Consider the following 230,686-nt stretch of genomic DNA (forward strand, 5'->3'; position numbering starts at 1 on the left):
TCACCAGAAGCTATGTTTGACTTCTGGGCAGGCCAGCCAGAAAGCGTACACCAAGTCACTATTCTTATGTCCGATAGAGGTATTCCTGTCTCGCCAATGCATATGAATGGTTATGGAAGTCACACTTTCAGCATGTGGAACAAAGACGGCAAACGCCATTGGGTGAAGTTTCACTTCAAGACCCAGCAAGGCATTAAGAATTACACCAATGAAACGTCTGAAAAAATTATTGGTAGTACCCGTGAGAAGTATCAAGAAGAGTTGTACAACGCTATTGATGAAGGCAATTTCCCTAAATGGACCATGTACATTCAAGCCATGCCAGAGGAAGATGCTGGCAAGCAAGCCTTCAACCCTTTCGACTTAACAAAAGTATGGCCACACGACGATTATCCGCTTATTCAAGTAGGCGAACTGGAAATGAACAAGAATCCAGAGAACTATTTTCAAATGGTTGAAAATGCGGCGTTCAGCCCATCTAACATCGTTCCAGGTATTGGTTTCAGCCCTGACAAAATGTTGCAGGCACGTATCTTTTCCTATGCTGATGCCCACAGATACCGTTTAGGTACGCATTACGAAGCACTACCTGCCAATGCGCCTAAAAACAGTAAGGTAAACCACTATCATAAAGACGGTGCTATGCGCTTCTTTACCAACGATTTTGGCAACCCTGATGCGTATTACGAGCCAAACCAACACGAAGGCCCTGTGGCAGATTTCTCAGTTAAAGAACCACCACTTCGCATTGACGGTGATGCAGACAGATATCATCAAGAAGATGCGGATGTTGATTACGTTCAACCCCGTAAACTTTATGAGATGTTTGATGACGCACAAAAAGAGCGTATGTATAAAAACTACGCGGCGGCCATGGGTCCATGCTCAGATAGCGTGAAAGAGCGCTGGTATGCGGTGTTAGAAAAAGTACACCCAGATTATGCAGCAGGTGTGAAACACGCTGTTGAAACCTTGGATACCGACGTTAACACAGTACCTATTACTGAAAACACGCCGATTGAAGATAACTAATTTCAATCGGAAACGTTTCAATTAACGTTACGCTTCTATAGAAGCGTAAAGCCCCTAACACGAAGTGTTGGGGGCTTTTTTGAGATTCAAAGTAAATAAGAAAAAATCTTAATGATGCGCAAAGGTTGAACTACATCATGCCCAACACTATATGCCCACGACTCCCGCATTTGTCGCTAGGTTTTAATCGGGCTATTTCTTATCAGAACGCTCGGCTCTTTTCTTTTTCTTCCGCTCGTTTTTATCGGTTACGATCTTAATCGCTTCTTCTTGCGTTAAGTTAGGGTGTTTAGCCACTATTTCTTTAACTCTGTCATCAAATTTTGTCATTTATAAATCTCATATTTTGTATGTTCAATATTACAGCGGTTCTAGCTTTCAACGGGAATAGATGTGTAGCGGTTCAACTTCTTGCCGAGTTTGCAACTTAAGGCAAGATAAGGAAAAAGCGCATGCTTTATACTCAGATGTCTTCGCACGAATAAACTAGAACAACACCTTATGCGTGATAACACTATTTTACATCAAACACGAAGATAATGATGTCGAAATCGAGTTAAAATTTGAGAGGGGTTTAGTGGAGGCTTTGTGGGATTAATTTTGTGAAGACTAATTTTTTGGACAGCCACCGCCAGTATTTAATGGAGAAAAAAGCCTTAAGGAGGAAAACGGTAGGTGATAAGAGGATCAGAGTACTTTGAAACCGTAAGTTAACTCTGACCCTTTTTTACTGCCCCTTTTTAGCGATTGCTATGCCGGTTTAACGTGTAGAACACCGACTTCAACTTTCACCACTTCAGCCGTTGCACCTTTTTTTAGAATAGACGAAGACTTAACAGACCATACCACGCCAGAAAAGCGGGCTTTACCTGGCTCACCAGGCGCTACATCACTTTCTAATTCGAATTGGGTACCAATCCAGTCGGATTTTACTTCTTTCGGCGCTCGATCTCGTTGTAGTAGCTTCATTGGCCGCCACAGCACAAAGGTAAGTACCGAATCGATAATCGCTATAGCTATAAATGCGTCTAACAATTCCTCATCTAAAATCCCGATATACATAAGGCCCGACGCGAGCATCATAGAGATACCTAACGTCAAAAGTAATATGGTGGTGAACCCCATCATTACTTCAAGAATAAGCAATGCTAAGCCTATGCCGATTAAAAAATGAGGTAAATTGGTAAACATATTATCCATTGCTATGCCTTTTTGCCTATTGCGTTCGCAATTGTCATTGCTTGCGCTACAACACTGCCTATTTCTGTCCCGCTGTCTGGCAACAAAACAATTGAAGACTCTTTAGCAATTTTCTCTTTTGCTTGAATAGCGCCTTTTGCCAGCTCAAGCTGCACCGCTTTTTGGCCCTCTTGTGTGGCTGCCGCTTTACCAACGGTTTCGATGGCCTCGGCATCCGCTTGTGCAACACGAATAATAGCCTGAGCCTCACCATCGGCTTTCAGTATTTGTTCTTCTCTGTCAGCTTCAGCGGCAAGCACTATTGCTTGTTTATCACCTTCGGCACGGTTAATAGCCGCTTGACGATCACCTTCAGACTCTAAAATTTGCGCGCGCTTCAATCGTTCCGCTTTCATTTGCTGTTCCATAGCATCTAGTACTGAATTCGGCGGATTAATATCTTTTAGCTCGTAACGTAACACCTGAACGCCCCACGGAGCAGCGGCTTCATTAAGCGCAGACACAATATTAGTGTTTAACAAGTCTCGCTCTTCAAAGGTTTTGTCTAACTCCATTTTCCCGAGCTCAGAGCGCATGGTGGTTTGGGCCAACTGCGTTACGGCAAATGTATAGTCTTCTACACCGTAAGTGGCTTTGTAAGGGTCGACGACTTTAAAATACAATACGCCATCAACGCTTAATGTGATGTTGTCTTTCGTAATTGCAGACTGTTCAGGTACGTCACCCGCCTGCTCTTTCAACGAGCGATTTGCCGCAACAGTATCAATAAAGGGCACGATAAAATTTAGACCGGCTTCCAAAGTGGTGTTGTACTTACCAAAACGTTCGATAATGTACGCGCGGTTTTGAGGTACAAATTTTATTGAGGATTTAAGGCCAATAACAATAAGCACAAGTAAGATGACTTGATACGAAAACACGTAGTCTAAAACGGTTTCTAATTCCATTTATGTACTCCTAAACGATTACTACAACTGCTTGTAATTAGCTTTTATATCACAAAATGAAATCACAAAAAGCAGTTTAATTGTCAGGAAATGTAACGATTGGGTCGAGCGACTTTATAGCAACCTTAATGACACCCACCGTAAAGAACTAATCAAATATTTATCAACTAAACACATTATTTTCTATTACTTTTTAACAGCTTAGCCTCTGCTTAAAAAACAACCATTGCTATACATAGAAGTATTATGTAACTTATACATAACACTCCTATGCAAAGAGACGCTATGGCTTCAACAATTGCAAAAGACTTAGTCGCTGCCTCAGCTACGCCGTTGATCCTCTCTATTCTGAAGAATGGTGATAGTTACGGTTACGAAATTATTCAGCAGGTAAAAGCGCATTCAAACGGTTTGCTTGAATGGGCAGATGGAATGCTATACCCCATTTTGCATCGGATGGAGAAAAACGACTTCATTGAATCCTATTGGGGTAAGGCCGATACGGGTAGAAAGCGGAAGTACTACACCCTGCAGGATGAAGGCCGCAAAGAACTACTTAAGATGCAAGATCAGTGGCATCAGCTATACACTTTACTTATGTCTTTCAAAGGAGAATAAGGCATGTTTGATCTCGATAACGCTGTTGAAAATTGGTGCAATAAGGTTGTCTCTCACAATATCTGGGATGCAGATAAAATTGATGAATTGAAAGATCACCTATATTGCATAATCGAACAAGATGTAAATTCGGGCACCGATGAAAAACTCGCTTTTGAAAAAGCAACCAGTGATTTGGGCTACCCCGAAGCAGAAATTAAGGCGTCTTCTGGCCGAGCCAAAATTATCCAAAGAATATGTCGAGTATTAAATAAAATTGAAGGCAATTCCTCATCAGATTCACCATTGGTGATAGGTCACGCGATAATATGGGCTAGCGTAATGCTTGCAATGGCGCTAGTTGTTAAAGATAAAGACGCTAATGGGGCTGTATTATTGATTTTACTATTAGGGTGGTTTGCCAGCTTTACCATTCTTGACGGTACGAAAACTTCAGCAAAAAAAGAGTGGGCTTGTTTAAAACGCTTCGTTGAACGGAAATTGTCTTAATTCTCCGACTTGGTGGGTGTTAGCGTGATGTTAGTATTGTTGGAAAAGTAGAGCAAAGGCTTAACCCCACTATAAGCGATATCATTAATAAAAATAAAACCGTCACGTTTTTGCAGAAATTAGTAAAGGGCCTCTTTAAGTGAAGAAAGAAAGTTTTGAAGCGTTAAAAGTTGTTATGGAAAGCTACGCTCCCCTATCAAATGAAACCTGGGATAACTTCTCCAATCTTTGCAAAGTAAGAACATTAAAAAAGGGAGCTCTTCTCTATGAAGCGGGAAAACATCCAAAAAGTTTTGCTTTTGTGGTGAAAGGGCTGGTCAGAGGGTATGTTATTAATGAGCAAGGGCAAGAATACAATAAAAACTTCTTTGTCGAAGGGCAGTTTCCCGGTTCAATGACAGCCCTACTTACCTCGCAACCTTCTCGTTTGGCATTTGAGACTGTTGAAGACAGTCTGTTGGTGGAAATCGATTTTGCAGGCTTTCGCCAATTACTTTTTTCCAATAACGAGTTGATGAAATATCAAATCATTTATCTGGAAAAAAATTGGTTACTGCACAAAGATGCTCGAGAAATAGAATTAGTTCAGGATAATGCCACGCTACGATACCAGCAATTTACCTCTGAGTTTCCCAACTTGGCGGACAGGCTGCCACTATACCAAATTGCTTCACACCTCGGCGTAACGCCAACACAACTAAGCCGGATACGCAAAAGTCTCAATAATGAAAAATAACTTTCAAAATCAACCTATGTAAAGGAAGTACATTTCATACCCCGATAATCTTAGTTGAAGTACAACAAAGACGACATACGGGATATGACATGAATGTAATAAACGCATTAAACTGGCGCTATTCAGTTAAAAGTTTTTCCGAACAAAAGCTACAGCAATGGCAGTTGCGCGAACTCCTTGAAGCAACTCGATTGAGCCCTTCTTCTTACGGACTTCAACCCTATAAGGTCATCGTTATAGAATCAAAAAGCGTGAGGCAGCGTTTATTGCCTTTTGCTTATGGTCAAGAGCAAGTAATTAAAAGCTCTCATTTACTGGTATTCGCTGCCAGAACTGACATTGGTTCCCACTTAGTCAGTGACTATATTCAGGAGGCATCGAAAAATAATGATACGTCTTCTGAATCTCTAACAAGTTTTGCTGCAATGGCTGAAAAAGCGCTAGAAACTATGAACACAAAAGAAGGTTTGCACTGGGCACAGCAGCAGGCTTTTATTGCACTAGGAAACATGTTGACCAGCGCAGCTATGATGAAAATTGATACTTGCCCAATTGGGGGATTCGACGCTCAAGAATTTGACGCCATACTTAATCTTACAGCCAACAACCTCGCTTCCACGGTTATTTGCCCTATTGGTATTCGTGACCCAAATGATAAATACAGCCAACGCCGCAAAGTTCGTTTTGATCATCAACATCTAGTAATGGAGATATAATATGTGGGCCTTCCCTGCATTGGCTGTACTAGCCGGTGCCGCTATTACTTTTCAGGCCAGTATGAACGCTCGTTTGGGAGTTCTTCTTAAAAACCCAGTGCTAGCGACAGCAATTGCGTTTTTATTTGCCTGCTTTTTTACATTATTGTTTATGCTGATAAATCAAAGGCAACTTCCGGTATATGCGGATATCAGGTCTATTCCAACTTATTTATGGTTTGGCGGCATTCTCAGTGCATTTGGTGTTGGCAGCTATTATTATCTGATCCCGAAAATGGGTGTGGGCAGCATGATGTCTTTTGCACTGAGCGGACAGTTAATTCTTGCAATTATCGCTGGGCATTTTGGATGGTTTGAGCAACCAATTAAACCTATTACTCCCAAAGTTATCATTGGTATTTTCGCCATGGTACTTGGCATTAACCTTATAAACGGGGGGACGAGAAATGTCTATTGATCAACAGAACATTCATAACCTGACCGCGTTATGGAATAAATACGGCACAAAGTCCATTACTCATGAGGGAAACAGTACATTACTGACAACCCTAGGGTGGCCTTATCGCAGTTGGTTGGAAGGTGAAAACAACCTATCGCTACAAATATCTGCTACTCCTAAAAGCCACCGAATTACCTCTTGGCCTTACCCCTTGCCTAAAGCAAATAATGTGGCGTCTATTTCTCGCTTGGACGAAAACTGGCATTTAGAGTTTGAACAAACAGCCATGTATCTGAAATTGAATGAAATTACATTGCCAACTGAACAACAAAACAACCTAGATTTACGCATAGTCAAAGATGCCGAATCCCTAACTCAATGGTTGCAGATAAGTAGTGAAGCGTTTGGCTACGAGATGGATCAAGAAGTGTTTAAGCCTTTATTGACTGACTGTGACATCGAAATTTATCTAGGCTACCTTAACCAGAAACCTGCCGTAAGTGCCTTACTCTATAAGACAGGCAACGTCACTGGACTACATCAGATGGGTGTCAAAAAAGCTTTTCAAGGCCAAAACGCAGCAAAAAGCGCCATGTATTTGTTACTTGCTCGTGCGCAGCAACAACGGTCTGAATTTATGGTGTTACAGGCATCTAAAATGGGCCTTCCTCTTTACCTTAAGCTTGGCTTTCAAGCGCAGTTCAAACTATTAAACTTTCATTTTGTTGAAGAGAATAGTGATGCGTGATGCGTGATGCGTGATGCGTGATGAATTATAGCGCTGTGACCGAGGCTTACATAACAAAATTGAAATGATATCAAGAAGCTCGGATGGTTTTAGATACGTTGAAAATTACAGAATGAGAGTGATGACCCATTGAGCACATCGGTTAACGAATAAGATGCTGTTATCAATCGAGTGAGGTGGATGCTGATCCCTCATTGATGGGGTAGAGCTGTAAAGGCTATAAGCGTCATGAAGATAGGAGAAGTTGGTCGGTGTGAGAGGATTTGAACCTCCGACCCCTGACACCCCATGACAGTGCGCTACCAAGCTGCGCCACACACCGACCGAAAGAGCCGATAAGTCTACTTATTTTTAGTCACAATGCAACGACAATTGTGCAAATCCTTGGTTAAGCGCTTAATTGCTAATCAGTTTGTAAAATAAAACTGCACATCCGGTGTGAAACATCATTTTTATAACGTTAAATAACACACTGCGGTTACTACCAAAGCAACAATCACGTTTAGTACTATGCCCTCTCGCGCCATGGTTTTTATATCAAACTTTTCGGTGGCATAGGCTATTGCATTTGGTGCGGTTGCCACTGGCAGCATAAAGGCGCAACTGGCGCTAATAGCAGCGGGGATCATCAGCAGTTTTGGATCTACGCCTACCGCAAAGCCTGCTGCTGCCAATATTGGCATAAGTAGTGTGGCTGTAGCGGTATTCGATGTTATCTCGGTTAGGAAGGTTACAAATAAACAGATACCCAGAATAAGGAAAATTACTGGTAAGGTTGAAAGCCCAGTAAGCCACTCCCCCATTAAAACGCTTAAGCCCGATGATTTAAACGCTTTGGCAATGCAAATACCACCAGCGAACAATAACAACATGCCCCAAGGAATATTATTGGCGGTTTTCCAGTCGAGTAATTTATCGTGTTGGCTTTTGCGCGTTTCGGTGGCAGGCGTTGTTTCACCGTTGTTGGTCATGAACATGGCGACCACACCAGCTACTGCAATGGTGCTATCGCTAATGGTGGTAATGCCTAACCACGCACTCCAAAAAGGCCTGAATACCCACGCCATAGCGACAGTGCCGAATATTGCCAAAACGCGCTTTTCAGCTACTGTCCATTTGCCCGGTTGAGGTAACGCAATGTTACCCACTTGCGTTAATCCCCGCGCTAGCCACAACGCCATTAACGGAATAGAGACTAGTACAATGGGTACCCCAGTTTTCATCCACTCAATAAAGCTGTACTCATGTCCTTGGGTTTCTTCGTAAACACTCATAAAGATTATATTGGGCGGCGTGCCAATGGGCGTGCCCACGCCGCCTAGGCTTGCGGCATAAGCAATACCTAAAATAAGTGCCACACCAAAGCGGGGATTTTCCATAGCATTAATAATTGCCATGGCCATGGGTAGCATCATCAAAATGGTAGCAGTGTTGCTTATCCACATGCTTAAAATAGCGGTTGTCAGCATAAAGCTTAAAATTAGCTTTAGTGGGCTACCTGCCCCAGTTACCCGCAACATGTAAATAGCGAAACGTTGATGCAGGTTAGCTTTTTCTAACCCTTTCGACAGCATGAACGCGGCCATTAGTAAGATAATAACGTGGCTACCTAGCGACGAAGCCGCTTCGGTATGCGTTAACACACCAGCTAGAGGAAAAAGTGCAAATGGAATGAGTGAGGTTGCGGGTATGGGCAACGCTTCCGTTACCCATAATATTGCCACAAACAAGGTAATGCCTGCGGTAAGTGCAATATCAACGCTTATATTTGAAAAATAAATACCTGAGCCAAGCGCTAGCGAAGTAACAAGGGCAATAAGAATAATAAACGAGCTTTTGTCGAACGGCTTATTAGATCTCATTGCATACCCTTTTTTTATACTTTACTTCATGTTTTGCTACATGCTTTCTTTATATAGTTTACGCGCTAAAGATTTTATGCGCTGTTTTTATCGTCTGACGATATACGACTAGCTACTGCACCGTCTTGCCCTTTATATTTGGCATCTACTCGCGCGTTGTAGGGCTTCTCGGCGGGGTTCGATAACACTTCAAAGCTTAACGCACCAATTTTCATTTTCGGGCGAAGGGCTAATGGCAATTTTCCACTGTTATAAAACTCCAGCACGATATTGCCCGACCAACCTGGATCGATTCTGTGTGCAGTTACATGCACCATTAAGCCTAAGCGTGCTAGCGATGAGCGCCCATCTAGCCATCCAACAATATAATCAGGCAAGGTAACCGATTCATGCGTAATGGCCAATGCAAGCTCCCCTGGGTGCAAGAAAAATGCTTTGCCTTCTGGCAGTTCAATTTCGTCACTCATTACGTGATCTAGCGCTTCTTGCACTTGCGCTTTAGGCCCACTTAAATCGATGTAAGGTGCTTGATGGTCTTCAAATACGCGAAATTTATTACCTAGGCGAATATCTACTGTCACCCCACTAATTTCTTCGTAGTCGGGTGTTGGGTCTATTTTTATTTTCCCAGCTTTTAAATGTTCGTATATATCGCGGTCGCAAAGGCGCATGAGCGGTAAGTCCTTACTATAAAGTGTGCGGTATTATGCGTATGTAGCTCACACCAATCAACTGGCTATAAGCTCTATTTACTTTAAATACCAAAATTAATAACTGAAACGATTAAAAGTGACTAATTTCTGTTTAGGTTTGTAATTTATAGCTTGCCGTCTAAAGCTTTCTGGCTACGCCAATGGGGTCGCCTTTAATATGCTTGTTTTGCTGCGTTCTAGGGGCAACGGTTAACGCTAATTGCATCGATAATGCTCTAGCTGCTTCGCGGTAGCTTTCACTTAATGGGCTATCTGGCGCACTTACCAACAATGGTGTACCCGCATCGGCGTGTTCGCGTACGGTAATATCTAGTGGCAATTGGCCTAGCAGCGGCAAACCGTGTCGCTCGGCCAATATTTCGCCGCCATCTTTTGAAAATACATAGTCTTTGGCGCCACAGGCGCGGCATTGGTAGTAACTCATGTTTTCAACTAACCCTAATACCGGCACACCGACTTTTTCGAACATGCTAATGCCTTTTTGAGCATCGGCCAGGGCTAAATCTTGTGGTGTGGTAACTACTACCGCAGCTGTCAGCGGCACTTGCTGTGCCATAGTAAGCTGAATATCACCTGTACCCGGTGGCATATCTACAATTAAATAGTCGAGTACGGGCCACAATGTTTCATCGATAAGCTGCTTTAATGCCCTGCTTGCCATTGGGCCTCGCCATACCGCAGCGTCTTCTTGAGGCACTAAATAACCAATGGAATTTGCTACCAAGCCATGAGCACTTAACGGCTGCATATGTTTATTATCACTGCTATGCGGGTGCGCATCGGTATTGCCCAGCATAATAGGCACCGATGGGCCATAAATGTCAGCATCCAAAATGCCTACATTGGCTCCTTCCTGCATAAGCGCGAAGGCCAGATTAATACTGGTGGTCGACTTCCCTACCCCACCTTTACCCGAGGCCACGGCAATAATATTTTTAATATTGTTTACAGCGGGATTTTTAGTTTCACCCGACGCTATATGTTGGCTAACGATGAGTTGCTGTTCGGTAAGCTCGCCTTTTAACGCTTCTAGCACGTGGGCTTTTACGTTCGCTTGCTGGGTTTTATAACAAAACGGTAAGCTGATGGTAAATGCGTTGGCAGGGTTTGTGTCGTCAACTTTTACTGCATCAGTGGCTTTATCTACATCTAACTTATCTGAGCACCATTTCGCGGTAATGGTGGCTTCAACACTGAAGTAGCTGGCTAAAATAGCGGCAACTCTGTCGATGAGTAGCTTAGCTTTACGGGAAAAGAACATAAATTATCCTGTCTACGGGGTATTTTGTGAATTTCGTAATGCAAAAAACGCGGATTTCCGCTAGTATTTGCAGCCATTTTGAAACGCGAAGAATCTATACGTAATTATGTCTGAAAATCGCCGCATTCTGGTAACCAGTGCGTTGCCCTACGCCAATGGCTCTATTCACTTAGGCCACTTGCTTGAACACATTCAAACCGATATCTGGACACGGTTTCAGCGTCTGCGTGGAAACGAATGTTACAGTGTTTGTGCCGATGATGCACACGGTACGCCTGTTATGCTTAAAGCGCAGGAACTGGGTATTACGCCAGAAGAAATGGTTGCAAGAACCCGTGCAGAGCATCATCAAGACTTGCTCGATTTTCACGTAGAGTACGACAACTACTATGTAACCCATTCGCCTGAAAACAAGGCCTTGTGTGAAGAAATTTACACCCGTTTAGATAACGCCGGTTACATTAGCAAGCGCACTATCAATCAATTATACGATCCGCAAAAAGAAATGTTTTTGCCAGACCGCTTCGTTAAGGGTACATGCCCAAGCTGTGGTGCTGAAGATCAAAACGGCGATAGCTGTGATGTGTGCGGTGCTACTTACAGCCCTACTGAAGTTAAAAACCCTCGCAGTGTGGTATCTGGTGCTACGCCAGTATTGAAAGAATCTGAACATTTCTTCTTCGACCTACCTAAGTTTGAAGATATGTTGAAAGGCTGGATCCGTTCTGGCGCTTTGCAAGAAGAGATGGCCAATAAACTACAAGAGTGGTTTACCGAAGGCTTGCAGCAGTGGGATATCAGCCGCGATGCGCCTTACTTTGGGTTTGAAATTCCTGGTGCACCGAATAAGTTTTTCTATGTGTGGGTAGATGCCCCTGTTGGTTACATGGCCAGCTTTAAAAACTTCTGCGACCAAAACAATCTGGAATTCGACGATTTTTGGGGCGCAGATTCAGAAGCCGAGCTTTACCACTTTATCGGTAAAGATATTACCTACTTCCACTGCCTATTTTGGCCTGCCATGCTAGAAGGTGCGGGTTACCGTAAGCCTACTGGTGTGAATATTCACGGTTTTGTTACTGTGAATGGCGCGAAAATGTCTAAATCTCGCGGCACCTTTATTAAAGGTCGCACCTATTTAGACCACTTGAACCCAGAATACTTACGTTATTACTTTGCGTCTAAGCTTGGCGATAGCGTAACGGATATCGACTTAAACTTTACCGATTTCGCACAAAAAGTGAATTCAGATTTAGTAGGTAAAGTCGTCAACATTGCTAGCCGTTGTGCCAGCTTTATTACTAAGCGCTTTGACGGCAAATTGTCTGACAACATTTTAGAACCCGAGCTTATTGCCGAGTTCCAAAATGCAGCCGACACTATTGCTGACTTATTCGAGCGCCGTCGTTACCACCAAGCGATACGTGAAATCATGACATTGGCCGATAAAGCCAACCAATTCATCGATACCAATGCCCCTTGGGTAACGATAAAAGACGAAACCAAACAGCAGTTCACTCACGATGTATGTTCGTTGGGTATTAATATGTTCCGCCTGTTGGTCATTTACTTAAAACCTGTGCTTCCAGTACTGGCAGAAAAAGCAGAAGGCTTCTTGAACGATGAGTTTACTTGGTCGTCTCTTGAAACCGTGCTAACTGGCCACGCTATCAACAAGTTTAAGCCGATGATGCAACGCGTAGAAATGGAGAAAGTAGACGCCATGGTTGATGATTCAAAAGAAAACCTAGAGCCAACAAAACCAGCGGTTAGCCCAGACAGCCCGTTAGGTAAAGATCCTATTAGCGAGACAATCTCGTTCGACGACTTCGCTAAGGTAGACTTACGTATTGCACGTATTGCTAACGCTGAACATGTTGAAAAAGCCGATAAGCTTTTGCGACTTGAATTAGACTTAGGCGGCGAAACCAAGCAAGTATTTGCTGGTATTAAGTCGGCCTACTCGCCCGAAGCGTTAATTGGAAAGCATACCGTGATGGTAGCTAACCTAGCACCACGTAAAATGCGCTTTGGTATGTCTGAAGGCATGGTATTAGCTGCTGGCCCTGGTGGCGATGAGCTTTATATCTTAGAGCCGCACGAAGGTGCATTACCTGGTATGCGCGTTAAGTAATATGTAGTTACTGCCTTAGGCAAGCCAACCCCTATAAAATTTGAAAGCCGTGTTGATAATCTCAACACGGCTTTTTTGTTTTTGGGAAAAAGATGGGCGTGTTCTTGTTTCTCTGCTTAATTTAAACATGAGTCTAAAATTGGACATCCATGTTTTAACGTCACTCAAACGATGCAGATCAATTGTGGACACCCACTTTTGGAACAGCCAGCTGAATTGTGGGTGTCCAAGTTTCAACTTAAACCAAAACTATGGGTGTCTCAGTTTTTGGTTTTGTTATACGAAGAGGTTCTGGCACTGGCTGCGCCTACGGGTGAGAATTGTCGCTTCAATTGTAGTTTGGGGCGAATGGCTGTCATGGGCATCACCCGCTTTCTGGCTAAAATTACATACATTGCGCTGCACCACGGAAAGTAAGCAGATAAATAGTGCTGAATATTTTTTGAATACTCCCAGCGAGGCTGGAAAAATAAGGTAGAAAACATAATTTGGCGCTGTTCTACAATTTCAAACCCTAATAACTGCAACCAATCTTTTATGCGATACGAGGTAAAAAAGCGCGCATCATGCAACTTGTTATCTCGCTTAACCGGCAAGAACTTAGCGATGCCGGCTAAACTCAATGGGTTAAACCCGCTAATTATCACATAGCCACTTTGGGTAATAACTCTATCTACTTCCCGTAAAATTTCGTGGGGGTCTTGCGCAAAGTCCAATTCGTTCGCTAACAAAAAGCCGTCTATGCTGTTTTCTGAAAAAGGTAGCTGATGTGACTGTCCAACTATTTTAGGGCTTGCAGAACTGTCTTTGCCCATAAATGTGTGGCTGTCCGTTAACGTGTTCGATAACGTGGCATCTGATAACTTACCATGCTGATGCTTAGCGTCTTCTAAACTTTGTGATGAACTATTTACGCCTTCCATCCCCTCAGCACTGCTGATAGCACTGTCGCTTAATTTATCACGCGATACGTGCATTGCGCTATATGGGACTTGGCTAATAATGTTGCGTATAGGGCTTTGCTTTAACGGTATTTGCGCACTTAAACTGCCAAGTTTCACGAAGTGATAGCCAAAAATACGTTGAGTGTAGTCGTCGCACACTTGCGTGATGGCTTGCTTAATTTGCTCTCCTGCTGGAAAGTCGGTCCAGTCTTCAGGATAGCGGGGGGCTTGGGAGCGAAATGCTGATCTCATAGTTGCTAAGCGTGCCTTAAGGTTGCTCTGTGTACAACAAGTTCTTATAGTATCGCATAATTATACCTACACAAGCAGGTGCACCATGGCGACTGACGTTCTTCCTCACGGCATTTCAATTTTTCCAATCGAAGCATTTAGCGACAATTACATCTGGTGTATTCACAGTAGCGAGCAAGCAATCGTGGTCGACCCCGGCGACGCAGAGCCTGTACTTGCGTTTTTGAAAAGTGAAAACCTTCATTTAGCGGCAGTGTTAATCACACATCATCATCATGACCACACCGGTGGCATTGCTAAATTAGTTTCTGCAAACCCAGGCCTTCCCGTTATCGGCCCAAGAGGGGGTCATATTCGGGGTATCACTAAATCTGTTTCACAAGGCGATACCTTACAGCTCCCTGTATTAGATTTAGAATTCCAAGTAATGGAAGTCCCCGGTCATACCCTCGACCATATTGCATTCTTTGGCCACAATGTTTTGTTTTGTGGTGATACATTATTTTCAGCAGGCTGTGGCAGGTTGTTCGAAGGTTCACCTGAACAAATGCTTCACTCGTTAAACAAGCTGAAACGCTTGCCCGATAACACACTGGTTTACTGTACCCACGAATACACGCAATCGAATGTACGCTTTGCATTAGAAGTAGAGCCAGAAAACCAGGCCCTTCAAGCCTATTCATCCTGGGTAGATAAAAAACGAGAAATTGGTATGCCTACCCTTCCCTCAAATTTGGCTGAACAAAAACAAATTAACCCTTTTTTACGTTCTCATGAACTTTCTGTACAAACTGCTGCCGAAGCTTATTGCGAAAAAAACATGGGCGACGATGTAGCAGTATTTGCTGCAGTTCGACGCTGGAAAGATGAGTTTTAATGCAAAACTAACGCACTGAAGGTAGAATGTGCGGTTTGCAGATATTCGAGAGGTTCCTTCTACATGCAGTTGAAGTTGTTTGTTTTGTCACCCGTATTACTAGCGTTAGGGCTAAGTGGGTGCCAAATCACAGGAGAACAAATACAAGAAGACGTAGTGAATGTGCAAAATGTTGAAGGCTCAACTGAACCTTGCAACACATTACACGAAACGCCCGAAGCAATTGAAGACTGTGAAATAGCGCGCGATGGCGTTATTGATGTAGTGCACCCTAAAGATAATTTGCTGTCGGAAGCAGAAGCGCTTATTGATGATCCGGCAGTAGAAACCGAAGCCATTATCACCAATGTATGGCAGCGAGTAAGCGATGGGCTTAATTTATATATTCCTGATGATCGCCGCGTTGATGTGCAAAAAAACTGGTACCTAAAGCATCCAGAGTACATGAAGCGTGTGGTTACTCGTGCAAAGCCCTTTCTTTACTACATTGTTGATGAAATAGAAAAGCGCGACATGCCAATGGAATTGGTGTTATTGCCTATTGTTGAAAGTGCCTTCGATCCGTTCGCTTATTCTCATGGCCGAGCGGCTGGCATGTGGCAATTTATCCCGGGTACAGGCAAGCGCTTCGGGATGGATCAGACATGGTGGTACGACGGCCGCCGTGACGTTATAGCCTCTACCAAAGGTGCTTTAGACTACCTGACCTATCTATCAAACATGTTCGATGGAGACTGGTTGCACGCGCTGGCGGCGTATAACAGTGGCGAAGGTCGTGTTTCTAAAGCTATTCGCGCGAATAAAAAGGCTGGTAAACCTACCGATTTTTGGTCGTTAAACTTACCTCGTGAAACTCGCGCATATGTGCCGAAATTATTAGCGTTGGCTGATATTTTAAAACACCGCGATGAATATGCTTTTGCATGGCCTGAAGTTGAAAATGTTGCCGTTATCGAAGTAGTAGATATTGGATCACAAGTAGATTTGGCTTTTGCTGCAGACCTTGCGGGTATGACGCTTAAAGAATTACATGCGTTAAACCCAGGTTTTAACCGCTGGGCTACAGCACCTGAAGGCCCCCACCGATTAGTGCTGCCGTTAACAAAAGCGGCCGATTTTAGTGATGCGCTTGCTAAAATTGATCGCACTGATCGATTGAACTGGGTTCGCCACACGGTGAAGCCAGGCGATAGTTTAGGGAAACTTGCGAATAAGTATCACACCACAGTAAAAGTGATTAAGCAGGTTAATGAGCTAGATTCGAATGTGATTCGTATTGGCCAACCTATTATGGTGCCAGTGGCATTGAAAGCCCTCGATAATTACGATTTATCGCAAGGCCAACGTCTAGCCAGCGTGCAAAATAAAAAGCATGGTGCGTACAAAGTTACTCATACCATACGTTCGGGTGATACGTTATGGGATATCGCCCGTAAATATGGAGTCACTACAAAAAAATTGGCAAGCTGGAACAATATGGCGCCTGGCGATATGCTTCACCTTGGCAAAAAGCTTGTGGTGTGGCAAAACTCCAATAGCAACGCAAAAAATGCAGACGCCATTACCAAGCGCGTGACCTATACGGTAAGAAATGGCGACTCACTGTCGCGTATTGCGAATAAATTCAATGTTAGCATCAGCAATATTGGCAAATGGAATAACATCAATACCTCGCGTTACTTACAGCCTGGCCAGAAGCTTAAGCTGTTTGTAGACGTCACTAGACTAAACAGCACAGGCTAAACAGTACAGGATAAGACTAATGCTAAGGGTTAACCGGGATAATTTACGTAACAGTCATGAAACGCCCTGGTTAGTCCTAGATTTAGTCATGCTAGGTATTTTATTTTTAAACCTAGCATGGCTAATTTTCGATGCCTTGTACGCTACCGACTTTATCTATTCTCAAATAGATGCCTTCTTTCCCGCATTAATTAACGCTTACGACCCCATTCACCACAACTTCTTGTTGGTTGATTTAGTCTTCATTGGCATTTTTCTTACTGAATTTTGTTTTAGGTGGATAGTAGCCATTATGCGTAAAGAGCACCTGCGCTGGTACTTCTTTCCCTTCCTACACTGGTACGATTTAGTAGGTCTAATCCCGCTTGGTGCTACACGCCTGTTCCGCTTTTTACGCATATTTTCAATTTTACACCGATTGCACAAGTATCAAATTATCGATTTAAACCGCACTGCTATTTTTCGCTTCTTTGCCTTTTACTACGATGTGTTTGTAGAAGAACTCAGCGACAGAATTGTGGTAAAGGTGCTCAGCGATGCCCAAAAAGACATTGCTGCAGGCTCGCCCTTAGTTGATGAAATTACCGAGCAAGTTCTTGCGCCCCGTCGCCCGGTTATCACTCAATGGATGGCAGGCGTTATCAATCACCTTGGGCAATCAATAAGTAGCGATGAACATGGTGAAGTAATACGCGAGCATGTCCGCAAAAGCGTAGGTAAAGCGGTGCGCGGGAATGCGCAAGTATCTACCCTGAATTACTTGCCAGTTATCGGCAAAACCATTGAGAATACGTTGGAAGAATCGGTAACCGATATCGTCACTATGTCGTTGGTAAATTTATTGTCTGATATAGACGCTGAGCGCATCGACCACTTCATTTCTGTTGGTATGCACGATTACACCCCTACAGCCGATGCATTAGATAAGGAAGTATTACAGGTGGTGAATGAATGCTTAGAATTGATGAAAGGACACATTGCGCAGCAACGCTGGAAGTCGGAGCTCGCTAAAAAAGAGGCTAGCATGCCAATGACAGATCCTTCAGAGGAAAATGGTTTAAACAAAAATTTATAAATAAACCTTATTGCCACCATTAAAACTTAATGATAACTATTATTATTTAAATACTCATATGATAGACTTTGCCTCATATAATTGGTTTTAGTCTTACATTTTGAGGAAATAAAGAATGTCGAACGGTCGTAAAGGTTGGTTTTACCCTTCCTTAACCGCATTAGCGATAGCGGTAGCTACATCACCTGTTGCACAAGAGCAAGAAGATGAAAGCCTTGAGCACATTGAAGTAAACCCTATGCAGTCGTATAGAAGTACAGCCACTAAGTCTTCTTTACGCCCTATCGATTCACCAGTAAGCATTAGTGTTATTGACCAAGAGCTCTTACAATTGCGTCAGGCGCAAACCGTATCAGAAGCCCTTCGTTATAGCTCTGGGGTAACCACTGAAAGCCGCCCTACTATCACTATTTTCGACCAGTTTACTATCCGAGGGTTCGATACCTACCAAACCTTTTACGATGGGTTACCGCTTTTAAGCAACAATAGCTGGAACCTTTATCCTCAAGTGGATTCTTTTGCCACTGAGTCACTAGAGATTCTAAAAGGCCCTGCGTCATCCCTTTATGGCCTAGTTCCTCCAGGCGGTATGGTGAATCAAGTCGCCAAATACCCGAAAGACGAAGACGAAACCTTGGTTCGTGCAGCTGTAGGGTCGGATAACTTGCTTGAGCTTGGTGTAGATACCACAGGTCAGCTTACCGATAACGCCCGCTATCGTCTTGTGGCATTAGGCAGAAAGCAAGATGGCTTCCAGGACACTACTGAAAATGAGCGCTACACCATAGCGCCTTCTGTCACCATAGATCTTACTAAGGCTACTGAACTTACGCTGTCTGCGTATTATCAAGACGACCCTGAAATGGTGCCATCTACCCCACTACCTGGTGTTGGTACGCTTTATGAAGCCCCTTACGGGAAGCTTGACGCCAGCGTTTATGCTGGTGATGAGAACTGGAACAGTTATTCACGTGAAGTGCTTATGCTTGGTTACAAAGTTAACCACGAATTTAATAACGATTGGTCGGTATTACAAAAATTCCGCTATACCGATGCCGATGCACTGCAGCAAAACTCTTATCATTCGGGAGAACCAACGGATGGTATTTACTTAACCCGCTCTGCTTATTTAACCGATGAAGAAATCGATGGCGTAACTGTCGATACCCAACTGGCTGGGTTTGTACAAACCGGTGATGTGGCACATAACCTATTGTTTGGTTTGGATTATCAAAATTCAGACTCTACCGTAGCGTATCGCGATACTTTGACCACAGATACGCCGGTGCTTGATTTGAGTAATATTGATAACGATCTTTTCGATGTAAGTTCGCTTCCATTGGATTTTTATCAAGAAGACCACGTTATCGATATTGAGCAAATCGGCTTTTATCTTCAAGACGAAATTCGCATCGATAACTTCACCTTCTTGTTAAATGGCCGCTACGACCAATTTGAAAGCACCGATGTGGCAGCCAATGAATATGCTGGCTTTCCTTATGGAAGCACCACAGAAATTGACCAAAATGAGTTTTCAGGCCGTGTGGCCGCTATGTACACTTTTGATTCAGGCTGGCGCATGTATGTAAATTACTCTGAATCTTTCGAACCTGTTTCAGGCACCGACTCAGTTACTGGCGAGGCCTTTAAGCCTACTACCGCAGACCAAATTGAAGTTGGTACTAAGTATATCAGCGGTGATGGCGCAACCACATTTACGGGTGCTTACTTCGTACTGACTAAACAAAACGTAGTGGTAAATACGTCAGACTTTGCGCAATATACGCAAAATGGCGAAGTTGAATCTAAAGGCGTTGAGCTAGAACTTAATACTCGTGTAACCAACGCATTGTCGCTTCAAGCAAATGCAACTTTCCTTGATATGGAAGTGACCGAAGATACATTAGACCCCGACGTGGTTGGTAAAACACCAGTATGGGTTGCTGAAGAAAGTGCCTCTGTTTGGGCTAACTACTTCTTCGACGACGCATTAGACGGCCTAATGCTAGGTGCAGGTGTACGCTACGTGGGTGAAACGCAAGTAGATAAGTACAACACCGACACTGTGCCTTCGTACACCTTGATTGATGCGGTGTTGTCTTACGACATGCCACAGTATGATTTAAAACTAACTGGAAGCGTAAGTAACCTTACTGACAAGGAATATGTAGGTGCTTGCTACGATACCAACAACTGTTGGTATGGCGCACAGCGTAGATTTGAAATTGGTATTGAAAAGCGTTTTTAAGCGAATAGTTATTTGATAATAAGGGCTTAGCTGATGACGTCAGCTAAGCCCTTTTTTGTTTTTAGCGCCTAACCTCTGCGCCAAGTCGTGCCTGCAGGTCCGTCCTCTAATACTATATTTTTAGCATTAAGTGCGTCACGAGCTGCATCTGCGGCAGCCCAGTCTTTGGCAGCACGGGCATCGTTACGCTGTTTTATTAGCGCTTCAATTTCAGCGGCTTCATCATCGTTTTCACTGCCGCCTTTGAGGAATGTATCTGGGTCGCTTTGCAGCATACCCAAAATAGCCCCTAAACCTTTAAGTACCGCGGCTAGCTTGCTCGCTTCTTCCGCATTATCTTTGTTACGGTTTATTTCACGTGCTACATCAAACAATACCGAGAACGCTTCAGGCACGTTTAAGTCGTCATCCATAGCAGTTTCAAAGCGCGCTAAATAACCGCCGTAGTTGAGGTCGGTAGACTCATCTACTGCTACACCGCGAAGCGCAGTGTATAAACGCTCTAATGCCGCTTTCGCCTGGGTGATATTATCTTGCGAGTAGCTCAACTGACTGCGGTAATGTGCCGACATTAAGAAGAAACGTAAGGTTTCAGCATCATGCTCTTGTAACACGTCACGAAGGGTAAAAAAGTTACCCAGTGACTTAGACATTTTCTCGTCGTCTACTTGCACCATACCAGCGTGCATCCACACGTTTACGTAAGGTGTGTCAAATGCGCAGCATGACTGCGCCACTTCGTTTTCGTGGTGCGGAAAAGTAAGGTCAGAACCACCACCGTGAATATCAAAATGTGCACCTAGATGCTTTTTATTCATGGCAGAACATTCAATGTGCCAACCAGGGCGCCCTTCGCCCCAAGGGGATTGCCAAGCTGGCTCGCCTGCTTTCGCGGGCTTCCACAGGACAAAATCTAATGGATCGTCTTTATCAAATGCCACTTCAACACGCGAACCCGATTGAAGCTGATCTAGGTCTTGCTTGCTCAACTTACCATAATCGGGGAATTTGCTTACGTCGAATAATACATCGCCATTTGAAGCTTGATAGGCAAAACCTTTTTCCATCAATATTTTAATAATATCGATGATTTCATCCATATGACCGCTAACTGTCGGCTCTACATCTGGCTCAAGTAAATTGATAGCCGCAAAATCTTCGTGCATTTTGCCAATAGTGCGCTTAGTTAACGCTTCGAAGGTTTCACCGTTTTCATTTGCACGGGCAATAATTTTGTCGTCAATATCAGTAATATTACGAACGTACTTCACATCAAAACCTAAATGACGTAAATATCGAACAAGTATGTCGAAACTAAGGTAAGTGCGAGCATGCCCCATATGGCTTAGGTCGTACACGGTAATACCACACACATACAAGCCCACCTTCCCTTCTTGAAGCGGCACGAATTTCGCCTTGTCACGGGTACGGGTATTGTAAAGGTGTAGCATAAAGTGAATTCCTAAGTATCAAAATGGCCGCAAAGTTTAGCACTGTATGTTGCCAAATGGTAAGATTTTGCGATGCTTTTTATCATCGCTACTTCCCCGCATGGCTGGTTATGCGGTAATATTACCGAGTATTTACTTTTATAAAGGCAGGACACGCACAAATGGTTACTCTCAAAACAAACTTTGGTGATATCACCCTAGAATTATTTGAAGACAAAGCCCCTAAAACCGTAGAAAATTTCTTAGCTTATGTTAAAGAAGGTTTTTACGATGACACTATTTTTCACCGTGTCATTGACGGTTTCATGATTCAAGGCGGTGGTTTCACTGCAGATATGGATCAAAAAGACACCAAAGATACCATTGAAAATGAAGCAAACAACGGCGTTGCTAACGAGATTGGTACTATTGCGATGGCTCGTACTAACGATCCGCATTCAGCAACTGCGCAATTTTTCATTAACGTTGGCAACAACAGCTTCCTTAACCACACTAGCGAATCAGTAAACGGCTGGGGCTACTGTGCGTTTGGTAAAGTTACCGACGGAATGGACGTAGTTGAAAAAATCAAAAGCGTGAAAACCGGTTCAAGCGGTTATCACCAAGATGTGCCAGCAGAGCCTGTTATTATTGAAAAAGCAGTTGTAGCCTAGGTCTATTTAGTGGGCGTTTGAAACTTCAAATGCTCGCTATCGCTACATCTTGAGTAAAGGCCGTATTAGTTTAAAGCGGCCTCTTCTTTTCGAAACGCCTTTCAAAGTTGTTCATTTCTATGTCATTTACTTACTTCATCGCCGATTTACACCTAAGTGCAGACCGCCCAGATATCACCGGGTGTTTAATACAGTTCTTAGAAAATGAAGCCAAAGAGGCCGATGCCCTTTATGTATTGGGCGACTTATTTGAAGTATGGATTGGCGATGATGACGTTACCCCATTTAATACCGCTGTTGCAGAGGCATTCAAGACTTTAAGCCAACATGTGCCTATCTATTTCATGCATGGCAATCGAGATTTTGCTATACGCGAAGGCTGGGCAAATAAAGCGGGCATGACACTCATCAACGAACCCACTGTCATTGACTTATACGGGACACCCACACTTATCACCCATGGCGATGAGCTGTGCACCAACGATGTGGCTTATCAAAAATTCAGAAAGAAATCTCGCGGTTGGTGGTGGCCAAGGCTAATGCTGGCCCTACCTTTATGGTACAGACGCCGGGTTGCAAGAAATGGCCGAGCGGAAAGTAAAGAAAACCAAAAGCACCTTAAACCAGACATCATGGATGTGACACCCACAGAAGTGGTTAAGGTCATGGAGCGACATAAAGTACAGCGCTTAATTCATGGACACACACACCGACCCAACATCCACTCACTGACAACAAATGGCAAACCCGCAACCCGAATCGTATTGGGTGACTGGTACGATCAAGGCAGCACTTTGTGTGTGTCACGCTCTAATGTTATGTTACAACATCACAGTTTTAAGTAGTAATATCTGATACTTAGCATCCTGTCACACTAAAAATTTCATAAATTTAATTTTATTATTTGTCTTTTAAGTATGCTTTTCTAACGCCCTAATTTGTAAAGATAATTTACAAATAGTCTTGCATCCCTTCTTTTAAATTTTGTACTTAGTAGTTGCTTTGTTAAAGCCCGTTCAAAAATCTGTCAAATAAACGTCATTTACACCATATATCGTTGAAAATAGCGCAGACAAATGATAACGAGAATTAATTTCATTTGGGAACGTACGCACTAGTTAACAATAAAACTGACAATCACAATCAAATTTCAATGTAGGGAACGACGATGAATCGTACTTGGAAAACGAAGTTAAGTGCTCTTGCACTTGTTGCTTCATCTGGTTTGCAAGCAGCTGTTTTACCCGAACACCAAACAGATAACGCATGGTATTCAGACGCGCAAAGCAAACTTACTGAAAAACTAGTGACAAACAACCAGTTCAAAGCCAAAAACGTGATTTTGTTTGTAGGCGACGGAATGGGTGTTTCTACGCTTACTTCTGCGCGCATCTACAAAGGGCAGCTTGAAGGCGGTTTGGGCGAAGAAGGTTATTTGGCATTTGAAAGCTTTCCTCACACAGCCTTAGTTAAAACCTACAATGTTGATGCACAAACTCCAGACTCAGCGGGCACTATGACCGCGATGATGTCAGGCCTAAAAACGGATGTAGGTGTTATTGGCGTTGATGAAGATATTGAACGCGGTGAATGCGCTACTGTTGCCGGCAATGAAGTTATTACTGCACTTGAACTTGCTGAAATTAAAGGTTTAGCGACCGGTATTATCTCTACTGCACGTATTACACACGCTACGCCTGCGGCCACTTACGCTAAATCGGCTGACCGCAACTGGGAAGATATTTCAGATATGCCAGAAGAGGCTGCTGCGGCCGGTTGTATTGATATTGCCGACCAACTAGTCAATTTTGAGAGCTTCCTAGAAGAAAGATACACAGGTATTGATGTAGACGGTATTGAAGTTGTTATGGGCGGTGGCCGTCGTCACTTCTTACCTAAAGACGCGTCATTTAACAGCGCCGATGCGGTTAGCGAAGTAGAAGGCGATCGTACAGACGATCGTGACCTTACCGCAGAATGGCAGCAGATGTATGAAAATGGTGTTTATGTTGTTGATCAAGCAGGTTTCGACACTTTAGACACTGAATCAACAGAACGGGTTTTTGCTTTGTTCAACGAGTCACACATGCAGTACGAAGCAGACCGCGCCAATGACGTAGCGGGCGAGCCATCTATTGCTGAAATGACCGAAGCTGCGGTAAACATTTTAGATAACAACGATGCTGGTTTCTTCTTAATGGTTGAGTCAGGCCGAATTGACCACGCCCACCACGCTGGTAATGCAGCCGGTGCACTTACAGATACTTTGGCGTTTGAAGCCGCTGTTATGGCTGCTTATGAAAACACAGATCCATCGGAGACACTTATCTTAGTGACTGCTGATCACGGCCATGTATTTACTATTGCAGGCTATCCAAAACGCGGTAATCCCATTTTAGGTAAAGTGGTCAATGTTGGAGCAGAAGAACCTGCAACAGCGTCTGACGGCACGCCATATACCACATTAGGTTACACCAACGGCTTAGGTTTTCGTGACCTTGGAACAGAAACCGATTCTGATGAAGGCTACAACTACGATAATGCGGCAGGTCGTGTGGACTTGACCGATGTAGATACCACTACCGCCGGGTATCACCAAGAAGCACTTATTCCACTTGGATCTGAAACTCACTCTGGTGAAGATATAGCATTACACGCAACCGGACCAGGAAGTCAATTAGCACAAGGTGTGATAGAACAAAATGTTGTTTTCCACCTAATCAACCAAGCCCTTGGCCTGATAAACGAATAAGTGGAGAAGAACAATGAAACTTTTTAAATTGAGTATTGTTGCATTAGCAGTTGCCGGCCTAACCGCTTGCTCTCTTGAAGGTGACGACGGTAATGATGGCGCAGCAGGAGTTGATGGCTCAAATGGCCTTAACAGCTTAACCGTGCAAACTGCGTTAGCGGTAGGTGATGCAAACTGCCCGAATAGCGGTGTACAGTTTGATTCTGGCCTAGATACCAATGCAGATGGCACGTTAGGTAGCGACGAGATTACCGATACAAGCTACGTTTGTTCTCCAGGCAGTTCTGAAGTTGCAACCGGTGAGCTACTTACTACTTTGAACAATGACTGGTTTATAGCCGCCAGTGCAGAAGTGGAAAACAACAAGCAAGTGTGGATGGATGCGACCGGCACCTCAGCAAGCATATCTAGCGCTAATATCGAAGTAGCTCAAGTAGCTAATGATGAAGAATTACAGGCTATGGTAGCCGACCTTCGCGGTAAAGCGAAAAACGTTATTCTGTTCGTTGGTGACGGCATGGGCATTTCAACCATTACAGCCGCACGAATTCTAGATGGCCAATTAAAAGGGCTTGATGGCGAAGAAAACCAGCTTAGCTTTGGTAAATTCCCATTCTCTGGACTGTCTAAAACGTATAACGTTGATGCACAAACTCCAGACTCTGCTGGCACCATGACAGCCATGGTAAGCGGTGTAAAAACAGATGTAGGTGTTATTGGTGTTGATGAAGACATTGAGCGAGGCGAATGCAGTACGGTTGCTGGCAACGAACTCGTAACCGCATTAGAACTTGCAGAAATAGCGGGGAAATCTACCGGTATTATATCTACTGCTCGTATTACTCATGCTACGCCAGCCGCTACTTACGCCAAGTCAGCCGATCGCAACTGGGAGGATATATCTGATATGCCTGAAGATGCGGTTACTGCTGGCTGCCTTGATATTGCTGATCAGCTAGTAAACTTCGAAACTAACTTAGAAGCTAACTATGAAGGCTTAGACGTTGATGGCTTAGAAGTAGTAATGGGTGGCGGCCGCCGCCACTTTCTTCCCAAAGATGCTGCATTTAATAGTATAGATGCTGCAAGCGAAGTTGAAGGTGATAGAACGGATGGCCGAGACCTTACCGCAGAATGGCAAGAAATGTATGAAAATGGTGTTTATATTGTCGACCAATCTGGTTTTGATGGCTTAGACACTGAAACGACAGAACGCGTATTTGGTTTATTTAATGAATCGCACATGCAATATGAAGCTGATCGCGGCAACGATATTGCTGGTGAGCCTTCGGTGGCAGAAATGACTGAAGCGGCTATCAATATTCTTGATAATAACGATGAAGGCTTCTTCCTTATGGTTGAATCGGGTCGTATTGACCATGCTCACCATGCTGGAAATGCTTATGGTGCTTTATACGACACTTTAGCCTTTGCAGATGCTGTTGCCATGGCTGACGAGCTGACTAACGATGAAGATACACTTATTATTGTTACTGCTGACCACGGCCATGTATTTACCATTGCAGGCTACCCTAAACGTGGTAATCCTATATTAGGTAAAGTGGTAAATGTTGGCGCTGATGAAGCCGCTACCGCGTCTGATGGTACACCCTATACCACATTGGGTTACACCAATGGTCTTGGCTTCAGAAACCTTGGCGATGAAACCAATTCAGATGCGGGTTACGCTACAGCGTACGATACAGGTCGCAAAGACCTTACTGATATCGACACCACAACCCCGGGTTATCACCAAGAAGCGTTAGTTCCAATGGGCTCAGAAACTCACTCAGGAGAAGACGTGAGTATTCATGCTAAGGGCCCTGGCGCTTTCCTAGTAAATGGTACAAACGAACAAAGCGTAATCTTCCATATTATGGACTTCGCGGGTGACTTCGTTACCCAAGCAGACGCCGTAGTGGAATAAAAAATTACGTTTATCGTCAGTTCATAAGGGAGCGTTTACGCTCCCTTATTTCGGAGTTTTATATACATGAAGTACCTAGTTTTACCCTCGTTAGCTTTAGCCACGTATGTTATTTCAGCCCTACTAACGGCAGCGCCTAGCCTCGCAACATCTGTTATCACAAATTTGGACACCCACTCCAGCACCGCAGAGTTGGACAGCCACACAACTAGTAATCTGGACACCCACACAAAATGCGAACTTGAAGCGGGTAACCTGAAAGCAGACTATACCGTCACTACCCGCCGCGGATTCACTCTGGGCAATAGCACCGAAATTTCGCTTTTGCGCTATAACAATACTGTTGCTCACCAATACCCCAAGGTTGGCATTACTGAAACTTGGACAATGGTACGAAACAAGCTAATCAAGCCTGTTCGTTATTTTGATAAGCACGAACGCGCTATCGAATATCAGCCAGGCGAAAGTATTCACGGCCGAATAGAAAAAGACTTTTCATTTCGTTATCAGTTAATTAGCAATACTTTGCTAAACAAAATGACTTTAGAGCGTTCTGAAGGCAAAGGTTGTATGAGAATTGAGTATTTAACTTATCAAAATAACAAAGTGGATATGGTGCTCGCTTTGCTACCTGAGTTAAAACTAATCCAACAGTTTCGTGTGATTGAAAAGAATACTACCCGAGAGTGGTCATTAGTTTCAGTTGACCACAATTTAAACTTAGAAGCATTTTTTGAAAGCCGTGATAAATACAAAGCTACCGATTATGCTGACATTGGCGATGATCATACCGACCCCTTTTTAACCAATATGGTAAATCAAGGGTTTATAGAAGCTGGCGCTAGCGGATTTTACGACCAAAATGGGAATGTGATAGGTGAAGGCCACCGACATTAAACTTTAGGTTTATCATATAAAACTGTCCCTAATTTGGTCGTTTTTCACTGGATATATAAACAGAATGTGATATAAAAAGGTTAGTAAAAACTTCATCAGGGACGGTGTAAATGTTAGATATTTTGCTGAGTGACGCTAATTTTTGGTTTAGCATCGCGTTAGCCACAGTAGCTATTTTATTTATTATAGAGATTGTGGGGCTTGTTTTTGGCATAAGCATGGTTGGCTTGCTTGACGATATGCCTATCTCAAATATTGATGTAGAAAGTAGTTCTATTCTTAGTTTTGGAAACTGGCTCAATTTAGATAGAGTCCCACTGTTGATATGGCTTGTGGTGCTTCTAACCATTTTCGGTTTACTCGGGTTTGTGACTAATTTCGCCACCCAATCTATCGCTAATATCACCCTCCCCGTTTGGGTTTCACTCCCTTTTGCTGCCGTTGTCGGTATCATATTCACATCGAAAGTGAGTGTGATAATTGCCGCTGTCATTCCCAAGTTTCAAACTTCAGCCATTCAAAGCGACGACTTCATTGGTGCTGTAGCGCATATTACTATTGGCATCGCATCAAAGGGGAATCCGGCAGAAGCTAAATTCACCGATGATTATTCACAGCCCCACTATGTTTTAGTCGAACCTTTTGAAGACAATGAACTCTTCAAGCAAGGTGAACGCGTTATCCTTGTTAAGAAAACTACCCACAGCTGGTTAGCCACCCGTTATCAATAATAAATAAGAGACTGAGTATGGAAACCCTTCAAACATCAAACTTACCTTCATTGCTATTTATTGCAGGTATTATTGTTATATCCCTTATCACCATTGGGCTTATTTTTGCCAAACTGTACACTCGAGCGACCAAAGAAACTGCCTTTGTTCGAACAGGCCTTGGTGGCGAAAAAGTCATCAAAGATGGTGGCGCGATAGTGCTCCCTGTTGTACATGAAATTATTCCAGTCAATATGAACACACTTCGTATAGAAGTGGAAAAAACGCAAAAAGATGCGCTTATAACGAAAGATAGAATGCGCGTTGATGTTAAAGCTGATTTCTATCTTCGCGTGGCGCCTAATTCAGCCGGAATTTCTATGGCAGCGCAAACTTTAGGTACGCGTACAACCCGAGCAGAAGAAGTTAAAAAACTAATGGAGTCGAAATTTGTCGACGTGCTACGCGCGGTAGCAGCTGAGATGACCATGACTGAAATGCATGAGCAACGTGCCGATTTTGTACAGAAAGTACAACAAAGTGTAGCCAACGATCTTGAAAAGAATGGATTGGAGTTGGAATCTGTAAGCTTAACGGGATTCGATCAAACCGACCTAGAATTTTTCAATGAAAACAATGCATTTGATGCCGAAGGTAGAGCCCGTCTGGCTAAAATAATTGAAGAAAAACGCAAAGAAACTAACGATATTCAGCAAGAAAACCGTATTCTTATTGAACAACGTAACCTAGCTGCCGAGAAACAGTCTTTAGAGGTTAAGCGCGATGAAGAAGAAGCTCGATTGATGCAAGAGCAAACCCTTGCATTTAAACGCCAAGAACAAAAAGCAGAAATCTCAAAGCAGCGTGAAATGAAAGAGCGTGAAGAGCGGGAAGCTGAAATTGCTAAAAACCGTGCTATTGAAGCGGCTGAAATTGAAAAGTCTCGCGAAATAGAAACCCAAGAGATTGCGAAAAGCCAAGCTCTTGAGCAAGCCCGCATTCGTCAACAGCAGGAAGTTGAAGTTGCCGAGCAGGTGAAACAAATTGCAGTAGCTAACAAATCGGAAGAAGAATCGGCGGCTCGAGCAAAAGCTGCGGAAGCAGAGAAAACCAAAGTTGAAAAAGAAGAAGCCGTTATTACCGCTAAATTGGTGGCCGACGCTGAACGTAAGAAGCAAATTGAAGTCATCGATGCGCAAAAAGAAGCGGAACGCGATGCGGTGAACATTACTGTTGAAGCAGCTGCCAAGAAAGAAGCAGCTAAAAATACTGCAGAAGCCATTCTCACTGAAGCAAAAGCCAGTGCTGATGCGAAGATGCTTCAAGCCGAAGCCGATGAAAAAGTACTTGCTGTAGAAGCTGCAGGTAAACAAGCCCTTTATGAAGCTGAAAATACGCTGAAAGACGAGCAAATTGAACTGCAAAAATCGCTCGCTATGATGGAAGTATTACCTGAACTGATTGAACAAGCGGTTAAGCCACTTGAAAACATTGAAGGCATAAAAATTCTTCAAGGTTATGGGCAAGGCAATAGCCAATCTGGCAATGGACAAACCGTTTCCACAGGGGGAGGTTTAGCCGACCAGGTTACTCAAGCCGCCCTTAGTTACCGTGCCAATGCGCCAGTGGTAGATGCTATGCTTCGTGAAGTGGGCTTGGTGAATAGCGAAAACGGCACCCTTGATGACCTACTTACTGGCAATAGTCAGATACTGACAGGCACCGCCGCCAGTGCGTCAGTGGCTAAAACTCCAGCCCCACCAAAACCGGATAAACAAGCTAAGTAGTTTTGAACAGCCACTGATATATTTAATTTAATAAAGCCCCTTCCTAGGGGCTTTTTTTTCGCCTAAATGAACCTAGTTCATTTTTACGATTTACCTCTTTAAACCCGAGTTCAAACTTGGACACCCACAGTGTAGGATTTCACCTTAGACAACCACACAAAAATTTCACTTAGGCTCCCAATCAGCTTTGGACATCCACACAAACCATTCTCAAGTTCAGTAGTTATCTATCTTAACTGAAGTCATGATAGTAAAACTTATTGATATCGTAGTTTCACAATATGCCACGCCCAAGAAAATCGCTTATTAGCCTACAAGATACTCCCTACTATCATTGTGTTTCGCGTTGCGTCCGCCGAGCATTTCTGTGCGGCGAAGATCACTACAGTGGTAAAAGTTACGAACACCGTCGCCAATGGGTTGAAGACCGATTGCTCACACTAGCCAATGCATTCGCGATAAACATTTGTGCTTATGCCGTGATGAGCAACCACACTCACGTGGTATTGCATGTAGATAGAGACGAAGCTCTAGCCTGGAGCACTGAAGAAGTTTTGTCGCGCTGGCATTCGCTTCACAAAGGCACTGAATTAACACGCCAATATAAGATAACTGAACAGAGGATGTTAATGTCTGAAGCACAGATCCAGGCAGTAATATCGACCGCAAACATTTATCGTCAACGTCTGTACGATATCAGTTGGTTCATGCGGCTGCTAAATGAATATATCGCACGTCTTGCGAACAAAGAGGATGACTGCACAGGCCGCTTTTGGGAGGGTCGGTTCAAGTCCCAATCGTTATTAGACGAAGCAGCATTAGCTGCTTGTATGGCATACGTCGATTTGAACCCACTTCGAGTGGGTTTAGCGAAAACGCCTGAGACCTCTGACTTTACGAGTATTCAGAAAAGAATCACGGCGGCAAAAAAGAGTGCGCAACCTAACTTTTTACTCCCATTCACCAATAGCGTTAGTAGCACGGTTAAAGGCTTGCCCTTCAAACTCAAGGATTACTTGGAATTAGTGGATAACACTGGCAGACATATAGTGGCGAATAAAACTGGGAGTATCGACCATAGCTATTCCCCTATCCTAGTCCGCACTGGGCTACAACATATAGACTGGCAATCTATGGTGATGGGCATTGAAAATCAATTCTCTACGTCGATAAGCCTAACTATAGCTATAGGTATAGGTATAGGTAAAACACAGAAACTTAAGCTAGCTTAACAAGCAATTCAGCTGCTATTTGCATCACAAGTTATCGCCTTTGTAAGAGAAGCCTAACATCTGTGATGGTCTTTCAGTTAAGTAAGTCCTCTCCACGCCCCTTGAAATAAGCTTTTGATATCAGCTAATAAACCTCCATCAGGTATTTGTATCACTATCACGGAAACTTTCCTTAGTAAAATATGTAATGCTAACCTTCAGCTTAAGACACCCACAAACTTGCAATATACATAGTGTGGGTGTCCAGATTTCACTCCCTTCCCGAACTAGAATTGTCTGTGGGTGTCTCAAGTTCGGAGCCATAAGAAATTGTGCGTGTCACTTCTGCGGGTGTGTCACTTCTGCGGGTGTCCAGATTTCACTTATAATTAATTAGTACTTTCTACAGACTTAGAGCCTTCCTTTCCACTATCTCTTGATTTGGAGTTTGAAGCGCTGAGGCTGTCTTCATATTTATTGTTATAAACCGTTTGGTTCAATCCTGTGACTTTCGATTTAACTCTCAGTACATCCGTTTTATTTGCGCATGTTTTAAATAGACTGATCACATCAGCTAAATCGGAAGAGCTTTCACTGTCAGCACTTCCCGAACTAGAATTGTCTGTGGGTGTCTCAAGTTCGGAGCCATAAGAAATTGTGCGTGTCACTTCTGCGCCGCGCAGGTAATAAAGCTGCTCTGAGAGTTTGGCTACCTCACCCTCTAAGCGTTTTTTGCCGCTTCGTGTGTATTCCATGCTGGTTTCTTCAAGCTGAGCTTCCAAATACTTTTTAAGTAAGACCCTATTCGGTAAGCTACCTAGCACTAAGCTTATTAATAGAAAACCTGTGTTGTAAACACGCGTGCGCCCTTGTACGTCTACTTTGTCGTGTAGCAAAAACATGCCTAGTAAAAGCCAAGCTGCATCGGAATACTCAAGGTCATTGCTATGTACTAAGCCAAGAAGCTTTTTCAAATCAGCAGTGTATTCCATCAGAATATTCTTACTTCTTAAATGGCTAATACCCAAACCTAAATTCTTAGATGAAAGGTTCAACTGCTCTATGAAGTCGTACATTTGTTCATCTTCAGCCACAATATTTAGCATATTATCGCGAGTATCTTTTCGCGTGAAAAAATTATCTAACTGTGTTTCTTCCGATAGCAATATGCCACTGTCTGAGGGATGGGAGCGAGCAAACTCAAACAATGAACGAAAGGTAAAATCACGTGATGCCTCTTCAATGGTTGAAATGAGTCCATCTAAATTACCAATTAAGTTGCTCAATACTTCAGGGGAAAGTTCAAGCGATTTTGGCGGCGGCTTATGACCATGGTAATTCGATAAGTGCTCCGGCAATTCAAACAGAATGTCTTCAGACTCAAGCAATACCGCAGTACACGCACGTTTCGCTTCGTAAATAGAGCGGGTAACCTTTGAATTAATATCTGAAATTTTCTCAACTGAACTGTTCAAGTGAATAATTTCTTCTCGAATCGAGTCGTTCTGTTGAATGTTCGTGGCCAAGCCGGCTATTCGAATAGCTACCAAGGCTCCCGCAAAACCCAATGCCCAACCGCCTAGCGCATCAAACAACCCCGTATTCTCTTGGGTAAGTCGCGAAGGCATAAGGTCTTCAGGTAACAAATTCCATTTAAGGGTTAACCAAAAGAACACTAAACTAATCAAACCAAACAGAATAGTAGAGAGCGTTAACTGGCTAACATGCGCTTCATCAAGCCATTCCAAAAAATGCTTAAACGGGCCTTTCCCTCTTGAAGGTGATGTATTTGACATCAAATTCCCTCCAGCGGAGAACTCTCACTGCTATTCCCTTTACCTTCACTAGCGCTAGAGCCCTGTTCGTCACCACTACCTTCAGAGTCTTTAAGCGCCTCTAACGCCCGCTGTAGTTGACTACGTTTCTCTTCGCTTAGCCCAACTAGGTCGGTTTCAAACTGTCGAACCCACTTCTTGGCTTCAATATTTTGTTGGTAATCAGAAATTTTTCCATCAATACACTTTTGTGCATCTTCAGGAGCATGTAGCAGGTCATCGAACAGTTCATCAAAGGTTTCTTCGGTAAATTGAATCATAAAGCCCACAATGCGCTCCACTTGAGTGTGGTGCAACACGCCTTTCGCTAAGGGTATATCGATGGATATTTTCAGTTCGCCATCCGATGGGTCTAGCGACATCGAAAGAAACTTGTATTCAAACTGATACCACGCAATTACAGATGCAATAAGTGAATACGGCGTTTTAGCAAAATCGAACTTATACATCATGGGGGTTTGAAATCTAACTAAGTCATCATTCCCGTAATTGATGTGAATTAGCAGTAGGCTCTTTCCATCGTGGTCAGAGTACTTGTCTAAATTCATACCAAGTTCAATCGACTGCCTTTCGCTGTTATCTCTGAATTTCCATTCCTTTCTTTCAAGGAACTGAACAATCGCTTCTTTCGGCGACACTACTTCAAATTGGCTGATATCAGAATCGGTAGGTGCACTTTCAGTTACATTATCGCGCGGCGCTGGACTATCTTCAGAGGCTGACTCAATTTCGCCATTATCAGCATCGCTTTCATCTGCCGATACTAGTTCAATTGCCTGCTTTACCGCGCCTTTAAGCATTTGCTCTAAACGTCCAACAATACCTTCGAAATTTTCGGAAAATTGGTCGAAGCTAACTTCCGATACATCACAAAACACACTGAAGCCTTTACCATCAATGAGCGTGTGAAAGGGACCGTCACTATTTTGATAATCATCGCCGCCATTTTTGATAAGTACCGCTTGTGCCACATTTCGAAGATTTTCTTCACTGTGTAAATGCAAGCGTATGCTGGTGTCATCGTCTCGCTCAGATATATCTAACGTGTAAGGTAAGGAAGAATTGTTATCAGTTTTTATAATAGAAATAGGGGTAGATGATGATAAATTCCAATCATCTTTTTGTTCGACAAAATCAGCGATGAGCGCTGAAATCCCTTTAATTAAATCCATGGCGACACCTTAAAACGTTTTGAGCTACAAAGAATTTGAGTCTTTTCAAAATCACAATATGAAGTATAAATTATTGACTTTCAAGCTGTTTAGTTATTTCATTGTATATTAGCAGGCTGATAAACATACCGATAAATCAGGATTCAAATACAATAGTTAATTATTCGATTCGTGAGTTAACAAACGGCACATCGCGCCAGTTTAATGTGTGGGCAAAACAAGAAAACCAGCAACGAACACATAATCTGTATAGCAGTAATTAAGTACAAAGGAAGTTTACTGGTGAAGACCCTATTACTCACGGCAAAACATATTGCCGTTGAAATGCGAGCTAAGCACATAGAACTCGCCTACATTCAAGTCGCCGCAGAATGTCTCAACGACTTGAACATTGAAAAAGCGAATGCTGTCAAACTGATATTAAGTAAAAACTTATCCCGCAGGCTGCATTTTGACCTAGCCCAGCAGTTTAAAGACACCGTGACGTTAGAAAAGCTAAATGCTGTAGAAGCCCTGCCTATGGTGCCCTTTACCGATGAAGTAACTAAAACCATCGAAACCATTCTTGATTCGCCTGCTTTTAGGGACGGCAACCTACAAGATAAAGTCTTTAAGCTACCTGAAACTCACGAGCCCACAATCGTTAAGCGTCTCAGTAAATTTGAAGCGTTAAAAAATAAGCTTACACAAGAAGTATTTGGGCAAGATATTGCCATTGAAGCGTTAATCGATAGCCTGGTAAAAAACGATTGGCAAGACACGGCGCAGCGTCCAAAAGGTATCTTTCTTTTCTTAGGCCCACCCGCCACCGGCAAAACCTATCTAGCCGAGCGTTTTGCTCACCATCTCGACGATGACTGCGGCTATAAGCTGTTTGATATGGCTCAGTACACTAACTCAAATGAAGCGTTTGGTTTGGTTGGCGGTAAAAAGACATACGATGATTCAGAGCCTGGCCGTTTAACCCAGTTTGTTAAGAAGCATCCGAAGTCAGTTATCGTGCTAGATGAATTCGAAAAAGCCCACAGCCAAGTATTGCTTAGCATACTTCAGCTTTTTTCAACCGGCTTTCTAACCGATGAACATACCGAAGAAGTGATTGATTTTAGAAGCGCTATTGTTATTTTAACGTCTAATTTAGGTACCCAGCTTTATAATAATGAAGCATTTCTCACCCAGCTTGAACAGCACCCTAGTCAAGGGCAGAAAGCGCTAATCAGCCACCTTGCAAAGGAAACAAAACTCGAGCGTGAAAGAGAAGTAAAAGCTATACCAAGCGAGTTACTTTCTAGGCTTTCACAAGGCAGTATTCTTTTATTTAATCGCCTTTCACTGGACAAACTTGCCGATATTACACGAGTGCAAATTAAACAAGATATTGAATCTTTCTCTCAGCAATACGGGCTTACTTATACCCCGCCAAGTGAACATGTGTGTGAATTACTGTTGCTGCATTTTGCTCCCTTGTTTGATGTTCGCGATATAAAATCGAGTATATCCCACTTAATCATCGACCCGCTGACTGATTTTTTCCGTCAAGCCTCTATAAATAGCGCGAATGATCTATTAGCCACTGACAAGCCGGCGACCGATATATCGGTAACCGTAAAGCTGAGTGAAAGCGCACTGCAGTTTTTATCTGAAAACGATGAAATTAAACACCCAAAAAAGCTAGTGCTTAAACACCAAACTATTAATTTTGATGTGAGCGTCTCAGCTAACCTTGATGTGGGGGTCTTAGCTAATTTGCCTAATGAAGGCGACTCAATTAGCTCCACTGGTGTGGGTGTCCAGGGTAGTTCGGGTGAATCAAATGCTTCTGGTCAAATACAGCAGTTGATAGTGACTATCGATGCGCCTCAAGTAAACCAGATTGTGTTTACCGAAGATATGGGGGTAAGCGGTGGTATTAATATGGACTTCCCCAATATCGCGTTTTCAGATATTGCGGGGCACAAGTACATAAAATCCAGATTAGGCGAAGTAGCTAGTTTGCTTAAACAGCGAAACACGCTTACCGAACTCGGGGTTTCTATGCCCGCAGGCATGTTACTTTACGGCCCACCAGGCACGGGGAAAACTATGCTTGCTAAAGCCTTTGCTCATGAAGCGTCGTTGCCATTTATTGCTTGCTCTGGCACAGATATATTGTCGGAGTCTTTCATATCCAGCATTTTCGAGCGCGCCCGTAAATACGCGCCATGTATAATATTTATCGACGAAATTGATGCACTGCCAAGCCGGGGCACGATGGGCCCTAGAGCCGATGCATTGGTGAATAGATTGCTGGTTGAAATTGATGGTTTCGCGTCTTCAAAAGACGAAATTTTTATTATCGGCGCTACGAACCTTAAAGATAAGCTCGACCCAGCGCTAACGCGCTCAGGCAGATTAGATTTGAATTTTGAGGTGCCCTCGCCTGATAAAGCCGCCCGAAAATGGTTGCTTTCTGAGCTGCTGTCTCACTCATTATATGATGACGGTATTGATGTTAATGCATTGCTATTACCCACCACCGGCCTGACGGGGGCCGACTTAAATAAAATTCATCGTGAAGCGGTACTCACGGCTATTCGCAACAAAGTAGAAACCATAACCCTCACCATGTTGCTAGAAGAAATCTATACCCTTAAATACGGCGCAAAAAGTGTAGTTAACAACAAAAATAACGGCAACGAACGCTTGCGAGAAACCGCCATTCACGAAGCTGGTCATGCAGTAATTTCTAAGCTACTAATGCCAGAGCGCAACATTGAACAAGTTAGCATTATTGCTAGAGAGCGGGCGCTTGGCATGGTGTCTTATGAGGCGGGGCAAGAACTCAAACAAACTAGGGCACACTGGGAAGCGCTTACCTGTGTAGCCTTAGCAGGCCGTGCTGCTCAAGTTGAATATAGCGGCGAATTCGGTATTGATACCGGTGCAAGCAGCGACTTAACCCAAGCCACTCACTATGCTTGGGTTGCTATTGCTAGATTTGGTATGCACCCGAATTTGTATAATTTAGATATCGATTATTTAAACAAGCAATCGAAGTCATCACTGTTTGAATGTGACATAGAACAAGCAGTACAAGAATGGATTGCAGACGCTACCGACAAAACCAGTGAATTAGTTACTAAGCACTGGCAAGAGATTGTGAAATTAGCGGATGCACTTATCGAAGAAGAAACAATTGATGAAGCACAGATGATGGCGCTACTTGAAGCGCCATCATCTTAGGCTTTTTTTTAATCTTACTCGCAAAGGCTTACTTTCTACTAATAACCTCAGGCTATATTACAAGAAATGAGTACTAATTCTATTAGGCACTAGCACATAGGCATTTCTAGCGCTGGTTTTCAGGGCAACTCATGCAAGCCTTAAACTAACTTTCGCGCTGACTCATCAACCCTTCCATTACCTTATCCATGGTGATCGGAAATTCTCGAATTCGCACGCCTGTTGCATCAGCAATAGCATTGGCAATAGCTGCTCCGGCGCCAGTGATCCCAAGTTCACCAATACCTTTAGCGCCAATGGGCGATGCTTCGTAATCAGGCGTTTCTAAAAAGTCTAACGTCACATCGGCAATATCTCGGTTTACCGCAATATGATATTCACCAAAATCTGGGTTAATAAAACTAGCTGAATCTGTGTGATGATGAATGGCTTCGGTAAGTGCATACCCTGCCCCCCATACCATCCCGCCTTTAATTTGCGAAGACGCTGTTTTTTCATTGAGGATTTTACCTGCTGAAAAAATGCCATATTGTCTTTTCAGTCGCACTTCACCTGTGTGGGTGTCCACTTCCACTTCGGCGAAATGGGCACCGCATGAGTACTGTTCATCTTCAGCGGTATCATCCTCGCTCACCTCACCTATTTCAGTTAATGGGAAGTCGCTTTCGTCGATGAGCTCGCTTAAGAGAAAACGTTGTGGTTCAGTATGGGTGTCTAGTTTGGAACTCTCTATTTCTGAAGAAGTGTGGGTGTCCTGAACATATACCACCAGCGTGTCACCTTCCAAGGCTAATTCGCCTATAGAATTAGGTAGCTTCTTCTCCAGAGCTTTCTTCAATGATTGTTTCAACAACTCACAAGCTTTCATTAGTGCAGAGCCAGTACTAGCTGCACCGAAAGAGCCGCCAGAACCACAGGAGGTCGGTAAACTACTGTCGCCCAGTTGCACATCTACATTGTCCACTTGTGTATGAAACGCGCCTGCGGCTATTTGTGCAAGAATGGTGTAAGACCCCGTCCCTATGTCAGTCATATCTGAGCGCACAACCAGCTTACCCGCGCTATCAATACTGATACTGGCAGCACTAGGTACCAATACATTCATTCGCATAGCACTTGCTACACCGTGTCCAATAACCTTTCCTTTTTTAGGCGCAGCTTTGTGCTGCCAACCAAACTTTTGAGCGCCTTCTTGCAAGCAATCTCCCAACCTATGAGTAGTAAAGCGCTTGCCGCTCACTGGATGAACTTGAGGCAAGTTTTTAATTCGAAACGTTAGGGGATCTATTCCTGCTTTGAGGGCTAATTCATCAATAGCCGACTCAAATGCAAGAGAGCCAATAGCATCTCCAGGCGAACGCGTAGAATCGATAAGTGGGATATCGGCATCTTTAATTCGATGGGTACTTTTTATATGCTCTGCGCGATAGGTTACCCGCGCACCAGCGCCCGTGGCTTCGGCAAATTCGTACCCTTTCGCTCGAGGCATTGCACTATGGTGTGTTATGTCACCTAATAACCCTTCTCTGTTACAGCTTAACTGCATAGATTGGAAGCTATTTCCCCTATGAGGAGAGTTGTAAAATACCTGACGCCTGCTTAGCACAACCTTCACTGGCCGCTTAAGATATCGAGCCCCTAAACAAGCTAATACGGCATCGTAATGCAAGCCTAACTTTGAACCAAAACCGCCCCCAACAAAGGGGCTTTTCACCTCAATGTTCTCTGCATCCAACTCGAAGGTTACCGCTAATGCCTCTACGGCTGATGCGATAATTTGCACACTGGTGTACACCGTAAGTTTGTCGCCGTCAAAATTAGCGATTGTAGCGTGGGGTTCCATGGCTGCAGATATCTGAGATGGTGTGGTGTAATCTGCGTCTACCGACACAGCATTTTTATCGTGATCACTGTTCCCACTTTCGACATCAGCTTCAAATCCACCATCTAAAGAGTCAGGCACATTAGTAGCCTGGTCTGGAGATAAGAGTAAATCGGGTGTTCCAGCATCAATCGTATATTCAACCAAGCTAGCAGCATAACGTGCTTGCTCTAACGTATCGGCAATCACTAAGGCTACTGGCGCACCAAAATGCCGAATATGAGGCTCATTTAATACCGCTCGACTCTGTGTAAAGCGGCTTTCGCTCGCAGGTTTACTGAAAGGCTTAAGGGGGCCGGCATTTTTATACGTGAGCACTGCATGTACACCCTCAGCACTTTCGGCTTTGTCTGTAGATAGCTTAGTAATCTCACCAATTGCTGTATCGGATGACACCAACCACCCTATTAGCGGCTTCTCGTCAAACTGCTGCTCGGCAGCATATCGTGCTTGTCCAGTAACTTTCAAAATGCCATCTACACGACTAATGGGCTTACCCAATACATTCTTTGCAATATCAATTTTCATAAAGCGCTCCTTCATGGTCGCCACTTTCACGCTGATGTTCATAAAGTGAATTCAGCACGCTTTTAAATGTATTGCGAAGCAAATCAGGTTTAAAATTATTACTTCCGTACACTTTCGAGTCGGCCAATTCGGCGTCAATAGCAAGGTCTAGCACGTCGTCAGAAAATGTTGCACCGGTCAGGACTTTTATGGCGGACGCGGGATACCAGGGTTTAGTACCTACTCCACCAAACGCCAATGTCAGCTTTTCAATGGTGTCGTTTTTAAGAACAAGCCCTGCCCCAACCGATACAAGAGCGAAGGCATATGAAGAACGATCCCGTACCTTACGATAATACTGTGTGCCATGGCGCTGCTTAGGAATAATCACGGCAGTAATGACTTCATCGTATTTGAGTACATTTTCAATATGCGGCGTACTACCGGGCACACAGTAAAAGTCCCGGAGCGGAATGTTTCGCACCTCGCCAGTTTTAGACGTTAATTCAACCTGCGAGTCAAGGGCCATCATTGCTACTGCCATATCTGACGGATGAGTCGCTATGCAGTCGTTACTTGTGCCCAAAATGGCATGAATACGGTTCATGCTCGTTAATGCAGTACACCCTGAACCGGGCTGGCGCTTATTGCAGGCTTTAGTGGTATCGTAAAAGTAGTAACACCGCGTGCGCTGCAGTAAATTGCCACCAGTTGTTGCTCTATTTCGAAGCTGAACTGTGGCGCCGCTTAATAACGCCTGAGATAACAGAGAAAGTGATGGCTTGTGATAAGCGTAGTTGGCAAGTGCCGTATTGGTAACCATGGCACCAATACGAAAATGATCATCGTTTTCGGCAATACTTTGCTCATCTTCCCACTGACTTAAATTAATAAGCTGGGGAGGTGTTTCCACCTGTAATTTCATCAGGTCGATAAGGTTAGTACCGCCCGCGATATACTTAGCGCCGTCTTCGGTAGATAAACCGGTAATATCTTGAGTACGTTTAATATGTTGTACGCTAAATGGATTCATTATTGTGGCTCCAAAGCGATAACATCTTCTATCGCATCTACAATATTGGGATAAGCGCCACAGCGGCATAAATTACCGCTCATTCTTTCGCTGATATCTTCTTTTTGTGAGTAATCAGCGCTACAAGTTACCGCACTGGGGTTCTTTGCCGCTAGCTCACCAAGTAGCGCCACGCCCGAACATATCTGCCCAGATGTACAATAGCCGCACTGAAACGCATCTCGCTCTACAAAGGCTTTTTGTAGTGGGTGTAATTTAGCGTCGCTATCGTTAGTTTTATTAGCAATACCTTCAATTGTGGTAACCGATTTACCTTCTAGCTGAAACGCAAAAACCAAGCATGCATTTATTCGTTCACCATTAAGCAACACGGTACACGCGCCGCATTGACCATGATCGCAGCCTTTTTTGGCGCCAAACATGGATAAGTGTTGATGTAAAAAATCGAGTAGTGTGGTTCTTGGATCTTCAGGGAGGGAATAAGCTTCTTCATTAACAATAATTGTAGACATGGCGTTTTCCTATACCGTACAGCCACCAATCCATTACTGCTCAGAGGGAGTTGGCTGAATAATTGTCGTTCACCTTGTCTTTACGCTATCGGATTGTTTATGGTTCAGAAGCAAAAAAAGGCCGCCTCCTTTTGTTCTGGAGTCAGCCTACTACTGCTGACTCCTGCACGAAAGGATATGCGGCCTTCAGTCTTGGTACCTTTATAATTATCTGTGAAGCTTAATTTTCCAGACTACACATTTTGGCTAAATAAATTCAAAAGTACGTAATCAATTACGCCTTACTGATAAAAGTAAGGCCCTGTCCAGCTTACCTTTTTACCGTCTATTTTCACGCTATGCTTCGCGTTTTTCGACACGTCCACATTCGAAATAATAAACAGCTGCTTTTCACCTTTGATATCGGTAATTGAAACGCCAGTATATTCGTCGCTATCAAGAACAACCTTCAAATCTGTAATACTGCTTTTTGAATTTTGTGATGATTCACTTACAGGGCTGTAAGAACCATGAGGTTCAACCACAGAGACGAATAAGGTGTCTTGGGTGTCTGTCCTACGAAGGATAATGCCTGGGTCACGACGAAGATTAAATTCTGGGTCATTTGCTCCAATACGAGTAAGCAACACTTCGTCATCATTATTGGTAACGGAAGTGATCGTGTAATACTTACCATTATTTAACCATGAGAACTTCGTGTTATGCCCTGCGGCCATTCCTTTACCTTCAAGATATAGGTGTTGATACCCATTATCTTCGCCAAGTGGGTGCAAACTGGTAGGCGAATCGTATTTGAAGTTCATATCTAATACTTGCCCAAAGTAGTAAAAGGGAAAGTCGTATTGATTCTTGGTATCCGATTCAACACGCATAATGTCCAACACAAACGGTTTTTCAAAATTATCATTAACAATCATCGCCATAGTGCGATGCATTAACGTACCTGGATAGGCATTTTCTTCTGTTGCACTCACCACTTTGATATTGTCTTGCTCAGCATCAAAAGTGAATAACTCTGAGTGGTGCTGACTTGCAACATCGTAGTCGCCTTTAAAGTGCATTTCCTGGTTAACAGATAACGTATTGTGCGCAATAGTCGTTTTCGCCCAGGTCTTATTCTCTTTTAAGTAGTTACCGCCCCCTTTTTGTTCAATATTAACAAAACGAGCTAAACCATAATCTTGTAGAACTTCTTCACCCTTTTCATACATTGAAAAAGAAAGTTTATCGTAGTGACCATGGCTTAGGCCTTGGGCTGCATACTTAAATACCAAGGTCATATCTTCATCACCTTGGCGCAGTACACCTATACCACCTTGTTTACCATTCACACCATCGCTCAGATTTACTGATCGCTTAATAAATGGCTCAGCTTTGTTATCGCGCACATCAATAGCCGCTTGCAGTCCCGATTCCTGTAACAAGACCTCACCTTGCTTTTCAACAACACTCAATAGTTGCGGATTTTTGTCACCGTAAAAATAGGCTAAATCTACCGCGCTAACCAGAGAGTCTTTGTAATATGACATCCCTTTCTGAGCATCATTGATTGGGAAGAATTCACCGTCAGCATCAGATAAGTTAAGTAAGGCATTCACACCTTTTAGTAACACATTATCTTTATGCTGAAGTACTTTTAGGTCTGGACGGCTATTGTCCATTGCCAAGGCGAAAATAAGGAAGGGATACATAGCATAACGCTGGTAATATGGCCCTTCGGTATAATAACCATCTGGCGAGAAAGGTTCTTCTAAGTTAGCGAAGAAACCTTTACGTTGGCCTTCTACTTTAATAGTGCCACCGTCGTTGTCTTTACCGCCAACTACTAAGCCATCGTCCTCAATGCCATATAACGCACGCTGAATAAGCTCTTCGTCGTTCATAACGAGGCCTATCATACCCACCGCGGCAATGCCCCAAGTGCTATGGTTGTGAACGCGGTTGAAAAACTGTGGGTTCTCAAGCGAGATAAAATCAGCAAACGGACGGAACAGGTTAGTTTCTAGGGTTTCACGCTCTTGCTCTGAAAGATAATCGTAAATAGCATCGTAAGCTTGGCTCATGTAAACCAACCAATTACTGTCGTTTAAACACTGCCAAAACAATTTACCCCGTGAATACGAGCGCTCTTGAGGGTGAAGCGGTAGATCTTTATACATGGCTTCATACTGAAACAACATATCGCGAATGTACTTCGCGTATTTTTCATCGTTTAAAACTTGGAACAACACTCCCGCCTTTTGGGCGACAAAGAAGTTTTGCTTATGGCGTTGATGAGTATAACCGCCAGAAAAATCTTTAGGAATTGGTGTATCAATACCCATGGCAATTTCAGCATCTACTTCTTTTTTAACACTTGATAACGTTGAATCAAATAATGGTACTTGACCCAAATTGTCTCTCATTCTTTCTACTCCAGGCTTAGTAAGAATAAGATTAGGATGTTCTTTGGCTTGTATGGTAAACGGCGACATGCTGATACCAACGGTTAACAGGGTTAGGGTAAATTTTTTTATATTCATATTATAAGTTCCATTTTTCACAATTCGTCTTTTTAGAATGAATTAACAACGGGTGTAGGGTAAAAAATTGTTAACTGTAAGATAGCGAATTGGTGGTTAGTACAATACCAGAACCACTCTGGTATAAAAGCTGACCACTGCGAGAAAATGCAAAAACAATCAACTATTTGTTTATAATTTAGTCTTACTTGGTTTTTTCACTGAAAATTCTGCACAAGCAGACATGAAATAAGAATGTTAATAGGATGAAAAACGTGGCGTACCGCTTTTTACGCCACGTTGAATAGATTATTCTGAACCCGATTAGGTTTTACCCAGCTATCGCATCTAGCTCGATAATCGATTATCGATTATCGATTATCGATTATCCGTGAAAGAAAAATTAGAACCCTTCTAAAACAATTTTACCAATCGCCGTACCTGCTTCTAAGGTTCTATGCGCTTCTATCAAGTTTGCCGCGTTGATCTTACCTAGGTGCTTACCTACCGTGGTTTTTACATGTCCAGAATCAATCAATGTGGCTACATCACAGAGCAATTCACCTTGAGCTTTCATATCTTCTGTTTGAAACATAGAGCGAGTAAACATGAACTCCCAGTGTAAAGAGATACTCTTTGGCTTAAGCTTTGAAATATCGAGCGCTTCTGGGTCGTCAATAAGTGCAATTTTGCCCATTGGCTTCATGATTTCAACGTACGCATCTAAGTAGGCATCAGTGGCATTCAAACTTGCCACATGGGTAACTGGCCCAATGTTTAACGCGGTTATTTGTTCAGCCAATGGTTGGCGATGGTCAACAACATAATCTGCACCCAACCCCTTCACCCATTGTTTAGAGCTTTCACGAGAGGCAGTTGCAATAACCGTAGCGCCGGTTAGGGTTTTTAGCAGTTGAAGCATAATAGAGCCGACGCCACCTGCCGCACCTACCACTAATACGGTTTCGTTAGTTTTCTGAGTCTTGCCCGCCTGTTGCTTTTCAAGCGCCAAATGTTGGAACAATAGTTCCCATGCAGTAATTGCGGTAAGTGGTAGTGCCGCCGCTTCACTATCAGACAAACTTTTAGGAGCACGTCCAACAATACGCTCATCAACTAACTGAAACTCTGCATTGGCGCCCTGGCGAGTTAAATCACCGGCATAATAAACCCGGTCACCCACAGTCAAGATTTGAACATCATCACCCACTTCAACCACTTCACCTACGGCATCCCAACCTAAAATTTTTGGTTCACCATTTTCAGGTGATACACGTTGGCGAATTTTAAAGTCTACCGGGTTAACAGCAATGGAATTGATTTTAACCAGTACATCACGTCCCGATGCAGCAGGCTTGGCAAGCTCTACATCCATTAGTGCGTTTTCATCTGTTATAGGTAAAGATGTAGTGTATCCAATTGCTTTCATCAAGAAATCCTCTTCTGTTTAAATAACTTACTGAACGAATGTGCATATTGATATGCGATGAAAATATAATACGCCTTGACTGTTTCAAATTAAACAGCACAATATTTGAAACATTTTCAATAAAAAATAGATAATCTATGTTACTTGAAGATCTCGTCGTTATTTTAAAAGTAGCCGAGTTTCGTAGTATTACTGCCGCAGCATCGAGTTTAGACATGCGCACTGCAACGGCCAGTGCTGCAGTTAAACGAGTTGAAAGTACGCTGGGTTCCGACCTTTTTATTCGAACCACTCGCTCCCTTCGTTTATCTGCCGCGGGTGAACGCTACTTACCCATTTGCGAGCAAGCCATCACTATGCTTGAACACGCAAAGCAAAACTTGCAAGAAGATACGGGTAATATTGAGGGCGAATTACGCATAGGCTTATCGTCAGATTTAGGCCGTAATGTTATCGCCCCTTGGCTCAACAGCTTTATGGATGAACATACTGGTATCACCCTGAAACTGCATTTAAGCGACAGCAATATCGATTTTTATCGCGACCCCGTTGATATCGCCCTGCGATATGGCTCGCCAAACGATGCCAGCTTATACGGTTTTAAAATATGTGAAGTGCCTAGGCTATTGGTAGCCTCCCCCACTTATTTAGAGAAACATGGCACGCCCAAAAATTTAGAAGACCTACCTAAACACAACGGCCTTTTTTATCAGTTGCACGATATTATTTATAACGAGTGGGAGCTTACTTATAACAATCAACCTGTAAAAATTAAAATGCAGGGTAACCGTGCTGCTAACGACGGCGACATGGTGCGCAGATGGTGTGTGAATGGCCATGGCCTAGCGGTAAAATCGAGTTTGGATATGTGCGATGACCTACTTAATGGCCGCGCAGTGGCGTTAATGCCTGAATACATTGTTAAACCTACCCAACTATGGCTAATTTGCCCGAGCAGACAAACCATAACGCCAGCCGTAAGGTTACTAAGAGATACCCTTAGGACGCACTGCCAATACCAACTACAACAACTTGTGGCGGCAGGTGTTATTACCGAAGATCGTATCTAAAGCGTGATGAGTCCGCTAGGGGTGCCGCACTCTGGACCATGTTGTTGAACATGGTCAATTAAAGCAGGGAAAAAGCCTAAAAACAGGCTATCTAAGGTTGTGAAGTTTGCTGCTATATCTTGCATGCACTCAGCAAAATCATTTTTAAATCGTATGCGTTTCGCTACTGCTTGTATGGCGTAACCTATCCCTTCAAATTTCGCATAGTCTGCAAACCAATTGTGCGTAATCATATGTGAAACACTGCGCTGCATAGGCGTGGGCATAACAGGTAGATTTTTCTCTAATAACAAAAAGCTATGCTCACAAAATGCTTCAAAGGAAATGTTAGAAAACCGCGACCAATGCGTAATTAATAGATGGTCGAACAGTATATCTATCGCCACGGGCGCAAAGCGCCTGTGCTCTGGTTTAAAGAGCGCTTTAGCTTGTTTCACACAAGTATGACTGTCAGTAAACCTATCTACTGTATAGTGGTTTTCCAAGCCTTTGCTAACATCATTACTCAGGGTGTCGAGTGCGATGCCTTTGCGAAAATCACCAAGTAAATTTCCATAGTGAGAATCGGCATTGGGCTGGGCTAAAAAAAGATGAGCAAGGTAATTCATGGCTTCATTATACGGTAATTAACGAGCAAATCGTTCACCGTTGTAAAACATGTTTATATATTTAACAAGCCATCCATCGGTTCAAATGGCTGAATGTGATATAATCGCACTTTGTGTTAGCCCTAATTTAGTTTTAAAGACAGTGAATACGACAGAATTACTCGCCCCTATAAATACGTTTTTACACGCTACAACACCAGATGAATGGGTTGAAGAAGCTACCAAGCCTGAAAACTTTTCCATGCTGCTTTTAGATCATTTGATTTGCGAGCTTAAAGCATCTCAGTCGGCCATGTTCCTTATTCGAAAATATGCTGTTGATAAAGAAAGTAGCGATGCCCTTTTGGCGTGGCTGCAACCTTTCGAACAATATGTGTATAAGCGCGAAGGCGACTGGCGAGATTTACCGTCTAAGAACAAATTGTCTAAGTCAGTTATTCCTCGTTCCGACTCAAAGTACGGCCAAGATCTTATTGATAAAATGGTGTTGCTGATTAAAGAAGAGTTACACCACTTCTTTCAAGTACTGGAAATGATGGACCATTTCGATATTGAGTATCGAAGCATAACCCCTTCGCGCTACGCTAAAGGGTTACTTAGACATGTTAAAACCCACGAGCCTGACGCTTTAGTCGATAAACTCATATGTGGTGCGTATATTGAAGCACGTTCATGTGAGCGATTCGCGAAATTGGCGCCCCACGTAGATGCAAAGCTTGGTGAGTTTTATATTTCATTGCTTCGCTCTGAAGCTAGGCATTATCAAGATTACTTATCGCTAGCCACCGAAATTGCGGGCAAAGATATTTCACAAAGGATTGCTTACTTTGGTGAGGTAGAGGCGGAATTAATTAACTCCAGAGACAGCGATTTTAAATTCCATAGCGGGCTTCCAGCTTAAGGTATCTAAGAAGCACTTATAGGTTTAAAACCAGAAGCATTAACATGTGATAATGCGTGGTGTCATGCCACGCTTTCAACTAACCATTTCTTGCCTCCTTCACGCTTCTCTCTTTAAGTCTTGTATACTTATTTTTATTCATACCCTTTTTCTTGTCTGGATGCTCTTCTCTAGTTATTTAAATTCTCTCATTTGGTTACTCTCAACTAATTGGTCTCGCCTGATACTCTTACCTGATTACTTTTACTTGGTTGCACTTACCTAATTGCTCTTATTTACTTGGCTAACCGGGTCGATAGCACCGCCTTACCTAAGATAATCCTTATATTTATTAAGCTATTTAGCCATCAATTCGTTTAAATTTCTGCCTAATTTCGACCCATCTTGGTGCACCTTAGTAAATTAGATTAATAAGTGCGTTTTAGGGGCTGTTTTTTACACTATTTATTTGACTGATTCATCATCCTGTAGCAAAATTGACGTGTAAATTAAATGTTGCATTTTATACTTTAGTATTAACATTGATTCTTATAAAAAATAATACTCTTCAGACTTTCTCAGAGGCGAAGGACAATGCTTTTAAACCATGTTATTGGGATGTACACGCATCCTAAAGAAGAATGCCGTAATATCGATCGACGCCAAGAAACATTTTTCTACGCATTTAGCCACATTGCTATTATTGCGTTAATACCCACTATTGTGGCGTATTACTCAACGGTCTACACTGGCTGGAGTATGGGCGGAGAGCTCATCAAGTTAAGTGAAAGCAGTGCGCTATTAATGGCGACAGGTATGTATTTCGGATTAGTAGCTGGCGTAGTAGCTTTGGCTGTGGTTATTCACGAACTCGCTAAAGCATTTGAATCATTAACTACTTTTACGCAATCATTAGAGTTAGCCGCTTACACCGCTACCCCATTATTTATGGTAGGTTTTGCAGGTTTATATCCTGAGCTCTGGGTGGTTATGGCTGCACTACTGATAGGTGTAAGTTATTCAGTCTATCTACTTTTTTCTGGTGTGCCTTTGTTAATGCAATTGCCACAAGAAAAAGGGTTCATCTATTCAAGCTCAGTAGTTACCTGCGGGCTAGTGTTAATGGTTATTTTAATGACTGGCGCAGTATTATTGTGGGGTATTACAACAGGCCCTATTTTTGCCAGCTAGTGATAGTTAAACAAAATATGTGAATTGCTTTACCCATTCTGCTACAAAGTAACAAACACAAAAAAGCCGCTTAATAGCGGCTTTTTTTATGAGTAAAGCACATAGTCAAAACTATATGCTAGGCAAATTGCCTAGTCGTTAGAATCGATATTATGCATATCTAAATTGCTCAATTCTGCTTGCAGAATGGGCGCTTCGCGAGACTTCTCTCCACGCGAGATATCAATACGTTCAAGGTAGTCTTGGTCTACATCACCGGTAATATAATTGCCGTCGAAAACAGAGGTTTCAAAACGTTGGATTGAATCATTTTCTTCACGTACTGCTTCAACTAAATCAGTGATATCTTGAAATATAAGACCGTCCGCTTGAATAAGGTCTGCTATTTGATCGATTTCTCGGCCATAGGCAATCAGTTCGTTGGCAGAAGGCATGTCGATACCATATACGTTAGGGAAACGTATTTCAGGTGCAGCCGAGGCAAAATATACCTTCTTAGCGCCAGACTCTCTGGCCATCTCAATAATTTGCCCAGAGGTAGTACCGCGAACAATAGAGTCATCAACCAATAGCACGTTCTTGCCTTTAAACTCAGAAGAAATAGCATTTAGCTTACGGCGTACAGACTTCTTACGCATAGTTTGGCCAGGCATAATAAACGTACGGCCAATATAGCGATTCTTCACAAACCCTTGGCGGTATGGTAACTCTAAGGTGTTGGCAATTTGCAGTGCCACATCCATAGAGGTTTCAGGAATAGGAATAACAACATCAATGTCTAAATCGCTCCATTCACGGGCAATTTTTTCACCTAATCTGCGGCCCATGTTCACGCGCGAAGCGTAAACTGAAATACCGTCAATAAAGCTATCTGGACGTGCAAAGTAAACAAACTCAAAAATACAAGGTGAGGTAATGGGGTTCTCAGCACACTGTCTGGTATGAAGCTCACCATTTTCAGTAATGTATACTGCTTCACCTGGCGACACGTCGCGGATAAATTGGAAGCCAACGGCATCCAGTGCCACACTTTCTGATGCTACCATCCACTCTTCGCCAAGCTCTGTCATACGCTTACCTAGCGCTAACGGGCGAATACCGTGTGGGTCACGAAATGCAACAATACCCTGGCCGATAATAGCGGCAACAACCGCGTAAGCACCACGAATTTTCTTGTGTACTTTGGTGACTACTTCAAAGATATGTTCAGCAGTAACACTTAACCCTGCCACTTGCTGTAGCTCGTGAGCAAGAATGTTCAACAATAACTCTGAATCAGATGTGGTGTTGATGTGACGACGGGCAATTCGAAATACTTCTTCTTGCAGATCGTGAGCATTGGTTAAGTTACCATTGTGCGCAAACGCAATACCAAACGGTGAGTTCACATAGAAGGGCTGTGCTTCGGCTGAACTCGAGGTACCAGCAGTAGGATAGCGAACATGCCCAATACCCATATTGCCCGATAGGCGTTTCATATGACGCGTATGAAATACATCACGAACCAAACCATTTGCCTTACGCAAATTAAACATATTTTGGTCGATGGTCATTATTCCAGCAGCATCCTGTCCACGATGTTGGATTACCGTTAAACCATCGTACAAAGACTGAGCTACTGGTGTTTTACCAACTATTCCGACAATACCACACATGTGCGTTACCTATATCAAGCGGGATTTAAGAAACTGGAGGAGCCTTTCACATACGTGAAAAACCACTCAATAATGACACCAAATTCGGGAATAAGTACCGACGTTTGCCACCACTGCGATGAGGCAGCAGCAGAGAAAGTGTCCATGAAAAAGAGAAGCGCGCTAACGATAAGAACTCCGCGGAGCGCTCCAAATACAATGCCTAAAACGCGGTCGGTACCTGACAGGCCTGTTGCCTGAACCAGTTGCCCGATTGCAAAATTCAACATGCCGCCTAACATCAGAGTTGATACAAATAAAGCGGCAATGGCAGCGCCATTTCGAAGATACAAATCATCGATGGCAGTAAAGTATACGGCTAAGTCGGCATAAAAATGGCTGGCAATAAAGAGTGCGCCAAACCATACCACAAGAGAGATGGCCTCTTTAACAAACCCTCTAATAAGGCTTATTAAGGTAGATACCGCAACGATACCCAATATGGAAAAGTCTACCCAGTTCATTGTCTCTTAATTGCGTTATAGTCGCGGAAGTTGTTAGTAGCGACATGCCGTTGGCGAGATGGCGCGCATTCTAACAGAAGCCAGAAAAATTACCAATGTGTAATATTTTTAGTCTCTGATTTTTACAGCATAAAAAGTACTGTGTACCTATGGGTTTACACTACTCTACTTTAAACGTGGTAACCTTCCCTTTAAGGTCGGTGAGTTCACGTAAATGGGGCAATGCTGCCTCTAATTTTTGCTTTTCTAAGTCTGGGCCGACAAACACTTTGTTGAGCGGGCCAGAGTTAGTCATTATCCGGCGGCTGAACGCACGATACCCCGCTTTTTCAAGCTTATTCAATAGTGACTTTACGTTCTTCTCATGGCGAAAACTGCCTAGTTGTATCACCCAGCCTGCGTCATCCACTGTGGAAGAGTCGGGTGCTTCAATAACAGTTTGACTAGCTAGAGAGTCTTCCGACGTTATAGAAGCCTCTTCGGGTTCAGGTAACGCTTGAGTCTCACTGGGCGCACTTGACGTTACGCTTTCATCATCCAGCGCCTTTTCGTCCGTTACCGTAACGGGCAACTGTGCTGCTTTAGCTACCCGCTCGCTTGGAAAAGCTTCGGGCTCTACAATGGGTTTCTTAGGAGGACTTGCAGGAACAGATACAAACGGTTCTTTGTTGGTTTGTTTCTTGCCATCGAGAAAGTCTGGTAAAAAAATAACTGCCAGCGCCACAATGATGATGGTGCCCACGAGTCTATTCTTTAATGCCGACGTCACTATTATCTCCTGTTGAACTTATTGTTCGTTTTTATTGTTGTTCATTTGCGTTGGTACAATCTAACACCTCAGCCACGGTAACAAAGGAACCAAAGACCAATATGAGTTCGCCTTCATGGTAATCGTTACGTGCTGCTTTATAAGCACTTGTCACATCAAAGAAGGTTTGGGTACAAGTTTTATCAAGCTGAGCATCCAAAAGTGCACCGGCCAGCACGCTTGCATCGCAGCCTCGAGGGCCAGATGTGCTTGCTAGGTACCATTGTGCATTCAGCGACGACAAAGGCGCAAGGGTTTCTACAATAGATTTGTCTTTTAACATACCCACCACCACGCGTATTTTACTTGCAGGATAACGTGTAAGCCATTCCTGCATTGCTTTGGTTGCTTGGGGGTTATGTGCGACATCCACCACCACTAGCGGGTTGTGGCTAATTTCTTGTTGGCGGCCGGGTAAACGGGTGTTGGCAATAATCTGCTTTATCGCCGTTTCATCTGGCAGTAAGTCTAGTAACTCTAGTGCTGCAAGTGCCGTAGCTACGTTTTGCAGCGGAATGTGCGGGTATGGTAGTTGGGTAAATTCAGAATGCTTGCCCTTCCATTCCCATGTTCGACTAGGGCTATGCTCAGGGCTACTATCTGCCACAGCATTTTTAACGACGAAAAAGTCTTGTTGGGCCCACCGCCCTTCGACATTTAATTCAGCTACGATTTCTTGTAGCGAGTCTGGTGGTAAAAGCTCACCAATAACGGCTTTACCATTTTTTCGCATAATACCGGCTTTCTCGCGAGCGATTGCTTCGCGGGTATCGCCTAGCCAGTCTTGGTGATCGAGGTCAATGGTAGTAATGATGGCTAAATCTGGGTCGAGAATATTAGTAGCATCTAGCCTTCCCCCCAACCCCACTTCCAATACGGCCACATCAACACCCCAATCCTGCATCATTTTCATTGCCGCTAAGGTGCCGAACTCAAAATAGGTTAACGTGATATCGCCACGGGCTTTTTCGATAAGCTCGAAAGCGCGGCAAAATTCGTTTTCTTCCGCCAATTCACCATTTAACCGCACACGTTCGCAGTAACTCAAAAGATGAGGAGAGCTAAATACCGCTACGGTTTTACCTTGCGCAAGCATGGCTTGTTCTAGCAAGCGGCAAGTTGTGCCTTTGCCGTTCGTACCGGCCACGGTAATAAGCAGAGAGTCTTTTAAATGGATATCCATGGTATTGGCCACAGATTTAACGCGTCCAAGCCCCATATCAATGGCACTTGGGTGGATAGATTCAAGATGAGAAAGCCACTGACTCAACGAGGTTGTTGAGTCAGTATTTTGATTTTTTTGTGTATTCACTAATTCTGATGATGCAGCTTAAGTAACAAGCCGTGTAATTTATCACGCATTTCTCTGCGGTCAACAATCATATCAATCGCGCCCTTCTCAACAAGGAACTCACTACGCTGGAAACCTTGTGGTAACTTTTCGCGTACTGTTTGCTCGATAACACGAGGACCAGCAAAACCAATCAAGGCTTTTGGCTCAGCAACGTTAACGTCACCTAGCATGGCTAAACTAGCAGAAACGCCACCCATCGTTGGGTCGGTTAGTACAGAAATGTAAGGCAAACCTTTTTTACTCATTTTTGCCAATGCTGCAGATGTTTTTGCCATTTGCATGAGCGACATAAGCGCTTCTTGCATACGTGCACCGCCACTGGCAGAGAAACAAATAAGGGGTGTGTTGTTCTCAAGACAAGCATTTACCGCAGCAACAAAGCGAGCACCTACCACAGAGGCCATTGAACCACCCATAAAGGCAAATTCGAAACTGGCTACTACAACTGGCATACCTTTTAGTTTGCCCTGCATAACAACCAAGGCATCTTTTTCATTGGTTAGCTTTTGCGCGGCCACAATGCGGTCTTTATAACGCTTTGAATCTTTAAATTTCAAGATATCTTGTGGTTCGAATTCACCACCAAGTTCTACGCGGTCACCTTCATCAAGAAAACCGTCTATACGGCGACGGGCCGTAATACGCATGTGATGATCGCACTTAGGGCAAACTTCTTGAAGTTTTTCCAACTCGCTTTTGTACAACACAGCTTGGCAAGAGCCGCATTTTGTCCAAATCCCCTCAGGTACATTACCTTTTGTGGATGTTTGCGTACGCGGAAGAATTTTTTGAATCCAGCTCATGGAAAAGGAATCCTTTATATTTATTAGCGCACCGACACTGTTTTTTCATTCGTGCTTTGTGTCAGTACTACATGAATATTTCGGTTACTTTATTGTAGCGCAAGAGAAAAATACGCACTACGTTAGTACAACCACCTAATATAGCGCGCTATTAGACCACAATACAGTAAAATGGAAAAAACAAAACTGGTCTAAGAAGTTGAACGGTAACCCATTGCTACCGTTCAGAGGCGTTCACGCTTTTAAGATTCTGGAAGAAAAAGAGGCCCAAGGGGCGATTTTGGTATACCGAAGTGCTCAGGGTAAGTTACATCAACCAAATACAACCCGTTAGGTTTAGCGGTAGTAGCGGCTTTAGCACGGTCTTTTAAAGTAAGCAGATGCGCCATCCAATCGACAGGTTGCTCCCCTGCCCCAATGCAAAGCAGTGAACCAGTAATATTACGTACCATATGATGCAAAAATGCATTTGCACGGATATCTAACACCACATAACGACCTTGCCTATGTACACTCACGCTACTCACTGTTCGGTGAGGCGTTTTGCTTTGACACAGTGAAGCTCGAAATGTAGTGAAATCGTGTTCACCTACCAACGCCTGTGCGGCTTCATGCATCTTCTCGGCGTCTAACTCGCGGTATTCGTGAGTAACACCATTGTGCAAAATAGCAGGTCGCATACGTGAGTTATAAATAACGTAACGATAACGACGATGAGTAGCCGAAAAGCGGGCGTGAAAATCATCAGAGACAGGTCTAGCCCAGGTTACGGCTATCGAGTCAGGCATGTTAGCATTAATGCCAAGTGTCCAAGCTCGCTCTGGACGCTCTACATCGCAGTCAAAATGGACTATTTGGCCAGTTGCATGCACACCGGCATCGGTGCGACCAGCACAAAATACTATAATAGGCTTATTTGCGATAACGGTGAGTGCTTTCTCTAGGTATTCTTGCACGCTAGCCACGTCTTTTTGACGTTGCCAACCATGTACCGATGCACCATCATACTCGATGCCTAAGGCGATTCGCCCCATGTTTCAAACACCTCTAAATAGAAAAGCCGCTAAGTGTAGTCATACCGCACTCAACATGCAATTAACTGATGGATTTTAAAATACTCTCAGCTTCTTGCTTTTGTTCTTCACTACCTAGATTCATCACATCTTCGAGTAATTCCTTCGCTGCAACGATATCATCCATTTCTAGATAAACACGTGCAAGGTCGAGGTTTGCGTTTTGACCAGCATCTTTATCAATATCAATCACGTCATCGGCATCATTAACACCGGTGAAATCAGAAAGGCTTACGTCTAAATCAAGTTCTGCACTGTCTGGGTCTATCTCGTTGTCTTCGCCATCATCCATAAGCGCTTCTACATCCAAGAAGTCTTCTGGCGGTGTACGTGACTCGGCTTCAGCATCGAGATCCACATCGTTTAACAACGCACTTAAATCTAAATCTGGGTTATCTAGCTTAAGTTCAGGCTCTGGCCCATCTTCAAGGTTTAAGCTTTCTGTCGATTCAGTGGTAACAGCTTCAAGGCTTGGTTCATCTGCCTGCTCTGATTCAATGCTTTGCAGTAATTCATCAAACTCTGCACCATCTAAATCGTCAAATATCTCTTCTTGTTCTGATTCTTGTGTTCCTGATAACCAGTCATCTAACCCTGGCACATCTTCTAATTCGTCGAAGTCGCTAGGGTCTTTGGCTGAAAGCTCTTTATTAGCTGAAGGCTCTTGATTAGCTGAAGGCTCTTGATTAGCTGAAGGCTCTGGCACCACGCCATCGACTTCATGTTCTAATTCAAATTCGTCAATTTCATCAAAAGCGCTATCAAGAATACTGTCGTCGTAATCGTCGCTTTCTGGCTCTGGCTCTGGCTCTGGCTCTGGCTCTGGCTCTGGCTCTTCAGCATCATCGCTCGACTCACCAAATGTAGGAATATCATCCATCATTTGTTTATCAAACGCCGCTAACGCATCATCAAGTGGATCGGCTTCGGCTTCGGCTTCGGCTTCGGCTTCGGCTTCGGCTTCGGCTTCTTCGGCTTCGGCTTCGGCTTCGGCTTCGGCTTCGGCTTCGGCTTCGGCTTCGGCTTCGGCTTCGGCAAGAGGCTCATTAGCGTCAGGCTCTATGTCAAAAGTATCTTCTAAGTCATCTTCATTAGTTTCATCATCAGCGTCTGGCTCGTCTGGCTCGTCTGGCTCGTCTGGCGCAACCTCTTGACCCGTTTCAATGTCAGAATCAAGCTCAGAAAGTAAATCATCAGTTAGTAGCTCGTCTTCTTCGTCGATCTCTTCATTACTGGGACTTTCTTCATCGCTGAGGGCACTATCTACACTTTCGGGATCAGCAGATTCTAAAGCATCCTCTGAGTCATTCTCTTGGATATCCTCACGGGTATCTTCAAGGGCATTTTCACTGTCATCGTTATCAAAGTCGAGTTGAGCTTCCGCTGGCAGTGCTTCATCTACTATTTCGTCTTCGTTAAACCCATCCACGTCGTCTTGCGACTCGGCTTCTTCTAGCGAAGCTATATCTTGTATTTCTGCTTCAGGATCATCAATGACTTGATCAGCAGAACCTAAAGACTCAAGCTCTTCAAAAGGCTTATCGTCGTCTAAATCAGTTTCTAATTCATCTAAAGCTGACTCTTCTTCATTTTCGTCTGCTGGAAGCGGCTCATCAACAACAAGCTCGGCCTCTGGCTCACTATCGGCGTTAACAGCCGCTAGCAACTCATCGGCTAATGCATCGTGAGTTTCATCTTCAACGTCACTTTCAGGCTGCGCACTGTCATCACTGGTGATGGGTTCTTGTTCTTGCTCTTGTTCTAGGTCTGCTGCCTCTGCTGGCTCATCTATTGTTGACTCAGCATCTTCTATCGCTTCTTCTTCGATAGGCGTATCGATATCATCTTGCCCATCGGCTTTATCTTCACCTTCAAGCGCAATTTCTTCTGCAGAATCTTCCAGCGCATCGTCTAGTTCGTCTAACTCTGATTCTTCTGACTCTGTTGACTGATCAGTGTCTTCATGTTCGTCCTCAGAAAGCACGTCATCAACAGACTCTTGTTCAACGGGCTCTTCTTCAACATGCAGTTCTTCTACGGGCTCGTCATCGGCAACCGCGTCATCTACATTGTCTGGTGCTAACGCTTCAGGCTCAGTTGCTAATACAGCATCCTCAGCAAGCTCTTCATCAACAAAAGCATCCTCAGCAGACGCTTTGTCAACAAGGTCTTGGTCAGACTCGTCAAAATCATCAGCTTCTTGCGGCTCGATTTCATTGTCTAACAGCGCATCGGGCTGAGTTTGTTCAAAATCACTGTCGATATCAGCTTCAAGTTCAGCAAGAAGCTCATCTGCAAGGGCATCGCCGGAATCTGTGTCTTCATCTGACTCAATATCTGCTTCTAGCTCAGCGAGTAAATCATCAGTAAGTGGATCATCAAAGTCACCATCAGCTTCTGGAGCTTCAGTAGCAGTGGTTTCTTCTGGCTCATCTTGAGGCGCTTCGTCTGGCTGGTTTTCAGCTTCTAATTCAGCTAATAAGTCGTCAGTAAAGGGGTCATCAAAGTCGCCATTTTCATCGAAGGCAGGCGTAGCTTCATCTGCCGCTTCGGGCGCTAAAGCATCATCTTCGGAATCAATACCCGCTTCTAGTTCTGCAAGCAAATCATCCGTTAACGGATCATCAAAATCAGTTTCCGCTAATTCAGGTTCAGCTTCCGGCTCAACACCTTCATCATCCGATTCAATGTCAGCTTCAAGCTCGGCGAGTAAGTCATCTGTAAATGGGTCAGAAAAATCATCATCTGCAGATTCATCGCCCTCAGGAGCATTCTCTTCCTCGGAGGCGCTTTCTTCCTCAAGGGTGTTTGCATCAAAGCCCAACTCTTCTTCACTTTCAGCCTGTAATTCGGAAATTAAGTCATCAGACAGGGGATCAGAGAAATCATTTGCATTCTCCATGTCTTCAACGTCAATTTCATCTAGGTCGTCAGTAATATTGTCTAGGCTCTGAATTGCTTGTGGAGAAGGTGCTGAAGCAACAGACTCTATTGTATCTTCTTCGCTTTCACTGTCTTCGTCACCTTCGTCAAGGCCACCCATCATCTCGATTTGCTCAATCTCGTTGAGCAAATCATCGGTAATACGATCGAGTTCTTGGTTCTGCTGATTAATTTCATCATCAAGCTTATCAATCATATCTTCATTAATAAGCTCATCTTTACTGTCTAGCTCATCAAGCAGCGTTGGCTCTGGTGCATTTTGTTCAAGTAAATCATCAATACTGATTTCAGGCGTTTCGTCTTCGTCATCAACACTGGGTAAAGTGGCAGTATCCTCTTCGCTTTCATTCGATGCAGACTGTGCGGCTTCAAAAATATCGTCTACTGAATCACTCGTTTCAGCTTCTGCCATCGCGCCATCTAAGATATCATCGATATCAAAGTCGTCATCTAAGGCGTCGGGTTCAGACGCATCTGGCGCTTCCTCAAAATCGGTATCGTCTTGCGCCTCGTCTAACTCTTCATCAAGGTCTGCGTCCAAAGAATCGTCAAAGTTAGCTAAGTCATCATCGTCATCACTAGATAAATCAAACCCTTCTAAACTGGTGTTTTCGTCTTCACTCAGCTTATCGGACAAATCATCGTCATCAAACAAGCTGTCTAACTCGTTCTGATCAAGCTCATCGCTGCCCGACTCAAATAAATCATCTGTATCGTCGTCAGGCACCAACATGTCATCATCAAGGTCGCCGAAAGTTTCTAAATCATCATCAAGACTTTCTTCTAGTTCAGACGTAAGCACATCATCAAGCAAGTCATCGTCGTTGAAAAGATCGTCGTCCGTCAGCTCCATGCTATCGCCAAGATCTGGCTCCAGAGCACTTGCCAAGTCAGCCATGTCAGTGTCTGGAACAGGTACATCATCGGAAATTTCTGGTACTTCAGGTGCTTCCGCAGCTTCAGCTGGCTTACGTTTCAACAACCAAGCAATCAGCCCGCCTACCAGTAATAAGGTAATAATGCCGGAGCCTATAATGAGAAGCATTGGGCTAGAAAGCGAACTCCACATCGATTTTTGTTTTTCTGCTTCTCGCTGCATTTGCTCGGCTTTCATCATGTCGAGCAGCTCTTGTTGCAGCGCCACTTGCGTATCTATTTGAGTCTTAACATCGCCTTCAACTTGATTACGAAGCTCTTGAAGTTCACCGTTAACCTCGTCTACTCGTTCATACAGTTTGCGATTTTCATTTAACAAGGCTTCTACGTTTTCTAAAGACGCAGCAAATTGCATCCGAAGCTCGTCAAACTGACGGGTTTGCTCTTGATCTAAACGCGTTATTTTTTGTTCTATATTGGATTGGGTTTGGCTTAAATCGTTTTGATTTACCAAAGGCGCAGGCGGCTTGATATTTCGTACGCTGCTACCTGGTTTGTTTAGTAACTCAGCGAAGGTTCGCTCGTCACTTTCTGCTCGAATTTGTGCTTGCCTAGCATCGATGCGAGAAATATACCGTTCTGATGGCAACTTCAAGATTGAACCATCAACTAATAAATTTAAGTTCTGCTGTTCAAATGCATTGGGGTTTAGTTCATAAATAGCTGACATAACCTGATAAACCGACAGGTTATTATTTTGACGATAACGCTCAGCTATACGCCAAAGGGTATCTTGAGAATCAATGGGGCCGTATTCTAATCCAGAATACTGGCTGGTCGCGTTCTTGGGCCCTTTCAGCAGGGTAGCGCGTTCCTGTGCATCGACATTATTGTGGGGGGCTAGTAAACATAAAGTAAGTAAAACTAAGCCCGTCAAATGCAATTTCATAGCAATCCTATATGCCCTCAAGCGTCAACACCACCAAGTGTCATGGTGGAGATTCGTAGCTAAACCTCTTTTCATTGGCGCTTAAATGCGGCAAACGGGTTCAGCTTTTTATTCTTATCATTGATAGCGCCTGCGCACGAATGAAAATGCCCTATCAATACAGATTTTCTATATTACTTACCGCTATTTTTTACCTTTATTGATGTATCGACAACATCACTTAGGCCAACGGTATTTTTAATCTGGTTTAGGAAACTATAAACCAGTTATTAATGGCAATCTAGTTAGCCCTTCTGTTTTCGGTATCTATTTGTTGAATATCGATATAACTGCTTATCGGCCGAGTAAGCAAAATGTTTACTTACTCGGCAAAATCAATGTTATATCCCCTACTTTGAGCTTTGCCTACTTATCCTATGATTACAGGTAATCGCGAATTAGAGTTTCAGCAATTTGGATACTGTTAGTTGCTGCACCTTTACGGATATTGTCTGACACAACCCAAAGGTTAAGACCACAGGGGTGAGTGATATCGTTTCGAATACGTCCAACGTGAACCATATCATTGCCGCTAGCACTGCTTACCTGAGTAGGAAACTGATCGGCAGCATCATAAACTTTAACCCCTGGAGCATCTGCAAGTAATTGCTTAACCTGTTCGGCATCTATTGGCGCGCGAGTTTCTAAGTGAATGGCTTCACCATGCCCGTAAAATACAGGAACTCTCACTGCGGTCGCATTAACCAATATGCTGTCATCGCCCATAATTTTTTGTGTTTCCCACACCATTTTCATTTCTTCTTTGGTGTAGTCATTGTCTTGAAACGCATCAATTTGAGGAATAACGTTAAAGGCGATTTGGCGGCTAAACGCTTTAGTTTCGAGCTCTCGCGCATTTAACAGGCTAGCAGTTTGCTTCACCAGCTCTTCCATCGCTTCTTTTCCTGCACCAGATACAGACTGATACGTACTCACGTTAATACGGTCAATACCCACAGCATCGTGTATTGGCTTCAACGCCACCATCATTTGAATGGTTGAACAATTCGGGTTGGCAATAATGTTTCTGTTACGAAAATCAGCCAGTACGTGTGCATTAACTTCTGGCACTACAAGCGGAATGTCTGGCTCGTATCTAAATTCAGACGTGTTATCAATAACAATACAGCCTGCATCAGCTGCACGTGGCGCGAATTCAGCAGAAATGCTGCCGCCCGCTGAGAAGAAGCCAAACTGTACCAACGACCAATCGAAAGTATCTGCATCCAACACTTCTACATCTTCGCCCTTGAAGCTAATACTGGTTCCCGCTGAACGTTTGCTGGCTAGTGGATATAAACGATTTACTGGAAAGCCACGCTCTGCCAATAGTTCTATCATGGTTTGCCCAACTAGACCGGTCGCGCCTAATACGGCAACGTCAAAGGCTTGTGACATAAGTGTTGTTTCTCCTATTAATGGTATTGCTTAAAATTAGAAGGCGTTAGGCTGGCAAACTAGGCTTGCACCAAAAAACCTAACCCTTTCAATTGCTGTTTAATTTCATCTGAAGTGTTACTGGGCAATATTAGCGTATACGCACTGCATTCCCGTCGCACCCGATAGCTTTTGCGCATAGTAGCAAAGGTGTGGCTGATGCTGGCAGTAATTTCTTTGCTATCTGCACTTTCATTTTGCTGTCTTTCCAGTGCTTCCCCTAACCTTTCCCGAAAGGCGGTATCGTCATCAAGCAAGTTATAAACCTGTAGCATTAATCCTATCAAATCTTGTTTCGATAATGTGGAAGCTGACGCAGACGCCAATTCTACTTTGATGGGGTCAACAGCGGATAAATACTCGCCAAGGGTTTTAGTGCAAGGTTCTTCCAACAAATTGCATATTTGTTCGTAAACATACTGGGTACCGCGCACTTTGCCCTCAACTGAATGCCCAGCTATATGAGGTGTCATTAACCAACAATACTGCACTAGTTCGGGGTTGATGGCGGGCTCATTTTCAAATACATCTAACACTACTGTGGGCGCGTTTGGTTGTTTAAGCCTATTTAACAAAGCCTGTTCATCAATCACTTCACCGCGACACGCATTAATAAGCAACTGATTGCTACCTAGCTGCTCTAGCACATCAGCATTAATCAATTTACCTGTGGTGTGGCTGCCTGTCTTCACATAGGGCACATGAAGCGTGATCACATCACAATCGATAATGTCTTGAAAATCAACGAAGGTTCGTGGGTCATCCGCTGCACTTAGTGGGGGATCGCACAACTTATAGTCAATGTTCAATGCGGCTAATCGTTTTGCCAAGGCTGTACCTACATGCCCTGCTCCTACAATACCAACGGTAATAGCATTAATGTCTATTTTACCTGCACGGTCGGCCAAAAATAATGCGCTTAGCACATATTCGGCCACGGCCACGGCATTACAGCCGCCCGCTGAATTCCAGCTAATCCCCTGACTATCAAGCCAGATTTTATCCATGTGATTAGTGCCAGAGGTGGCAGTAGTAACGAACTGAAGTTGCGAAGCTTGGCTTAGCAACGTTTCATTGACTTTGGTGGTAGAACGCACAGCCAAGATATCTACGTTTTTGATATCTTCCGGAGTAAGGGTTTGCCATGCATAACGACTTACGTCACCTAAGCCACTAAAGTACTCGTGGCCTAAAGGAATAGTGTCTTCAAAGAGTATTTTCATGATGCTAAGTTTACCTCAATCCTACGGATTAGTAACCTTGAGCACCATGAATCAACACAGTTTTTTAGTCTAATTTAGCGCTTATTCGTCGAAACCAGGGAATCGACGTGCAACCCGCCGTTTAATACCCGGCCAAGCTAGGCTGCCACCCGCTTGCTTGGTTACCTCTGACGCTTGAGCGCGGATCCCTTGTAAAATAGCAGAATGGATTGGAATTAACTTCTGACCTGTGGCTTGCGCTTTTAACTGAATTTCGCAGGCTCGCTGAAAAATGAACATAAATAAAAACGCATCGGCAATGTTGTCGGCACAGGTAAGCAGGCCGTGATTTCGTAAAATCATAAATTGCGTATCACCTAAATCACGCACTAGGCGCGCTTTCTCATCAGGGTTCAAGGCTACGCCTTCATAGGCGTGATACGACAACGAGGCTAACGGGAACAAAGACTGCTGTGAGTAGGCTTGTAGTCCTTCCTCTAGTACTGAAAGTGCTACCCCTTCGGTGGTATGCAAATGCATAACGCACTTCGCATCGTCTCTGGCTTCGTGCACCGCACTGTGAATAGTAAAGCCCGCAGGGTTGATGTCGTACTCACTTTCCATCACCTTATTGCCGTGTAAGTCTACCTTTACCAGACTTGACGCTGTGACTTCATCAAACATCATACCGTAAGGGTTTATCAAAAAGTGATGCTCAGGCCCTGGTACCCTTGCAGATATATGAGTAAAAATTAAATCGTCCCAACCGTACATGGCCACAGCACGATAACACGCCGCCAGATCTACACGGGTCTGCCATTCTTGTTCACTCACCTGAGCTTTTGCTTTTGAACTCATCATTCGTCTCCTACATTTTTTTCTACCTTACGCCTAATTTACAAGCTAAACTGTCGGATAAACGACACTGTAATAAAAATGTTAACTCAAGAATACTCAACCGTTTTAACCAGCTCGATGTGGTTTTCTTCACTTCCTGAAAACTTGCAATGCGCCTTGCTCAATAAGGTACGTTTTCGTCATTTAAAAGCAGGTCAACAACTGCATGCTAAAGGCGAGGAAGGCATTGGTTTTTATGGTGTATGTGAAGGCCGCTTGCGTGTAATGAATATTGGCGCCAATGGCAAGGAAATGCTGTTTGCCTTGCTCGGGCCCGGCACTTGGTTTGGTGAAATCTCTCTGTTTGATGATTTACCTCGCACCCACAATAGCGTGTGCGAGATAGATACCGTTATTGCGGTTATCCCCAAAAATGCATTTAACGCAGTGTTAAAGGCACACCCTGAGCTTTATCCTCACTTTGCCCGCCTGCTTTGTTCACGAGTAAGAAGTGCATTTCAATTTATTGATTCCAGCGCAGGGCTAAATTTACAACATCAGTTAATTAAGCGCCTACTAATGCTAACCACCAGTTATGGCCAGCATTTACCCCAAGACTGCGCCATTACCCTAACCTTATCGCAAGAGTCTTTGGCGCAGATGATAAACAGTAGCCGACAAACGGTGAATCAGCTCTTAGGTGATTTACAAAACCAAGGATTACTGCATTTACATTATGGAAAAATAACGATTAGTCGCCCAAACGCTTTGTTCGCATTGCTTGTTGATGAAGAGTGACAAATAGTAGTAATAGCTGAACAGAAATAACTAAAAAATAATTGGACCGGATAAATAGGCAGTTATTCGTATGAGCGGAAGATAAGTGTGAAGACGGACAACTCGATGGGGGAAATAAAGTTCCCCATCAAGCCTTTAACCAAGTCTGTCAGCAATTCTGATACAGACTCGCTTACCGCTATTGCTTAGCCTTGGTAACGCTGCATCACTAACGTTGCGTTAGTGCCGCCAAAACCAAAACTATTAGACATAACGGTGTTCAACGTTGCTTCACGTGTTTGTGTGACAATGTCGAGACCAGCTGCTGCATCGTCTAGGGTGTCGATGTTAATTGATGGTGCAATAAAATTATTTTCCATCATCAACAAGCTATAGATAGCTTCGTTAACCCCGGCTGCACCTAATGCATGACCCGTTAGTGATTTTGTTGCACTAATTGGCACACCAGATTGACCGAACACTTCCTGAATAGCCGCCAGTTCTTTAACATCACCTACCGGTGTTGAAGTACCATGGGTGTTCAAGTAGTCAATTGGAGCAGATACATTCTGCATGGCCATTTTCATACAACGAATTGCGCCTTCGCCTGATGGAGCCACCATGTCGAAGCCATCAGAAGTAGCACCATAACCAACCACTTCACCGTAAATTTTTGCACCACGGGCTAATGCGTGTTCAAGCTCTTCCACAACAACCATACCGCCACCGCCAGAGCTAACAAAGCCATCGCGCGCTGCATCGTAAGTACGTGATGCTACTGAAGGGTTGTCATTATATTTAGAACTCAGTGCGCCCATGGCGTCGAACTGACTCGACAGTGCCCAGTGCAATTCTTCACCGCCACCTGCAAATACAACATCTTGCTTACCCAGTTGAATAAGCTCCATGGCGTTACCAATACAATGAGCACTGGTGGCACAAGCTGATGCGATTGAGTAGTTAACACCACGAATTTTAAATGGCGTAGCAAGACACGCTGAAACCGTAGACGCCATACAACGAGGTACCATGTATGGTCCAACACGTTTTACGCCTTTTTCACGCAAAATATCTGCAGAAAGCACTTGGTTTTCAGAAGACGCGCCGCCAGAGCCAGCAATAATACCCGTGCGATCGTTAGAAATATCGCTATCTTCAAGGCCTGCATCTTCAATGGCTTGTTGCATTGCAACATAAGCATAGGCCGCCGCATCACCCATAAACCGCATAGCTTTACGGTCGATGTGCTCTTTAAGGTCGATATCGATATTACCCCACACTTGGCTTCTTAAACCCATCTCAGCGAACTGCTCAGAGTGTGTAATACCTGACTTACCTGCTTTTAATGAAGCAAGTACATCTTGTTTATTGACGCCGATGCTTGAAACAATTCCAAGACCGGTGATAACTGCTCTTCTCATAGTTTACCCTTTGCGTTGATGCGGCTATGGTAACGATTTTGATTGGTAAAGTGGTCTGCTTTGCAGCTAAAGACCCAGCACTTCACTTTTTCTAACCGCATCCTGATGCATTTGCTTTAATTATTTTTGCGCCACGTGAATTGCTTCATCCAATGTATCATGAAAGGTATATTCAAATACTAGAAGAAAATCGCAAGTTCACAAAAGCTTCACTAAATTATCAAAACAATTCCTTGGGGTTATCGGCAAGGCAAATGCGTTGATGATGATTGATATCATTATTTAATTTTATCAAACTGGTCACATTTCTTATCCATTCGTCTATCTTTAACAATTAAGATAAACACCTTGAATCAATTCAGATAACATTGTGCAGTATCACTATTCACCGGTGCGTTTTAAAACGTGCGGTTCTTATAAGATAAAAATCTTCAGTCAAATTTGTACGGGAATACACATCACCATGGCCACGTCTAACTTTTGGGGCAACGAACTCGAATTTCGTCGTACGGTATTAAGAGTTGTTCTACTTGTTATCATTGTTGCAGGTGTCATTTTTACTATCAATAATTGGATAGTAGGCCACAGGGTATTAGCCTTTGTTGAGTTGTTGGTTGTCTTTCTTTCGCTGGCTATTTTATCGGTTCACAAAAAGACACCGAACTTGAAGTTATGGTCCTCCCTCTTTCTATTCGCCCTGTACACCGTCATTCTTATTGGCATTTTAACTGCTTCATTTACCTCGGCGCTGTACAGCTGGTTATTCATTGTTCCAGTTCTATCCTATTTGCTGTTGGGTACTAAATTAGGCACGATTTACTCTGTAATATACGTACTTTCAGGCTGCGCTATTTTGACATACCGACACATTGTGCAGAACCCTGGCACACCCGTTATCGCCATTGTAAATATTGCGCTAACACTAACGGCTATTTGGGCGTTATCCTATACCTATGAGCAAAAGCGAGCACAAACCGTGAAGCGGTTGCAAGAAATGGCATCGTTAGATCCGCTCACCGGGCTGAACAACCGCTTGCTACTAAGCTCAATTTTCGACATGCTCTGCGAAACCTTGCCTGAAAAACAAAAATCTGTCTCTATGGTGTTAGTCGATCTTGACCATTTTAAGAAGGTAAACGACAAATATGGCCATGGCGTGGGTGATGCAGTACTAGTTGACGTATCACGAATTATCAATAGTATGCGCAGACGAAACGATTGGGCTTTTCGATTTGGCGGCGAAGAATTTTGTTTACTCATACCCGACGTTACGCCTCATCAAGCACATAGCATTGCAGAGCGTTTGCGGCATTCAGTTGAACACACGTTAAGCGCAGAAGGCTTTGACGCCACCATAACCGTAAGTATCGGCGTGGCTCACTGGCCTGAAAATGGTGACGCGTTGTCTCAAATATACAAGGTTGCCGACGAGCGGCTGTATAAAGCCAAAGAACAAGGTCGCAATCAGATAGTCTCTGAATAGTCAGTTATCAACCGCATAAAGAGTTAAATTACACCGGTGAAATCTCAACAAGCAAGCGTGCATTTCAATGAAAACGGCACACCCGTCGCCGACCATTTTGGCGACGTATACTTTTCCAATGACAGTGGTATTAACGAAACCCAGTATGTATTTATGGGTGGAAATAGCATTGTTGAACGCTGGCAGGCACACAGCGCCCCTAGCTTTGTTATTGCGGAAACCGGCTTCGGCACTGGGCTCAACTTTTTAGTTGCCATGCAAGCATTTAAAAGCTTTAGAAACGCCAACCCTAGCCACCCGCTTAAGCAATTATTCTTTTTAAGTACGGAAAAGTTTCCCCTTCCTAAGCCCGATATGGAGAAGGCGTTACTGGCGTTCCCGGCGTTAAAAAAAGAAGCTACCGCATTAAGCACGCGATACCCCATGGAACTAGATGGCTGCCATAGGCGTCATTTCGATGAATTTGCGACCACATTGGATTTGTGGATTGGGGATGTACACGATTTATTACCCCAATGGCATAGCCCAACAGCTGGGCTAGTTGACGCGTGGTTCTTAGACGGCTTTGCACCTAGCAAAAACCCTGATATGTGGGCCGACACTTTATTTGAACAAATGGCGCGGTTGTCGAAAGTCAGCGCTACCTTTGCCACCTTTACCGCTGCTGGCTTTGTGAAACGTGGGTTGGCTGCCGCCGGATTTACCGTATCTAAACGTAAAGGCTTTGGTAGAAAACGAGATATGTTGGTGGGTATTTATGAAACAGAAGCCGCCTCTACCGTAGCCGAAAAGCGCGCCTTTGAAGGCCCCTATTATCGTTACAACCAAGCTGCTATTACCCCCAAAAGCCACGTCATTGTGGTGGGTAGCGGTCTTGGGGCAGCAACCGTGACACTAGCTTTAGCTAAGCGTGGTATCAAGGTTACGCTATGTCATGACCGCGACACTTTAGCTACAGGCGCGTCTGGCAACCCACAAGGGGGCTTTTTTCCCCAGCTTCATTCCGAAGCCAGTATTGCCAGTCGTATTCAAGCCCACAGCTTTTTATATGCTTCGCATATTTACCACACCTTGCTTGATGAAAAAGATACTTCAACAAATACTGCTATAGACAAACCATCTGTGGCACACGACTTTTGTGGTGTTGCACAGCTGAACTTTAATGAGAAAGTTGCAGTTCGACAGAAAAAGTTGGTGAGCAATGGTGTTTGGCCAGAGGCGTTAATCAAGCCAATAAGCCCTGAAGCGCTATCGGAAAAAGCGAGCATCGACTTACCCTACGATGGGCTATTTATAGAGCAAGGGGGCTGGTTGTCGCCACCTGACTTAGTGCATGCCCTAATAGAGCAAGCAAAACAGCACACTGATGTAACTGTGCTTTCTAAACATGAGTATCGTTCTCACATTGTCTTAACTGAAAACGACAAAGCATCGTTACCAGATGAATGTCCCCAAACACACTGTCTTGCGGTTGAGTTTAATATAAAGGCCAGTTCAGAAGCATCAACGAGCAATACAGAGGCATCGTCAAATAATAAGACCTTGTATGCTGATCACCTTATTTTGGCTACGGGGGCTGGTGCCGTGGGCAGTAATGCGTTTGCTGCATTGCCTCTGCGCCCTGTGCGCGGGCAAGTAGAGGCCATTGCCACTCAAACGCCTATAAACGCGTTAACCACCGTGATATGCCATAAAGGCTACATGACCCCTGCTCTCAACAACAGGCACGCCCTTGGCTCAACCTACGTTAAAAACGACCTATCTACAGAGGTTCGCAATCAAGAGAGCGAACAAAACCTGCAAACCCACCAGCAAGCCATGGCGAATACCGATGTTGTACAACAACTTGAGCATGACGGCGAAGCAAGGGCAGCCACACGATTAGGTTCACCAGATCATCAACCTGTATCTGGCATGCTTACCGATTTTTCGGCACTTAAAACTCAATATGTTGGCTTGTCGTTAGGCAAACCGCTTTATACCGCAGAACCCTTGCCAGCAACCCCAGTAAGCACATTATGTTGTTTAGGGTCCCGCGGGCTTACTACCGCGCCGCTGATGGCGGAATTACTAGCAAGTACGTTAACCCATGAGCCTTTGCCGTTAAATAACGACTTGTGTCAGGCAGTGCATCCTGCACGGTTTATGGTGAGAGACTGTATTCGAAGTATCTTTGATGAATAGCGATGGTCTTTATCGCTATTTTTAAGCTGCAATAAAAAAGCGCAGTGCTGATGCCCATTTTCAAGGTCACTTCACACTGCGCTTTCTTGTTTAATTAAATTGTTACCGGCCGTTAAACACCCACCAAGGCGCAATGCGTTATTCTACTGGCACCTGGACCGTTAAGCCTTTATTTAAATCGGTAACGATAAATGCAGGAATGTAAATATTCGCACTGGCAACAACCTGCTTGTTTTGCATTGAAACAATACGGGCATTTATACGAACGCCCCTGTCATCTTCTATAATAGTGCCTGTCACTACATGATCCATCGACACTTGTTTGGCCAAAGCATTCGCTTTACGGCTTAATACAAAGTCGCCATAAGGGGTTATTGTCACGCCGCCAGCCATTTTAAAATCAACAATAGCTAGCCCAAAATCTTGAAGCTCGGCAATAAGGTATTCAGAAAGCTGATTTCCCAACACTGTGCTATCGCCTAACGATTCATTTAAGCGCACAAAACTGGTTACCCCCACCATATCTTGCTGAGTAAGGCGGGTTGCGTTATCCATTAACTCCATCGCTAATTGCGACGCGTAATCATTTAAGCGTTTGTGGGTTTGAGAAGGAGAAAAACCTTGGTGTAATGGGTCTCTGTAGCCTGGGTCTACGGCAACATGCTGCTGATATTCACGGTCGCGAGAGTCAGGGCTGTAAACAAGCCCTGATCCTCTTGGCACAGGAACGGGCTCAGCGGAGTGAGAGATTTCACCGTCATCGCTTAGCCAAAAAGAGCCGATTGATTCAGTACTGGTACACGCCGTGAGGTTAACGGTTAACCCCATTGCCAGCAAAGCAATAAGCCTTTTCATGATTAACCTCTACTTAATTTAACGCCATCGCGCATGCCATTCTTTTGACTGCCGTCGCTAGGGATCAATGCTTCTACCACATAAAATGGCACCAACATTTGTGCACTGGCCACTACCGCGCGAGATTCTATACCCAATATTCTGGCGTTAACCAACACGCCACCTTGGTGTTTAGCCATGGTGCCGGTAAGTACGTAATCTATTGGTAAACTGCTGCTTAACTCTAAATAATCTCGGCTGAGAACGAAGTCGCCACCGTCGGTAATACGAATATAGTCTGTAGCTTTGAAATCGATAACGGGTACACGAAATTTATGCAGCTCGTGAACAAATGATTCTGCCATTTGCTTACCCAGTAAATCAGTTTCTTGAAGATTGGTATCAATTAGCGCGAAATGCGTTACACCAATAGGCGTTTTTTCATTCACATATTCCATGTTCGCGATAAGGTCTTGGGTCATATTTTTGACGTAATCACCAATATGCTTAGTGAGCGGCCGACCTTTGTAAGCCCCTTGAACACTTGAATAAAGCGTAGGTTGGCCTATGGCGCCAAACGCATCCATACCTTCGTGCTCGTTTGACTGTTCGTCATCATCTTCTTTTTGCGGCGAAGGGCGGTCTATCGCCATAATGTCTACTACATTCATGGCCGGTCGAGACGTTTCTTCAACTGCCACTTCTTCTTCGCCTAACATCATAGAGCAACCGCTCAGGGCTAGCATTGATGTTGCTAGGATACATGCCGTACATTTAGCCGTGCGTTTAAATAGTGCGTTCATCCCGTTACCTTCCACCTTCAGTTCTGTAGAGTCGACCATTACGGCTCGTTACTCGCTCTTCTTCCCAGAAAATCTCCGCCGGGAAAAAGCGGGTAGCTGCCGCCACCACGTCTTTATTTCTTACGTTGATAATTCTTGCGTTAACCACAGCCCCAGACTGTTGGTAAACCAAGGTACCCGTTATGTAGAAATCGACCCGTTCAATATCGGACAATTGGTCGATATTGCGCGTAAGTACTCTATCGCTTTCGTCATTAACAATTATATCGTTCGAAAGCTTAAATTCTTGAGTAGTAAAACCACGTTTTGTGGCTTCGGTCATCATACCCTGCTCTAATTGATGCCCTAACATCATCAATGGATGTTGATCATTCTTGTTGTATTTCATGGTATCAACCGGCACGAAGCCTGCTACCGCATAGCGCGCTTGCCTAGAAGGTCTCAAATCGGCAAACAGCTCATTGGCTAAAATGTAGGTGTGATATTCAACATTCCCAAGGGCAGGAACCGCTAAGGGATCAGACTGTGACATTTGGGCTTTGGCATCGTCCGACGATTGGCAACCACCAACAATGGCAAGTATGAGTCCGACAGACAGCACTCGCAAGCTCAAGCGCAGACTAAAGCGCGGATAACTTCGCGCAGCACAGTGCTCTGTTCTTTTGGATGTGTTACCAGCACTACGCTTGTAACCCGCAAGTTGAATTAAACCGAACATATATTCACCTAGAAATAAGCCATTTGTGAAAAGCGAGTTGTGTCACACTTGTTTTCTTTTCTTATCGACAGTGAGAATTAGCAATATTCGCACCATATCCTTTGTGGGCTTGTCGCGCAGGGCATAAAGAGCGCTAAAAAGTTAACGCTAATAGGCAATCAGTTAAGGGATTATGTGTTAGGAAGAGGTGCAGGTATAGGTGCTATAAGCCTTTAAAACACGGCCATGCGCCGCATTAGGCCGCCAGTTAGAGCTTAACGCGAATATACGGCAATCAAAGTAGTTACAGGTTTAAAATAACACGAAAAACGCGAACATTTGAAAGGAATTGAGAGCGCCAAAGCGGCAAAGCCATGCCGCTTTCAGGCGTAATTTGCCGGATTTTATTCACTGTAAGTATTCCCTTTGCGAACCCCCATGTATATTCCATGCATGGGGCTTTGTCGGGCACTTTGCATTGCACTTTTAATTACACTTTCAATTACAATTAGTCGGGCGGTTTGTAGTACGCTTATCCGTTTCTAAGCTTTGCGCTTCGCTATTCGTTTAATTGCATGCTTGGTCGAATAATCGTGACCAAAGGCCCTTAACCTGGGCAGCATCATCGCCCTCTAATTCTTTATTATCAAAAGCGGCTTGCAAGCTAGCGGCCATATCTGAATCCAGCTGCTGCATAGTTGCGCTACTTTGCATTTCTAGCTGACGCGATACCACTGCGAAATGGCCTTGTAAGTAACTGGCTGTAAACAGCTCATCGTCACTACCATGATTAACCACATCATCTAACGCAGCCTCTATCGCTGCAATTTGGTTTACTACTTGTTGGGGGGCTGAAGCCGGAGGTAACACGTATTTCTCCTATTCTTTAACTTAATTTAAATCTTAAAAAGCTATTCGACGATATCTATTCGGCGTTATAAAGAACCTTGTCTTTGTAGCCGGTGATAATAGTGAACGCACCTTGTAGCGATGCATCTAACTCGGCATCGCCAGAATCTAATCGTAATGGTTTATTACCAAGCGACTGTAACTTTTGTTTAGTCGCAACAACTCGCATATTCTGTTTGCCAATAGCGCGAATAAAGTCTGGGCTAAGCTGTTGATTCCCGCGCCCCAAAATATGACCTTGCCCACCAATAACGGTTAACACCACTTGGGTTGGCTTTCCTTGCGTAAGCGAAAGCAATTCAGAAGCGGTTACATCGCTAGCTACAAGCGTTTTATCCATTACCACATCAACACCTAGCAAGGTATTTTCTAAACCCAGAAACTCCATAACCGCGCCAACGGTAGAGCCCGAGCCCATAACAAAATAGGTGTCTGGGTTGTCGTCCATTAATTCGCTAATGGTCGCGGCAATATCATCAAGAACGAGCGCTTCGTCCTCTTTGCCGCCCATTTTTACCGCCTGCACGTAAGTGAGTTCGGCGGGTACTCGCATCTCGCCGTAGTGTTTTGCTATTACCTTTCCGGTTCGAAATGCGTTTTCATCGATATCTCGTACTTCGCCGTCCATCACACTGACAATTTCGCCCTTGATCATTTGGCTAATGACCTGCCCTGCGGCAGACGGGGTAACACAGTACACGCCCGAGTGGATTTTACATCCCGCCGGCACACCTAACACCGGCACTTTGTCACCCACAATTTTACACACATTGCGGGCAGTACCATCGCCACCTGCAAACAAAATAACATCAAGATTACAGCCAAGAAAAGCCTGTACAGCGCGCTCTGTATCTTCCCCTTCTGTTTGTTGCGATGCACTTCTGTACACCACCTCAAAGGGTAACCCTAACGAAGCACACACGTCTTCGCCCATTTCGCCACCGGCAGTAACGATAGTAAATTGTTCAGAAAGGGCCTCTAGAATAGACAGCGCTTTGGCCATTTTTTCATTAGCCTTTTTTTCAGCGCCCATTGCTAACGCTTTTTCACGAACATCGGCACCGTCACTGCCTTTTAATGCAAGCGCGCCGCCTATACCTGCAAAAGGGTTAACTACCACACCTAATCGAAATACCGGCTTATTCATAGGGTTACTGTGCTCCAGATAATTTCTGTGTGTTTTTTAAAGCATCGATGAAGCGCGCCGCCCGAGGGGGGAAACCATTGTTTTTATACCACGCTAACTGGGCTTCAACATTTTTAGTGAAACCTTTTCTATCGGGCTCTGCACCATTTAAATTATCGGTACTAACTTGAAATTGGCGCCCTGCGGCTTCGGTAAACGCCCACTCAATAGCTTGCGGCTTAATCTCTACACTTTCAAATTCCGCTTGCTGCTTGGCATCTCGCCCATCAGGACAATACCAATAACCATAATCTTCAAGTAAACGACGCTTCTCACCTGCCACACACCAGTGCGCAATTTCATGCAGCGCGCTGGAAAAAAAGCCGTGGGCAAACACAATACGATGATAGGGAATATCTTCATTGGCAGGAAGATAAACAGGCTCGTCGTCACCTAATACCAGCTTAGTTTGAAAGTCGGTAAAGGTGCTGTTAAACAAAGTAATTAGCGCAGGTACGTCAGGGTCTATCTCATTCGCCACGCTGAACAACTCCAGTAGCGAGTAGGTAAGTTAGCCGTGTTAGATTGCACAAAGTACTAAAATTCAAAGACGTTTCCTGTTAGCCATACATTTAAGGGCGGGCATTATAACAGTGAAAATATGGCGGGAATAGGCTTAGCAGCTTGCATGCGCCACTCGCTTGCGTCAAGCTAGTAATAAAGCACTACGGAAGGATGTTATTTGCGTGTCACAGAATATCGTTAAGCATATACATAGAGTGAATGCGCTTCGAGACCTAGCGCTAAAAGTGGGGATCATGGATGGTATTCACGAACTTCAGCATTGGCAATGTGAACGCTTGTTAGTGTCTCACGATGATTTAGCCAAACAACCTCGTTATCAAAAAGCCATGCAGTTTTTTGTAGATGAACTGTATGGGCCTAAAGATTTCAGCCAGCGTGACGCCGATTTAGTTCGGGTCATTCCAAAGCTTGCTAAAGTGCTTCCCGACAAAGCTATGAATGCAATGAACGATGCATTAGCGCTTAATGCCCTTTCATTCGATTTAGACATGCAAATGGTGCATCAACTCAAAGGGGCGCCATTAAATCGGGACAGTTATGCCCTAGCCTACCGCAATACTGGCCGGCAAACAGACAGGCAACGCCAGCTCGATATTATTGCGCACCTTGGCGAACAACTTGGTGATGTAATTAAAATTAGGGGGATTGGCATGCTGATTAGATTATCAAGACGCCCCGCCAAATTAGCTGGGCTGTTGTCGCTGCACGAACTACTAGAAAATGGCTTTCACTCATTTAAAGCCATTGGCGATGTGCAAAGCTTTATTCACCCGGTACTGGAACGAGAAGAAGCGCTGATGCATGCATTGTTTGATGAATCAGTCTCGTTACCCGAAGAGAATCCTTTACCTCATGTCTCAACAGCTTAAACCTCTGATGCCCGAGCATAGGAAATATAAGCATTTGAAATATAAGCACCTGATAACTGAACACGTGATGTGGCAACTTATTAACTGTGAGTTGCCTCAAATTAGCAATAGAGATTAACGACTATGGCAGCCGCTTCACTACCGTGGCGATACCCGTCGCCTTTTACTAAATTATGGCAAATAGACGCCAGTCATTTAGATCACTACAACCACGTTAATAATGTGGCTTACTTAAGCCAAGCAGAGGCATTGGCGTGGTCTCATTCCAATTCACTTGGATTGCAGTTTTCTGACTATCAGTCGCTCAACCGAGCCATGGTGATTAAACGCCATGAACTTGATTATCATCTTCCTTCTCACGAAGGTGACAGCCTGCAATGTGCAACATGGATTATTAGCTGTGATAATAGACTAACCCTAAAAAGGCAGTTTCAATTTATCTGCGAGCGTAGAAAGAAAACCGTGTTTGAAGCACTAACCACCTTTGTTTGCGTAAGTTTAGATACTGGCGCTCCCAAGCGCTTGCCCGAACCATTTAAGGAAGTTTATGGTAATGCATGCATTGAACCCAGCCTCTAACTGCAAAGCGCAGGGGAAATTTTAGCGATGAACAAAGGGTTATTAGCGTGTTTATTTGTGGTGCTTGCTGCATCTTTGCTATTAAACGGCTACCTGTTTCTTTCATTGAACCAAGCCGTAGAGATAGCGGCGGCGAATAAAGCGTCGCTCATTCAATCTTCAGCCAACCTAAATAGCTATAACAACGTGCCCGCTTCCAATGAACACAGTAATCAACGCAATAATAAACACAATGCGGTAACTACCAGTAAAGTAGGCACAGAACTAGAAAACGCTCCCCAAGTCGCAGAAGAGTATGTACATGAACTCACCCTACTGTTAAACAGCGGAAATTACGCTTTGCTAAAGCAACAATTAAATAGCGCATTACAACAGTTTCCCACCGATGAAAGCTTGTTATTGCTTGAGGCTGAGTTAATAGTAAGAACACAGCCGCTATCAGATGCGCTTATTCACTTTCATGATTTAGCAGAGTTGTCCCTATCGCCAGCTAGCAACACAAAGGTTGATAAGCGAATTGCCAACCTTTACAACACCGCACAAGACGAGTTGTCGGCTAACGGACAATGGGACTTATTGGCTAACTTAAATGAGCCCCTATTCCAACGGGTGCCTGATAGCAGGCAGTATACTCTTCAACTTGCCGAAGCCTATGCCAGGCAGCAAAAAATTACGCTGATGGAAGATGTTCTGGCCAGCCTTTCTTATAACGACAACCAAGCTAATGCGATACGAAATATCGCGTACAGTGAAAGCAATCGTGATAACCAAAGTGGCGCTGACGAACGTATTGCTAACAACGAACTTCTAGGGAATGATGTTACCCGAGTGGCACTTTTGCGAGACGGCGATCAGTACCGTGTTGCGGTAAAAGCCCTTAATCAACAAGCTGACATGGTGCTAGATACCGGCGCCACCACAACCGCCATCACCACAGATTTATTCAGCCGCTTAGGTGGGCTACGCCGCCTTACCTTTATTGGTAATTTTGATGTGAACACTGCCTCTGGTACCATCAGTGCGCCCTTGGTACACATCCCTACTTTTTATTTTGCAGGCTTCCGTTTTGATGATGTTTCAGCGCTAGTGCTGCCTGTCGATGCATTACCTAGCGCCGATGGATTATTGGGCATGAATATTTTAGGTAAATTCGACTTTTCAATTAGCCCACAAGACAGTGAATTAGCGTTAAAAGTACGAGAAGAAAGTAAAGCCCCTAATTAGATCGAGTACATTCCATCTAGCGCTCATTCATACCTAGCTTAATACAGCGCCTTAACCAACTCGACGTCGGCTTGGTTTTTTAAACGCTAGCTTTCTTCGCGAAATTATCTGCCAACACCCATCATCTACACGTAAAAAGCCTCACCAAAACCTACCTGCGTGAGTACATATTTTACAACTATTCTCTTGACGCGAACAAATTTAAGCTTACACTTGTGCGCCGAGTGAGCGTACACTTGTACGCTTAAGGTGTTTTTACTCTCTAGCAAAGTCTGTTTTGAAAAATTAATAGGTGTGATCTCTACGTTGAAACTATTACTCGATAATCTAGCCCATCGCTTTCTCCATCACGATTCATGGAGAGGATATTGGGAAGTGCTTATGCAGCAGTTTAAGCCTGCGTGGCGAGATGGCTATTACAGAGCGCAAGTTGAAGCTGTCAGAAACCTTAAATCTGACATGGTGGAAGTTATTTTGACACCTGAGAAAGCTTGGCCTAGTCATATTGCAGGGCAACATATTGCACTAACCATTGAAGTGAATGGTAGGCTAACTACCCGTGTGTTTACCGTCGCTTGCGGTTCAAGCTTTCACCGCGAAACGAAAAACATTCGGCTTATCACTAAGGTCAATAACGAAGGTGCAATTACCCCGTTCCTTTCCTCGGTAACACCCAGCACATGGGTGAATATTTCGGTGCCTAAGGGTAGTTTCACACTACCTAATACCGATAAACCCGTACTTATGGTAGCGGGCGGTTCCGGCATAACGCCGTTTATCGCCATGCTTGAAGACGCCATTGAAAACAAGTTAATACACCGCGCACCTATCCACCTGCTCTATTTCGCAAAACCCAACGAGCACGTGTTGCAAAGCGAACTACTCGCCCTTCAAAAACGCACCAACAATTTTACTTTTGCCTTGTTAACTCGACAAAAAGACGGTGATGTCGAGGCTCATCTATCCCACTTCGCGGATGCTCACTGGTTGGTGTGTGGCCCTAACACTATTTACGAACAGGTTCAGAAAGTAGCGAAACTGGTGGAGGCACCGTTAGACAGTGAACATTTTGCCGCATTGCCCACTGTGAACATTGGCAGTCTGAGCGAAAAGGAAACCTTTTCTTTGGCACATAACGGTCAGCATTTAGCGGTGAACAATCAGAAATCGCTGCTTTCGCAGCTTCAAGAAGCGAAGCAGCCTGTGACGTATGGCTGCGGTATGGGTATTTGCCATCAATGCCAATGTGTGAAAAAGCGGGGCGTAGTGCGAGATACCCGCACTGGCGAGTTATCCGATAGCGCCGAGCAACTTATTCAACTGTGTGTATCACAGGCCGTAACTGATTTGGAGATTCAACTATGAACACTGGCGGCTTAATTAACACCAAGGAACTACAAGAAGCGCCTAGTCAAACTGACGCGGAATTACAAAAAGCAACTACGCCATCGCAGAGCATAAGTAAGCCTGATTACGCTATATTGGAAGCTCAGCTTGATGCAATAAAGTCGGAAGTAAAAGGTAAAATAGGCGCTGAAGATGCTGCCTATATTCGACGTATTATCCTCATTCAGCGTATTTGTGAATGGAGTGGCCGAATATTATTAATGCTAGGTTTCTTACAGCCCGTACTTTGGGTAGCTGGCGTACTAAGTTTAGCCGCAGCAAAAATACTAGATAACATGGAAATTGGCCATAACGTAATGCACGGTCAGTATGACTGGATGAACGACTCGTTTATTAATTCAAAGCGGTATGAGTGGGATATTGCCTGCGATGGTGCAAGTTGGAATCGAGTGCACAACTACGAACATCACACCTACACCAATATTATTGGTAAGGATAGAGACTTTGGCTATGGCCTACTCCGCTTATCGAATGACTTTAGATGGCGGATAAAAAACCTCTGGCAGTTCGCTACCTATATTTTGCTTAGCGTAATGTTTCAGTGGGGTGTGTCATATCACGAGATGGCCGCAGAACGCGTATTCTTCGGCAAGAAGAAAAACAACCGCAAAAACCAAGTAACCCATAGCGAGCTTAAAAAACGCTTTTTCAGTAAAGGCGCACGTCAGTTGGTAAAAGATTATGTGCTCTTCCCTCTTCTGGCTGGCCCGTTATTCTTATGGGTATTGTCAGGTAACCTTATAGCCAATTTGCTACGTAATTTATGGACATCTACCATCATCTTTTGCGGACACTTTACCGGTGATGTAGAAACCTTTAACGCAGAGGATTGCAAAAACGAGACACGCGGCCAGTGGTACTATCGTCAGGCCTTAGGCTCATCAAATATTGAGGGCGGAAATTTATTTCACGTACTTACTGGGCATTTAAGCTTTCAGGTAGAACACCATTTATTTCCTGACATTCCCGCCAGACGATACCGAGAAATGGCCCCTAAAGTACAAGCCGTATTTAAACAGCACGGTATGCACTACAACACTGGCAGTTTTTGGAAGCAGTACACTAGCGTACTAAAACGTATTGTTCGCTACTCTTTTCCTTAAGCTTTCCTTAAACTTTCTTTAAGCGTAAAAACCTACCAGCCGGCCAAAGCGCTTGCGCTGGTATTTTTGCGCGCATAGGTACTTATAGAAAAACACTTTCAGAAGCAGGTACTGGCAGTACGAGCTTTAATTCAATCTAAGTACGATAACGCCGACAAAAGCGGCGGCTAACCCTAGCACTTCTTGACGGCTAAATGTTTCTTTTAAAGCAACATGAGAATAAAGGAGAATAAGTAAAATATTCATTCCTGAAATCGCGGAAACCAACCCGGTATTGCCAATAGAAAAAGCGGATATTATTGCAACCATTCCACTTACATTTGCGACCCCGACTATCAGTCCGCAAGAGAAGGTTTTTATTTCAGACCAATGAGTTTTATCTGAATATTGAGACGCTATAAAGTTCTTACGTTTTACTAGCCATCTCATGGCAAAAAGGAAACTACCAAAGCCAAACATCGAAGTTAACGTTGCAAAAACATCTGCCTCTAAGAGCGTGGATTGTTTACCCATTAAATCAGTAAACGTAAAGCACAATGCAGCAAGTAGCCCCCATTGCGCCCCTTGTAAATTGTTAATAGAGATATCCGAAGAATATCTAATAATACAAAGGCCACAAAAAATGATAACAAATCCAATTAATTGAATAGAGGTTAACGTCTCTTTCCAAATTAAGAATGCAAAGATGAGGACGAACAAAGGCGTTAACCCTGATAACACGCTAATAAGTGATGCTTTTCCTACTGAAAACCCTTTGTGTAAAACAGCATTAGCGGCAAAAGATCCAAAGCCTAACCCCATACCAACAGCTACATCAGCCCAGCCATACCAACGTTGGTTTAACAACACTACGCCTACTACGCTGATGATAAAGCCTATGCAGAAAACACCAAATAGCAGCAGGTCTCGATTTAAGTTTTTTTGTGATGTCCATTGATACAAGATCCCTCGCAAACCAAAGAAAAATGTTGCGAGCAATGCATAAACAATCCACATAATAAATGAGTCTCTTGTTCGTTATGATTTGATAGCTTAAATTGAAAAAACAGCGTTTATAAATTAATAACCTGTTTTATTTATAGATGTGTGGGATTTTACTGTTTCATTATATGCTTTATTGAAGATTAGTTTATTTCAAATAGATGAAAGTGTTAGCGCAGATAAGATGTTTTTATACTTGCTATTATACGTGCTAAAAAGTCGGTGCCATAAGGTGCCATAAAATGAAGAGCGGCCACTGCCTGTATCAACTAAAGAAGTCCGTTAAAGACAAAGTGCGGACATTCACTTGCAGGGATTCAAGTAAATATGTCCGACTTCAATTTGCGAAAAATAGATAGTGAAGCTGATGCCTATGAATCACGCAGATTATTCACTTCATTACCTTTAATTTCCCGTTTGCGCCAATTTATATCGCAACTCGTTGACATCTTTCGCCGGGGAGCGCCCGTACATTCGTCCGTATTCACGACTAAACTGAGATGGGCTTTCGTAACCAACCTGAAACGCAGCAGTAGCCGCATCAAGATGTTCAGTTAACATCAAACGTCTGGCTTCTTGAAGACGGATTTGCTTTATATATTGCAGCGGGCTCATCGCAGTCATATTTCTAAAGTGGTGATGAAAAGTAGATACACCCATGTTTGCTACCTGAGCCAAATCCTCCACTTTGATGTGTTGAGAAAACTGAGACTTGAGCCATGCGATTGCCTTTGCTACCTGATGCGTTTGTGTCCCCATTGCGGCGAGTTGCCTAAGCTTTTCACCCTGCTCCCCGACAAGCAAACGATAAAATATTTCTCGTCTTATCATGGGCGCGAGCATCGGAATATTTGTACTCTCATAAGCCAAATCAAGTAGTCGTTGAAACCCGCTGATTAACGCTGGTGTTAGTTTACCCGTTGCCATACCACGATCTGAACGTTGCCCCTTGGGAGGCGGTAGTTGGCTGTCCGCCATCAGTTGCGTGATTTCCTGATAGTCGAAAGTCAGTTTAAGACCAAGATAAGGATGTTCGGCACTTGCTTCCGTGACTTGAGCTACTACCGGTAAATGAACACCTGAAAACAAATAGTGCTCTGTGTCATAAAAGAAGGTTTCCTCACCTAATTGAACACGCTTTGCTCCCTGTGCAATCAGACACACACTGGGTTCATATGCGCCAGCCATCGGAATGTTCGCGTCAATTTTCTTGAATACCGTCAATCCAGGAACATTTGTTGGGCAGTAATCATCGTGTACGGTCAGCTTCGAAATACTTGATGCTAAGTGCTTCATATTGTTTACATGGACAGGATCGGTCTTCATCTTTTTTGCCATATTACAGGTGTTTTATATATAGCCAGTATAGCCACTGTGAAGGCGCTAATACATAGATCTAATTTGTACTCAGAGAAATAGGCAATTATCGAACAGAATTTGAATACTGACTTTTCCTCGCCGTTACTATCCTAAATAACGTGAGATTCACTATTGATGTGTGAGCGCTATTTGGCACCTTTTTAAGTAACGGGAAAAATATGAAATCACTGGTTAAAACGGCTGCATTCCTACTGGCGGCAAATCTATTGTCTGCTGAAGTATTGTCGGCGGACTATCGACAGAATCCATTTACGTTGACGTACGAAGGGGCCATTACGAAAAACGTTGAGGGTAAGGTCAATATTCATGCGGTGAGTTATAAATTAAATAACATCGACATCGCCGCGAATGTGTACACTCCACCTGGTTTTGACCCGTCGAAACAATATCCTGCGATTGTCATCGCTCACCCTAACGGTGGTGTGAAAGAGCAGGTTGCGGGGCTGTATGCTCAACGACTATCGGAACAAGGCTACATCACCATCACTGCTGATGCCGCTTACCAAGGTGCCAGCGGAGGTGAGCCTCGAAATATTGATAAACCGGCTAACCGTATTGAAGACATCAACGGCATGGCGGACGTCATTTCTACCTACCCTGGGGTTTCAACATCCAAGATAGGACTTCTTGGCATTTGTGGTGGCGGTGGCTACTCCCTTAAAGCAGCGCAATCGGACAAACGTTTCAAATCCATCGCGACACTTAGCATGTTTAATTCTGGACGTGTTCGCCGAAACGGTTACATGGACTCTGCGCTAGATACCATTCAGCAACGTTTAACGTCCGCTTCTGAAGCGCGAGAAATCGAAGCCAAGACGGGAGAAATCCGTTATGTCGGTGATGCAAAGCTAACCGACGAACAAATTGCAGCCTTGCCCTTCGATCTTTACCGACAAGGATTCGAATATTATGGCAAAACCCATGCCCATCCAAATTCAACTTTTCGCTATACAGAGAGCAGTTTGTTGTCGCTGATGAATTTTGATGCGGCGACGAATATGGATCTTATTAATCAGCCCTTATTGATGATTGCCGGTAGTAAAGCGGATTCATTGTACATGACCAAGAACGCGTTTGAATTAGCGACCAAGTCTGAGGATAAGCATTTATTTCTTATCGAGGGTGCTACACACATTGAGACCTATTGGAAGCCTGAATACGTTTCACAAGCCATGACGCTACTCAGCCACTTCTTTGATGACGTATTGAAGTAAGGAGTTAATGACATGATTTCGATCATAAGAAGCTATCGTTCGTTGACTCTAGTGGCGTCAACAGTTTTGGTACTGAGTGCATGTAGCACTATCTATAAGACAAATGACTCAGCATCCCCTTTAATGCTCGCAGAACAAGGTAGTTTCGCAGTGGGTGGGACTGTCATTCAAAAAGAAGGGGAATTTGATCCGATAAAATTGACGTCTGCCGGGCAAACGTTACATGGCGATCACGCTTTTGTCTTTTATCAAATTCCAGTCAATGAACGAAAATACCCGTTAGTAATGTGGCATGGTTTCGGGCAGTTCTCGAAAACGTGGGAATCTACACCAGATGGCCGTGAAGGTTACCAGAATATATTCCTACGCAAAGGGTACGGCGTTTATTTGATTGACCAACCCCGGCGTGGTAACGCCGCAAAAGGCACACAACCTGGTAGCTACGAGCCGATTCCGAATGAGCAAATGTGGTTCAATACTTTTCGCGTTGGTACATGGCCTGACTACTTCCCCAATGTACAGTTTCCGACAGATGAAGCGTCGTTAGAACAATATTTTCGACAAATGGTGCCTGATGTCGGCCCTATCAATATCAATGTAAATGCTGATGCGGTTGAAGCCTTATTTACCAAGATTGGCGATGGCATCCTGGTTACCCATTCACACAGTGGTGGCATGGGGTGGCAGGCAGCCACGCAGAGTCAGCACATTAAGGCCATTGTTTCTTATGAACCCGGTAGTAACTTTGTTTTCCCTGAAGGCGAAGCGCCTGCCCCCAAGCAGAGTAGCAGTGGTCTATTAACTGCGGTAGAGGTTCCTTTGGATGATTTTAATAAGCTGACTCAGATCCCAATTGTTATTTATTACGGTGACAATATTCCTGAAAAACCCAGTGAATTGCCTGGCGAAGATGGCTGGCGAATCAGGCTTGAGATGGCTTATGAGTGGGCTGATACCATAAACCGACATGGTGGAGATGCTACCGTTATTCACCTTCCCAAAATAGGTATTTATGGCAACACACACTTTCCATTTTCAGACCTGAATAACAACGAAATAGCAACGCTTATGTCGGATTGGTTGCATGAGAAAGGTTTAGATTAAGAGTACACGAATCATTCTATTACGGGAGGAAATCATGTCGCAAAGTATTAGTTTATCGTTAAAACAGGTCATCGTAACGCCGCTTCTTGGGTTATTTGCGTTGTTCGTCAGTGCCGTCGATGCCACAGAAGAAAGTCAGTCTCTAGACAAACGCCAAGCCGCTATGATTCCGATTGCTGCACTCACGGCATCAGGCGATGTACAAACGCTGAATGAAGCGCTCAAGGCTGGGTTGGAAAATGGGTTAACCGTCAACGAAATTAAAGAAATTTTCATCCACTCTTATGCGTATGCAGGGTTTCCCCGTGCACTAAACGGCATTATGACTTTTATGGATGTGGCTTCAAAACGAAAAGCGCAGGGAATGACCGATGAAGTAGGCAGAGAAGCGACACCGCTTCCGGATGATTACAACGCGGATAGTTATGGTCATCAGGTTCGCAATGCACTGGTAGGGCGAGATATGTCCAATCGCAAAACGGGCTACGCGGGCTTTGTACCAACTATAGAGACATTTCTCGTAGAGCATTTATTCGCAGATATATTTTATCGGGACGTACTAACCGTTAAAGACAGAGAGCTACTCACTATTAGTATGCTTTCTGCGATGCCGGGGGTTGAAGCCCAATTGACGTCGCACATGAAGTTATCACTAAGGGTCGGTTACAGCCCCGCACAGTTGCTCGAATTCACACGCATTCTAAAGGACTCCGTGAGTCAGGACAGCGCAATAAGAGCCAGTCACGTTCTTAGTAGTGTTGCGAATATCGATGTGAACAACGAAACCACCAAGCACGTCACTGTGAGCACTGATTCAACAGTTACACAAGGCTCACCAACTAACTTTAGCGGTGTAGCGAAAGTCAGTTCTCGGTTCACGTCGCCAATAAAAGGCCATTATCGCGGAGCATTGGTGGCGTTTGAAGCGGGAGCTCGTACTGCCTGGCATACCCACCCGAAAGGCCAAACACTCATCATTATCTCAGGAAAAGGACTGGTTCAGAATGAAGGTGGGGATATTCAGCAGATGTTACCGGGTAATGTTATCACTATCCCACCCAATACCCGGCATTGGCACGGTGCTGCGCCAGATTCATTCATGTCACACATCGCAATTTCAACGCCAGACAATGGCGAGACCGTAACCTGGATGGAGTTGGTCTCGCAGGAACAGTCTCATTAATAATTTTAACCTGATTTGACCGGAACAGTTTTATGCAAAACAGAAGACAATTTCTTTTATCGGGGGCGAGCCTGGCGGCTGCATCACTGCTGAGTACCAATATACAGGCGTCAACCTCTGAACAAAAGAAGCGCACAATTTCAACAAGTCCAAACACACGAAAGCTTGGCAAACTGCAAGTTTCGTCTATTGGATTGGGCGTTCAGAACATGAGCCGGAAGTACGACACATCGGTTCCCAATCGACAGGAAATGCATCAAGTGATCCGAAGCGCCTACGAAGAGGGAGTCACATTTTTTGATGCGGCTGAAGCGTATGGTCCCTTCGAAGTCGAACGTATTCTTGGTGAAGGCGTTAAACCGTTTCGGGACAACATCGTCATTGCCACCAAATTTGGCTGGAATATTGACCAACAGACCGGGGCGAGATTACCGGGATTGAACAGTCGCCCTGCCCATATCAAGATGGTTGTCGATGGCATGTTATCGAGGTTACAAACGGACCGTATTGATTTGCTTTACCAGCATAGAGTGGACCCCGATGTACCCATTGAAGATGTGGCCGGTGCAGTAGCAGATCTGATGAACGAAGGAAAAGTCCTGCACTGGGGGCTATCAGAAATGGGCATCAATACACTCAAACGCGCACATGCGACCTTACCTGTTAGTGCCGTACAAAGTGAATATTCGATGTTATGGCGCGGTCCTGAAAAATCTGTTTTGCCGTTGTGCGAGAAATTGGGCATCGGCTTTGTTCCCTGGAGTCCGCTGGGAGTACAGTTTTTAACAGGATGGATTGACGAAAATACTCGTTTTGCACAAGGCGATTTTAGAGCTACGGAGTCTAGATTTAATCCTGAAAACCTCGCTCATAATATGTCACTCGTTAAGCTATTAATGCAATGGTCTGAACGAAAAAATGCATCACCAGCGCAAATCGCGCTTGTCTGGTTACTGCATCAGAAACCCTGGATTGTACCAATACCAGGAACAACAAGTTTGGCACATATGCAGCAAAACACAGCTTCAAGAGATCTTTCTTTCTCTACGGCAGAGATGCGCGAGCTAAACGATTCGCTGGCTTCAATCACGATACAAGGCCAGCGACTACCCGACTTTGTTCAGGTGTTTTCCGACGTTGAAGCACCTGAAAAACTCTGATCAAACCCCATACCCCGGAGACACTATGAAATCAATAATCCCAGCACCATTTTGGCTAATGTTACTGCTATCGGTTTTTCCATTCGGCTCTGTGATGGCACAGCAAAGCCCTCAAGTGAACTTACAAGCCGAAATGCCTGCCGAAGGCGGCATGCAGAAAACAGAGGAAATACTTTCGGCCTTATCAAAACAAAAATGGCAATGGATGGCTGACAAAAATGTCGATGCCCTGGCTCCTTTGTTTCACAAAGAATCAAAATTTGTACATATGAGCGGTTCCTGGAAAAAAGATCGTGAGTTAGAAATCATTAAAAGCGGCAGTATTTGGTACAAAAATACCGTTGTGCATGACTGTGATGTGGAAATTGTTGGTCAAACCGGTGTTGTTTGGAGCCGAATTACCCTGGATGCCCATGTGCGTGGCCAAGACGTTTCAACCGAATTTACTACCACTGAAGTCTATGTAAACACTGACGGAAATTGGCAGTTACTTGCTCTGACTTTCAGTAGTGTGCGTGACACTCACAAAATTGAGCACTAAGGGCTGCCGGTAACGTGGCCTGCGATACTCAATGACTAACAACGAAAATTAAGCCGTTTTAGACTGTGAGTTCAATCGATGTCTGCAACACATTGGCTAAATCTCTGAGCTGGTGTTTCATAGTCTAGCGTCTTTCTCGGTCTTTCGTTGAGTTGTCTTGCGACGCTACTGAGCTTTTGTTGACTGTGTACTGATAAGTCAGTGCTTTTGGGGAAATACTGTCTCAACAGCCTATTGGTATTTTCATTTGAACCGCGTTGCCAAGGAGAATGGGGATCACACAGATATACTTTGATGTCAGTTGCCAGTGTGAACTTCCTGTGGTCTTTGATTTCCCTACCTCTATCCCACGTGAGTGATTTATATAATTCGCTTGGAAGCTTTTGAGCTTGTTTAATTAGCGCAGCTATAACAGTAGATGACTTGCTATCTTCCACTTTGGCTAGCATTACATAACGATAATGGCGTTCAACAAGCGTTGCGATATAGCTGTTCTTTGAGCCGCATATTAGGTCGCCCTCCCAATGCCCAGGCACAGCTCTATCTTCAACGGATGCAGGGCGTTCACTGATTGATAAAGCATCTGGGATCTGGCCTAAGCCGCGTCCTTTGAGCGTTGATGTGCGTGACCTACGAACGGCTCTTTTTGTTCTCAAACACTGCTGTAACTCTTTCTTCAACGCACCTCGCGTCTGAATGAACAGGGTTTTATAAATGGTTTCGTGGGACACGTACATTTCCTGATTATTGGGATATTGTCGCTTTAACCAACCCGCAATTTTCTGTGGTGACCAAGCTCTTTTGAGCTTAACAGATATCAGTTTACATAAATCTGGGGAGCCGATTAACTTACAGGGTTTTGGTCTTAAAGCTTCATCCCAAGCACGCTGTTCGGCTTTAACTGCACGGTAGCACTTCAATCCGCCATTTCTTTTTATCTCTCGGCTGATTGTTGAGGGCGCTCTAGACAAACGCCTAGCAATTTCTCGAATGGATTGATTGCTGACTAAGCAGCGTGATATCTCTTCTCTTTCATCAAGCGAGAGAGACTGTGGGTGCCTTTTTCGGTCTGGCGGCCAATACCCTCCAGTTTGATAGATGGTGGGCATAATCGAAGAATGATAGCGGTCAAACATTCGGGCGATATCATGCAACGAGTCGCCCTTTTTATATCTTTCCCATATAAGTGCTTTTTGTTCAGGTGAATAATAGATACGTTTTCTTTGTTTCATGGCAACGTTCCTCCTTAAATAAGGATAGCGTTGCATTCACCAATTGAATTCAAGACAAGAAGCGGACGTTCAGGGCTCTCTGCTCTTGATTTCGATATTTACCATAAGCGGAAGTTAATATGCTTTATTCTGACTGATTCCTCAGTGGCATAAAGAAGTTGTTCAGACCACAATAGTCCACAGAATACGCCTCCAAAAGCCGAATGTTAAATATTACAATTGATAACCAATCTTAAAACTCCAAATTTTTATTACAAAGCGATTTACGAGCTACCTCCGCATTTTGTCAAAAGAAGTCGAATGATCGTTAAAGGGGTAAGTAAATCCGGGGCATTGATTTATAAACCCAAATGCCCCAGTGCTGTTAATTCACCTTATTGTGAACTAGTCTATAGAGTACAGGTAGTACAACCAGAGTTAACAAGGTCGAGGATATGATCCCACCAATGACCACGGTTGCCAGAGGTCGCTGCACCTCTGCGCCAGTACCTACGTTAAGCGCCATGGGCACAAAACCAAGGCTCGCCACTAGCGCGGTCATCAGTACTGGCCGTAAGCGAGTCATTGCTCCATCAATAATCGAGTTTACTAACTCGCCAGTTTCTTCCATCCTCTGCCTGATAAAAGACAGCATCACCAGTCCATTCAATACAGCAATACCAGAGAGCGCGATAAAACCAATCCCTGCGGATATTGAAAGAGGCATATCTCTGATCCAAAGTGCAAAGATGCCGCCAGTTAATGCCAAAGGGACGCCTGTAAAAATTATCATGGCGTCTTTGACTGAGCCGAATGCAATCACAAGTAATGCAAGGATCAGAAAAAGCGTTGCGGGCACAACCAAACTCAGTCGCTGACTTGCGCTTTCCAATTGCTCAAACGTACCGCCATAACTTATCCAGTAGCCATTTGGCAGTACCACATTGACTGCGATCTGCTCTTTAGCATCATTCACAAAAGAGCCTAAATCACGATCTCTCACATTTGCTGTGACGACGATACGGCGCTTTGCGTTTTCTCGACTTATCTGACTGGGTATATTGGTATATTCAAGCTCAGCCACCTCGGCGATTGGCACATACTCACCAGCATTGGTCATGATTGGGATATTTCTCAGCGCTTCTAAATCACTGCGAACCTCTTCAGGATAACGAACAACAATCTCAAAGCGTCTGTCGCCTTCAAATACCAAACCAGCTTCTTTGCCGCCAACGGATGCACTTAACCACGTTTGCAAGTCAGTTACGTCTAAGTTGTAACGCGCCAGCGCATAAGGTTTCGGGTTCACCGTGAAGATGGGGATCTCATCTACTTGTTCTACTCGTGCATCAGCAGCGCCCGGAATATCTTGTAATACGGCTAAAACATCACTAGCTGAATCCCGCAGCTTATCCAGATCATCACCATATATCTTGATCCCTAAATCTGCCCTAACGCCACTAATCAATTCGTTAAAGCGCATCTGTATGGGTTGCGTAAACTCATAGTTATTGCCGGGTACATTTTGAAGATCCCTCTCCAATTGCTCGACAAATTCCGCTTTCGATAATGCAGGGTTTGGCCATCCATCAATTGGGTTTAGCATTACAAAAGTGTCGGTGACGTTGGGTGGCATAGCATCAGTAGCCACCTCAGCAGTACCAGTTTTAGCAAATACGGTGTTTACCTGTGGGTATTGCATAATAACCTGTTCAAGCCGTTTTTGCATATCGACAGCTTGTTCAATTCCTGTGCCGGGCACTCTCATCGCATGAAGGGCTATGTCACCCTCATCTAGTTGCGGCACAAATTCAGAACCTAGGCGCATCCCAAACCAAACACTTATAACTACGAGTAATGTTGCTGCACCTACTACCAACCATCGTAATTTTAATGCCCACTCCAATACAGGGCGGTAAACTGATTTAGCCCCAGTGATTATTGGACTCTCTTTTTCACTGACTTTGCCTGACATAAACATAGCAACGGCTGCGGGCACAATGGTGATTGAAAATACCATTGCCGCTAGCAATGCCAATATTACGGTAGCCGCCATCGGGTGAAACATCTTCCCTTCGACACCTGTTAAGCTAAAGATAGGAATGTACACAATCGTGATTATCACCACGCCAAATAGACTTGGGCGTATCACCTCATTCGTTGCCTCAAATACGACTTCAAGACGTTCTCTGAGAGGCAGTATTGCACCCGTTCGCCGCTGCGATTCACTTAATCGCCTAATACAGTTCTCGACGATAATAACCGCTCCATCGACAATCAGTCCAAAGTCTAACGCGCCTAAGCTCATTAGGTTCGCGCTAACACCCGTTTGTACCATGCCTATTATTGTGGCAAGCATGGCAAGTGGGATGACAGCGGCGGTGATAATTGCTGCCCGTATATTGCCCAGCAATAAAAATAAGACAACAATAACGAGTAGTGCGCCTTCAACAAGGTTTTTTTGTACTGTATTGATGGCTTTATCCACGAGCGTAGTGCGATCGTATACACTTTGGATAATTACGCCCTCTGGCAAGCTTGCTTGGATTTCATCCACTTTATCAGCCACGTCTAGTGCAACAGCTCGGCTATTTTCGCCTATTAGCATCATAGCTGTGCCCAACACCGTCTCTTGCCCGTCTCGTGTTGCAGCGCCCGTTCTAAGCTCCCTACCGATGGCGATTTCTGCAATGTCATTTACCGTAACGGGAGATTGATTTGTAAGTGTTACCACCACGTTACCGATGTCCTCAACACTCGAAAGTCTCGCTTGTGAACGTACTAGTATTTGCTGGCCGTTGCGTTCAATGTACCCAGCGCCCTGATTAGCGTTATTTCGATTTAATGCCCGCAATAAATCGTCAGTACTAACGCCGTAATTAAGCATAAGTTGAGGATTAGGCTTCACATGATATTGTTTGGTAAACCCCCCAATAGCATTAACCTCTGTTACCCCTTTAACCAAGGCCAGTTGAGGTTTCACCACCCAATCGTGTAACTCTCGAAGCGCCATTACATCAAATTTTCTGCCATCGGCAGTTACTGTGCCGGGCTTCGCGCTAAGCGTGTACATGTAAATTTCACCCAAACCTGTGGCAATCGGCCCCATCTTAGGCTCAATACCATCGGGTAATTGGCTTTTGATAATGCCTAGCCGTTCGTTTATGAGGTTTCTGGCAAAATAGAGATCCGTGCCTTCTTCAAAAACGGCCGTCACTTGTGATAAGCCATAGCGCGATAGTGAACGTGTGTAGTCCAAGTTTGGTAATCCTGCCAAAGCGTTTTCTACCAAAAAGGTGATACGTTGTTCAGTTTCAAGCGGTGAATAACCTTCTGCTTGTGTGTTGATTTGTACCTGAACGTTGGTGATATCGGGTACGGCATCAATAGGCAGCTTTTGATAACTGAATAGGCCTAATCCAATCACCAAAAAGGAAAGCATCAGAAAAATACCGCGCTTTTCGATTGCGGTACGAATAATGGAAACTAGCATCTTAAACCTCCCTTAGAACTACACGCTATTTGACAGGGAAATATCAGTTGTGGTGAGGCATTAATGATCATGGCCTGCCTCCGATTTTTCCAAATCTGCTTTAATTATGTAGCTATTGGAAGCCACGACGCGTTCGCCTGCTTCAAGGCCACTGATGACCTCGATATAGCGACCATCTGAGACACCAAGCTCTACCGCTCTGGGCGCATACTCATCACCCTCAACCACAAAAACAACTTGTTTGGCTTCATACTCTTGCACAGAAGATAGAGGAACCGAATGACTTACTGACTTAGTTGACGTCTTAACTTGTGCTTTGACCAGCGTGCCGAGTGGCCAATATCCAGTACTATTGTCGACAGCTATATTGGCAAGAGAGTGTGGATTGCCATCAGTTGAAGGCGTAATGTAAGCAATCTTGGAGGTTTGGTTGAAACCTGCGTGGCTTAGTTCAACTGACTGTCCAACCTTGATGCTGCTAAGCATTTGTGAAAAAACGGTCAGCTGTGCCCATACGTTTTTATAGTTAGCTAACGAAAAAAGTACTTGCCCGTTTGATAACTCCCCATTATTCGCATGTCGCGCAATCACATTGCCATCAAAAGGTGACGTGATGGAATAACTTTTTAAACTCTCATTGGACTCAACAACCGCTAAAATATCACCTTTCTTAACGGAGTCGCCAATGTTGACTTTTACATCTTTAATAACACCGTCAAACCGTGCTCTTATATGACTAAGTGAGGCGGGGTCTGCACTAATTCGCCCATAAAGCGTACTCGTTAACGCAATATCGCGTGCGAGCACGGGAGTTGCAGAAATACCATTCTGAATTGCTGTTTCATTGCTCATTCTTACGACTTCACCTGCGTGATTGTCTTGATCGCTGGAACTTACATCACTGTGTTTACCTTCTGCGATTGCGGTTAGGCTATAAAGGCTAAGGGTGAAGATAGAAATAAGTACTTTTTGTATTGTGAATTTATTCATAATCATGACTTCTTATCGAAATGTTAGATGACTGCTGCCAATTGTTTTTGTGACTTGGGTGAATTGAGTCATCATTGTGCTCATTCGTCAGCGCGAGACCTGTGAGCGTTTCAATTTCTGTTTTGCTTAGATGCACTTGAGACGCCGCCTCTATTAATGTCAGGCGGGTTGCCAGAAATTCTTGTCGAGTAGTTACCCATTCCAAGTAGCTGAAACGGCCCTCCAAATAGGCGTTCTCGACTAAATCTAACGCGCCCTTTAACTGAGGAATTACCTTGCGCTGAAGTGTGTCAATCTCTAGCAATGCTCGTGTATGTTCGCCTAACGCTTGATTAACTGAATGTAATAGGCTGCGAACGTTGCTTTGTCTTTGCTGCTCTATTGCGTCAAGACGTGCCCTGTTTGCTTCATATTCACCAAGGTTTCGTTCTTTTTGAAACAATGGAACGCTTACGCCGGCAACCAGTGCGGTTTCATCAATACCTTGCATTTTGCGAAGCCCCGCTGACCACTCAATATCAGCGCGGTTATTCGCTTGCACTAAACGAAGCTGCGCCGCTTGCACACGGCTTTGTTTAGCGTATAGGTCAATGTGAGGGCTATTTTGGATTGCGACTGCCAGCGCATCAAACGACGCAACTTTGTTAAAAGCAAAAAGATCGCCTTCCACACGCTTAAAGCTCGGTGCCTGCTCCCCCCACATGATGGATAAACTGCGCAGGCCAAATCGAAGGTCTTGTTGAGCTAGATTAACATCGAGCTTTGCTTGGGCCAGCGCAGCTTGGGCACGTTTTTGTTCTAACAAGGGGGACGCGCCTGCTTCAACGCGTTTCGTTACGGCATTCAATGTATAAAGTGCAAGTGCCTTTGCATCTTTTATGACGTCTAAGTTCGCCTGCAATACGAGTACTTTGATGTAACGACGATTAAGCTCACCGAGGATATTTAAGGTGAGTATTCGCTTTTCAACATCTTCCTGTATTCTTCGTTCAGAGAGTACATACAACCTTGCTGCTGGCTTATCATTGAGCTGTAACACTGAGGATAATGTCAAGGTAACTTCAAGCTCTTTGAGACCTGATACCTCGCCGGTTCCCAAAAAGTTCTCTAATTCAACCCCTGCATTCAATGCGGGTTTAAGCGCTGCCGTTTTTGACTCTCCGTCTATAACACGTTGTTTAAATTCAAATTCATACAAACTTGGATTGTTGGCAAGTGTTAGTCTAAAAGCGTCCTCAAGAGTCAGCGTTTCTCGTATGGGCGCTTGGACACTTTTGTCTACAAATCTGTTGGTTTTCGCCGCATGAGCGGTCGGTGGACTGAGTAATAAGCCCAGTATGCAACTGCACACAATGGCAGATGCATGCCCGAAAATAGGAAACATTTTCATTGGAATATCCTAATAATTTATCAATGTTTAGCATCGCGAGTGTTATCAGCGCGGTGCTATCGAAAAAACGTACTAGGAAGTAATTTTGGGGGGGCGAAGTAATCGGTTAATAGGTGCGTCAATTACCGCATCTAAATAGTTGAAATTGTGGACTGAAACCACTGTTTTCAGACTGTTGATATGACTCTGACTGACCCATTGTGCATGTGTGCCATGGCAGTGGCCGCAATGGTGACAATCAGCAGGATTGTGGTGCTCTGCACTTACTTTATCACTGGTTTCATTGGTAGACAGCTCAGACTGTTCTTGCTTGTGTTCTGAATGCTTATGCTCGTGTTGCAAGTGCTGAATGTCTATTGCATGAAAATCTAACGAATTCGCCACAGCAGAAAACGACTGAAAGAGTATCAGCGAGATCACGATGTAACTTATGCGTTTTAGATTTTTCATGTATGAAAGTTTACCAAGCCTAATTCACTTCGTCACGACATTGCTCATTAGCAAACTCCAGCTCAACTGTCGTATGTTCAAATTTATACTTTTCTAACGAACTGTGTATGTTTTCTTTGAGTGATTGGAGGAGCGCAAGACTGACATCTTCATCAAGAACAAGATGGACCGTCATTACATTACGCTCACCGTCTAGAGACCAAATATGAAAATGATGAAGATCACTTACCTTATCGTTTGCCAGTAAATCGCTTCGAATCTTTGAAAGCTGTTCTTCATCGGGCGTTGCTTGCAAAAACAGCATTAGGGTTTCTTTGAGATTGCGGAACACATTGAAAAGGATGAAAAAAGTAAAGCCAATGGATAAGATTGGATCTAAAATAGGCCAAGGCTTAAACATTAAGACGATGGACACGATAAATACTGCTACCCAACCAAGCACATCTTCCAGCAAATGCCAGTTGAGGACTCGCTCATTTAATGAGTCTCCCTCACTCAGTTTGTAAGCCGCAAAGCCGTTTACTGCCATCCCAAAGACAGACAATAAAACCATCCCTTCAACTTGGGGCATTTCAGGCTCAGCCAAACGAGGTATCGCTTCAAGCAATATCCAAATGGAGCCTACCGTCAGCACAATACCGTTAATCAATGCACCGAGTAAGGAAAACCGTTTGTAGCCGTATGAGAATGTTTGATTAGAATCTTTATCGCTAAGCTTGTTTAACCCCCAAGCAGTGCCAATCGACAAACTATCGCCCAAGTCGTGGACAGCATCTGCCATAATAGCGGTGCTGTTGGTAACCCATCCACCAATAAATTCAATAATAGTGAACACCACATTTAAGCAAAAGGCCCAACCAATACGTTTAGACGCGTTGGCTGAATTTACGTGCGAGTGTGAATGGTTATGATTGTGCATTTCTAATTTTTTCCAATATGGCTTTGTTTTCGGGTGAAATAGGCATTGGCTTGAATGGACTCACGTTTGCCCCACCAGTATTGCCCTCAGGCAATAAGCCAATTGGAGTTTTAGTCAGCGAACCTATCATTCTAAAAATTTGTCCAAATATCTCTTTAAGGTCGCGGCGTTTTATTCCAAATTTAAGCATTTCATAATGCACTCGTGTGTGGTGGTATGTTGAGTACTGACCGATAACATGAGCATCCTCTAAGGCCTTAAATCCTGCTTTATTGTCATTGTTCGAAAGGGATTTATGCGCGGCGCTCAGTTTTTGAAGTATGTAAGGTTTTGCTGCTTGAGTGAAATTCATACGATCTCTCCATTCGTCGAGCTGTTTTCACGGAATTCCTGTCTGGCGTCTTTTAGAATTAAGACTGCGCCTCGTAACACAACGATAGAAACAATAAAACCTATGACCAAATCAGGCCAACGAGTATCGAATAGATAAACCATCGCACCCGCCAATATCACTCCTATGTTTGCAATGACGTCGTTTGCCGAGAATATCCAACTTGCTCGCATATGCACCTCGCCATTTTTTTGTTTTCTGATTATCGCCAAACATATAACGTTGGCGATAAGTGCAACACCGCCCATGCCCATCATAAGCATAGATTCAGGCTCACTTCCAAAGGTTGCGCGACGCGCTATGTCAACCAAAATAAATAGGCCTAATGCCAATTGAAAACACCCACTGATTTTTGCAGCATTGGCTTTGTGAACAATTGTTTTCCCTACTGCATATATACCAACACCGTAAACGACTGCGTCAGCCAACATATCAAGGGAGTCTGCAATAAGTGCCGTTGAGTCAGCGAGTAACCCTACACTCATTTCAATGATAAACATCACAGCATTGATGCCCAATAGCCAGTAGAGAACTGCCTTTTGTTCTTGGTCTTTTATCTCAATTTCGCACCCACAACTACTCATAAAGACACTCGCTTTACTCACCTATGATTCGAGTGTAAACTCTATACTTGGTATAGAGTCAAGCTTTAGGCAAGTTAAAATGAAAATTGGGCTTCTGGCAGCTAAGGCAGGGTTAAGTATTCAGACAATTCGTTTTTATGAGCGTAAATCACTATTGGCTGCACCTGAGCGAACGGCATCGAATTATCGAAGCTACTCTGAAGATGCACTGAAGCAGTTATTGTTTATAAAGCAATGTCGTGCATTAGATATGACAATCGAGGAAATTAAATTAGTACTGGAAACCCGAGCAAATCCAGAGAATAGCTGCGAAAACGTTAATACCACAATAGATAAGCATGTTGACGATATCGAACATCGGATATCTGAATTAAAAGTACTACAAGAAACACTGATTTCAATTCGTTCTGCTTGCGATCATGATAAGACGGTTAAAGAGTGCGGAGTATTGCATCAATTAGATAGCATTGCAGAAGTGTGTTCTTCTAGTACGGAGAATTAGTCTCGAATTATCAGTTTTATGTTGGAGTTGTTCCATAGGTATTCGGCTAAAGCAGCCATTCAATTTTTATTAGTCGTATGACCGTTGATCCCTCATTGGTGCCATTAAAATCTTAATGAGCCAAGGTCTGCTTCACGTACACAGCCGTCCTATAGCTGGCGATGACTGGCATCAATAGACAAGAAACGGACATTCAGTTTCGAGTTTCAATCAGCCGAAGCGTTATCGGTCGATTGGTTTGAATTGGTAGCCGTTTTCTCTATCAATATCGGTGAAGTATCTATGTTTTTGTATTCATAGATGGCTTTTGCTCTTTTAACTAATCTTCTATCCTCTGACAAGATTGCAGTGCAGTATGCTCCCATACCTATATGACCAGCATCACTTCTTACATTTTGAATTTTATTTATGTTCCTGCATTTTTTTTCTGCTTGAAAACCCAATATATCCATAACTGCATTACACCCAATTATGCCAAGGTACAGCGGCCATAACTCATAGCCCTGCTTATCAACGGGATCAAACCCAAAAAACTGATCGCAGCTAATACCAGAACTTTCCATTGATGGTGATATTATGTCCCAAATTTGGGCAACCTGATTTTCCCCAGAAACACCGCCAATAGTTCCTTTTTCATCACCAAACGCAGCTCTGGTCTTTTTAATGTCGTTTCCATTCGAAATCAATTCGTCAACCACCGAATCAACTACAGGTTTGATAGTGGCAACTTTGTTAGTCATTTCTGTTCTGTCAAATGGCAAATCAGATGTTAGTCGTAAAACTTGATCCGCTAAATTATCTGAAAGTTCTTTTAACGGTCCCTCATCTCCACCGCCGTTAACCCACACTTGAAATGGGTCAAATATGGTTTCGTCGAATTCGACGTTGCCTATTGCTTCAATATAGTTCTGATAGTTCTCAATTGGAGTAAGGTCTTCGATCAGTCTTGCTTTACCAGTAATATTCCAATTTTCATCAAGTATGAGATCTAGCATTGTTGCGCCAATGTTGTTTAATACGTCTAAATATTTATCCGGGTCGGAAGCTCGCTTGATTTCTGTAAAGTGTTCCTTCGAATAGATCCATATCACGTCATCTCTATTACTGAGGTTAATATGTCCTTGCAACTGTAGACCTATAATATTTTGATCGATGTAAACTAATGGGATACTCATAAAACTCCGAGAAGACTAACGCCGAAAACTGAGGTCGGCAAAAGTGCACAGCGTTATGCCGGTCCACGCGATCGACCGCTGTGCCTTATTAAAAGTTACTGCCAAGTAGCGCCCAGTTTTTGGAAAAGTATGTTTCTATTCCTTTTCCCGGATTATACTTAGGATATAGCTTTTCGAACTCAATTCTAGCTGCCTCATACGATGTGTCTGGAATTACAGAAACTCCCTTTGCCAAGAATAGCAAGGCTAGTGAAGGGGCCCTTGACTCACCTTGATTGCAGTGAATTAATAGTTTCTTTCCTTGCCCCCAATGCTTATCTGAGAATTCTAAAAATGCTGTAAACAAAGGAGGCATAAACAACGGGACAGGAGGGTCGATAATATTGAGAAATAGGTCATTTTCTTTCTCAAGCACCAAATAGTTCGGGTGTGTATTTGCCAACTTTCCCCGATATCCCACAGCATGCTGATGACATGGGCTTTTGCAAGCATGTACTACAGCAAGATTACTATTGCCATTGGTGCATGACTGGTCGTTTGTGACGATTACTCTTTCATGTATTTCTAGCACACAGAACCTCCTTGTAACTTTTAACAGTTTATTACTGAAACTTCATAGTAGCACCCGTTTCCACTGAAAAACTATATTCTGTGGTTTTATAGGAAGGAGCCAACGTCTGCAATACGTACAGAGCAGCCTAATAGCTTCAGAGGCTCCTTAAGACAAACAGCAGACGTTCAATGATGTGATCTCTTACGTCGGACTTTGGTCATAAGCAGACATCTCAACACTAAGTCTCTAAGAGCAGTATGCGGTCAGTCAGAATTTGGAATTCGTTTTTCAGTTAGTGCTTTAAAATGAACTTATCATTAGGAACAAAAATACTGAAAGTTTTGTTTGTCAGTAAATCTCACAAATATCTCGAAATTTCTTTACGCCTATATCTTTCAAACACTGTGGGCAATAACCTTTTTCATATGGACTGAAAAGGTTGTTTGGTGTGCTTTCGAATGGAGAGTGATTAACCTTGTGACACTGAACAATAATTTTGTCACTACTATTTATTTCACCCTCTGTTCGATTATCAACTTTACTTTTGATACTAACGGATTCTAGTGATTTCAATCCAAGCCTATAGGCAATATACGCTGCACGCAGTTTTAGGCGTGCTAACAAATGCTCAATATGCTTTTTATTACCTGGTGTTGTTTTCCCTTCGGTAACGGCGCAACATAGACAATATGAAAAATTTGATGGGTCATTTTTCTCTGACTTCTGAGACAGCTTGTTGAGAGACTCATAATAAATAGGGTGTTCAATGGTGTGTATTCCAATGACAGTAACCTCGTTGCACCGGAAAGCAACTAAACCTCTAGGCTCAACCCCATCTACAAACGATGCGTTGGGGTGGAAGGTTCGCATGCGTTTGATGTGAACATCCTCATCATAGGTTTTACCCGGAGGTAAGGAGTAACAATTGTCGCAGTATTGTTTCTTCGCCTTGCGTTTGACCGAACCAAATGTCTTCTTCCATTGATTGAGAGTTTTAGATTGCTCGTGCCCTTTCAGACAAGTTAGCGTCACCACAATGCGCCCCTCTGATGATTCACTTGGAGCCGCATCTTCTAAGATACTGGTGTAGGTGTACCACTTTTCAGGGTTGCCCCATCCGGTTGTAGAGATGACTTCCATTATCTTCTCTTTCCACTGATAAATAGTGCCTGCGAGATGAGGGTCATTCGTGAGCGGTGTACCGGAATTATGACAATGAATACAATAGAAACCGTCGTTCCTAGTTAGATGCTCTATCAGCTCATTGGTAGAGATGCCGATGGTGAGTTTTGTTTGGCAGAATGGACACGTAATCTTGCTCTTGAGAGTGCTGACAATAAGCTGTCTCTGGATATCCTCAGAGAGCTTGTTCCAAACCTCTCCCAGACCTTTTTTGATTTTATCTTCTCGCTCAACTTGCTGTCTCAATGCATTATCTTTGGAGATACACTGTCTGCATCCATGTAAGCCGTTACCTTGCTTGAAATACCGCATAGTATTGGTATTTGTGTGCCCACAAGCCATCTGTATAGTGACCTCATCATCTGGAGACAACAGAGCATCTTTGTCAGGTAACACTAGTGAGCATTTAGCTTCGCTCAAGACATTTAGAAATTCTTCTCGGTACTGACGATAGCCGTATTGCTTAGTGAAATTCACTTCTTCCTCTACTCGTTCAAGCTGCTCTGAAGTGGCTTGAATTCCGAGCTTTTCCTCAATCTCAGCGAGTAAGACTTTACTATCAACCCCAGGGCTCTCAATTTCTATGAAGGTATATCCCGCTTTTTCGGCATTGTTCCTTTTTATTGGATCATAAAATGAGTAACGCTCAACTTGCGTGGGACAGCGCCTTGGATCTACGACATCTGTGTGCCATTTTGATTGGCGTTCTATGGCTATCTTGAGTAAATCATTTATAACGTCAATCTCAAGTCGTATTTGCCTATCCTCTTGCCCAAACATCGGTGCTGTGTTCCACCAGGGCCTAACATTGCTCAGCCACTTCCCACTAGGGTATAGCCCTTTCATAATGGCCAAGATCAAACGCTCACCTGTGCGTGCCGTTTGTTGAAAATTGCATTCTCTTGCTTTGGTTAGCGTGTTGTGTTTGATATCTCCTGTTTGGGTTTTATATTCAAAATATAGCGCGGATCCCCTTTTATGTGTTGGGTCTATATTACCTTGTCTTCCAAGACATCTTAGGTAGGTTCCATTGTGAGCTGCGCACTCTTCTTTGAACGATAGCACCGTGTCTTCGTCTGTTTTCTGATACTTCAATATTTTTCGCAATTCAGAAGCGGGAACCTCATTGAGATTTTGACCTTCTGGGTATCTATATAAATACTTTGCAGGGATATAGACATTGAAAAAATGCAACCTCGCTCTGGTCCGAGTAGGGCGGTAATAGCCCAGATAGCAAACGTCTGCGCTTGGGAACTTTGCCTTGAACTCTTTTACAAGTGGTGCAACATCACCACGCACCATCTCGAGTTGTTTGCTATAACAAAGTTCACGATTGCCATAGGCGATATTTCGTATTTCCGTATGCTTGATAGGTTTACCAAATTTTAGTCTGCTTTCCTCATCAAAAAGCTGCACACTAAGGCTTGAAACGTCAAAAGATTCGACGATAAACGACATGCCTAAATTATTCTTTTTAAGAAACGTATCACAGACTTCCCGGGTCACAGCTATGGTTTTACAAATTACACAACCGGTGCCAAGATGCCCTTCTTTAACTGCCCTTAAGTTATCTAGACTTTGGTATTGGCCTGGTCCGCAACTTTTTGCACCACATATTTTACAGCAGAGCGGGAGTTTGGTTTTCACGTTCAACACGTTTGGTAATGCAGCATCGCAATCAATTTGAAGGTCCCCATATTTTAATTTATCGACATGAAGTGAGCTGATTTCCCGATTTATATACCTAATGTTCATTTTCCCGACTCAAGGTGGTGGTCTGTTAAGTGTATTGGCCTATCAATATAAGTGAATCTCCGGCTACTCATCAGGCATTTAATACTCATCTTTTGTAATTGCTCACATTTAATTCTGAACGACCGCAATTTGTCTTTTGGAGTCCGTCAATGTTGGCTGTAGGTAATCTGTGTATCTCAAGTTCAACTAGTATATGCAAGGGTCGAATTGATTATCACAACTCATAGAAGTGAGATGGGTCGACATTAATCTTTAATGGCTCCATTGGATCGTCGTTAAGTGGTTTATCAGTATGTAATATTATTCGCCACTCATCTTGGCCTATAAACGGCTCTATCGGGATTTTGGTCATGACATTAGGGTTATACTGTACAAGGGCTTCAGGTATCCCATCTACGTAATAGCCGATAATTTTTCCTGTAGTATTGGCCCTTGTTCGTTTAAGTCCAAGGTATTGGTACGAGACTTGTCCGTAGCCACATTGAGAGACATTTATTTGCTTTGATGCTTGCTGTAGCACATCATTTGCTAGGTCTGCCAGGCTTTTAATACCCAATGTATTACCGCCAAATCCCAGTCTTATTTCTTCTTTGATGTTTAATCCATGCAAGGACATGACATAATGTGTTGGATGTTCGGTGCCCAGTAATCCGCCATGTTCACATTTGATTCGCATACCACCTTCAAAGTTAAACTCAGTGAACAATCCAGAGACATTGATACCTTCAAAACGGTCTTCTCGACTCAAGTCATCGGCTTCGAGTTCTTGGTAAAATACGTTTGTTCTAAGCCATATGCTACCGCCTGATAAAGTATGCGGATAAACGTCATTTTTTACCGTACGGAACAAGATAGGCTCATCAAGTTTTGTATTTACTATAGCCACTGAGTCACTCCTTGATTTAACGATTGGAAAAACACTCCGAAGACTATAACCTTTGCGAATCAGCAGTGTGAAGCATTTATTTGAGAGTTTCTCATTGTGGTAATGTCAGCTTACGAGCAAAATCAAATGTAAGAAATCACATCGTCAAACGTCTGCTTATCGCTCATAGGTGCCATTAAATTCTGAATGGCCCAACTTCCGCTTGACGTACAAAGCTGCCGCATACCAAAATAGCCCCGAAAGGCTCTTACTGGCGCTTAGCTATCTATAAAAAAATAACGCAGCAAATAAAAAAAGCCTATCCCCGCCGGGATAGGCCTTTTAGAAGATTATCAATGTTGGCGTCTAACAGAGTCAGTAAATATTAACGTACCTTCCTAACCCCACTGTAATGCACACAACATTAATTTAAACCGCTGCGCACACTCGTGTACCTTGGTCGATAGCTCGCTTTGCATCAAGCTCAAGGGCTTCATCGGCACCACCAATTAGGTGATAAGGCATATTAAGCCCTTCAACAATGTCGCGCATTGGCTCTTGGCCAGCACAAATAATTACGTTATCAACGGCAAGCAGTTGGCTTTCACCGCCTACGGTAATGTGTAAGCCTTCATCGTCAATTTTGTCGTAAGTTACGCCTGGGATCATTTTAACCCCTTTTGCTAATAACCCTACGCGGTGTGCCCAGCCCGTGGTTTTACCTAAACCAGCACCCACTTTATTAGTTTTACGTTGCAGCAAGAATATCTCGCGACTAGAAGGCTCTGGCTGAGGCTTAACCCCTTCAATGCCTGAGCGAGCGGTAAAGGTCATATCAATGCCCCACTCTTTCATAAACGCGGGTATATCTTGGCTTGGGGTCGATTTGCCGTGTGATAAAAACTCGGCTGTATCGAAGCCAATACCACCAGCACCAATGATGGCTACGCGCTGCCCTACTGGCTTTTTCGCTTTCAGTACATCTAGGTAGCTCATCACTTTTTCATGCTCAACGCCTTCAATGGCAGGCGTGCGCGGTTTAATACCTGTGGCCACCATCACTTCGTCAAAGCCTTCGTCGTTAAGCATGGCTGCATCAACTCTGGTATTAAGCTTTAACGTAATATTCTTATGCAGCTCAATTTGACGAGCGAAGTAACGTAAGGTTTCGTAAAACTCTTCTTTACCCGGAATTTGTTTCGCCACATTGAACTGACCACCAATTTCATCAGCACTATCGTAAATTACTACGTCGTGACCACGCTGGGCAGACGTTACGGCTGACGCTAAACCTGCTGGCCCTGCACCTACTACCGCAATGCGTTTTTTGTTGTCGGCCGGCACTACGTTTAGCTCTAACTCATGACATGCACGTGGGTTAACCAAACAGCTGGTTAACTTGCCATTAAATACGTGGTCAAGGCAGGCTTGGTTACAGCCAATGCAGGTGTTTATTTCGTCTGCACGATTTTGCTGTGCTTTACGTACGAAGTCGGAATCGGCTAAGAAAGGGCGTGCCATCGACACCATATCTGCATCACCGCGTGCCAACACTTCTTCCGCCACTTCGGGTGTATTAATTCGGTTTGAGGTAATAACAGGAATACTTAAAGCTTCGCGGAACTTCGCTGTTACCCAAGTAAATGCGGCTCTAGGTACCTTGGTGGCAATAGTAGGAATACGGGCTTCGTGCCATCCAATACCGGTATTGATAATAGTCGCACCGGCTTTTTCAATTTCTTTTCCGAGCTGAACCACTTCTTCGTAGTTTGAGCCACCTTCAACAAGGTCTAGCATTGATAAACGGTAAATAATGATAAAGTGCTTACCCACCGCTTCACGTACACGACGAACCACTTCAATAGGTAAGCGAATACGGTTTTCATACTCGCCGCCCCAATCATCGTCTCTATGGTTGGTGCGCTTGGCAATAAACTGGTTTAAGAAGTAACCTTCAGAGCCCATAATCTCAACGCCATCGTAACCTGCTCGTTGTGCTTGGGTGGCTGAAAATACGAAATCTTTAATTTGCTGTTCTATTTCGTCGTCTTCTAATGCCTTTGGCTTGAACGGGTTAATAGGCGCTTGTACTGCAGAAGGGGCTACCAGTTTATCGCTGTAGGCATAGCGACCTGTATGCAAAATTTGCATACAAATTTTACCACCCGCAATATGAACGGCATCGGTGACTTCTTTGTGATGATTAATGGCTTCGTCTGTGTCTAAACGGCGAGTTGATGGATGGGTTGAGCCTTCTTCGTTGGGACCAATACCGCCGGTAACGATAAGGGCGACACCGCCTCTAGCACGTTCTGCATAAAACGCAGCCATATGTTTATGGCCCTTTGGCATTTCTTCTAAGCCGGTATGCATTGAACCCATTAATACGCGGTTTTTAAGCTGGGTAAAACCTAAATCTAACGGGCGAAATAAACTTGGGTATACAGGATGATCGGTAACGGTCGTATTCATCATAAATCCTTAACTAGTGCCTGTTTCTTAATGCTTTTATATTCTGTTTTTACTGCGTATTTCACGTGGGCTATTCGGTCGCCTGCACGCTAGTCTTTCATTTTATTTACTGCGCCATGAAGTGGCTCAAAATCAGGAAGCGATTGGGTTTTCTGTGCTTCCATGGCTTTCATCACATCTTCCATTTGGAACATGCCTGCTTGCCAGGTGGCCATGTAAGTTAAGCTCTCAGCAACGGTATGCTCAGTTGCGTAGTTAATCATGGTTTTCGTGCCTGCTACCGCAACGGGAGAATTCATCGCGATAGACTGCGCTAACTTAGTCACTTCGCTAAGCATGATATCTTGATCATCAAATACTTTATTCACAAAGCCTAACTGCTGGGCTTCTTGTGCGCCAAAATTACGGCCGGTATACGCCAACTCTTTCACCACACCAATAGGAATAAGCTTAGGTAAACGCTGCAGTGTGCCCACATCGGCGGTCATGCCTAACTGCGTTTCTTTTATGGTAAAGAAGGCATCGCTGGTGCAATAACGCATGTCACAGGCGCTAAGTAAATCTACTGCGCCGCCAATGGCACCGCCTTGTACTGCTCCAATTACCGGCATGCGGGCTTGCTCTATGGCCGTGAAGCTGTCTTGCAATAGCATCACCATACGGCGCATGCGTTCAGCGCGACGTGATGGGTCGCCTTTAAAGTCTTTTGCCATGTTCAAAAATACTGACAAGTCCATGCCAGCTGAAAAATGCTTTCCGGTAGAAGAAATAATAATCACACGAGCGGTGCCCTCGTCGTCTATCGCGCGAATAGCAGCGGGGAATTCTGTCCAAAAGGCAGGATTCATACTGTTCATGGCTTCTGGCCTGCTTAACACGACCTTTGCAATGTATCCCTCTTGTATAACCTCAAGGGTAGAATACGTGTTTTCTTGCGACATTGACTCGGCTTCCATTTCACTCTCCTGTTAACATTTTTGCAAACTAGACGGCGTCAAGATAAAATGCAATGTTGACACTGTCAAGATAAAACGTTATCTATTCGTCTCAACCATAAAATAGGGTTTGGTTTACACCAGTATGACAAACGCAGCACAAACTTATCATCATGGCGATTTGCGCACCGCTTTATTAGAAGCGGCAACCAGACGAGTGGCAGAATTCGGTATAGACAGCTTGTCACTTAGAAAGCTTGCGGAAGATGCTGGTGTGTCTCGAACCGCGCCCTATCATCATTTTAAAGACAAAAGCGCCTTGTTAAGCGCCATTGCGGCCAAAGGTTTTAGCCAGTGGCATACCAACGCCAAGCGAATTTTCGATCAACATGATGTTGCACCACAGTCGCGGTTTCGTCAGTTTATTCATGAGTATATAGGCTACGCGGCGGATAACCCCCAAATGTATGAGCTGATGTTTGGTCGTACTATTTGGCACGACAATGGCGCTACACAGGGGCTAAAAGAAGTGGCTTACCCCTGCTTTCAGTTTCAAGTAGATATGACGAAATACTGGCAGCAAACAGGCCTTCTACCAGCTGGGCAAGATGCACTTCGCATGGCTCAGGTGACGTGGGGCACCTTGCATGGTATTGCACGGTTATTAATCGATGGGATATATGCTGATCGCAGCCACATCGATGAAATGTGTGACTGCGCCGCCGATTTGTTTATGCAAGTATCTAAAAACTAAGGCATTAGCTAAATGGGCGCAGCAAGCCCTTCATGCTCGGCTTTAATAAAATCTACCGCTCGTTCTGCAATCATGATGGTAGGTGCATTGGTATTTCCGCCAATAAGGCTTGGCATAACAGAAGCATCTACCACACGTAGGCCTCTAACGCCCCTGACTTTAAGCTGGTTATCGACCACTGCCATAGGATCATCATCGCTGCCCATTTTACAGGTACCTATTGGGTGATAAATGGTTTCAGCTCGCTCCCTTAGAAACTCAAGAAGCGCTTCATCAGACTCAGCGTCAGTGCCTGGATGCAGTTCACTGCCTTCAAATTTATCAAACGTAGGTGCAGCTAACAGCTTTCTTGCCATTCGTATGCCTTCAATCATTACTTGCCTATCTTCAGGTTCCGTGAGGTAGCCAGGGTCGATAAGCGGGTGATCGGCAGGATGGCTGCTTTGCAGCGTAATGCTGCCCTTGCTCTTGGGGTACAAACAACATACATGCACGCCGTATCCGTAACCAAAGGCAAACTTTCGCCCGTGATCATCTAATATAGCGGGCAAGAAATGAAATTGAATGTCTGGTCCTCGGGTAGCAAGGCTTGAACTTACAAAACCGCCCGCTTCAGCCACATTTGAAGAATAAATTCCCTTACGGTGAAAAAGGTAATCGTATGAGGCCTTTAGGTACGAGGGTAACGCACCAGCAGCAATCGCATAACCTTCTCGTGCTTTACAGGTAAATTGAACAATGGCGTCTAGGTGGTCTTGTAAATTTTGACCCACTCCTGGCAGATCATTCATTACATAAATGCCTTTATCTTCCAACTCGCTTCTTGGCCCTATACCTGAAAGCATAAGTAGTTGCGGAGAGTTGATAGCGCCTCCGCAGAGTATTACTTCGCTATTAGCCGCTTCACGGTCAATAAAATATCGCGCAATTTTGCCTTTTTCACGCACTTGCACGCCAATGGCTCTATTGTCGTCAAACAAGACTTTCTCCGCAGCAACACCGGTAAGTACAGTAAGATTATTGCGGTGAAGTGCTTGGCTTAAATAGCCTTTGGCGGTAGAGCACCGCTGTCCGTTGACTTGTGTTACATGATAATAGCCAATGCCTTCACGTATATCGCGGTTAAAATCATCTACAACGTTAAAATCTGCGTGGCTTGCGGCTTCAACGAAAGCATCGGAAAGCACGCTGGTGTGCTTAAGTTGAGAAACATGCAGCGGCCCACCTTCTCCATGGAATTCGTCTTCACCTTTGAAGAAGTTTTCAGAGCGTTTGAAGTAGGGCAGCACGTCCTCAAAACCCCAGCCAACTGCGCCCTGCTCTACCCAATAATCGTAGTCTTCTTTTTGGCCACGAATGTAACACATAGCATTAACTGAACTGCTGCCGCCTAGTGTTTTTCCTCTAGGCCAAAATAGCTCACGATCGTACAGTTCTTTTTGTGGTGCGGTATGATACCCCCATCCTATGCCTTCAAAACGGCTTAATAGCGATAAACCAAAAGGAATATGAATAAGCGGATTAGTGTCTTTAGTACCGGCTTCAAGCATCAGTATTTTCAGGGCTGGGTTTTCAGATAATCGCGCCGCTAATACCGCACCTGCAGACCCCCCGCCTACGATGATATAGTCATACTTACCCTGAATCTCATTCATGCATTGCTCCAAAACACTTTTACGCGGTGAAATACTCAGTTAATGCCTGTATTACTATGCAATTACGAATTGTAGACGCATGACTGAGCTGTGCCGACTCTTATTATTAGATGCTTAGTATTAGTCACTTATTATCAAAAATAAAATGATATGCAGCACTGTGGTAAGACCAGACTATCAAAATAATCAGCCCATCTAAAAGTGATATGTTATATATTTTAAAAACTGTTTTATGTATAACGAGTTAAGTCCATTGCAGCTTGTTCCAGCTACTAAACGTATAGCATGAAAAAATGAAACTAGGTTTACGCGACAGAGGTATGCTTCTTATTTCCCAGCTTTTGATCAAGCTTGGAAGGCTTCGCTACGATCAATTTTCCACTGATGAACTCAATGCATTGTTGTCTGAAAATCTACCTCAATCGTTCCCCTTAGCCATACCAGCCGGCCAAGCTAATGTAGTGGTAAACAGTGGCAAATTAACCTTGAATGCCCTCGACAATCGATTATGCCTTCAATTATTAGCGTCGATAACCATTAACGTTGCCGAAACAACCATTTATCGGGCTCACTTAATTATTACACTAAGTGCCTCACCGGATTACAACGTAAATGAATCTACCCTTTATTTTATCGATAAGCAGGTAGACAACATTACTATGGTGAACGATGACTACGCCTTATTAAAAGACACCCAATTTTTACTTTCTCGCTTTGTACCCGGCAATTTGGATGCCTTGTTGGGGCGCTCGCTAAAAAATATATTATCACTGGTAACCGTCGGCACTTCCGACCAAGCGGTAGAATATTTGAAGCTCTATTTGAGCGGCTCGAAACAAGCCGTACTCGATTTCCATAAACCTCAAATTGAAAAAGCCATATTAGATAAAATGGCTACACTTCCTGTTCACCATATCATGCGCGAAGACCAATGGCGGGAGGTGCTTTTTGCTCGCTATGGGAAAAGCGTTAGGGTTGAAGAAGCCTCGCTTCGGTTCTATTTTTAGTGTTCGCTTACAATCGACACAGGCACCGACTCTTCATGTTCCCCAATATCAGTAATGCGCAGCCGAGGATTATCAATGCAAGCCTCTAACATCTCGAAGGCTTCTTGCACATAACCTGCTAACGGCTTCAATGTACTTATATTTTTATTGCAGCAAACAATGCCTACATTGGCCACACCTGCGTAGGTCATCAAAGTGATGTTTACTCCGCCCCCTGGTGTCATGGTGGAAATGGGATAGCAGGCAAGTAGTTTACTGTCTTTTAAATATCGTGTATCTCGTGGACCAGGTATGTTCGATACCAAAATATTCGCGATTGGTTTAACCAGATTGGAAATTTTAAGCCATTCAAATACCAACGCTAAGGATTGGATCACGATGGTGTAGCCGCTAAAAGAAGCTGGTCGCGCTCGCATAGCAGCATGTTTTACAATTCTGTGGTTAATAATAATCTGGCGTAAACGAAGATAAGGGTCTTGATCGCCATGGGCCAGCTGTACCGGCACAATAGCAATTTTATTCCCTGTGGTTTTCTCTCCAGGCTTTCTAAGGTTTATAGGCATATTGGTAAACAATGCTTTTTTGAAAACCTGACCATGATCTTGTAGTAACCGATGAACCCCGATATCAAAGGCGCACAGGAGTATTTCATTGGCTGATGCACGGGTGCGTCGGGCCAAGGCTTTTACTCGTTTAAAATCGATATCTGTGGTAGTGACTACCCTTCCCGCTTCAACTTGCCCCGTTAGCACGGTTTTTGTGCCCGAAAAAGGCACGGGCATATAATGGGGGTTCACTCTCAACAGTTTTAAAAAAATGCGAATCAAGATAACCAGTAAATCGAAGCCCGTTTTTATGGCGCTTCCCACACTGACTAAGCGTTTATAGAAACTCGGTGAGTCATTGCGTTTATGCCTGAGTCGCTTCACCGCCCAAATTGGCGTGAATTCTGAATTATTGGAAGCCGACACATAACATGACTGAAACCACCTTACCAAGGTCGCACCATCGCCATACATATGATGTACTTTGGCGTAAATAGCATAAGTATTGCTATTGGTATCGAAGATGAAATGGTATTGCCACAGCGGTTTATCAGGGTCTAATCGTGCGGCGTGCAGCTGGGCTACAAAATCATCTAGATTCTGTCGGTTACTCACATCGTCAATATGATGCAATTGAACATGATAATCCATGTTCAAATGTTTCACTGGCGAAAGCCCAACCGGATAGCCTAGTACGGTTTTAACAACGCAATTAAACGGTGACGTTCCTTTGGCAAACCCTTTAATTTCATTATAAATAGCAGGTACATATTCAGGGCTTTTCGCCCCTTCTGGCATCTCTAGTAATTGAAGGCATCCAACATGTTTTGGGTTGTCATCGGATTCCGTTATCCAAAAGGACTTATCAAGAAAACTTAGTGTTTTACTCATCGACTATTCCTTTGTATTAAACATATCCTGTGGCACATGCTCAGTGACATTGGCTAATGCATGTGAACGCAACGCATCCACAATACTGTTTTGCTGAGCTTCACTGAGTACTAATCGTGGAAGTAAGCTAACCATCATGAGTGACAGCGCATGATAACGCTGAGATGTTTCATCCATATGGCTGTTAGTTTCATCAAATTGACAAGACTGGGTAATGATGAGGCTAAGCAAATCAACCAGCAACGTCAGATCTGAACGTGATGCGACCAACACATTCCTATTATTTAACGTAGCCAATAATTGAGAAAGCTGCTTATGTAAACTTGAAAGAATATTCTTCCGGGGCTTTTCAATTAACGGATATTTTTCAACAATATCCGCGGGGCTTCGATAAAAAAACCGAAATACGTGCAAGCTGTCTACCAACAGATATAAGTAATACATTACTTCTTCTGCGGTAAGTGAATTTAAAGCGTTGGGTACCAATACGCGCTGCATTTGCTTTTCATGCATACGCATAAGCGCACTCACCATGCTTTCTTTGCCCTTGAAATGGTAATACAAATTGCCGGGGCTAATATCTAACTCCATAGCAATGTCCACACTGGTAACGCCGTTCTCGCCATGGCGATTAAACAGAGTGAGCGCCGTAAGTAAAATCCGCTGCGATGTTTTCATTTATAGAAACACCAAATACAATTGAGCGAAGCCAGCTAGTAGGCCTAATAAGGCACCTGTGACAATGAGCTTCCACTCGTCTTGCTGATAAGCAGGGCGCAACACCCCTTCAAATTCTTCAGCGCTTAAGGCTTGCATTCGTTCACTTAAATCTTGGCCTACGTGCAAAGCATCGTTAGCGTAATCATAGGCATACAACAGATATTTATCTGAGTTATCGAATATCTGTTTCACCGCTAACGCTTTCATTTTATGATAGTTCTCAGAGCCCACACCTAGGGCGAAATAAGGCTGAGTGATAGCAACGTAACGTTCAATAGCATCGTTAACGTGTAGCTCAATAAGCTCTAGAAGTTGGGCTGAACCAGAGCCATGCAAAATAACGTGGGTAATGTTTTTGGGCGTGATCAGCTTTTGCTCAATAATTTCAGCGTACACCTCAGACACTTCTTTTTGCCGTTTTAGAAACATACCTTGTATGGTGATTGGGCCAAACTTAAAGGGACGTTTAGGCTCAAAAATAATTTTTATCGCAATCCAATTTGTTGCGTAGCCCACTAAAAGTCCGCCGAGGGGTAAAATCCACCAGTTTTGAAAGAAGTACCATAAAATCATGGTGGGTAACCCGAACAGAAAACCAAAATAGAAGCCTGAACGCACGATAAAAGGAAATTCTTTACTGCCTGCAGTAAGAAAAATCTCGTTGATTAACGAAGGTGAATTTACTAGCTGTTCAACGACGAGCTCTTTTATGTCGAGAATTTCAGCCACATTATGCTGAAAGTCATCCACCATCTTGTGGACGACATTGGGAATATCGTTTTCGATGCGCTGATAAACAAGGTTTTTTCCTTGCACGGGAAGCGCAGCCCACAATTGAGGGGCAGACTCAGACATAACATCGTTAACCACTTTGCGGGTAACTTGCCCCAGTCGACGTTCAATTGCTTTGGTGAGATCACTAGGATTGATGCGCTCTGCGAGCTCTTCAACACTCAGCAACTTACCCAAAACAAGTTCAACTTCAATTTCCGCCATTTGCCTGCGTTTAGCCGGAATTAGCCCCTGCCAACCAAAGATGGGTTTTACCCCAACAAACTCGATAGGGTAGAACATCATCTTTACCGCGAGGTAATTTGTTAACCAGCCAACCAGCGCGCTTATTAGCGGAATTGACAGCAGACTCAGTGTTTCTAAATTCCATTCCATATGGCGAACAACTTGCTCGAATTATTTTTCTTCTCTTTCAGGCTACTGAGTGCTTACGAATTGGTCAATGTTTTATCGGTAAATGCACCAAGGTTTCCAAGTTTTATTAAAATACATCAAATAAACCCCGCTTAATTTTTGACTACTTTTTGTTAGGTAGCGCATTCTAAACTTCCTTTGTACACTTTTTGTATACTCATCCGTGACACTGATAATATGGCTTTATTTGACTTACGTTTAAAAAAATTAGACCAAGACATTGCCCATGCTTCAAGCTATCAAGCATACCAAGAAGCTTGCTTAGCGCATGATGAAATTTCCGGTGCAGAAGCATGGAAAGCCGATGATGCATCAGATGATTACGACTACATACTTATTCAAAAACGGGTACAGCGCTTAAAAATTGCCAGAGGCAATGGTGATATGCATGCGCTTATGTCAATTATTCATGAAGGCTTGCATGGGAATTTAGGCAATATTGCAAACCCTGCTATCCGCCGTAAATGCAAGATGGGCACTAAGTATCTCATCGTGCAATTCATTGAAGAGGTCAAGCTAGCACTTGATCAGATTTACCAAGCTAATGAAGACGACGTAGATTTTTACGAGAAGCTGTCATTTTTTGAAGAAACCGCCCATGCATTCGGACGCAGCTGCCTGATGTTGTCTGGCGGCGCTGGATTGGGCTTCTTTCATTGCGGTGTTGTAAAGTCGCTAAATGAGAAAGAGCTGTTGCCTTCTGTAGTATCAGGCGCAAGTGCCGGTTCCATTATTGCTGCCTTGGTAGGCACACGTACGCATGACGAATTGCTCGATGCATTAAGCGCTGAAAATATCTACGAAACCTTCAAAAAATGGCGAAGCTGGGCGGGCTTTGGTAAGAATAGTTTGTTTGATAGCACGGTGTTAGAGAATGCATTAATCAGCTTATTCGATTTAACCACCTTTGAAGAAGCCTATAAAAAAACCCGTCGGCATGTAACCGTAACCGTATCGCCTGCAGATTTACACCAACATTCTAGGTTACTAAACGCTAAAACATCGCCCAACGCTATTATCACCCAAGCGGTAAGAGCGTCATGTGCCGTACCGGTAGTATTTAGCCCCGTACAACTACGCGCTAAAACACCAGCGGGTGATATCGTCCCCTATATTCCTAACCGACGCTTCGCTGACGGCTCACTGATGGCTGATTTACCCTTTGATAGACTTGCTAGGTTATATGGCGTTAACCACAGTATTGTAAGCCAAACCAATCCACTCGCCGTGCCCTTCATTCAATCTACGCGTATTAACCCTCAATCACTGTGGGGGCTATCGAGCAGACACGTGGGGCAGCTATTAAAAAGTAACAGTATTTTTGCCATCGATATTATTGAAAATATGATTGACAATAAGGGCGCTAAACTTGCTATTCATAAAGTGAAGTCTATTATCGATCAGCAATATGTAGGCAATATAAATATTCTCCCCAAACAACAAATTCGTAATTTGACACAAGTTATTGCTAATCCAAGTCTTGAGAGTATCAATGCTCTCATTGTGAGTGGAGAAAAATCAACTTGGCCACAGCTCGATGTTATTGAAAAAAATACCAAAATTAGCGAAAGTTTGCGGTATTATCTTGGCAAATTGAAACAAAGAGAAGCGGTTGAATTAGGACACAGTGCCTAATAACCCACCCCAGGCAGGAATTTGACTGGCATTGGGGTAGAAAACATACACGAAGGATATCGGTGAGCGCACAAATTCAAAGCCCAGATAGCATCTACACGCAGCAAGTTAAACAATTAATAAACATGGTGTACCCACAAGAGGTTGGCTATGGCTCAGTATTTGAAGATGCTAAACATTTTTTTGCTTTAACGCCTACGCTAGAAGCGCATGTTGAGGAATTGAAGGTACAGCTAAAAAAAGCGGAAGCTTCAACTAAGAAAGAAGTTCTTGTAGATCAGCTTAAAAAGCAAATTAAAAACTCTAGCCAAAAGCTTGAAGAGGAACGCTTGGCGCGCCTTGCGCGTATTGATGAGGTGAGCATTAAGATTATCAAGCTGTGCGAAGGAGACAGCTGGCAAGAAACTCAGCAGCTAAGTGCAAAGTTTCTCGGCACCTTAATGTTACTTACTCAAGGCCCCGAGGGTAAATTTGCACGCATTCACCAGCGCTTTAAGCCGCTTTACAAAGCCGTGTTGGTGTTAAGACTTACTGATAAATTACTCGATCACGACACCATTGCGCACAAGTACCTTTCAAAATATCGTGACGCGATCTCTCGTATGCGTGGTAACCGCTATTGGCGTGAAAAATGGCGCATAGAATTAGGCCGCCCATTAATTACTGCCTCTTTGCTACAAGATGTAGGCTTACAAAGCCCCGCCGCATTAACGATATTACGTGGCGCAGACAATAAGTTGGATGAATTCCGATTACTAGAAGAATCTCAGCGAAAAGACTTGTTGAAGCTTAACTATCACTTCACCATGAAATACCTTACTGAAGGGTTAGGCATTCCAGCCTATGTGGGAAACGTGAAAGAAGAACGTGACCGATTTGTGCAAACACATAAAGAGGCCAATGACTTTGTTAGCCAGTTGGTAAAAGATGCCTTTGTGTCTAAAACTGGTTTAGGTGAGCTAATTAAAATACCGCAAATTTATGCGTCTGTTATTTTTTCTACTAAAAACGATTACAGCCGTAAAAACCTACCTAAAGGCTACTTACTTATAGAGCAGCTATCTAAAAAAGGCGCGTTAAATAAAAAGCTCGCGGAGGACTTTATTGACTTGGTCGGTTACTTCCCGCAAGGCTTCGGCATTACTTTCATTCCTGTTAATGAAAACGGCCAAGAAAAAGACCAATATGAATGTGCGGTGGTGATAGGATTAAATCCAACTAAACCTGGCGAGCCAATTTGCAAAGTAACCACGCGCAATCAAAAGCATATCAGCAGCGGTCATATCGAAGTTATTGAGAAAGGCAGAAACCTTTATTTCCCAGTTAGCAGAAAGAAGCTAATGAATGTTGATAAAGCGCGCTTGAAAGAAATCATGAGCCAGCTTTCCAGTAATTTCACCCCAGACGCAGTAGATGACTTAATCCCCAGCTTTTGGGAGCCCCACGACTATTTTAGTTTTAAGAAACACCAAAATCTGTGGAGCAAAACGAACTAGGCCCGTGGCGATGTATTAACCCCCGTGGCGATGCAACGCCTGTGGCTAAACACTAACATCGATATTAAACGCGACTATAAAAGAAGAGAGTGCCCTACTCTCTTTTTTTGCGCCTAACGGTGTAGCCAGTAAGGTGCTAAAGGTTTACGAGTCGCTATCTGCCTTACCATCACCGTTGGTTTTCGTCGCAGTTGACGTACCGCTACTTGATGTTAAAGACTTCGTCGCCTGGGGCTTAGTTCCTGAAGCCTTAGCGGCAGTCGTTTTAGTCGCTGCTGGCTTCGATGCAGCGGAAGTCGTAGTGGTTGATTTCGCGGCGGCAGGTATTTTTGCCGAAGTCGATTTACTAGCCGTAGTGGTTTTACTAGCCGTAGTGGTTTTACTAGCCGTAGAGGTTTTACTAGCCGCTTTGGTTGCCGCAGCGGTCGTTTTGGTGGCAGGTTTTGAGGCTGCTTTAGGTGTCGCTTTAGCCGTGGGTTTTGGTGTCGTTTTTGAAGCAGCCTTAGCTGTCGACTTTGGCGCCGCTTTTACCGGGGCTTTTGCAGTTGTTTTTGTTGGCGTTTGGGCTTTCTCTGCCGCTCGTTTCGCGGCAAGCAATGCGACTTGCTCTACCAGTAAATCAACTTTAGCGGAAAGTAACGCTATTTGATGCTCTCTTTCAAGGCGTGCTTTTCCACCAGAAAGTAAGCTAAACAAAGGCGTAGACATCACCAACTGTTGTGCGCTATCAACAAGTGAAACTGGGTTAAATCGACGTTTCAACTCACCTTCGACTTCAGCGCCCTTGCGCTGCATAGCCTCAATTGAGGAGTGAGTATCATCAATTTTTTTACTTACTGTAGTAGCCGTACTCTCAAGTTGCGCTGATATTAAATCAGAACCTGCTGTAAGCCATCCAAATAAGGGTGATGATTTGTGATTATTAGGCATGTAACCTCCCGCTTCGAAAACGAATAGGGCAAGGTAGTTTTACTGTCGCATCGACACTAGCATTTGCGCTAACGCCTTTGTCAGTAACCGTACTACAAAAAACGACAACAACTACCTTGCTGAAAAATAGCAACAATAAAACGTGTGTGCTATTTATTCGCCGCTAACTTAGCTACGGCTTCCGTTAACGCGTCAATTTTTGCTGAAAGCTCTTCAATACGATGATCAGCAGGGTCGGTATCTAAGCCCAGTTTTTTACGTACATCTGCCACACGGTTTTCAACATCATTGGTGGTCGACTTAAACTTACTACGCGCATCGTCTTCTAGCGTTTCACCTTTGGTTACTAAGTCATCAAACATTTTGTTCGCATCTTCACTTAGCTTTTCGTAACGACCTTGTGCTTCTTCTACGCTTTTTCCGTACGCGCCAAGCCCTGCTAGCCAAATTTTGCGAGCCATGTCTTCTGCTTCGTTAATTTTACCTTTAATGGTATCAGTGGTTGTCATCGTCAGCTCCTGTGAATGTTCGATTACAGAATCACTATACAAAGCACAATTAGAAACCGCATACTAATAACAATACAAAACCACAAAAAGTTTACGCTTGGGAATGAAATCCAATCATATTCCCTTCTGTATCAATAGCTAACGCAATAAACCCATATTCACCAATCGCCATTTTTTCTTTCTCAAGAACGCCCCCTGCGTCAACTACCCTACCCGCTTCAACGACACAGTCCTCACACGCAAAATAGACTAAGGTGCTATTTTTACCTACTGGAGCGCCCTCCATGTGAACTAGTGCGCCACTGGCGCCATAGTGCTCCATGTCAGAAGGGAACGTCATCATACTGAACGCGCCTTGTGATTTATCGGCAGAAGGGTCTTCCAGTGATTCTAAGGAAACCTTCAGTACGCTTTCGTAGAAAGCCTGCGCGCGAGGCATATCTTCAACATAAATTTCAAACCAACCAACGGGATTACTGTTCATAGCATGTTTCCTTTTAGTGTTAACAAATGCTAAATGTAAAAAACAGGCAAACGCTAAAGCTTCTGCCTGTTCGATATGTCAGTAAAACATAGTGATGCTAGCTTAAATCTCGACAGCTAGATTTCTATACCTGCCAGGTAAAAAACGAATGCATATTCTAGCGCTGTTGACTCAAAACGTTTGAACCGACCAGATGCACCACCGTGACCAGCTTCCATATCTGTTTGAAACAACAACAAATTATCATTGGTTTTGTAGTCACGTAGCTTAGCTACCCATTTCATCGGCTCAAAGTATTGCACTTGTGAGTCGTGAAGCCCTGTGGTCACTAACATGTGAGGATAATCTTGGGCACTCACTTGATCGTAAGGTGAATAAGATAAAATATAGTCGAATTCATCTTTATTCGCAGGGTTACCCCATTCTGTATATTCACCTGTGGTTAAAGGGATAGTGTCGTCACTCATTGTAGTAACAACATCCACAAAGGGCACATGCGCAGAAATCCCCAAATACAGCTCAGGCGCCATATTCGCAATCGCGCCCATCAACAAACCACCCGCACTGCCGCCCATGGCGAACACTCGTTTAGGATCGGCATATCGCTTTTCAATCAGGCCTTTTGATACGTCGATAAAGTCGGTAAATGTATTAATCTTACTGTGCATCTTTCCGTCTTCATACCACTGTCGACCTAACATTTGGCCGCCACGAATATGTGCAATCGCCACCACGAAGCCTCTATCTACTAACGATAACCAACTACTTCTAAACGTTGGCTCAATCGTGGCACCGTAAGAACCATAGGCATATTGATAGAGTGGATTGGTGCCATCTTTGTTAAACATGTCGTTACGATAGACCAACGATACGGGAATGTCCGCTCCATCTTCCGCTTTAATCATGATACGTTCAGAGGTATACGCCGCTGATGAAAACGTGTCAGAGACCTTAGTTTGTTTAAGGACCGTTTTATCAAAGGTGTTTAAGTCGATATCTACAATGCTCGCGGGCGTAGTTAAGGAACTATAGTAAATACGTAAAGTATCGGTATCTTGCTGAGTGTTACCTGTGAAGTAAGCACCGTAGATAGGATCATCTGTAGGTATTACTGTGACTTTATCAGCTTTTAAATTGTGCGCAACAAGACGTAAAACACCCTCTTGCTTTTCTTTGACCACCAAAAAGTCGCCCAGCACTTCTATATCTTGAATGAATACGTCAGGATTATGGGCAATCACCTCTTCCCATTTGGACATATCATCGGTTGCAGAAGCTGGCGCTTTCATCACTCGAAAGTTAGTTGCCTCATTGTTCGTCAGAACAAAGTAACTATCACCCGATTTTTCAATGCTGTATTCCTCATTTTCCCTAATAGGCAAGAATGGGACTGGCGCCTTAGTAGGTTGGTTCGCATCTATTAAGGTCACTGCACTTTTGTCTGTGTGACTATGATGAATGTAAATCATGTCATCATCTTTGCTTTTACTAATGTAGGTATAAAACGTAGGGTCAGTTTCCTCGAACACTAACGTATCGTCCGCTTGAGGTGTGCCAAGTGCATGACGATAAACCTGAAACCCAAGTAAGGTTTGCAGATCTTTTTTCACATAGAAAAGGTGTTTATTATCGTTAGCCCACTCTACTGCACCAGAGGTACCTGTCAGTTCGTCTGACAATAACTCACCCGTAGCTAAATTTTTCACAAAAATGGTATAAACGCGGCGGCTCAACGTATCTTCAGAATACGCGAGTAAATTATTATCACTGCTTACCGAGTAGTCACCAATATTATAATAGTCATGACCTTCGGCCATCACATTCATATTCAGTAATACCTCTCCCTCTGCATCCATGGATGGTTTTCGCAGATAAATAGGGTATTCATTTTCCCCTGAGTACTCGGTGAAATACCAATAATCATTCTTTAAATAAGGAACCGTCGTATCATCTTTTTCTATTCGGGCAATCAGCTCTTCGTACAAGGTTTCTCTGTTATCTTTTAATGGCGCCATAACAGTTTCTAAATAAGCATTTTCTTTTTCTAAGTGCGCCAACACTTTCTCGTCTTCACGACTATCATCTCGCATCCAGTAATAGTCATCATTGCGGACGGTACCGTGAGCCGCTAGCTCATAAGGAATTTTCTGTGCAACAGGTGCTGGAGTATCAGTAATCAATTTAACGCCTTGTTGTTTTTCTACTTGTGAGGATTGTTCCATGCTAGTGCTATTATCGCTGCACGCTCCTAGCGAAAGACTCGCCGTTAACGTCATGCACGATGCTATCCATAGAGATTTCATGATAGGTCCTTTTCCGGAAGATGATAAGTGACAAAACTTAACCCCAAAGTATAGGTAATTTTTAACGTTAATATAGGGTTAAAAAGCACTAATGTGACCAAACTAAGTACTAAATAGTTACAAGCTGTGTCTTAAAACAAAAAAACGCCCTGAAGAGGACGTTTTTGATAGTACTGAAGTAACTTACGTATTTAGCTTAAGAGGAATTCGCTTCTCTCCACTGCCATTGTATTAATCGACAATATCTTTAGGCATGCTGTCTCGCACTTGCTGCCAAACTTTACCACTTTCAATACCATAGTCTCTTACTACTACAGGTACTTTATCGTGTCTTTCGTTTTCTGCAGCATCGAGCAGTTTAGCGTAATAGGCTTTGGCCACATCTCGCGCTTGCTGATGATCGAAGTAGAACCCACCAATACGTGAGTACATGCCCCTAAAGCCATTCATCATTAACACAAACACATTATTGTTTGATGCCAATGCTAAATCATGGGTCATTTGGTAATCGAATTGCGCAAAAGCAGCGCCGTCTTCTTCCACGTCTTTATAACGTGTAATAATCTCAGCAGATTCCTTCGGGTTGTTGCGAATTGCCCCTCGAATAAACACAGCACTTAAATTAGTACGCGCCGCTAAGAGGTTGTCCACTAGTTCAGGAATGCCCTCTTGATCAAGACGAGCTAAGGTTTCTAGAATGTTCAAGCCACAGCTTTCCCAAAAGTTATTCACTTTTGTGGGTTTACCATGTTGAATGGTTAACCAACCGTCACGAGCCAAACGTTGCAAAACTTCACGCAAGGTTGTGCGTGTTACACCAATAAGTTCTGAAAGCTCTCTTTCTGCAGGCAAAATTGTACCCGGCGGGAAGCGTCCACTCCAAATCGATTCAACAATATATTCTTCGGCAAATCCAGCGGGACTCTGCGCCTTATAAATCATAACTAATCGCCTGCACGTTATTGTTATTCTGCGACTGATTGTACCAGATGCGCTTTTATTATCACAATGAAAAATCCCCTGCTAACAATTTTTGTTAACATTTCATTAAAATAATCCTTAAACCTTTGCGTTAATGGTTTTTTATCACGCAAAAGCAGACTTACTTAACGCAATAAACTACATTGTTAGGTTGATTATCGACCTAACTTGAGTAATTCCGCTAACTTTCCTTTTATGGGGTCTGTGAATTGCTTTCTCAAGGTTGTAATATCATGTACGCTTAATTTCGGACTATTATAATGAAAGCAGCAAAACTGCCCGATTATCGACAACTTGCAATCACTTGCTCTCGATGAAAGTCAGTTTATGTTTGCAATAACCAGAAATTCAAAACGTAAAGACGCAACGTTAGCGCCTTTGTTGTAAAAGGAATAGGAACTCATGCAAACCTCAATGATCTCGGCGGTCTTTAGTAACTTTCTGGGACACGCACCCAATTGGTATAAGCAAACCATTATCGCCTTTCTCATTATAAACCCAGTATTGTTTATGGTTGACCCCTACTTGGCGGGTTGGACATTGGTGATCCAATTTATTTTTACTCTCGCCATGGCGTTAAAGTGCTACCCATTGCAGCCAGGCGGCTTACTACTCATTGAGGCCATGTTCATTGGGATGACAACGCCCGGACACATGATGCACGAAATTGAGGTTAACCTTGAAGTACTATTACTTCTGGTCTTCATGGTTGCCGGTATCTACTTTATGAAAGATCTACTTATGTTTTTATTCACCAAGTTAGTGATTGGGGTTAAAAACAAAATGGTCTTGTCACTGTCGTTTATCTTTGCATCAGCTTTTTTATCGGCATTCCTTGATGCTCTGACCGTGGTTGCAGTAATCATCAGTGTAGGTTTAGGTTTCTATTCTATTTACCACAAAGTAGCTTCGGGTAAAGAATTTCACTCAGATCATGACCACACGAGTGATGACGGCGTAGATTCACTAGGCAGTAATGATCTAGAAAACTTCCGTGCCTTCCTTCGTAACCTAATGATGCACTCTGCGGTAGGTACTGCACTGGGCGGCGTAATGACGATGGTAGGTGAGCCACAAAACCTTATTATTGCTGATAAAGCTGGCTGGGATTTCGTTGAATTCTTCATCCGCATGGCGCCTGTTAGCTTACCTGTTTTCGTATTTGGCTTATTAACCACTATGGTTTTAGAGAAAACAGGTTGGTTTACATATGGTGCAAAACTACCAAATTCAGTGAGAAAAATTCTTACCGACTATAGCGAGCATATGGATAAAAGCCGCAGCAAACGTGAAAAGGCTAAGCTTGTGGTTCAAGCTCTCATTGGCGTATGGTTAGTGGTTGGCTTGGCAACACACATGGCATCTGTAGGGTTAATCGGTCTTTCTGTTATTGTATTGGCAACATCGATGAGCGGCATTATTGAAGAGCACGCGTTAGGTAAAGCTTTCGAAGAAGCTCTGCCTTTTACTGCTTTGCTTTGCGTATTCTTTGGTGTTGTGGCAGTGATTATCGACCAAGGCTTATTCCAACCCGTTATTCATTGGGTACTAAGCTTTGAAGGTGAAACTCAGATGGTGATGTTTTACCTCGCCAATGGTGTGTTATCGATGGTGAGTGATAACGTGTTTGTAGGCTCTGTGTATATCACAGAAGTTACCGCAGCCCTGCAAGCTGGCCAAATTACCCGTGACCAGTACGATATGCTAGCAGTTGCAATTAACACAGGAACTAACTTGCCTAGTGTTGCTACACCCAACGGTCAAGCTGCATTCTTGTTCATGTTGACCTCTGCGATTGCACCTTTACTACGCTTGTCGTACGGGCGCATGGTAATGATGGCACTGCCATACACCATCGTACTTACTATTGTGGGCTTGGTGGCTACCTATGTAGGCTTAGCCGATGCAACCCAGTGGTTGTACGACATGCACTTAATCGAACATCATACCGCGACAGAAGCTGTTGGCGGTGCTGTTTCACACTAGGAATTAGACATGCGTTCAGTAGTACATCGCATTAGTCGCTGGGCAGAGCACAAGTCTTCATGGCTTGTGCTTTTCGCCACGTCATTAGGGCTAGAATTAGCCGCTCTTTACTTTCAATATGGCATGGGCTTAAAACCCTGCATTATGTGCATTTACCAACGTACTGCCATGTACGGCATTGTGTTGTCAGCGCTGTTTGTTTTGATTAAAAACAACGGCCTTACACGCATGGTAGGTTTTGCCGGTTGGGCAGTATCTGCCGGCTGGGGCTTTTTAATCGCTAAAGAACATATTGCTATTTTGAATGCGCCGAACCCTTTTTTCGCCAGCTGCGAAATAGTACCTAACTTTCCATCATGGCTTCAGTTACACGAATGGATACCTGCTATTTTCGCCGCACAAGGTGATTGCTTAGAGGACAGTTGGCAGTTTCTTTCAATGGGAATGGCACAATGGATGCAAATCCTCTTTGCTGCGTACTTTATAGTATTTGCTATTGTATTTGCATGTCGTTTGCTGGATAAAAAACCCTTTTGATAGACCTTTCTATTTTGCCGTCAAGGCTCCCTCCTATCCACACAGAACAGGGGCCGGTGACAATACAGCGCATAGCCCCTAAGCATGCTGAAGCCTTATGTGAGGCTTCACAGCAATCTATTCACCATGTGAAACCTTGGTTAGGTGCAGCGCTGTGCCCAGTTACCCCTGCATTGGCGAAACAATGTATTCAATCGATGGAGGCTGCGAGAGAGTCAGGTTATGGGTTAACCTACTTGCTAATGCACGATGAACGCTGTTTGGGCATGGGGATCATCAACTATATCCACCACACCCATTTAACCGCGAATTTGGGTTATTGGCTTCGTTCAGACTCATGTGGAAAAGGCCTCGCCACTGCCATTTGTGAAGCGCTAAAGAAGCTAGCCTTTACGCAAATGAATTTACACCGACTAGAATGCCTAATTGAGCCTAACAACAAAGCCAGTTTGCGCGTGGCCGAACGTATTGGTGCTGAAAAGGAAGGGCTTTGCCGCAAGCGCATTTTCGGACGAGATGCGCTGCTTTACAGTATTACCGGTTAATCTAAATCTTCCAACGGCCAAATAGCAATATAATCTTCGAAAGCATCTAAATCCACATCGGTTTCAAACACCGTTTTATTGCGTACAGACATGCCATTTTTGTGCATCACATGTTTCTTGCCCTTATTCAGCAACGGATGCCAAGACGGCAAACCTCTCCCTTCATGAAGACGGCGATAAGCGCAGCTTGTGGGCATAAAAAAAATGTCTTTTAAGTTGGCTTTCGTCAGCTGAACACAATCGGGCACAAGCTCAGTTCGCTTTGCATACTGGGTACATTCACATTTTTTCGTATTGAGCAGAGAACAGACAATATTGGTGTAATGAATTTGTTCATTGGCATTGATGTAATCCGTAGGCGCTTGCGCTTCTTCGTTTTCATCATCAATAAACTTATGTAAGCAACACTTTGCACAGCCATCGCATAATGACTCCCATTCCTTTTGGGTCATTTCTTCAAGGGTTTTGGTTTCCCAAAAAGGAGCAGTCATTAGCTAACAACCTTTGTATTAACAGTGATTTTATCATGTAAGGTGGCTTCAATGGTGTCACCCGCAAGTAACGGCCCTACTCCTTTAGGGGTACCCGTTAGCACCACGTCACCCGCATCTAGGGTAAAGGTTTGGGACATATGCGCAATTAACGGCACTATTTTGTGCAGCATCATTGCGGTATGCCCAGACTGACGAACTTCACCGTTTATACTTAATGTAAAATGTAAATCTTGTAAGTCTGTGATGCTATCTATTGGAACAAAGCCTGACACTGGAGAGCTTAAATCGAAAGACTTTGCCCGTTCCCAAGGTTGGCCTTGCGCCTTAAGCTCGCGCTGCACATCACGCAAGGTTAAATCCAAACCAAGCCCTATACCCCAAATGGCCGCTAACACTTCATCTTCTGTAGCTTTGCATAACGCGTGTTTAAGCAATACAGCCACTTCAAGCTCGTTATGGCATTCACCTTGATTGGCAGGAATAACCAGCGGTTTGGCCAAGTCACACAACGCCGCTTTGGGTTTTAAAAATAACAAAGGTGACTCTGATACAACCGATTTCATTTCTTCGATATGATCAAGATAGTTACGACCAATACATGCCACTTTCCCTATCGGCAATGCGATGGGATTGCCCTGAAATTCTACATGTTGATACATATTAATACCCTCGTTTTATACGTTCTGAAAGGTAACCTACCGACACGCCGAAGTAACTTGAGCGGTTCCATTTCATCAAGGTATGAAAGTTATTATAGACAAGGTAAACCCGCCCTTCACTGCCATCAGGCATAATAAGAGAAGCCGAAATATCAGCGTTTGGCAAATCGCTACCGTCGAAGCGTCTAACGCCTGCTTGCTGCCAATCGGCTAAGGGCTTATAAAGGCTTTTTGAAAGACCGAACGCTTTTATAGGCTGGGTTAAAGACACCTGCCTACCCCACGTGCCGTTCTTATCCCACCCTTCTGATGATAGGTAGTTTGCAATAGAGGCAAATACATCGGCTTCGGTTTGCCATATATCTTTTCTACCATCACCATCATAATCTACCGCGTAGTTTAAAAAGGAGATTGGCATAAATTGGCTTTGCCCCATGGCACCAGCCCAAGAACCTTTTAACGCATCAACGCTAGTATGGCCTTCATGAAGAATAGTCAGCGCGGCAAAAAGGTTATCTTTAAACAGTTTTTCTCGGCGGCCTTCATACGCAAGTGAGGCCAAGGCAGACAGCACGCTGTAGTTACCTTGAATACGTCCAAAATTTGATTCGTTACCCCATAGTGCAACAATAAATCGAGGTTGAACCTGATACTTCTGCCCTATCTCTTCAAGCAGCGGCTTGTGCTTGTTATACATTTCAACCGCTTGCTGAACTTTCCAGTCAGGCACACGACTAGCTAAGTAACTATCGAGTGTAATTTTCTTTTCGGGTTGGTTTTTATCAGACTTGATAACCGTTGGACGGAAACTAATATCGTTAAAGGCGTCGGTGAGAAATGATTCATTGAAGCCTTTCTGTTTGGCTTCGGCTTTTAACGCTGTTACGTACTCAGCAAACCCTTGTGCTGTTTTTTCTTCGGCCTGAGCAAAAGCAATGCTTGCCACAAACCCCGCTACTGCAAGTAGCGATGCTGTTAACCGTTTAGCCATGCTTAAAACTTTTTATCTGGTGTGGCTTGTAAACCCAAAGACTTACGATGGGTCATCAGTAAATCATCTTCTTTAGGTGGCAACTGAAGATAAAAGCCTTTATCTTCAAGTTCAGCAACCAACTTTTGCTTATCCACCCCAGCCAGTTTCTCGTGCTTATCTAGCGACAATACTGTGACTAACTCTGGCTTGCCAAACTTGTCTTTAAGAATTTCTGGCACATCATCAAATTGGTCTTTATTAGGCACATACAAATACATGCCTAGGTGTTTTCGAGATTTATAAATTGCGCACAACATCATTTCGTAAACTCTTCAACGTTAGAGACTAGGTTTATTGCCTAGTAACTTTTCTAAATGGGGTTCGAATAGCGGCGCTCTCCAACCAGATAATACATCTGGCTTAAGGCCTAGCACTCGGGTTTCGTCACTGTCGAACCAGTACCATTTTAGCACTTGGTTCAATTGTTTTTTAGATGCAATAACTTCTGGCGATACATCGTTTTCGCTGGCAATTTTATCGCTCACAGCTTTTAGCGCTGCTAACGTTTGTTTGTAGCTTGCAACGTCAATTAAACGACTGACTTTAGGTAACCTAAGTGACTCAGAAGTGGCCGCATATTTATCTCGAGCTTCGCTTATTAATGTGATTATGGTCTCACCGTAGCGCCTGATCGATTGTGGGTTCACCCCATGTAGTTGAGATAAGCCTGACTTGCTTGAAGGCATAAGACGTGCAGCTTCATAAAGATGTATTTCTTTAAATACAAAATTCAATGCCATGTCTTTCTTGCGCGCAGTAGCGAGTCGCCATGCGGCAAGCGCTTGTAGCACGGTAAGTTGCTCTTTTGATAAACGCCAGTTGTTTTTAATCTGCATATAAGCAAATTCTTCCGGCATTTGACTGCGCTTTTTATCGGCTAGTTGGGCTATCTCTTGGTATACCCAATCTAACTTGCCTGCTTCATTTATTTTTTCAACTAAATGTTCATAGCAAGGTAATAAATACAGTACATCGTTGGCCGCATAGCTAAGCTGCGCTTCTCTTAAAGGGCGAGCTATCCAGTCGGTTCGAGACTCGCCTTTATCTAGGCTTACATCGCACAATAACTCAACCAGCTTTGCGTAGCCTAGCGATGCGCCTAAGCCTAAAATACTGGCAGCAAATTGACTATCGAATACGGGTGTTGGCACGGTGTTGAATGCGGTCAGAAAGGTCTCGAGATCTTCTGAGCATGAGTGCAGCACTTTTACCACACTGGTATTTTCCATTAAAGCAATAAATGGCGAGAGATCATCAATCGCAAGCGGATCGATTAGCACTAACTGATGCCCGTCATACAACTGGATTAAACCAAGCTGCGGAGACAGGGTTCTAGTGCGAACAAATTCTGTGTCCAGCGCCACTGCTTTTTGTTGCTGGGCTAGGTTACAAACGCTATTAAGGTGTTCGAAAGTTGTTACTAATTCATATTGCATAATAATAAAAAGCCGGCTTACGCCGGCTCTACATGTTTCCTAATTCACTTACCGAATTAATCTCGTAGTTCCCGACGCAGAATTTTACCTACATTGGTTTTAGGTAGATCTTCTTTGAAGACTACCTGCTTAGGCACTTTATAGCCCGTTAAGTGTTCTCTACAGTGCGCAATGACCGCTTCAGCAGTTAGCGAGTCGTTGTTGCGAACAACAAATAACTTCACCACTTCACCACTGGCTTCATTTGGCACACCAACAGCTGCTGATTCAACAATGTTGTCATGCATCGCAGCCACTTCTTCAATTTCGTTTGGAAACACATTGAATCCAGAGACGAGGATCATATCCTTTTTACGGTCAACAATATAGAAATAACCTTCATCGTCTACCGTGGCGATGTCTCCGGTGGCAAGCCAATCATCTTTAAGAATTTCGTCAGTGGCTTCTGGGCGATTTAAATACCCTTTCATCACTTGCGGGCCTTTCACCCAAAGCTCACCTGGCTCACCTTTTTCTACCTCGTTACCATCATCATCAAGAAGTTTGATGTCGGTAGAAGGTACTGGCATACCAATGGCGCCTTTGTACGCGTCAATTTGTGGTGGGTTTACTGTTACAACAGGCGAGCATTCCGTAAGGCCATAACCTTCAAGAAGTACAGTACCGGTAACCTTTTCCCACTTTTCAGCAACAGGGCGTTGAACAGCCATGCCGCCGCCTAAGCCAAACTTAAAGTTTTTAAAATCAAGCTCGCTAAACCCTGGTGTGTTTAACAAGCCGTTAAACAAAGTATTTACACCCGGAAGAATAGTAAAAGGGTATTTGCTCAATTCGTTTACAAACCCTGGCATATCACGAGGGTTAGTAATCAGTAAGTTTTGGCAACCGTATTTAAGGAACATCAAGCAGTTCGCAAGCAATGCGAATATATGGTAAAGCGGCAACGCGGTTACCACGAAGTCTTCGCCTTCATCTATTACGGTTTCTAAAATGCCAGAAACTTGCTCAAGATTCGCAATCATATTGCGATGTGTCAGCATGGCGCCTTTAGATACACCCGTGGTGCCACCGGTGTACTGCAAGAAAGCCAGTTCATCGTTGGTTAAATCTGGACGGGTATAGGTTAACGATTGCCCTTGCTTTATAGCGCTTGTGAAAGATGTAGTCGCTGCCAAATTAAAAGCCGGCACCATTTTTTTCACATACTTAACTACCGCATTCACTACCCAACGTTTTGGTACAGGCAGCATATCGCCTAGCGAAGTAAGAAACACTTCTTGAATGTTTGTTTCACTGATCACTTCTTCAAGTGTGCACGCAAAGTTTTCAACAATAACAATTGCCTTAGCATTCGCATCATTTAACTGATGCTTTAACTCTCTTGCGGTGTACAGCGGGTTTACGTTAACCACAACCATACCAGCACGAAGTACACCAAACATGGCTACAGGGTACTGAAGCAAGTTCGGCATCATGATTGCCACGGCATCACCGCGCTTTAACCCGCTATTTTGTAGGTAGGCAGCATATTGTGCAGATAACTTGTCGAGTTCGCCAAAGGTCATCGACTGACCCATGTTGATAAACGCAACTTTGTCTTTAAACTTTTTTACTGATTGTTCGAATATATCGACAACAGATGCGTAACGATCTGCATCAATTTCTGCAGATACACGAGGGTCGTAAAACTTGAGCCAGGTTTTTTCCACCAAAACCTCCTTCACTTATTTTTAACACAAAGGCGCGTGAAGTATCACGCGCGTTTGAGCAACTGGTCTAATAACTTGCGAATAGTATAGGAAGTGTAAAAAAAAATAAACTATGCAGTTTACATTTGCTCAACAAACTGACGGATTAACATGCCAACTTCATCAGTTTTTTCCATGTGAATATGATGGCCGCCTGTTAATTGCTCAAACCGAGCATTTTTAAACCAGGATTGCCTTTTGTCATAAACACTGTCCAGGGTTTTAAAGCTGCTTGACGCACCTACAAAAAGTATAGGACAAACTATCGCACTCATAATGTTTTCTGCCTGTTCTTCGGTTAATCGAAGGACAGATTTGGTGCGAAGACGCGGGTCGCTCGACCAAAAGCAATGGCCACCGGCATCTTGCGTAAGATTCCTTTCTAGAATTGCGCGCGCATGATCAGCTGGAATATCAGAGACCTTACAGCGGGCTTTCACCGCATCATCTAAATTAACCAAGGTTAACTTATTGCGCTGTTTTTTCTTCCTACTAAGAATGGCTTCCCGCATCTGCGCTTGGCTAGTATCCGCCTCTAGCGTTAACGGGCCACACGCATCAAGGCTGATCACCCCCCTCACTTTTTCAGGGAATAACCCAGCATACAATGACGCTAAAATACCCCCCATAGAATGCCCTAACAGTATAACCTGTTCCCACTCTTGATCTTCTATCAACGCATGCAAGTCTTGTAAGTAATCGGCTTGATTATAGTGCATGCCTATCGGTCGATGGGATGAACGACCATGGCCAGCAAGATCAAGGGCGATAAAGCGTTGAGATTGCAGATATGGGGCCAGTAACCGTAGGCTTTCTGCGTTATCTAAATAACCATGTAGCCCTATCACTACGGTGCCAGCGCCTTGGTTTTCTAGTGCGGCTAAGTGTAAATTTCCTGCTGTAAATTCAATTTCTATCATGTTGCTCCCTCACACAATACGGCGGCAATTATTTGCCCATAAAGAACCAAATGCTGCCAGATAAAAAAATAGGGAGGCAAAATCTTGCCTCCCTAGTAAATACATATTTTTATTTAAATACGATTATCTTTACGAACATTTTCATCTGGTAGCGTACTTATTTCGCTTTATCCTTGCGCAATTTATCATTCGGACTTGAAATAGTATTAACGTTCGACCTATTTTTTGAAGGTTTAGGGCTAGACGGAGAATTATCGTAGCGTGTTACCCGCACTCTTCTGTAGCTTGGGTAGCCCCAAGGTCTATGTCGCATAAACGGTGAATACCAACCTGTACCATAATCAAAATAGTACATGTTCACGTCGTAAACCTCTTGTTTACGCCACATGTGGTAGTCGTCAGCTAATATTGTAGGGTACATGTAGGGTTGTTCACCTACCATGCCCGATGTGGGTGGTACTAATTTTCCTACAAAGGTGGCAGAACGACCTTCTTCAAAAACAATAGGATCGACAAAGCCGTCTATTTGCACTTTAAAGCGCCCGATGGTTTCGCCACCACTATTAGGCTTTCCGTAATTATTTAGTGGAAAATGAACAAGTTCGATGAACGTTTTGTTTGGCTTATTTTCAACCCCAACAATAACTCCGCCCCACCGAGCCATTTTACCTTGTGCATTAGCACCCGAAGTAACGGCTTTGGAATAAGAAACTAGCTCAGTACCTTTAGGCACTTCTACGCTTTCTGGCACAATCGCGCAACCTGCGAAAAGTACCACACTTACTATCACTAACATTCTAACCAGCATGAAGCCTCCTTTTGGCCGCTTAAGCACTTTTAACTTGGAGCTGATACTAAGCGCCGAGAAAATATATAGTACTACAAATAGTAATGAATCAAACCATATTGCGCTGAGTAACGGTGTAACACTGTTAACCCGCTCATTCACCAGAAATAATCATTAAAAGTGATATTACTAGCGGGATACTTTGCCCTAAAAGTTAGCATTGATACTTAATAAATGCCATAAAGAACATTGATTTAAACGATTGTTAATCTTTAGACGGGTTTTTCGGCAAAAAGTTTAGTTGGGATTAATAACACGTGATTGGAAGGCGCGTAATTTACGCATTATGGTACAGATTTCTCTGCTTATATCAGGCGATATACAACGCAAAGATAACACTAACGACACGCTAAATTAGTGTAAGCGTTAGGCGTAAATATCTACACCAAACATGCTTTGTACCGACTCACGCTCTTGCTGTTTTTCGAAACTGGTATACGACGCAATAGCCTGCTGAGAATAACCCGCACTATCTTCACGTACGAAACGTTGATAAGCCTGTGCATTGTCGGTGCCCTGAGCGTCTGGAGCCACCACAATATGATTATTCTGCTGCTTACCTTCACCATTGCCTTGCTGCTGCGCATCTTTATTAACTTTAGCAACGCGCCCTTGTGAGGGCTCTGATTGATGCGATGAAGGTATCGAAAAATTGTTAGTTATATGCATACCAAAAACGTGTCAGTCTTTTAAATGAAATCAAATAAGTAAATACGTGATGAGATGACTAAAACAAATATTAAGTCGTAAAAGTCATCCCCTGAACGATACACCGTTCTATTTAATAATATCATCTGCAAGAATTGCAAGAATCGCGCCCATATACCACAACGCTTGCCTGATCATTCGAGAAACGCACTTGAGTTATTGCTTTACATGTAATGTGTTGCGGTTAATGGCAGAAAGGCGACTTCCCCCGTTATTCGCGGCCCGGTAACTTTTTCCACGTCACTTTGTCGCGTAGATAAACAGGTTTTACATCACTAGCCACTTGTACGTCACCTTTATTAGCAAGTTGCTCAGCAAGAGGCAGCATGTAAACCGCATCAGGAAATTGAATAGATACCTCATGATCTATAGGTAGCAATGCCTCAAGTGGCGGATAAGCCTGCCAGCCGGTACCGACAGGCTCAAACCCATCAATAGCGTCACCTTGGTTAGCAGCAATGGTGTCTTTAATAAGCTCTACCGCGATTTCAGGAGGACACACTTGCTCTGCAACCACTTCTTTTAATGAACCATTTTCAGATTTGTAGATGGCAAAATAAACCTCGCCCATGCGGGCATCGGTAGCACACACAACCCACACAACCTGCTTGGTTGTAGTTTGCTCAGTGGCTAGCGCTTGTTGCGCCATAGCCGCAAGCGTGCTTACACCTGCGACTTTTAAGCCACTACCCAGTGACAAACCTTGAACCATGCCGGTAGCAATACGCACGCCGGTAAAGCTCCCCGGGCCTCGGCCAAATGCCAATAGGTCTAAATCGGCCAGCACTAGGCCTGCATCTTTTAACACTTCATCCAACATAGGCAGTAAACGCTGGCTATGTTGCTGTGGACAAATTTCAAATCGTGAAACCACCTCGCTGTTAGTATTAAGTGCTACTGAACAGGCTTCTGTTGCCGTATCTATGGCTAAAACTTTCATTCTTTACTCTTCATCAATTCTTGCAAGGAAAGACTCTACTTCGTCTAAACTGCGGGTTCTTCGCATATTCGGCAAACTACCTATAAAGGTTTTCGCATAAGGTTTTGTGACTAAACGATTATCGCAAATAACCAATACTCCCTTATCGGTAGGGTCGCGGATTAATCGACCAGCCCCCTGCTTTAAGGCAATAACGGCCTGAGGTATCTGAATAACACCAAATGGATTTGCGCCACGTTTTTTAACGTCGTCCATTCGTGCTTGTAATAGTGGATCGTCTGGTGATGCGAATGGCAGTTTATCTATCATAACGCACACCAAATCATTACCTCGAACGTCCACACCTTCCCAAAAAGCGCCAGTGCCCATTAATACCGCTTTTTCATCAGCCAGGTAGGCATCTAATAGCGCCTGTTTAGTCGTTGTGCCCTGCACTAATAGTGGGTTGTCAATTTCATCTTCTAGCTTACCGGCAATTTCACGCAGCATGGCGTGGCTGGTAAACAACAAAAAGCATCGGCCTTTACTGGCTTTAATCAACCTCTTTGCGGTATTCAACAAGGTTTCACGCATAGAAAAACTGTTCGGCTCGGGCAAATACCGAGGTACACACAACATGGCTTGTTCAGGGTAGTTAAAAGGGCTATCTAAGCCTAGCGTTCTTGAGTCTTCTAATCCCATCCGGCGTTGAAAATGTTCAAAACCGCCGTTAACCATCAAGGTCGCCGAGGTAAATACCCACCCGCGAGGAGGCGATGCTACAAAACGGCGGAACTTAGCAGCAATCGATAACGGCGTTAAATGCATAATCAAATGGCGAGTGGTAGTTTCATACCACAAGCTCACATTTTCTTGTTTTTCATCACTTAACGAGTCGAGTTGTTCCCTCACCGACACAATTCTTTCGTACAGATTATCTAAATCTTTATCTCGACCAATGTGCAATTTACACACTTCATGCAGCACCCCTAGCGCTTCTGCTAGTTTGCCCACTTCTAAGCGCACATCATCACGCATTAAGGCTTCAGCCCAATTTCCTCGCTGGGTAGTATCGGGGAATAACAGGCGTAAATCGGCAGCAATCATGCGGCATTTGTCGGCAGCTTTATCTAACTGCGCTGCGTCTTTCAACACAGTTCTAAAAATAAGGGTAATATCTTTGGCTAAATCTTGAATTTGGCGCGTGGAAAGCGATTCACCAAAGTAGTCTGCGGCAATATCAGGTATTTGATGGGCTTCATCAAATATAATGGCGTCGGCTTCTGGGATAAGCTCTCCAAAGCCGGTATCTTTTAATGCCATGTCAGCGAAAAACAAGTGGTGGTTCACCACAATAATGTCGGCATCCAAGGCTTTACGCCGTGCCTTAACCAAATAACACTCTTCATAATCGGGGCAGTCGCGCCCAAGACAGTTATCAACGGTAGACGTAACTAATGGCAACACTCGCGCATCTTCGGGTAAGCTTTTGAGCTCGCCCATGTCGCCAGTTTTTGTGGTGGTAGACCACAGCTTTACTTCAGACAACTGCCCTAACACGTCTTTCTCCACTAACGTGGAGTTGCCGCCATGTTGTTCTAGTCGGTGCAAGCAAAGGTAATTAGCACGACCTTTTAACAGTGCGGTTTTACGTCTGCTGCTAAGGGCTTTTTTCACCAAAGGTAAATCTCGATGAAATAGCTGCTCTTGCAGGTTTTTCGTTCCCGTCGACACAATCGCTTTGCCTTCAGCTAACAGCGCAGGGGCTAGATAAGCGAAAGTTTTCCCCGTACCGGTCCCGGCTTCAACCACTAGGCTACCGGTTTCATCAATGGCTTCTTTTACCGCCTGCGCCATTTCTGTTTGCGCTTCACGGGGAACAAATCCATTGATGGTTTTTGCAAGTAAACCCGTGGAAGAAAAGATGTCATCGATAGTTGGCATAGTGTACTTAACGTAAAAGTGAATATTTGGCCGCTAGGCCATAAAGCGGTGCATTATGCCAAAGTTTTTCGAAAAATGGTTGGTATTCGCGAAAATTCCATACCGAATGACAGATTTCATGCCCTTCTGAAGCCGACTGTTCACACATTAGCAATCCATACCTGATAGCCCCAAGGGTCAATTTGAACAGGCTTCTCGATATGTAAGTGTTCGGTTTGGCTTGATAGCTCGTGATGGGAGGTATTTGAATCGAGCGTGCACTTAGAATAAGTGCCATTAAGTATAGGGTCGTTAAATGTAACCTTGCACAAAGCGTCTGAAAAATTGATGATAATTAATACCTTATTGTGTTCATCCATTCTTACAAAGCTAAATACCTGTGACATACAATCACTTGGTACCTGAATCATACGGGCACCAAATTCGCCATTACCCAAGGCAGGAATAGATTTTTTTATCTTAATTAAGGCGTTGTACAAATCACCGATACGGTGAGGCTGCCATTCAATAGGGTCACGTTCAAAAAACGCTAAACGCTTTGTTTCACCTGCTTCTTGGCCATTATGAATTAGCGGCATACCTTCACCCAATACCGATAATACAATTGCAGCCTCTAACGCATCGCCAAACTGCTCTCGCTGGGTGCCATCCCACGCATTTTTGTCGTGGTTGCTCACAAAAGTCATTCGATAAGCACTGTGCGGCCACGCCCGTTCATTCCATGAATAGTATTTTCTTAGTCTGTCGAGAGAACATCGACCATGGGCGAGCTCGTGCATGGTTTCATTCCAGCTCCATGCATAAGTCATGTTAAAGGCAGTTTCGTGTAAATCGCGATTTTCCCACTCGGCTAACATAAATACCGGCTTTATTGCATCTAAGGCAACCCGCGCTTGATGCCAAAAGTCGTTTGGAACATAACCGGCTACATCACATCGAAAACCATCAATATCAAAGCATTCTACCCAATAGCCCATGGCGTTAATCATATACTCACGTAGCGCAGGTTGGTCGTAATCAAACTCGATAATATCTGACCAGTCCCACCACGGAGATGGGCGAAATGCACCGTGATGATCTCTGGCATACCAGTGCGGATGCGTGTCGACCAAGGGGTTGTCCCAGGCACTATGATTAGGCACCCAGTCTAAAATAACTTTCAAATTCCGTTTGTGCGCTTCTTGTACTAACTCTTTAAAGTCGTCTGCATTGCCAAATTCGGGGTTAATGCCCAAGTAGTCTTTAACCGCATACGGGCTGCCAAGCTTACCTTTGCGATTTTTTTCACCAATAGGATGAACAGGCATAAGCCAAAGGATATCGACACCTAAATCACATATATGACTTAAGCTACTTGTCACTTCTTTGAATGTACCAGATGCTGAAAACTGGCGAGTATTCACCTGATATATAACGGCATTTTTCGACCATTCGGGCTGCGTTACACGATAAATTTTCTTGGGTGCTGTCTGATATGTCATCTATACATCCTTTTTCTGACAAACGATTCCTGTTTAAAACTGAGCTCTTAGAAAATAGGCAAACCAGATACGCCAAGCAATAGCACCCAAGTGCCAAAGAAAAGCTTAAGTTTTTGGGGTGAAAAAGCCAACACAACAAACTTGGCTAGCATGCCACCAATAATAGCGCCCGCGCCTGCAAATATCACTACGTCCCAAACTACGGCATGGGTTACTAACACGTGATAAATCACAGCGCCCCATACGGTAAAGGCTGACAAGATAACAGCTGCTGCGATGGCCATAGTGACATTGAACCCTCTGATGATGAGATAGACAGCCACCAACTCGCCTACCCCCACTGAAAGCCAAGCAGTAACAATTCCACCGAAAAAAGATACAAATGGCAGCGCCACAATATCAAGTTGCTCAGCATCTTGTTTTAAGGCAACCCGCTTTAAGAAAGGAATAGAGGCAAAAATAGCCACGGCAAGCAATATAGAAAATGCGCCAAACCCCAAGTGAATTTGTTCTATTCCGCCTTTAAAAGGTGAAAGAGCAGTAAACGTTTCTGGCCCAAACTGCGCAAGCCAGACGCCGCACAGTGAAGCGGGTACGCTTAGCATTAAACTTGTAGGCAACGCACGCCACTGACTATCGGTTTGATGATGACAGCGTTTATATCGCCACCACGTTATAGCGCCAGCTGTCATACCGCAGCATTGAATAGCGAAACTGGTGGCCACCACACTCTGAGGTGAAAATTGTAAGTGGTTAAAGAAAGGAACAAACACCACGCCCCCACCAGCACCGGTAGCGTTTGCGAAAATAGCGCCAATGATGCCAAGCAAACTAAAAAGGCTATTCTCAGCGATGAGAATAAGCGGCGTGGATTGAGAAAAAATCACCGCTACCCACAGCACAAGCAAAAGAATTTTAAATGGGCTTTGTATTACCCATTGAGATAAACGATTCAACACATTCCCCTAAACGACGCATGGAGATGAAACTCTCGTGTACAGCCAATGCTTTTATTTAAACAAATCACGACGGCAAAATGCCCAATGCCTACTAATATTACTAGGTAGTCACCGTTTTATCCTTTGAACTTTATGTTAGAAACCATTTCACTCCATGGTAAGAGGAGGTTACGGCTTACGCCTAACCGTTCAGCCAGCTGGCAAGATACTAAGTGGCTGATGTTGATATTTGCCGTTGTAGTCTTCACTATCGCTATTGGCTGGGCGGTGGTAGGAGTTTGGGTGATTTTACCCTTTGCTGGTATAGAAGTCGTATTGCTTATTTTTATCATGTACCAAGGTTCCCGCAGTACGTACCGGTGGGAAACCCTTGATATTGAGCCCCACACGATTCACTTTTGTACCCGCCACCGCACTCTCTCTTTCACTCGTCCGTCAGCGCATATTATATTTACCGAATCTGAAAACGATTGGCACCTACCCATCGTCACCTTAGTGGATGGTGAACAACGTATTGTCTTGGGGGAGTTTCTTAATCTTGAAGATCGCGCATTACTCAAAGAAACACTAGATAACGAAGGCATTATGGTATGCCGGAATCATTGGTGGAAAACCTAGCCTTGGTTCTTACTTCTTGTAGTTTAGCTTGCGCGTACTGCTTTCATTTTAGCGCTAGTTTTGGTGAGGTGAAGCGAAGTTTAAATTAAATTTAATATCCGCTTTTCCGCCCGTGAACTACAACTAGTAATGTCTACTCGTGTTATATCGGAGAACAATCATGAATCTGTACATAGAGTCAATTGAAGGCGGTAGCTATTTAGCGGCGACAGGATTAGGTGCATCCCGCACTTTAGTAAGAGACAAAACGTCTCGGCCAAAAACTTTTCATTGTCTAAATGAGATTAAAGACCACTTTAATTCTGAAGAGTTTGAACATGTTTGGCTCCGTCAAACCACCCCTTACGAGGAAATGGTAGGTCAATCACAGATTCCAGATGCGCTGGAACTCGAAATTGATTGGCACCGATAGCAGCTCTCTAGTAGCTCTTTTTTAACTGTCCTTCTTTTAACTACTCTGTTGTGAGCTGAACTGGTTTTAGCCATGACATGGCTCACACGACAGAAAACATTCAATACTGGTTAAATAGACCTAGTTGAATAGATGTTACTTACTCGGTAAAGTGGCTGATTATCATCTAACAGGACAATATGATGAAGTTCAGCCCACGTGCTTTTAGCTTAGCGCTTTTACTTACAAGTTGTTTAGTAGGGCTAACCACGCCAGCCTTTTCCGCCTCGGTTTTCAAAGTGAGTAACGGCGAAAACACCCTCTATATTGGCGGCACGCTTCACCTACTTAGCGAAAGTGATTATCCTCTTCCAGATGCCTACAACACCGCTTACCAACAGTCAGAAACGTTAGTGTTTGAAACAGACTTAGACGCCTTAGAAACACAAGAATTTGCGCAGTCTATGATGAAACAGCTAACTTACAGTCAAGGTAACAGCCTAGCTAATGATCTTTCGGAAGAAACCCTAGCCAATTTATCAGCACACATGGAAGCACGTGGTTTATCACTTTCTAACTTTATGATGTATAAGCCTGCATTTTTAAGTATTACCTTAAGCATGATTGAACTTCAAATAATGGGGCTAACCAGTGAAGGCGTAGATAAACATTTCTTTAATCGTGGCAAAAATGACAATAAAACCATTCTTTGGTTAGAAAGCCCCGAACAGCAACTTTCGTTTATTCAGAAAATGGGTAACGGCGATGAAGATGCGTTTATTCAATACACCCTTGAAGACGTTGAAACACTCCCACAGGTTTTACCAAAAATGAAATCGAGTTGGAAAGCCGGCGACATCGATAAAATGTACGAAGAAAGCATGGCCGATTTCAAGTCCGAATACCCTGATATATTCGATACACTTTTATCATCTAGAAACAAAGCTTGGATGCAATTTTTAGTAGAAGCATTGGCAACTAAACCCACTGAATTTGTGCTAGTAGGTGCATTGCATTTGCCCGGTGAGTTGGGTGTATTGAATATGCTAGAACAGCAAGGTTTCGATGTTGAAAAGGTGCAATAGCAATAACATTTACATTCAAAACTAACCTTTGAGCACATTTTTTGCGTACTAGGATTGTAGTGACATGCAATAAACGATTAAACCGATCTGTTTAGGTTTTTTTAATACCTAAACCCAAAGTTTAGATAGTACGTTTTAAAATTGAATCAAAGGAAAAAATATGAATTTCAAAAGCTTAACTTCACTTTCATTGGTAGGTTTAGTTTTACTTGCTGTAACTGGCTGCGCCTCTATGGGTGACGGTAGTGTTGCTGAAAAGCGACAAGCTATTTTAGATATGCAGCAAAATGCATTGGCTAGGTTATACACTGAAAAGCCTGATACCCGTTCTCAAGTTCGAGATGCGGCAGGCTACGCGGTATTCACGAATGCAAATATTAACGTCATTTTCTTTGCGGCCGGCACGGGTTACGGCGTTGTGAACAACCAAGTTACTGGCACGAAAACTTACATGAATATGGCCGAAGGCGGTGTTGGTCTTGGACTCGGAGCGAAAGATTACCGCGTAGTAATGGTTTTCCACACGCAAAAAGCCATGAACTACTTTATCGAAAATGGTTGGACAGTAGGTGGCAACGCTGATGCTGCGGCTAAAGCGGGTAACAAAGGCATGTCAGCAGAAGGCGAAGGGTATTTGGGCAATGTAACCGTGTACACCATGACTGAAAGCGGTTTAGCCTTACAAGCTACCGTGAAAGGTACCAAGTTTTGGGTAGATAAAGAACTTAACTAGTAGAAACGGTGTTAACAGTAATAATCGGGTGCTGTCCCTTTTAATTTTTTAAGGAATTCAGCGCCTGTCTTCTATTTCAAATCACAATGATACTTCCACGCTCTGCTACCAATCTCGAACGTTGATTTCATTACCAAAATACAACATATTAGTACTGAGAAAATTCAGGCTTTGCCTTCGCAGGGTCACTCAACGATTATAGCCCAGTGCATACGCTACACCTTTGTTGTTGCGTTGACTTGAGGTAAACACCTTTAATTTCACAACTATTGATTTTGAGCGGTGTTAAACGAATTCAAAGGAAAACCATGGACTTTACTAATAAACACACGGTTAGAGTTACATCGTATTTACTCTTCTTGCTGGCCGCTACCCAGGCGCTTTACACCCTACTTCGCATGGCCGACATCGATTTTCCACGCCAGCTATTCTGGGGAACAGAAAGTATTATTTTTACCTTCCTTATGGCATTTGCTGGCGCCGCGATGGTGCGCGCAAAGCATTACCACGTAGGATGGTCTGCCATTGCATTTAGTGCAGCGCTTAATTTAGTACAAGTGAGTGTTGGCCTTACTATGTTTACACCATTTCGCGAAGCTACAACGCAAAACGAGAGCCTAGGACCTTTAGCGGGTGCAGTAGTGGCCTTGTCTTTCATGATTTATTACGCAGCAAAGCTCTTGCTAGGTTTTGCGGCACTTATTTTCGGCATCGCAAAAATGCAAGATGGTGCTAAGCCCTTAGGTGGAGTGACTGCGGTAGTGGGTGTTGTTGCCATGCTTGCCAATGGAATTTTGATTGTATTGGGCCGTAACGCCTTCTTACCTTCGGCGGTTGCTGGTGGGTTTGGTGTCCTCGCAACCTTGCTTCTAGGTGTCTGCCTGTTAAGTATTAAACACCATGATGAACAGTAAATTTTAACATCAGCTGATAACTTCCCCTCACTATGACTAACAGACATTTGGAAAGATAATGATTATTAGAAATGCAGTTTTAGAAGATTCGCCCAAAATAGCTGAAATCTATAATTTCTATGTTGCTAATTCCTGTATCACTTTTGAAGAAACTGAAGTTTCTAGCGAAGAGATGTCTAATAGATTAAGGAAAGTGTCAGAATCTACTTTACCATGGATAGTTGCCATCGAAGACGAAGCAGTTATAGGGTATGCATATGCCACTAAATGGAAAGAAAGAACCGCATATCGATTTTCTGTAGAGTCGACGATTTACCTTTCTAACGAAGCCCAAGGAAAAGGGTTAGGCACTGAACTCTATGAAGCACTTTTAGATAAACTTAAACGTCTGGGTATCAATAGTGTAATCGGTGGCATCACTCTACCTAACCCCGCCAGTATTGGTTTGCACGAAAAATTAGGTATGGAAAAAGTAGCTCATTTCCCTAAGGTTGGGTTTAAATTTGGTGAATGGTTAGATGTGGGGTATTGGCAGCTGGGCCTTCACACTTAGGGCTTTTAGAAGCATTCTTTATGTTCAAGTTGGCTATTAAGTAAATTGTGTACAAATTTAGAAGTTAAAGGTTACATAAAATCAGGGAATAGTATTTTTATGGAAAAGCGTTCAAAAAGCTCTCATTTTTGTTTGGTTACTGGGTTTATCCTGCTATCTAGTGGCTGTCATTCAATTAAAGACATGCATGATTGTTCAGCGCGAGTCTTTGAAATGCGTCAACAGGTAGTTGATGAGCAAGTATATGAGAACGACTTATTTTTAGAGACCGACGATCCAGATCGATATAAGGGTTCTAATGGGAAAGTTAACCTTGCTCTAGACTTACTGCTTAGTGACGAATTTGAATTACCGCCTCAACCACCTCGCTTACCGCCAATAACCTGCGATTAATCAATTAGTCTAAAACACTTGATTTTTAAACTAAAGTTGAGTGCCCAGCCCCTATCCTGTAGCCACCGAAGTGATAATATTTGGTTGTGATTTGTTACTTTCCTTCTAAACGCTTACGGGTATTAATATGACAACGCTACTTTCTTTAAATGCAGATGATTTACTTATTGTTACTGGTATTGCGCTTATGTTTATCAGTTATGCGTTTTTACTGCCTACTGAACTAAAGCGTGCAATTAAAAGCAGCGGCAACAAATAATATAAGCTTACTGAATGTAATTTTGTTCTGCAGAGTTACTTAAAGGCGGCATAAGAGAGATGACAGGAATGAACCCGAAAGCCGCCTGCACAGTTAAATAGTAATATCCACATGCTTAATGCCCCGCGGTATTTTAGTGCCCGTTGCATCTGAGGTATTTAACTCACGGCTTTCACGTTCGTCCAATTGCTGCCCTATTGATTTGTCGTCTTGCTTGTCTTTTTGCTTGAGTTCTTTTGTATTAGCTTGGTTGTCTTCTTGTTGAAGACTCCCTTGTTGGCGATTTTCTTGGTTGCTTGGGTGCTCATTCTTTTCGTTTTGCTCGTGCCGTTCACGCTGTTCCATTTCATCAACGATATGTACTTCATCATGCTGCTCTTTTTCGTCTTGATTGAGCGCCTCCGACTTTTCGCTGCGCGCCACTTTTTTTACCCGGTTATCTGTTTCTATGGGCACTTTGGTATTGCGCGGTAAAATGGAAAAAATTAGGTCATTACTCATGGCGACTCCAACCCGTAAAGGTCAATTCTGTGATATTTCATCCTGAACACTACCTAATAGGGAAAACGATCACATTGGCTCAGATCAAAAAGTTTTACTATATACATATTAAATTAGACTGAAACTGTAAAAAGAGTTCACTTTCGCCTTGCAAAATCGGGGGCAAACCGCTAATGTTTCAGCCGTTCGGAAATAGGTATTAAGAAATCAAATGAATAACTGCGCTGTAAAACATCACCACCATCATAAAGCATAGCCTTTCAGGTTCGTGCTGGAAGGTCTATTATTCCTTCCAGTGGCGCAGATAGAAAAAATTCTCGACCCCCGGAAGGAAACTTCCGGGGGTTTTTCGTTTTAGGCGTAATCGTTAAGACAGTAAAAAGTAGTACAACGTGTAAGGAACGTTTCAATGAGTAACAGCAAAAGACTTCGAATTGCCATACAGAAATCAGGCCGTTTAAGCGATGACAGCATCGCTCTACTTAAGGCTATTGGCATAAAATTGAACATTCGTGATCGCCTGCTGATTGCGCATTCTACCAACGAGCCTATCGATTTGTTACGTGTTCGCGATGACGACATTCCGGGATTAGTTATGGATGGCGTAGCCGACCTTGGCTTCATTGGCGAAAACGAGCTAGAAGAAAAGATGTTAGAACGCAAAGCGGCTAACAAGCCTTCTGACTATGAAGTATTGCGTCGTTTAGACTACGGTGGTTGTCGCTTGTCTATCGCCGTTCCTACTGAAATGGACTACACCAACATCCAGTCTTTAGAAGGCAAGAAAGTCGCTACCACTTACCCATTCCTACTAGAGCGTTATTTTGCAGAGCAAAAAATTAACGCCAAAGCAGTCATGCTTACCGGTTCGGTTGAAGTTGCACCTCGCGCAGGCGTTGCCGATGCAATTTGTGATTTGGTATCCACAGGCGCAACCCTTGAAGCGAACGGACTTGTTGAAGAAGATGTAATCTTCCGCTCAAAAGCAGTGTTAATTCAACGTGCCGACGGCAACATGAGCGATGAAAAGCAAGCCCTTATTAATCGCCTTATGCCTCGTATCGACGGTGTATTGCTAGCGAAAGAAAGCAAGTACATCATGCTTCACGCACCAAAAGCTTACCTAGAACAAGTGAAAAGCTTGTTACCGGGCGCTGAAAACCCAACCGTATTGCCTTTGTCTGGCAATGAAGAGCATGTAGCTATTCATGTTGTTTCTACTGAAACCCTATTTTGGGAAACCATGGAAAAACTAAAAGCATTAGGCTGCTCTTCAATATTAGTAATGCCTATCGAAAAAATGATGGGCTAAAAGGCAAAAGATTATGATTATCTGGTCATCTCTATCAAAGCTTGAGAAAAAAACAGCGCTTTCGCGCCCGGCTATGGCCAATAGCCTACAGTTAAAACAAACCGTGGGCGAGATTATCGCTAGCGTAGAAAGTGAAGGCGATGCAGCCGTTATCAACTTCACTCGTAAGTTTGACTGCCCTGATTTGCAGTCGTTGGTGTTGTCGCAAGAAAACATCGACACGTTAGCAAGCTCGGTTACCGCAGAAGTAGCTGGCGCTATTGACATTGCATTTAACAATATTAAAGCGTTTCACGATGCGCAGTTGCCAAGTGATATTGCCCTAACCACTACACCTGGTGTGAACTGCGAATTACGCTTCACACCTCTTGATGCGGTAGGTTTGTATATTCCAGGTGGTAGCGCTCCTTTGCCCTCTACGGTATTGATGTTGGGTGTGCCTGCACTGGTAGCCGGTTGTGAAAACAAACTGCTTTGTACGCCACCCAACAAGCAAGGCTTAATTGCCCCTGAAATTGCGTATGCCGCAAGAAAATGTGGCATTGAAGCCATATATCTTTGTGGCGGTGCACAGGCCATTGCAGCCATGGCATTAGGTACAGACTCTATACCGCAAGTTGATAAAATATTCGGCCCGGGTAATAGCTTTGTGACTGAAGCCAAACAGCAGGTAAGCTTACGTGCTGATGGTGCAGCAATCGATATGCCAGCAGGCCCGTCTGAAGTATTGGTATTAGCAGATGAATTTGCCGATGCTGAATTTGTTGCTTCAGACTTACTTTCTCAAGCAGAGCATGGCCCAGATTCTCAAGCCATTTTAGTGTCTAACAGCGAAACCTTAATTGAGGCAGCAAAAGCAGCGGTTGAACGCCAATTGTCTACGCTTTCACGTGCCGATATTGCTCGCCCTGCGATGGAGAATGCCCGCTATATTTTGGCAGATTCAGTAGATGACGCCATTTTAGTAAGCAATGCTTATGCGCCTGAACACTTAATTGTGCAAATAGAAGATGCTCGCAGCCTACTGCCGAAAATCAAATATGCAGGTTCGATATTCCTAGGCCCTTGGTCGCCAGAATCTGCCGGTGATTATGCCTCGGGTACAAACCACGTATTACCTACCTACGGTTATGCGAAGAACTACTCTAGCTTGGGTTTGCTCGACTTTATGCGTCGCTACACTATTCAAGAGTTATCAGCAGACGGCATGCGTAACTTAGGCCCCGCTATTATGGTCTTAGCCAGCGCTGAAGGCCTTGATGCTCACGAACAAGCGGTAGCGCTGCGTATGCAAAAGCTAACAAACGTTACCAATAAGGGAGATGCTTAATGCCTGCTCTTGTTGATACGCTTATTGATAACCTGATTAATGCTAATTTGGTGCCGCTTAAGCCTTATGAGTCGGCAAGGCGTTTATATTCAGGCGGCCAAGATTGGCTAAATGCTAACGAGTCGCCCTATGCGAATGAGTATGACATAGATGCGAGTAACTTTAATCGTTACCCGTCGTGCCAGCCATCATCAGTAGTTGAAAGCTATGCGGCTTATGCAGGCATTGATACTTCACAATTGATTGTTACCCGTGGTGCAGACGAAGGCATTGAATTACTGATTCGTACCTTTTGCACCCCAGGCAAAGATAATATTGTTATTTGCCCGCCTACTTACGGCATGTACGCGATTAGCGCAGAAACCTGTGATGTGGGTATTACGACAGTGCCACTAAAAGGCGATTTCAGCTTAGACGTTGAAGGCGTGTGTGCAATCGATAACGCTAATGTTATTTTTATTTGTGCACCAAACAACCCAACAGGTACACAGGTTGCCAGGGAAGATATTTGGGCAGTACTCAACCACTTTTCTGATAGTGCACTAGTGGTGGTTGATGAAGCTTATATCGAGTTTGATGCCGAAAATACCTGGGCAAATGAAATAGCGAATTTCCCTAACCTAGTAGTATTACGCACGCTGTCAAAAGCCTTTGCGTTAGCAGGGCTACGCTGCGGGTTCACGTTAGCCCAAGCGCCCGTTATTCAAGCACTACTCAAAGTGATTGCACCTTATCCTATTGCAGAGCCTGTGGCACAAATTGCTGCACAGGCGTTATCTACTGATTCACTGACATTAATTCAGTTGCAAGTAGATACTATCAATAGAGAAAAAGACTTATTGGCAGCGGCCCTTGCTGATATCGACGGCTTTGAATTGGTAGGCGATAGAAAAGCCAATTTTGTGCTATTTCGTTACGCACGTGCCAGCGAGCTAATGCCATATTTAGTGAGCAAAGGGTTATTGATACGCGACCAATCTAAACAGCTTAATCTTACAAATTGCTTGCGTGTAAGCATTGGTACTGAAGAACAAAACCAGCGTTTACTGCAACTGATCAACGAATTCATAGAGGAGCTAGCGGCATGAGTCAGCAAGCCATTTTATTTATCGACCGCGACGGCACGTTAGTAGAAGAGCCGCCAGTAGATAAGCAGCTAGACAGTTTGGAAAAGCTGGTTTTCGAACCTAATGTTATCCCTGTGCTGTTAAAACTAAAAGCAGCAGGCTTTAAGTTTGTGATGGTAACCAACCAAGACGGCTTAGGCACAGACAGCTTTCCTCAAGCTGATTTCGACGCGCCGCATAATGCCATGATGGCCATTTTCAAAAGCCAAGGCATTACGTTTGACGATGTGCTTATTTGCCCGCACTTTGAAGAAGACAACTGTACCTGCCGTAAGCCAAAATTAGGGCTAGTAAAAGACTACCTTCAACAAGGTAAAGTGGATTTTACCCGTTCATACGTGATTGGCGATCGCATGACCGACATGCAACTTGCCGAGAACATGGGTATTAAAGGGTTGCAATATAACCCTGAAACCTTGAACTGGGACCACATTCAAAAAACCTTGTTGTCGTCTTCACGTATTGCCGAAGTTATCCGCACCACCTCTGAAACCGACATTAAAGTACGCGTAGATTTAGATTCTACCGAAAAATCGCACATTCACACTGGCTTAGGTTTCTTCGACCACATGTTAGATCAAATTGCGACCCACGGTGGTTTTGAGTTAAACGTAACCGTAGATGGCGATTTGCATATTGATGATCACCACAGTGTGGAAGATACCGCATTAGCCTTAGGTGAAGCACTTAAGAAAGCCTTGGGTGATAAACGTGGTATTGGCCGTTTTGGTTTTGCCTTGCCTATGGATGAGTGCCGCGCTGAGTGCATCATGGATATTTCAAACCGCCCTCACCTTAAGTTCGATGCTGACTTTAGCCGCGACCAAGTGGGTGAAATGGCCACTGAAATGGTGCCACACTTTTTCTATTCATTGGCGCAAAGCATGGGGCTGTCGCTCCACCTTTCCACCAGCGAAGGCAATGCTCACCACCAGGTAGAAAGCTTGTTCAAAGTATTTGGTCGTGCGTTGCGCCAAGCCATTACGCGTCAAGGCGATGCATTGCCTAGCAGTAAAGGAGCGCTTTAATGCCTGAAGTACAAAAATCGCAAAGACAGAAAATTGTCATTGTGAACACAGGTTGCGCGAATATTTCATCGGTTCGCTTTGCGTTAGAACGTTTAGGCGTAACCGTTGAAGTGTCTGATAACAAAGATGTGATCACTCGCGCTGATAAAGTCTTTTTACCTGGTGTTGGAACTGCCGCTGCGGCCATGGCAAGTATTACCCAAAAAGACCTATCAAGCACATTGCAAAGCCTAACCCAGCCTGTATTAGGCGTGTGTTTAGGTATGCAATTGATGGTAGAAAGCAGTGCTGAAGGTAGCTTAGAGAACCGCTTAGGAGACTCGCAGGATGATATTCCTTGTTTGTCGCTAATGCCTGGTCATGTTGCGCGTATGGAAGCGAATGGCTTACGTTTACCGCACATGGGTTGGAACACGGTTTCTCATAACGACGACACCTTGTTTAAAGGCATTCCACAAGATACCTATTTCTATTTTGTGCACAGCTTTGCCGTACCAGAGTACGCCCATACTTTAGCTAGCTGTAACTATGGTAACCCGTTTTCAGCGGCCATTAACAAAGACAATTTCTTTGGCGTACAATTTCACCCTGAACGTTCCAGCGATGCTGGTGCGCAACTACTGACTAACTTTGTGAACCTATAATGATTATTCCAGCAATTGATCTTATCGATGGCAGCGTAGTGCGTTTGTATCAGGGCGACTACGAGCAAAAAACAAAATACGAATTCGATCCAGTAGACGTGGTAAACGACTATGCCGACCAAGGTGCTACTTGGTTACACATTGTTGATTTAACTGGCGCGAAAGATACCAGTAAACGCCAACTTACTTTGATTAAATCAATGGTAGATACCAAGCGCATGCAGTTTCAAGCGGGCGGCGGTATTCGAAGTGAAGAAGAGGTGGCACAGTTACTCGACATTGGCGTAAGCCGCGTGGTAATTGGATCACTCGCGGTTAAACAGCCTGAACTAGTAAAATCGTGGGTAACCAAATACGGTGCCGAACATATCGTGTTGGCCCTAGATATTAATATTAGTGAAAACGGCGAGAAGTTAATTGCCACTCACGGTTGGCAGGAAAACTCTGGGGTAGCCCTAGAAGACTTGCTAAACGACTTTGCATCGGTAGGCGCTACACATGTGCTGTGCACCGACATTAGCCGTGACGGCACCCTACAAGGCGCTAACGTTGAACTTTACGAAGAAATGAGTGCTCGCTTTCCTAACGTTAGCTGGCAAGCGTCTGGCGGAATAGGCAGCTTAAACGACATTTCAGCGTTGAAGCCCACTAACGTTGGCGGAGTTATTTTAGGTCGTGCCTTGCTTGAAGGTAAATTCACCGTGAAGGAGGCTATCGCATGTTGGCAAAACGCATAATTCCTTGTTTGGATGTTCGCGACGGTAAAGTTGTTAAAGGCGTTCAATTCAGAAACCACGAAATTATTGGCGACATTGTCCCTTTAGCAGAACAATACGCCAAAGCAGGCGCTGACGAACTGGTGTTTTACGATATTACTGCAAGCTCAGATGAGCGAGTGGTAGATAAAAGCTGGGTAAGCCGCATAGCACAGGTTATCGACATCCCCTTTTGTGTAGCGGGCGGCATTAAAAGCATTGAAGATGCTGGGCGCATTTTAGAAATGGGCGCAGATAAAATTTCAATTAACTCCCCAGCCCTAAACAACCCTGCATTAATTAATGCCATGCATGACGTGTACGGCCAGCAATGTGTGGTTATTGGGGTAGACAGCTTTTACAACGAGGCCACTGGTCAATACGAAGTGTATAAGTTTACTGGCGATGAGAACCGCACTCAAAAAAGCCAATGGCAAACCTTAGACTGGATTAAAGAAGTGCAGTCACGTGGTGCCGGTGAAATTGTGCTTAACTGCATGAACCAAGACGGTGTACGAAAAGGCTACGATATTGCACAGCTAAGTGCTGTGCGTGAAGTGTGCGAAGTGCCCCTTATTGCCTCTGGCGGTGCCGGTGAAATTTCACATTTTAACGACGTATTTCAACAGGCCGATGTTGATGGCGCCCTCGCCGCCTCAGTATTCCATAAAGGCATTATTAACATTGATGACCTAAAAGCCGATTTAACCGCTAATGGCGTACCTATGCGTAAGCGTCATGCCCTACCAAACGCACAAGGAATTAAGCCGTGATTGTAACTTCCGAAAACAGTAATACCCTAGCGTGGGAAAAAATGGATAACTTGCTCCCCGCTATTGTACAAGATGCCCTTTCAGGCAAAGTACTCATGCAGGGTTACATGAACCAAGATGCCCTAACTACCACCTTAGAAAGCGGTAAAGTAACCTTTTTCAGTCGTTCTAAGCAGCGTTTATGGCAAAAAGGAGAGACATCTGGCAATACGTTAGATTTGGTGAGCGTGGCCGCCGATTGCGATTTCGATTCGTTATTAGTGTTAGCCAACCCTAACGGCCCAACATGCCACACAGGCGTTGAAAGCTGCTGGTTTGAGGGGAATACCCCTAGCTTTACTTTTCTTGCTGATTTAGAGCGCTTATTGGCTGCCCGTAAAGGCGCAGATCCGAAAAGCAGCTACACCGCCAGCTTGTACAATAAAGGTATTAAACGTATTGCACAGAAGGTGGGTGAAGAAGGTGTTGAAACGGCACTTGCTGCGACGGTACATGACAAAGAAGAGCTTAAAAACGAAGCCGCTGATTTGTTGTATCACCTAACCGTATTGCTACAAGCGAGTGATATGTCCCTTGATGATGCCTTATCGGTATTACGTGAACGTCAAAAATAAGTGTTAAGGCTATTCGCCTGCATTTAGTTCGATATACTGTAATATAACGAGCTTAAGAAAAGAGCAAATTACTCTCGTAATTTGCTCTTTTTTATTTTAATCACCCGCTCTTTCTACTCAAGCACTGTCCCAATATTTATCTCCCCTCGCCGTGTTGTTTGGGCCATGGAAACGTTAACTCTTTTGTAGCAACTTATCTTCAAGTCGAGAAATTTCTTGTCTTCTACCTAAATCGGCAAGTGGGCGATCTCTTCTAGCAGGGGCTTGACTGGCTTTTTTAACATACGCTCGAGCTTGATCGTACTCTCCATTGTCATACAAAAATTCGGCGTAGAAATAGTTTGGATCAATACCATCAGGGTTTATTTCCAGAGCGTGCTCTAACAGCTTTTTCGCTTTTTTGTCACTGCCAAAGCTAATCGGCCAACTCGGTAGCTTATGATAAAGCACCCCTAAGCTCGTTATGGCTGATCCTGCTAAGGCTTTTTCGTCCAGCCGCATTGCATGCTCAAAACACTTGCGCGCGGCTTTAGCGTATTCAAGTGCACCTAAACCGCCTTTAACCCCTGCCGCGCTCGATTGAATGATACCCAGCCAAATGATAAATTCAGGGTTGTTAGGGTCTTGCTCAACAAAAAGCTTCGCTTTTTCAATAAGCGGAGAAAAAGCGCTTTCTTTTTGCTTGTCCGCCAACACATAGTTGATATGTGCCCACTCATGTTGAAGCACGGAAAGAGGAGATTGAGCCTCTTGCTGCAATAACGGCGTCAATACATCGCTTGACGATTGATTTACATCATCTTGTGCAAATGCGTAATTCACATCGCTTAAAGTTATTATAAGTAGGGCGATTTGGGTTACGAGGGCTATATTTTTCATCATGATCACTCCGGTATTAAACCAACTTGCTTGATAAGTCATTGTTGTTTTGCACACTGTTTAGATGCTGGTTCGGTTCACTCTTGCTGAAAGTATGCCGTTTAATAATGGACAGCTGCTTTGCTAACGCGTTATCTACTACGTTTGGAAGGATGGCATTTAATTTGGCAAAGCACCGCTCAGCAAAGCCAATGCTAAGCCGCGCTTTATCTTGCTCTAGCAATTTTATGAGTGCTTGAGCAACAACGTCAGGTGTATCAACTTGATTACCAAGCGCTTGATTAAGTGCCACTACTCTTTCATCATTAATAGCCGTATATGTTGCTCGGGGGGCTAAATAGTGAAACTGAATATTACTGCCGTGATATTCACGATGCAGCGATTCAGTCCAGCCTTTAAGCGCAAACTTAGTCGCGCAATAGGTGCTGTGAGCGGCAAAACCAATACTGCCAAATGCAGAACCTACATTGACCACATGTGCGTTGGGTCGCAACGCTAAACATGGAATTAACCCTTGGGTGAGCAACATCGGAGACAATAGATTCGTTGTTACCACTGACTCCACTGGCGCACTTGTAAATTCACCAACATGAGTCGTGCCGGCATTGTTTACCAAAATACTTACCGGTAATCGCTCGCATGCGTGAATGAGTTTCTCCCGCCCTTCGTGAAGTGAAATATCCGCTGTTAAAAAAGTATGATGATGCTTGAGGGACTGTTTTAGCTGTTTCAACTTTACTTCATTTCTGCCAGTCAAAATAAGGTGTGCGCCTTTTTCATCAAGCGCTTTGGCAAAGGCTTGCCCGATGCCACCACTTGCACCGGTGATCAGTATCACTTGGTTTTGCCATTCAATATTCATAATGCTTTACCTTGAATTAAACTTACCTGAAACCGAGGTGAACGAATCATGCAATTTGTGCAATGGGACGCAAGCCATGCTGAGGGGTAAGTTCCCGAAAAATATCACCATATAAGCGATAAAACATATTGGCGCTACGTATGATCATGGCCTGCTCTTGGGGATCTGATATTTTATTCATCAAACTCTCAAAGAAAACGATATGTTCTTGGTCAAGGGTGCCGTGTGAGGTTAAATATCTGAAAGCAGATTTTGGTAGCGATAGCTTATCTTTAATTTGTTGGGCAGCGGCATCAGCCAACGCAATGCTTGTGCCTTCAAGTACGAATACCATTCCAAAGAAGTAAAGTGGGCTTTTACGTGCAATTGCGTCAAACGCATAGGCAACCATAAGCTCGGTAGCCGGAGCCGGATGGCCATGGCGTGCTTGCTCTTTGTCTACTCCACATGCGGCTAAATCGTTTAGGATCCACTCTTGATGTCCCATTTCCTCTTCAATGTACTCACCAATAGCTTCACGAAGCCACTCTTTGTCTTCAGCCAATTTTGCGCCGGTTGCCATAAGTAGTGGCACCGTAAATTTAACGTGGTGATAGGCCTGCTGAAGGAAAGCGATATAATCATCAACCGAGAAGTTGCCACTAAAACAGCGCTGTATTATTGGCGCTTGGAGAAAGGTGCTTCTAGCTTGCTCGGTACTATCTTGCAGTTGTTGATAAAAAGACATTATTTACTCTCCAAGGGTAATGTGTTGAGTCGCACTCTTTTGAGCGTGCGAGAAAAAACTAGATGTCGCATACAGTGCCGCTATATTGTTACTGTAATAAGCGATCACGCTGTCTCGTTTGATCTTACCCGTTTGGGTAAGTAATCCATTTTCTAATGTGAAGGGTGCAACGACATCAAAGTCTTCTACTTGTGCATAATCTGGTAGATGCTGATTAATTAATGCTGTGGCTTTGCGTAATTCATCAATCGAAATATGCGGGGACGTTGGTACTAGCAGGGCAACACAATAAGGGCGAGCCTCACAGAATATAAGTACCTGTCGCAATACCCCACTCCCCATCAGTAAGGACTCAATCCATTCAGGCGATACGTTTCTACCTGAGCTGTTAACCATAATATTTTTCTTACGTCCGCTTAGAGTCAGTACCCCATCGGTAATTGTGCCAAGGTCTCCGGTTCTCACCTGTGTAGGATAAAAACTTTCTGGTTGATTCAAATATCCTAAAAAGTGGTTGCCGGTCACGACAATTTCGCCGTTGTCGATACTAAGTGTATTGTGGCCTAGCGCTTTACCTGCAGAACCCGGCACATTGCACTGTGGAGTATTCAACGTAGAGACAGAAACAGCCTCAGACAGGCCGTATCCTTCATAGACAGGTAGACCTTTCGCTCTTGCTTGAGCCAGTACAATAGGTGAAACATGCGCGCCGCCCACAGCGATAAAAGTTAACGACACCGGCGGCAGCCAGCCTTTTAAGCAGGCTTGTAGAAGCATCATGAGTAATTCTGGCACTAAGATAATTGAGGTTGGCTGGAGACTGTCTATGAGGTCTAGTAATGCGTGTGGATTCACAAGACGACTACCCTCAAACCCTCTGGCACTCGCTGACGCAAGCTCCACAGTACCGCCATGAAATAATGGCGCGTAAATACCCGCTATGTTTTCGAGCAATGTAGATAAAGGCAGTAAGCACAAATGGTGGACATCATCTTGTTCAAAAGCGCCATCAATAGACTTAGCAACCCGCCACTGGGATTCGCTAGAAAGGCATACACCTTTTGGCGTGCCTGTTGACCCAGACGTGAAGGTAATTTTATTGGTACCCGTAGGCATAAAAACTGCCGTAGAGTCTGAAACAAGGGCATAGCCAATAATGTTTAAGCTATCACTTAAAATCTCCTTCTTCGAAGAAGGAAATAACGTTAATGCCTCGCTTGTGAGTAGGTATTCACACTGACTTTCTTCGATAACATGTCGCTGCTGCGTTTCGCTGAAAAAAAGTGGAATAGGTACACAGCAAACTTGTGCTTGCTGGCACGCGAGATCACTTACCACCCAAGCAAAACTATTGTCAAAAGCGATGCCTATACGACTAACATTGTTGTTTATAATCCAATTGGCAAGTTGCGCGACTGCTTCTTTAAGTGCCAAGTACGTCAACGATTTACCTTTATGCTTCAGCGCAATATCGGTGTCGTCACCGTTTAAATAGTGTTTAAGCAACATGGGATGCTCCTTTGTGCTCGCAAACTAAGGTATCGCTTAACTGCTGTTCGCTATCAGAAGCAGCGACGAGCCCAATCGCTTGTAGATAATATTTACGAAGCGGTGCGCTGCGCATCACATGATGGGTAACATTTCTAAGAGATAGGGCCATTACTTGCGGTGCTGTGTCGTAGTACGCCCCCCAGTCGTCATGATTGGAAACCAGCTTTTTAGCATCCGCGTCAGCCAAGGCAGTAAGCGAAATACCGGCGCCTTGTAGAAGTTGTTTTAGCTGCTTGGTCGCGCTAAACACGAGATGCTTTTTACCGAGTTGAGAGAATAAAAAGCACAGTGAAAGTAAAAGAGGTAGCGTATATCGAGATGAACTACTAAATAAGTTACCCACCTCCACTATTTCGTGTCTTTTCGCACTAATTCCATGGTGCTGCAGTGCGCTTTCAATGGTCATAACTAGGTATTGCTCAATGAAAAGTACGTGGTTCATACTTCCAGTAGCACCGCATCTCGCACCGACGGCAGCCTTAATTCCATTAACTTCAAGCGCAAACAGCATAGGCATGAATGAAGTGATGCGCGCGTTATAGCGCGTAGCGAAGCCATTAGAAATAAAGGTTTCAATTTGCTGCCTTGCTGAGTGAGTAACATTTGCAGCAACGAAAGTAAGCGATGTGCGCAATTTTATATGCTGAGAAGTATCCACATCATCGCTTAGATTAGGTGCTACCGAAAAAGTAAGGCTCATACATACACTCTTGTGTTCTTTGTTAGTATGAGTATTGACGTACTAGCTTAAGAGAACCTTAAGTTAGTCATTGTTTTTAGTAAGGCTAGATAAAAAGTTATCACGCTGAAATACAGTGGCGGTATAACGCAGCGCGCTGCACTAGCGTTTACGGCCATCATATCGAACAATAATGGTCTAATATCGCCCCCAATTTGTCATGAACGGTAAATAGGGCCATCTGAAAGCAGTTTACATTCCACATCAGCGGCTGTTGAAGGGATAAGTAGCCACTCGTCTCGATGTGCAAAGCCCAACGATACCGCCCTGTCTAAATCGACACACTGAAATAAGTAGTCTTTAGGCGCCAACAAAAAACGTGTGGGCTGGGCTTTGAGCCATGTCCATGCAGTGCCATTCTCTCTATCTTTTTCAGTATGGTAACCAAAGTGAGTGACGGGAAACGGAGCAAAAAGTAGGTATTGTTCTTTAAAACTGACAATACCCACATCCAAAATATTGATGTCGGGTGAAATAATATTACTTTGCGTTTGAACACGCATTAGTAACTGCGTTGGCGTGCGCAAATCATTGAGCACCCATACGCCTATTGTGGATGGAACAACAGTTGTTACCACTAACCACAAAATAAGATGTTTAGAGAAATTTAAAAACTGCGTGCTCAACCCCATTATTCCGACTAAGAAGCAAATAGCACCTAGTGTGGTTATCATGCTTAATGTACTGTGAAAGCGTAACATTAATGCGCTTACTGTTTGCTCGTTAAACATAAGCACAGCGGCAGCTGCGATTGCCCCTAGCGAAATCAGGAGCGTCACTGAACGCGCAAAAACACTAATTGTTTTTGAAACGCCACCACGAGACAGCAGAAGCCCTGCAATCATAGCGACAGCAGGAAGTGATGGAAGTATGTAAACACCCCGTTTCCCTGGGCTGAAACTGAAAAACACTACAACTAATACCACCCATATCGCTAGCGCAAAGTAGGCTGGATTCTTCATCAAAACCCGTTTAATTTGCTTTCTCTTAACTGCTAACACCATAAGAGAGGGAAACCAAAACAGTGGAATAACCTCGATGATATAGTAATACCACGGCTCAATATGATGCCAAGCATTTGCGTATCGCTGAGCTGTTTGCTTCAACAAAATATTTGATAAGTATTGCTGAATTATTGGATCTTGCTTATATGCACCTAGATAAAGTACAGGTCCTAACCAAGCCAAGACTATACTCAGCATTATCAACGGCCCTAGTAATGCGCGCTTTTTCCATCTTGTTGTGGGGAGTTGTTTTTTAATGGCTAAAAAAGATAGAGGAACTAGGATAAAAAGAGGCAAGAAACCCACGCCTTTAGTAATAATTCCCAGACCCATTGCGCCCCAAGCGATAAAATAGCAACGCCAGCTTTCAGCTATACAAAAATGGCGAACAAAGCCATAAACGCCAATCCAAACACAACAAGCAACCAACGCATCTATTTGAGCAAACTTAGCTTGAATTAGAAACTGTGGGCTTAACAATAGTAGTAACATGCTCATTATCGCTGCTCTCTCATCAGCGAGAGCTCGTGATAACCGATAAGTTACTGTCAGTGTTATAAGACTTGCGATGGCATTTGGTAAAAGCATGGCAACGCTTAAACTGCCAGTCAAGAGGTAGAAAACTGCGATACTCCACATAAAAACAGGAGGCTTATCAGGATAAAGTTCTCCCCCACGCATTGGAATAAGCCATTGACCACTTGTGACCATCTCCTTGGCAACTAGAGCAAAACGTGGTTCGTCGGGCGGCCAAGCATCGCGAAGGCCTATACCACTGAAAATAATGATGGTCGCAACAACGAAAAGTACGATAGCCGTACGCTCGTGACGAAATATATTTGTCACTACGCATTATCCTTGCGAGTAAAGCGCATCATAGAAAGTATTAGCATAACGCTAACCACTAGACCTGCTATATGGACAGGTTGCTCGAAGGCATTAATATAACGTGAGCCACTTCCTAGCATTGAAAAAAGTAAGGTTTGCGGAATAAAACCTAATGCGCTTGCCGTAATGAAAGGAATAAAAGGCACTCTAAACGCGCCAGCAATAGCATTGGTTGCAACATTGGAACCTATTGGAAACAATCGAACCATGAGTACTGTTCGAAAGCTGTTTCGAACGAGTTTCTCACGCAGTTGCGAAAAACGGCTCTCGTAAGCACCTAATTTAATGAGTTTGGCTATGCGCTTTCTCAGAAAACCGCGTACTAATAGATAGGCTGTACTTGCGGACACGCAGGTAAGGAGCAGCGCTATTAAGCCCCCCTCAAAAGCGCCAAAGCCAACACCACAAAAAAAGCTAACTGCTTGCCGGGGGACACCTAATGTCATCAATACAACAAAGGCAGCCAATACCAAGAGTACTTCTTCTGTACCACGCCCCGTTATGTATGATGTTAACCAGTTTGGATCGGCGCTGTGTATGAAAACTTCACTGGTCACTTGAAGTGATAAATAGCAAGCAGCCCCCATCATTAAAGTACCCACCAAGAAGCTGAGAGTACTTCTAAAAGGAAAGCCATCACTTTTCATACGTAATTGCCTTGTTAATGGTATCGAGTTTATTGCGATACATCAGCCATCTCACACCGAGCATATCTATAACACCGGCCACCCCCCTGTTCCATGCATTGTAGTTTGACTGCCCTTCAAGCCGCGCTCGGTGATTCACTGGCACACAAACTATATTGCCACCAAGTCGCTTAGTAAGAGCGGGTATATACCGATGCATATGATCAAAATAAGGGAGCTGTAAAAATGTGCTTCGCGGAAGCAGCTTTAATCCACACCCCGAATCAGATGTACCATCGTTTAAAATCCACTGTCGTATGCAATTCGCCACTTTAGATTGCATACGTTTCCATTGCGTATCTTTCCTTTGTTGACGATGGCCAATGATGCAGAAATGAACGCCACTTTCTTGTTTAGCTGTTGCTATTAATTTGGGGATATCCGCAGGATCGTTTTGACCATCAGCATCTAATGTAACCACCCACTTTCCCCGAGCCGAGAGTACACCATGATAAACAGATGTACTTTGTCCACAGCTATTAGGGTGCGTGATTATCTTGCAAGCAAGGGGAAGTGAGTCCGTCAAAGAAACAAGCAATGCTGACGTGTCATCGTCACTGCCGTCATCGACTATGATGATTTCAGTTGCTTCAGGCGTTAATGAATTTGCAATTTCTATTAATAAGGAAGGAAGGTTTTTTGCTTCATTTTTTGCGGGTATTACTACACTAATTTCAATCTGGTGCATAGGGTTGATGTCTAAAAATAACTATGCACAATACTGTAAAAAAGAAACCTTAAGAAAATCTTAAGGTAATTCATTTTTGTTAATTAAAACTCGAATTCTAGTGACATTCGCAATGTATGATCTTTGCTGTCTCCATTAAGCCCCGCGATAAAGCCAAATTCCCATTTTAATTGCTTTTGCTTTTCAAAGCGTTTGATACCCATAAAAGCTGGACCAACGCCGACATAGTCCTCTGCTACATATAATTCAATACCCGGCTGAACTTCAGGGATCCACCGGTAGCGATACTTTGCTTTGAATTCACCCTCCCATTCATTAGTAACAGTTTCTCCCCATTCGTATACCAAACTTACGTTGGTGGTTAGGCTAAACTGGCCAAACTCTTTCTCTGTAAGTATGCCCGCCTTTGCTGCCCAGTCATCGGTATTGTGTTGTTTCTCTAACTCAAACAGGGTTCCCCAATCGGCCCAATACTTTCCACGCTCGGTGACCATCCAGCGAAGCTCAAGCTCATAAGATTCCAATCCAAAATCTTGATTTTCATCGCGAGCTCCCACTAGGTAAGTTTCTAAGATCACAAACTCAGAAAGGGCGTACCCAAACGAGAAGCGTTGCATCAAGACATTACCATTATCATTTTGGCGTGAGGTTAAACGCCATTCGAATTCGCGCTCAAAAGGCAATACATAGGGTTGGTAGACACGGTCTACGGTAAAGTTGTCAGCACTCACGGAAAAGGTTGCAAGAAGGACAAACAAAAATAAAACTATACGCATCATTGTATAACCTCCACTTGTTGCCACAGTGCAGGTATGCGCTTCCTTATTGCAGCAATGGCGTTGGGCACAGCTAAGGTAAATAGAAATAACATTACGTAACTCATCGAAGGAGTGGCTTCATAGCCAATTAATGCGTTCAATAAATGCCCATACTCGCTCTTGTCGCTAATGAAGTGGCTACTATCCCAAACTTGATGGGGAGTAGGAAATATATCTATTTGCTCCAGAAGTAGCGCTACGTTCGCTACTTGCGCGGCAACAAAAAGTGTGGTGAAACGAAATGTCGCTTTTTGGCTTACAAAGTGAGTTAGTGCAATATTGAGCAAAATAGCGATGCTAATGCTGATACCCAACCCGATTGTAGTGCCAAGAAAAAGCAGCGTACTATCACTGTTGTGCGAAAGCTCCGACACAAAGTACACCATAAAGTGCAGACTGTTAGGTAGCCCTATACCAAGCATAAGCAACGTAATACCCATACTGTTTAAGTTACGTTTCGAGAAAGGACAAATAACAAGCACACAAATACCTATCCACGCACTTACTAGTAGCAAGGATTTTAGTATTTCAAAGCCAGCGCCTTCGGCCATTTGAGAGATAAGACCTAAGTATGAATAAGAAATTACGGCGATTACAAGCAGTAAGACTATTCGCCATATTAGTGAAAAACGAGACACGCTAGGTAACGCTATAAGTAAACTAAGTAATAAAAAAATGGGCAATGTATCTCTTAGGAAGAGTACGACGGTATTAATGAGCATTTGGTTCCTCCTCTTGTGATTGCACAACTACTTTGCCTACCGCACTGTTAGGGTGGAACTCACCAAAGAAAGGATATTCACCTGGAGCCAGCGGTCCTATATAAATAATGCCTTTGCTGTTGGCAAAAATTACTTTTTCTCTGTTAAGGGCAAAGCTGTCTATTTCCTCAGGGGTATCATCAAAATTGATGAAAGTAAGGCGTACCTTTTTTCCTGCTGGAACCACTACATTTTGGGGGTAAAAAAGGTGATCTTTAATTTCTACCACTACTTCAGGTAGCGCATATACTTGAAAAGAGGCAAATGAGAAAAGGGCAAGAGAAATTTTAAAGTAGAAGTTCATTTTTAAACTCTACCTTTACAACAAGGCCCCCCAACGTAGCATCATCAAGCACAACATAAGCATCATGCAGAGCAGCAATTTGAGACACTATGGCCAAACCAAGGCCACTGCCCGATGTGGTCTTAGCTTGTGTTGCACGGTTAAATCGCTTTAGCACACTGGGTCTTTCACTTGCGGGAATGCCAGGGCCTGAGTCCGCAACACTCAAAGTCACCTTCGATGCTAGCTTTTCAATTCGAACAACAATTTGTGCCCCCTTCTGAGAATAATTACTCGCGTTGGTAATCAGATTTTGCAATAAGGTGTACAACATAAAATGGACACTGTTTAGCCAAACCTCATCACCTTCCAAGGATATTTCTTGTTGTTTGGCTTCAATTTTTCCGTATAGGTCGCTAATAACTTCCTGGGCTACATAGTGTAGGTTTACCGCCTCCTTTTGCTCTACAAAAGTCTCTGGACTGGTGCGTGTTAGTAATAAGAATTGGTTCACCGCATGAATCATCCTATCGGTGTCTCGCTGAAGTATTTCAAGTAATTTACCGCTATCACCTAACTCCTCAGCGATATTATGAATATTGATTTTCATCACACTTAGCGGTGTACGCAGTTCATGTGCTGCGTTAGATGCAAACTGCTGTTCTCTTTCAAACGCGGCACTAAGCCGAGAAAACATTGAGTTGAGCGTAGAAACAACAGGTTTAAGCTCACTGGGTTCTCTATCAAGTGAAATGGTAGAAAGATCATTACCTGTTCGCTTAGCCAGCTTTTGGGAAAGTTGTTTTAGAGGAGCAAGACCCCAAGTTATTCCCAAGAACAAAATTACAGCAAGGAGGGGAACACTGATAATAAAAGGAGTTATGGAAGCAACGGTTAATGCATCCGTTAACGTAAAGCGATTACTCAAAGGTTGAGCCACCATGTACCAAGAGGTTTCATCTTTCACATAAGAGGTATTCACTCGCCATCGTGTTCCTAGAACATTCTTTTCTGAGAACCCGTCTTTAAAGTCAGAAAGTGGCGCTTTTAACACTTCGCTTGAGCTTTTTATCAACTTATCGTCTTGCCAAATTTGAAATAACAAAGTGTGGTCTTTATTTGATGCCTCTCCATTGAAAGAGGCAATAGCGCGACTCAACGCTGTTAGCTCATTATCTAGTAACGTAGTTGATATATCTATTGTGGCACGATATCCATGCAGCGCCGCACTGAAGACAATAAGTACTAGGGCACTGGTAAGGGTTAAAATAAGAAAGCGACGAATCGACGTCACGTTAGTCTCCAGAGTTGGATATGCAATACCCCACGCCTCTAATGGTTCGAATAAAGTTTTCTGGCATCTTTTTTCTCAAATGGCTGATGTGGACTTCTATAGTGTTGCTTGCTACTTCCTCCCCCCATTCATAGAGCTTGCTCTCAAGCTGATGCTTACTCAGTATACGTCCAGCGTTTTCAATTAGCGCCTTCAAAAGCATAAGCTCTCTTCGAGGTAGATGTACCTTGTCTTTGTCAATGGTCAGTGTATGGTGCGCGGTATCAAGACTGACGTTCTTCACAGTGATAACACTTTGTGAAGCCGTACCTAGTCTACGCTCCAAAACCCGCAGGCGCGCCAGTAACTCATCAATTTCAAAGGGTTTTGGGAGGTAATCGTCTGCACCTGCATCTAGCCCTGAGATTTTGTCGGTGGTTTTGTCTCTTGCTGTAAGAATTAAGACTGGCAGTACTGGGTTCGTTTTGCGAATACGCTTAAGCACGTTCAATCCATCTTGATCTGGCAGACCTAGGTCGAGAATGACAATGTCGTTTTGCGACATCTTAAATGTGTTCAATGCGCTGGCGCCGTCGTAGACACAGTCTACAACATAGTTTGCCTTACTCAGTGAAACCTTAAGCGCACTGGACAATGGCTTATCGTCTTCTACTAACAGTATGCGCATATCATTCCTATAATTAGCTAATAAATATAAGGGTATATTAGCAATATTAAGAAAACCTTAAGCTTTTTTATAATCAAACGGCTAAGTATAAGGCAATAAATGTTCGGAGTGAAATTTGACTAAATACACAAGGAATAAAGCCATGATTGCCACTACCGAAAACAGTAATACCCCAGCGTGGGAAAATGAACAACTTGCTTCCAACCATTTATTTTCCCTTACAGTGTTGTTTTTACGATGTACGTTTAAAAATGCAATTCACTATTGTTTTGAAGAAATAGATGCCCATGCTTAAGTTGTGTTGGACAAGCCTAATTTCAATTATGAGTTCACAGCCGGCTTTTAGTCATTCAATGTAAGCCAACAATGAAGTTTGTCGTATAAACTCTCGATATGACTAACTAACTGAGGAGAAATGTATGAAAAAAACGCCGGGGGGCATTTTCTCAATTACAGTATTAATTTACTTATTAGCCGGTTGCACAACATCAAACGAAGGCAATATTATGGGGTTGAGTGAAAATGAAATTGAAACTAGATTAGATAAACTACCGACTTCCCTTACCTCAGGCGATTTGTTTAATACAAGCATTCTCGAACCTACTCAGCTATTTGATAATCTTTATTTTGTAGGTTATGTCAGTGTAGGTAGCTTTGTTATCACCACGTCAGAAGGTATTATTTTAATTGATACTATGTGGACCCCTTACGACGCAGAACATGTCATTGTTCCAGGGCTTAAAGAATTAGGCTTAAATCCTGAAGATATCAAATCCGTGATAGTGACTCATGGTCACAGCGACCACTATGGTGGCGCTCATTATTTTGAAGCAAAATATGGCGCTACAATTTTAATGGGTAAAGATGAATGGAACTATATTCACGATCCAAAAGCCCCTGTTCTAACAGATCCTTTCGGTAACTTTTCTACAGAAATACCATTACCAGACACATACACCCAAGTAACAGATGGTGAAATCATCCGGTTAGGTAACGCTAACTTAACGGTACTTGCTACACCAGGGCACACCCCAGGGGGGTTATCTTTATTAATACCGGTTACAGATAACGGCGAACCACACATGGTCGCAGTGTGGGGCGGTACAGGATTACCAGATACAAAAGAAGAAAATCAAAATTACTTGCACTCTTTAAACTACTTTCAAAACATAGCGAATAAAAAGGGAGTTGATGCGAGTATTTCAAACCACCCATTTTCCAATAACTTAATTGAAAAAATGAATGCATTGAAAAATCGTGAGTTTAATCAATCAAACCCAATCGTAACGGGCAATAAGGCGTTTAATGAATATATCGACAATGAGTTACGAATTAACGTTAAAAATAAGCTGTCATCATTTAAATAGCGCGAAAGAGGCAATATACAATGCCTCTTTTGAATTTACTTCTGGCACTAAACTAACGTAAATGTCTGGTTACACGATAACTAGATAGCGGTTAGGTAAGGTGGAACATGTCAAATAACCAGATTGCTAACATGGTTTGTTTGCATACTTACGCCACGTAGTGAATTGACTAGGCCACATGTTGTATATAGGACCATCTCAAAAACTACACATATCTTGAAACACTTTTCGTATGAACTGTTTCCAATCTACGCTTTCTATATTTAACGCAACTTTGGCGGCCGTTACTGGCGTAATGTCACTTGTACGTGGTGATAGGCTAACGCTACACCGCACTAACCACCTACTGTTAGGAATAAAAATGAAGCAACAAACTGGCTCGTTCATTAAAAGAAATTTACCTTTCATTCTATTTGTTGTACTGATGTTTTCATTCAGAAGTAGCGTAGCGGATTACTATCATGTACCTACGGGTTCAATGGAGCCCACCATACAAGTCGGTGATCGTATTGTGGTAGATAAAAGTGCTTACACCTTTGAGCTGCCGTTTACCAACATGGTGCTTGCCCATACAGGCAACATCGCCCGTGGGGATATTGTGGTTATTCAAAGCAGTGCCGCAAATACTCGGTTAGTCAAACGTGTTATCGCTGTTGCTGGTGACACGGTGCATTTAAGTAACAACAACCTAACCGTAAATGGCGATCACGCCTTAATACAGCGGCTTGACAACTATATTTTCCAAGAGAATATGGGCGAGAGTCAGCGCACTATTCAGCTATTACCTGTTAAAGGGGCGCGCACGTCATTTAATGAAGTTGTTGTACCTGAAAAGCATGTATTGGTAATGGGTGATAACCGAAATAACAGTGTAGATTCGCGTTATTACGGCTTTATCCCCGTTGAAGAAATTCAAGGCCAAGCTACGCGCGTGGCTTTTTCGTTAGATAAAGAAAATTACTATCTACCAAGAAGCGCTCGTTCCTTGCTGGCGCTTCAGTAAAATCAAAATAACTGGCATGCCCTTAAGCGGGTATGCCCCCTCTGATTTATCTTCCTCAACATGCCCGTTGCTATACGCCAACAATGAGCTTCAGCGCATTCAGACTCTCTTTGTTTTTTCATTCGTACACAATTTGTAACTAACTCTATTCAAAAACAATAGCTTACTAGCTTGCTACTTTGCACACGTTAGTGCTATTGATTGATTAGTAACCGTTCGCGTTACTGAAATAATAAACAACAAGTAAAATGGAACCATAAGGAAATCACAATGAAACATGGTGTTAAACTTAGTGCGCTCACACTCGCACTGGCTGGACTCTCGTCTATCTCCACCTCGCAAGCTCAAGAAGTAGAAGAAAAAGCTGAGGGAGTAGAACGTATTGCGGTAACAGGCTCTCGTATCAAACGAACCGACATTGAAGGCCCCTCTCCTATTCAATCGATAGATGCCACTATGATAAAAGGCATGGGCTATGAAAACCTACAACAATTGCTAGAACGCATGCCGGCTACCGGCGCGGGAACTTTCTCAACCCGTAACAATAGCCAAGACTCCACCGCAAATGGTGCGGCTTCTGTGTCTCTTAGAGGGATGGGGCCAGATGCCACCTTAGTTCTCATTAATGGCCGACGTGTTGCCATCAGTGCTTTTGCAGAAAGTATTACTAATTCATTTGTGGATATTAACGCTATTCCGGTATCGGCCATAGAACGTATAGATATCTTGAAAGATGGCGCGTCAGCTATTTACGGTTCAGATGCCGTAGCCGGTGTAGTAAACGTTATTTTGAAGAAAGACTATGATGGTTTAGAAGTAAATGTGGGCTATGGCGGCACTACAGGGCCAAGCTACGGTGAAACTACGGCGAATATGCTGTGGGGCAGCCAAAGTGAAAAAAGCAGCGCTACTGTCATTCTCGATTACTTTAGCAACAGCCGGTTAGGCGCAGATGAAATGGGTCGGTTTGGCACGGCGAATCAATCCCCTTATGGTGGAATGGATTTTCGTTCTTCTCGCGGGTATCCCGGTTACTTCTATGTTGATGGTGTTAAAACCATCGATCCCGACTGCCCAGCCGATAGCGCAACAGCATCAGGAAGTTGTTTGTTTGACTATGGTCCATATGGCCTAACTATTCCTGAGTCGGAGCGCGTAGGCTTTATTGGTCAATTCGATTACAAAATTTCGTCGGATGTTACTGCGTTTATGGAAGTTGCCGTACAGCACAATACATCTGAAGCTGGCGGTGCAGCCACGCCGCTTGATGAAGATGCTGGCTTAACCGTACCTGGCACCCATCCTGATAACCCTTTCGGGCAAGATATTGATATTGGCCGTTACCGCCCTGTGGATGCGGGCGCCAGACGCTGGGATATTGAAACAGATACCCTGCGATTTGTGGCAGGCTTGCGCGGACAAATTAATGACTACGATTGGGAAGCCTCTGTACAAAAAGGCAGAAGCAGCTCGGAGCAAAGCGGTGACCAATCGCAAGGTTGGGTTCGCGTAGATTGGCTACAGGAACAGATTGACTTAGGTAACTACAATCCTTTTGGTGGTGTAACTAACTCACCTGAGGTGATTGATGCCATAACCACCAGCTTGGTTCGCCGAGGTGAATCTCGCATGACCAGCTTTGATGCTCATATTACTGGCGAAGCGTTTGCGTTAGGTGATGAAATGGTCATGATGGCAGCAGGTATAGAGTATCGCGAAGAACAAGTATCAGACATTCCAGATATTCAATTCCAACAAGGGCTTATTTTTGGTACTGAATCGGTTTCTGCTAACGCAGAACGCGATCAATATGCTGCCTATTTGGAATTATCAATTCCTATCTCTGACCAACTAGAGCTTCAACTGGCGGGCCGTTACGACGACTACAGTGACTTTGGTAACACCACTAACCCGAAAGTTGCTTTGCGTTGGGCGCCTAGCGATGAAGTCACCCTTCGTGCCTCGTGGGCACAAGGATTTAGAGCGCCGTCATTGGCACAAGTAGGTTTGGGGCCTTCACAAAAGAGTGTATTCTTTGTGGATAGATACCGCTGTGAAGCAACAGGTTTAGATTGTGAATCGCTAGATTACAATATTGAATTTGCAGGTAACCCAGATTTGGAAGCGGAAGAGTCTGAATCGTGGAATGTGGGCGCAATTTGGGCCCCAACACAAGCGCTTGGCTTAAGTGTTGATATTTGGAGTATCACCCAAGACAACAAGATTGATGAGCAGCAATTTGGATTGGTATACGACACTGAGTGTAATAATCAAGACAGCGAAATTTGCGTACGCTTAGATCCACAAGGCGGCGCTAGCTTAGGGGTTATCCAAAAGATATTTAATACCTACCAAAACGTGTCTTCACAAGAAGCTGCAGGTATCGATTTAAGTGCAAACTACATGATTTCGCTTAACGACTATGGCGACGTTAAATTCAATCTTGATTGGTCTTACCTTACCGAGTTTGAAAAAGACGGCTTAGATTACACGGGCGAATATGGTTATCCTGAGCATCGCTGGTTGTTTGGCACTACGTGGAGCAAAGGAGCGTTTGACGCTAATTTGAATATTAGTTTTGTGGGTGAGTTTGAAGATACACCCGATATCGACTTCGACGGCGTGTTAGATTTTGAAGAAAACACATCTCGTATGGTCGACTCACAAATGCTAGTGGATATTCAAGGTGGCTATAACGTGACCGACACTATTCGACTTGTACTTGGCGTAAACAACGTATTAGATGAAGAACCCCCCTTTGCTATAGGGAATGGCGATAGCGACCTTTACGGTTATGTGGGTAGTATCCACAATCCGCGCGGCCGCTTCGTATATACCAAAGCAACGTTTAGGTTCTAAACGCTAGCGCTAACTGTGATTGCCTGAATGTCAGGCAATCACAATCCAAAGTGAATTAGCATTAAGTTAGCAATAGCTGCTACTAACATGGCTAAAAAGGTCAGTAACATACCTGCGATACGTTGCCAACTTGCCCCACTATGATGTCTTAATCCATAAGCATGGAAAATACGCCCGAATAACAGTGAAGATGCTAGTACATGTACCGCCCAGCCTTGCCCCGTATTCGCTTCAAAGCAAGCAATCATAATTAACGTAATAGGGACATATTCACTAAAGTTGCCATGAGCGCGACTGAGCCTTTTCAGGTCTTCATTACCGCCATCGCCCAAGCTAATTTGATTTTTTCTACGAACGCCTACCACTAGAAATGACAAGTATAAGTAACAAATCCCCAACAGACTGGCATAAAACGCCGTTATAGGTAATACCATAGGTTAGCTCCACGTTTATATTAGTTATTCTGCAATTATTAAACGCTATTCGCTTATAACATACAAGTAACAAAAAAGGCCGCTACTGCGGCCTTTACAAATCAACAAGCTTTATTAACCTAGAAGTTCTGCAAGCTCTGCGCTTACTTCGTCAACTGGGCGTGTGCCGTCTAATTTGTGATATTCGCAGTTGCCCGCATCAGCTTCAGCGCTATAGTAATTAACTAATGGCTTAGTTTGCTCATGGTAAATTGCAAGGCGTTTACGCACTGTCTCTTCTTTATCATCATCACGGATAATAAGGTCTTCGCCAGTATCATTGTCTTTCCCTTCCTCTTTAGGTGGGTTGTAAACAACATGGTAAACACGACCTGAAGCTGGGTGTACACGACGGCCACCCATACGCTCAACAATCACATCATCTGGTACGTCAAACTCAATACAATGATCGACAGAAACACCGGCTTCTTTCATTGCATCAGCTTGTGGAATTGTACGTGGGAAGCCGTCTAACAAGAAACCATCTTTACAATCGTCTTGTGCAATACGCTCTTTAACTAGCCCGATAATGATTTCATCCGATACTAGCTTACCTTCATCCATTACACGCTTGGCCGCAAGGCCCATTTCCGTACCTGCTTTTATAGCAGCACGCAGCATGTCACCGGTAGAAATTTGGGGGATCCCATATTTGCCCATTAAAAACTGAGCTTGTGTGCCCTTACCCGCGCCAGGAGCGCCGAGAAGAATAATTCGCATGAGTGCGTTCTCCGCTTATGATTTTGAACTTTTTTACTTGGGGCACTTTACACATTCAGCACCACAGTGACAAGTATAAGCCCCACAGTAGAGGGAAACTAAACACTTATGATGAATATATATACTACTTATGGCCCGTTATAAAATCCGACTTTGGTCTTAACTCACTGCTTCCTTTCAAACATACCGAATGAAATTAGCTAAACGGGTAAAATATAGCATAAATTAATGTGCAAAATAGATTTAAAGACTCTAGAAACAAAAAACGGGCATTACGCCCGTTTTATATTAATTAACTTTTAATATTGAAGCTTATTTTGCTAACTTCATTAATAAAGTGTTTAAGTTTTGCACAAACGCTGAAGGGTCTTTTAAGCTACCCTGTTCAGACAATGCAGCTTGGTCAAACAATACACCAACCCATTGCTTAAACAAATCTTCGTCTTGCGTTTCTGCTAAGGTTTTAACCAAAGCATGCTCTGGGTTAAGTTCGAATAGGTACTTAACGTCAGGCACAGGCTGACCTGCAGCTTGCATCAACTTCATCATCTGTGTAGTCATGCCGTTGTCATCAGCAACAATGCACGCCGGAGAATCAGTTAGACGGTGGGTAAACTTAACGTCTACGACTTTATCGCCAAGAGCTGCTTTAGCACGCTCAACAATACCTTCTACTTCTTTTTCTGCTTCTTCTTGGGCTTTCTTAGTATCTTCATCTTCAAGGTCGCCTAAATCTAAGTTTGCTTTTGCAATAGATTCAAACGGCTTTTCGTTGAAATCACTTAGATGCGACATTAACCATTCGTCAATGCGCTCACCCATTAGCAATACTTCAATGCCTTTCTTACGGAAGATTTCTAGGTGCGGGCTAGATTTAGCAGCTTGTAGGCTGTCTGCCGTTACGTAGTAAATCTTATCCTGGCCTTCTTTCATACGCTCAATGTAGTCTGCCAACGACACGGTTTGTGCATCAGAGTTACCGTTGGTTGATGAGAAGCGAAGTAAACCAGCAATTTTTTCACGATTGTTATGGTCTTCAGAAGGACCTTCTTTCAGCACGTTACCAAATTCGTTCCAGAATGACTGGTACTTCTCGGCGTCGTTCTTGGCCATTTTCTCAAGCATTTGAAGTACGCGTTTAGTACAACCTTGACGCAATGCTTGGGTTACCTTGTTGTCTTGTAGAATTTCACGAGACACATTAAGTGGCAAGTCGTTGCTGTCTAGAAGACCTTTAACGAAGCGCAAGTAATTAGGCATAAACTGCTCGGCGTCATCCATGATGAAAACGCGCTGAACATACAGTTTTAAACCGTGCGCTTGGTCGCGGTTCCACATATCAAACGGGGCTTTAGAAGGAATGTACAACAAACTTGTGTATTCCGTCTTACCTTCAACTTTGTTATGCGCCCATGCAAATGGGTCGGCAAAATCGTGAGAAATGTGCTTATAGAATTCTTTATATTCTTCATCAGAAATGTCTGACTTTTCACGCGTCCACAAAGCAGTAGCTTTATTGACGAGTTCCCACTCACCTGGCTGTGCTGGCGTCTTCTCGCCATCAGGGCCTTCGCTTTCAGGCACTTCTTCTTTCCACATTTTAACCGGAATACTAATGTGGTCTGAGTATTTGCTAACAATTGAACGTAAACGCCAATCATCAGCGAATTCTTTTTCGTCTTCACGAAGGTGCAATACAATTTCAGTACCGCGAGTTGGTTTGTTGATTTCTGCTAAGGTGAATTCACCCTCGCCTTCAGAAATCCACTCAACGCCTTGTGAAGCATCTGCGCCAGCGGCACGAGTGCGAACAGTCACTTTGTCAGCAACGATAAATGCTGAGTAAAAGCCAACACCGAACTGACCAATCAGTTGTGAGTCTTTTGCATTGTCGCCAGAAAGCTTACTGAAGAAATCTTTTGTACCCGACTTTGCGATAGTACCTAAGTTGGCTATCACTTCATCGCGGTTCATACCAATGCCGTTATCAGCAATAGTTACCGTGCCCGCTTCTTTATCAACACTAATTTTTACGTTTAGGTCGCCATCATTTTCATAAAGGCTGTCGTTTTCTAGTGCGCGGAAACGTAGCTTGTCTGCTGCATCCGCAGCGTTAGACACAAGCTCACGTAGGAAGATTTCTTTATTTGAATACAAAGAATGAATCATCAGATGTAGAAGTTGTTTAACTTCCGTCTGAAAACCGTGGGTTTCTTTATGGGCTGCTTCAGCCATAATCCAATATCTCCTCGTTGAATGGATCACGTTACTTTCAAACAGGTAAGGCCGAACTAGCAGTTTTCAACAGCAAAGCGAAAAAATATTATTGAGGAAGCGCCGCAATTTAGAGTTTGCGGCGACCAGAAAAGGCGTGAGTAAGGGTGTTACCGTCTATATATTCAAGCTCGCCGCCCACAGGCACACCATGGGCAATACGAGATGCTTCAACGTTATGGGCCGCACAAAGCTGAGCTATATAATGCGCAGTGGCTTCACCTTCCACGGTGGGGTTGGTGGCAAGGATGACTTCGTCTATGCCACCTGCACTAAAGCGGGTTTCTAATTCGTTTAAGCCAATTTCTTCAGGCCCTACTCCATCGATAGGCGACAAATGTCCCATCAATACAAAATACTGCCCTTTATAACTAAGCGTTTGTTCAATGGCCAAAACATCTTGCGGGCTTTCAACAATACATAATAATCCACTGGCCTCGCGCTCGGGGTGACGGCAAATTTCGCATAGCTCATCTTCTGTAAATGTTCTACAGCGCTTGCAGTGATGAATGTGCTCCATAGCGTTGTGCAGCATATTACTTAAATCTATCGCGCCCTTACGGTTGCGCTCTAGAAGGTGAAACGCCATACGCTGAGCACTCTTATTACCTACCCCAGGCAGGCAAGTTAACGCTTGAATTAATTCATTCAGTAACGGGCTAAACTTCATACAAACTACTTATTATTTAAAATCGGATTACGAAAAAACTACGCATGTTACTCAGTAAAAGTTCTTGTTGCACATTCGCAACAAAGGTTTTCCACAGGCTAGTTTGACTCAACTATTTTTTCTTTTGGCTTTTTCGCCTTTCGAATCAACTTTTTATGCACTTCATCAAGTTTAATTACATACGCATTGCCGCCGAAAATACCTTTAAACTTTTCGTCAGTAAATATAATCGTATTGTCGTCTTTAAAAGTGACCGCTTCTTTTTGCGTTATCAACCCCAAATCAATGCGATAAATATCGCCGGAGAAGAACTTATCCCCTTTGAAGTTTTCGAATAACCAAATACTGGTGGAATCCAATAGCGCTAGCTTAGATCTGTCAGGGCTCAACGCCGCCGAGGTTATCCAGCACAGTTTTTCCATTGTAGTACAAGTTTTGAAAGAGTCGATTAGCTCGGCATCAAAGTTAGCCGCATGATCACCCACTTTATAAACATTGGTGATACCATCAAAAGGCTCTGTTCTATTTTTGGTGAATAAATAAAGGTGGCGCCCTAGGGCAACAAAGGCTTCTAAATCGAAGTTACGATCATTCGGCTTAACCGGTGTTTTCCCATCCATTTCAGGGTACGTAAACTTTATAATTTCGGCGTTCGTCGACTCGGTTTTAATATCGATAGGGTTTTCTATTTTGTAAATAGTCAGCCATTTTCTGTCGTTATCATTATTACCAAAATCGCCTAAGAAAAAGTGCCCGAAGTCATTTTGGGTAATGTCTTCCCAATCAATGTTTTTAGCATTGGCTACCATGACTTCTTTGGTTATATCACCGTTGTCGTCTAAACGATATAATTTAGGATCATCCCCACTATCATTAATAGCCCAAAGGAAGCCCTTTTTGTCGTACTCGATGCCAGAGATTTCGTTTAACTTAGGATCTACGGATAACTGTTTTTTGCTATATAGCCTGTGAGTAGAAATGCCAAAGAGGGTAATGGCTACGACAGCGACTACCGTCACCGACAAGATAATACTTTTTTTCAGCATGAAAATGATGATATTTCTGAACGTTAAGATGGGAGCTATTATTACTGATGGTCTACCATAACTAAAGCGTTTTATGCCGAACCTACTGACCAATCCGTTAAAGCAGCCTAATCCAAAATAATAGATATAAGCAGCCTTTATTAAAAAGCTGATGCTAGGCTACGTAAAACAATGCCTACATAATATAAAAATATACATTACAAAGCGTAACCTATTAACACTAATAGAATTAACTTAGATAAAGCACACTTTTATAACTTTATAGATTAATATCAATTTAAGTGATAGAAATAAACATTCACTCAAACCACCCCGTCACCGTCAGAATTCTTTACACCCATCGCCTTAAAATTAATAATATTCAACAAATTCAATAAATTAAAAACTGGCCAATTTCTTGCTGAGGCACTTTCGAATCTCATAAATAGATCACTCTCAAAAATAAAATTTTTAGAACCTCAGGGATGTAGTTAATGCCTTTCTCAAAAAAAATTATAAAAATTAGTACCTTCACACTCAGCTTTTTATTTTCTGCTCAATATGCCAATGCTATTGTTATAGAAAGCAGTGATTCTGCCGAATTTTTAACCGACGCATTGTTTATTAACAATTCAGGATTAACCATTACCGACCAATCACTATCGGGTCAATTTGGTCAAGCTGGCGTATACATTAATAACTCAGGAACCTACGGGCTGCCTAGTGCAGGCGGTATAGTGTTTAGCACAGGTCAAGTTATCGATTATGTCGATGGGCCGAATGAATTTATCGAAAATGGCTTTGGATTAGTAGAAAGTCCCCTTCCACCTTCTGACAACGGTAATGAGCTAGAGGCGCAGTTCTCTAACAATCCTGTTGATTATTTTGAGCAAGATGAAGCGAGTGAAGGTGGAAATGAGCAGTCTGGGCCAGAAGATGGTGGAGCCGACGAGTATGTGCCTCAAAACCCAGCATCAGCGGCACAAAACACCATTTTAACTCCAATTACCGGGCAAGCTGAACATTTCGATGCGGTTCAATTAGATATTACTTTTGATGTATCTGATGATGTGAATACTGTGTCATTTATTGCTGCGTTTGGTTCTGAGGAATTTCCAGGCTATGTTGATAGTGATTATACCGACGGTTTTGCGCTATTGCTTAACGGTGCGAATGTAGCCTTTGCACCTGTAGCAGAGCTTGCCGTAGACGGTGTGTTTGCCCCTATCTCAATAGACCATCCTGACTTCGAGGCTATTGAAGGCACAGAATTGAACGGTTTATTAGCACCCAATGGCATTCCGCTTTTGCAATTCGATATTCCCGTAGAACCAGGTAGTACTGGAAATACGTTCACTATGTTACTAGCTGATGCATCGGACGATGCGTTAGACACAACAGTATACTTAAGCAGCTTCGGTAATTTCGATGTAGAAAATGGTGAGTCGGAATTTACACCGTTAATGCCTGATGAAGACGTTGAAGTAGGTGAAGAGAGCGAATTCGTATTTACGCTACCTGAAGTTGAAGCTGGCGAAACAATTTGGTTCGATCCAGATGTATCTACCGGTTATACGTACACTGCTGGTAACGGTGGTCAATTTGCCAGTGTTACAGCACCGACTTTACTTAGTGTAAACGATGCCGATGGTTATTTAATTACGTTTACCGATTCTTTAGGGGTAGAAGAGACAAAAGCGCTAATGGCGGGTCAAACCCTAGATTTTCCATTCCCTGTTACCACATTCACGTTAACAGGTATCAATGAAGACTTAATGTTAGATCCTACTGATCCAACAGCGTTTGTTACTGGTGTTTCATTTGAAGATACAGGTTCATATACAGTGTCGCAAGCTGCTATTATAGCCTCTACTACTAGCGTGCCGGCGCCGTCATCAATTGCTATATTCTTGCTTTCTCTAGTTGGCATTTCGCTAACGCGCAAGCACAAGCGGTCAAAGGCGTAAGTTCTCGTTAGCGCAAAACTTAAAAGCCACTAATCGCAAAAGAAATGGAGAGGGGTGCTTACTGCACCCCGAAAGTAATTTACATGATGAAGTTTGTACTAAGCCTGAGCGTTATTTTTATGTCTTTTTCCGCCTTAGCGGCAGACAGTGAAGGTGCATTTAATACAAAGGGCGCGGCAAAGCGTAGTTGTGAAGCCTTCACAAGTACTTACGCTGACCAAGGTGCTGAAACGTATTTATATGGCGGTTGGCTTGAAGGTTATATAACGGCGTTTAATGCACTGCAGCAAAAAACGTTCGATATTACACCATGGCAAACAACTGAGCTTATGTTATTAATGCTAAATAAGCATTGTACCGATAATCCAGATCAAAAATTTCTAGATGCCACTAACATTATGCTGCAAGCGTTTTTGCCAACTCGCTTGCTAACGCGCTCAGATATTATTGAAATGACGATTAACGACAGCACAATTTACATTTATCAAAGCGTACTTGATATGACCACCGACGCGTTAAAAGCGAGCGGTTATACTGTTGATATGGCTGAAAGCGAATTTAATATGTCTTATGTGAATGCCATAACTCAATATCAACAAGCTAAAGGTATCGCTGTAACAGGCTTCCCTGACCAGCAAACATTAGTGAATTTACTGTTGGTGCAAGCCAAGTAATACATAATGCTACTGTGGATATAAGCTGCTGCAAAATATAGAGAAAAGACTGATACAAAAAAGCTCAAGAATTAATTTCTTGAGCTTTTTTTTCGAATCATATTCAGTAGGGCTAGCGCTATAAAATGAAACCGTCTTATAGAGTGAAAGTTGCTTAAAACGGCATTTTGAAACCTGGAGGAAGTGACATTCCACCAGTAACATCACCCATTTTTTCTTTACTGGTTTCTTGAACGCGGCGAACAGCGTCATTAAATGCGGCAGCGACCAAGTCTTCAATCATGTCTTTATCGTCATCCATCAACGAGTCGTCAATGTCTACGCGGCGAACGTTATGGTTGCATGTCATGGTTACCTTAACCATGCCTGCGCCGGCTTCACCTGTGACTTCCAGCTTAGCCAAATCGTCTTGCACTTTCTGCATACGATCTTGCATCTGCTGAGCCTGCTTCATCATGTTACCCATTCCACCTTTAAACATATTCTTTTCTCACTGTGTTTTAGTGTTAGTTAATGTTGCTACCGCGCTTTAACCGAGTCGGTCACTATTGATGCGTCGAACGCTGATAACAACGCTTGTATTGTTTCATCGGTATGTACCACCGATTGTGCATGCGCTTGGCGCATAGCAATAATGTCTTGTTGCAACGCATAAGGCGTTAGATTTGGCGAACCAAGGGTGATGTTAATGTTCTCCCCTTCGCCAAAACTATGATGCAATACATCAAGCAACTGTTGTTTTGCACTGTCTTTTAATAGATGCGCCTGACTGTTATCAATTTCAAGCGTTATACCCTGATCATTTCGCAAAAAAGAGGCATGAAGCACCAATTGTTTAAGCAAGCCTGCAATAGGCATTTGCTCTACATCATTGCTCCACTTATCAATTTGGCTCGCGTGAACAAGCTTACTACCATCATCCAGATAAGCGGCGAGCTTACCTTGATACTGACTTGTGAACTGATTTACTGGTTCAGCGCTAAATTCATTACGGGTATCACTTGGCTCTGGTTCTAAAGGCTGTGGTTCATTACGAGCTGTTTCGCTATTGCCGCCATACTGCGCCACGTCAGTCATTGGTGGTTCAAAACGGGTATCGTGCTCACTGGTAACAAACGGCTCGTTATTATGGTGCACACCGGTATCCCACGGGGGCATATCGGTTTCGCTTTGCGAGCTAGCGTTAGAAGTCGTATTAGAGCCAGCATCTAAACCTGCACTTGAATTTGTATTTAAATTATCAGAGCTAGATGGCGCAGTTGCCTTTGCAGTAGTTGTTTCTTGGCGAGCGTTGCTCTCATCAGCCGCGCCTTTAAATTGTTCATCACCTTGTCCTTCACTAGAAGCGGCAAGTGAGCCTTGGCTGGAAGCCTTACTCATTCTATCTACAAAACTAGTAGTTTCGTTCGCCGCTTCAGGCTTTTTCGCAGCTTGTTCTGCGCTTTCATCACGCTTTTGCTTTAATCGCTGTCGTAGCGCGAGCATATCAGCGGTGGATGTCAGCTGTGCCTCTGGCGTGGGCTTAGGCGTAGATTGAAAATCAGGACCTTCATCTAATAGCGGTGCATTTGAAAGCTGAGCATCGGCAAAATCAGGCGGCATAAATGACGACTCACCATCATCATCGTAAGGCGGTGGCATATCGTCCATGTAAGCATCAGCAGGCGGCATGTCATTAAACGGTGCCGAATCTGAAGGTGTATGCTCTGATAACAAACTTTGGGGTTGCTGGCTATCTTCTTTTGAAGGTAGCTCATCACTTGAAGGCAGATCATCTACTGAAGATTGATTATTTGCTGCAGGCTGAGAGGCACCTGAAGGCTGGCCATCTTTCGGATGCGCTAACTGCTGCGACTGCTCTGTCTGTTCAAAAGATGCTACCGATTGGGAAGCGACTTCGTCATGCACCTCTTTTTCATAAACCGAGGTTTCTTGTTCAGAGGGAATAATCTGCGAAGCGGTTAAACCTGCTACGTCAGAAGAAGAGGAAATGTCATCAGTTTGCGCGTGGTCGGTTTCATCAGTTGCAGTTACTGCATCTAAAACATTAGCGCTTTGAGCATCTTGTTCATTGCTGGGAACCTCTTCACCGGCTGTCGATGACCCAGCGTTTGTACTTTCTTTATGAAATTGGCTTTGGGTGTTTTCAAAGCTATCCGCACTTTTAGCACCAAGAGCGCTAGCGGTAGAAGTCGTACTTTGCGTTTCTGGCTCAGAAATTAGTGTTTTTTTTTCCGCCGATGCAATAGGCAACGCACTGTCAACCGTACCATTGGCTATTTCAGAGGGCGCATCAGCTAAAGGGGTGCTAGGTGCAAATGTCATCATACGCATTAGCGTCATTTCTAATGCGCTCCTGCCATCTGATGAGAAAGGTAAGTCCTTTCTTCCTTGCAGCGCAATTTGATATAACAATTGCACTTGTTCAGCAGAAATTGATTTAGCAAGTTGGTAAATAGCTTTGGCTGAAGTCGTTTCCAATTTACAGGCTTCAGGCACCCATTGGGTTAGCGCTATTTGATGTAGTGTGCTGCCTAGCTCTGCAAGCACATGATCGTAATCAGGTGCTTGTTCCGACATATCCTGAACCAATTGCATGACATCGGCTGGCGTTTTACTTACCACCGCATGCAATAACTTCACAAGCTGGTTTTTATCCATCAACCCAAGCATGTCGGTGACCACTGAAGCGTTAACCGCATTACCACCTTGTGCAATGGCTTGGTCGGTTAAGCTTAAGGCATCACGCATGCTCCCCTGTGCAGCGCGGGCTAACAACGCTAGCGCTTGCGGCTCAAAGGGTAAGGTTTCTTGCTCTAGAATATGATTAAGCTGCCCTACTATTTGCTCTCGCGACAATGCTTTTAAATTAAACTGTAAGCATCGGGATAAAATAGTAATAGGGAGCTTTTGTGGATCGGTAGTAGCCAGTAAAAACTTAACGTGAGGCGGTGGCTCTTCTAGCGTTTTTAGCAACGCGTTAAAGCTGTGCTTAGAAAGCATGTGTACTTCATCAATAAGGTACACCTTATACCGGCCGCGGGTAGGCTTGTATTGAACGTTATCAAGCAACTCTCGGGTATCTTCTACCTTTGTGCGTGATGCCGCATCAATTTCAAGCAAATCAACATAATTACCCTGCTCAATTTCTTTACAGGTATTACATTGACCACAAGGGTTAGACCCCTGCCCCTCTTCGCAGTTTAAACTTTTGGAAAATATACGAGCAATGGTGGTTTTACCTACCCCTCGCGTACCTGTAAATAGGTACGCGTGGTGCAAGCGGTCGTTATCTAACGCATTCGAAATAGCTGAAACAACATGTTCCTGCCCTACGAGTTCACTAAACTTACCCGGGCGCCATTTACGTGCTAATACCTGATAACTCATTGCCTGTATTTTTATCCTTATTCGCCGTCGAACTCACAAAGCGTGAAGCTTTTTATACCCATCGCGGTTAGCTTTTCACGGCCTCCGAGTTCAGGTAAGCCGATAACAAAGCCAGCATGTTCAATGGTGCCACCTAATGTACGGATTAGCTTTGCTGATGCTTCGATGGTACCGCCCGTAGCTAGCAGATCGTCGATAAGTAACACTTTATCGCCTGGCTGGATAGCATCTTTGTGAATTTCCAACGTATCAGTACCGTATTCAAGATCGTAGGTTTCACTAACCACTTCACGGGGTAATTTGTTGGGTTTTCTTACTGGAACAAAACCAATGCCCATCTCTATGGCCAATGGTGCGCCGAATAAAAATCCGCGCGCTTCGGTTCCTGCTACTTTGTTGAATCCCATGTCTTGGAATTCTTCAAGCAACAATGCGATACAACTACTGAAAGCCTTATGGTCTTCTAGTACGCTAGTAACATCTCTAAATAAAATACCTGGCTTTGGATAGTCAGGAACGGTTTTAACAACTGATTTTATATACTGTGCAGTCACAATTATGCCTTGAATGTCTGCGTTATAACCAGAAGGTAAACCAGCCGCAGATGATATGCATCAGCGGAAACGCGAGTAAAGTTACGATAGAAGCTAGAAAATACCACTTATTGTAGACTTCTTTGAAATCTGAATTGTCTGCCATATGCACTACCTAAACAATTTAACTAACAAAAAAATGGTCGTAAATGTTAATCGAAAGCAGACCGGATTGACAGCGCTATTGTGGTCAATTGCCTACTTTCCCAACATTTAACAGCCAAAGTTACACACCCGCGTACAACTTTAGCCTTTCTTCACTTAAGTGCCAGATAAAAACTGGTGATTTAGTGTTCAGTAAACTATTCAGTTAGGTAATAAAATACCTTTTTGCAGCATGTCGCTTACTATTTGCTGCATACCTTGAAGCACAGTGTGTTCTGGTAGGTGGTCTAATTGTTTACAAAGCTGCTCACCTAAGGCGTCTATGTCTATGCCTTGTTCGTGCTGTTCAATGGTATGTAATAACACTGCGGTAAGCGGATTCAAATGCACAAATTCTACGCGCTGCTCTTCATTCCGATACACCACATAGAACTGTTGCTCGGGTGCGGGGGCTTCGGGAATATGATCCACGCCAATTAAATGCACGGGGTAGGTATAGGAAGCAAGAGTAGCCAACGGGGAAACGCTCACCATTGTTACCTGTTCACCCGCATTGAAATACAACACATCATGTGAAGTTTTTCGAATGCTAATATCTAATTCTAGCCATTCATAATGAGCAAGCTCAGCGGCGAATGCTGGTAATTGAAATGGGAGTTCTGGGCTTGTTGATAAATACTCTACAAATTCTTTGCTAATGTCTGAAAAATACGGAGAACGGCTTTCATGATGAATAAAAAAGGCGCGCACCAACACATTCCAGTTTTCTTCGCTTACCAATGATTTTAACACCGGAAAGCCTGTGCTTATAAAACCTGAAATGTTATTAAAAAACAGGGATTGGTAAATATCCATGCGGCGTTTAATGTCGGCGTCGTTTGTTTCAAACGAATCTGGATTTTTAATCGCATTAACAAACTCTTGCTGAACGGATTTAAAATTCTCGCTCATGCAGACTGTCCTGCAAAAACGGTTTGGTGATTTGCAACACACTGAGCTTGTATCGCCTTAATACGCTGCACTTCTTTTAATAACACTTCTATAGCGGGAATATTAAAATCACGTTCTAATAATGTAGGGAACACACCGTGGGTATCATAGGCATATTTAAGTAAATCCCATACAGGCTCAATAACATCGGCACCATGGGTATCTACTTTTAAATCTGGAGCTTCATCGAAGTGCCCAGCAATATGACCATAGACAATTTTGTCGCTAGGTAAGCGGTTTATGAAGTCATAAGCGTCATATTTGTGATTGATACTATTTACATAAACGTTGTTCACATCAAGCAGTAACGAACAACCGGACTCTGCTAGTACCGCATTAGTAAAATCTAGTTCAGACATCTCTTGCCCTGGCGCCAAATAATAGGACACATTTTCTAGTACCAATGGCCGCTCAATAATGTCTTGAACCTGCTTTATGCGGCTTACAACATGGTTAACAGCGTCTTCGGTGAAAGGAATAGGCATAAGGTCATACATATGGCCGTTACCAGAACAATAGCTTAGGTGTTCGCTATATAAATCGATATTGTGTGTGTCTAAAAAGCGCTTTACCGTTTTAACGAATTCGATATCGAGCTTGTCGCTACTACCGATAGAAAGGGACAACCCATGAGTGGTAAAAGGCACTTGTTGAATACTTTGGGCAAACTGACGTTCGTAAGTGCCCCCTAAAGGGATCCAGTTTTCGGGCGCAACTTCCCAAAAGTCGACTTCGCTAGGCAGTGTTGGTAGCAACTCACCTAACATCTCGCGACGAAAACCTAAACCTGCACCTTGAATATGCTTCATTACTTCACCCCAATTTCACACTAAAAAGGCCATCGAATGACGGCCTTTTTTATACTGCAATTGCCGTAGCGTTACATGCTACCGCATTTACCTTCACCACATTTTCCTTCTTTGGCTTTTTCCATTTTACCTTCGGCCATGCTAGCTGCTTTGTCGCCACCGCATTTACCTTCGCCACATTTACCTTCGGTAGCTTTGGCTGCTTTGTCGCCACCACATTTACCTTCGCCGCATTTACCTTCGGTTGCTTTAGCCGCTTTGTCGCCACCACACTTACCTTCGCCGCACTTACCTTCGGTAGCTTTGCCTTCTGCAGATTTGGCTGCTTTATCACCACCGCACTTACCTTCACCACATTTACCCTCAGCAGCGAATTGGCTATAGCCAGACTCTAATGACTGCATTGAAAATGGGTTAACTTCAGCCATAGCAACCGTAGATGCCAACGAGCCAATAACAACCGCACCAAGTGCCGTAGCAACAGAAGATTTCTTAATTTGTTTCATTTTATCTACCCTCAAAAGTATAAGTCTGGTTTTAACGTGCGGTAAGCACGTGTAGTAGTATAGACCTAGGGGACAGTGATCAAATTTCACTTTTTATTAATATTTTTTATATTATTAAAATTTAAAGGTATTTTTAGTTAATTTTTATAGTCCCGGTTTAGAATCGATGTACTACTTAACTCAGCGTAACTCGTTTACCTTACAACTAAAGTAGGTTAAGTTTGCTTTGGTCGGTTTTTAATTGAGCACATTTACCCCATGTTGAAGCAGTTTTATTTGGGCGACTGGCAAGTAGAGCCAGCATCGAACACCCTTATATTAGGTAAAACGAAACGCACTATTGAACCTAAGGCAATGGATGTTTTACTGCTATTGTGTCAACAAGCAGGCGAAGTGGTTAGCGCCGATGACATTGTTGCTCAATGTTGGCCCGACTCACCTGTTGGCGATAACCCTATTCATAAAACGATTACTCAATTACGCAAAGCATTGGGTGATAAAGCCAGCGCCCCTTCTTTTATAGAAACCATTCGAAAGCGGGGATATCGGGTTATTGCCGATGTTCAGTTTTTAGAAGATGAACAAACACGTGCCGCAGAAAGCGATTGGCAAGGTCAGTCTCCGTTCCCTGGTTTAACCGCGTTTACACAACAAGAAAGCCAAGTTTATTACGGTAGAAATGCAGCAGTAAAAAATCTGCTCGCTAGGCTTTGGGACCAATTCACAAAAAAACGCCCTTTTACCCTTATTATCGGCCCTAGCGGCTCAGGTAAAAGCTCGTTAGTGCACGCAGGTTTATTACCTAGGTTATTAAACAACAAGGGCGCGAATGGTGTTCATGCCATCGATTACGCCAGTATTGATATTGCAGATATTCAGGCAGCACAGATTGTAGAAGAACTTGCCGCCTGCATGCTGGATTGGGATTTAAACGATGCCCCCTTATTTGAAGGGGAGAGTGCAGATTCATTAGCAGAAAAACTGAAACGCGATCCCAAGCCAGTTATTCAATTAGCGAAAACTAAACTGGCTACTGCAAGCCAGTACAATAACGTCGCTTTCCCGTGCTATGTAATTGTACTCGATCGCCTTGAAGCCTATTTGGCTTCTAACCATGTTGATAGCGCCCAAAAGCAAGCGGTGTTTACGCTGCTTGAAACATTGGCTGAAAGTGGCTTCATTTTAATGCTTTTAGTATGTCGGAATGATTTTTACCATCACTTAGCAGCATATCCCACCCTAATGAAAAATAAAGAGCGGGGAGCCCATTTCGACCTTACGCCCCCCTCTGCCAGTGAATTAAGCCAGATGATACGTCTTCCTGCTATTGCCGCAGGGCTAGAGTGGGAAGAAGATAGCCATACCGACGTTACGTTAGACGACATTATACTTACCGATGCCGCTGCTGAGCCCAACTGCCTTCCACTATTACAATACACCTTACAGGAACTGTATTTGCAGCGAACAGACAACTTACTGCAAGTTAGTACCTACAAACAGTTAGGCGGTATAGAAGGCGCAATTGGCCACAAAGCTGAACAGCTTTACCAACAGATGCCGGCGTTAGTGAAAACTGCACTCGACCGCGTGCTTCCTCTTATTGTTTCACTCACAAACGATGGCAGCAATTTAACCAGCCGTACCGCATTGTGGAGTGAGCTTAGTAACGATAACGAGAAAAAATTTGTCGAGCTAATGGTAGAGCATCGTTTATTTGTATCGCACCTTTATCAAGATAAGGCCTGCTTTAAAGTGGCGCATGAAGCCGTGCTTAGGCGCTGGCAGCGGGTACAAGATTGGACTCAACAACACCAAAGCGCGCTGGTGAGCAAAGGCCGACTAGAACAACAAACCCAACAATGGCTGCAAGATAACAAAAGTAAGGCGTTTTTACTTACAGAAGGTAAACCCTTAACGGATGCTTTAGCACTAAAAGCAGACGCTAGCCTTACTCTTGCGAACAACGAATTAGCGCTAATTCGGGCGTCACAAAAAACGGTACAACGCAAACGAATTATTCGCGGGGTGACCTTTGCAGCCCTTGCCTTTTTAACGGTAATTTCGTTTGGTGCCATGCTACAAAGCCAGCAATCGCAACAACTGGCCGAAAGAAAGCGGTTAGAAGCTGAAAATTTAATGGGTTACATGATAGGTGACTTTGCCGATAAATTGCGTAGCGTAAAACGCATGGATTTATTGGAAGGCATTAGCGAACAGGCGCTTCATTATGTTGAACAAGCCCAGCAAACGAGTGAGTATGGATTTTTTACCATTAGCCCGCCAAAAGCCAGTTTCGAACTGCGTTTTCAACATGCGCTTTCACTGCAAGCGATGGCAGAAGTACGATTTTATAGAGACGATGTAGCAGCGGCGAAAAAAGCTTACGAAGAAGCCGATGTACATATAAAGGCGCTGTTGAGCGATGCACCCAATCACTTCGAGCTACTTAAAGCTGCGGGGGCAAACGCATTTTGGTTGGGCCACATTGCTTATAATGATGGCTTAATGGACATAGCCAGAACGGCATTCGAGCGTTACCTAACTTACAGCGAACGTATGCTAGCAATAGCGCCGGATAATACTGACGCCATGATGGAGGTAGCTTACGCACAAAATTCTTTGGGCTCTCTTGAATATGAAAATTTCGAATTTAGTAAGTCGATTGAATACTTCAGTGCATCACTAAAGCTCAAACAATATATCGCTGAACAAAACCCTGATGATCTTGATGCTCAGCTTTATGCTGCCGATACCCTGTCGTGGATTGCGGCGGCTACTGTTCATACTGGAGAGTATGAAAAAGCCTATGGGTTTTATAGGGAGGCTGAAGAAGCTTTTGAAAAAATATATTCAAAGCACAGTTCCAATGCCGCAGCAATAATTCCTTATGTACTAGTATTGGTTCAAAAAGCAATTATCACAAGAAAACTAAAATATAGCTTTGATAATATCCAAACATTAGAAAAAGCACGCACTACGTTGCTACTCGCTATTTCTCAAGATAACAAAAATAGCGAGTGGCGAGGAGACTTAATTCGTATAGAGGCGCTTTTGCTATTAACTAACTCAGAATCGAGGAAAAAGTTTGACGCTCAAAATCTGCTGAAAATCGCTTACGACTTAAATGCAGACTGGGTCCTTATTTTATTAATTGAATTTTATCAAATGGAAAGAAGCTGGAAGAACTCCGAAAATATACTCAAAAACATGAATATAGTTCCCCAAAATTCTAATGAACCAATTCTCGGAAATCAAAAATACAATTTTTCACAATATAATCTAATAATAAAATACTTATTAGCTAAACTCGTACAAAATGAGCACAATCCAGATAATGAAATAAAAACAAAAATATGTAGGAACCTTCTCAAGGTGACTTCAGATGTCTTTAAAAAGACTCTCCACCCAGATGTACTCATGCCGCATCTATTAGCCCAAAAATGTGAAGATAATACATGGGAAAATAGTTATTTATATGAAGTTTATATTAATAAATTATCAATACCGTACTACTATAATTTTTTAAAAAAGGAATAAAGTTATGTCTAATCCATCACCAATATTTCAATTCACGGTTTCCGTTAACACCGAAGAAACCCCACCACGCTATACTATTTACGATACATCAGGTAACCCTACTTCTGGTACTTTAACGGTAACTGAATCAAACACCCTCATCTTGTACACATTAAGAGAAGACTCTAGCGAGCTGCAATTTGTAGGCCCACTCGTTTCTGGAGATTTAGACAATGATTTGAATTACAGTATAACTGAAGATGGGCAGACCATTATATTTGTAGATTCGGATGCTACCACTGAAAATATTTGTATGAAATTGGTCACAGCCCCTAAATCTTCAGTTTATACTAGCCAAGACCCACAAATATTAAACAGACAAAAAAACTAGTAGTATGATGGCAGCGTCTTGATGCCTCTTTAAATTTAATACTATAAATGGGAGCTATAAACTCTCATACCTCACTTTTCTATACACCAAACAATACTGATATAATTTTTATGCGCTACTAAAAGTAGCGCGTTTAATTTTCAATTTTTGAAGGGAATAAAAATGAAGTCTATATATAAGAATAGTAGGATATTGCTTAAGTCATTGTTTTTTTAGCGGTACTACTCTCTTTCTCAACGTTAGCACAAGAAGCCACATCAACAACAAATTCAACTGAAGCGACTAACACGGCTACCTTTACCTTACAGCTTTGGGCACCGGATGAAGTGCCGCCTGCCGATGCCAAACATGTGGAAATTGGTGAAGGTTATTACTACCGCTATACACCCGAAGCAGTTGCATTTGATGGCAATACTAATCGTAAATTGAATATCGAATTTTCGCCCGCTTTAAATGACCGTTACGCCTTTCGTTGGGTAACCGCAACGAGCCCAGGTGATGTAACCTTAGAAGATAAAACCGATGCCAGCATTCACATTGGTGTTGATGACGGTGACGATGTTGCCGACGACATCTACATAGAAGTATGGGTACTTGATAAACAAACCGGCGAACACTTCATGTGTGATCCTCAAATTATTAATAAGAAGAGTTAGCATAGATTGAGAGGCGGCTAGCGCCGCTTCCCTCCCAGTTTACAAAAAGCAAATCTGATCCCTTCCCTGAGATTTAGCCTGATAAAGCAACGTATCAGCGGCATTCAGCAAACCTTCTTTTGAACTGTAGCGATTCTCCATTTGGGTTGCCACCCCCATGCTTACCGTTAACTCTGATTCTTGCGATAGCGCAAACTGCCTAGTGCTTAGTTGCGATATATGTCGCTTAATACGTATGGCCAGCAGTTGTGCGGTCTGTGCTGAACATCGGGGCAACACCAAAGCAAACTCCTCACCGCCATAGCGTGCGGCTAACGTATCGCGATTAGGAAGGCTTAACGAAATAGTTTCCCCTATTCTCTTTAAGCATCTGTCTCCAGCTATATGGCCATATTGGTCGTTGAAGTCTTTAAAATGGTCGATATCAATAAATATAATACTTAGCGGTACGTCGTCTTGCTCGCAAACATCCCACTGTTTATCAAGGTATTCGGCAAACCGATGGCGGTTAGCTAGCCCTGTTAAATAGTCGGTATTAGCTTTGTGCAATAACGAACCATACTCGGCCTTGTGAAGCGTAAGGTCGCGGAGTATGCAAAGGTACAGTGTATTAGCCGATGAGAATGCTTCTGGTAGCGTTGATATCGACATCTCCACACACACCTGTGTTTTGTTGCCTTTATCAGCTTGAAGATTAACTTCCATAGGGGGGGAGGAAATTAAACCCTGCTGGCCTGCATCTAAGCTCTCAATAACATAGGTTTGTAACTTACCCGTATCATCTATTACTAACTCGAGTAAGTTATGTCCTAGCAGTTTGTCTTTTTCTATTCCCAGTAATGAGGCGGAAGTAGAGTTAAGCATTTCAATAGTGCCGTTAGCATCTATGACGACAACTGCTTCATTGAGAAAATTAATCATGCGCGAAAGTGAAGAATCCTGGTAAAAGTTAAAAAGCTTTTCTGTGGGTTTTTTATTGCTATTTTTACTAAGCATTGTTGAAAACATTCCTTATCCCCTAGCTCTGGGCTGTATTGATGGAACAAAGATTACGTAAAATTTTCGAATTAAACCTTCTGGTTACCTTACGACTTAACATTATGATTTAAATGGTAAATCTTATAGCGGGAAGGTTAAATCTCGAATCAATTAAGTAGGATGAACTACGTTTAAGCGGGAATATCTGGGACATATAGCACAGTGCATATTTTTCACAGCATGTGTCTTTTTAACACTTTATTTACCTAACTCAATATGGCAAACAAAGAAAAGACCATTTAAATCATAACGTTAATGCTTGGCACAAAGTATGAATCATAAATCTGGAAAGAAATAATGTGATTTTCGAAATAGGAATAGAGATATGTAGGAGTAAGGGCATGAAAATACCTTCGTGCCTTCTGATAGTCATTTATACCAAAAACGGTTTTGACATTCACTTCTCATGTTTAACCCAAAGCATTACAGATGCAAAAGAAGGAATTTATTATGAAAAAGCTAACGTTAGCAATGGTTATTGGCGCAGTAATGTCTACTTCTGCTTTCGCTGCCCATCATGAATCTAGAATAACCTCAGACTTTGAGGCACTAGATGCAAATGGCGACGGTATGCTTTCAAAGGAAGAGGTTGAGGGAAGTATTACCGAGGAGACTATGTCTAAAATAGATTCAGACGGCGATGATATGATTAACCACTCTGAGTTTACTGCCTACATTAAGGCGAAACCTGAAAGGTTTACTGACGAACTTGTTGTTAAAGAGAAAGCAAACCACGACGACAAAGCTGGTGTAATACATCAACCCATGGACGAGAAAGAGGCTATGGGCACAGATGGCGATGTCATTAGCGAAAAAAATAAAGAACTGCGCACACAAATGAAAACCAGTGCAAGCCATGAATCAATGTACAAAACCTCCGCCATGTCTAAAAAAGATTCTATTGGCGCAGACGGCGATGTAATTAGTGAACAAAATAAAGAAATGCGTTCTGAAATGAAAACTAGCGACACACAACACTCGATGAAACACGGTGATGCTATGAGCGAAACGGGTGCTGTAATCAGTGAAAAGAAGAAGACATCACGCACAGAAGTTACGGATGCTGCGAATATGCGATTCGATGAAGCCGATGCCAATAAAGATGGTGAACTATCTAAACGTGAAATTGAAAGCGCTGGTATAAAAGGTGACTTCATGACCATGGATAAAGATGGCAACGAACTTATTACGCGTATGGAATACCGTAGATATTTTGAAGAAATTAAGACAATGGGTCAGTAACACTAATTAATAGTCGCCTAGTTTAAGCCCCGCCCCTGCGGGGCTTTTTATTGCCTGTTCACTTTCTTACAAGCATAAAAAAAGGCTATCCGTTAGGATAGGCTTCGTTGTGAAGCAATCGTTGTGAAGCAATCGTTGTGAAGCAATCGTTGTGAAGCAATCGTTGTGAAGCAATCGTTGTGAAGCAATCGTTGTGAAGCAATTTCTTCGAATGGGATTGCTTCACAACGAACTATGGCAGTGTGGAGGGCCACCCCGTGCTAACTCTGGCAACCATTTCATGGCTTGCACGTTGTCCCATGGGGCTGGGCCACACTAGCTGGGCCACACTGGCTGGGCCGGTCACCGGAACCCCGCACTATCCCCACGCCAGTTACTGGCCGCCGAGTCTCGGCATGCGCTAATACGTTTCACTTCAGAGTTCGGTGGCTCATATACCACTGGGTGCAGAATCATGATGCTTTTTTGGAATGAGCGCGCAAGGAGGACCTGCAGTACGCTCAGTTTTTTACTACGGCGTAACTGCTAATATTATTTTCTATTAGACATAAAAAAAGCCCTTATCATACGATAAGGGCTTTCTTCGAATGGGAGCTTGGCAGTGTGCTACTCTCACATGGGGAAACCCCACACTACCATCGCCGCTAATACGTTTCACTTCTGAGTTCGGAATGGGATCAGGTGGTACCGTATCGCTATGGCTGCCAAGCAAAAACTTTTGCAAACGTTAGTTTGCGTAATACCGACTTATTTAGTCCATATTACTTTAATAATTAACAATTTAGGAATTCTGATATTCACGTAATCAATCTTTTGAGCACTGAGTACTACTACTCTCGTTGCTTTAATCAGCTTTGTCTTACAACACTCAAGATATAAAGCCTCTGCCTCTCGGGCAATTAGTACAGGTTAGCTTAACGCCTTACAACGCTTCCACATCCTGCCTATCAACGTCATCGTCTATAACAACCCTTCCGGACTTTAAAAGTCAGGGATGACTCATCTTTGGGCCGGCTTCCCGCTTAGATGCTTTCAGCGGTTATCCGTTCCGAACGTAGCTACCGGGCAATGCCATTGGCATGACAACCCGAACACCAGCGGTTCGTCCACTCCGGTCCTCTCGTACTAGGAGCAGCTCCCATCAATCATCCAACGCCCACACCAGATAGGGACCGAACTGTCTCACGACGTTCTAAACCCAGCTCGCGTACCACTTTAAATGGCGAACAGCCATACCCTTGGGACCGACTTCAGCCCCAGGATGTGATGAGCCGACATCGAGGTGCCAAACACCGCCGTCGATATGAACTCTTGGGCGGTATCAGCCTGTTATCCCCGGAGTACCTTTTATCCGTTGAGCGATGGCCCTTCCATACAGAACCACCGGATCACTATGACCTACTTTCGTACCTGCTCGACGTGTCTGTCTCGCAGTTAAGCTAGCTTATGCCATTGCACTAACCTCACGATGTCCGACCGTGATTAGCTAACCTTCGTGCTCCTCCGTTACTATTTGGGAGGAGACCGCCCCAGTCAAACTACCCACCAGACACTGTCCATAATCCCGATAAGGGACCAATGTTAGAACATCAAACATACAAGGGTGGTATTTCAAGGACGGCTCCACACAATCTAGCGACTGTGCTTCGAAGCCTCCCACCTATCCTACACATGTAGGTTCAATGTTCAGTGCCAAGCTGTAGTAAAGGTTCACGGGGTCTTTCCGTCTAGGTGCGGGTACACAGCATCTTCACTGCGATTTCAATTTCACTGAGTCTCGGGTGGAGACAGCGTGGCCATGGTTACACCATTCGTGCAGGTCGGAACTTACCCGACAAGGAATTTCGCTACCTTAGGACCGTTATAGTTACGGCCGCCGTTTACCGGGGCTTCGATCAAGAGCTTCTCCGAAGATAACCCCATCAATTAACCTTCCGGCACCGGGCAGGTGTCACACCCTATACGTCCTCTTGCGAGTTAGCAGAGTGCTGTGTTTTTAATAAACAGTCCCAGCCACCTGGTCACTGCGGCCCTCATCTGCTCAAGGAGCAAGTCCTATCACAAACAAGGGCGTACCTTCTCCCGAAGTTACGGTACAATTTTGCCGAGTTCCTTCACCCGAGTTCTCTCAAGCGCCTTAGTATTCTCTACCTGACCACCTGTGTCGGTTTGGGGTACGGTTTATATAATCATAAGTTTAGAAGCTTTTCCTGGAAGCAGGGCATCAACAACTTCACTACCGTAGTAGCTCGTCTCGCATCTCAGCTTTAAGCGTCCGGATTTACCTAAACACTCGGCCTACTTGCTTTCACTTGGACAACCAACGCCAAGCTTGCTTAGCCTTCTCCGTCCCTCCATCACTGATTATATAAGTACGGAAATATTAATCCGTTTCCCATCGACTACGCATTTCTGCCTCGCCTTAGGGGCCGACTTACCCTGCCCTGATTAGCATGGGACAGGAAACCTTGGTCTTCCGGCGTGGGAGTTTTTCACTCCCATTATCGTTACTCATGTCAGCATTCGCACTTGTGATATGTCCAGCAGACTTCTCAATCCACCTTCATCCACTTACACAACGCTCCCCTACCATACGTGTAAACACGTATCCGCAGCTTCGGTATATTGCTTAGCCCCGTTACATCTTCCGCGCAGGCCGACTCGACTAGTGAGCTATTACGCTTTCTTTAAAGGGTGGCTGCTTCTAAGCCAACCTCCTAGCTGTCTATGCCTTCCCACATCGTTTCCCACTTAGCAATATTTTGGGACCTTAGCTGGCGGTCTGGGTTGTTTCCCTCTTCACGACGGACGTTAGCACCCGCCGTGTGTCTCCCGGATAGTTCTCATTGGTATTCGGAGTTTGCAAAGGGTTGGTAAGTCGGGATGACCCCCTAGCCTTAACAGTGCTCTACCCCCAATGGAATTCGTCCGAGGCTCTACCTAAATAGATTTCGGGGAGAACCAGCTATCTCCCGGTTTGATTGGCCTTTCACCCCCAGCCACAAGTCATCCCCTAACTTTTCAACGTTAGTGGGTTCGGTCCTCCAGTTGATGTTACTCAACCTTCAACCTGCCCATGGCTAGATCACCGGGTTTCGGGTCTATACCTAGCAACTAAACGCGCAGTTAACACTCGCTTTCGCTACGGCTCCGCTATTCGCTTAACCTTGCTACTAAATATAAGTCGCTGACCCATTATACAAAAGGTACGCAGTCACCCCATCACTAAGCACCCTGCTTGATTTTTGGCGGTTTACCGTTGGCTGCTTCGCAGGTCAACGTTACGCGCTTATCAAACGGTTGCACTTTGTGAGTCACATCACTAAAGGCACTTAGTGATGGGGCTCCCACTGCTTGTACGTATACGGTTTCAGGTTCTATTTCACTCCCCTCACAGGGGTTCTTTTCGCCTTTCCCTCACGGTACTGGTTCACTATCGGTCAGTTAGGAGTATTTAGCCTTGGAGGATGGTCCCCCCATATTCAGTCAAGATAACACGTGTCCCGACCTACTCGATTTCACAAAAACAAACACTTCGTGTACAGGGCTATCACCTTGTATCGCGCCACTTCCCAGAGGCTTCCACTACGTTCATAATTGCTTAAGGGCTAATCCCCGTTCGCTCGCCGCTACTAGGGGAATCTCGGTTGATTTCTTTTCCTAAGGGTACTTAGATGTTTCAGTTCCCCTCGTTCGCCTCGTTACACTATATATTCATGTAACGATACCTATAAATAGGTGGGTTTCCCCATTCGGACATCTGTGGCTCAAATGCATTTTGTCGGCTCACCACAGCTTTTCGCAGACTTACACGTCCTTCATCGCCTCTAACTGCCAAGGCATCCACCGTATACGCTTAGTCCCCAAATGGCCTTCGTTAACACTTCCTATTCTTCCTAAATTTTCCTCGTTCGCTCAGTTACATACTAAAAGTATGTGCCTTCGCTTACGCGTCGATTTAGTCGACTAGAAACTGTTACCTCGCCCATTGCGCTAATACACACCGAAGTGATATTAAAACAATGATTGAGCGAAGAGCTCTCCCGCCTTTTGAAATCAGGACTGGATGAGATCTAACTCAGTTGTATGCATGACAAGCTAATCGTGAAATTGCCTTGCTATCAAATTAAGATTGATAACAAGCAATTCAAGTCAAGTAGAGTAGTAAGTACGTCTTTCGTTTGATTGATTTACTAATTAAATATCAGCTTTCCAAATTGTTAAAGAACGTTGGATATTTCATGCTAAAAGCATTACTTTCTTCCTTAGAGTAAAAAACCCTAATCAATGCTTACTCATTCGAGTAAAAATTCATTAGGATTCATGGTCCAACATGACACAAAAACAAGCTTTCTAAGTTGATTCATAACTACCGCTAACTTTAGCGAGTAGAAAAACCGTCAGGAAGCTCCGCTTCCGGTTAAGCGGATTTTTTACGACCACTTGCAAAGCAAGTGAAGGTAAATGGTAGGCTTGGGCAGACTTGAACTGCCGACCTCACCCTTATCAGGGGTGCGCTCTAACCAGCTGAGCTACAAGCCTGTAGTGGTGGAGCTAAGCAGGATCGAACTGCTGACCTCCTGCGTGCAAGGCAGGCGCTCTCCCAGCTGAGCTATAGCCCCATTTTCTGTATAACTACAAAAAACTTCGTGTCGTTCTTCATTTAATAACAAAACAATCTGTGTAGGCACTACACTAACAATGTCACCATCGACATGGTAAGGAGGTGATCCAACCCCAGGTTCCCCTAGGGTTACCTTGTTACGACTTCACCCCAGTCATGAAACACAAAGTGGTAATCGTTCTCCCGAAGGTTAAACTAACTACTTCTTTTGCATCCCACTCCCATGGTGTGACGGGCGGTGTGTACAAGGCCCGGGAACGTATTCACCGCAGTATTCTGACCTGCGATTACTAGCGATTCCGACTTCATGGAGTCGAGTTGCAGACTCCAATCCGGACTACGACATACTTTAAGGGGTCCGCTCCACATCACTGTCTCGCATCCCTCTGTATATGCCATTGTAGCACGTGTGTAGCCCTACACGTAAGGGCCATGATGACTTGACGTCGTCCCCACCTTCCTCCGGTTTGTCACCGGCAGTCTCCTTAGAGTGCCCAACTAAATGCTGGCAACTAAGGACAAGGGTTGCGCTCGTTGCGGGACTTAACCCAACATCTCACGACACGAGCTGACGACAGCCATGCAGCACCTGTGTTTGAGTTCCCGAAGGCACGAAACCATCTCTGGTAACTTCTCAACATGTCAAGTGTAGGTAAGGTTCTTCGCGTTGCATCGAATTAAACCACATGCTCCACCGCTTGTGCGGGCCCCCGTCAATTCATTTGAGTTTTAACCTTGCGGCCGTACTCCCCAGGCGGTCTACTTATCGCGTTAGCTTCGCTACTCACGACTTAAAGTCACAAACAGCTAGTAGACAGCGTTTACGGTGTGGACTACCAGGGTATCTAATCCTGTTCGCTACCCACACTTTCGCACATGAGCGTCAGTCTTTGGCCAGGGAGTCGCCTTCGCCACTGATGTTCCTCCAGATATCTACGCATTTCACCGCTACACCTGGAATTCCACTCCCCTCTCCAAGACTCTAGTCTGCCAGTTCTAAATGACCGTCCCAGGTTGAGCCCGGGGCTTTCACATCTAGCTTAACAAACCGCCTGCGTGCGCTTTACGCCCAGTAATTCCGATTAACGCTCGCACCCTCCGTATTACCGCGGCTGCTGGCACGGAGTTAGCCGGTGCTTCTTCTGTTGTTAACGTCACGGCTAGCAGGTATTAACTACTAACTTTTCCTCACAACTGAAAGTGCTTTACAACCCGAAGGCCTTCTTCACACACGCGGCATGGCTGCATCAGGGTTTCCCCCATTGTGCAATATTCCCCACTGCTGCCTCCCGTAGGAGTCTGGGCCGTGTCTCAGTCCCAGTGTGGCTGATCTTCCTCTCAGAACAGCTAGAGATCGTTGCCTTGGTGAGCCTTTACCTCACCAACTAGCTAATCTCACTTGGGCCTCTCTTTGCGCCGGAGCCGAAGCCCCGTTTGGTCCGAAGACATTATGCGGTATTAGCAGTCGTTTCCAACTGTTATCCCCCTCGCAAAGGCAAGTTCCCAAGCATTACTCACCCGTCCGCCACTCGACATCATCTAGCAAGCTAGACATGTTTCCGTTCGACTTGCATGTGTTAGGCCTGCCGCCAGCGTTCAATCTGAGCCATGATCAAACTCTTCAATTAAATAAATATATCGAATATGAATCGTCGTTGTGTGACACTCTTAATGAGTGCCCACACAGATTGTCTTGTTATAAATTGTTAAAGAACTATCGTGCAAAAATCATAATGCGAAGCATTCTGTTTTTGCGCAAGGAGGACTAACACTACATATAGTTGCTTAGACTTCCTCACCTCACCCGAACGGCCGTTGCCTTTTCGATGAGCGCTTCTCTTCGAAGCGGATGCGCATTCTACGCGTTTCGTTTTCGAAAGGCGTGTTTTTACACTTTATTAGATGACTCTTCGTCTTGCTTCCCTTCGCTACTGTCAACAGTATCATTAGCACTATTAGCATCGGCATTAAAGTCTGCATCTTCTTCTTGTTCACCTACCACGTCGTTCAATGTGACTTTATCAACGGTCCTGAAAGTATTAATCGGGCCCGCTAGTGCATAAAGAGAAAATACAATAAACAGTACTAAAGCAGGCTCTGTTGCAACCACTACAAATATAAGTAGCACAATGAGCAGCCCTACGAAGGGAACCTTCCCATGCCAGTTCAATTCCTTGAATGAATTGTATTTGAAGTTACTTACCATTAGTAAGCCAGCGAAACCAGTCACTAATGCAACTATAATTCCGTAGTCTGTACCTACAGCATCATATTCAACGCCTACCCATACTAAGCCAGCAACTACCGCTGCTGCAGCCGGGCTTGCCAAACCTTGGAAGAAACGTTTATCGGCAATACCAACCTGTGTATTAAATCGTGCTAAACGTAAAGCGGCACCTGCCACATAAACAAAGGCAGCTAACCAACCGAACTTACCGAGTTCAGTTAAGCCCCAGTTGTATGCCACCAATGCGGGCGCCATACCGAATGACACCATATCGGCCATCGAGTCATATTCAGCACCAAAATCGCTTTGCGTATTTGTCATACGCGCAACTCGACCATCTAATCCATCAAAAACCATAGCAACAAATATAGCTACGGCTGCTGCTTCAAATCTTCCTGTCATTGAAGACACTACTGCGAAGAAGCCTGAAAATAGCCCAGCAGTGGTCAATAGATTGGGAAGAAGATAAATCCCTTTTCGCTTTTGTTCAGACATAAGTCCTCATATGTACATAAATTACTGCGTTAATTATTTCATAGTTCATAGCTGACGCATAGATAACATTCACCACGCAAGAAAAAGCAGACCAAAATAACTAGGTATAAGCTTATATACTTAAGCACATCGTCTGTTCAGTTATTATCCATTAATCATGTTGAAGTTCACGAAATCTACTCTATCTATAAAAGAGTTAAATATCGTACGAACTACACCTTTATAAAATTAAGGAAGGTTTAGTTAAAATGCGTTTACTTAATGTATCAATACTTACCGCGGGCTTTATTGGTTTAACCTTATTGCCACTTTCAAATGCTGAAGCAGGTTCGAGCAAATGGCATAATTCAGACTACTCAGGATGCAGTTCAAATAGCGGTTCATCTAATACGGATTTATGTGAATCAGCGTTGGGCGAAAATATCTATGATCTCGTAGACGACGGCGTTCAATCAGGTACGGATCCTTTCAGCAGTAATATAACAGTAGGCGGCGTAAATATCTCTGTCTCGGCTTGGTCCGACACGTACGGCAATAAAGATGACATCGTTGTAGATGCGAAGTTAGAAAAGATATCTGATTACTATGGGTATGGCGTAACCAATGATGATTGGGAAACGTACTACAACCCCGACCACGCGATAGACAATGTGAATAAAGTAAACGGAAACGTGACAGACTTTGATTTCGTTTTGTTATCATTCGACCAAGCTGTTACCGTTTCAGGGGCAAGCTTTTCGTGGATTTACAGCAACAGCGACTCCCAAGTATCGGTCGCCGCACTAGACTCTATTTCAGGCTTAACCTCAGGTAGTCAGACTTGGAACGACATTGTTGCGGATGCACTAACTACAGCATCATATGATATTGAAAATTGTGATTATGTAGAGCATCGTGCAGATTTCGAAATCTCTGACACATCCCAATATTGGTTAATCGGAGCTTACAATACCGTTTTTGGAAATATTGGCGGTTATGTTGGCAATGATGCATTTAAACTTTCAAGCGTTGGATTTTCTATCGCGAATGAGAGCCCACCAGCGCCGTCAACTGAAGTCAGTGAGCCAACAACACTAGGCTTATTACTTGCCGGTGTATTCGTTGTCGCTTGGCGTAGAAAAAACACGCAGCGCTCTACGTAGAAAGTGCTACTTTAGACTACACTCGGAAGGTCTTATCTGTCAGTTATTTTTACTGCCAAAGGGCAAGCGAAAAATAAAAATATAAAAAACAGCAACTTAAAGATGCGGCATGAATAATGCTTAACTCCACTTAATAGAGAAGTTTAGTTTAAAAGTGGAAGTATAGCCATGCCGTATTTACGTAAAATTTTAATATCTTTAACGGTTTTATCAACATTAAGCGCACCCGTTTTTGCAGGCGGTAGTCGCGGTGACAGAGATAGCGGTACATCGTCCCCTGTCGATAGCTCTCTTGCTGAAGGCTATTACGATCTAACTGATTTTGATGAGTCTGTAGTAACCTCTTCTACTGGGGTAACGATTGGTGGTGTTAATATTACGCTGACGGGCTGGTCTGATACAGGTAACAGTTCAGACCCTGAAGACTTTGATAACATCGTAAAAACCGCTTCGCCTTACGAAGTATCTAGCTTTTACGGCTATGGTGTTTTGAATCAAGATGGTGAAGGATCAACGAGCCCTGACCACTCTATTGATAACTATTATTGGAATGGCGAAAACTCAAGCGCTGGAATTGCATACGCTGATTTTGATTTCGTCTTATTCTCATTTGATTCAGATGTGACACTCGATAGCATTGACTTTGGATGGGCAAACAATAATGGCTCTGACCAACAGGTTTCAATTGCTGCATTGAATAACAGTCAGCTAGGCTTACTCGAAGGTGCATCAAGTACTTGGTCTGAAATTATTGCTGGTGCAGTTTCAAGTTCATTTAATATTACTAAAACGGGGTCTTACAGCTATACCACTGGTGAGCTTGAACTCGTTAACTCGGCTAAGTATTGGTTAGTTGGCGCCTATAACACCGTGTTTGGCGCTGTTGATGGTGCATCAATGTACAATGATGGATTTAAAATTACTTCTATTGATTTTACCGAAGGCACGCCACCGCCAGTTGCTGAAGTTCATGAACCTGGCGTTTTTGGCTTGATGCTAATGAGTTTTGCTATTCTTGTATGGCGTAGAAATCGCGCTGCGTAATAGTTTCAAAATAATAAAAAAACACGTATCTTTAGAAGGTGGCTTTGGCCACCTTTTTTTATGGCAGTTAGCAGGATAAATTAATAATGAATTTAGGAACTGGACGTTCTCGTATATGGCGTTCTACATTAGCCTCGGCAATATTGGCTTCGGCATTCGCCGGAAGTTTTTTAAGCACAGCTCATGCTACAACTTCAGAGGATTATGAAAAAGCACTTACTGCATTTAACGCAGATAAGTATAACGAAACCTACATTCACCTGAAAAATAGCTTAAAAAAAGATCCTGAGAACTTAGCAGCCAAAATTCTGATGGGAAAAATACTTCTCATTAACGGGTATTTAAATGCAGCAGAACTTGAGTTCGTAGAGGCAATAGAGATGGGAGCAGATATAAACTTGCTCGCGGAACCATTGGGAAATACTTGGCTCTTTCTTAACAAATACACAGACATCGTAAACTTCAATCAAACCAGTAAACTTACGAAAGAAAGCAACCGAGCCTGGCTGCAAATTCGTGCCACTGCATGTATACGATTGGATGACTTAGCATGTGCTGAATCTGATTATTCAGATATACTATCCGATACCCCTCGCTATGTTCCCGCTATTAATGGGCTAGCTTCTATTGCACTTCAGAAAGATAATTTATCGCTGGCCCGCAAGCTTATTAAAGACGCCGAGAATATAGAAAATGAAAATGCCATCACCTGGCGCTTAAAAGGGCAGTTAGCCTATCGCGAGGGAAATACCAAAGCGGCTACTGAATATCTGCAAACCGCATTGTCATTTAATCGAGAAGATCCTATTGCACTTAGGAATCTTGTTGATCTTTATCTACAGGCAAAAGACTATAACCAAGCGAAGTTATTTGTAGATGAAATTATAGAAGATACCCCCAACGACCCTCTTGCCATTTTATTAAATAGCTGGTTGCAAAGCCGTGATACCGAGACGGCTATCGATAACGAGCAACTACTTCAGCTCAATGAATTTATGAGCCAGCTAGATCCTGAAATAATTGCCTCTCAGCCCATGTTGCTATACATAAGTGGACTTACAAACTTCTTCAATAACAATATGGAAAAGGCAGCAAAAGATTTCACAAGCTACCTACAGAATGAACCTGATGATATTCAAGCGGTAATGATGCTGTCTCAGGTTTATCTCTCTACTCAACAAGGCAAGCAAGCCCTACTTCTGTTAGAACGTTATCAAGAAGTATTGCTGGAGAATCCAGACTCGGCGCTAATTTTAGGCGATTTGTTTATTAAGCAGAATAAAGCCTTTAAAGCTGAAAGGTTGTTGCAGCAATTAGAAAAACGTTACCCGTCGGAAAGTAAGTTACAGTTATTTAAAATTAGATTAATGGCAGCAAGAGGCCAGCAAGAAAAAGCCTTAACGATCCTTGAACAAAATTTTTCTAACTACAAAGACAGCCCTTCTTATCTTTTTACCTACGCATTAATGAACCTTCAAGCTGCACGTTACGACAAAGCACTTCGCAGTGCGGAGCTACTTGCCGATAAATTCCCTGAGGATGCTGAAGTTTATAATTTGCAAGCAGGTATTCTTATTCGTCAAGGCCAGTTAGCCGAGGCGAAAAGCAAGATTGAAAAAGCGTTGGCAATTAGCCCAGCATTGTTTCCGGCAAAGTTCAATTTGGCTGCTACGGAAAGCCGGTTGGGTAATATAGAAACATCGTCACAACTCGTTGAAGAGTTACTTACACTATCACCAAAACATAACGAAACATTACTACTTAAAGCGCACAACTTGACTCGCCTTGGCAGGACACAAGAAGCAAAGCAAATTTACCTTGATATACTTACGCTAACACCTCAAAACGTAGCAGCCAAGGAACGGTTGGTAGCTATTTACCAACGTGAAGGTGATAGTAAAAGCGCTTTGTATCACTTAGATAGGCTAATTAAAGATGAATTCGACAATCCTGATTACCTTCTCACTAAAGCCGGGTTGTTAGTTGCGTTAAAAGATTATGATGCCGCTAGAAAAACGCTAAATATTGTTGAGAACTTTATTGCGCAAGACGCTTCTAGGTTACTTCGTTTGAGTGAACAATTATTGTCAATAAACGAAGAAGATAGAGCCTTGGCTGCAATGCAAAAGGCACAATTAGCTGAACCAAATTCTTCAATTATAGCCCTCGCTCACGTACGGCTTCTATTGCAGCTAGAAAAAGTTAACGACGCAAATGCCCTACTTGCTTCTATCGCGGCAGCACAGCAGGGTAATGCCAATTATTGGTTACTGAAAGGTAGAGCATTAGCCGCTGAAAATCGTGATGACCAAGCCCTTGATGCTTATCGACAAGCCCTTAAGCTAGATAGTAATTTCGCTCCGCCGCTAATTGCTATTTACAACTACGCCCTAAATGAACGCTATGTAGACACATTCATTGAAGAGTCAGAGGCGATTATCAAGCAAAACCCAAATAACCTTCTGGCCAAAAGCTTACTTGCTCAATATCTCTATTTCATTCGTGATTTTGAGGAATCAACAACCTTGTACAATGAGCTAGTTCGAATACCCGAAACACCAAGCCCTGCGCAGGCTTACAATAGGCTAGCCATTATGGCAATGGAAATGGGATTAGGAAGCGCGGAAAGTATTGAAAACGCAGAAAGGTCTATTACCAGAGCTTATGAACTCGACCCTTCATCTTCTAAAATTCTTGATACATTTGGCTGGTTGAAAGCACAACAAGGACAATATGAAACCAGCCTTAAAATGTTGCGCGACGCCTTTGCCCGAGATGCCAACGATCCTAACATTCGCTATCACCTTGGTTATACATTGGCGAAGTTAGGCAGAATCGAAGAAGCAAAAGAAGAGCTAACGTTTGCGGTAAATGTGGAACGGCCTTTCTTTAAGCGCCCTGAAGCACAAAGCCTGCTCGATAGTCTTTAATTACCCTCGTTAACTCTTTTACTTTATATAAAAAAGCCACACTATCTACCAAGATGTGTGGCTTTGTTTTATCTACACGTTCATTTTCGCGGCATAGCTAATTAATCACTGATTTGAAATCACTAGCTTTTCATTATCTACATCTATTCTAATAACAGAATCTGGCACCAAATCACCTGAAAGTAACTTTTGTGCGAGTGGATTTTCTATATGAACCTGAATCGCCCGTTTAAGTGGCCGTGCACCGTATACAGGATCGAAGCCAGCATCAGCAAGTTTATCCATAGCTGCGCCAGATAAATTAAGCTTGTAGCCTTTTTCTACTAATCTAGCACGCAGTGCTGCCAGTTGAATTTTGGCGATTGATTTAATTTCGTCTTTGCCAAGTGGGTGGAATACCACAATGTCATCAACTCGGTTGATAAACTCAGGGCGGAAATGCTGCCCTACCACCGACATTACTGACGCTTTCATTTCTTCGTACTGACTTTCTTCATGTTGCGTTTGAATAATGTCAGAGCCTAAGTTGGATGTCATGATCACTACGGTGTTTTTGAAATCAACTGTGCGACCTTGCCCATCGGTTAAGCGACCGTCGTCTAATACCTGTAGTAAGATATTAAAAACATCAGGGTGTGCTTTTTCTACTTCGTCGAGCAAAATAACTGAATAAGGCTTTCTGCGCACCGCTTCAGTTAAATAGCCGCCTTCTTCATACCCAACATAACCAGGAGGCGCTCCAACTAAACGGGCCACAGAGTGACGTTCCATAAATTCCGACATATCAATACGCACCATGGCATCTTCAGTGTCGAACATGAAACCGGCCAATGCTTTACATAACTCAGTTTTCCCAACCCCTGTTGGACCTAAGAACAGAAAGGAGCCAATAGGACGATTAGGATCCGCAAGACCAGCACGAGAGCGCCTGATTGCGTTAGACACAGCCTCAACCGCTTCACCCTGCCCTACTACGCGCTTATGTAGTACATCTTCCATCTTAAGTAGTTTGTCACGCTCGCCTTCCAGCATTTTGGCCACTGGAATTCCCGTCCAACGGGACAATACATCGGCAATTTCAACATCGGTAACTTTGTTTTTCACCAGCTTAGTTTCTCGGGTTTCATTTTCAGAGGCCCGTTCAAGCTTAGCTTCTAACTCAGGAATTCTACCGTATTGTAGCTCCGACATACGATTTAAGTCAGACGCTCTTCGCGCAATTTCTAAATCGAGTTTCGCTTGCTCTAGAGACGACTTAATAGTCTGCGTACCTTGCATGGCTTCTTTTTCATCAAGCCATACTTTTTCAAAGTCATTATATTTAGTTTCAGCTTGCTCACGCTCTAACTCAATCATTTCTAATCGTTTATGACTGGCATCATCGGTTTCTTTGGCAAGCGCTTGCTCTTCTAATTTCAATTGAATAATACGGCGCTCTAACCTGTCCATATCTTCAGGCTTTGAATCAATTTGAATGCGAATACTCGACGCTGCTTCATCAATCAAATCAATAGCTTTATCAGGAAGTTGCCTATCGCTGATATATCGGTGAGATAAACTGGCCGCTGCGACAATGGCGGGGTCAGTAATATCTACCGAGTGATGCAGCTCATAACGCTCTTTCAACCCACGTAATATAGCAATAGTGTCTTCTACACTCGGTTCATCAACCAAGACTTTTTGGAATCGGCGTTCAAGGGCTGCATCTTTTTCAATATATTGGCGGTATTCATCAAGGGTTGTGGCGCCCACACAGTGCAATTCACCTCGTGCCAGCGCGGGTTTTAACATATTCCCCGCATCCATAGCACCGTCGCCTTTTCCGGCACCAACCATAGTGTGCAGTTCGTCGACAAATAAAATAACGCGGCCTTCTTCTTTAGCCAATTCATTGAGTACAGCTTTAAGGCGTTCTTCAAATTCTCCGCGATATTTTGCGCCCGCCACCAGCGCCCCCATATCAAGGGAAAGTACCCGTTTATTCTTAAGGCCCTCTGGTACTTCACCGTTGATAATACGCTGAGCTAAGCCTTCAACAATGGCGGTTTTACCTACCCCAGGCTCACCGATTAACACGGGGTTATTTTTAGTTCTACGTTGCAAAACCTGCACTGCACGACGGATTTCATCGTCGCGACCGATAACAGGGTCTAACTTGCCTTGTTCTGCGCGCTCGGTTAAATCGGTGGTGAATTTTTCCAATGCTTGGCGCACGTCTTCTGCATTAGGATCGTTTACAGTTTGCCCGCCTCGCATGGAATCGATAGCGTTTTCTACGTTATCTTTGGTAATGTTAAGCTGCTTTAAAATTTCGCCTAACCGACCGTTATCTTGAATAGCGGCAAGCACGAAAATTTCAGAAGTAATATATTCATCTTTACGCTGCTGAGCGATTTTGTCGCAAAGGTTAAGCAAAATGCCACTTTGTTTACTTAGCTGCACATCTCCGCCAATGCCATCTACGCTAGCAATACGGTCAACCGCTTCACTTAACGCCGAGCGCAGCGCATTCACATTTACATTAGCTTGGTCGAGTACGGGGCGCACCGAGCCGCCTTGCTGATTCAGCAAAGCCGTCATTAAATGTACAGGTTCAATATATTGATGATCGCGCCCTAGCGCTAAAGATTGAGCATCCGAAATGGCAAGTTGGAACTTATTGGTGAATCTGTCTAATCGCATGGCTAAACCCTAATAATGTCAAAATACCCTATGCATTAGTTATGGGAGCTTATTGAATGAGATTCAAGAGAAACGATTAAAGTTTCGTAAACCTTTGATTTAGCGCAAACCTATTACACTTACCATTCGACCGGTAGACGTCTTGCCTTGGTGGGTGGCTCTGCGGTGAGAATAAAACTGTTTTTCGTTGCAATAGGTGCAAAGCTGACTATTGATAATAGTACCAACATCGAGCGATGCCAACTGCTGAGCAGCAATGGCGGGTAAATCCAATTGAAACTTAGTGGGTATATCACTTTGGCATATTGCTGATGGATAATCCGCAAAGCGTTGCGCTAACGACGCGTCTACTTCATAGCATTGCTGACAAATAGCGGGTCCAATCCAAGCCATTAAATCTGAAGCTTGGCTTGAAAAGTGGTTTACTGTGCGGCTAATAATTGCAGACTCAAGCCCCTTCCATCCGGCATGCACGGCAGCCACTTCCTTACCCGCATTATCACAAATAAGGACAGGTACGCAGTCGGCCGTCATGACTGCACAAAAATGCGAAGTACTTGTGGTAAAAGCTGCATCGCCTTCTGTCTGGGTAGAAGGCAACGTAATAACATGATTACCGTGAACCTGATTTAACCACGTTATAGCTTTGGCGTAAGGCAACCTAGCGCGATTTATCGCCACGGCTTCCTTGTCATCACCTACGTGGTCTCCAACATTACACTGGGCAAACTCCCCACGGCTGGTAGCAACGCCCTCATTGTTACAGCCACTGCCATCACGGGTGGTAGTGAAAGCCACCACGTTTTTAGGGCTATTCCATTGAGGCGTTATCATACCGAATTCCGCTGCGCAGTAGCTAATATTAGTGATTCAGACATTCCGGTTGCACTGATTAAATCATATCTTCTGGGTTTTCTTTAGAGTCTAGGCGTACCGCCGCTAATAAATCTTGCATATCTTGCGGTAGAGGCGCTTGCCATGTCATCCACTCTTCCGTTTCAGGATGATATAAAGAAAGCTGAGCTGCGTGTAAAGCTTGGCGCTGGAAACCACGCAAGGTGTTGATAAAGTCATCAGATGCACCTTTTGGTAAGCGTGGTCTACCACTATAGGTAGGATCGCCTAGCAACGGATGCTTGATATGGGCCATATGCACACGAATTTGGTGAGTCCGGCCCGTTTCTAGCTTTAAGCGCAAATGCGTATACGCACGAAACTTCTCAATGACACGAAAATGAGTCACTGCAGGTTTACCGTTTTCACGCACGGCCATGTGTGTACGCTTAGTTGCATGACGGCCAATAGGCTCATCCACCACACCACCAGCTACCATGGTACCCATAGCAACGGCTTCATACTCGCGGCTCATCACTCGGGTTTGAAGCTGATCTACAAGGTGGGTTTGCGCAGGTATTGTTTTCGCTACTACCATCAAGCCCGTTGTATCTTTATCTAAACGGTGCACGATACCTGCTCGCGGCACTTTATCAATTTCAGGAACATGATTAAGTAATGCGTTAAGTACGGTGCCACTTGGGTTGCCCGCGCCAGGATGAACCACTAAGTCAGCAGGTTTATTAATCACTAAGATATGTTCATCTTCATAAACAATATCCAGCGCAATGTCTTGCGGTTGGCTAGTGACCTGCACTTCTATTTCAGCGCTAACAGTCACCACCTCATCCATTTGCATTTTATGGCGTGGTACTGTGATAACCTGTCCATCAACGGACACATTTCCGCCTTGGATCCAAGTTTTTAGCTTAGAACGTGAATATTCAGGGAACAAATCAGCTAAAACCTGATCTAACCGAAGACTAAAGTGCTCAGCCCCTGTGGTTGCTTCTAATTGTAATGTGTTGTCCGACTGTGTCATAACACCGATTATTAAGTGTAAAAAGGGTATTATAACAAGCTTTCAATCGGTACACTGCGTTGTTTACGAATTTGTATGGTTTTTATCATCGCGAGTACGTTAGAATACGAGAACATGAGCTTAGACAGCGAAGTAATCAATACTGTTTAGCAGGAAAAAAGAACTATTATGAAATCAATTCGATTACTGGCACCTGTGTTATTAGGTGCAATGGTATCTGTCGCAGGCTGTAGTAGCTCCTCCGACGAAGAAGAAAAAGCCGTAATGGCTAATATGGGTGCGCAACAGCTATATAACAGAGCCAAGCAAAGTATGGAAGTGGGTAACTTCAGTGCTGCAGCCCAGACATTAGGCGCATTAGACTCTCGCTATCCATTTGGTCCGCTTTCGCACCAAGTACAATTAGACCTTATCTACAGTTACTACAAATCTGGTAAAAGTGATGAGACGTTGGCCACTATCGATAGGTTTATTCGTCTTAATCCAAACCACTCAGATGTTGACTATGCCTACTATATGCGCGGCCTTACCAACATGGAGTCTGACAGTAACCTGTTTCAAGATTTGATGAACATTGATAGGACTGACCGAGATCCTTCGAAATCTCGTCAAGCCTTTGAAGATTTCAGACGCTTAATGCAGCAATACCCTGACAGCAAATATGCTGCAGACGCTCGCAAGCGCATGCTTCATATTAAAGATAGACTCGCACGATACGAAATAGCTATTGCTCGCTTCTACATGCGCAGACACGCTTATGTTGCAGCAGCTAATCGTGGTAGATATGTTATTGAGCACTTCCCTGAAAGCACGCAAATTCAGCAAGCGCTTGAAATTATGGTATCTAGTTACGAACAACTAGGGTTAGATGATTTGCGTGGAAACGCAATGAAAACATTAAAGTTAAACTTTCCTGAAAGTGACTTTATTAGCTAATAATGCTGATAGCTGGATCAAAAAAGCGCAGTTCACAACGAACTGCGCTTTTTTTTGAATTTATTTTTAAGCTTTTACTAAGAAAAACTACAAAAGATACTGTTACGAAAGGTTAGCGAAAGAAAAGATGGCTAAATGGATTGAGAAGGCGCGCTATACCAGAAGTAAAATGTAAGGGCTGGTCGACGATAGTAAAAACCAAGCAGCCTTGAGCATTGTCAGAACGTGGTGTGTGGGTATTTTGCCCATCCATAAAAATAAAATCGCCAGAGTCGTAGTTATTGAGCCCGTCACTGAATTCGCCGTTAATGACTAACGTATATTCAGTGCCTCGGTGAGTATGTTCAGGAACACTTCCACCTTTGCCCATGTAAATAAAGTTAGCTACACCTTGGCTACCTAAATCTACTGGTGCTTGCCACAGCTTACCTACCAAGCTAGACCAACCACCTGTCTTTTCTTTATACCGCTGAAGTGTTCGTGGCAGGGCAAAATTTCTGCCATCAAGCTCAATAGAATCATTAACAGCAATGCTGACTTCTGTGTTTGTGTTCTGCTTTCTGGGCGATTGTTTCTGTTGTGTACCGGTATCGGCTTCAACAGATGAAGGTGATTGGGTAATTTGCGCAATCATTGCGCTGTAATCGGCCTTAAGGTCAACTGGCTTAAAACCATTATCTTCTAATAACGAACCAGCTAGGCGCTCAGTTTCTTGTTCCACAAATCGCTGACACGTACTGCACATATCACAATGTGCAGAAACCATCAGCGAGACCGCTGGGGACAAATTTCCGTCAACGAATGAAACGAGTTGTTGAGCACTTGGGTGGAACCTAATCATTACTCTGTAACATACCTTTTAATCTTTGAAGTGCTAAGCGGGTTCTCGACTTAACTGTACCTAGCGGGATATCTAACTCATCAGCGACTTCTTGCTGAGATTTACCATCAATATAAATGGCTTCAATCACTGCTTTCTGTTTAACAGGAAGTGATTCAAACAAATAACCTATTTGCTCTAACGTAACTTGTTCATCAAGCGGTGCTTCGTTCAAGTCAGCGGTTTGTTCGCATAGTACTGGCCATAGGTCATCAGAACACACGTCTTCTTTTCGGTTTTGAAGCTTACGAAGCATATCAAAACGAATGTTTCGAGCAATAGTGAAAATCCACGTAGAAGGCGAACCTTTTTCTGCATTAAACAAATGGGCTTTCTGCCACACGTTCGACATGGTGTCTTGTACTAACTCCATAGCAAGTGCTTCGTTACCCATTTGCTTTAAAGCGTATGAGCGAAGTCTTGGAGCGAAATAATTAAAAACCCGTGCAAAAGATGCTTTACAACGCTTTTGAGCAACCTCTACTAGGTAATCTGACATCTCAACCGCGCATTCTTTCGGTTTAATCGTACTCTTACTTTGTTCTAAAGGAATTCCAACTAACATAAGGTTTCGTCCGTTTATCCGATTCGATTACTGTATTTTACAAACAAACGATGAAAGAAGTTCGAAAAAATCGTCAATTCCACATTACAATTGTTTAATGGAATTTAAGAAATTATCTTTTAATTCGTTTTACCGAATTAATGCATACAGATAGTTAAGTAAGCTCTTACCACCACCCTCTCTTAGAAACTGCTGCTTTTGCCCACCATCGACAGGTAACAATTCAAGCCACCGTCTTAACACCCACATTGGGTCGTCAAACCGGGTTTCTTCATAAAGTGATGCTATCTCCGTATACTTCGCAAAAATCTCTTTCAAACGCTCATTTATAGGCGCTAATTGCTGAGGTGATATTTCGCAGTTCCAAGGCGCTACAGAATGACAATGACCTGTACGTAACCCATCTGATTCAACTGCTATATCAGTTACCTCAACTAACTCTAATCCAGCAACCTTTATGCCAAGCAAGCCGTCATCAAGTAAATCGAAGTCAACAACCTTGGCGTAGGTACCAATCGGATAAATATGCTCGTTATGCGATTTGTCGCCAGATGCGTTAAGCATACACATCACAAACCCTTTGTTTTCAGCGCATGCCTGCTTAACCATGCGTGTGTATCTAGGCTCGAAAATGCGTAACGCCATGCGTCCTTCTGGAAGCAAATGGGCAGATAACGGAAATAGTGGAATGGGTGTCTTACTCATAAACTCTTAACTCTTTTAGTCATAAGCAATTACGCCACTGTGAACAAATTGGATCGCTAGGGAAAAAATTTCACACTTTAGTCTAAGGGTAATGATCCGACGCGCCGCTTTATTTGTAAAATGACTATATTAAGAAAACGTTAACCTACTTGGTTACGCTTCGAATAATAGAACGATGATCAAAATAGCGTGTATAGTACTTTCAAGTGGTACTCATAAACAAGCTTCCACGCAGTATTGGCATTAGTAACAACAAGTTATATAGCTGTTTTATATTTCTTTAAGTATTTTAAAAAGTGAAGAAGTGATGACTGTATTAGATAGATTTTCAACCATGTACGCCGATATATGCCAAATCACCCTTGATGATTTAGCAAACATTTATGCTTCCAATGTGACATTTGTTGATCCTATCACTACCCACCACGGCCTTGATGATGTTCAAAAGTATTTTGCAAACTTACTCGAACAAGCAGAACGATGTCAGTTTGATATATCAATGATAGCGCCAGTGAGTAGCAACAGCGTCACTCACATTGTTAACTGGACGATGAACCTCAAACTCAAGCAAAGCGATAAGTTAATTACCGTAGATGGGAATACCCAACTAACGGTAAAGGATGACATTATTGTTTATCACAAAGATTTTTATGATTTAGGGGAAATGGTTTACGAACACATTCCTTTGCTCGGGTTCTTTGTTAAGAAGATTAAAAAGAGGTTAGCGAAATGAAGACATTACTCATTACCGGTGCAACCTCTGGAATTGGCAAAGCGTTAGCACTTCATGCCGCAGATAATGGCTACGAGGTTATTGCTTGTGGCAGAAATCAAGATGTTTTAGATGAACTAGCGTCAAAGCCAAATATTAGGCCGCTTCAATTTGATGTGACTTCTCTTGAAGATGCGAAACAGGCGCTACGAAACGTGAAGTGCGACATTGCCATTTTAAATGCCGGCACCTGTGAATATGTCGATATTGATGAATTTGAGTCCGATATGTTTAGGCGAGTTTTCGAACCTAACTTTTTTGGAGTAGTTCACTGTGTTGAGGCACTCATTCCTTCTTTAAATAAAGGGGATAAGCTAGTCATCGTAGATAGTATGGCTCGCCTTCTCCCGTTTACCCGATCGCAAGCTTACGGGGCAAGTAAAGCAGCCCTTCACTATTTTACAAAAAGTTTAGAGGTAGATTTACACGACCGCGGTATAAAAGTTCAAGCGGTATCGCCAGGTTTTGTTGAAACCCCGCTGACCGACAAAAATGATTTTGATATGCCAATGAAAATTACGGCCACCGAAGCGGCGGAGTCTATGCTTAAAGGCATTGAAACCGACAAGCAAACCGTTTTTTTCCCCCGCATGTTTGGCTTTATACTGCGTTTTATGCATATTTTACCTGTAGGATTACAAAAGAAACTATCGCTATCGATGCGAGAAAAGCAGTAGAGCACAATAACAATGACAAAAAATGTAGCGATTATTGGGACAGGTATTTCAGGCCTGACTTGTGGGTATTTGTTAAATAAAACGGCTGATATAACAGTTTATGAGGCCAATGATTACATTGGCGGGCACACTGCCACAAAAAAGATTAACGATGATGGCATTGAACGACATATCGATACCGGCTTCATAGTATTTAATGATTGGACCTACCCTAGATTTATAAAGCTGATGAAACAGCTTGATGTAGCATATCAACCTACCGAGATGAGCTTTTCTGTTACCAGTAAAAAGGCCAATATTGAGTACAATGGCAATACGATAAATAGCCTCTTTGCACAGCGCCGGAATATACTGCGCCCGAGGTTTTGGCGTATTGTGCGCGATATTCTTAAATTCAACAAAGCCTGCAAGGCTTTTGTTGCCGAAAAGCGCGATACGTCTTCAATGACACTTCAAGATGTTATTAACGAGCTAAAGCTAAGCGATGACTTTGCTCGCTACTATATCTTGCCCATGTGCGCTGCCATCTGGTCTGCAAGCCTCGCTCAAACTAGGCAGTTCCCACTAACCTTCTTTCTGCAATTTTTCAACAACCATGGCTTATTGAATATAAGTGACAGGCCACAGTGGTACACCATTAAAGGCGGCTCTAGCACTTACATTCCCCCATTAACAGCCAGCTTTAAAGACAAAATAAAGCTATCGTGTGGTGTCACGAATGTTAAGAAAGTGGACGATATGTGGCAGGTTACTGACACATCTGGCGCCCAAGCTGAATTTGATGATGTTATTTTTGCCTGCCATAGCGACCAAGCGCTTGCCATGCTAGACACCCCTACCGAAGCTCAGCAAGCTGTGTTAGGTGCCATTGGCTTTGCTGAAAACGACGTTGTTATGCATAAAGATACAAACCAACTTCCAAAACGAAAGCTTGCATGGGCGAGTTGGAATTATCGATTAAAAGACGATGCTGGCGAAGAAGAAAGACCGGCCTCGGTGACTTATGACATGAATATTCTTCAGCGATTAGACGCTGCGAATACCTACTGCGTCACCCTTAATAACACGGATGAAATTGATAAAAGCGCGGTGTTGGGTAGATATGAATATGCGCACCCTCAATTCAGTGAAGTTATGGTGAATGCCCAACAGCGCCGAAACCAAATATGCGGTGTTGATAATCTGCATTTCTGTGGCGCCTACTGGTATAACGGCTTTCATGAAGACGGCGTACATAGCGCATTAGATGTATGCGAGCGATTTGGAGTTAACCTTTGATGGATAGTGCTATTTATGAAGGAAAGGTGTATCACGAGCGCTTTTCACCTACCCAACATAAGTTCGACTATCATATCTATTTGTTCTGGATAAAGTTAAGCGAAGTTGATGCCTTGCCAGCTGTACTTAAACACTTTTCGGTTGATGCTAAAGCAAGAGTGCGCTTTAAACGTGAAGACTACTTAGGTGATAGCAACACGCCATTAGACCAAAGCGTACTAGAAAAAATGAACAGTTTAAGTGAGGATACCTTAAGCGGTGATGTATACATGCTTGGGCAGCTTCGTATGTGGGGAATGTATTTCAGCCCTGTTAATTTTTATTACTTAAAGGGCAAAGACAATGCCTTTACCCATGTATTGGCAGAAGTCAGTAATACCCCTTGGAATGAGCGGCATTATTATTTGGTCGATTTAGCATTGCAAGCAGATACACCAAAAGCGTTTCATGTATCGCCGTTTAATCCAATGGACATGACGTACAAATGGCGAATAACGCAACCTAGCCAACGCCTCGCATTGGTGATGGACTGTGTTCGAGGCGACAAAGAATTCAGTGCAGGAATTAATTTAACACGGCTTTCATTAGATAATGCGAATCTAAGTCGGGTTATGAAACGTATACCTAGTATGACCATTAAAACAATGATTGGCATATATTGGCAGGCGTTAAAGTTACTCATAAAACGAACGCCACTTTATGACCACCCTAAGAAAAGTCAGGAATAATAACTACATGTCTTCCGGTGAATCTGTATTTAGTACCCCTTCAGAAGCGTCTCTTCTAGACAAGGTTTGTAGGCGCGCATTTTTAAAGTGTTTAGAGAAACTTCCACATGGCTCACTTACCATTATGGAAAATGGTAGCACGATTGCCTCATTGGGTAACCCCAACGACGATTTGCACGCAACTATTAACTTCAAAGACGTAAAAGCGTATCGCCAGCTATTGTTGGGCGGCAGCGTGGGAGCGGGCGAAGCCTATATGGATGGCCTGTGGGAAAGCGATAATGTTACGGCAGTGGTGCAAATTTTTGCGCGTAATCTATCGACCCTTGATGCATGGGAGAATAAGTTTAAATGGATTTCCATGCCTATTTTGAAAATTCAGCACTTTGCCCGCCGCAACACACAAGATCAAGCCAAGAAAAATATTGAAGCCCATTACGATTTAGGTAATAAGCTTTACACTCGCTTTCTTGATAACACCATGATGTATTCATCGGCAATTTATCCTGACGTTAATGCCAGTTTGGAAGAGGCACAAAATCACAAACTTAAAACAATTTGTGACAAGCTTCAGTTAACCGAAAGCGACCATCTTTTAGAAATTGGTACTGGTTGGGGTGGTTTGGCGGTGTATGCTGCCAAGCATTATGGTTGTAATGTGACCACCACAACTATCTCTGAAGAGCAATATGCTTGGGCAGAGCAGTGGATTGAGCGCGCACAGGTGTCTGACAAAGTCACTTTGCTGAAAAGAGACTATCGCCTGTTAGAAGGTAAATACGACAAGCTGGTTTCAATAGAAATGATTGAAGCTGTAGGAAAAGATTACTTAGGTAACTTTTTTGAGAAGTGTTCATCGTTGTTGAAAGACGATGGGCTAATGTTGCTACAATCCATCACCATTGATGATAGACGTTACGAAAGTTACGCCAGCAGTGTGGACTTCATTCAAAAATACATCTTCCCGGGTGGATTTTTGCCCTCACAATATCAGTTAAACGCGCATTTAAAGCGCTATAGCGACATGATGATTAGAGATTTACATGATATCGGCTTAGATTACGCCCAAACACTAAATCATTGGTACGAGGCTTTTATTAGCGCCAAAGAAGCGTTACTAAACGACGGTTACGATGAACGTTTCATGCGGATGTGGATTTACTATTTAAAATACTGCGAAGGCGGTTTTCTAGAAAGAACCATTAGCACTGTGCAATTAGTAATATCTAAGCCACATCACAGAGAGGCACTCCAACGCTAGTTGCATGTGCAAACAACGCTAGTTGCATGTGCAAACAACGCTAGTTGAATGTTTAAGGCTCCGTTAGTTGGAAGTGTGAGACGATTTCAAAATAAAAGGGCGAATCATCTGATTCGCCCTTTTTGATTTTGCGTTCTGCTTACAATCTTTATTCATCAACCACGGAAATAGGTTGAGAGGTCATAGGTTTACCTTGATTAATATTGATCTCTACCCGTCTATTTCGCGCTCTATCAGCCGGCGTTGTAGCATCTTCTACCATGGGGTCGGTATCGGCCTTCCCTACTACCGACATTCTGCTTTCATCGAACCCTGGGGCTGTTCGCATAGCTTCGGCTACGGCTACCGCACGCTGAGACGATAAATCCCAGTTGGAACGATATAGCTCGTTAGCAATGTGTTGTCCGTCACTATGCCCTGATATTTCTATTTCCCCTGGCACATCAGCTAACAGCACCCCAATTTTGCGTAAGATAGGCTGGAACTGAGGTTGTAGAAATGCAGAACCGGCTGAAAACGAACCGTTCTCTCTAATGCGAATAGTCAGTTGCTGACCTAAAGACTCTAATTCTACTGCGCCATCGAGAATTTGCTTTTGTAACTGCTGCGCCACTTTTTTCATTAACTCAGCAGTTTGAGTTTGATCTGAACTTTGCGACTCAGAGGAAGACTGATCGGTAGCCGTTTGCTGCGACTGACCACCGCGCTGCTCACCTCTTTGCTTCTGCCTACCGCCTGAAGAGTCTTCATCACCCGCTTGAAACTCTAGCATCTGCTGAGTCATTTCAATGGTTTGTTGCTGAATAGTGTCGATAGGCGACGGGTCTGGACGACCAGGTCTAAATTCCATCGCAATAACACTGGTGCCTTTAGGGATGTCTTTCACTTCAATTTTGTTTTGTACACCAAAAGCAAACTTCATAGAGCCCGCTATTTGCTTAAACTTCAGAACATCCATTTCTGAAAATGAGAGCAGCAGTACAAAAAAGCACATGAGCAACGACATTAAATCCGCGAAGGTCCCCATCCATGCAGGAAGCCCCTCGGGAGGACATTTTGGGCACTCTTCTTCAGCCATTATTCGTCCTCAGCGCCCGTACCGCGTTTACTTGCCGCTAAATAGTTTTTCAATATGCCTTCGATAACACGCGGGTTTTGCCCATCAGCAATACCCACAATGCCATCGAGTACTAGCATTTGGTTAAGCTTTTCTTCTTGTGCGCGGTTACCGAGTTTTACTGCCATGGGTAGGCAGATAATGTTGGCAAGGAATGCACCATACAAGGTAGTTAATAGTGCTACCGCCATCGCTGGTCCAATCGATTTAGGATCATCCATGTTAGAAAGCATGGCCACCAGACCAATCAGGGTTCCAATCATTCCCATTGCTGGTGCAATATCACCCATACCTTTAAATATGGTGGCACCAAACTCGTGTCGCTCGGTAGTCATCGAAATATCTTTCGCTAAGGTTTCTCTGACCACTTCTATGTCGTGACCATCAACCAACATGTCTACACCTTTTTGCATAAACGGATTGTCAATTTCAGCTTCTTCCAATGCAAGAAATCCGCCTTTACGTGCTGCATCTGCCATCTCAACAATTTTTTCAATTAAGTCTTCAGGCGTATCAATTTTGAACATGAATGCTTTGCCTGCAATTTTACCTGCACCAAAGAACTGCCCTAAAGTGTATTGGGATAAAATAACGAAAAGGGTGCCACCAAATACAATCAAGATAGATGGTACGTTGATGAACATGGCAATACTGCCACCCATAACCATGGCCATTACTACAAAGCCGATGGCGCCCAACATACCTATGACGGTTGCTAAATCCACTCACTCTTCCTCATTTTTTGCAGACGCTGCATAACTATTACTCGTATTCTATCGGCATTGTATAGAATTTCTATAACAAGATTATCGCAAATTGCCTTAATTATTGTATACATAATGACGTTAGTCGAACTTTAGGCGGCAGTTTTAATACTGAGGCTTAGTTCACAACGCGTTGTCATAGATAGCTGCAATAGGGCATATATTGACAAACCATTTGACCCATTGGCTACCCTCAGTTAATGTGCGCGTAATCCCAAGAAACGCCTAAAATTGAGTGCTATGGTGGCGAAAGTGACGAAAAAAACAGATTCTCCCTCGTTTGAGGAAACCCTTACCGAATTAGATGCCATCGTTAATGAGATGGAAAACGGTGAGTTACCATTAAACGTTGCACTTGAAAAATTCGAGCGAGGCATTGCCCTTTCTCGTGAAGGCCAGAAGTCGTTAGAGCAAGCCGAGCAAAAAGTTAAAATTTTGCTTAATGAGCAAGGCGAAAGCGCATTACACCCTCTTCCTGAAGACGAGCAACCTTAAACCTCGTGTCGCAACAAACAGGTACGTTATGAATTTCACTGCATTGCATCAGCAAGTTAAGCAGCAGACCGATGCGTCGTTAAATACGCTTATTGATGACCTTCCACACGACGCACCGCGGCTTAAAGAAGCAATGCGCCATGCGTTATTGGTGGGGGGTAAACGCATGCGACCTTTACTGGTTCAAGTTATCGGCAACATCCTTGATGTGCCCAAAGGCGATCAAATGGCTATTAGTATGGCCATTGAGTGCGTGCATGCTTATTCGCTGGTACATGATGACTTGCCAGCCATGGACGACGACGATTTGCGTCGCGGCCAGCCAACTTGTCATATTGCATTTGATGAAGCCACCGCAATATTAGCCGGTGATGCATTGCAAGCCCTTGCTTTTAGCACATTAGCCGATGCGCCATTAAGTGATTTCGCAACCAATAAACGTGGTGAATTACTTTCTTTGCTAGCCCGCGCCGCAGGCTATCGCGGCATGTGTGGCGGGCAAGCTATCGATTTAGCCAGCACGGGTGAAGAAATAAGCCTTGAGCAGCTCAAGCGGCTGCACAATTTGAAAACCGGCGCCTTGCTTCGTGCATGTGTTGAAATGGTATCTATTGTTTCTCCAGAACTTGATAGTGACAGTAAAGCAAACTTATTGGCCTACGCAGATGATATTGGTCTTGCATTTCAAGTCCAAGATGACATTCTTGACGTAGAAGGTAATAGTGAGCAATTAGGAAAGCCTGCAGGCTCTGACATTGCTTTGGGTAAGAATACCTTTCCTGCCAAACTTGGCATAGAAGGCGCAAAACGAGAACTTGATAAGCTGCATCAGAATGCCCTTCAAGCCTTGGCTCGTTTACCCTACAATACAGACAGTTTAATTGCGTTTAGCGAACTATTGGTAAAACGAGACCATTAGTTCTGCAACCATGTTGAAAAAGATAATAAATAATGAGTTTAGACCTCCAACATTACCCCACGCTTGCTATTGCGCAAACGCCGGATAAGTTAAGACAGTTACCGCAAGAGAAATTGCGAGAGTTGTCAGATGAATTACGAGAATATTTACTAAATAGTGTTAGCCAAACCAGTGGACACTTTGCGTCTGGCTTAGGCACGGTAGAGCTTACTGTGGCTTTGCATTACATTTATAACACGCCTATCGACAGATTAATTTGGGATGTGGGTCATCAAGCCTACCCCCACAAAATTCTTACAGGCCGTGCCACACAAATGTCGACTATTCGACAAAAAGATGGATTGCACCCCTTCCCTTGGCCACCTGAGAGCGACTACGACACTTTTGCTGTCGGCCACTCGTCGACGTCCATCAGTGCTGCACTTGGTATGGCTGTTGCCGCCGAGCAAGAAGGTAAAAATCGTAAAGTGGTTGCCGTAATTGGCGATGGCGCGATTACCGCAGGTATGGCATTTGAAGCGATGAACCATGCTGGTGACATCAATAAAGATATGGTTGTGGTGTTGAACGACAACGAAATGTCTATCTCTGAAAACGTAGGTGCGCTTAATAGTCACCTAGCCCGCTTATTGACGGGTAATGTCTTCAACTCTATTCGCGATGGTTCTAAAAAGCTATTAAGTAATGTGCCACCTATCAAAGAATTTGCTAGTCGCGCAGAAGAGCATCTTAAAGGCATGGTAGTACCGGGCACTATTTTTGAAGAGCTCGGCTTTAATTACATTGGCCCTATTGATGGCCATGATGTAGATGCCGTTGTAGATACATTGCGTAATATGCGCAAATTCAAAGGCCCACAACTACTTCACGTGGTAACTAAAAAAGGTAAAGGCTACGCCCTTGCTGAGAAAGACCCGATTAAATTCCACGCAGTGCCTAAATTTAACCCTGCGGATAACGCATTGCCTAAAGCGAAGCCATCTGCACCTACTTTTTCTGCCATTTTTGGCGATTGGTTATGCGATATGGCAGCGCAAGATCCTAAATTGATGGCGGTTACCCCCGCTATGCGTGAAGGCTCTGGCATGGTCGCGTTTTCGCAGCAATACCCAGAACAGTATTTTGATGTCGCTATTGCTGAGCAGCATGCGGTTACCTTTGCTGCGGGCCTAGCGCGCGATGGATGTAACCCGGTAGTTGCCATCTACTCAACCTTTTTACAGCGTGCGTACGATCAGCTTATTCACGATGTGGCGTTGCAAGACTTGCCGGTTTTATTTGCTGTTGACCGTGCCGGTATTGTAGGCGCTGATGGCCCTACTCACCAAGGTGCTTTTGATATTGCCTTTTTGCGCTGTATACCGAATATGATAGTGATGGCGCCGTCTGATGAAAATGAATGCAGACAAATGCTTTATACTGGCCATAAAGCGCAAAAACCTGCTGCGGTACGCTACCCCCGTGGCTCTGGAATGGGTATTACCCCTGACGCTGCGATGACCGAGTTGCCAATTGGCAAATCGAAGGTTAGCCGTGCTATTACCGGCAAGCCAGCGAAAAAAGCAGCAATATTGAATTTTGGAACCCTTTTACCTAATGCATTAGCGGCTGGAGAAGCTATTGATGCAACGGTTATTGATATGCGCTTTGTGAAGCCACTGGATGGCCAGGCTATTGAGAAAGCAGCAGCAGAACACGATATGCTTATTACTTTAGAAGATGGGTGTATAGCCGGTGGTGCAGGCTCTGGTGTGCTTGAGTACTTACAACAACAAGGCATTATGAAACCCGTTCGTACGTTGGGGCTCCCAGACAGCTTTATTTTGCAAGGTACGCAGCAAGAAATGTACAAAGAGCATGGGCTGGATGCCGAAGGCATTACCGCTACGCTTAAAAGCTTACTAAGCTAGCGGTTGGTTTTTTAACTAGCTTTTAAAAACAAAAAGCCCGCAGTAGCGGGCTTTTTAGTATGTTCAATTTTTTGCGTATTATCGAACGAACTTAGGTTAGCCCGATTTTAAAACAAGGTTGTAAATGCTGGCCACACTATCATCATGATATGTAAACATGCGCAAGCCATAGCGCCTGCCACTATATCATCCAGCATAATGCCTGTACCGCCGTGTAAGCGCTTATCGATAGGCCCTATTGGCCAAGGTTTTAAAATATCGAATACGCGAAACAGCACAAACCCTGCTAGTAATGATGGCGCTGTAATAGGTACGAATAAGAAGGTAACAAACATACCTGCCACTTCGTCCCACACAATAGAGCCGTGATCGTGCACCTGCATATCATCAGCGGTTTTTCCGCACAGATAAATGCCAAAAATTGATGCAAAAACAGTGAAAGCGATAAATACCAACACTGGCATATTCGCTGACAATATTAATAATGGAAGTGCAGCTGCTGAGCCAAACGTACCTGGCATAAACGGAATAAGGCCGCTACCGAAACCCAACGCTAAAAAGTGCACTGGATTCTTCATGCTAATTCTAGCGCGATATTCTTTTTGCATAAGATGCTCTGTTAGCTTCTAGAAAGTATGCTCGTAACCACTTTCATTGGTTGGTGCGAACGGCTGATTATCTTTTAACAAGGAAAGCTGACCAACTTGGCCAGTTAACTGACCAATACAAGTTGCTTTTACGCTACTACTGCCCATCGAGGTTTCAAAGTTGCCTCGCTGCTCTTCACCTACTGTAAAGATAAGCTCATAGTCGTCGCCTGCTGACAGTGCGTATTCGATAGCCTGGGCATTATCGACTGCGCTGGTCAACGCCCTAGATAAAGGAAGTTTATCCACGTGTACATTTGCACCGCAGCCTGAAGCTTTCAGTATATGGCCTAAATCAGAAATTAAGCCGTCAGACACATCAATACATGATGAAGCAATACGACGAAGTGCCGTTCCCATTGCTACCCGAGGTGTAGGGTAATAATGGCGATTAATAAGCACATCTCGCGCTTCGCCAGCTACCGATAGCTTATTCTGAAGAATATCTAAGCCAGCACCAGCATCACCTAATGTGCCTGTAACGTAAACCCAATCACCGGGTTTTGCATTACTACGAGTCAGTTCAGAACCTGGTGGAATGAACCCTTGCGCCGTAATGGTCATAGCCATCGGGCCTTTAACGGTATCGCCACCAATTAACTGTACAGAATAATACTGCGTAAGCTCGTACAAACCATCTACGAACTCGCTAAGCCATTCATCATTCACTGTTGGCAATGACAGCGATAAGCTGATCCACGCTGGTTCGGCGCCCATGGCGGCTAAATCGCTTAAATTCACGGCTACCGTTTTATACGCAACTGATTTTGCAGGCGCATCATCTAAAAAGTGCACACCGGCTACTAAGGTGTCTGTAGTAACGGCGAGTTGTTGGTTACTAGGAACGTTAGTTACGGCACAATCATCACCAATACCAATAACAACGTCTTTACGAGTATGGCCGCCATCAGAGAAGTAGCGGCCGATAAGATCAAATTCTTTCACGATAGTCTATTAAACCCTTTGTGACATCCAATGCCACTGGACAAGGTTAATCGCGTTCGTCTTTACGCAACGAGCGAACCGCTTTATCAAGCGCACCATTAACAAATTTATGACTTTCTTCGGCCCCGAAAGACTTCGCAAGTTCAATCGCTTCATTAATAATTACGCGATAAGGCACATCCTTACGCTCTGTAAGTTCCAGTGTCGCTATACGTAAAATAGCCTTTTCGATTGCATCTAGTTCTTCAGGCAAACGGCCCAGATACGGCTTAATAGTCGTATCTAAGTGGCTAGCGCTATGCGCCACACCGCGAAGCAGTGCCTGAAAATAAGCCATATCAACTTTCTTCATATCGTTACTGGTCGCAAGCGCCAGTTCAATTTGTTGAATATCGTTATGACTCATTTGCCATGAATAGATGCCTTGAAGGGCAAGTTCACGGGCTTTACGACGAGCTGAAACTTTCACTTAATTTTTTACCTTAAAGCTTTTCAACAGCATCGATAACGTTAACCATTTCAAGCGCACCTAAGGCAGCTTCTGCGCCTTTGTTGCCTGCTTTGGTTCCAGAACGTTCGATAGCTTGTTCAATAGAATCTGTAGTGATAACGCCAAAAGATACCGGTACACCATATTCTAGCGATACTTGCGCTAGGCCTTTGTTACATTCGCCTGCAACAAAGTCAAAATGAGGTGTGCCGCCACGAATTACCGCACCGAGTGCAATAATGGCATCAAAAGATTTTTTCTCAGCAAGTTTCTTAGCAACAATCGGTAACTCATAAGCACCTGGAACACGTACCACTGTGATATCGTCTTCGTTCACTTCGCCGTGACGGTCTAGTGTGTCTAATGCGCCTTCCAATAAGCTCTCAACAACAAAGCTATTAAAGCGTGCAACAACAATAGCAATCTTCTTACCGGTCGCTCTGATATTACCTTCAACTACTTGCATGATTTCATTCCTCGAGAAAAACGGCGCGAAGTATACCACAACTACGCCCAAACTAAATCGATTGTTTTTGTTACTGGCTGACAAGTCCGTTAGCCCGAATAACAAACGGCAAGGTGGGGATAGGGCTCCGTAAACACGCGGTAAATACTTCCCTGTACGCTCCGCCACCGCATCCATGCGGTGGAGGGTTTACTGCGCCCTTTCCCCACCTTTCCTATAAATTACTTACGTAAATTGCATTAGCTTGTGGTAATGACTTTTCGTGAACAGAGCCTTACCAAGAGCTTCTGATTTACCACCACTTAGTCGTGTACGTACTCAACCACTTCTAGGCCATAGCCTGAAAGAGCATGGTATTTAATAGGTTTGCTTAGTAAGCGCATTTTTTGAACGCCGATAGAAGCTAAAATTTGGCTACCAACACCAATAGTGCGCGACGAGCCCTGCCAATCAGCACCGGTTGGACGCTCGCCTCTGTCTTCAGCAGCAAAGCGGCGAACCTGTTGTTCAATTTGTTCATCTTTACCAAGCAATACCAGAACACCGCCTTCATCAGCAATTTTTTGCATACCTTCAGATAAAGTAAGGGAACGATGAATACCACGAGTTGAGCCCAACAAATCACTGAAGGTGTTATGCAGATGCACGCGAACCAATGTCGGGTTTTCAGCTGTCACTTCCCCTTTTTTCAAAGCAAAGTGTAGCTGGTTATCAATACTGTCTTTAAAAGTATGAAGCTCGAAATCACCATACTCTGTAGGTAGGTTGCACTGAGCAACTTTTTCAATAGTGGTTTCGTTTAAGTTTCTGTACTCGATTAAATCGGCAATGGTGCCAATTTTAAGGTCGTGTTTTTCGGCGAATTTCTCAAGTTCCGGACGACGTGCCATTGAGCCATCTTCATTTAAGATTTCAACGATAACACCGGCCGGCTCCAATCCTGCTAAGCGCGGTAAATCGACACCCGCTTCAGTATGCCCTGCACGGTTTAATACACCGCCTTCTTTCGCAATTAGCGGAAAAATATGACCTGGCTGGACTATATCAGTAGCTTTCGCTTCTTTAGCAACGGCAGCTTTAATAGTAACCGCCCGATCTGCTGCTGAAATACCGGTAGTAACACCTGTTGCCGCTTCAATCGATACGGTGAAGTTAGTAGAAAACTGTGCTTCGTTTTTATCCACCATTAACGGCAGATTAAGGCGTCTACAGCGTGCTTCGGTCATAGGTAGACAAACTAAACCTCTGGCATGCGTAACCATAAAGTTTATGGCTTCTGGCGTCACATGCTCTGCTGCCATAATAAGATCGCCTTCATTTTCGCGATCTTCATCATCCATCAAGATAACCATTTTACCTTGGCGAATGTCTTCAATAATTTCTTTCGAGGTGTTAAATGCCATAGTTTTTATACTTCTTGTAGGGTTACTTTCTCAAAAATCCGTTCTCAGCCAAAAACGCCATATCAATGTCTTTTGATATAGGTGATGCTGCTTTATCACCCATCATTAAGCGTTCAAGGTAACGTGCTATTACATCTACTTCTAAATTTACCGCGGTGCCCACTTCGTAATGTCCCATTACGGTTTCTTTCAACGTGTGAGGAATTATCCATAGCATAAACTCAGCACCGTTGACTTCATTTACCGTAAGGCTCACGCCATCAACAGTAATGCTGCCCTTATGAGCAATGTACTTGGCTAAAGATGTAGGTGCTTTTACCCAAAATTCAACATAGTCGGTGTGTTTTATAATTTTACTGATCTCGCCCACGCCATCGACGTGACCCGAAACAATGTGCCCGCCCAGTCTGTCAGTGGGTCGCATCGCCTTTTCAAGGTTCACCGTAGAACCCGTGCCGTAATGGGCAAAGCCGGTGAGCTTTATGGTTTCAGCAGACACATCAGCGCAATAATAATCGCTACCCATATCAGTCACGGTAAGGCATACCCCGTTGGTAGCGATACTGTCGCCAAGCGCAACATCGGCCATATCCAGTGTAGTTGATGAAACCGTTAACCGTATGTCACTACCACGGTTATCGAGTTTAGTAATCTTGCCTAAAGCTTGAATAATTCCAGTAAACATAATGTTCCTATAAGGCTATTGAGGGCTGCTGAGGCGTGTTGAGACTGTAACGAAGCTTAATATCGTTACCTATTTGTCGACTTTCAATCAGCGACAATTCAATAGCTTGATTCAATTCGGTAAAGGTGGGTAAAGATACCATACTCACCCCTTTGTCTCCCAACAGCTTAGGAGCTTGATAACATATGAGTTCGTCTACTTCACCGGCCATCATCAAAGCACCAGCTAAACCTGGCCCTGCTTCTACCCACACTTCATTAAACTGCATGTCGCCTAACTGCAGCATAAGTTTACTGATATCCACTTTACCGTTCATCGCATCAACCGTTAGGTGTTGGCGATTATCCGTATCGGCGTTATGTTGGGTAGATGCCACAAAGGTGGGATGACCATCGTTCATGCACGTATAGTCCCTTGAGAGATCGTCGGCACTATTTACTATTACTCGCACTGGCTGGCGAATAGCCTCCAACGGGTAATGCGCAAACTTAGCTTCGCCTGCTCTCACTAATAGACTCGGGTTATCGGCTTTCACCGTCCCCGAACCTGTTAACACTGCGCAGCTTTGTGCACGGTAATGTTGTACATCTCTTCTGGCTTCTGACCCGGTTATCCATTGGCTGTTACCATTTTGAAGCGCAATTTTTCCATCCACACTTATGCCTAATTTCACTCGAACATAAGGTTTACCTGTTAGCATACGCTTGATAAAACCTGGGTTCAAAGCGGCAGATTCTGCCGACATAATATCGGATGACACCTCAATGCCCGCATCTTGTAACATGCGAATACCATTACCGCTGACATTGGGGTTCGGATCAGTCATGGCAATGACCACTCGCGAGACTTGTGCTTTTATCAGTGCTTCTGCGCAGGGGGGCGTTCGTCCGTAATGACTACAAGGCTCTAGTGTCACATAAGCTGTAGCGCCCTTTGCGCTTTTCCCAGCTTCACGAAGGGCATGAATTTCGGCATGCGGTGTACCGGCTTGAATATGTACACCTTGACCAATAGATTCATTGTTATTATTAACAATGACACAGCCAACACGGGGATTAGGAGAAGTAGTAAATTGCCCTTTTTGCGCCAGTCGAATGGCTTTGGCCATCCAATAATAGTCAATTTCAACCGCCCTACTAGGCAATTCATTGATTGAACGACTACTGTGTTTTTTGCCTAAGTCGGTGTTTGAGCCGCTATTTACATGCGCATGGGTAGTATTAATTGACACTGCATATCCCGTGGTTAATCCCCTAGTCTGGCTATTTCCTCACCAAACTCTCGGATATCTTCAAAGGAACGATAAACAGAGGCAAACCGAACATAAGCGACCTTATCTAGCTCTTTGAGCGCTTTCATAATAAGGTTGCCTAGCAGTTCACTCCCCACTTCTCGTTCGCCAGTTGCCCGAAGCTCTGACTTAAGCGACAAGATACACTGTTCAACTTTTTCTGTACTCACTGGGCGTTTTTCTAGCGCGCGCTGTAAGCCTGCACGAAGCTTATCTTCGTTGAAAGGCTCTCGCGAGCCATCACGTTTGATAACACGTGGCATCACAAGTTCTGCACTTTCGAAGGTAGTAAAACGTTCGTGACACATTGCGCATTCACGACGTCTGCGCACCTGATGCCCCTCTGCCACTAGGCGAGAGTCAATCACTTTTGTTTCTTGTGCTGAACAAAAGGGGCAAAACATGAGCGATCCTTAACTTACTTTTTACTACGCGTTAGCCTTTGATTTAAAAGACTAACGCGCGGTAACTTTCTTATCTAGGTTGCTTACGCGTAAACAGGGAACTGTTCACAAAGGGCAACCACTTCACTTTTAACACGGTCGATAACGCTGTCATCACCCATGTTATCTAGCACATCACAAATCCATGTAGCAACCTGTTTGGCTTGTTCTTCTTTAAAGCCACGACGAGTAATCGCTGGGCTACCGATACGCAATCCGCTGGTAACAAACGGTGAGCGAGGATCGTTAGGAACCGAGTTTTTGTTAACCGTAATGTTAGCAGAACCAAGAGCAGCATCAGCCTCTTTACCCGTAATATCTTTATCGATAAGGTCTAGTAAGAACAAATGGTTTTCAGTGCCATTAGATACAATTTTGTATCCGCGCTCTTGCATTACCGCCACCATGGCTTTTGCGTTCGCAACAACCTGTGTTTGATATTCTTTAAAGTCTGGCTGAAGTGCTTCTTTAAACGCTACTGCTTTTGCTGCAATAACATGGCACAAAGGACCACCTTGGTTGCCAGGGAATACTGAGCTTTGAAGCTTTTTATAAATGGCTTCGTCACCACATGCTGACAAAATTAGTCCGCTACGTGGGCCCGCTAGGGTTTTATGCGTGGTGGTTGTCACTACGTGTGCGTGTGGCAGTGGGTTAGGATAAACACCCGCCGCAATCAAACCGGCAACGTGCGCCATATCAACTAACAGGAAAGCACCTACGCTGTCGGCAATTTCACGGAATTTTGCCCAATCAACAACACCTGAATAAGCTGAGAAACCACCAATAATCATTTTCGGTTTGTGTTCTTCTGCTAACGCAGCAACTTGTTCGTAATCGATTTCGCCAGTTTCGTGGTTCAAACCATACTGAACAGCATTGTAGGTTTTGCCCGAAAAGTTAACGTGAGAACCATGCGTTAAATGACCACCTTCAGAAAGGCTCATACCAAGTACAGTATCGCCAGCATCAAGCAATGCCATAAATACGGCAGAGTTAGCTTGTGAACCTGAGTGAGGCTGTACGTTAGCGTAATCGGCACCGAAAAGTTCTTTGGCACGATCGATAGCCAGTTGCTCTACCACGTCTACGTGCTCACAACCGCCGTAATAACGCTTACCAGGATAGCCTTCAGCGTACTTATTAGTAAGCTGAGAACCCTGCGCTTCCATAACACGTGGACTACAGTAGTTTTCAGAGGCGATAAGTTCGATATGCTGTTCCTGACGGACAACTTCTTTTGCCATTGCATCGGCTAATTCTGGGTCAAAGTCAGCGATATTCATTTCGCGAGGTAACATGAGGGCTCCTTAACGGCATTGATTGATGGCTTGTTCGTGGCATATTCTAGTCATTTTCAAGGGCTTGTATACCGCTTTATGACCAATTTAATTTAAATGGCGCAGGTTTAACGTAACGCCTGCGCTCCATTGAGATCAGACCTGTTTTTCTAGCGCCTTAACGCGGTCAAATAAACTGCCTATTTTTTGCAGTCTTATGGTATTTCGCTTCCATTCTCGGTTAGACGTGGCCGGCTGACCTGAAGAATAAACTCCTGGCTCGGTGATATCTTGGACAATCATGGAGTAACCGGTAACTTGTACTTTATCGCAAATACTAATGTGGCCATTAATGCCCACGCCGCCGCCAATAATTACGTGCTTACCGATATGACAGCTGCCCGCAATACCAGTGGCGCCGCATATACAAGAATGATCGCCAATAATACAGTTATGACCCACTTGCACTTGGTTGTCGATTATCACGTTGGTGCCTAAAACAGTGTCTTCCATGGCACCACGGTCGATGCTGCTACTTGCGCCAATTTGACTGTCATCACCAATGCGAACAGAGCCGGTTTGTGGGATAGGAAGCCATACACCTTTATCGTTTGCGTAGCCAAAGCCTGCTGCTCCAATGACCGTTTGGCTATGAACCGTAACCCGCTTACCTATTATCACGTCATGATAAATGGTTACGTTTGGGTGAATAACACTGCCTTCACCAATGCGTGTACCTTTGCGAATAACTGTATTGGCACCAATAGTTACGCGGTCACCAAGTATGACGTTATCTTCAATAATCACATTGTGACCTAACGACACATCACTACCAATATTGGCCGACGATGCAATCACAGCGGTTTCGGCAATACCGCTTGCAACGACTGGCGTGGTGTCGAAAAGCTGTGCGATGCGTGCGAACGCTGCGTGAGGGTTGTCTACCACAAGCGCTGGGCACGGTGCCGTGTCTTTTAAACTGCTGTGAAGAATAACCGCACCGGCAGAGGTATCGCTTAACTGTGATTTATATTTCGGATTAGTAAGAAATGAGATTTGATGGCTGGCAGCGCCTGCCAGCGTTCCTACCGCAGAGATAACGACACAGCCGTCTCCCTCTACAACACCGCCTACATGGCTGGCAAGTTCCGATAGGCTGTAAGGACGTTTGTTCATTGTAGTCATACAGTGAATACCTATTTTTTCATTAAAGCGTATGCTAGCGAAGTTTACCTTAATTTGTTAAAGGTGACCGCCGTATTATTCGTACTTTTCGCCTTCTTTTTACTTCAATTGAACAAAATACCATCAAGCATGAGGTTGTATGGCGGTTCGCACTGGCACAGACTATCCTGTTACGAGTACAATGATGCTTTATTTTCTGGCAAGGACACAGCATGGCTCAATACGTTTATAGTATGCATCGCGTGGGTAAAATTGTTCCACCGAACCGTCAAATTCTTAAAAATATCTCTCTTAGTTTTTTCCCCGGCGCAAAAATTGGCGTATTGGGTTTAAACGGTTCTGGTAAATCTACCTTACTACGCATCATGGCTGGGTTAGACACCGAGATTGAAGGTGAAGCACGCCCTCAACCAGGCCTTAAAATAGGCTACCTGCCTCAGGAGCCACAACTAGACGAATCGAAAGATGTTCGCGGAAACGTGGAAGAAGCGTTAGCCGATGTTAAACACGCACTAACCCGTCTAGATGAAGTTTATGCCGCTTACGCAGAAGCTGATGCCGACTTCGACGCCCTTGCAAAAGAACAAGGCGAACTTGAAGCGATTATTCAGTCGAAAGACGGGCATAACTTAGAGAATACCTTAAACCGTGCTGCTGAAGCCCTTCGTCTTCCTGCATGGGATGCAGACGTTAGCAAGTTATCAGGTGGTGAGCGCCGCCGTGTTGCTTTATGCCGTTTGTTACTCGAAAAGCCAGAAATGCTACTTCTTGATGAACCCACCAACCACTTGGATGCTGAATCTGTTGCTTGGTTAGAACGTTTCCTTCACGATTATGAAGGCACGGTAGTGGCCATTACCCATGATAGATACTTCCTTGATAATGTTGCAGGCTGGATATTAGAACTCGACCGTGGTGAAGGTATTCCATGGGAAGGTAACTATTCTTCTTGGTTGGAACAAAAAGACCAACGTTTACAGCAAGAAGAGCGCAGTGAAAATGCCCGTCAAAAGAGTATTAGACAAGAACTCGAGTGGGTTCGCTCTAATCCAAAAGGCCGCCATGCAAAAAGCAAAGCGCGTATGGCTCGTTTTGAAGAAATGTCCACGGGTGATTACCAAAAACGTAACGAAACTAACGAACTCTTCATTCCGCCTGGTGAACGTTTAGGTGACAAGGTTATAGAAGTTGAACATCTTAATAAGTCTTATGGTGAACGTGTACTTATTGACGACTTGTCGTTTAAAGTTCCTAAAGGGGCAATTGTAGGGATTGTCGGGCCAAACGGTGCGGGTAAATCTACCCTATTTAGAATGCTTACCGGCGCAGAGCAACCTGATTCAGGCGATATTAGCTTGGGTGACTCTGTGAAAATTGCTAGCGTAGAGCAGTTTCGCGATCATATGAATGAAAACACCACGGTATTTAAAGAAATTTCAGAAGAACAAGATATTATTCGTATTGGTAACTTCGAAATTAATAGCCGCGCATATTGCAGCCGCTTTAACTTTAAAGGCAACGATCAGCAGAAGTTTATTAAAGACTTGTCTGGTGGTGAACGAAACCGTGTGCATTTAGCCAAGCTGTTAAAAGCTGGCGGCAACGTGTTGCTACTCGATGAACCAACCAATGACTTGGATGTTGAAACCTTACGAGCACTTGAGAATGCCTTATTGGAATTCCCAGGCTGCGCCATGGTTATTTCCCATGATAGATGGTTCTTAGATAGGGTTGCCACACACATCATGGATTACCGCGACGAAGGTAACATTAACTTCTTTGAAGGTAACTACTCTGACTACGAAACTTGGCTTAAGGCTGAATTCGGGCAAGATGCGGTGGAACCTCACAGACTAAAATACAAGCGCATAGCCAAATAGTTTGTCTGAAAGCCGTTGATGTAAAGCGATTATTGGCCGCAGTTATTGGTAGCCGTTATGAAAAGAAACCTGCATAAAAACGCGCACACGAACATAGTATTATAAGTACTGTTATAAGCACTAAAATTGGTTTTCTACATAATATAAAACGGGCTTATATAAGCCCGTTTTTTTATGTCGTGCTGGCTAGCTTTATACCACTACACTTATTGCTAGTTGCCTTGTGTACTAACATCACTAATACTGAGTGAATCAAAGATTTTCTAGCTTGAGGAATTTATGTCGGACAAACGCTTATTTACACGTATTCCATTGGCCGTAAAAGGAACACTTGCTCATCATGATAAGCACATTGATGTCATTATTATTGACGTCTCGCTTCAAGGCGTAAAATTAAGCGCAAACGAAGATGCACTTAACGAATTACCTTTCGATAGTCACGATCCTTATACCGCCACATTTAGAGCCAATGAAGACAGCCCCGTTATCACCTTGCATATTGAGCAACTGTATCGGCAGAATGATAGCCGCAAAGATTCAGTATCTTTAGGCTGCAAAGTATCTCAAATGGACGTAGACAGCATAAGCGCACTGAGGCGCTTAATACTGCTAAATAGTCAAGATGCTGACTTAAATGAAAAGGAATTAAACGCACTGATTGAAGCGGTTTATTCTAATGCGTCTAACGCATCGCTGAGCTGAGATACTGGAATAACTTTCATACCATTTACAGCCTGCTTTGGCGCATTTGCCTTTGGCACAATCGCACGTTTGAAACCATGTTTAGCGGCTTCAATAATGCGCTCGGTGCCATTAGGAACAGGCCTAATTTCTCCGGCTAGCCCAACTTCTCCAAACACAATTAAATCTTTGGGTAGAGAGCGATTTCGAAAACTCGATACCATTGCTAGCAGTAACGCCAAGTCAGCGCTGGTTTCACTTACCTTCACACCACCAACCACATTTACAAAGACGTCTTGGTCGTTCATTTGTACATTACCGTGACGATGCAATACCGCTAACAACATCGACAATCGATTTTGATCTAGCCCCACCGCAATTCGCCGAGGGTTAGACATTTGTGAGTAGTCCACCAAAGCCTGTATTTCTACCAACAGCGGCCGCGTGCCTTCCCAAATTACCATTACGCTCGACCCAGGCGTTTCATTTTCGCCTCGGCTTAAGAAAATCGCCGAAGGGTTATTTACCTCTTTTAGGCCTTTTTCTGTCATCGCAAAAACGCCTAATTCATTTACAGCGCCAAAACGGTTTTTATGGCTGCGTAACGTACGG

Annotated in this window: 202 protein-coding genes, 3 tRNA genes, 3 rRNA genes and 1 other annotated feature (2 of these 209 cut by a window edge); of the genes, 85 read left to right on the forward strand and 123 right to left on the reverse strand. The window is 43.7% G+C overall.

Features of this window, described 5'->3' with window-relative positions; translation table 11 throughout:
• Positions 1–1,032 carry the 3' portion of a catalase gene (locus AVL57_RS12020; protein ID WP_057791058.1) on the forward strand. The gene continues 471 nt to the left of window position 1, outside the view, so 1,032 of the gene's 1,503 nt are visible here — the last part of the coding sequence; the start codon falls outside the window, past its left edge; its stop codon occupies positions 1,030–1,032.
• Positions 1,033–1,224: 192 nt separating this feature from the next.
• On the opposite strand, the gene AVL57_RS21310 is transcribed toward AVL57_RS12020, so the two are convergent.
• The 3 genes from AVL57_RS21310 to AVL57_RS12030 form a co-directional block, all read right to left on the reverse strand.
• On the reverse strand, positions 1,225–1,362 hold the full coding sequence (locus AVL57_RS21310; RefSeq protein WP_167347523.1) for a hypothetical protein: 138 nt from the start codon (positions 1,360–1,362) through the stop codon (positions 1,225–1,227).
• Between the two features lie 420 nt (positions 1,363–1,782).
• Positions 1,783–2,232, reverse strand: coding sequence for an NfeD family protein (locus tag AVL57_RS12025; RefSeq protein WP_057791055.1), 450 nt, complete (start codon positions 2,230–2,232; stop codon positions 1,783–1,785).
• 2 nt (positions 2,233–2,234) lie between these two features.
• A complete protein-coding gene (locus AVL57_RS12030; RefSeq protein WP_057791053.1) occupies positions 2,235–3,179 on the reverse strand; it encodes an SPFH domain-containing protein in 945 nt (314 codons plus the stop codon).
• Between the two features lie 285 nt (positions 3,180–3,464).
• Here AVL57_RS12030 and AVL57_RS12035 point away from each other — a divergent pair, with 285 nt between their 5' ends.
• From AVL57_RS12035 to AVL57_RS12060, 6 genes are all read left to right on the forward strand, one after another.
• Positions 3,465–3,797 (forward strand): PadR family transcriptional regulator, encoded by a 333-nt coding sequence (locus AVL57_RS12035; RefSeq protein WP_057791051.1) that lies wholly within the window; start codon positions 3,465–3,467, stop codon positions 3,795–3,797.
• 3 nt (positions 3,798–3,800) lie between these two features.
• Positions 3,801–4,286 (forward strand): hypothetical protein, encoded by a 486-nt coding sequence (locus AVL57_RS12040; RefSeq protein ID WP_057791049.1) that lies wholly within the window; start codon positions 3,801–3,803, stop codon positions 4,284–4,286.
• 139 nt (positions 4,287–4,425) lie between these two features.
• Positions 4,426–5,022 (forward strand): Crp/Fnr family transcriptional regulator, encoded by a 597-nt coding sequence (locus AVL57_RS12045; protein WP_231701209.1) that lies wholly within the window; start codon positions 4,426–4,428, stop codon positions 5,020–5,022.
• 89 nt (positions 5,023–5,111) lie between these two features.
• Positions 5,112–5,738 (forward strand): NAD(P)H-dependent oxidoreductase, encoded by a 627-nt coding sequence (locus AVL57_RS12050; RefSeq protein WP_057791046.1) that lies wholly within the window; start codon positions 5,112–5,114, stop codon positions 5,736–5,738.
• 1 nt (position 5,739) lies between these two features.
• Positions 5,740–6,195, forward strand: a complete 456-nt coding sequence (locus AVL57_RS12055) for a DMT family transporter (protein WP_057791044.1) — start codon at positions 5,740–5,742, stop codon at positions 6,193–6,195.
• On the forward strand, positions 6,185–6,925 hold the full coding sequence (locus AVL57_RS12060; RefSeq protein WP_057791042.1) for a GNAT family N-acetyltransferase: 741 nt from the start codon (positions 6,185–6,187) through the stop codon (positions 6,923–6,925). The genes AVL57_RS12055 and AVL57_RS12060 overlap by 11 nt, the downstream gene beginning before the upstream one ends.
• Before the next feature lie 245 nt (positions 6,926–7,170).
• Here AVL57_RS12060 and AVL57_RS12065 read toward each other — a convergent pair.
• From AVL57_RS12065 to apbC, 4 genes are all read right to left on the reverse strand, one after another.
• A tRNA-Pro gene (locus AVL57_RS12065) sits at positions 7,171–7,247 on the reverse strand.
• A gap of 130 nt (positions 7,248–7,377) precedes the next feature.
• Positions 7,378–8,787, reverse strand: coding sequence for an SLC13 family permease (locus AVL57_RS12070; RefSeq protein ID WP_057791040.1), 1,410 nt, complete (start codon positions 8,785–8,787; stop codon positions 7,378–7,380).
• Positions 8,788–8,861: 74 nt separating this feature from the next.
• Positions 8,862–9,458, reverse strand: coding sequence for a dCTP deaminase (gene dcd, locus AVL57_RS12075; RefSeq protein ID WP_057791038.1), 597 nt, complete (start codon positions 9,456–9,458; stop codon positions 8,862–8,864).
• 160 nt (positions 9,459–9,618) lie between these two features.
• Complete coding sequence (apbC, locus tag AVL57_RS12080; RefSeq protein ID WP_057791036.1) at positions 9,619–10,761, reverse strand: iron-sulfur cluster carrier protein ApbC; 1,143 nt, start codon at positions 10,759–10,761, stop codon at positions 9,619–9,621.
• Positions 10,762–10,867: 106 nt separating this feature from the next.
• Here apbC and metG point away from each other — a divergent pair, with 106 nt between their 5' ends.
• On the forward strand, positions 10,868–12,895 hold the full coding sequence (gene metG / locus AVL57_RS12085; RefSeq protein ID WP_057791034.1) for a methionine--tRNA ligase: 2,028 nt from the start codon (positions 10,868–10,870) through the stop codon (positions 12,893–12,895).
• Between the two features lie 260 nt (positions 12,896–13,155).
• Here metG and AVL57_RS12090 read toward each other — a convergent pair whose 3' ends face one another.
• Positions 13,156–14,091 carry a class I SAM-dependent methyltransferase gene (locus AVL57_RS12090; RefSeq protein ID WP_057791032.1) on the reverse strand — a complete coding sequence of 312 codons (936 nt, stop codon included), beginning with the start codon at positions 14,089–14,091 and terminating at the stop codon, positions 13,156–13,158.
• A gap of 85 nt (positions 14,092–14,176) precedes the next feature.
• Here AVL57_RS12090 and gloB point away from each other — a divergent pair, with 85 nt between their 5' ends.
• The 4 genes from gloB to AVL57_RS12110 all read left to right on the forward strand — a co-directional run bounded on the left by gloB (position 14,177) and on the right by AVL57_RS12110 (position 20,034).
• Positions 14,177–14,968, forward strand: coding sequence for a hydroxyacylglutathione hydrolase (gloB, locus tag AVL57_RS12095; protein ID WP_057791030.1), 792 nt, complete (start codon positions 14,177–14,179; stop codon positions 14,966–14,968).
• Positions 14,969–15,031: 63 nt separating this feature from the next.
• Entirely contained in the window at positions 15,032–16,711 is a 1,680-nt protein-coding gene (locus AVL57_RS12100) for a lytic transglycosylase (RefSeq protein ID WP_057791028.1), read from the forward strand.
• A 19-nt stretch (positions 16,712–16,730) separates the two neighbouring features.
• The gene (locus AVL57_RS12105; RefSeq protein WP_057791026.1) at positions 16,731–17,786 is read left to right on the forward strand and encodes an ion transporter; all 1,056 of its coding nucleotides are present in this window, start codon (positions 16,731–16,733) and stop codon (positions 17,784–17,786) included.
• Between the two features lie 115 nt (positions 17,787–17,901).
• Complete coding sequence (locus AVL57_RS12110) at positions 17,902–20,034, forward strand: TonB-dependent siderophore receptor (protein WP_057791024.1); 2,133 nt, start codon at positions 17,902–17,904, stop codon at positions 20,032–20,034.
• Between the two features lie 68 nt (positions 20,035–20,102).
• Here AVL57_RS12110 and cysS read toward each other — a convergent pair whose 3' ends face one another.
• Entirely contained in the window at positions 20,103–21,485 is a 1,383-nt protein-coding gene (cysS, locus tag AVL57_RS12115) for a cysteine--tRNA ligase (protein ID WP_057791022.1), read from the reverse strand.
• Between the two features lie 161 nt (positions 21,486–21,646).
• Here cysS and AVL57_RS12120 point away from each other — a divergent pair, with 161 nt between their 5' ends.
• The 8 genes from AVL57_RS12120 (at position 21,647) to AVL57_RS12155 (ending at position 31,443) form a co-directional block, all read left to right on the forward strand.
• On the forward strand, positions 21,647–22,138 hold the full coding sequence (locus tag AVL57_RS12120) for a peptidylprolyl isomerase (RefSeq protein ID WP_057791020.1): 492 nt from the start codon (positions 21,647–21,649) through the stop codon (positions 22,136–22,138).
• A gap of 119 nt (positions 22,139–22,257) precedes the next feature.
• Entirely contained in the window at positions 22,258–22,983 is a 726-nt protein-coding gene (gene lpxH / locus AVL57_RS12125) for a UDP-2,3-diacylglucosamine diphosphatase (protein ID WP_057791018.1), read from the forward strand.
• A 323-nt stretch (positions 22,984–23,306) separates the two neighbouring features.
• Positions 23,307–24,890 carry an alkaline phosphatase gene (locus AVL57_RS12130; protein ID WP_057791016.1) on the forward strand — a complete coding sequence of 528 codons (1,584 nt, stop codon included), beginning with the start codon at positions 23,307–23,309 and terminating at the stop codon, positions 24,888–24,890.
• Between the two features lie 13 nt (positions 24,891–24,903).
• Positions 24,904–26,817 carry an alkaline phosphatase gene (locus AVL57_RS12135; protein WP_057791014.1) on the forward strand — a complete coding sequence of 638 codons (1,914 nt, stop codon included), beginning with the start codon at positions 24,904–24,906 and terminating at the stop codon, positions 26,815–26,817.
• Between the two features lie 66 nt (positions 26,818–26,883).
• Positions 26,884–27,714, forward strand: a complete 831-nt coding sequence (locus AVL57_RS12140; RefSeq protein WP_057791011.1) for a hypothetical protein — start codon at positions 26,884–26,886, stop codon at positions 27,712–27,714.
• A 110-nt stretch (positions 27,715–27,824) separates the two neighbouring features.
• Positions 27,825–28,445, forward strand: a complete 621-nt coding sequence (locus AVL57_RS12145) for an OB-fold-containig protein (RefSeq protein ID WP_057791009.1) — start codon at positions 27,825–27,827, stop codon at positions 28,443–28,445.
• A gap of 17 nt (positions 28,446–28,462) precedes the next feature.
• A complete protein-coding gene (locus tag AVL57_RS12150; RefSeq protein ID WP_057791007.1) occupies positions 28,463–30,211 on the forward strand; it encodes a flotillin family protein in 1,749 nt (582 codons plus the stop codon).
• A gap of 281 nt (positions 30,212–30,492) precedes the next feature.
• A complete protein-coding gene (locus tag AVL57_RS12155) occupies positions 30,493–31,443 on the forward strand; it encodes a transposase (protein WP_057791005.1) in 951 nt (316 codons plus the stop codon).
• 368 nt (positions 31,444–31,811) lie between these two features.
• On the opposite strand, the gene AVL57_RS12160 is transcribed toward AVL57_RS12155, so the two are convergent.
• Both AVL57_RS12160 and AVL57_RS12165 read right to left on the reverse strand, forming a co-directional pair.
• On the reverse strand, positions 31,812–33,218 hold the full coding sequence (locus AVL57_RS12160; RefSeq protein ID WP_057791003.1) for a hypothetical protein: 1,407 nt from the start codon (positions 33,216–33,218) through the stop codon (positions 31,812–31,814).
• Positions 33,218–34,429 (reverse strand): hypothetical protein, encoded by a 1,212-nt coding sequence (locus AVL57_RS12165; RefSeq protein WP_057791001.1) that lies wholly within the window; start codon positions 34,427–34,429, stop codon positions 33,218–33,220. The genes AVL57_RS12160 and AVL57_RS12165 overlap by 1 nt, the downstream gene beginning before the upstream one ends.
• A 282-nt stretch (positions 34,430–34,711) precedes the next feature.
• On the opposite strand from AVL57_RS12165, the gene AVL57_RS12170 reads away from it, so the two are divergent.
• Positions 34,712–37,651 (forward strand): AAA family ATPase, encoded by a 2,940-nt coding sequence (locus AVL57_RS12170; protein WP_057790999.1) that lies wholly within the window; start codon positions 34,712–34,714, stop codon positions 37,649–37,651.
• Between the two features lie 145 nt (positions 37,652–37,796).
• On the opposite strand, the gene AVL57_RS12175 is transcribed toward AVL57_RS12170, so the two are convergent.
• From AVL57_RS12175 to AVL57_RS12195, 5 genes are all read right to left on the reverse strand, one after another.
• Entirely contained in the window at positions 37,797–40,061 is a 2,265-nt protein-coding gene (locus AVL57_RS12175) for a xanthine dehydrogenase family protein molybdopterin-binding subunit (protein ID WP_057790996.1), read from the reverse strand.
• Positions 40,051–41,073 (reverse strand): FAD binding domain-containing protein, encoded by a 1,023-nt coding sequence (locus AVL57_RS12180; RefSeq protein WP_057790994.1) that lies wholly within the window; start codon positions 41,071–41,073, stop codon positions 40,051–40,053. Before AVL57_RS12180 ends, AVL57_RS12175 begins: the two co-directional genes overlap by 11 nt.
• Positions 41,073–41,585: a (2Fe-2S)-binding protein gene (locus tag AVL57_RS12185; RefSeq protein ID WP_057790992.1), complete on the reverse strand. Its 513-nt coding sequence runs from the start codon at positions 41,583–41,585 to the stop codon at positions 41,073–41,075. Before AVL57_RS12185 ends, AVL57_RS12180 begins: the two co-directional genes overlap by 1 nt.
• 281 nt (positions 41,586–41,866) lie before the next feature.
• Complete coding sequence (locus AVL57_RS12190) at positions 41,867–44,107, reverse strand: heparinase II/III domain-containing protein (protein WP_057790990.1); 2,241 nt, start codon at positions 44,105–44,107, stop codon at positions 41,867–41,869.
• 382 nt (positions 44,108–44,489) lie between these two features.
• On the reverse strand, positions 44,490–45,515 hold the full coding sequence (locus AVL57_RS12195; RefSeq protein WP_057790988.1) for a zinc-binding alcohol dehydrogenase family protein: 1,026 nt from the start codon (positions 45,513–45,515) through the stop codon (positions 44,490–44,492).
• A 137-nt stretch (positions 45,516–45,652) separates the two neighbouring features.
• Here AVL57_RS12195 and AVL57_RS12200 point away from each other — a divergent pair, with 137 nt between their 5' ends.
• Positions 45,653–46,585 (forward strand): LysR family transcriptional regulator, encoded by a 933-nt coding sequence (locus AVL57_RS12200; RefSeq protein WP_057790985.1) that lies wholly within the window; start codon positions 45,653–45,655, stop codon positions 46,583–46,585.
• On the opposite strand, the gene AVL57_RS12205 is transcribed toward AVL57_RS12200, so the two are convergent.
• Positions 46,582–47,193, reverse strand: coding sequence for an acyl carrier protein phosphodiesterase (locus tag AVL57_RS12205; protein WP_057790983.1), 612 nt, complete (start codon positions 47,191–47,193; stop codon positions 46,582–46,584). The two genes, AVL57_RS12200 and AVL57_RS12205, sit on opposite strands and share 4 nt — an antisense overlap.
• A gap of 142 nt (positions 47,194–47,335) precedes the next feature.
• Here AVL57_RS12205 and miaE point away from each other — a divergent pair, with 142 nt between their 5' ends.
• Together miaE and AVL57_RS12215 are read left to right on the forward strand one after the other, a co-directional pair.
• The gene (gene miaE, locus AVL57_RS12210; RefSeq protein ID WP_057796054.1) at positions 47,336–48,094 is read left to right on the forward strand and encodes a tRNA isopentenyl-2-thiomethyl-A-37 hydroxylase MiaE; all 759 of its coding nucleotides are present in this window, start codon (positions 47,336–47,338) and stop codon (positions 48,092–48,094) included.
• Positions 48,095–48,667: 573 nt separating this feature from the next.
• The gene (locus tag AVL57_RS12215; protein ID WP_057790981.1) at positions 48,668–49,264 is read left to right on the forward strand and encodes a Yip1 family protein; all 597 of its coding nucleotides are present in this window, start codon (positions 48,668–48,670) and stop codon (positions 49,262–49,264) included.
• Between the two features lie 131 nt (positions 49,265–49,395).
• Here AVL57_RS12215 and purF read toward each other — a convergent pair whose 3' ends face one another.
• The 10 genes from purF to AVL57_RS12265 all read right to left on the reverse strand — a co-directional run bounded on the left by purF (position 49,396) and on the right by AVL57_RS12265 (position 63,764).
• A complete protein-coding gene (gene purF, locus AVL57_RS12220) occupies positions 49,396–50,919 on the reverse strand; it encodes an amidophosphoribosyltransferase (protein WP_013783506.1) in 1,524 nt (507 codons plus the stop codon).
• A gap of 14 nt (positions 50,920–50,933) precedes the next feature.
• Positions 50,934–51,422, reverse strand: a complete 489-nt coding sequence (locus tag AVL57_RS12225) for a CvpA family protein (protein WP_013783505.1) — start codon at positions 51,420–51,422, stop codon at positions 50,934–50,936.
• Between the two features lie 160 nt (positions 51,423–51,582).
• A complete protein-coding gene (locus AVL57_RS12230; RefSeq protein WP_057790979.1) occupies positions 51,583–52,191 on the reverse strand; it encodes an SPOR domain-containing protein in 609 nt (202 codons plus the stop codon).
• 31 nt (positions 52,192–52,222) lie between these two features.
• A complete protein-coding gene (gene folC / locus AVL57_RS12235) occupies positions 52,223–53,542 on the reverse strand; it encodes a bifunctional tetrahydrofolate synthase/dihydrofolate synthase (RefSeq protein ID WP_057790977.1) in 1,320 nt (439 codons plus the stop codon).
• Complete coding sequence (gene accD / locus AVL57_RS12240; RefSeq protein ID WP_057790975.1) at positions 53,542–54,387, reverse strand: acetyl-CoA carboxylase, carboxyltransferase subunit beta; 846 nt, start codon at positions 54,385–54,387, stop codon at positions 53,542–53,544. The genes folC and accD overlap by 1 nt, the downstream gene beginning before the upstream one ends.
• 242 nt (positions 54,388–54,629) lie before the next feature.
• Positions 54,630–55,421: a tRNA pseudouridine(38-40) synthase TruA gene (gene truA / locus AVL57_RS12245; protein ID WP_057790973.1), complete on the reverse strand. Its 792-nt coding sequence runs from the start codon at positions 55,419–55,421 to the stop codon at positions 54,630–54,632.
• A 61-nt stretch (positions 55,422–55,482) separates the two neighbouring features.
• On the reverse strand, positions 55,483–60,228 hold the full coding sequence (locus AVL57_RS12250; RefSeq protein ID WP_061093589.1) for a FimV/HubP family polar landmark protein: 4,746 nt from the start codon (positions 60,226–60,228) through the stop codon (positions 55,483–55,485).
• A gap of 420 nt (positions 60,229–60,648) precedes the next feature.
• Positions 60,649–61,665: an aspartate-semialdehyde dehydrogenase gene (locus AVL57_RS12255; RefSeq protein ID WP_057790969.1), complete on the reverse strand. Its 1,017-nt coding sequence runs from the start codon at positions 61,663–61,665 to the stop codon at positions 60,649–60,651.
• A gap of 59 nt (positions 61,666–61,724) precedes the next feature.
• Entirely contained in the window at positions 61,725–62,927 is a 1,203-nt protein-coding gene (locus tag AVL57_RS12260; RefSeq protein ID WP_057790967.1) for a 4-phosphoerythronate dehydrogenase, read from the reverse strand.
• 81 nt (positions 62,928–63,008) lie between these two features.
• A complete protein-coding gene (locus tag AVL57_RS12265; RefSeq protein ID WP_057790965.1) occupies positions 63,009–63,764 on the reverse strand; it encodes a class II aldolase/adducin family protein in 756 nt (251 codons plus the stop codon).
• Positions 63,765–63,842: 78 nt separating this feature from the next.
• Between AVL57_RS12265 and AVL57_RS12270 the strand changes: the two genes are divergently transcribed.
• Positions 63,843–64,541 (forward strand): Crp/Fnr family transcriptional regulator, encoded by a 699-nt coding sequence (locus tag AVL57_RS12270; RefSeq protein ID WP_057790962.1) that lies wholly within the window; start codon positions 63,843–63,845, stop codon positions 64,539–64,541.
• A 185-nt stretch (positions 64,542–64,726) separates the two neighbouring features.
• Here AVL57_RS12270 and fabB read toward each other — a convergent pair whose 3' ends face one another.
• Positions 64,727–65,941, reverse strand: a complete 1,215-nt coding sequence (gene fabB, locus AVL57_RS12275) for a beta-ketoacyl-ACP synthase I (protein WP_057790960.1) — start codon at positions 65,939–65,941, stop codon at positions 64,727–64,729.
• A gap of 463 nt (positions 65,942–66,404) precedes the next feature.
• Here fabB and AVL57_RS12280 point away from each other — a divergent pair, with 463 nt between their 5' ends.
• On the forward strand, positions 66,405–67,424 hold the full coding sequence (locus AVL57_RS12280) for a GGDEF domain-containing protein (RefSeq protein WP_057790958.1): 1,020 nt from the start codon (positions 66,405–66,407) through the stop codon (positions 67,422–67,424).
• A gap of 36 nt (positions 67,425–67,460) precedes the next feature.
• Positions 67,461–69,608, forward strand: a complete 2,148-nt coding sequence (gene mnmC1, locus AVL57_RS12285) for an FAD-dependent 5-carboxymethylaminomethyl-2-thiouridine(34) oxidoreductase MnmC1 (protein ID WP_057790956.1) — start codon at positions 67,461–67,463, stop codon at positions 69,606–69,608.
• 138 nt (positions 69,609–69,746) lie between these two features.
• Here mnmC1 and AVL57_RS12290 read toward each other — a convergent pair whose 3' ends face one another.
• The 6 genes from AVL57_RS12290 to AVL57_RS12315 form a co-directional block, all read right to left on the reverse strand.
• The gene (locus tag AVL57_RS12290; protein WP_057790954.1) at positions 69,747–70,463 is read right to left on the reverse strand and encodes a FlgO family outer membrane protein; all 717 of its coding nucleotides are present in this window, start codon (positions 70,461–70,463) and stop codon (positions 69,747–69,749) included.
• A 2-nt stretch (positions 70,464–70,465) separates the two neighbouring features.
• Positions 70,466–71,188, reverse strand: a complete 723-nt coding sequence (locus AVL57_RS12295; RefSeq protein WP_171008979.1) for a FlgO family outer membrane protein — start codon at positions 71,186–71,188, stop codon at positions 70,466–70,468.
• A gap of 61 nt (positions 71,189–71,249) precedes the next feature.
• Entirely contained in the window at positions 71,250–71,963 is a 714-nt protein-coding gene (locus AVL57_RS12300; protein ID WP_138118184.1) for a FlgO family outer membrane protein, read from the reverse strand.
• A 546-nt stretch (positions 71,964–72,509) separates the two neighbouring features.
• Entirely contained in the window at positions 72,510–72,812 is a 303-nt protein-coding gene (locus AVL57_RS12305) for a YfcL family protein (RefSeq protein WP_057790951.1), read from the reverse strand.
• 55 nt (positions 72,813–72,867) lie between these two features.
• Entirely contained in the window at positions 72,868–73,998 is a 1,131-nt protein-coding gene (locus AVL57_RS12310) for an ATP-NAD kinase family protein (RefSeq protein ID WP_057790949.1), read from the reverse strand.
• 4 nt (positions 73,999–74,002) lie between these two features.
• Positions 74,003–74,533, reverse strand: a complete 531-nt coding sequence (locus tag AVL57_RS12315) for an elongation factor P hydroxylase (protein ID WP_312038626.1) — start codon at positions 74,531–74,533, stop codon at positions 74,003–74,005.
• 190 nt (positions 74,534–74,723) lie between these two features.
• Here AVL57_RS12315 and AVL57_RS12320 point away from each other — a divergent pair, with 190 nt between their 5' ends.
• From AVL57_RS12320 to AVL57_RS12340, 5 genes are all read left to right on the forward strand, one after another.
• A complete protein-coding gene (locus AVL57_RS12320) occupies positions 74,724–75,431 on the forward strand; it encodes a DUF8198 family protein (RefSeq protein WP_057790945.1) in 708 nt (235 codons plus the stop codon).
• Between the two features lie 123 nt (positions 75,432–75,554).
• Positions 75,555–76,010, forward strand: a complete 456-nt coding sequence (locus AVL57_RS12325; protein ID WP_057790943.1) for an acyl-CoA thioesterase — start codon at positions 75,555–75,557, stop codon at positions 76,008–76,010.
• Positions 76,011–76,037: 27 nt separating this feature from the next.
• Positions 76,038–77,234: a retropepsin-like aspartic protease family protein gene (locus AVL57_RS12330; RefSeq protein ID WP_057790940.1), complete on the forward strand. Its 1,197-nt coding sequence runs from the start codon at positions 76,038–76,040 to the stop codon at positions 77,232–77,234.
• 381 nt (positions 77,235–77,615) lie between these two features.
• On the forward strand, positions 77,616–78,599 hold the full coding sequence (locus AVL57_RS12335) for a flavin reductase family protein (protein WP_057790938.1): 984 nt from the start codon (positions 77,616–77,618) through the stop codon (positions 78,597–78,599).
• Positions 78,596–79,744: a fatty acid desaturase family protein gene (locus AVL57_RS12340; protein WP_082604886.1), complete on the forward strand. Its 1,149-nt coding sequence runs from the start codon at positions 78,596–78,598 to the stop codon at positions 79,742–79,744. The genes AVL57_RS12335 and AVL57_RS12340 overlap by 4 nt, the downstream gene beginning before the upstream one ends.
• Before the next feature lie 126 nt (positions 79,745–79,870).
• Here AVL57_RS12340 and AVL57_RS12345 read toward each other — a convergent pair whose 3' ends face one another.
• Together AVL57_RS12345 and AVL57_RS12350 are read right to left on the reverse strand one after the other, a co-directional pair.
• On the reverse strand, positions 79,871–80,740 hold the full coding sequence (locus AVL57_RS12345; RefSeq protein ID WP_057790936.1) for a DMT family transporter: 870 nt from the start codon (positions 80,738–80,740) through the stop codon (positions 79,871–79,873).
• A gap of 390 nt (positions 80,741–81,130) precedes the next feature.
• A complete protein-coding gene (locus AVL57_RS12350; RefSeq protein WP_057790934.1) occupies positions 81,131–82,051 on the reverse strand; it encodes an AraC family transcriptional regulator in 921 nt (306 codons plus the stop codon).
• A 308-nt stretch (positions 82,052–82,359) separates the two neighbouring features.
• Between AVL57_RS12350 and AVL57_RS12355 the strand changes: the two genes are divergently transcribed.
• The 5 genes from AVL57_RS12355 to AVL57_RS12375 are packed head-to-tail and all read left to right on the forward strand — an operon-like array spanning position 82,360 to position 87,307.
• Positions 82,360–83,319, forward strand: coding sequence for an alpha/beta hydrolase (locus AVL57_RS12355; RefSeq protein ID WP_232363271.1), 960 nt, complete (start codon positions 82,360–82,362; stop codon positions 83,317–83,319).
• 12 nt (positions 83,320–83,331) lie between these two features.
• A complete protein-coding gene (locus AVL57_RS12360) occupies positions 83,332–84,423 on the forward strand; it encodes an alpha/beta hydrolase (RefSeq protein ID WP_057790930.1) in 1,092 nt (363 codons plus the stop codon).
• 34 nt (positions 84,424–84,457) lie between these two features.
• Entirely contained in the window at positions 84,458–85,606 is a 1,149-nt protein-coding gene (locus tag AVL57_RS12365; protein WP_057790928.1) for a (R)-mandelonitrile lyase, read from the forward strand.
• Positions 85,607–85,638: 32 nt separating this feature from the next.
• Positions 85,639–86,766, forward strand: coding sequence for an aldo/keto reductase (locus AVL57_RS12370; protein ID WP_057790926.1), 1,128 nt, complete (start codon positions 85,639–85,641; stop codon positions 86,764–86,766).
• Between the two features lie 25 nt (positions 86,767–86,791).
• Positions 86,792–87,307: a nuclear transport factor 2 family protein gene (locus tag AVL57_RS12375; RefSeq protein ID WP_057790924.1), complete on the forward strand. Its 516-nt coding sequence runs from the start codon at positions 86,792–86,794 to the stop codon at positions 87,305–87,307.
• A gap of 71 nt (positions 87,308–87,378) precedes the next feature.
• Here the strand turns inward: AVL57_RS12375 and AVL57_RS12380 are convergent, their stop codons facing one another.
• The 8 genes from AVL57_RS12380 to AVL57_RS12415 form a co-directional block, all read right to left on the reverse strand.
• Positions 87,379–88,539, reverse strand: coding sequence for an IS30 family transposase (locus AVL57_RS12380; protein WP_057790922.1), 1,161 nt, complete (start codon positions 88,537–88,539; stop codon positions 87,379–87,381).
• 364 nt (positions 88,540–88,903) lie between these two features.
• Positions 88,904–92,011 carry an efflux RND transporter permease subunit gene (locus tag AVL57_RS12385; RefSeq protein WP_057790919.1) on the reverse strand — a complete coding sequence of 1,036 codons (3,108 nt, stop codon included), beginning with the start codon at positions 92,009–92,011 and terminating at the stop codon, positions 88,904–88,906.
• Positions 92,012–92,071: 60 nt separating this feature from the next.
• Positions 92,072–93,001 (reverse strand): efflux RND transporter periplasmic adaptor subunit, encoded by a 930-nt coding sequence (locus AVL57_RS12390; RefSeq protein WP_057796048.1) that lies wholly within the window; start codon positions 92,999–93,001, stop codon positions 92,072–92,074.
• Positions 92,994–94,391 (reverse strand): TolC family protein, encoded by a 1,398-nt coding sequence (locus tag AVL57_RS12395; RefSeq protein ID WP_057790917.1) that lies wholly within the window; start codon positions 94,389–94,391, stop codon positions 92,994–92,996. Before AVL57_RS12395 ends, AVL57_RS12390 begins: the two co-directional genes overlap by 8 nt.
• A gap of 72 nt (positions 94,392–94,463) precedes the next feature.
• On the reverse strand, positions 94,464–94,841 hold the full coding sequence (locus AVL57_RS12400; protein ID WP_044056645.1) for a hypothetical protein: 378 nt from the start codon (positions 94,839–94,841) through the stop codon (positions 94,464–94,466).
• 19 nt (positions 94,842–94,860) lie between these two features.
• Positions 94,861–95,760 (reverse strand): cation diffusion facilitator family transporter, encoded by a 900-nt coding sequence (locus tag AVL57_RS12405; protein WP_057790915.1) that lies wholly within the window; start codon positions 95,758–95,760, stop codon positions 94,861–94,863.
• On the reverse strand, positions 95,747–96,112 hold the full coding sequence (locus AVL57_RS12410; protein WP_057790912.1) for a DUF3703 domain-containing protein: 366 nt from the start codon (positions 96,110–96,112) through the stop codon (positions 95,747–95,749). The genes AVL57_RS12405 and AVL57_RS12410 overlap by 14 nt, the downstream gene beginning before the upstream one ends.
• Positions 96,109–96,735, reverse strand: a complete 627-nt coding sequence (locus tag AVL57_RS12415) for a cation efflux transmembrane domain-containing protein (RefSeq protein WP_057790911.1) — start codon at positions 96,733–96,735, stop codon at positions 96,109–96,111. The genes AVL57_RS12410 and AVL57_RS12415 overlap by 4 nt, the downstream gene beginning before the upstream one ends.
• A gap of 79 nt (positions 96,736–96,814) precedes the next feature.
• On the opposite strand from AVL57_RS12415, the gene AVL57_RS12420 reads away from it, so the two are divergent.
• Positions 96,815–97,237 carry a Cd(II)/Pb(II)-responsive transcriptional regulator gene (locus tag AVL57_RS12420; protein WP_057790908.1) on the forward strand — a complete coding sequence of 141 codons (423 nt, stop codon included), beginning with the start codon at positions 96,815–96,817 and terminating at the stop codon, positions 97,235–97,237.
• A gap of 206 nt (positions 97,238–97,443) precedes the next feature.
• Here AVL57_RS12420 and AVL57_RS12425 read toward each other — a convergent pair whose 3' ends face one another.
• The 6 genes from AVL57_RS12425 to AVL57_RS12450 all read right to left on the reverse strand — a co-directional run bounded on the left by AVL57_RS12425 (position 97,444) and on the right by AVL57_RS12450 (position 106,195).
• Positions 97,444–98,412, reverse strand: coding sequence for a hypothetical protein (locus tag AVL57_RS12425; RefSeq protein WP_057790906.1), 969 nt, complete (start codon positions 98,410–98,412; stop codon positions 97,444–97,446).
• An 88-nt stretch (positions 98,413–98,500) separates the two neighbouring features.
• Positions 98,501–98,983, reverse strand: a complete 483-nt coding sequence (locus AVL57_RS12430) for a protein-tyrosine phosphatase family protein (protein ID WP_057790905.1) — start codon at positions 98,981–98,983, stop codon at positions 98,501–98,503.
• Between the two features lie 330 nt (positions 98,984–99,313).
• Positions 99,314–101,902, reverse strand: a complete 2,589-nt coding sequence (locus AVL57_RS12435) for a hypothetical protein (protein ID WP_057790902.1) — start codon at positions 101,900–101,902, stop codon at positions 99,314–99,316.
• A 214-nt stretch (positions 101,903–102,116) separates the two neighbouring features.
• Entirely contained in the window at positions 102,117–102,788 is a 672-nt protein-coding gene (locus tag AVL57_RS12440) for a hypothetical protein (RefSeq protein ID WP_057790900.1), read from the reverse strand.
• A gap of 408 nt (positions 102,789–103,196) precedes the next feature.
• Positions 103,197–105,239 carry an NADPH-dependent 2,4-dienoyl-CoA reductase gene (locus tag AVL57_RS12445; RefSeq protein WP_057790898.1) on the reverse strand — a complete coding sequence of 681 codons (2,043 nt, stop codon included), beginning with the start codon at positions 105,237–105,239 and terminating at the stop codon, positions 103,197–103,199.
• Positions 105,240–105,328: 89 nt separating this feature from the next.
• Positions 105,329–106,195, reverse strand: coding sequence for a crotonase/enoyl-CoA hydratase family protein (locus AVL57_RS12450; RefSeq protein ID WP_082604885.1), 867 nt, complete (start codon positions 106,193–106,195; stop codon positions 105,329–105,331).
• Between the two features lie 124 nt (positions 106,196–106,319).
• On the opposite strand from AVL57_RS12450, the gene AVL57_RS12455 reads away from it, so the two are divergent.
• The gene (locus tag AVL57_RS12455) at positions 106,320–106,928 is read left to right on the forward strand and encodes a TetR/AcrR family transcriptional regulator (protein ID WP_057790896.1); all 609 of its coding nucleotides are present in this window, start codon (positions 106,320–106,322) and stop codon (positions 106,926–106,928) included.
• Positions 106,929–106,936: 8 nt separating this feature from the next.
• Here AVL57_RS12455 and AVL57_RS12460 read toward each other — a convergent pair whose 3' ends face one another.
• Positions 106,937–108,583 (reverse strand): GMC family oxidoreductase, encoded by a 1,647-nt coding sequence (locus AVL57_RS12460; protein ID WP_057790894.1) that lies wholly within the window; start codon positions 108,581–108,583, stop codon positions 106,937–106,939.
• 293 nt (positions 108,584–108,876) lie between these two features.
• Here AVL57_RS12460 and AVL57_RS12465 point away from each other — a divergent pair, with 293 nt between their 5' ends.
• A complete protein-coding gene (locus AVL57_RS12465; RefSeq protein ID WP_057790892.1) occupies positions 108,877–109,590 on the forward strand; it encodes a DUF1439 domain-containing protein in 714 nt (237 codons plus the stop codon).
• Here AVL57_RS12465 and AVL57_RS12470 read toward each other — a convergent pair.
• The 3 genes from AVL57_RS12470 to AVL57_RS12480 are packed head-to-tail and all read right to left on the reverse strand — an operon-like array spanning position 109,587 to position 112,913.
• Positions 109,587–111,026: a wax ester/triacylglycerol synthase domain-containing protein gene (locus tag AVL57_RS12470; RefSeq protein ID WP_057790890.1), complete on the reverse strand. Its 1,440-nt coding sequence runs from the start codon at positions 111,024–111,026 to the stop codon at positions 109,587–109,589. The genes AVL57_RS12465 and AVL57_RS12470 overlap by 4 nt on opposite strands.
• A gap of 3 nt (positions 111,027–111,029) precedes the next feature.
• Positions 111,030–111,704 (reverse strand): TetR/AcrR family transcriptional regulator, encoded by a 675-nt coding sequence (locus tag AVL57_RS12475; protein ID WP_057790888.1) that lies wholly within the window; start codon positions 111,702–111,704, stop codon positions 111,030–111,032.
• Positions 111,705–112,913, reverse strand: coding sequence for a DUF445 domain-containing protein (locus tag AVL57_RS12480; RefSeq protein WP_057790886.1), 1,209 nt, complete (start codon positions 112,911–112,913; stop codon positions 111,705–111,707).
• A gap of 216 nt (positions 112,914–113,129) precedes the next feature.
• Here AVL57_RS12480 and AVL57_RS12485 point away from each other — a divergent pair, with 216 nt between their 5' ends.
• Both AVL57_RS12485 and AVL57_RS12490 read left to right on the forward strand, forming a co-directional pair.
• Entirely contained in the window at positions 113,130–114,587 is a 1,458-nt protein-coding gene (locus tag AVL57_RS12485) for a DUF3336 domain-containing protein (protein ID WP_057790884.1), read from the forward strand.
• Between the two features lie 62 nt (positions 114,588–114,649).
• The gene (locus AVL57_RS12490; RefSeq protein WP_057790882.1) at positions 114,650–116,083 is read left to right on the forward strand and encodes a hypothetical protein; all 1,434 of its coding nucleotides are present in this window, start codon (positions 114,650–114,652) and stop codon (positions 116,081–116,083) included.
• A 144-nt stretch (positions 116,084–116,227) separates the two neighbouring features.
• On the opposite strand, the gene AVL57_RS12495 is transcribed toward AVL57_RS12490, so the two are convergent.
• The 5 genes from AVL57_RS12495 to fadR form a co-directional block, all read right to left on the reverse strand.
• Positions 116,228–117,013, reverse strand: coding sequence for a hypothetical protein (locus AVL57_RS12495; protein ID WP_057790881.1), 786 nt, complete (start codon positions 117,011–117,013; stop codon positions 116,228–116,230).
• A gap of 149 nt (positions 117,014–117,162) precedes the next feature.
• Complete coding sequence (locus AVL57_RS12500) at positions 117,163–117,522, reverse strand: phasin-related domain-containing protein (RefSeq protein WP_057790879.1); 360 nt, start codon at positions 117,520–117,522, stop codon at positions 117,163–117,165.
• Positions 117,523–117,613: 91 nt separating this feature from the next.
• Positions 117,614–118,006: a VOC family protein gene (locus tag AVL57_RS12505; RefSeq protein ID WP_057790877.1), complete on the reverse strand. Its 393-nt coding sequence runs from the start codon at positions 118,004–118,006 to the stop codon at positions 117,614–117,616.
• A 116-nt stretch (positions 118,007–118,122) separates the two neighbouring features.
• Positions 118,123–120,228: a S9 family peptidase gene (locus AVL57_RS12510; protein ID WP_138118185.1), complete on the reverse strand. Its 2,106-nt coding sequence runs from the start codon at positions 120,226–120,228 to the stop codon at positions 118,123–118,125.
• Positions 120,229–120,540: 312 nt separating this feature from the next.
• Entirely contained in the window at positions 120,541–121,251 is a 711-nt protein-coding gene (fadR, locus tag AVL57_RS12515) for a fatty acid metabolism transcriptional regulator FadR (RefSeq protein WP_057790872.1), read from the reverse strand.
• Positions 121,252–121,692: 441 nt separating this feature from the next.
• Between fadR and nhaB the strand changes: the two genes are divergently transcribed.
• The 3 genes from nhaB to AVL57_RS12530 are packed head-to-tail and all read left to right on the forward strand — an operon-like array spanning position 121,693 to position 124,358.
• Positions 121,693–123,276: a sodium/proton antiporter NhaB gene (gene nhaB / locus AVL57_RS12520; RefSeq protein ID WP_057790870.1), complete on the forward strand. Its 1,584-nt coding sequence runs from the start codon at positions 121,693–121,695 to the stop codon at positions 123,274–123,276.
• Positions 123,277–123,285: 9 nt separating this feature from the next.
• A complete protein-coding gene (dsbB, locus tag AVL57_RS12525) occupies positions 123,286–123,813 on the forward strand; it encodes a disulfide bond formation protein DsbB (protein WP_057790867.1) in 528 nt (175 codons plus the stop codon).
• Positions 123,810–124,358, forward strand: coding sequence for a GNAT family N-acetyltransferase (locus tag AVL57_RS12530; RefSeq protein WP_057790866.1), 549 nt, complete (start codon positions 123,810–123,812; stop codon positions 124,356–124,358). The genes dsbB and AVL57_RS12530 overlap by 4 nt, the downstream gene beginning before the upstream one ends.
• On the opposite strand, the gene AVL57_RS12535 is transcribed toward AVL57_RS12530, so the two are convergent.
• The 13 genes from AVL57_RS12535 to AVL57_RS12595 all read right to left on the reverse strand — a co-directional run bounded on the left by AVL57_RS12535 (position 124,355) and on the right by AVL57_RS12595 (position 137,503).
• Positions 124,355–124,849, reverse strand: a complete 495-nt coding sequence (locus AVL57_RS12535; protein WP_057790863.1) for a YcgN family cysteine cluster protein — start codon at positions 124,847–124,849, stop codon at positions 124,355–124,357. The genes AVL57_RS12530 and AVL57_RS12535 overlap by 4 nt on opposite strands.
• Positions 124,849–125,511, reverse strand: a complete 663-nt coding sequence (locus tag AVL57_RS12540; protein WP_057790861.1) for a fumarylacetoacetate hydrolase family protein — start codon at positions 125,509–125,511, stop codon at positions 124,849–124,851. The genes AVL57_RS12535 and AVL57_RS12540 overlap by 1 nt, the downstream gene beginning before the upstream one ends.
• 1 nt (position 125,512) lies before the next feature.
• A complete protein-coding gene (locus AVL57_RS12545; RefSeq protein ID WP_057790859.1) occupies positions 125,513–126,502 on the reverse strand; it encodes a lytic murein transglycosylase in 990 nt (329 codons plus the stop codon).
• Positions 126,503–126,504: 2 nt separating this feature from the next.
• The gene (locus tag AVL57_RS12550; protein WP_057796045.1) at positions 126,505–126,801 is read right to left on the reverse strand and encodes a YcgL domain-containing protein; all 297 of its coding nucleotides are present in this window, start codon (positions 126,799–126,801) and stop codon (positions 126,505–126,507) included.
• 21 nt (positions 126,802–126,822) lie between these two features.
• On the reverse strand, positions 126,823–127,980 hold the full coding sequence (gene rnd / locus AVL57_RS12555) for a ribonuclease D (protein WP_057790857.1): 1,158 nt from the start codon (positions 127,978–127,980) through the stop codon (positions 126,823–126,825).
• 56 nt (positions 127,981–128,036) lie between these two features.
• Positions 128,037–129,689, reverse strand: coding sequence for a long-chain-fatty-acid--CoA ligase FadD (gene fadD / locus AVL57_RS12560; RefSeq protein WP_057790855.1), 1,653 nt, complete (start codon positions 129,687–129,689; stop codon positions 128,037–128,039).
• A gap of 119 nt (positions 129,690–129,808) precedes the next feature.
• Complete coding sequence (locus tag AVL57_RS12565) at positions 129,809–130,648, reverse strand: alpha/beta fold hydrolase (protein WP_057790853.1); 840 nt, start codon at positions 130,646–130,648, stop codon at positions 129,809–129,811.
• Between the two features lie 157 nt (positions 130,649–130,805).
• A complete protein-coding gene (locus tag AVL57_RS12570; protein ID WP_231701213.1) occupies positions 130,806–131,456 on the reverse strand; it encodes a Slp family lipoprotein in 651 nt (216 codons plus the stop codon).
• 405 nt (positions 131,457–131,861) lie between these two features.
• Positions 131,862–132,164 (reverse strand): hypothetical protein, encoded by a 303-nt coding sequence (locus AVL57_RS12575; protein WP_057790851.1) that lies wholly within the window; start codon positions 132,162–132,164, stop codon positions 131,862–131,864.
• Positions 132,165–132,414: 250 nt separating this feature from the next.
• Positions 132,415–133,143, reverse strand: coding sequence for a tRNA (adenosine(37)-N6)-threonylcarbamoyltransferase complex dimerization subunit type 1 TsaB (gene tsaB / locus AVL57_RS12580; RefSeq protein WP_057790849.1), 729 nt, complete (start codon positions 133,141–133,143; stop codon positions 132,415–132,417).
• A gap of 3 nt (positions 133,144–133,146) precedes the next feature.
• A complete protein-coding gene (gene yoaA / locus AVL57_RS12585) occupies positions 133,147–135,066 on the reverse strand; it encodes a DNA repair helicase YoaA (protein WP_057790847.1) in 1,920 nt (639 codons plus the stop codon).
• Between the two features lie 140 nt (positions 135,067–135,206).
• Entirely contained in the window at positions 135,207–136,547 is a 1,341-nt protein-coding gene (locus AVL57_RS12590) for an alpha-amylase family glycosyl hydrolase (RefSeq protein WP_057790845.1), read from the reverse strand.
• 47 nt (positions 136,548–136,594) lie between these two features.
• Positions 136,595–137,503, reverse strand: a complete 909-nt coding sequence (locus AVL57_RS12595; protein ID WP_057790843.1) for a sulfite exporter TauE/SafE family protein — start codon at positions 137,501–137,503, stop codon at positions 136,595–136,597.
• Between the two features lie 135 nt (positions 137,504–137,638).
• Here AVL57_RS12595 and AVL57_RS12600 point away from each other — a divergent pair, with 135 nt between their 5' ends.
• The 8 genes from AVL57_RS12600 (at position 137,639) to AVL57_RS21425 (ending at position 142,452) form a co-directional block, all read left to right on the forward strand.
• The gene (locus AVL57_RS12600) at positions 137,639–138,124 is read left to right on the forward strand and encodes a DUF2244 domain-containing protein (RefSeq protein WP_057790841.1); all 486 of its coding nucleotides are present in this window, start codon (positions 137,639–137,641) and stop codon (positions 138,122–138,124) included.
• Between the two features lie 160 nt (positions 138,125–138,284).
• Positions 138,285–138,536, forward strand: a complete 252-nt coding sequence (locus AVL57_RS12605; protein ID WP_057790839.1) for a DUF6482 family protein — start codon at positions 138,285–138,287, stop codon at positions 138,534–138,536.
• Positions 138,537–138,715: 179 nt separating this feature from the next.
• Complete coding sequence (locus AVL57_RS12610; RefSeq protein ID WP_231519235.1) at positions 138,716–139,600, forward strand: TraB/GumN family protein; 885 nt, start codon at positions 138,716–138,718, stop codon at positions 139,598–139,600.
• A 160-nt stretch (positions 139,601–139,760) separates the two neighbouring features.
• Positions 139,761–140,333: a lipid-binding SYLF domain-containing protein gene (locus AVL57_RS12615; protein WP_057790835.1), complete on the forward strand. Its 573-nt coding sequence runs from the start codon at positions 139,761–139,763 to the stop codon at positions 140,331–140,333.
• Positions 140,334–140,641: 308 nt separating this feature from the next.
• Positions 140,642–141,247: a hypothetical protein gene (locus AVL57_RS12620; RefSeq protein WP_057790833.1), complete on the forward strand. Its 606-nt coding sequence runs from the start codon at positions 140,642–140,644 to the stop codon at positions 141,245–141,247.
• A gap of 58 nt (positions 141,248–141,305) precedes the next feature.
• On the forward strand, positions 141,306–141,800 hold the full coding sequence (locus tag AVL57_RS12625) for an arsinothricin resistance N-acetyltransferase ArsN1 family B (RefSeq protein WP_312038619.1): 495 nt from the start codon (positions 141,306–141,308) through the stop codon (positions 141,798–141,800).
• A 99-nt stretch (positions 141,801–141,899) separates the two neighbouring features.
• Positions 141,900–142,193 carry a hypothetical protein gene (locus AVL57_RS12630; RefSeq protein WP_057790830.1) on the forward strand — a complete coding sequence of 98 codons (294 nt, stop codon included), beginning with the start codon at positions 141,900–141,902 and terminating at the stop codon, positions 142,191–142,193.
• A 127-nt stretch (positions 142,194–142,320) separates the two neighbouring features.
• Positions 142,321–142,452 carry a hypothetical protein gene (locus AVL57_RS21425; protein WP_257721359.1) on the forward strand — a complete coding sequence of 44 codons (132 nt, stop codon included), beginning with the start codon at positions 142,321–142,323 and terminating at the stop codon, positions 142,450–142,452.
• 93 nt (positions 142,453–142,545) lie between these two features.
• On the opposite strand, the gene AVL57_RS21195 is transcribed toward AVL57_RS21425, so the two are convergent.
• A complete protein-coding gene (locus tag AVL57_RS21195) occupies positions 142,546–142,953 on the reverse strand; it encodes a hypothetical protein (protein WP_063456897.1) in 408 nt (135 codons plus the stop codon).
• Positions 142,954–143,184: 231 nt separating this feature from the next.
• Positions 143,185–143,303 (forward strand) — a sequence feature (His leader region).
• 59 nt (positions 143,304–143,362) lie between these two features.
• Between AVL57_RS21195 and hisG the strand changes: the two genes are divergently transcribed.
• The 8 genes from hisG to hisIE are packed head-to-tail and all read left to right on the forward strand — an operon-like array spanning position 143,363 to position 150,536.
• Entirely contained in the window at positions 143,363–144,265 is a 903-nt protein-coding gene (hisG, locus tag AVL57_RS12640) for an ATP phosphoribosyltransferase (RefSeq protein WP_057790828.1), read from the forward strand.
• A 13-nt stretch (positions 144,266–144,278) separates the two neighbouring features.
• On the forward strand, positions 144,279–145,595 hold the full coding sequence (gene hisD / locus AVL57_RS12645; RefSeq protein ID WP_057790826.1) for a histidinol dehydrogenase: 1,317 nt from the start codon (positions 144,279–144,281) through the stop codon (positions 145,593–145,595).
• Positions 145,595–146,683, forward strand: a complete 1,089-nt coding sequence (gene hisC / locus AVL57_RS12650) for a histidinol-phosphate transaminase (RefSeq protein ID WP_057790824.1) — start codon at positions 145,595–145,597, stop codon at positions 146,681–146,683. The genes hisD and hisC overlap by 1 nt, the downstream gene beginning before the upstream one ends.
• A complete protein-coding gene (gene hisB / locus AVL57_RS12655) occupies positions 146,680–147,750 on the forward strand; it encodes a bifunctional histidinol-phosphatase/imidazoleglycerol-phosphate dehydratase HisB (RefSeq protein ID WP_057790822.1) in 1,071 nt (356 codons plus the stop codon). The genes hisC and hisB overlap by 4 nt, the downstream gene beginning before the upstream one ends.
• Complete coding sequence (gene hisH, locus AVL57_RS12660) at positions 147,750–148,394, forward strand: imidazole glycerol phosphate synthase subunit HisH (RefSeq protein WP_057790820.1); 645 nt, start codon at positions 147,750–147,752, stop codon at positions 148,392–148,394. Before hisB ends, hisH begins: the two co-directional genes overlap by 1 nt.
• Entirely contained in the window at positions 148,394–149,131 is a 738-nt protein-coding gene (gene hisA, locus AVL57_RS12665; protein ID WP_057790818.1) for a 1-(5-phosphoribosyl)-5-[(5-phosphoribosylamino)methylideneamino]imidazole-4-carboxamide isomerase, read from the forward strand. Before hisH ends, hisA begins: the two co-directional genes overlap by 1 nt.
• Entirely contained in the window at positions 149,113–149,922 is an 810-nt protein-coding gene (gene hisF / locus AVL57_RS12670; protein ID WP_057790816.1) for an imidazole glycerol phosphate synthase subunit HisF, read from the forward strand. Before hisA ends, hisF begins: the two co-directional genes overlap by 19 nt.
• Entirely contained in the window at positions 149,919–150,536 is a 618-nt protein-coding gene (gene hisIE, locus AVL57_RS12675; RefSeq protein WP_057790814.1) for a bifunctional phosphoribosyl-AMP cyclohydrolase/phosphoribosyl-ATP diphosphatase HisIE, read from the forward strand. Before hisF ends, hisIE begins: the two co-directional genes overlap by 4 nt.
• A 174-nt stretch (positions 150,537–150,710) precedes the next feature.
• On the opposite strand, the gene AVL57_RS12680 is transcribed toward hisIE, so the two are convergent.
• The 13 genes from AVL57_RS12680 to AVL57_RS12740 form a co-directional block, all read right to left on the reverse strand.
• Entirely contained in the window at positions 150,711–151,418 is a 708-nt protein-coding gene (locus tag AVL57_RS12680) for a tetratricopeptide repeat protein (protein WP_232363270.1), read from the reverse strand.
• A gap of 13 nt (positions 151,419–151,431) precedes the next feature.
• Positions 151,432–152,277 carry an SDR family oxidoreductase gene (locus AVL57_RS12685; RefSeq protein ID WP_057790812.1) on the reverse strand — a complete coding sequence of 282 codons (846 nt, stop codon included), beginning with the start codon at positions 152,275–152,277 and terminating at the stop codon, positions 151,432–151,434.
• Between the two features lie 46 nt (positions 152,278–152,323).
• Positions 152,324–153,004 (reverse strand): iron-containing redox enzyme family protein, encoded by a 681-nt coding sequence (locus AVL57_RS12690; protein ID WP_057790810.1) that lies wholly within the window; start codon positions 153,002–153,004, stop codon positions 152,324–152,326.
• Positions 153,005–153,007: 3 nt separating this feature from the next.
• Entirely contained in the window at positions 153,008–154,513 is a 1,506-nt protein-coding gene (locus AVL57_RS12695; protein WP_057790808.1) for an AMP-binding protein, read from the reverse strand.
• Positions 154,503–155,255 (reverse strand): thermostable hemolysin, encoded by a 753-nt coding sequence (locus AVL57_RS12700; RefSeq protein WP_057790806.1) that lies wholly within the window; start codon positions 155,253–155,255, stop codon positions 154,503–154,505. The genes AVL57_RS12695 and AVL57_RS12700 overlap by 11 nt, the downstream gene beginning before the upstream one ends.
• Positions 155,256–155,452: 197 nt before the next feature.
• Complete coding sequence (locus tag AVL57_RS12705; protein ID WP_057790804.1) at positions 155,453–157,144, reverse strand: ArnT family glycosyltransferase; 1,692 nt, start codon at positions 157,142–157,144, stop codon at positions 155,453–155,455.
• A complete protein-coding gene (locus AVL57_RS12710; RefSeq protein ID WP_057790802.1) occupies positions 157,144–157,833 on the reverse strand; it encodes a TVP38/TMEM64 family protein in 690 nt (229 codons plus the stop codon). Before AVL57_RS12710 ends, AVL57_RS12705 begins: the two co-directional genes overlap by 1 nt.
• Positions 157,823–158,560: a glycosyltransferase family 2 protein gene (locus AVL57_RS12715; RefSeq protein WP_057790800.1), complete on the reverse strand. Its 738-nt coding sequence runs from the start codon at positions 158,558–158,560 to the stop codon at positions 157,823–157,825. The genes AVL57_RS12710 and AVL57_RS12715 overlap by 11 nt, the downstream gene beginning before the upstream one ends.
• A gap of 83 nt (positions 158,561–158,643) precedes the next feature.
• Entirely contained in the window at positions 158,644–159,339 is a 696-nt protein-coding gene (locus tag AVL57_RS12720) for a hypothetical protein (protein WP_082604883.1), read from the reverse strand.
• On the reverse strand, positions 159,336–160,100 hold the full coding sequence (locus tag AVL57_RS12725; RefSeq protein ID WP_057790798.1) for an FTR1 family protein: 765 nt from the start codon (positions 160,098–160,100) through the stop codon (positions 159,336–159,338). Before AVL57_RS12725 ends, AVL57_RS12720 begins: the two co-directional genes overlap by 4 nt.
• A complete protein-coding gene (locus AVL57_RS12730; protein WP_057790797.1) occupies positions 160,090–160,443 on the reverse strand; it encodes a cupredoxin domain-containing protein in 354 nt (117 codons plus the stop codon). The genes AVL57_RS12725 and AVL57_RS12730 overlap by 11 nt, the downstream gene beginning before the upstream one ends.
• The gene (locus AVL57_RS12735) at positions 160,427–161,716 is read right to left on the reverse strand and encodes an ATP-binding protein (RefSeq protein ID WP_057790795.1); all 1,290 of its coding nucleotides are present in this window, start codon (positions 161,714–161,716) and stop codon (positions 160,427–160,429) included. The genes AVL57_RS12730 and AVL57_RS12735 overlap by 17 nt, the downstream gene beginning before the upstream one ends.
• A 1-nt stretch (position 161,717) precedes the next feature.
• On the reverse strand, positions 161,718–162,383 hold the full coding sequence (locus AVL57_RS12740) for a response regulator (protein WP_057790793.1): 666 nt from the start codon (positions 162,381–162,383) through the stop codon (positions 161,718–161,720).
• Between the two features lie 142 nt (positions 162,384–162,525).
• Here AVL57_RS12740 and AVL57_RS21200 point away from each other — a divergent pair, with 142 nt between their 5' ends.
• The 4 genes from AVL57_RS21200 (at position 162,526) to AVL57_RS12755 (ending at position 167,612) form a co-directional block, all read left to right on the forward strand.
• The gene (locus tag AVL57_RS21200) at positions 162,526–162,678 is read left to right on the forward strand and encodes a hypothetical protein (protein WP_156454641.1); all 153 of its coding nucleotides are present in this window, start codon (positions 162,526–162,528) and stop codon (positions 162,676–162,678) included.
• Between the two features lie 124 nt (positions 162,679–162,802).
• Positions 162,803–163,750 carry an MBL fold metallo-hydrolase gene (locus AVL57_RS12745; protein ID WP_057790791.1) on the forward strand — a complete coding sequence of 316 codons (948 nt, stop codon included), beginning with the start codon at positions 162,803–162,805 and terminating at the stop codon, positions 163,748–163,750.
• 361 nt (positions 163,751–164,111) lie between these two features.
• Positions 164,112–164,753, forward strand: coding sequence for a signal peptidase I (lepB, locus tag AVL57_RS12750; RefSeq protein WP_057790789.1), 642 nt, complete (start codon positions 164,112–164,114; stop codon positions 164,751–164,753).
• Between the two features lie 270 nt (positions 164,754–165,023).
• Entirely contained in the window at positions 165,024–167,612 is a 2,589-nt protein-coding gene (locus AVL57_RS12755) for a TonB-dependent receptor (RefSeq protein WP_057790787.1), read from the forward strand.
• 38 nt (positions 167,613–167,650) lie between these two features.
• On the opposite strand, the gene AVL57_RS12760 is transcribed toward AVL57_RS12755, so the two are convergent.
• From AVL57_RS12760 to AVL57_RS12780, 5 genes are all read right to left on the reverse strand, one after another.
• Positions 167,651–168,046: an MAPEG family protein gene (locus AVL57_RS12760; protein ID WP_057790785.1), complete on the reverse strand. Its 396-nt coding sequence runs from the start codon at positions 168,044–168,046 to the stop codon at positions 167,651–167,653.
• Positions 168,047–168,160: 114 nt separating this feature from the next.
• Positions 168,161–168,805, reverse strand: a complete 645-nt coding sequence (gene adk, locus AVL57_RS12765; RefSeq protein WP_013783409.1) for an adenylate kinase — start codon at positions 168,803–168,805, stop codon at positions 168,161–168,163.
• 312 nt (positions 168,806–169,117) lie between these two features.
• Positions 169,118–171,040: a molecular chaperone HtpG gene (gene htpG, locus AVL57_RS12770; RefSeq protein WP_057790782.1), complete on the reverse strand. Its 1,923-nt coding sequence runs from the start codon at positions 171,038–171,040 to the stop codon at positions 169,118–169,120.
• Between the two features lie 109 nt (positions 171,041–171,149).
• Complete coding sequence (gene recR, locus AVL57_RS12775; RefSeq protein ID WP_057790780.1) at positions 171,150–171,749, reverse strand: recombination mediator RecR; 600 nt, start codon at positions 171,747–171,749, stop codon at positions 171,150–171,152.
• A gap of 98 nt (positions 171,750–171,847) precedes the next feature.
• Positions 171,848–172,795, reverse strand: a complete 948-nt coding sequence (locus AVL57_RS12780) for a hypothetical protein (RefSeq protein WP_057790778.1) — start codon at positions 172,793–172,795, stop codon at positions 171,848–171,850.
• 473 nt (positions 172,796–173,268) lie between these two features.
• On the opposite strand from AVL57_RS12780, the gene AVL57_RS12785 reads away from it, so the two are divergent.
• Positions 173,269–174,741, forward strand: a complete 1,473-nt coding sequence (locus AVL57_RS12785) for a choice-of-anchor L family PEP-CTERM protein (protein ID WP_057790776.1) — start codon at positions 173,269–173,271, stop codon at positions 174,739–174,741.
• 83 nt (positions 174,742–174,824) lie between these two features.
• On the forward strand, positions 174,825–175,415 hold the full coding sequence (locus tag AVL57_RS12790) for a peptidoglycan-binding domain-containing protein (RefSeq protein WP_057790774.1): 591 nt from the start codon (positions 174,825–174,827) through the stop codon (positions 175,413–175,415).
• A gap of 154 nt (positions 175,416–175,569) precedes the next feature.
• Here AVL57_RS12790 and AVL57_RS12795 read toward each other — a convergent pair whose 3' ends face one another.
• The 6 genes from AVL57_RS12795 to AVL57_RS12820 all read right to left on the reverse strand — a co-directional run bounded on the left by AVL57_RS12795 (position 175,570) and on the right by AVL57_RS12820 (position 181,808).
• Positions 175,570–175,896, reverse strand: a complete 327-nt coding sequence (locus tag AVL57_RS12795; RefSeq protein WP_057790772.1) for a YbaB/EbfC family nucleoid-associated protein — start codon at positions 175,894–175,896, stop codon at positions 175,570–175,572.
• Between the two features lie 38 nt (positions 175,897–175,934).
• Complete coding sequence (dnaX, locus tag AVL57_RS12800; RefSeq protein WP_057790769.1) at positions 175,935–178,805, reverse strand: DNA polymerase III subunit gamma/tau; 2,871 nt, start codon at positions 178,803–178,805, stop codon at positions 175,935–175,937.
• A gap of 17 nt (positions 178,806–178,822) precedes the next feature.
• Positions 178,823–179,359, reverse strand: a complete 537-nt coding sequence (apt, locus tag AVL57_RS12805; RefSeq protein ID WP_013783400.1) for an adenine phosphoribosyltransferase — start codon at positions 179,357–179,359, stop codon at positions 178,823–178,825.
• Between the two features lie 345 nt (positions 179,360–179,704).
• Entirely contained in the window at positions 179,705–180,454 is a 750-nt protein-coding gene (locus AVL57_RS12810; RefSeq protein ID WP_057790767.1) for an HvfC family RiPP maturation protein, read from the reverse strand.
• Complete coding sequence (locus AVL57_RS12815) at positions 180,451–181,302, reverse strand: HvfB family MNIO-type RiPP peptide maturase (RefSeq protein ID WP_057790765.1); 852 nt, start codon at positions 181,300–181,302, stop codon at positions 180,451–180,453. The genes AVL57_RS12810 and AVL57_RS12815 overlap by 4 nt, the downstream gene beginning before the upstream one ends.
• A 71-nt stretch (positions 181,303–181,373) precedes the next feature.
• Positions 181,374–181,808, reverse strand: coding sequence for an HvfA family oxazolone/thioamide-modified RiPP metallophore (locus AVL57_RS12820; protein ID WP_057790763.1), 435 nt, complete (start codon positions 181,806–181,808; stop codon positions 181,374–181,376).
• Positions 181,809–182,066: 258 nt separating this feature from the next.
• Between AVL57_RS12820 and AVL57_RS12825 the strand changes: the two genes are divergently transcribed.
• The 3 genes from AVL57_RS12825 (at position 182,067) to AVL57_RS12835 (ending at position 186,371) form a co-directional block, all read left to right on the forward strand.
• Positions 182,067–185,345 carry an nSTAND1 domain-containing NTPase gene (locus tag AVL57_RS12825; protein WP_057790761.1) on the forward strand — a complete coding sequence of 1,093 codons (3,279 nt, stop codon included), beginning with the start codon at positions 182,067–182,069 and terminating at the stop codon, positions 185,343–185,345.
• 4 nt (positions 185,346–185,349) lie between these two features.
• Positions 185,350–185,715 (forward strand): DP-EP family protein, encoded by a 366-nt coding sequence (locus AVL57_RS12830; protein WP_057790759.1) that lies wholly within the window; start codon positions 185,350–185,352, stop codon positions 185,713–185,715.
• A gap of 326 nt (positions 185,716–186,041) precedes the next feature.
• Positions 186,042–186,371, forward strand: a complete 330-nt coding sequence (locus tag AVL57_RS12835; protein WP_057790756.1) for a hypothetical protein — start codon at positions 186,042–186,044, stop codon at positions 186,369–186,371.
• Positions 186,372–186,410: 39 nt separating this feature from the next.
• On the opposite strand, the gene AVL57_RS12840 is transcribed toward AVL57_RS12835, so the two are convergent.
• Positions 186,411–187,379 carry a sensor domain-containing diguanylate cyclase gene (locus AVL57_RS12840; RefSeq protein WP_057790754.1) on the reverse strand — a complete coding sequence of 323 codons (969 nt, stop codon included), beginning with the start codon at positions 187,377–187,379 and terminating at the stop codon, positions 186,411–186,413.
• A 480-nt stretch (positions 187,380–187,859) separates the two neighbouring features.
• On the opposite strand from AVL57_RS12840, the gene AVL57_RS12845 reads away from it, so the two are divergent.
• Positions 187,860–188,651 (forward strand): EF-hand domain-containing protein, encoded by a 792-nt coding sequence (locus tag AVL57_RS12845; protein WP_057790752.1) that lies wholly within the window; start codon positions 187,860–187,862, stop codon positions 188,649–188,651.
• Between the two features lie 593 nt (positions 188,652–189,244).
• Here AVL57_RS12845 and rrf read toward each other — a convergent pair.
• From rrf to pssA, 6 genes are all read right to left on the reverse strand, one after another.
• Positions 189,245–189,360 (reverse strand): 5S ribosomal RNA (gene rrf, locus AVL57_RS12850).
• A gap of 169 nt (positions 189,361–189,529) precedes the next feature.
• A 23S ribosomal RNA gene (locus AVL57_RS12855) occupies positions 189,530–192,523 on the reverse strand.
• 593 nt (positions 192,524–193,116) lie between these two features.
• Positions 193,117–193,193 (reverse strand) — tRNA-Ile (locus tag AVL57_RS12860).
• 4 nt (positions 193,194–193,197) lie between these two features.
• Positions 193,198–193,273, reverse strand: a tRNA-Ala gene (locus AVL57_RS12865).
• A 97-nt stretch (positions 193,274–193,370) separates the two neighbouring features.
• Positions 193,371–194,903 (reverse strand): 16S ribosomal RNA (locus tag AVL57_RS12870).
• Together the 16S, 23S and 5S rRNA genes with 2 tRNA genes alongside form the textbook arrangement of a ribosomal RNA operon.
• A 260-nt stretch (positions 194,904–195,163) precedes the next feature.
• Entirely contained in the window at positions 195,164–195,997 is an 834-nt protein-coding gene (pssA, locus tag AVL57_RS12875; protein WP_057790750.1) for a CDP-diacylglycerol--serine O-phosphatidyltransferase, read from the reverse strand.
• Positions 195,998–196,245: 248 nt separating this feature from the next.
• Between pssA and xdp1 (AVL57_RS12880) the strand changes: the two genes are divergently transcribed.
• From xdp1 (AVL57_RS12880) to prsT, 3 genes are all read left to right on the forward strand, one after another.
• Entirely contained in the window at positions 196,246–197,139 is an 894-nt protein-coding gene (gene xdp1, locus AVL57_RS12880; protein ID WP_057790747.1) for an exosortase-dependent surface protein XDP1, read from the forward strand.
• Positions 197,140–197,307: 168 nt separating this feature from the next.
• Complete coding sequence (gene xdp1 / locus AVL57_RS12885) at positions 197,308–198,183, forward strand: exosortase-dependent surface protein XDP1 (protein WP_057790745.1); 876 nt, start codon at positions 197,308–197,310, stop codon at positions 198,181–198,183.
• Positions 198,184–198,269: 86 nt separating this feature from the next.
• On the forward strand, positions 198,270–201,113 hold the full coding sequence (prsT, locus tag AVL57_RS12890) for an XrtA/PEP-CTERM system TPR-repeat protein PrsT (protein WP_057790742.1): 2,844 nt from the start codon (positions 198,270–198,272) through the stop codon (positions 201,111–201,113).
• Positions 201,114–201,218: 105 nt separating this feature from the next.
• On the opposite strand, the gene clpB is transcribed toward prsT, so the two are convergent.
• From clpB to rluD, 3 genes are all read right to left on the reverse strand, one after another.
• Positions 201,219–203,795, reverse strand: a complete 2,577-nt coding sequence (clpB, locus tag AVL57_RS12895; RefSeq protein ID WP_057790740.1) for an ATP-dependent chaperone ClpB — start codon at positions 203,793–203,795, stop codon at positions 201,219–201,221.
• Between the two features lie 99 nt (positions 203,796–203,894).
• The gene (pgeF, locus tag AVL57_RS12900; protein ID WP_057790738.1) at positions 203,895–204,629 is read right to left on the reverse strand and encodes a peptidoglycan editing factor PgeF; all 735 of its coding nucleotides are present in this window, start codon (positions 204,627–204,629) and stop codon (positions 203,895–203,897) included.
• Positions 204,630–204,687: 58 nt separating this feature from the next.
• On the reverse strand, positions 204,688–205,671 hold the full coding sequence (gene rluD / locus AVL57_RS12905) for a 23S rRNA pseudouridine(1911/1915/1917) synthase RluD (RefSeq protein ID WP_057790736.1): 984 nt from the start codon (positions 205,669–205,671) through the stop codon (positions 204,688–204,690).
• A 168-nt stretch (positions 205,672–205,839) separates the two neighbouring features.
• Between rluD and AVL57_RS12910 the strand changes: the two genes are divergently transcribed.
• On the forward strand, positions 205,840–206,607 hold the full coding sequence (locus AVL57_RS12910) for an outer membrane protein assembly factor BamD (protein WP_013783382.1): 768 nt from the start codon (positions 205,840–205,842) through the stop codon (positions 206,605–206,607).
• A 112-nt stretch (positions 206,608–206,719) separates the two neighbouring features.
• On the opposite strand, the gene AVL57_RS12915 is transcribed toward AVL57_RS12910, so the two are convergent.
• The 3 genes from AVL57_RS12915 to AVL57_RS12925 form a co-directional block, all read right to left on the reverse strand.
• Positions 206,720–207,448 (reverse strand): ChrR family anti-sigma-E factor, encoded by a 729-nt coding sequence (locus tag AVL57_RS12915; protein WP_057790734.1) that lies wholly within the window; start codon positions 207,446–207,448, stop codon positions 206,720–206,722.
• Entirely contained in the window at positions 207,441–208,052 is a 612-nt protein-coding gene (locus AVL57_RS12920; protein WP_013783380.1) for a sigma-70 family RNA polymerase sigma factor, read from the reverse strand. Before AVL57_RS12920 ends, AVL57_RS12915 begins: the two co-directional genes overlap by 8 nt.
• 129 nt (positions 208,053–208,181) lie before the next feature.
• Complete coding sequence (locus AVL57_RS12925; protein WP_057790732.1) at positions 208,182–208,757, reverse strand: LON peptidase substrate-binding domain-containing protein; 576 nt, start codon at positions 208,755–208,757, stop codon at positions 208,182–208,184.
• A 307-nt stretch (positions 208,758–209,064) separates the two neighbouring features.
• On the opposite strand from AVL57_RS12925, the gene AVL57_RS12930 reads away from it, so the two are divergent.
• Genes AVL57_RS12930 through AVL57_RS12950 form a run of 5 tightly spaced genes read left to right on the forward strand, consistent with a single transcriptional unit; the run spans position 209,065 to position 213,473 of the window.
• Positions 209,065–209,490: a nuclear transport factor 2 family protein gene (locus AVL57_RS12930; RefSeq protein WP_057790730.1), complete on the forward strand. Its 426-nt coding sequence runs from the start codon at positions 209,065–209,067 to the stop codon at positions 209,488–209,490.
• Positions 209,487–210,206: an SDR family NAD(P)-dependent oxidoreductase gene (locus tag AVL57_RS12935; RefSeq protein ID WP_057790728.1), complete on the forward strand. Its 720-nt coding sequence runs from the start codon at positions 209,487–209,489 to the stop codon at positions 210,204–210,206. Before AVL57_RS12930 ends, AVL57_RS12935 begins: the two co-directional genes overlap by 4 nt.
• A gap of 12 nt (positions 210,207–210,218) precedes the next feature.
• Positions 210,219–211,484, forward strand: coding sequence for an NAD(P)/FAD-dependent oxidoreductase (locus tag AVL57_RS12940; protein WP_057790725.1), 1,266 nt, complete (start codon positions 210,219–210,221; stop codon positions 211,482–211,484).
• Complete coding sequence (locus AVL57_RS12945; RefSeq protein WP_057790723.1) at positions 211,484–212,212, forward strand: DUF1365 domain-containing protein; 729 nt, start codon at positions 211,484–211,486, stop codon at positions 212,210–212,212. Before AVL57_RS12940 ends, AVL57_RS12945 begins: the two co-directional genes overlap by 1 nt.
• A gap of 7 nt (positions 212,213–212,219) precedes the next feature.
• Positions 212,220–213,473 carry an SAM-dependent methyltransferase gene (locus AVL57_RS12950; RefSeq protein WP_057790721.1) on the forward strand — a complete coding sequence of 418 codons (1,254 nt, stop codon included), beginning with the start codon at positions 212,220–212,222 and terminating at the stop codon, positions 213,471–213,473.
• A gap of 148 nt (positions 213,474–213,621) precedes the next feature.
• On the opposite strand, the gene AVL57_RS12955 is transcribed toward AVL57_RS12950, so the two are convergent.
• Both AVL57_RS12955 and pomA read right to left on the reverse strand, forming a co-directional pair.
• A complete protein-coding gene (locus tag AVL57_RS12955) occupies positions 213,622–214,551 on the reverse strand; it encodes a flagellar motor protein MotB (RefSeq protein WP_013783373.1) in 930 nt (309 codons plus the stop codon).
• Positions 214,551–215,315: a flagellar motor protein PomA gene (gene pomA, locus AVL57_RS12960; RefSeq protein WP_013783372.1), complete on the reverse strand. Its 765-nt coding sequence runs from the start codon at positions 215,313–215,315 to the stop codon at positions 214,551–214,553. Before pomA ends, AVL57_RS12955 begins: the two co-directional genes overlap by 1 nt.
• Positions 215,316–215,606: 291 nt before the next feature.
• Between pomA and xseB the strand changes: the two genes are divergently transcribed.
• Genes xseB through dxs form a run of 3 tightly spaced genes read left to right on the forward strand, consistent with a single transcriptional unit; the run spans position 215,607 to position 218,678 of the window.
• Positions 215,607–215,849, forward strand: a complete 243-nt coding sequence (gene xseB / locus AVL57_RS12965; RefSeq protein ID WP_082605035.1) for an exodeoxyribonuclease VII small subunit — start codon at positions 215,607–215,609, stop codon at positions 215,847–215,849.
• 28 nt (positions 215,850–215,877) lie between these two features.
• Positions 215,878–216,768 (forward strand): (2E,6E)-farnesyl diphosphate synthase, encoded by an 891-nt coding sequence (ispA, locus tag AVL57_RS12970; protein ID WP_057790718.1) that lies wholly within the window; start codon positions 215,878–215,880, stop codon positions 216,766–216,768.
• Positions 216,769–216,800: 32 nt separating this feature from the next.
• Positions 216,801–218,678 (forward strand): 1-deoxy-D-xylulose-5-phosphate synthase, encoded by a 1,878-nt coding sequence (gene dxs, locus AVL57_RS12975; RefSeq protein ID WP_057790717.1) that lies wholly within the window; start codon positions 216,801–216,803, stop codon positions 218,676–218,678.
• A 107-nt stretch (positions 218,679–218,785) separates the two neighbouring features.
• On the opposite strand, the gene AVL57_RS12980 is transcribed toward dxs, so the two are convergent.
• The 10 genes from AVL57_RS12980 to lpxD all read right to left on the reverse strand — a co-directional run bounded on the left by AVL57_RS12980 (position 218,786) and on the right by lpxD (position 227,513).
• Positions 218,786–219,286 carry a phosphatidylglycerophosphatase A family protein gene (locus AVL57_RS12980; protein ID WP_057790715.1) on the reverse strand — a complete coding sequence of 167 codons (501 nt, stop codon included), beginning with the start codon at positions 219,284–219,286 and terminating at the stop codon, positions 218,786–218,788.
• A gap of 18 nt (positions 219,287–219,304) precedes the next feature.
• A complete protein-coding gene (thiL, locus tag AVL57_RS12985; protein ID WP_057790713.1) occupies positions 219,305–220,270 on the reverse strand; it encodes a thiamine-phosphate kinase in 966 nt (321 codons plus the stop codon).
• A gap of 46 nt (positions 220,271–220,316) precedes the next feature.
• Complete coding sequence (nusB, locus tag AVL57_RS12990) at positions 220,317–220,739, reverse strand: transcription antitermination factor NusB (RefSeq protein WP_057790711.1); 423 nt, start codon at positions 220,737–220,739, stop codon at positions 220,317–220,319.
• A 13-nt stretch (positions 220,740–220,752) separates the two neighbouring features.
• A complete protein-coding gene (ribH, locus tag AVL57_RS12995; RefSeq protein WP_013783365.1) occupies positions 220,753–221,226 on the reverse strand; it encodes a 6,7-dimethyl-8-ribityllumazine synthase in 474 nt (157 codons plus the stop codon).
• Between the two features lie 302 nt (positions 221,227–221,528).
• Entirely contained in the window at positions 221,529–222,629 is a 1,101-nt protein-coding gene (gene ribBA / locus AVL57_RS13000) for a bifunctional 3,4-dihydroxy-2-butanone-4-phosphate synthase/GTP cyclohydrolase II (protein ID WP_057790709.1), read from the reverse strand.
• Positions 222,630–222,651: 22 nt separating this feature from the next.
• A complete protein-coding gene (locus AVL57_RS13005) occupies positions 222,652–223,314 on the reverse strand; it encodes a riboflavin synthase (RefSeq protein ID WP_013783363.1) in 663 nt (220 codons plus the stop codon).
• Between the two features lie 7 nt (positions 223,315–223,321).
• The gene (gene ribD, locus AVL57_RS13010) at positions 223,322–224,422 is read right to left on the reverse strand and encodes a bifunctional diaminohydroxyphosphoribosylaminopyrimidine deaminase/5-amino-6-(5-phosphoribosylamino)uracil reductase RibD (protein ID WP_057796035.1); all 1,101 of its coding nucleotides are present in this window, start codon (positions 224,420–224,422) and stop codon (positions 223,322–223,324) included.
• Between the two features lie 137 nt (positions 224,423–224,559).
• Positions 224,560–225,009: a transcriptional regulator NrdR gene (gene nrdR, locus AVL57_RS13015; RefSeq protein ID WP_013783361.1), complete on the reverse strand. Its 450-nt coding sequence runs from the start codon at positions 225,007–225,009 to the stop codon at positions 224,560–224,562.
• A gap of 83 nt (positions 225,010–225,092) precedes the next feature.
• Positions 225,093–226,349 (reverse strand): serine hydroxymethyltransferase, encoded by a 1,257-nt coding sequence (gene glyA, locus AVL57_RS13020; RefSeq protein ID WP_057790708.1) that lies wholly within the window; start codon positions 226,347–226,349, stop codon positions 225,093–225,095.
• 135 nt (positions 226,350–226,484) lie between these two features.
• A complete protein-coding gene (lpxD, locus tag AVL57_RS13025; RefSeq protein ID WP_057790705.1) occupies positions 226,485–227,513 on the reverse strand; it encodes a UDP-3-O-(3-hydroxymyristoyl)glucosamine N-acyltransferase in 1,029 nt (342 codons plus the stop codon).
• Positions 227,514–227,725: 212 nt separating this feature from the next.
• Between lpxD and ettA the strand changes: the two genes are divergently transcribed.
• Together ettA and AVL57_RS13035 are read left to right on the forward strand one after the other, a co-directional pair.
• Positions 227,726–229,393: an energy-dependent translational throttle protein EttA gene (gene ettA / locus AVL57_RS13030; protein WP_057790703.1), complete on the forward strand. Its 1,668-nt coding sequence runs from the start codon at positions 227,726–227,728 to the stop codon at positions 229,391–229,393.
• Between the two features lie 279 nt (positions 229,394–229,672).
• Positions 229,673–230,095: a PilZ domain-containing protein gene (locus AVL57_RS13035; protein ID WP_057790701.1), complete on the forward strand. Its 423-nt coding sequence runs from the start codon at positions 229,673–229,675 to the stop codon at positions 230,093–230,095.
• Here the strand turns inward: AVL57_RS13035 and radA are convergent.
• On the reverse strand, positions 230,062–230,686 hold the end of the coding sequence (radA, locus tag AVL57_RS13040; RefSeq protein WP_057790699.1) for a DNA repair protein RadA. 743 nt of this gene lie beyond the right edge of the window; only the last 625 of its 1,368 coding nucleotides appear in the window; the start codon falls outside the window, past its right edge; it ends in the stop codon at positions 230,062–230,064. The two genes, AVL57_RS13035 and radA, sit on opposite strands and share 34 nt — an antisense overlap.

The sequence above is a fragment of the Alteromonas stellipolaris genome, from assembly GCF_001562115.1.
Lineage (GTDB): Bacteria > Pseudomonadota > Gammaproteobacteria > Enterobacterales > Alteromonadaceae > Alteromonas > Alteromonas stellipolaris.

Excerpts from the sequence above, each read along its gene's own strand:
- AVL57_RS12745 (WP_057790791.1), top strand. The coding sequence starts at position 162,803 with ATGAAAAAAACGCCGGGGGGCATTTTCTCAATTACAGTATTAATTTAC.
- AVL57_RS21195 (WP_063456897.1), bottom strand. The coding sequence starts at position 142,953 with ATGAGTAATGACCTAATTTTTTCCATTTTACCGCGCAATACCAAAGTG.
- AVL57_RS12415 (WP_057790911.1), bottom strand. The coding sequence starts at position 96,735 with ATGAGTAGTTGTGGGTGCGAAATTGAGATAAAAGACCAAGAACAAAAG.
- htpG (WP_057790782.1), bottom strand. The coding sequence starts at position 171,040 with ATGGCTGAAGCAGCCCATAAAGAAACCCACGGTTTTCAGACGGAAGTT.
- AVL57_RS12700 (WP_057790806.1), bottom strand. The coding sequence starts at position 155,255 with ATGAGCCTTACTTTTTCGGTAGCACCTAATCTAAGCGATGATGTGGAT.
- AVL57_RS12830 (WP_057790759.1), top strand. The coding sequence starts at position 185,350 with ATGTCTAATCCATCACCAATATTTCAATTCACGGTTTCCGTTAACACC.
- AVL57_RS12215 (WP_057790981.1), top strand. The coding sequence starts at position 48,668 with ATGCTTTTAAACCATGTTATTGGGATGTACACGCATCCTAAAGAAGAA.
- AVL57_RS13005 (WP_013783363.1), bottom strand. The coding sequence starts at position 223,314 with ATGTTTACTGGAATTATTCAAGCTTTAGGCAAGATTACTAAACTCGAT.
- apbC (WP_057791036.1), bottom strand. The coding sequence starts at position 10,761 with ATGTTCTTTTCCCGTAAAGCTAAGCTACTCATCGACAGAGTTGCCGCT.
- clpB (WP_057790740.1), bottom strand. The coding sequence starts at position 203,795 with ATGCGATTAGACAGATTCACCAATAAGTTCCAACTTGCCATTTCGGAT.
- AVL57_RS12550 (WP_057796045.1), bottom strand. The coding sequence starts at position 126,801 with ATGTTGTGCGCAATTTATAAATCTCGAAAACACCTAGGCATGTATTTG.
- AVL57_RS12160 (WP_057791003.1), bottom strand. The coding sequence starts at position 33,218 with ATGTCAAATACATCACCTTCAAGAGGGAAAGGCCCGTTTAAGCATTTT.
- AVL57_RS12145 (WP_057791009.1), top strand. The coding sequence starts at position 27,825 with ATGTTAGATATTTTGCTGAGTGACGCTAATTTTTGGTTTAGCATCGCG.
- AVL57_RS12270 (WP_057790962.1), top strand. The coding sequence starts at position 63,843 with ATGTTAACTCAAGAATACTCAACCGTTTTAACCAGCTCGATGTGGTTT.
- AVL57_RS12500 (WP_057790879.1), bottom strand. The coding sequence starts at position 117,522 with ATGACAACCACTGATACCATTAAAGGTAAAATTAACGAAGCAGAAGAC.
- yoaA (WP_057790847.1), bottom strand. The coding sequence starts at position 135,066 with ATGCCAACTATCGATGACATCTTTTCTTCCACGGGTTTACTTGCAAAA.
- AVL57_RS12925 (WP_057790732.1), bottom strand. The coding sequence starts at position 208,757 with ATGAGTAAGACACCCATTCCACTATTTCCGTTATCTGCCCATTTGCTT.
- AVL57_RS12695 (WP_057790808.1), bottom strand. The coding sequence starts at position 154,513 with ATGTTGCTTAAACACTATTTAAACGGTGACGACACCGATATTGCGCTG.
- AVL57_RS12725 (WP_057790798.1), bottom strand. The coding sequence starts at position 160,100 with ATGCTCATTAATACCGTCGTACTCTTCCTAAGAGATACATTGCCCATT.
- AVL57_RS12455 (WP_057790896.1), top strand. The coding sequence starts at position 106,320 with ATGACAAACGCAGCACAAACTTATCATCATGGCGATTTGCGCACCGCT.
- AVL57_RS12295 (WP_171008979.1), bottom strand. The coding sequence starts at position 71,188 with ATGCTAGCCCTGAGCGGTTGCTCTATGATGTTAGGCGAAGAAGAAGTG.
- AVL57_RS12055 (WP_057791044.1), top strand. The coding sequence starts at position 5,740 with ATGTGGGCCTTCCCTGCATTGGCTGTACTAGCCGGTGCCGCTATTACT.
- AVL57_RS12375 (WP_057790924.1), top strand. The coding sequence starts at position 86,792 with ATGAAATCAATAATCCCAGCACCATTTTGGCTAATGTTACTGCTATCG.
- AVL57_RS12325 (WP_057790943.1), top strand. The coding sequence starts at position 75,555 with ATGGCAGCCGCTTCACTACCGTGGCGATACCCGTCGCCTTTTACTAAA.
- AVL57_RS12930 (WP_057790730.1), top strand. The coding sequence starts at position 209,065 with ATGACTGTATTAGATAGATTTTCAACCATGTACGCCGATATATGCCAA.
- AVL57_RS12950 (WP_057790721.1), top strand. The coding sequence starts at position 212,220 with ATGTCTTCCGGTGAATCTGTATTTAGTACCCCTTCAGAAGCGTCTCTT.
- AVL57_RS12340 (WP_082604886.1), top strand. The coding sequence starts at position 78,596 with ATGAACACTGGCGGCTTAATTAACACCAAGGAACTACAAGAAGCGCCT.
- AVL57_RS12460 (WP_057790894.1), bottom strand. The coding sequence starts at position 108,583 with ATGAATGAGATTCAGGGTAAGTATGACTATATCATCGTAGGCGGGGGG.
- lpxD (WP_057790705.1), bottom strand. The coding sequence starts at position 227,513 with ATGACTACAATGAACAAACGTCCTTACAGCCTATCGGAACTTGCCAGC.
- purF (WP_013783506.1), bottom strand. The coding sequence starts at position 50,919 with ATGTGTGGTATTGTCGGAATAGTTGGTAAAACACCAGTAGCTCAGTCT.
- xdp1 (WP_057790747.1), top strand. The coding sequence starts at position 196,246 with ATGCGTTTACTTAATGTATCAATACTTACCGCGGGCTTTATTGGTTTA.
- AVL57_RS12280 (WP_057790958.1), top strand. The coding sequence starts at position 66,405 with ATGGCCACGTCTAACTTTTGGGGCAACGAACTCGAATTTCGTCGTACG.
- dsbB (WP_057790867.1), top strand. The coding sequence starts at position 123,286 with ATGCGTTCAGTAGTACATCGCATTAGTCGCTGGGCAGAGCACAAGTCT.
- AVL57_RS12920 (WP_013783380.1), bottom strand. The coding sequence starts at position 208,052 with ATGTTAGTTGGAATTCCTTTAGAACAAAGTAAGAGTACGATTAAACCG.
- AVL57_RS12380 (WP_057790922.1), bottom strand. The coding sequence starts at position 88,539 with ATGAAACAAAGAAAACGTATCTATTATTCACCTGAACAAAAAGCACTT.
- AVL57_RS12185 (WP_057790992.1), bottom strand. The coding sequence starts at position 41,585 with ATGTCTACAATTATTGTTAATGAAGAAGCTTATTCCCTCCCTGAAGAT.
- AVL57_RS12365 (WP_057790928.1), top strand. The coding sequence starts at position 84,458 with ATGTCGCAAAGTATTAGTTTATCGTTAAAACAGGTCATCGTAACGCCG.
- AVL57_RS12370 (WP_057790926.1), top strand. The coding sequence starts at position 85,639 with ATGCAAAACAGAAGACAATTTCTTTTATCGGGGGCGAGCCTGGCGGCT.
- AVL57_RS12620 (WP_057790833.1), top strand. The coding sequence starts at position 140,642 with ATGGACTTTACTAATAAACACACGGTTAGAGTTACATCGTATTTACTC.
- hisB (WP_057790822.1), top strand. The coding sequence starts at position 146,680 with ATGAGTCAGCAAGCCATTTTATTTATCGACCGCGACGGCACGTTAGTA.
- AVL57_RS12450 (WP_082604885.1), bottom strand. The coding sequence starts at position 106,195 with ATGGAAGCCGAGTCAATGTCGCAAGAAAACACGTATTCTACCCTTGAG.
- dxs (WP_057790717.1), top strand. The coding sequence starts at position 216,801 with ATGAGTTTAGACCTCCAACATTACCCCACGCTTGCTATTGCGCAAACG.
- AVL57_RS12410 (WP_057790912.1), bottom strand. The coding sequence starts at position 96,112 with ATGAATTTCACTCAAGCAGCAAAACCTTACATACTTCAAAAACTGAGC.
- AVL57_RS12195 (WP_057790988.1), bottom strand. The coding sequence starts at position 45,515 with ATGAAAGCAATTGGATACACTACATCTTTACCTATAACAGATGAAAAC.
- AVL57_RS12825 (WP_057790761.1), top strand. The coding sequence starts at position 182,067 with ATGTTGAAGCAGTTTTATTTGGGCGACTGGCAAGTAGAGCCAGCATCG.
- AVL57_RS12175 (WP_057790996.1), bottom strand. The coding sequence starts at position 40,061 with ATGAAAATTGATATTGCAAAGAATGTATTGGGTAAGCCCATTAGTCGT.
- AVL57_RS12445 (WP_057790898.1), bottom strand. The coding sequence starts at position 105,239 with ATGAATACGACCGTTACCGATCATCCTGTATACCCAAGTTTATTTCGC.
- AVL57_RS12470 (WP_057790890.1), bottom strand. The coding sequence starts at position 111,026 with ATGAGTAAAACACTAAGTTTTCTTGATAAGTCCTTTTGGATAACGGAA.
- AVL57_RS12180 (WP_057790994.1), bottom strand. The coding sequence starts at position 41,073 with ATGAATCCATTTAGCGTACAACATATTAAACGTACTCAAGATATTACC.
- AVL57_RS12250 (WP_061093589.1), bottom strand. The coding sequence starts at position 60,228 with ATGAAATTGCATTTGACGGGCTTAGTTTTACTTACTTTATGTTTACTA.
- AVL57_RS21200 (WP_156454641.1), top strand. The coding sequence starts at position 162,526 with ATGATTGCCACTACCGAAAACAGTAATACCCCAGCGTGGGAAAATGAA.
- AVL57_RS12785 (WP_057790776.1), top strand. The coding sequence starts at position 173,269 with ATGCCTTTCTCAAAAAAAATTATAAAAATTAGTACCTTCACACTCAGC.
- AVL57_RS12150 (WP_057791007.1), top strand. The coding sequence starts at position 28,463 with ATGGAAACCCTTCAAACATCAAACTTACCTTCATTGCTATTTATTGCA.
- nrdR (WP_013783361.1), bottom strand. The coding sequence starts at position 225,009 with ATGTTTTGCCCCTTTTGTTCAGCACAAGAAACAAAAGTGATTGACTCT.
- lepB (WP_057790789.1), top strand. The coding sequence starts at position 164,112 with ATGAAGCAACAAACTGGCTCGTTCATTAAAAGAAATTTACCTTTCATT.
- AVL57_RS12435 (WP_057790902.1), bottom strand. The coding sequence starts at position 101,902 with ATGAACATTAGGTATATAAATCGGGAAATCAGCTCACTTCATGTCGAT.
- AVL57_RS12390 (WP_057796048.1), bottom strand. The coding sequence starts at position 93,001 with ATGAATAAATTCACAATACAAAAAGTACTTATTTCTATCTTCACCCTT.
- AVL57_RS12025 (WP_057791055.1), bottom strand. The coding sequence starts at position 2,232 with ATGGATAATATGTTTACCAATTTACCTCATTTTTTAATCGGCATAGGC.
- AVL57_RS12955 (WP_013783373.1), bottom strand. The coding sequence starts at position 214,551 with ATGGCTGAAGAAGAGTGCCCAAAATGTCCTCCCGAGGGGCTTCCTGCA.
- fadR (WP_057790872.1), bottom strand. The coding sequence starts at position 121,251 with ATGATTTATAAGGCGCAGAGTCCCGCTGGATTTGCCGAAGAATATATT.
- gloB (WP_057791030.1), top strand. The coding sequence starts at position 14,177 with ATGGCGACTGACGTTCTTCCTCACGGCATTTCAATTTTTCCAATCGAA.
- AVL57_RS12600 (WP_057790841.1), top strand. The coding sequence starts at position 137,639 with ATGTTAGAAACCATTTCACTCCATGGTAAGAGGAGGTTACGGCTTACG.
- AVL57_RS12740 (WP_057790793.1), bottom strand. The coding sequence starts at position 162,383 with ATGCGCATACTGTTAGTAGAAGACGATAAGCCATTGTCCAGTGCGCTT.
- tsaB (WP_057790849.1), bottom strand. The coding sequence starts at position 133,143 with ATGAAAGTTTTAGCCATAGATACGGCAACAGAAGCCTGTTCAGTAGCA.
- ribBA (WP_057790709.1), bottom strand. The coding sequence starts at position 222,629 with ATGGCATTTAACACCTCGAAAGAAATTATTGAAGACATTCGCCAAGGT.
- ettA (WP_057790703.1), top strand. The coding sequence starts at position 227,726 with ATGGCTCAATACGTTTATAGTATGCATCGCGTGGGTAAAATTGTTCCA.
- AVL57_RS12590 (WP_057790845.1), bottom strand. The coding sequence starts at position 136,547 with ATGACATATCAGACAGCACCCAAGAAAATTTATCGTGTAACGCAGCCC.
- AVL57_RS12345 (WP_057790936.1), bottom strand. The coding sequence starts at position 80,740 with ATGTGGATTGTTTATGCATTGCTCGCAACATTTTTCTTTGGTTTGCGA.
- recR (WP_057790780.1), bottom strand. The coding sequence starts at position 171,749 with ATGAAGTTTAGCCCGTTACTGAATGAATTAATTCAAGCGTTAACTTGC.
- ribH (WP_013783365.1), bottom strand. The coding sequence starts at position 221,226 with ATGCAAGTAGTTGAAGGTAATATCAGAGCGACCGGTAAGAAGATTGCT.
- AVL57_RS12505 (WP_057790877.1), bottom strand. The coding sequence starts at position 118,006 with ATGAACAGTAATCCCGTTGGTTGGTTTGAAATTTATGTTGAAGATATG.
- AVL57_RS12810 (WP_057790767.1), bottom strand. The coding sequence starts at position 180,454 with ATGAGCGAGAATTTTAAATCCGTTCAGCAAGAGTTTGTTAATGCGATT.
- AVL57_RS12625 (WP_312038619.1), top strand. The coding sequence starts at position 141,306 with ATGATTATTAGAAATGCAGTTTTAGAAGATTCGCCCAAAATAGCTGAA.
- pssA (WP_057790750.1), bottom strand. The coding sequence starts at position 195,997 with ATGTCTGAACAAAAGCGAAAAGGGATTTATCTTCTTCCCAATCTATTG.
- AVL57_RS12030 (WP_057791053.1), bottom strand. The coding sequence starts at position 3,179 with ATGGAATTAGAAACCGTTTTAGACTACGTGTTTTCGTATCAAGTCATC.
- AVL57_RS12225 (WP_013783505.1), bottom strand. The coding sequence starts at position 51,422 with ATGAACTGGGTAGACTTTTCCATATTGGGTATCGTTGCGGTATCTACC.
- hisC (WP_057790824.1), top strand. The coding sequence starts at position 145,595 with ATGCCTGCTCTTGTTGATACGCTTATTGATAACCTGATTAATGCTAAT.
- AVL57_RS12070 (WP_057791040.1), bottom strand. The coding sequence starts at position 8,787 with ATGAGATCTAATAAGCCGTTCGACAAAAGCTCGTTTATTATTCTTATT.
- AVL57_RS12155 (WP_057791005.1), top strand. The coding sequence starts at position 30,493 with ATGCCACGCCCAAGAAAATCGCTTATTAGCCTACAAGATACTCCCTAC.
- AVL57_RS12330 (WP_057790940.1), top strand. The coding sequence starts at position 76,038 with ATGAACAAAGGGTTATTAGCGTGTTTATTTGTGGTGCTTGCTGCATCT.
- metG (WP_057791034.1), top strand. The coding sequence starts at position 10,868 with ATGTCTGAAAATCGCCGCATTCTGGTAACCAGTGCGTTGCCCTACGCC.
- fabB (WP_057790960.1), bottom strand. The coding sequence starts at position 65,941 with ATGAGAAGAGCAGTTATCACCGGTCTTGGAATTGTTTCAAGCATCGGC.
- AVL57_RS12105 (WP_057791026.1), top strand. The coding sequence starts at position 16,731 with ATGCTAAGGGTTAACCGGGATAATTTACGTAACAGTCATGAAACGCCC.
- AVL57_RS12910 (WP_013783382.1), top strand. The coding sequence starts at position 205,840 with ATGAAATCAATTCGATTACTGGCACCTGTGTTATTAGGTGCAATGGTA.
- AVL57_RS12110 (WP_057791024.1), top strand. The coding sequence starts at position 17,902 with ATGTCGAACGGTCGTAAAGGTTGGTTTTACCCTTCCTTAACCGCATTA.
- AVL57_RS12050 (WP_057791046.1), top strand. The coding sequence starts at position 5,112 with ATGAATGTAATAAACGCATTAAACTGGCGCTATTCAGTTAAAAGTTTT.
- AVL57_RS12940 (WP_057790725.1), top strand. The coding sequence starts at position 210,219 with ATGACAAAAAATGTAGCGATTATTGGGACAGGTATTTCAGGCCTGACT.
- AVL57_RS12260 (WP_057790967.1), bottom strand. The coding sequence starts at position 62,927 with ATGAAAATACTCTTTGAAGACACTATTCCTTTAGGCCACGAGTACTTT.
- AVL57_RS12255 (WP_057790969.1), bottom strand. The coding sequence starts at position 61,665 with ATGTCACAAGCCTTTGACGTTGCCGTATTAGGCGCGACCGGTCTAGTT.
- AVL57_RS12715 (WP_057790800.1), bottom strand. The coding sequence starts at position 158,560 with ATGCACCAGATTGAAATTAGTGTAGTAATACCCGCAAAAAATGAAGCA.
- ribD (WP_057796035.1), bottom strand. The coding sequence starts at position 224,422 with ATGGCCAAAGCCATTCGACTGGCGCAAAAAGGGCAATTTACTACTTCT.
- AVL57_RS13035 (WP_057790701.1), top strand. The coding sequence starts at position 229,673 with ATGTCGGACAAACGCTTATTTACACGTATTCCATTGGCCGTAAAAGGA.
- AVL57_RS12820 (WP_057790763.1), bottom strand. The coding sequence starts at position 181,808 with ATGAAACAAATTAAGAAATCTTCTGTTGCTACGGCACTTGGTGCGGTT.
- AVL57_RS12420 (WP_057790908.1), top strand. The coding sequence starts at position 96,815 with ATGAAAATTGGGCTTCTGGCAGCTAAGGCAGGGTTAAGTATTCAGACA.
- AVL57_RS12730 (WP_057790797.1), bottom strand. The coding sequence starts at position 160,443 with ATGAACTTCTACTTTAAAATTTCTCTTGCCCTTTTCTCATTTGCCTCT.
- AVL57_RS12935 (WP_057790728.1), top strand. The coding sequence starts at position 209,487 with ATGAAGACATTACTCATTACCGGTGCAACCTCTGGAATTGGCAAAGCG.
- xdp1 (WP_057790745.1), top strand. The coding sequence starts at position 197,308 with ATGCCGTATTTACGTAAAATTTTAATATCTTTAACGGTTTTATCAACA.
- AVL57_RS12480 (WP_057790886.1), bottom strand. The coding sequence starts at position 112,913 with ATGGAATGGAATTTAGAAACACTGAGTCTGCTGTCAATTCCGCTAATA.
- AVL57_RS12615 (WP_057790835.1), top strand. The coding sequence starts at position 139,761 with ATGAATTTCAAAAGCTTAACTTCACTTTCATTGGTAGGTTTAGTTTTA.
- pgeF (WP_057790738.1), bottom strand. The coding sequence starts at position 204,629 with ATGATAACGCCTCAATGGAATAGCCCTAAAAACGTGGTGGCTTTCACT.
- AVL57_RS12395 (WP_057790917.1), bottom strand. The coding sequence starts at position 94,391 with ATGAAAATGTTTCCTATTTTCGGGCATGCATCTGCCATTGTGTGCAGT.
- AVL57_RS12100 (WP_057791028.1), top strand. The coding sequence starts at position 15,032 with ATGCAGTTGAAGTTGTTTGTTTTGTCACCCGTATTACTAGCGTTAGGG.
- hisA (WP_057790818.1), top strand. The coding sequence starts at position 148,394 with ATGATTATTCCAGCAATTGATCTTATCGATGGCAGCGTAGTGCGTTTG.
- AVL57_RS12945 (WP_057790723.1), top strand. The coding sequence starts at position 211,484 with ATGGATAGTGCTATTTATGAAGGAAAGGTGTATCACGAGCGCTTTTCA.
- AVL57_RS12035 (WP_057791051.1), top strand. The coding sequence starts at position 3,465 with ATGGCTTCAACAATTGCAAAAGACTTAGTCGCTGCCTCAGCTACGCCG.
- accD (WP_057790975.1), bottom strand. The coding sequence starts at position 54,387 with ATGAGCTGGATTCAAAAAATTCTTCCGCGTACGCAAACATCCACAAAA.
- AVL57_RS12540 (WP_057790861.1), bottom strand. The coding sequence starts at position 125,511 with ATGTATCAACATGTAGAATTTCAGGGCAATCCCATCGCATTGCCGATA.
- AVL57_RS12720 (WP_082604883.1), bottom strand. The coding sequence starts at position 159,339 with ATGATGCGTATAGTTTTATTTTTGTTTGTCCTTCTTGCAACCTTTTCC.
- AVL57_RS12790 (WP_057790774.1), top strand. The coding sequence starts at position 174,825 with ATGATGAAGTTTGTACTAAGCCTGAGCGTTATTTTTATGTCTTTTTCC.
- ispA (WP_057790718.1), top strand. The coding sequence starts at position 215,878 with ATGAATTTCACTGCATTGCATCAGCAAGTTAAGCAGCAGACCGATGCG.
- AVL57_RS12135 (WP_057791014.1), top strand. The coding sequence starts at position 24,904 with ATGAAACTTTTTAAATTGAGTATTGTTGCATTAGCAGTTGCCGGCCTA.
- AVL57_RS12190 (WP_057790990.1), bottom strand. The coding sequence starts at position 44,107 with ATGAATATAAAAAAATTTACCCTAACCCTGTTAACCGTTGGTATCAGC.
- AVL57_RS21310 (WP_167347523.1), bottom strand. The coding sequence starts at position 1,362 with ATGACAAAATTTGATGACAGAGTTAAAGAAATAGTGGCTAAACACCCT.
- AVL57_RS12090 (WP_057791032.1), bottom strand. The coding sequence starts at position 14,091 with ATGAGATCAGCATTTCGCTCCCAAGCCCCCCGCTATCCTGAAGACTGG.
- AVL57_RS12545 (WP_057790859.1), bottom strand. The coding sequence starts at position 126,502 with ATGGCTAAACGGTTAACAGCATCGCTACTTGCAGTAGCGGGGTTTGTG.
- rnd (WP_057790857.1), bottom strand. The coding sequence starts at position 127,980 with ATGCAATATGAATTAGTAACAACTTTCGAACACCTTAATAGCGTTTGT.
- AVL57_RS12510 (WP_138118185.1), bottom strand. The coding sequence starts at position 120,228 with ATGGAACAATCCTCACAAGTAGAAAAACAACAAGGCGTTAAATTGATT.
- AVL57_RS12400 (WP_044056645.1), bottom strand. The coding sequence starts at position 94,841 with ATGAAAAATCTAAAACGCATAAGTTACATCGTGATCTCGCTGATACTC.
- AVL57_RS12300 (WP_138118184.1), bottom strand. The coding sequence starts at position 71,963 with ATGTTCGGTTTAATTCAACTTGCGGGTTACAAGCGTAGTGCTGGTAAC.
- AVL57_RS12685 (WP_057790812.1), bottom strand. The coding sequence starts at position 152,277 with ATGAATATTGAATGGCAAAACCAAGTGATACTGATCACCGGTGCAAGT.
- AVL57_RS12605 (WP_057790839.1), top strand. The coding sequence starts at position 138,285 with ATGAATCTGTACATAGAGTCAATTGAAGGCGGTAGCTATTTAGCGGCG.
- AVL57_RS12485 (WP_057790884.1), top strand. The coding sequence starts at position 113,130 with ATGGCTTTATTTGACTTACGTTTAAAAAAATTAGACCAAGACATTGCC.
- AVL57_RS12040 (WP_057791049.1), top strand. The coding sequence starts at position 3,801 with ATGTTTGATCTCGATAACGCTGTTGAAAATTGGTGCAATAAGGTTGTC.
- AVL57_RS12755 (WP_057790787.1), top strand. The coding sequence starts at position 165,024 with ATGAAACATGGTGTTAAACTTAGTGCGCTCACACTCGCACTGGCTGGA.
- AVL57_RS12165 (WP_057791001.1), bottom strand. The coding sequence starts at position 34,429 with ATGGATTTAATTAAAGGGATTTCAGCGCTCATCGCTGATTTTGTCGAA.
- prsT (WP_057790742.1), top strand. The coding sequence starts at position 198,270 with ATGAATTTAGGAACTGGACGTTCTCGTATATGGCGTTCTACATTAGCC.
- AVL57_RS12780 (WP_057790778.1), bottom strand. The coding sequence starts at position 172,795 with ATGCTGAAAAAAAGTATTATCTTGTCGGTGACGGTAGTCGCTGTCGTA.
- dnaX (WP_057790769.1), bottom strand. The coding sequence starts at position 178,805 with ATGAGTTATCAGGTATTAGCACGTAAATGGCGCCCGGGTAAGTTTAGT.
- glyA (WP_057790708.1), bottom strand. The coding sequence starts at position 226,349 with ATGTTACCTCGCGAAATGAATATCGCTGACTTTGACCCAGAATTAGCC.
- AVL57_RS12060 (WP_057791042.1), top strand. The coding sequence starts at position 6,185 with ATGTCTATTGATCAACAGAACATTCATAACCTGACCGCGTTATGGAAT.
- truA (WP_057790973.1), bottom strand. The coding sequence starts at position 55,421 with ATGGGGCGAATCGCCTTAGGCATCGAGTATGATGGTGCATCGGTACAT.
- AVL57_RS12690 (WP_057790810.1), bottom strand. The coding sequence starts at position 153,004 with ATGTCTTTTTATCAACAACTGCAAGATAGTACCGAGCAAGCTAGAAGC.
- dcd (WP_057791038.1), bottom strand. The coding sequence starts at position 9,458 with ATGCGCCTTTGCGACCGCGATATATACGAACATTTAAAAGCTGGGAAA.
- AVL57_RS12350 (WP_057790934.1), bottom strand. The coding sequence starts at position 82,051 with ATGAAGACCGATCCTGTCCATGTAAACAATATGAAGCACTTAGCATCA.
- AVL57_RS12915 (WP_057790734.1), bottom strand. The coding sequence starts at position 207,448 with ATGATTAGGTTCCACCCAAGTGCTCAACAACTCGTTTCATTCGTTGAC.
- AVL57_RS12570 (WP_231701213.1), bottom strand. The coding sequence starts at position 131,456 with ATGCTGGTTAGAATGTTAGTGATAGTAAGTGTGGTACTTTTCGCAGGT.
- nhaB (WP_057790870.1), top strand. The coding sequence starts at position 121,693 with ATGCAAACCTCAATGATCTCGGCGGTCTTTAGTAACTTTCTGGGACAC.
- hisF (WP_057790816.1), top strand. The coding sequence starts at position 149,113 with ATGTTGGCAAAACGCATAATTCCTTGTTTGGATGTTCGCGACGGTAAA.
- AVL57_RS21425 (WP_257721359.1), top strand. The coding sequence starts at position 142,321 with ATGACAACGCTACTTTCTTTAAATGCAGATGATTTACTTATTGTTACT.
- AVL57_RS12565 (WP_057790853.1), bottom strand. The coding sequence starts at position 130,648 with ATGATAGAAATTGAATTTACAGCAGGAAATTTACACTTAGCCGCACTA.
- AVL57_RS12200 (WP_057790985.1), top strand. The coding sequence starts at position 45,653 with ATGTTACTTGAAGATCTCGTCGTTATTTTAAAAGTAGCCGAGTTTCGT.
- AVL57_RS12710 (WP_057790802.1), bottom strand. The coding sequence starts at position 157,833 with ATGAAAAGTGATGGCTTTCCTTTTAGAAGTACTCTCAGCTTCTTGGTG.
- AVL57_RS12205 (WP_057790983.1), bottom strand. The coding sequence starts at position 47,193 with ATGAATTACCTTGCTCATCTTTTTTTAGCCCAGCCCAATGCCGATTCT.
- AVL57_RS12310 (WP_057790949.1), bottom strand. The coding sequence starts at position 73,998 with ATGAATAAGCCGGTATTTCGATTAGGTGTGGTAGTTAACCCTTTTGCA.
- AVL57_RS12815 (WP_057790765.1), bottom strand. The coding sequence starts at position 181,302 with ATGAAGCATATTCAAGGTGCAGGTTTAGGTTTTCGTCGCGAGATGTTA.
- AVL57_RS12575 (WP_057790851.1), bottom strand. The coding sequence starts at position 132,164 with ATGCATATAACTAACAATTTTTCGATACCTTCATCGCATCAATCAGAG.
- AVL57_RS12405 (WP_057790915.1), bottom strand. The coding sequence starts at position 95,760 with ATGCACAATCATAACCATTCACACTCGCACGTAAATTCAGCCAACGCG.
- AVL57_RS12840 (WP_057790754.1), bottom strand. The coding sequence starts at position 187,379 with ATGTTTTCAACAATGCTTAGTAAAAATAGCAATAAAAAACCCACAGAA.
- AVL57_RS12795 (WP_057790772.1), bottom strand. The coding sequence starts at position 175,896 with ATGTTTAAAGGTGGAATGGGTAACATGATGAAGCAGGCTCAGCAGATG.
- AVL57_RS12465 (WP_057790892.1), top strand. The coding sequence starts at position 108,877 with ATGAAACTAGGTTTACGCGACAGAGGTATGCTTCTTATTTCCCAGCTT.
- AVL57_RS12335 (WP_057790938.1), top strand. The coding sequence starts at position 77,616 with ATGCAGCAGTTTAAGCCTGCGTGGCGAGATGGCTATTACAGAGCGCAA.
- AVL57_RS12630 (WP_057790830.1), top strand. The coding sequence starts at position 141,900 with ATGGAAAAGCGTTCAAAAAGCTCTCATTTTTGTTTGGTTACTGGGTTT.
- lpxH (WP_057791018.1), top strand. The coding sequence starts at position 22,258 with ATGTCATTTACTTACTTCATCGCCGATTTACACCTAAGTGCAGACCGC.
- AVL57_RS12495 (WP_057790881.1), bottom strand. The coding sequence starts at position 117,013 with ATGCCTAATAATCACAAATCATCACCCTTATTTGGATGGCTTACAGCA.
- cysS (WP_057791022.1), bottom strand. The coding sequence starts at position 21,485 with ATGCTACACCTTTACAATACCCGTACCCGTGACAAGGCGAAATTCGTG.
- hisD (WP_057790826.1), top strand. The coding sequence starts at position 144,279 with ATGATTATCTGGTCATCTCTATCAAAGCTTGAGAAAAAAACAGCGCTT.
- AVL57_RS12290 (WP_057790954.1), bottom strand. The coding sequence starts at position 70,463 with ATGAAAAGGCTTATTGCTTTGCTGGCAATGGGGTTAACCGTTAACCTC.
- AVL57_RS12140 (WP_057791011.1), top strand. The coding sequence starts at position 26,884 with ATGAAGTACCTAGTTTTACCCTCGTTAGCTTTAGCCACGTATGTTATT.
- AVL57_RS12385 (WP_057790919.1), bottom strand. The coding sequence starts at position 92,011 with ATGCTAGTTTCCATTATTCGTACCGCAATCGAAAAGCGCGGTATTTTT.
- AVL57_RS12760 (WP_057790785.1), bottom strand. The coding sequence starts at position 168,046 with ATGGTATTACCTATAACGGCGTTTTATGCCAGTCTGTTGGGGATTTGT.
- AVL57_RS12535 (WP_057790863.1), bottom strand. The coding sequence starts at position 124,849 with ATGACTGCTCCTTTTTGGGAAACCAAAACCCTTGAAGAAATGACCCAA.
- AVL57_RS12980 (WP_057790715.1), bottom strand. The coding sequence starts at position 219,286 with ATGCAAAAAGAATATCGCGCTAGAATTAGCATGAAGAATCCAGTGCAC.
- AVL57_RS12130 (WP_057791016.1), top strand. The coding sequence starts at position 23,307 with ATGAATCGTACTTGGAAAACGAAGTTAAGTGCTCTTGCACTTGTTGCT.
- AVL57_RS12425 (WP_057790906.1), bottom strand. The coding sequence starts at position 98,412 with ATGAGTATCCCATTAGTTTACATCGATCAAAATATTATAGGTCTACAG.
- AVL57_RS12360 (WP_057790930.1), top strand. The coding sequence starts at position 83,332 with ATGATTTCGATCATAAGAAGCTATCGTTCGTTGACTCTAGTGGCGTCA.
- AVL57_RS12610 (WP_231519235.1), top strand. The coding sequence starts at position 138,716 with ATGATGAAGTTCAGCCCACGTGCTTTTAGCTTAGCGCTTTTACTTACA.
- hisG (WP_057790828.1), top strand. The coding sequence starts at position 143,363 with ATGAGTAACAGCAAAAGACTTCGAATTGCCATACAGAAATCAGGCCGT.
- AVL57_RS12845 (WP_057790752.1), top strand. The coding sequence starts at position 187,860 with ATGAAAAAGCTAACGTTAGCAATGGTTATTGGCGCAGTAATGTCTACT.
- AVL57_RS12265 (WP_057790965.1), bottom strand. The coding sequence starts at position 63,764 with ATGAGTTCAAAAGCAAAAGCTCAGGTGAGTGAACAAGAATGGCAGACC.
- rluD (WP_057790736.1), bottom strand. The coding sequence starts at position 205,671 with ATGACACAGTCGGACAACACATTACAATTAGAAGCAACCACAGGGGCT.
- adk (WP_013783409.1), bottom strand. The coding sequence starts at position 168,805 with ATGCGAATTATTCTTCTCGGCGCTCCTGGCGCGGGTAAGGGCACACAA.
- AVL57_RS12120 (WP_057791020.1), top strand. The coding sequence starts at position 21,647 with ATGGTTACTCTCAAAACAAACTTTGGTGATATCACCCTAGAATTATTT.
- hisH (WP_057790820.1), top strand. The coding sequence starts at position 147,750 with ATGCCTGAAGTACAAAAATCGCAAAGACAGAAAATTGTCATTGTGAAC.
- AVL57_RS12475 (WP_057790888.1), bottom strand. The coding sequence starts at position 111,704 with ATGAAAACATCGCAGCGGATTTTACTTACGGCGCTCACTCTGTTTAAT.
- AVL57_RS12680 (WP_232363270.1), bottom strand. The coding sequence starts at position 151,418 with ATGATGAAAAATATAGCCCTCGTAACCCAAATCGCCCTACTTATAATA.